Origin of the sequence: Micromonospora narathiwatensis (genome assembly GCF_900089605.1) — a bacterium.
Lineage (GTDB): Bacteria > Actinomycetota > Actinomycetes > Mycobacteriales > Micromonosporaceae > Micromonospora > Micromonospora narathiwatensis.
Window position 1 is genome coordinate 573,578 of record NZ_LT594324.1, and the last position, 224,406, is coordinate 797,983.

General features: G+C 72.8%; 207 protein-coding genes, 1 tRNA gene, 6 pseudogenes and 1 riboswitch (2 of these 215 only partly in view). Of the genes and pseudogenes, 104 read left to right on the forward strand and 110 right to left on the reverse strand.

The genetic code is table 11. The features are described 5' to 3' along the window. Positions 1-7 carry the 5' end (the start) of an ABC transporter substrate-binding protein gene (locus GA0070621_RS02540; protein ID WP_091191268.1) on the reverse strand. Its footprint begins 1,322 nt before the window's first position, so the window shows 7 of its 1,329 coding nt (coding positions 1-7); it begins with the start codon at positions 5-7; its stop codon lies beyond the left edge, outside the window. Between the two features lie 184 nt (positions 8-191). Here GA0070621_RS02540 and GA0070621_RS02545 point away from each other — a divergent pair, with 184 nt between their 5' ends. Both GA0070621_RS02545 and GA0070621_RS02550 read left to right on the forward strand, forming a co-directional pair. Further along, entirely contained in the window at positions 192-2,192 is a 2,001-nt protein-coding gene (locus tag GA0070621_RS02545; RefSeq protein ID WP_091191269.1) for a beta-galactosidase, read from the forward strand. Continuing rightward, positions 2,192-2,968, forward strand: coding sequence for a DeoR/GlpR family DNA-binding transcription regulator (locus tag GA0070621_RS02550; protein ID WP_091191271.1), 777 nt, complete (start codon positions 2,192-2,194; stop codon positions 2,966-2,968). Before GA0070621_RS02545 ends, GA0070621_RS02550 begins: the two co-directional genes overlap by 1 nt. A gap of 32 nt (positions 2,969-3,000) precedes the next feature. Here the strand turns inward: GA0070621_RS02550 and GA0070621_RS02555 are convergent, their stop codons facing one another. Together GA0070621_RS02555 and GA0070621_RS02560 are read right to left on the reverse strand one after the other, a co-directional pair. Next, complete coding sequence (locus GA0070621_RS02555) at positions 3,001-3,348, reverse strand: hypothetical protein (protein WP_167666519.1); 348 nt, start codon at positions 3,346-3,348, stop codon at positions 3,001-3,003. Beyond that, positions 3,345-3,599 carry a DivIVA domain-containing protein gene (locus GA0070621_RS02560; RefSeq protein WP_091191274.1) on the reverse strand — a complete coding sequence of 85 codons (255 nt, stop codon included), beginning with the start codon at positions 3,597-3,599 and terminating at the stop codon, positions 3,345-3,347. Before GA0070621_RS02560 ends, GA0070621_RS02555 begins: the two co-directional genes overlap by 4 nt. Before the next feature lie 439 nt (positions 3,600-4,038). On the opposite strand from GA0070621_RS02560, the gene GA0070621_RS02565 reads away from it, so the two are divergent. The 3 genes from GA0070621_RS02565 to GA0070621_RS02575 all read left to right on the forward strand — a co-directional run bounded on the left by GA0070621_RS02565 (position 4,039) and on the right by GA0070621_RS02575 (position 6,430). Further along, positions 4,039-4,896, forward strand: a complete 858-nt coding sequence (locus GA0070621_RS02565; protein WP_091201899.1) for a helix-turn-helix domain-containing protein — start codon at positions 4,039-4,041, stop codon at positions 4,894-4,896. Continuing rightward, entirely contained in the window at positions 4,893-5,120 is a 228-nt protein-coding gene (locus tag GA0070621_RS02570) for a DUF397 domain-containing protein (protein ID WP_091191276.1), read from the forward strand. The genes GA0070621_RS02565 and GA0070621_RS02570 overlap by 4 nt, the downstream gene beginning before the upstream one ends. 293 nt (positions 5,121-5,413) lie before the next feature. Beyond that, positions 5,414-6,430, forward strand: coding sequence for a sporulation protein (locus tag GA0070621_RS02575; RefSeq protein WP_091201901.1), 1,017 nt, complete (start codon positions 5,414-5,416; stop codon positions 6,428-6,430). A gap of 82 nt (positions 6,431-6,512) precedes the next feature. Here GA0070621_RS02575 and GA0070621_RS02580 read toward each other — a convergent pair whose 3' ends face one another. After that, the gene (locus tag GA0070621_RS02580; RefSeq protein ID WP_197673975.1) at positions 6,513-6,839 is read right to left on the reverse strand and encodes a hypothetical protein; all 327 of its coding nucleotides are present in this window, start codon (positions 6,837-6,839) and stop codon (positions 6,513-6,515) included. Between the two features lie 470 nt (positions 6,840-7,309). Here GA0070621_RS02580 and GA0070621_RS02585 point away from each other — a divergent pair, with 470 nt between their 5' ends. Then, on the forward strand, positions 7,310-7,717 hold the full coding sequence (locus GA0070621_RS02585; RefSeq protein WP_091191280.1) for a hypothetical protein: 408 nt from the start codon (positions 7,310-7,312) through the stop codon (positions 7,715-7,717). 59 nt (positions 7,718-7,776) lie between these two features. Here GA0070621_RS02585 and GA0070621_RS02590 read toward each other — a convergent pair whose 3' ends face one another. Beyond that, positions 7,777-9,996: a HelD family protein gene (locus GA0070621_RS02590; RefSeq protein WP_197673976.1), complete on the reverse strand. Its 2,220-nt coding sequence runs from the start codon at positions 9,994-9,996 to the stop codon at positions 7,777-7,779. A 317-nt stretch (positions 9,997-10,313) separates the two neighbouring features. Continuing rightward, a complete protein-coding gene (locus GA0070621_RS02595) occupies positions 10,314-11,465 on the reverse strand; it encodes a LolA family protein (RefSeq protein WP_091201903.1) in 1,152 nt (383 codons plus the stop codon). Between the two features lie 96 nt (positions 11,466-11,561). Here GA0070621_RS02595 and GA0070621_RS02600 point away from each other — a divergent pair, with 96 nt between their 5' ends. Continuing rightward, a complete protein-coding gene (locus GA0070621_RS02600) occupies positions 11,562-12,218 on the forward strand; it encodes a response regulator transcription factor (protein ID WP_091191282.1) in 657 nt (218 codons plus the stop codon). Positions 12,219-12,265: 47 nt separating this feature from the next. Further along, entirely contained in the window at positions 12,266-13,684 is a 1,419-nt protein-coding gene (locus GA0070621_RS02605) for an ATP-binding protein (RefSeq protein ID WP_407940366.1), read from the forward strand. Between the two features lie 93 nt (positions 13,685-13,777). Here the strand turns inward: GA0070621_RS02605 and GA0070621_RS30635 are convergent, their stop codons facing one another. The 3 genes from GA0070621_RS30635 to GA0070621_RS02620 form a co-directional block, all read right to left on the reverse strand. Next, positions 13,778-15,178 carry an N-acetylmuramoyl-L-alanine amidase gene (locus GA0070621_RS30635; protein ID WP_091191284.1) on the reverse strand — a complete coding sequence of 467 codons (1,401 nt, stop codon included), beginning with the start codon at positions 15,176-15,178 and terminating at the stop codon, positions 13,778-13,780. Between the two features lie 123 nt (positions 15,179-15,301). Beyond that, positions 15,302-16,852, reverse strand: coding sequence for a tetratricopeptide repeat protein (locus tag GA0070621_RS02615; protein ID WP_091191286.1), 1,551 nt, complete (start codon positions 16,850-16,852; stop codon positions 15,302-15,304). 48 nt (positions 16,853-16,900) lie between these two features. Next, positions 16,901-17,371: a MarR family winged helix-turn-helix transcriptional regulator gene (locus GA0070621_RS02620; protein ID WP_091201905.1), complete on the reverse strand. Its 471-nt coding sequence runs from the start codon at positions 17,369-17,371 to the stop codon at positions 16,901-16,903. Between the two features lie 50 nt (positions 17,372-17,421). Here GA0070621_RS02620 and GA0070621_RS02625 point away from each other — a divergent pair, with 50 nt between their 5' ends. Further along, positions 17,422-17,943, forward strand: coding sequence for a VOC family protein (locus GA0070621_RS02625; RefSeq protein WP_091191288.1), 522 nt, complete (start codon positions 17,422-17,424; stop codon positions 17,941-17,943). Positions 17,944-17,967: 24 nt separating this feature from the next. Continuing rightward, a complete protein-coding gene (locus GA0070621_RS02630) occupies positions 17,968-18,873 on the forward strand; it encodes a hypothetical protein (RefSeq protein ID WP_091191289.1) in 906 nt (301 codons plus the stop codon). On the opposite strand, the gene GA0070621_RS02635 is transcribed toward GA0070621_RS02630, so the two are convergent. Both GA0070621_RS02635 and GA0070621_RS02640 read right to left on the reverse strand, forming a co-directional pair. Further along, the gene (locus GA0070621_RS02635) at positions 18,833-19,357 is read right to left on the reverse strand and encodes a potassium channel family protein (protein WP_091191291.1); all 525 of its coding nucleotides are present in this window, start codon (positions 19,355-19,357) and stop codon (positions 18,833-18,835) included. The two genes, GA0070621_RS02630 and GA0070621_RS02635, sit on opposite strands and share 41 nt — an antisense overlap. Positions 19,358-19,487: 130 nt before the next feature. Then, positions 19,488-19,667 carry a DUF4236 domain-containing protein gene (locus tag GA0070621_RS02640; RefSeq protein ID WP_091191293.1) on the reverse strand — a complete coding sequence of 60 codons (180 nt, stop codon included), beginning with the start codon at positions 19,665-19,667 and terminating at the stop codon, positions 19,488-19,490. Positions 19,668-20,125: 458 nt separating this feature from the next. Between GA0070621_RS02640 and GA0070621_RS02645 the strand changes: the two genes are divergently transcribed. Further along, entirely contained in the window at positions 20,126-20,641 is a 516-nt protein-coding gene (locus GA0070621_RS02645) for a flavin reductase family protein (protein ID WP_091191294.1), read from the forward strand. A 12-nt stretch (positions 20,642-20,653) separates the two neighbouring features. On the opposite strand, the gene GA0070621_RS02650 is transcribed toward GA0070621_RS02645, so the two are convergent. Further along, positions 20,654-21,109: an RrF2 family transcriptional regulator gene (locus GA0070621_RS02650; protein WP_091191296.1), complete on the reverse strand. Its 456-nt coding sequence runs from the start codon at positions 21,107-21,109 to the stop codon at positions 20,654-20,656. A gap of 7 nt (positions 21,110-21,116) precedes the next feature. Further along, the gene (locus GA0070621_RS02655) at positions 21,117-22,028 is read right to left on the reverse strand and encodes a helix-turn-helix transcriptional regulator (protein ID WP_091191298.1); all 912 of its coding nucleotides are present in this window, start codon (positions 22,026-22,028) and stop codon (positions 21,117-21,119) included. 163 nt (positions 22,029-22,191) lie between these two features. On the opposite strand from GA0070621_RS02655, the gene GA0070621_RS02660 reads away from it, so the two are divergent. Next, the gene (locus GA0070621_RS02660; RefSeq protein ID WP_091201908.1) at positions 22,192-22,968 is read left to right on the forward strand and encodes an SDR family oxidoreductase; all 777 of its coding nucleotides are present in this window, start codon (positions 22,192-22,194) and stop codon (positions 22,966-22,968) included. A 75-nt stretch (positions 22,969-23,043) separates the two neighbouring features. Here GA0070621_RS02660 and GA0070621_RS02665 read toward each other — a convergent pair whose 3' ends face one another. Then, positions 23,044-23,475 (reverse strand): SsgA family sporulation/cell division regulator, encoded by a 432-nt coding sequence (locus GA0070621_RS02665; protein ID WP_007457244.1) that lies wholly within the window; start codon positions 23,473-23,475, stop codon positions 23,044-23,046. Positions 23,476-23,840: 365 nt separating this feature from the next. Between GA0070621_RS02665 and GA0070621_RS02670 the strand changes: the two genes are divergently transcribed. Continuing rightward, entirely contained in the window at positions 23,841-24,317 is a 477-nt protein-coding gene (locus GA0070621_RS02670; protein WP_167666525.1) for a TIGR02611 family protein, read from the forward strand. Positions 24,318-24,378: 61 nt separating this feature from the next. After that, a tRNA-Val gene (locus GA0070621_RS02675) sits at positions 24,379-24,450 on the forward strand. 77 nt (positions 24,451-24,527) lie between these two features. Here the strand turns inward: GA0070621_RS02675 and GA0070621_RS02680 are convergent. The 4 genes and pseudogenes from GA0070621_RS02680 to GA0070621_RS02695 all read right to left on the reverse strand — a co-directional run bounded on the left by GA0070621_RS02680 (position 24,528) and on the right by GA0070621_RS02695 (position 28,372). Then, positions 24,528-25,748, reverse strand: coding sequence for a tyrosine-type recombinase/integrase (locus GA0070621_RS02680; RefSeq protein WP_091191303.1), 1,221 nt, complete (start codon positions 25,746-25,748; stop codon positions 24,528-24,530). A 2-nt stretch (positions 25,749-25,750) separates the two neighbouring features. Continuing rightward, a pseudogene (locus GA0070621_RS30640) lies at positions 25,751-25,945 on the reverse strand (excisionase family DNA-binding protein); the annotation flags it as partial. Continuing rightward, positions 25,942-27,510, reverse strand: a complete 1,569-nt coding sequence (locus GA0070621_RS02690) for a replication initiator (RefSeq protein WP_091191305.1) — start codon at positions 27,508-27,510, stop codon at positions 25,942-25,944. The pseudogene GA0070621_RS30640 and the gene GA0070621_RS02690, both read right to left, overlap by 4 nt. A 544-nt stretch (positions 27,511-28,054) precedes the next feature. Beyond that, entirely contained in the window at positions 28,055-28,372 is a 318-nt protein-coding gene (locus GA0070621_RS02695; protein ID WP_091191307.1) for a hypothetical protein, read from the reverse strand. 747 nt (positions 28,373-29,119) lie between these two features. On the opposite strand from GA0070621_RS02695, the gene GA0070621_RS29320 reads away from it, so the two are divergent. Next, complete coding sequence (locus tag GA0070621_RS29320; RefSeq protein WP_157739805.1) at positions 29,120-30,409, forward strand: hypothetical protein; 1,290 nt, start codon at positions 29,120-29,122, stop codon at positions 30,407-30,409. A gap of 257 nt (positions 30,410-30,666) precedes the next feature. On the opposite strand, the gene GA0070621_RS29325 is transcribed toward GA0070621_RS29320, so the two are convergent. Beyond that, on the reverse strand, positions 30,667-31,872 hold the full coding sequence (locus tag GA0070621_RS29325) for a hypothetical protein (RefSeq protein WP_157739806.1): 1,206 nt from the start codon (positions 31,870-31,872) through the stop codon (positions 30,667-30,669). A 287-nt stretch (positions 31,873-32,159) separates the two neighbouring features. Here GA0070621_RS29325 and GA0070621_RS02700 point away from each other — a divergent pair, with 287 nt between their 5' ends. Next, positions 32,160-32,831 carry a hypothetical protein gene (locus GA0070621_RS02700; protein ID WP_091191309.1) on the forward strand — a complete coding sequence of 224 codons (672 nt, stop codon included), beginning with the start codon at positions 32,160-32,162 and terminating at the stop codon, positions 32,829-32,831. Positions 32,832-34,631: 1,800 nt separating this feature from the next. Next, the gene (locus GA0070621_RS02705; protein ID WP_091201910.1) at positions 34,632-35,198 is read left to right on the forward strand and encodes an NUDIX hydrolase; all 567 of its coding nucleotides are present in this window, start codon (positions 34,632-34,634) and stop codon (positions 35,196-35,198) included. A 3-nt stretch (positions 35,199-35,201) separates the two neighbouring features. Here the strand turns inward: GA0070621_RS02705 and GA0070621_RS02710 are convergent, their stop codons facing one another. Further along, positions 35,202-36,629, reverse strand: a complete 1,428-nt coding sequence (locus tag GA0070621_RS02710) for a helix-turn-helix domain-containing protein (RefSeq protein ID WP_091201912.1) — start codon at positions 36,627-36,629, stop codon at positions 35,202-35,204. 150 nt (positions 36,630-36,779) lie between these two features. On the opposite strand from GA0070621_RS02710, the gene GA0070621_RS02715 reads away from it, so the two are divergent. The 6 genes and pseudogenes from GA0070621_RS02715 (at position 36,780) to GA0070621_RS30270 (ending at position 42,345) form a co-directional block, all read left to right on the forward strand. Beyond that, a complete protein-coding gene (locus GA0070621_RS02715) occupies positions 36,780-37,118 on the forward strand; it encodes a hypothetical protein (RefSeq protein WP_091191311.1) in 339 nt (112 codons plus the stop codon). 679 nt (positions 37,119-37,797) lie between these two features. Then, entirely contained in the window at positions 37,798-38,463 is a 666-nt protein-coding gene (locus GA0070621_RS02725; RefSeq protein ID WP_167666527.1) for a phosphotransferase, read from the forward strand. Positions 38,464-38,570: 107 nt separating this feature from the next. Next, a pseudogene (locus tag GA0070621_RS02730) lies at positions 38,571-39,210 on the forward strand (DUF7003 family protein). Positions 39,211-40,212: 1,002 nt separating this feature from the next. Continuing rightward, positions 40,213-41,187 carry a hypothetical protein gene (locus GA0070621_RS02745; protein ID WP_091191318.1) on the forward strand — a complete coding sequence of 325 codons (975 nt, stop codon included), beginning with the start codon at positions 40,213-40,215 and terminating at the stop codon, positions 41,185-41,187. A gap of 99 nt (positions 41,188-41,286) precedes the next feature. Next, a complete protein-coding gene (locus GA0070621_RS02750; protein ID WP_167666529.1) occupies positions 41,287-41,835 on the forward strand; it encodes a hypothetical protein in 549 nt (182 codons plus the stop codon). Between the two features lie 76 nt (positions 41,836-41,911). Beyond that, a pseudogene (locus tag GA0070621_RS30270) lies at positions 41,912-42,345 on the forward strand (DUF4279 domain-containing protein). Between the two features lie 189 nt (positions 42,346-42,534). On the opposite strand, the gene GA0070621_RS02760 reads toward GA0070621_RS30270, so the two are convergent. After that, positions 42,535-42,861 (reverse strand): hypothetical protein, encoded by a 327-nt coding sequence (locus GA0070621_RS02760; protein WP_091191321.1) that lies wholly within the window; start codon positions 42,859-42,861, stop codon positions 42,535-42,537. A gap of 161 nt (positions 42,862-43,022) precedes the next feature. Next, entirely contained in the window at positions 43,023-43,472 is a 450-nt protein-coding gene (locus tag GA0070621_RS02765) for an IS110 family transposase (protein ID WP_167666530.1), read from the reverse strand. 299 nt (positions 43,473-43,771) lie between these two features. On the opposite strand from GA0070621_RS02765, the gene GA0070621_RS02770 reads away from it, so the two are divergent. After that, the gene (locus tag GA0070621_RS02770) at positions 43,772-44,044 is read left to right on the forward strand and encodes a hypothetical protein (RefSeq protein ID WP_091191323.1); all 273 of its coding nucleotides are present in this window, start codon (positions 43,772-43,774) and stop codon (positions 44,042-44,044) included. Between the two features lie 22 nt (positions 44,045-44,066). On the opposite strand, the gene GA0070621_RS29335 is transcribed toward GA0070621_RS02770, so the two are convergent. From GA0070621_RS29335 to GA0070621_RS02785, 3 genes and pseudogenes are all read right to left on the reverse strand, one after another. Then, positions 44,067-44,717: a hypothetical protein gene (locus GA0070621_RS29335; protein ID WP_157739808.1), complete on the reverse strand. Its 651-nt coding sequence runs from the start codon at positions 44,715-44,717 to the stop codon at positions 44,067-44,069. Between the two features lie 241 nt (positions 44,718-44,958). Next, positions 44,959-45,150: pseudogene (locus GA0070621_RS02780) on the reverse strand (site-specific integrase); the annotation flags it as partial. 21 nt (positions 45,151-45,171) lie between these two features. Then, positions 45,172-45,561: a hypothetical protein gene (locus GA0070621_RS02785; RefSeq protein ID WP_091191326.1), complete on the reverse strand. Its 390-nt coding sequence runs from the start codon at positions 45,559-45,561 to the stop codon at positions 45,172-45,174. A gap of 555 nt (positions 45,562-46,116) precedes the next feature. On the opposite strand from GA0070621_RS02785, the gene GA0070621_RS02790 reads away from it, so the two are divergent. The 6 genes from GA0070621_RS02790 to GA0070621_RS02815 all read left to right on the forward strand — a co-directional run bounded on the left by GA0070621_RS02790 (position 46,117) and on the right by GA0070621_RS02815 (position 49,978). Further along, complete coding sequence (locus tag GA0070621_RS02790) at positions 46,117-47,268, forward strand: helix-turn-helix domain-containing protein (RefSeq protein ID WP_091191328.1); 1,152 nt, start codon at positions 46,117-46,119, stop codon at positions 47,266-47,268. Positions 47,269-47,450: 182 nt separating this feature from the next. Beyond that, entirely contained in the window at positions 47,451-47,696 is a 246-nt protein-coding gene (locus tag GA0070621_RS02795) for a hypothetical protein (RefSeq protein WP_091191329.1), read from the forward strand. Continuing rightward, on the forward strand, positions 47,671-48,099 hold the full coding sequence (locus GA0070621_RS31160) for a hypothetical protein (RefSeq protein ID WP_407940331.1): 429 nt from the start codon (positions 47,671-47,673) through the stop codon (positions 48,097-48,099). The genes GA0070621_RS02795 and GA0070621_RS31160 overlap by 26 nt, the downstream gene beginning before the upstream one ends. Beyond that, complete coding sequence (locus GA0070621_RS02805) at positions 48,096-48,404, forward strand: hypothetical protein (protein ID WP_091191331.1); 309 nt, start codon at positions 48,096-48,098, stop codon at positions 48,402-48,404. The genes GA0070621_RS31160 and GA0070621_RS02805 overlap by 4 nt, the downstream gene beginning before the upstream one ends. A gap of 471 nt (positions 48,405-48,875) precedes the next feature. Further along, positions 48,876-49,337, forward strand: coding sequence for a hypothetical protein (locus GA0070621_RS02810; RefSeq protein ID WP_091191333.1), 462 nt, complete (start codon positions 48,876-48,878; stop codon positions 49,335-49,337). A 422-nt stretch (positions 49,338-49,759) separates the two neighbouring features. Beyond that, positions 49,760-49,978 carry a TM2 domain-containing protein gene (locus tag GA0070621_RS02815; RefSeq protein WP_091191335.1) on the forward strand — a complete coding sequence of 73 codons (219 nt, stop codon included), beginning with the start codon at positions 49,760-49,762 and terminating at the stop codon, positions 49,976-49,978. An 837-nt stretch (positions 49,979-50,815) separates the two neighbouring features. On the opposite strand, the gene GA0070621_RS02820 is transcribed toward GA0070621_RS02815, so the two are convergent. Continuing rightward, entirely contained in the window at positions 50,816-51,178 is a 363-nt protein-coding gene (locus GA0070621_RS02820) for a hypothetical protein (RefSeq protein ID WP_157739809.1), read from the reverse strand. Between the two features lie 618 nt (positions 51,179-51,796). Between GA0070621_RS02820 and GA0070621_RS02830 the strand changes: the two genes are divergently transcribed. Beyond that, positions 51,797-52,807, forward strand: a complete 1,011-nt coding sequence (locus tag GA0070621_RS02830) for a DUF5954 family protein (RefSeq protein ID WP_167666533.1) — start codon at positions 51,797-51,799, stop codon at positions 52,805-52,807. A 57-nt stretch (positions 52,808-52,864) separates the two neighbouring features. Further along, positions 52,865-53,281 carry a hypothetical protein gene (locus GA0070621_RS02835; protein WP_091191340.1) on the forward strand — a complete coding sequence of 139 codons (417 nt, stop codon included), beginning with the start codon at positions 52,865-52,867 and terminating at the stop codon, positions 53,279-53,281. A gap of 18 nt (positions 53,282-53,299) precedes the next feature. On the opposite strand, the gene GA0070621_RS02840 is transcribed toward GA0070621_RS02835, so the two are convergent. Both GA0070621_RS02840 and GA0070621_RS02845 read right to left on the reverse strand, forming a co-directional pair. Further along, entirely contained in the window at positions 53,300-53,971 is a 672-nt protein-coding gene (locus GA0070621_RS02840) for a 4'-phosphopantetheinyl transferase family protein (protein WP_091191342.1), read from the reverse strand. Next, positions 53,968-54,801, reverse strand: a complete 834-nt coding sequence (locus GA0070621_RS02845) for a metallophosphoesterase family protein (protein ID WP_091201918.1) — start codon at positions 54,799-54,801, stop codon at positions 53,968-53,970. The genes GA0070621_RS02840 and GA0070621_RS02845 overlap by 4 nt, the downstream gene beginning before the upstream one ends. A 157-nt stretch (positions 54,802-54,958) precedes the next feature. Between GA0070621_RS02845 and GA0070621_RS02850 the strand changes: the two genes are divergently transcribed. After that, positions 54,959-55,729, forward strand: a complete 771-nt coding sequence (locus tag GA0070621_RS02850; RefSeq protein ID WP_091191344.1) for a hypothetical protein — start codon at positions 54,959-54,961, stop codon at positions 55,727-55,729. Between the two features lie 28 nt (positions 55,730-55,757). Here the strand turns inward: GA0070621_RS02850 and pip are convergent, their stop codons facing one another. The 4 genes from pip to GA0070621_RS02870 all read right to left on the reverse strand — a co-directional run bounded on the left by pip (position 55,758) and on the right by GA0070621_RS02870 (position 60,134). Next, a complete protein-coding gene (gene pip, locus GA0070621_RS02855; RefSeq protein WP_091191345.1) occupies positions 55,758-56,723 on the reverse strand; it encodes a prolyl aminopeptidase in 966 nt (321 codons plus the stop codon). A gap of 50 nt (positions 56,724-56,773) precedes the next feature. Further along, a complete protein-coding gene (locus GA0070621_RS02860) occupies positions 56,774-57,148 on the reverse strand; it encodes a hypothetical protein (protein WP_091201920.1) in 375 nt (124 codons plus the stop codon). Positions 57,149-57,317: 169 nt separating this feature from the next. Further along, the gene (locus tag GA0070621_RS02865; protein ID WP_091191347.1) at positions 57,318-58,796 is read right to left on the reverse strand and encodes a hypothetical protein; all 1,479 of its coding nucleotides are present in this window, start codon (positions 58,794-58,796) and stop codon (positions 57,318-57,320) included. A 237-nt stretch (positions 58,797-59,033) separates the two neighbouring features. After that, positions 59,034-60,134, reverse strand: coding sequence for a glycoside hydrolase family 26 protein (locus tag GA0070621_RS02870; RefSeq protein ID WP_091191348.1), 1,101 nt, complete (start codon positions 60,132-60,134; stop codon positions 59,034-59,036). Between the two features lie 244 nt (positions 60,135-60,378). Here GA0070621_RS02870 and GA0070621_RS02875 point away from each other — a divergent pair, with 244 nt between their 5' ends. Next, entirely contained in the window at positions 60,379-60,834 is a 456-nt protein-coding gene (locus GA0070621_RS02875) for a GNAT family N-acetyltransferase (RefSeq protein WP_167666536.1), read from the forward strand. Positions 60,835-60,837: 3 nt separating this feature from the next. Here the strand turns inward: GA0070621_RS02875 and GA0070621_RS02880 are convergent, their stop codons facing one another. Beyond that, positions 60,838-61,353: a 2'-5' RNA ligase family protein gene (locus GA0070621_RS02880; protein ID WP_091191350.1), complete on the reverse strand. Its 516-nt coding sequence runs from the start codon at positions 61,351-61,353 to the stop codon at positions 60,838-60,840. A gap of 97 nt (positions 61,354-61,450) precedes the next feature. Here GA0070621_RS02880 and GA0070621_RS02885 point away from each other — a divergent pair, with 97 nt between their 5' ends. Beyond that, entirely contained in the window at positions 61,451-61,960 is a 510-nt protein-coding gene (locus tag GA0070621_RS02885) for a mycothiol transferase (protein WP_091191351.1), read from the forward strand. A gap of 13 nt (positions 61,961-61,973) precedes the next feature. Here the strand turns inward: GA0070621_RS02885 and GA0070621_RS02890 are convergent, their stop codons facing one another. Next, positions 61,974-62,948, reverse strand: a complete 975-nt coding sequence (locus GA0070621_RS02890; protein WP_167666537.1) for a glycoside hydrolase family 88 protein — start codon at positions 62,946-62,948, stop codon at positions 61,974-61,976. A gap of 130 nt (positions 62,949-63,078) precedes the next feature. On the opposite strand from GA0070621_RS02890, the gene GA0070621_RS02895 reads away from it, so the two are divergent. Further along, positions 63,079-63,477, forward strand: coding sequence for an SCP2 sterol-binding domain-containing protein (locus GA0070621_RS02895; protein ID WP_091191355.1), 399 nt, complete (start codon positions 63,079-63,081; stop codon positions 63,475-63,477). Next, a complete protein-coding gene (locus GA0070621_RS02900) occupies positions 63,474-65,534 on the forward strand; it encodes an amylo-alpha-1,6-glucosidase (protein WP_091191357.1) in 2,061 nt (686 codons plus the stop codon). The genes GA0070621_RS02895 and GA0070621_RS02900 overlap by 4 nt, the downstream gene beginning before the upstream one ends. A 38-nt stretch (positions 65,535-65,572) precedes the next feature. Here the strand turns inward: GA0070621_RS02900 and GA0070621_RS02905 are convergent, their stop codons facing one another. The 5 genes from GA0070621_RS02905 to GA0070621_RS02925 form a co-directional block, all read right to left on the reverse strand. Further along, positions 65,573-65,875, reverse strand: coding sequence for a hypothetical protein (locus GA0070621_RS02905; protein WP_091191359.1), 303 nt, complete (start codon positions 65,873-65,875; stop codon positions 65,573-65,575). A 97-nt stretch (positions 65,876-65,972) separates the two neighbouring features. Continuing rightward, the gene (locus tag GA0070621_RS02910; RefSeq protein WP_091191361.1) at positions 65,973-66,479 is read right to left on the reverse strand and encodes a DinB family protein; all 507 of its coding nucleotides are present in this window, start codon (positions 66,477-66,479) and stop codon (positions 65,973-65,975) included. Positions 66,480-66,665: 186 nt separating this feature from the next. Further along, entirely contained in the window at positions 66,666-67,058 is a 393-nt protein-coding gene (locus GA0070621_RS02915; protein ID WP_091191363.1) for a hypothetical protein, read from the reverse strand. A 167-nt stretch (positions 67,059-67,225) separates the two neighbouring features. Then, positions 67,226-67,921, reverse strand: a complete 696-nt coding sequence (locus GA0070621_RS02920) for a hypothetical protein (RefSeq protein ID WP_091191365.1) — start codon at positions 67,919-67,921, stop codon at positions 67,226-67,228. Between the two features lie 109 nt (positions 67,922-68,030). Then, positions 68,031-68,888 carry an alpha/beta hydrolase family protein gene (locus tag GA0070621_RS02925; protein ID WP_091191367.1) on the reverse strand — a complete coding sequence of 286 codons (858 nt, stop codon included), beginning with the start codon at positions 68,886-68,888 and terminating at the stop codon, positions 68,031-68,033. 512 nt (positions 68,889-69,400) lie between these two features. Between GA0070621_RS02925 and GA0070621_RS02935 the strand changes: the two genes are divergently transcribed. After that, complete coding sequence (locus GA0070621_RS02935; protein WP_091191369.1) at positions 69,401-70,186, forward strand: YwiC-like family protein; 786 nt, start codon at positions 69,401-69,403, stop codon at positions 70,184-70,186. 59 nt (positions 70,187-70,245) lie between these two features. Here the strand turns inward: GA0070621_RS02935 and GA0070621_RS02940 are convergent, their stop codons facing one another. Then, entirely contained in the window at positions 70,246-71,457 is a 1,212-nt protein-coding gene (locus GA0070621_RS02940; protein WP_167666539.1) for a globin domain-containing protein, read from the reverse strand. Positions 71,458-71,620: 163 nt separating this feature from the next. Here GA0070621_RS02940 and GA0070621_RS02945 point away from each other — a divergent pair. Beyond that, a pseudogene (locus GA0070621_RS02945) lies at positions 71,621-71,992 on the forward strand (RrF2 family transcriptional regulator); the annotation flags it as partial. Positions 71,993-72,144: 152 nt separating this feature from the next. Further along, on the forward strand, positions 72,145-72,723 hold the full coding sequence (locus tag GA0070621_RS02950) for a class I SAM-dependent methyltransferase (protein ID WP_407940367.1): 579 nt from the start codon (positions 72,145-72,147) through the stop codon (positions 72,721-72,723). A gap of 43 nt (positions 72,724-72,766) precedes the next feature. Here GA0070621_RS02950 and GA0070621_RS02955 read toward each other — a convergent pair whose 3' ends face one another. Continuing rightward, positions 72,767-73,423, reverse strand: coding sequence for a class I SAM-dependent methyltransferase (locus tag GA0070621_RS02955; protein WP_091191376.1), 657 nt, complete (start codon positions 73,421-73,423; stop codon positions 72,767-72,769). Between the two features lie 192 nt (positions 73,424-73,615). On the opposite strand from GA0070621_RS02955, the gene GA0070621_RS02960 reads away from it, so the two are divergent. Then, positions 73,616-75,673 carry a DNA gyrase/topoisomerase IV subunit B gene (locus GA0070621_RS02960; RefSeq protein ID WP_091201924.1) on the forward strand — a complete coding sequence of 686 codons (2,058 nt, stop codon included), beginning with the start codon at positions 73,616-73,618 and terminating at the stop codon, positions 75,671-75,673. 31 nt (positions 75,674-75,704) lie between these two features. After that, positions 75,705-78,194, forward strand: a complete 2,490-nt coding sequence (locus tag GA0070621_RS02965; protein WP_091191378.1) for a DNA gyrase/topoisomerase IV subunit A — start codon at positions 75,705-75,707, stop codon at positions 78,192-78,194. Positions 78,195-78,281: 87 nt separating this feature from the next. On the opposite strand, the gene GA0070621_RS02970 is transcribed toward GA0070621_RS02965, so the two are convergent. The 3 genes from GA0070621_RS02970 to GA0070621_RS02980 all read right to left on the reverse strand — a co-directional run bounded on the left by GA0070621_RS02970 (position 78,282) and on the right by GA0070621_RS02980 (position 81,708). Then, the gene (locus GA0070621_RS02970) at positions 78,282-79,622 is read right to left on the reverse strand and encodes a uracil-xanthine permease family protein (protein ID WP_091191379.1); all 1,341 of its coding nucleotides are present in this window, start codon (positions 79,620-79,622) and stop codon (positions 78,282-78,284) included. 84 nt (positions 79,623-79,706) lie between these two features. After that, positions 79,707-80,342 (reverse strand): alpha-ketoglutarate-dependent dioxygenase AlkB, encoded by a 636-nt coding sequence (locus GA0070621_RS02975; RefSeq protein ID WP_091191381.1) that lies wholly within the window; start codon positions 80,340-80,342, stop codon positions 79,707-79,709. A gap of 40 nt (positions 80,343-80,382) precedes the next feature. After that, the gene (locus GA0070621_RS02980) at positions 80,383-81,708 is read right to left on the reverse strand and encodes a polysaccharide pyruvyl transferase family protein (protein WP_091191383.1); all 1,326 of its coding nucleotides are present in this window, start codon (positions 81,706-81,708) and stop codon (positions 80,383-80,385) included. A 365-nt stretch (positions 81,709-82,073) separates the two neighbouring features. Between GA0070621_RS02980 and GA0070621_RS02985 the strand changes: the two genes are divergently transcribed. From GA0070621_RS02985 to GA0070621_RS03000, 4 genes are all read left to right on the forward strand, one after another. Further along, positions 82,074-82,586, forward strand: a complete 513-nt coding sequence (locus GA0070621_RS02985; protein WP_091191384.1) for a hypothetical protein — start codon at positions 82,074-82,076, stop codon at positions 82,584-82,586. 140 nt (positions 82,587-82,726) lie between these two features. Beyond that, positions 82,727-83,500, forward strand: coding sequence for a hypothetical protein (locus tag GA0070621_RS02990; RefSeq protein ID WP_091201926.1), 774 nt, complete (start codon positions 82,727-82,729; stop codon positions 83,498-83,500). 289 nt (positions 83,501-83,789) lie between these two features. Then, a riboswitch (cyclic di-AMP (ydaO/yuaA leader) is annotated at positions 83,790-83,932 on the forward strand. Positions 83,933-84,134: 202 nt separating this feature from the next. After that, entirely contained in the window at positions 84,135-84,998 is an 864-nt protein-coding gene (locus tag GA0070621_RS02995; RefSeq protein WP_197673941.1) for a C39 family peptidase, read from the forward strand. 104 nt (positions 84,999-85,102) lie between these two features. Beyond that, positions 85,103-85,870: an alpha/beta fold hydrolase gene (locus GA0070621_RS03000; protein ID WP_091191388.1), complete on the forward strand. Its 768-nt coding sequence runs from the start codon at positions 85,103-85,105 to the stop codon at positions 85,868-85,870. 49 nt (positions 85,871-85,919) lie between these two features. Here GA0070621_RS03000 and GA0070621_RS29755 read toward each other — a convergent pair whose 3' ends face one another. The 5 genes from GA0070621_RS29755 to GA0070621_RS03025 form a co-directional block, all read right to left on the reverse strand. After that, the gene (locus GA0070621_RS29755) at positions 85,920-86,855 is read right to left on the reverse strand and encodes a peptidoglycan-binding protein (protein ID WP_167666540.1); all 936 of its coding nucleotides are present in this window, start codon (positions 86,853-86,855) and stop codon (positions 85,920-85,922) included. Between the two features lie 203 nt (positions 86,856-87,058). Continuing rightward, complete coding sequence (locus tag GA0070621_RS03010) at positions 87,059-88,774, reverse strand: CDP-glycerol glycerophosphotransferase family protein (RefSeq protein WP_091191389.1); 1,716 nt, start codon at positions 88,772-88,774, stop codon at positions 87,059-87,061. Between the two features lie 30 nt (positions 88,775-88,804). Further along, a complete protein-coding gene (locus GA0070621_RS03015) occupies positions 88,805-90,367 on the reverse strand; it encodes a bifunctional cytidylyltransferase/SDR family oxidoreductase (RefSeq protein ID WP_091191391.1) in 1,563 nt (520 codons plus the stop codon). Between the two features lie 143 nt (positions 90,368-90,510). After that, on the reverse strand, positions 90,511-91,311 hold the full coding sequence (locus GA0070621_RS03020; RefSeq protein WP_091191393.1) for an ABC transporter ATP-binding protein: 801 nt from the start codon (positions 91,309-91,311) through the stop codon (positions 90,511-90,513). Beyond that, positions 91,304-92,206: an ABC transporter permease gene (locus GA0070621_RS03025; RefSeq protein ID WP_091191394.1), complete on the reverse strand. Its 903-nt coding sequence runs from the start codon at positions 92,204-92,206 to the stop codon at positions 91,304-91,306. The genes GA0070621_RS03020 and GA0070621_RS03025 overlap by 8 nt, the downstream gene beginning before the upstream one ends. 177 nt (positions 92,207-92,383) lie before the next feature. On the opposite strand from GA0070621_RS03025, the gene GA0070621_RS03030 reads away from it, so the two are divergent. From GA0070621_RS03030 to GA0070621_RS03050, 5 genes are all read left to right on the forward strand, one after another. Further along, positions 92,384-93,016 carry a TetR/AcrR family transcriptional regulator gene (locus GA0070621_RS03030; protein WP_091191396.1) on the forward strand — a complete coding sequence of 211 codons (633 nt, stop codon included), beginning with the start codon at positions 92,384-92,386 and terminating at the stop codon, positions 93,014-93,016. A 162-nt stretch (positions 93,017-93,178) separates the two neighbouring features. Beyond that, positions 93,179-94,288, forward strand: a complete 1,110-nt coding sequence (locus GA0070621_RS03035) for a DegT/DnrJ/EryC1/StrS family aminotransferase (RefSeq protein ID WP_091191397.1) — start codon at positions 93,179-93,181, stop codon at positions 94,286-94,288. After that, on the forward strand, positions 94,285-95,313 hold the full coding sequence (locus GA0070621_RS03040) for a Gfo/Idh/MocA family protein (RefSeq protein ID WP_091191399.1): 1,029 nt from the start codon (positions 94,285-94,287) through the stop codon (positions 95,311-95,313). The genes GA0070621_RS03035 and GA0070621_RS03040 overlap by 4 nt, the downstream gene beginning before the upstream one ends. 29 nt (positions 95,314-95,342) lie before the next feature. Continuing rightward, positions 95,343-96,998, forward strand: a complete 1,656-nt coding sequence (locus GA0070621_RS03045; RefSeq protein WP_167666541.1) for a glycosyl transferase family 1 — start codon at positions 95,343-95,345, stop codon at positions 96,996-96,998. A gap of 84 nt (positions 96,999-97,082) precedes the next feature. Continuing rightward, positions 97,083-98,717 carry a glycosyltransferase family 4 protein gene (locus GA0070621_RS03050; RefSeq protein WP_167666542.1) on the forward strand — a complete coding sequence of 545 codons (1,635 nt, stop codon included), beginning with the start codon at positions 97,083-97,085 and terminating at the stop codon, positions 98,715-98,717. 76 nt (positions 98,718-98,793) lie between these two features. Here the strand turns inward: GA0070621_RS03050 and GA0070621_RS03055 are convergent, their stop codons facing one another. The 3 genes from GA0070621_RS03055 to wecB (GA0070621_RS03065) are packed head-to-tail and all read right to left on the reverse strand — an operon-like array spanning position 98,794 to position 103,446. Continuing rightward, a complete protein-coding gene (locus GA0070621_RS03055; RefSeq protein ID WP_091191403.1) occupies positions 98,794-100,917 on the reverse strand; it encodes a glycosyltransferase in 2,124 nt (707 codons plus the stop codon). Beyond that, positions 100,914-102,326, reverse strand: coding sequence for a glycosyltransferase family protein (locus tag GA0070621_RS03060; RefSeq protein WP_091191404.1), 1,413 nt, complete (start codon positions 102,324-102,326; stop codon positions 100,914-100,916). The genes GA0070621_RS03055 and GA0070621_RS03060 overlap by 4 nt, the downstream gene beginning before the upstream one ends. Positions 102,327-102,360: 34 nt before the next feature. After that, on the reverse strand, positions 102,361-103,446 hold the full coding sequence (gene wecB, locus GA0070621_RS03065) for a non-hydrolyzing UDP-N-acetylglucosamine 2-epimerase (protein WP_091191406.1): 1,086 nt from the start codon (positions 103,444-103,446) through the stop codon (positions 102,361-102,363). A gap of 622 nt (positions 103,447-104,068) precedes the next feature. Here wecB (GA0070621_RS03065) and GA0070621_RS03070 point away from each other — a divergent pair. Beyond that, positions 104,069-105,946 carry a hypothetical protein gene (locus tag GA0070621_RS03070; protein ID WP_091191407.1) on the forward strand — a complete coding sequence of 626 codons (1,878 nt, stop codon included), beginning with the start codon at positions 104,069-104,071 and terminating at the stop codon, positions 105,944-105,946. A gap of 4 nt (positions 105,947-105,950) precedes the next feature. Here the strand turns inward: GA0070621_RS03070 and GA0070621_RS03075 are convergent, their stop codons facing one another. Next, positions 105,951-107,132, reverse strand: a complete 1,182-nt coding sequence (locus GA0070621_RS03075; protein ID WP_091191409.1) for a hypothetical protein — start codon at positions 107,130-107,132, stop codon at positions 105,951-105,953. Positions 107,133-107,361: 229 nt separating this feature from the next. On the opposite strand from GA0070621_RS03075, the gene GA0070621_RS03080 reads away from it, so the two are divergent. From GA0070621_RS03080 to GA0070621_RS03095, 4 genes are all read left to right on the forward strand, one after another. After that, positions 107,362-108,978 carry a glycosyltransferase family 4 protein gene (locus GA0070621_RS03080; RefSeq protein WP_167666543.1) on the forward strand — a complete coding sequence of 539 codons (1,617 nt, stop codon included), beginning with the start codon at positions 107,362-107,364 and terminating at the stop codon, positions 108,976-108,978. Next, positions 108,975-110,543 (forward strand): glycosyltransferase family 2 protein, encoded by a 1,569-nt coding sequence (locus GA0070621_RS03085; protein WP_091191410.1) that lies wholly within the window; start codon positions 108,975-108,977, stop codon positions 110,541-110,543. Before GA0070621_RS03080 ends, GA0070621_RS03085 begins: the two co-directional genes overlap by 4 nt. 4 nt (positions 110,544-110,547) lie before the next feature. Further along, positions 110,548-111,831 carry a nucleotide sugar dehydrogenase gene (locus GA0070621_RS03090; RefSeq protein WP_091191412.1) on the forward strand — a complete coding sequence of 428 codons (1,284 nt, stop codon included), beginning with the start codon at positions 110,548-110,550 and terminating at the stop codon, positions 111,829-111,831. Positions 111,832-112,029: 198 nt separating this feature from the next. After that, positions 112,030-113,778, forward strand: coding sequence for a CDP-glycerol glycerophosphotransferase family protein (locus GA0070621_RS03095; protein WP_091201932.1), 1,749 nt, complete (start codon positions 112,030-112,032; stop codon positions 113,776-113,778). 60 nt (positions 113,779-113,838) lie between these two features. On the opposite strand, the gene GA0070621_RS03100 is transcribed toward GA0070621_RS03095, so the two are convergent. Together GA0070621_RS03100 and GA0070621_RS03105 are read right to left on the reverse strand one after the other, a co-directional pair. Continuing rightward, positions 113,839-114,363, reverse strand: coding sequence for an acyltransferase (locus GA0070621_RS03100; protein WP_091191414.1), 525 nt, complete (start codon positions 114,361-114,363; stop codon positions 113,839-113,841). 148 nt (positions 114,364-114,511) lie between these two features. Beyond that, positions 114,512-114,853, reverse strand: a complete 342-nt coding sequence (locus GA0070621_RS03105) for a DUF952 domain-containing protein (RefSeq protein ID WP_167666544.1) — start codon at positions 114,851-114,853, stop codon at positions 114,512-114,514. A 108-nt stretch (positions 114,854-114,961) separates the two neighbouring features. Between GA0070621_RS03105 and GA0070621_RS03110 the strand changes: the two genes are divergently transcribed. The 3 genes from GA0070621_RS03110 (at position 114,962) to GA0070621_RS03120 (ending at position 117,506) form a co-directional block, all read left to right on the forward strand. Continuing rightward, on the forward strand, positions 114,962-115,273 hold the full coding sequence (locus tag GA0070621_RS03110) for a hypothetical protein (protein WP_091201934.1): 312 nt from the start codon (positions 114,962-114,964) through the stop codon (positions 115,271-115,273). 78 nt (positions 115,274-115,351) lie between these two features. Then, a complete protein-coding gene (locus GA0070621_RS03115; protein WP_091191416.1) occupies positions 115,352-116,008 on the forward strand; it encodes a response regulator transcription factor in 657 nt (218 codons plus the stop codon). Positions 116,009-116,018: 10 nt separating this feature from the next. Continuing rightward, a complete protein-coding gene (locus GA0070621_RS03120) occupies positions 116,019-117,506 on the forward strand; it encodes a sensor histidine kinase (RefSeq protein ID WP_091191418.1) in 1,488 nt (495 codons plus the stop codon). A gap of 6 nt (positions 117,507-117,512) precedes the next feature. Here the strand turns inward: GA0070621_RS03120 and GA0070621_RS03125 are convergent, their stop codons facing one another. The 4 genes from GA0070621_RS03125 to GA0070621_RS03140 all read right to left on the reverse strand — a co-directional run bounded on the left by GA0070621_RS03125 (position 117,513) and on the right by GA0070621_RS03140 (position 121,761). Beyond that, positions 117,513-118,415: a TAXI family TRAP transporter solute-binding subunit gene (locus tag GA0070621_RS03125; RefSeq protein ID WP_091201936.1), complete on the reverse strand. Its 903-nt coding sequence runs from the start codon at positions 118,413-118,415 to the stop codon at positions 117,513-117,515. A gap of 160 nt (positions 118,416-118,575) precedes the next feature. Further along, complete coding sequence (locus GA0070621_RS03130) at positions 118,576-119,247, reverse strand: hypothetical protein (RefSeq protein WP_091191421.1); 672 nt, start codon at positions 119,245-119,247, stop codon at positions 118,576-118,578. 95 nt (positions 119,248-119,342) lie between these two features. Then, positions 119,343-120,140: a peroxide stress protein YaaA gene (gene yaaA, locus GA0070621_RS03135; protein WP_091191422.1), complete on the reverse strand. Its 798-nt coding sequence runs from the start codon at positions 120,138-120,140 to the stop codon at positions 119,343-119,345. Between the two features lie 22 nt (positions 120,141-120,162). After that, complete coding sequence (locus tag GA0070621_RS03140) at positions 120,163-121,761, reverse strand: ArnT family glycosyltransferase (RefSeq protein ID WP_167666546.1); 1,599 nt, start codon at positions 121,759-121,761, stop codon at positions 120,163-120,165. 94 nt (positions 121,762-121,855) lie between these two features. Between GA0070621_RS03140 and GA0070621_RS03145 the strand changes: the two genes are divergently transcribed. After that, on the forward strand, positions 121,856-122,932 hold the full coding sequence (locus GA0070621_RS03145; RefSeq protein WP_091191424.1) for an App1 family protein: 1,077 nt from the start codon (positions 121,856-121,858) through the stop codon (positions 122,930-122,932). 82 nt (positions 122,933-123,014) lie between these two features. On the opposite strand, the gene glgB is transcribed toward GA0070621_RS03145, so the two are convergent. From glgB to glgA, 3 genes are read right to left on the reverse strand one after another with little or no spacing between them, the layout of a single operon-like run. Continuing rightward, entirely contained in the window at positions 123,015-125,117 is a 2,103-nt protein-coding gene (gene glgB / locus GA0070621_RS03150) for a 1,4-alpha-glucan branching protein GlgB (protein ID WP_091191426.1), read from the reverse strand. Next, complete coding sequence (locus GA0070621_RS03155) at positions 125,105-127,201, reverse strand: alpha-1,4-glucan--maltose-1-phosphate maltosyltransferase (protein ID WP_091191428.1); 2,097 nt, start codon at positions 127,199-127,201, stop codon at positions 125,105-125,107. The genes glgB and GA0070621_RS03155 overlap by 13 nt, the downstream gene beginning before the upstream one ends. A 38-nt stretch (positions 127,202-127,239) precedes the next feature. Next, on the reverse strand, positions 127,240-128,448 hold the full coding sequence (glgA, locus tag GA0070621_RS03160) for a glycogen synthase (protein WP_091201941.1): 1,209 nt from the start codon (positions 128,446-128,448) through the stop codon (positions 127,240-127,242). 95 nt (positions 128,449-128,543) lie between these two features. Between glgA and glgC the strand changes: the two genes are divergently transcribed. From glgC to GA0070621_RS03175, 3 genes are all read left to right on the forward strand, one after another. Further along, on the forward strand, positions 128,544-129,776 hold the full coding sequence (glgC, locus tag GA0070621_RS03165; RefSeq protein ID WP_091191429.1) for a glucose-1-phosphate adenylyltransferase: 1,233 nt from the start codon (positions 128,544-128,546) through the stop codon (positions 129,774-129,776). A gap of 28 nt (positions 129,777-129,804) precedes the next feature. Next, positions 129,805-131,448, forward strand: a complete 1,644-nt coding sequence (pgm, locus tag GA0070621_RS03170) for a phosphoglucomutase (alpha-D-glucose-1,6-bisphosphate-dependent) (protein WP_091191431.1) — start codon at positions 129,805-129,807, stop codon at positions 131,446-131,448. Positions 131,449-131,538: 90 nt separating this feature from the next. Then, positions 131,539-132,864, forward strand: a complete 1,326-nt coding sequence (locus GA0070621_RS03175) for a glycosyltransferase family protein (RefSeq protein WP_091191432.1) — start codon at positions 131,539-131,541, stop codon at positions 132,862-132,864. A gap of 33 nt (positions 132,865-132,897) precedes the next feature. Here the strand turns inward: GA0070621_RS03175 and GA0070621_RS03180 are convergent, their stop codons facing one another. Together GA0070621_RS03180 and GA0070621_RS03185 are read right to left on the reverse strand one after the other, a co-directional pair. Beyond that, the gene (locus GA0070621_RS03180) at positions 132,898-134,274 is read right to left on the reverse strand and encodes an O-antigen ligase family protein (RefSeq protein WP_157739810.1); all 1,377 of its coding nucleotides are present in this window, start codon (positions 134,272-134,274) and stop codon (positions 132,898-132,900) included. Positions 134,275-134,369: 95 nt separating this feature from the next. Beyond that, on the reverse strand, positions 134,370-135,299 hold the full coding sequence (locus GA0070621_RS03185) for an NAD(+)/NADH kinase (RefSeq protein ID WP_091191435.1): 930 nt from the start codon (positions 135,297-135,299) through the stop codon (positions 134,370-134,372). A 178-nt stretch (positions 135,300-135,477) separates the two neighbouring features. Between GA0070621_RS03185 and GA0070621_RS03190 the strand changes: the two genes are divergently transcribed. The 8 genes from GA0070621_RS03190 (at position 135,478) to wecB (GA0070621_RS03225) (ending at position 144,928) form a co-directional block, all read left to right on the forward strand. Further along, positions 135,478-136,419 (forward strand): NAD-dependent epimerase/dehydratase family protein, encoded by a 942-nt coding sequence (locus GA0070621_RS03190; RefSeq protein WP_091191437.1) that lies wholly within the window; start codon positions 135,478-135,480, stop codon positions 136,417-136,419. Between the two features lie 59 nt (positions 136,420-136,478). Next, positions 136,479-137,672 carry a glycosyltransferase gene (locus GA0070621_RS03195; protein ID WP_091191439.1) on the forward strand — a complete coding sequence of 398 codons (1,194 nt, stop codon included), beginning with the start codon at positions 136,479-136,481 and terminating at the stop codon, positions 137,670-137,672. A gap of 214 nt (positions 137,673-137,886) precedes the next feature. Next, positions 137,887-139,194 carry a lipopolysaccharide biosynthesis protein gene (locus GA0070621_RS03200; RefSeq protein ID WP_157739811.1) on the forward strand — a complete coding sequence of 436 codons (1,308 nt, stop codon included), beginning with the start codon at positions 137,887-137,889 and terminating at the stop codon, positions 139,192-139,194. Next, positions 139,181-140,332 carry a glycosyltransferase family 4 protein gene (locus GA0070621_RS03205; RefSeq protein ID WP_091191441.1) on the forward strand — a complete coding sequence of 384 codons (1,152 nt, stop codon included), beginning with the start codon at positions 139,181-139,183 and terminating at the stop codon, positions 140,330-140,332. Before GA0070621_RS03200 ends, GA0070621_RS03205 begins: the two co-directional genes overlap by 14 nt. 123 nt (positions 140,333-140,455) lie before the next feature. Next, complete coding sequence (locus GA0070621_RS03210) at positions 140,456-141,448, forward strand: polysaccharide biosynthesis protein (protein WP_269455588.1); 993 nt, start codon at positions 140,456-140,458, stop codon at positions 141,446-141,448. Next, complete coding sequence (locus tag GA0070621_RS03215) at positions 141,442-142,572, forward strand: polysaccharide biosynthesis C-terminal domain-containing protein (protein ID WP_091191444.1); 1,131 nt, start codon at positions 141,442-141,444, stop codon at positions 142,570-142,572. Before GA0070621_RS03210 ends, GA0070621_RS03215 begins: the two co-directional genes overlap by 7 nt. After that, positions 142,569-143,807, forward strand: coding sequence for a glycosyltransferase family 4 protein (locus tag GA0070621_RS03220; protein ID WP_091191445.1), 1,239 nt, complete (start codon positions 142,569-142,571; stop codon positions 143,805-143,807). The genes GA0070621_RS03215 and GA0070621_RS03220 overlap by 4 nt, the downstream gene beginning before the upstream one ends. Then, positions 143,804-144,928, forward strand: coding sequence for a non-hydrolyzing UDP-N-acetylglucosamine 2-epimerase (gene wecB, locus GA0070621_RS03225; RefSeq protein WP_091191447.1), 1,125 nt, complete (start codon positions 143,804-143,806; stop codon positions 144,926-144,928). Before GA0070621_RS03220 ends, wecB (GA0070621_RS03225) begins: the two co-directional genes overlap by 4 nt. A gap of 8 nt (positions 144,929-144,936) precedes the next feature. Here the strand turns inward: wecB (GA0070621_RS03225) and GA0070621_RS03230 are convergent, their stop codons facing one another. From GA0070621_RS03230 to GA0070621_RS03250, 5 genes are all read right to left on the reverse strand, one after another. Then, a complete protein-coding gene (locus GA0070621_RS03230; RefSeq protein WP_091191448.1) occupies positions 144,937-145,581 on the reverse strand; it encodes an acetyltransferase in 645 nt (214 codons plus the stop codon). Continuing rightward, on the reverse strand, positions 145,578-146,729 hold the full coding sequence (locus tag GA0070621_RS03235; RefSeq protein WP_091191450.1) for a DegT/DnrJ/EryC1/StrS family aminotransferase: 1,152 nt from the start codon (positions 146,727-146,729) through the stop codon (positions 145,578-145,580). Before GA0070621_RS03235 ends, GA0070621_RS03230 begins: the two co-directional genes overlap by 4 nt. Positions 146,730-146,751: 22 nt before the next feature. After that, positions 146,752-147,468, reverse strand: a complete 717-nt coding sequence (locus GA0070621_RS03240) for a sugar transferase (RefSeq protein ID WP_167666548.1) — start codon at positions 147,466-147,468, stop codon at positions 146,752-146,754. 120 nt (positions 147,469-147,588) lie between these two features. Further along, on the reverse strand, positions 147,589-148,062 hold the full coding sequence (locus GA0070621_RS03245) for a hypothetical protein (protein ID WP_167666549.1): 474 nt from the start codon (positions 148,060-148,062) through the stop codon (positions 147,589-147,591). A gap of 128 nt (positions 148,063-148,190) precedes the next feature. Further along, the gene (locus tag GA0070621_RS03250; RefSeq protein ID WP_091191453.1) at positions 148,191-150,677 is read right to left on the reverse strand and encodes a Tex family protein; all 2,487 of its coding nucleotides are present in this window, start codon (positions 150,675-150,677) and stop codon (positions 148,191-148,193) included. A gap of 64 nt (positions 150,678-150,741) precedes the next feature. Here GA0070621_RS03250 and GA0070621_RS03255 point away from each other — a divergent pair, with 64 nt between their 5' ends. Beyond that, positions 150,742-152,253: a deoxyguanosinetriphosphate triphosphohydrolase family protein gene (locus GA0070621_RS03255; protein WP_091201948.1), complete on the forward strand. Its 1,512-nt coding sequence runs from the start codon at positions 150,742-150,744 to the stop codon at positions 152,251-152,253. A gap of 1 nt (position 152,254) precedes the next feature. Here GA0070621_RS03255 and GA0070621_RS03260 read toward each other — a convergent pair whose 3' ends face one another. The 4 genes from GA0070621_RS03260 to GA0070621_RS03275 form a co-directional block, all read right to left on the reverse strand. After that, positions 152,255-153,397 (reverse strand): MBL fold metallo-hydrolase, encoded by a 1,143-nt coding sequence (locus GA0070621_RS03260; protein WP_091191454.1) that lies wholly within the window; start codon positions 153,395-153,397, stop codon positions 152,255-152,257. 293 nt (positions 153,398-153,690) lie between these two features. Then, positions 153,691-154,452, reverse strand: coding sequence for a succinate dehydrogenase/fumarate reductase iron-sulfur subunit (locus GA0070621_RS03265; RefSeq protein ID WP_091191455.1), 762 nt, complete (start codon positions 154,450-154,452; stop codon positions 153,691-153,693). Further along, positions 154,449-156,386, reverse strand: coding sequence for a fumarate reductase/succinate dehydrogenase flavoprotein subunit (locus tag GA0070621_RS03270; protein ID WP_091191457.1), 1,938 nt, complete (start codon positions 156,384-156,386; stop codon positions 154,449-154,451). The genes GA0070621_RS03265 and GA0070621_RS03270 overlap by 4 nt, the downstream gene beginning before the upstream one ends. Positions 156,387-156,388: 2 nt before the next feature. Then, positions 156,389-157,078 carry a succinate dehydrogenase cytochrome b subunit gene (locus GA0070621_RS03275; protein ID WP_167666551.1) on the reverse strand — a complete coding sequence of 230 codons (690 nt, stop codon included), beginning with the start codon at positions 157,076-157,078 and terminating at the stop codon, positions 156,389-156,391. A gap of 71 nt (positions 157,079-157,149) precedes the next feature. Between GA0070621_RS03275 and GA0070621_RS03280 the strand changes: the two genes are divergently transcribed. Then, positions 157,150-158,088, forward strand: coding sequence for a LysR family transcriptional regulator (locus GA0070621_RS03280; protein ID WP_091191461.1), 939 nt, complete (start codon positions 157,150-157,152; stop codon positions 158,086-158,088). Here GA0070621_RS03280 and hrpA read toward each other — a convergent pair. Further along, entirely contained in the window at positions 158,085-162,080 is a 3,996-nt protein-coding gene (gene hrpA, locus GA0070621_RS03285) for an ATP-dependent RNA helicase HrpA (RefSeq protein WP_091191463.1), read from the reverse strand. The genes GA0070621_RS03280 and hrpA overlap by 4 nt on opposite strands. A gap of 100 nt (positions 162,081-162,180) precedes the next feature. Between hrpA and GA0070621_RS03290 the strand changes: the two genes are divergently transcribed. Beyond that, positions 162,181-162,648, forward strand: a complete 468-nt coding sequence (locus tag GA0070621_RS03290) for a cytidine deaminase family protein (RefSeq protein ID WP_231920984.1) — start codon at positions 162,181-162,183, stop codon at positions 162,646-162,648. Here the strand turns inward: GA0070621_RS03290 and GA0070621_RS03295 are convergent, their stop codons facing one another. Beyond that, positions 162,649-163,008, reverse strand: a complete 360-nt coding sequence (locus GA0070621_RS03295; RefSeq protein ID WP_091191465.1) for a YciI family protein — start codon at positions 163,006-163,008, stop codon at positions 162,649-162,651. 107 nt (positions 163,009-163,115) lie between these two features. After that, positions 163,116-164,084 carry a MerR family transcriptional regulator gene (locus tag GA0070621_RS03300; protein WP_091191467.1) on the reverse strand — a complete coding sequence of 323 codons (969 nt, stop codon included), beginning with the start codon at positions 164,082-164,084 and terminating at the stop codon, positions 163,116-163,118. Positions 164,085-164,212: 128 nt separating this feature from the next. Between GA0070621_RS03300 and GA0070621_RS03305 the strand changes: the two genes are divergently transcribed. The 4 genes from GA0070621_RS03305 (at position 164,213) to GA0070621_RS03320 (ending at position 168,271) form a co-directional block, all read left to right on the forward strand. Next, a complete protein-coding gene (locus GA0070621_RS03305) occupies positions 164,213-165,259 on the forward strand; it encodes a FecCD family ABC transporter permease (RefSeq protein ID WP_091201953.1) in 1,047 nt (348 codons plus the stop codon). Between the two features lie 113 nt (positions 165,260-165,372). Next, positions 165,373-166,365, forward strand: a complete 993-nt coding sequence (locus GA0070621_RS03310) for a FecCD family ABC transporter permease (RefSeq protein ID WP_167666553.1) — start codon at positions 165,373-165,375, stop codon at positions 166,363-166,365. A gap of 5 nt (positions 166,366-166,370) precedes the next feature. After that, positions 166,371-167,291, forward strand: a complete 921-nt coding sequence (locus GA0070621_RS03315; protein ID WP_091201957.1) for an ABC transporter ATP-binding protein — start codon at positions 166,371-166,373, stop codon at positions 167,289-167,291. 35 nt (positions 167,292-167,326) lie between these two features. Then, positions 167,327-168,271, forward strand: coding sequence for an ABC transporter substrate-binding protein (locus tag GA0070621_RS03320; protein ID WP_091191469.1), 945 nt, complete (start codon positions 167,327-167,329; stop codon positions 168,269-168,271). A gap of 64 nt (positions 168,272-168,335) precedes the next feature. Here the strand turns inward: GA0070621_RS03320 and GA0070621_RS03325 are convergent, their stop codons facing one another. The 4 genes from GA0070621_RS03325 to trmB all read right to left on the reverse strand — a co-directional run bounded on the left by GA0070621_RS03325 (position 168,336) and on the right by trmB (position 173,419). Continuing rightward, on the reverse strand, positions 168,336-168,983 hold the full coding sequence (locus GA0070621_RS03325; protein WP_091201959.1) for a hypothetical protein: 648 nt from the start codon (positions 168,981-168,983) through the stop codon (positions 168,336-168,338). A 107-nt stretch (positions 168,984-169,090) separates the two neighbouring features. After that, positions 169,091-169,993 carry a CPBP family intramembrane glutamic endopeptidase gene (locus GA0070621_RS03330; RefSeq protein WP_091191471.1) on the reverse strand — a complete coding sequence of 301 codons (903 nt, stop codon included), beginning with the start codon at positions 169,991-169,993 and terminating at the stop codon, positions 169,091-169,093. A 144-nt stretch (positions 169,994-170,137) separates the two neighbouring features. After that, complete coding sequence (locus tag GA0070621_RS03335; protein ID WP_091191473.1) at positions 170,138-172,642, reverse strand: DEAD/DEAH box helicase; 2,505 nt, start codon at positions 172,640-172,642, stop codon at positions 170,138-170,140. Positions 172,643-172,714: 72 nt separating this feature from the next. After that, positions 172,715-173,419: a tRNA (guanosine(46)-N7)-methyltransferase TrmB gene (gene trmB / locus GA0070621_RS03340; protein WP_091191475.1), complete on the reverse strand. Its 705-nt coding sequence runs from the start codon at positions 173,417-173,419 to the stop codon at positions 172,715-172,717. A 294-nt stretch (positions 173,420-173,713) separates the two neighbouring features. On the opposite strand from trmB, the gene GA0070621_RS03345 reads away from it, so the two are divergent. Together GA0070621_RS03345 and GA0070621_RS03350 are read left to right on the forward strand one after the other, a co-directional pair. Next, positions 173,714-174,301, forward strand: a complete 588-nt coding sequence (locus GA0070621_RS03345; protein WP_091191476.1) for a hypothetical protein — start codon at positions 173,714-173,716, stop codon at positions 174,299-174,301. A 7-nt stretch (positions 174,302-174,308) separates the two neighbouring features. Continuing rightward, entirely contained in the window at positions 174,309-174,971 is a 663-nt protein-coding gene (locus tag GA0070621_RS03350) for a class F sortase (protein WP_091191478.1), read from the forward strand. A gap of 24 nt (positions 174,972-174,995) precedes the next feature. On the opposite strand, the gene GA0070621_RS03355 is transcribed toward GA0070621_RS03350, so the two are convergent. The 4 genes from GA0070621_RS03355 to GA0070621_RS03370 all read right to left on the reverse strand — a co-directional run bounded on the left by GA0070621_RS03355 (position 174,996) and on the right by GA0070621_RS03370 (position 177,591). Next, a complete protein-coding gene (locus GA0070621_RS03355; protein WP_091191480.1) occupies positions 174,996-175,409 on the reverse strand; it encodes a hypothetical protein in 414 nt (137 codons plus the stop codon). Between the two features lie 64 nt (positions 175,410-175,473). Then, entirely contained in the window at positions 175,474-175,794 is a 321-nt protein-coding gene (locus GA0070621_RS03360; protein WP_091191482.1) for an antibiotic biosynthesis monooxygenase family protein, read from the reverse strand. Positions 175,795-175,813: 19 nt separating this feature from the next. Beyond that, positions 175,814-176,611, reverse strand: a complete 798-nt coding sequence (locus tag GA0070621_RS03365; RefSeq protein ID WP_091191483.1) for an exodeoxyribonuclease III — start codon at positions 176,609-176,611, stop codon at positions 175,814-175,816. Positions 176,612-176,670: 59 nt separating this feature from the next. Further along, complete coding sequence (locus GA0070621_RS03370; RefSeq protein WP_091191485.1) at positions 176,671-177,591, reverse strand: proteasome assembly chaperone family protein; 921 nt, start codon at positions 177,589-177,591, stop codon at positions 176,671-176,673. A gap of 424 nt (positions 177,592-178,015) precedes the next feature. Between GA0070621_RS03370 and GA0070621_RS03375 the strand changes: the two genes are divergently transcribed. Then, on the forward strand, positions 178,016-178,948 hold the full coding sequence (locus GA0070621_RS03375) for a peptidase M23 (RefSeq protein ID WP_091191487.1): 933 nt from the start codon (positions 178,016-178,018) through the stop codon (positions 178,946-178,948). A 277-nt stretch (positions 178,949-179,225) separates the two neighbouring features. Then, positions 179,226-179,405, forward strand: a pseudogene (locus GA0070621_RS30650) (hypothetical protein); the annotation flags it as partial. A gap of 24 nt (positions 179,406-179,429) precedes the next feature. Here the strand turns inward: GA0070621_RS30650 and GA0070621_RS03385 are convergent. Continuing rightward, positions 179,430-180,299 (reverse strand): GDSL-type esterase/lipase family protein, encoded by an 870-nt coding sequence (locus GA0070621_RS03385; RefSeq protein WP_091191488.1) that lies wholly within the window; start codon positions 180,297-180,299, stop codon positions 179,430-179,432. A gap of 230 nt (positions 180,300-180,529) precedes the next feature. Here GA0070621_RS03385 and GA0070621_RS03390 point away from each other — a divergent pair, with 230 nt between their 5' ends. Then, on the forward strand, positions 180,530-180,793 hold the full coding sequence (locus GA0070621_RS03390; protein WP_091191490.1) for a DUF6343 family protein: 264 nt from the start codon (positions 180,530-180,532) through the stop codon (positions 180,791-180,793). 12 nt (positions 180,794-180,805) lie between these two features. After that, on the forward strand, positions 180,806-182,218 hold the full coding sequence (locus GA0070621_RS03395) for an NADP-dependent succinic semialdehyde dehydrogenase (protein ID WP_091191491.1): 1,413 nt from the start codon (positions 180,806-180,808) through the stop codon (positions 182,216-182,218). A 28-nt stretch (positions 182,219-182,246) separates the two neighbouring features. Here GA0070621_RS03395 and GA0070621_RS03400 read toward each other — a convergent pair whose 3' ends face one another. After that, on the reverse strand, positions 182,247-182,780 hold the full coding sequence (locus tag GA0070621_RS03400; RefSeq protein ID WP_091191493.1) for a GNAT family N-acetyltransferase: 534 nt from the start codon (positions 182,778-182,780) through the stop codon (positions 182,247-182,249). Between the two features lie 144 nt (positions 182,781-182,924). After that, the gene (locus GA0070621_RS03405) at positions 182,925-183,527 is read right to left on the reverse strand and encodes an HAD family hydrolase (RefSeq protein WP_091191495.1); all 603 of its coding nucleotides are present in this window, start codon (positions 183,525-183,527) and stop codon (positions 182,925-182,927) included. Between the two features lie 70 nt (positions 183,528-183,597). Here GA0070621_RS03405 and GA0070621_RS03410 point away from each other — a divergent pair, with 70 nt between their 5' ends. Next, positions 183,598-184,110 carry a GNAT family N-acetyltransferase gene (locus GA0070621_RS03410; protein ID WP_167666555.1) on the forward strand — a complete coding sequence of 171 codons (513 nt, stop codon included), beginning with the start codon at positions 183,598-183,600 and terminating at the stop codon, positions 184,108-184,110. 4 nt (positions 184,111-184,114) lie between these two features. Here the strand turns inward: GA0070621_RS03410 and GA0070621_RS03415 are convergent, their stop codons facing one another. From GA0070621_RS03415 to GA0070621_RS03430, 4 genes are all read right to left on the reverse strand, one after another. After that, a complete protein-coding gene (locus GA0070621_RS03415) occupies positions 184,115-184,627 on the reverse strand; it encodes a hypothetical protein (RefSeq protein WP_091191497.1) in 513 nt (170 codons plus the stop codon). Beyond that, on the reverse strand, positions 184,624-185,550 hold the full coding sequence (locus GA0070621_RS03420) for a hypothetical protein (protein WP_091191499.1): 927 nt from the start codon (positions 185,548-185,550) through the stop codon (positions 184,624-184,626). Before GA0070621_RS03420 ends, GA0070621_RS03415 begins: the two co-directional genes overlap by 4 nt. Before the next feature lie 53 nt (positions 185,551-185,603). Continuing rightward, complete coding sequence (locus tag GA0070621_RS03425) at positions 185,604-185,924, reverse strand: DMT family transporter (RefSeq protein ID WP_091191501.1); 321 nt, start codon at positions 185,922-185,924, stop codon at positions 185,604-185,606. A gap of 116 nt (positions 185,925-186,040) precedes the next feature. Next, entirely contained in the window at positions 186,041-188,650 is a 2,610-nt protein-coding gene (locus GA0070621_RS03430; RefSeq protein ID WP_091191503.1) for a glycoside hydrolase family 9 protein, read from the reverse strand. Between the two features lie 211 nt (positions 188,651-188,861). Here GA0070621_RS03430 and GA0070621_RS03435 point away from each other — a divergent pair, with 211 nt between their 5' ends. Beyond that, positions 188,862-189,587 (forward strand): PP2C family protein-serine/threonine phosphatase, encoded by a 726-nt coding sequence (locus GA0070621_RS03435; RefSeq protein ID WP_091191505.1) that lies wholly within the window; start codon positions 188,862-188,864, stop codon positions 189,585-189,587. Between the two features lie 6 nt (positions 189,588-189,593). Here GA0070621_RS03435 and hrpB read toward each other — a convergent pair whose 3' ends face one another. Together hrpB and GA0070621_RS03445 are read right to left on the reverse strand one after the other, a co-directional pair. Beyond that, a complete protein-coding gene (gene hrpB, locus GA0070621_RS03440) occupies positions 189,594-192,233 on the reverse strand; it encodes an ATP-dependent helicase HrpB (protein ID WP_091191507.1) in 2,640 nt (879 codons plus the stop codon). 103 nt (positions 192,234-192,336) lie between these two features. Then, positions 192,337-193,161 carry a SigB/SigF/SigG family RNA polymerase sigma factor gene (locus GA0070621_RS03445; RefSeq protein WP_091191509.1) on the reverse strand — a complete coding sequence of 275 codons (825 nt, stop codon included), beginning with the start codon at positions 193,159-193,161 and terminating at the stop codon, positions 192,337-192,339. Positions 193,162-193,492: 331 nt separating this feature from the next. Between GA0070621_RS03445 and GA0070621_RS03450 the strand changes: the two genes are divergently transcribed. After that, a complete protein-coding gene (locus GA0070621_RS03450; protein WP_091191510.1) occupies positions 193,493-194,248 on the forward strand; it encodes a hypothetical protein in 756 nt (251 codons plus the stop codon). A gap of 252 nt (positions 194,249-194,500) precedes the next feature. Further along, positions 194,501-194,629 carry a hypothetical protein gene (locus GA0070621_RS31055; protein WP_255509960.1) on the forward strand — a complete coding sequence of 43 codons (129 nt, stop codon included), beginning with the start codon at positions 194,501-194,503 and terminating at the stop codon, positions 194,627-194,629. Positions 194,630-194,679: 50 nt separating this feature from the next. Here GA0070621_RS31055 and GA0070621_RS03455 read toward each other — a convergent pair whose 3' ends face one another. Then, complete coding sequence (locus GA0070621_RS03455; protein ID WP_091191512.1) at positions 194,680-195,666, reverse strand: pirin family protein; 987 nt, start codon at positions 195,664-195,666, stop codon at positions 194,680-194,682. A 10-nt stretch (positions 195,667-195,676) separates the two neighbouring features. Beyond that, positions 195,677-196,159: a MarR family winged helix-turn-helix transcriptional regulator gene (locus GA0070621_RS03460; RefSeq protein WP_091191513.1), complete on the reverse strand. Its 483-nt coding sequence runs from the start codon at positions 196,157-196,159 to the stop codon at positions 195,677-195,679. A gap of 197 nt (positions 196,160-196,356) precedes the next feature. On the opposite strand from GA0070621_RS03460, the gene GA0070621_RS03465 reads away from it, so the two are divergent. After that, positions 196,357-196,944, forward strand: coding sequence for a DUF1684 domain-containing protein (locus GA0070621_RS03465; protein ID WP_091191515.1), 588 nt, complete (start codon positions 196,357-196,359; stop codon positions 196,942-196,944). A gap of 13 nt (positions 196,945-196,957) precedes the next feature. On the opposite strand, the gene GA0070621_RS03470 is transcribed toward GA0070621_RS03465, so the two are convergent. Then, a complete protein-coding gene (locus GA0070621_RS03470; protein ID WP_091191516.1) occupies positions 196,958-197,542 on the reverse strand; it encodes a general stress protein in 585 nt (194 codons plus the stop codon). A 124-nt stretch (positions 197,543-197,666) separates the two neighbouring features. On the opposite strand from GA0070621_RS03470, the gene GA0070621_RS03475 reads away from it, so the two are divergent. Then, the gene (locus GA0070621_RS03475; RefSeq protein ID WP_091191518.1) at positions 197,667-199,490 is read left to right on the forward strand and encodes a glycoside hydrolase family 15 protein; all 1,824 of its coding nucleotides are present in this window, start codon (positions 197,667-197,669) and stop codon (positions 199,488-199,490) included. Between the two features lie 16 nt (positions 199,491-199,506). Here the strand turns inward: GA0070621_RS03475 and GA0070621_RS03480 are convergent, their stop codons facing one another. Beyond that, a complete protein-coding gene (locus tag GA0070621_RS03480) occupies positions 199,507-201,654 on the reverse strand; it encodes an ATP-binding SpoIIE family protein phosphatase (RefSeq protein ID WP_091191519.1) in 2,148 nt (715 codons plus the stop codon). 126 nt (positions 201,655-201,780) lie between these two features. Between GA0070621_RS03480 and GA0070621_RS31060 the strand changes: the two genes are divergently transcribed. Both GA0070621_RS31060 and GA0070621_RS03485 read left to right on the forward strand, forming a co-directional pair. Then, positions 201,781-201,903, forward strand: coding sequence for a hypothetical protein (locus tag GA0070621_RS31060; RefSeq protein ID WP_269455372.1), 123 nt, complete (start codon positions 201,781-201,783; stop codon positions 201,901-201,903). Between the two features lie 65 nt (positions 201,904-201,968). Then, a complete protein-coding gene (locus GA0070621_RS03485) occupies positions 201,969-202,418 on the forward strand; it encodes a hypothetical protein (RefSeq protein ID WP_091191521.1) in 450 nt (149 codons plus the stop codon). Here GA0070621_RS03485 and GA0070621_RS03490 read toward each other — a convergent pair. The 5 genes from GA0070621_RS03490 to GA0070621_RS03510 all read right to left on the reverse strand — a co-directional run bounded on the left by GA0070621_RS03490 (position 202,415) and on the right by GA0070621_RS03510 (position 205,062). Then, entirely contained in the window at positions 202,415-202,627 is a 213-nt protein-coding gene (locus GA0070621_RS03490; RefSeq protein ID WP_091191523.1) for a hypothetical protein, read from the reverse strand. The two genes, GA0070621_RS03485 and GA0070621_RS03490, sit on opposite strands and share 4 nt — an antisense overlap. A 130-nt stretch (positions 202,628-202,757) precedes the next feature. After that, a complete protein-coding gene (locus GA0070621_RS03495; RefSeq protein ID WP_091191525.1) occupies positions 202,758-203,018 on the reverse strand; it encodes a hypothetical protein in 261 nt (86 codons plus the stop codon). Positions 203,019-203,068: 50 nt separating this feature from the next. Continuing rightward, on the reverse strand, positions 203,069-203,530 hold the full coding sequence (locus GA0070621_RS03500) for an SRPBCC family protein (RefSeq protein ID WP_091191526.1): 462 nt from the start codon (positions 203,528-203,530) through the stop codon (positions 203,069-203,071). 55 nt (positions 203,531-203,585) lie between these two features. Next, positions 203,586-204,002 carry a DUF2795 domain-containing protein gene (locus GA0070621_RS03505; protein ID WP_091191528.1) on the reverse strand — a complete coding sequence of 139 codons (417 nt, stop codon included), beginning with the start codon at positions 204,000-204,002 and terminating at the stop codon, positions 203,586-203,588. A gap of 85 nt (positions 204,003-204,087) precedes the next feature. Next, positions 204,088-205,062: a YihY/virulence factor BrkB family protein gene (locus tag GA0070621_RS03510; RefSeq protein WP_091191530.1), complete on the reverse strand. Its 975-nt coding sequence runs from the start codon at positions 205,060-205,062 to the stop codon at positions 204,088-204,090. Positions 205,063-205,202: 140 nt separating this feature from the next. Between GA0070621_RS03510 and GA0070621_RS03515 the strand changes: the two genes are divergently transcribed. Continuing rightward, entirely contained in the window at positions 205,203-205,607 is a 405-nt protein-coding gene (locus GA0070621_RS03515; RefSeq protein WP_091201962.1) for a ChaB family protein, read from the forward strand. 54 nt (positions 205,608-205,661) lie between these two features. Here the strand turns inward: GA0070621_RS03515 and GA0070621_RS03520 are convergent, their stop codons facing one another. Next, entirely contained in the window at positions 205,662-207,095 is a 1,434-nt protein-coding gene (locus GA0070621_RS03520; protein ID WP_091191532.1) for an aldehyde dehydrogenase family protein, read from the reverse strand. 72 nt (positions 207,096-207,167) lie between these two features. Here GA0070621_RS03520 and GA0070621_RS03525 point away from each other — a divergent pair, with 72 nt between their 5' ends. Continuing rightward, a complete protein-coding gene (locus GA0070621_RS03525; RefSeq protein WP_091191533.1) occupies positions 207,168-208,766 on the forward strand; it encodes a phytoene desaturase family protein in 1,599 nt (532 codons plus the stop codon). 94 nt (positions 208,767-208,860) lie between these two features. Here the strand turns inward: GA0070621_RS03525 and GA0070621_RS03530 are convergent, their stop codons facing one another. Further along, positions 208,861-209,628, reverse strand: a complete 768-nt coding sequence (locus GA0070621_RS03530; RefSeq protein ID WP_091201964.1) for a polyprenol monophosphomannose synthase — start codon at positions 209,626-209,628, stop codon at positions 208,861-208,863. Positions 209,629-209,728: 100 nt separating this feature from the next. Then, positions 209,729-210,175, reverse strand: a complete 447-nt coding sequence (locus GA0070621_RS03535) for an SRPBCC family protein (protein ID WP_091191535.1) — start codon at positions 210,173-210,175, stop codon at positions 209,729-209,731. 140 nt (positions 210,176-210,315) lie between these two features. Between GA0070621_RS03535 and GA0070621_RS03540 the strand changes: the two genes are divergently transcribed. From GA0070621_RS03540 to GA0070621_RS03575, 8 genes are read left to right on the forward strand one after another with little or no spacing between them, the layout of a single operon-like run. Continuing rightward, positions 210,316-212,043 carry an HAD-IIIA family hydrolase gene (locus tag GA0070621_RS03540; protein ID WP_197673943.1) on the forward strand — a complete coding sequence of 576 codons (1,728 nt, stop codon included), beginning with the start codon at positions 210,316-210,318 and terminating at the stop codon, positions 212,041-212,043. Beyond that, a complete protein-coding gene (locus tag GA0070621_RS03545) occupies positions 212,040-213,014 on the forward strand; it encodes a glycosyltransferase (RefSeq protein ID WP_091191538.1) in 975 nt (324 codons plus the stop codon). Before GA0070621_RS03540 ends, GA0070621_RS03545 begins: the two co-directional genes overlap by 4 nt. Continuing rightward, a complete protein-coding gene (locus GA0070621_RS03550) occupies positions 212,999-214,216 on the forward strand; it encodes a glycosyltransferase (protein WP_091191540.1) in 1,218 nt (405 codons plus the stop codon). The genes GA0070621_RS03545 and GA0070621_RS03550 overlap by 16 nt, the downstream gene beginning before the upstream one ends. Further along, positions 214,216-214,941 carry a D-sedoheptulose-7-phosphate isomerase gene (locus GA0070621_RS03555; protein WP_091191541.1) on the forward strand — a complete coding sequence of 242 codons (726 nt, stop codon included), beginning with the start codon at positions 214,216-214,218 and terminating at the stop codon, positions 214,939-214,941. Before GA0070621_RS03550 ends, GA0070621_RS03555 begins: the two co-directional genes overlap by 1 nt. 11 nt (positions 214,942-214,952) lie before the next feature. Continuing rightward, a complete protein-coding gene (locus GA0070621_RS03560) occupies positions 214,953-216,440 on the forward strand; it encodes a PfkB family carbohydrate kinase (protein ID WP_091191543.1) in 1,488 nt (495 codons plus the stop codon). After that, positions 216,437-217,138, forward strand: a complete 702-nt coding sequence (locus tag GA0070621_RS03565) for an SDR family oxidoreductase (RefSeq protein ID WP_091191545.1) — start codon at positions 216,437-216,439, stop codon at positions 217,136-217,138. The genes GA0070621_RS03560 and GA0070621_RS03565 overlap by 4 nt, the downstream gene beginning before the upstream one ends. Next, a complete protein-coding gene (locus GA0070621_RS03570; protein WP_091191547.1) occupies positions 217,135-218,100 on the forward strand; it encodes a glycosyltransferase family 9 protein in 966 nt (321 codons plus the stop codon). Before GA0070621_RS03565 ends, GA0070621_RS03570 begins: the two co-directional genes overlap by 4 nt. Then, complete coding sequence (locus GA0070621_RS03575; protein ID WP_091191549.1) at positions 218,084-219,070, forward strand: DNA topoisomerase IB; 987 nt, start codon at positions 218,084-218,086, stop codon at positions 219,068-219,070. Before GA0070621_RS03570 ends, GA0070621_RS03575 begins: the two co-directional genes overlap by 17 nt. A 191-nt stretch (positions 219,071-219,261) precedes the next feature. On the opposite strand, the gene GA0070621_RS03580 is transcribed toward GA0070621_RS03575, so the two are convergent. From GA0070621_RS03580 to GA0070621_RS31065, 4 genes are all read right to left on the reverse strand, one after another. Continuing rightward, complete coding sequence (locus GA0070621_RS03580) at positions 219,262-220,305, reverse strand: AraC-like ligand-binding domain-containing protein (protein WP_091191551.1); 1,044 nt, start codon at positions 220,303-220,305, stop codon at positions 219,262-219,264. Between the two features lie 132 nt (positions 220,306-220,437). After that, positions 220,438-220,941: a hypothetical protein gene (locus tag GA0070621_RS03585; protein WP_091201966.1), complete on the reverse strand. Its 504-nt coding sequence runs from the start codon at positions 220,939-220,941 to the stop codon at positions 220,438-220,440. A 204-nt stretch (positions 220,942-221,145) separates the two neighbouring features. Beyond that, on the reverse strand, positions 221,146-222,096 hold the full coding sequence (locus GA0070621_RS03590; protein WP_091191552.1) for a TIGR03557 family F420-dependent LLM class oxidoreductase: 951 nt from the start codon (positions 222,094-222,096) through the stop codon (positions 221,146-221,148). Positions 222,097-222,187: 91 nt separating this feature from the next. Then, positions 222,188-222,310, reverse strand: a complete 123-nt coding sequence (locus GA0070621_RS31065; RefSeq protein ID WP_269455373.1) for a hypothetical protein — start codon at positions 222,308-222,310, stop codon at positions 222,188-222,190. A 141-nt stretch (positions 222,311-222,451) separates the two neighbouring features. On the opposite strand from GA0070621_RS31065, the gene GA0070621_RS03595 reads away from it, so the two are divergent. After that, entirely contained in the window at positions 222,452-223,966 is a 1,515-nt protein-coding gene (locus GA0070621_RS03595; RefSeq protein WP_091191554.1) for a glycoside hydrolase family 3 protein, read from the forward strand. A 36-nt stretch (positions 223,967-224,002) separates the two neighbouring features. On the opposite strand, the gene GA0070621_RS03600 is transcribed toward GA0070621_RS03595, so the two are convergent. After that, a complete protein-coding gene (locus tag GA0070621_RS03600; protein ID WP_091191555.1) occupies positions 224,003-224,290 on the reverse strand; it encodes a GNAT family N-acetyltransferase in 288 nt (95 codons plus the stop codon). A 103-nt stretch (positions 224,291-224,393) separates the two neighbouring features. Between GA0070621_RS03600 and GA0070621_RS03605 the strand changes: the two genes are divergently transcribed. Beyond that, positions 224,394-224,406 carry the 5' portion of a hypothetical protein gene (locus tag GA0070621_RS03605; protein ID WP_091191557.1) on the forward strand. 353 nt of this gene lie beyond the right edge of the window, so only the first 13 of its 366 coding nucleotides appear in the window; it begins with the start codon at positions 224,394-224,396; the stop codon falls past the right edge of the window.

The window sequence follows — 224,406 nt, forward strand, 5'->3', positions numbered from 1 at the left end:
GGGACATTGTGCGCTCCTGCGTGATCGGCGGGCAGGGGACAGTTCCACCGTGAATCCACATGTCCGAACACAAACAGCCGGTGGCGGTTGAAGCTACCCCCTGGTTTTGCGCTGTCAAGAGGTTGAGCTGAATCTCTGTCGATGTTGGAACGTGTTGACTTGGGTGCGCTTCGGGGGCACCCTCTGCTGTCATGCGGAACTGGCACGGTGCGGGCATCTGGTACGGCGCCGACTACAACCCGGAACAGTGGCCCGAGGAGACCTGGGCCGAGGACGTGGCGCTGATGCGCCGGGCCGGGGTCAACCTGGTCTCGGTCGGGATCTTCTCCTGGGCCCTGCTGGAGCCCGCCCCCGACCGATACGAGTTCGGCTGGCTGGACCGCGTGCTGGACCTGCTGCACGGTGGCGGGATCAATGTGGACCTCGCCACCGCCACCGCCAGCCCGCCGCCCTGGCTGGCCCACCGGCACCCGGAGACGCTGCCCCGCCGGGCCGACGGCACGCTGCTGTGGCCGGGCGGGCGGCAGGCGTACTGCCCCAGCTCGCCGATCTTCCGGGCGCGCTCGCTCGCCCTGGTCGAGGCCGTCGCCGGCCGGTACGCCGACCACCCGGCCGTGGTCATGTGGCACGTCTCCAACGAGCTGGGCTGCCACAACGTGCACTGCTACTGCGATGTCAGCGCCGAGGCGTTCCGCCGCTGGCTGCGGGTGCGTTACGGCGACCTGGACGCGCTGAACGCCGCCTGGGGCACCGCGTTCTGGAGCCAGCGCTACCACGACTGGGCGGAGGTCAACCCGCCGCGTACCGCCCCGACCTTCGCCAACCCGACCCAGCAGCTGGACTTCCTGCGCTTCTCCTCGGACGAGCAGCGGGCCCAACTGCGCGCCGAGCGGGAGCTGCTGACCCGGCTCGCCCCGCAGCCGGTAACCACGAACTTCATGATCGGCACCGGCGTGAAGCACCTGGACTACCACTCCTGGGCGCCCGACGTGGACCTGGTCGCCAACGACCACTACCTGATCGCCGCCGACCCGCGGCCCCACGTCGACCTGGCGCTCGCCGCCGACCACACCCGGGGCGTCGCCGGTGGCGGGCCGTGGCTGCTGATGGAGCACTCCACCAGCGCGGTCAACTGGCAGCCGCGCAACGTCGCCAAGACCCCCGGCCAGCTCCGGCGCAACAGCCTCGCGCACGTGGCGCGCGGCGCCGACGGGGTGCTGTTCTTCCAGTGGCGGGCCTCCCGGGCGGGCGCGGAGAAGTTCCACTCCGCGCTGGTCCCGCACGCCGGCCCGGAGACCAAGGTGTTCCGCGAGGTGTGCCGGCTCGGCGCCGACCTGGCGGCCCTCGCCGAGGTACGCGGCAGCCGGGTCGAGGCCGACGTGGCGATCCTGTTCGACTACGAGGCGTGGTGGGGCGTCGAACTCGACTCCCACCCGAGCGTCGACGTCACCTACGTCGACCGGCTCGCCGACCTGCACGGGGCGCTCTGGCGGGCCGGGGTCACCGCCGACGTGGTGCACCCGTCGGCCGACCTGTCCCGCTACCGGCTGGTCCTGGTGCCCACCCTCTACCTGGTCCGCGACGCCGACGCCGCGGCCATGCGGCGGTACGTCGAGGCGGGCGGGACCGCGCTGGTCACGTACTTCAGCGGCATCGTCGACGAGCACGACCACATCCGGCTCGGCGGCTACCCGGGCGCGTACCGTGACCTGCTCGGGGTGTGGACCGAGGAGTTCTTCCCGCTCCGCGCCGGCGAGCGGGTACGCCTGGACGACGGCTCGGGCGCCGACGTGTGGACCGAGTGGCTGCACGCCGAGGGGGCGGAGGTGCTCACCACGTACGCCGACGGGCCGCTGCCCGGTGTGCCGGCGCTGACCCGGCACGCCGTCGGCGCCGGAGCCGCCTGGTACGTCGGCACCCGGCTCGACGAGACAGGCACCGACCGCCTGGTGGCCCGGCTGCTGGCCGAGTCCGGGGCCCGCCCGCCGGTGCCCGCGCCCGAGGGGGTGGAGGTGGTCCGGCGGCGCGCCGCCGACCGGAGCTGGCTGTTCGTCATCAACCACGGCGACGCCGAGGCCCGGCTGGCCGTCACCGGCACCGAGCTGCTGGGCGGCGGCCGGTGTGCGGGCGAGTTGGTCGTGCCGGCCGGCGAGGTGGCGGTGGTCCGCGAGGAGCCCGCGAAGGAGGTCTGATGCTCGCCCAGCAACGGCAGAGCGCCATCCTGGAGCTGATCCGCCAGCGCGGTGGCGTCCGGGTCAGCCACCTGGTCAGCCGGTTCGGGGTGTCGGACATGACCATCCGGCGGGACCTGGAGGTGCTCGCCGAACGAGGGCTGGTCGACAAGGTCCACGGTGGGGCGACCCTCGCCGGCCCCGGGTCGGCCGAGGAACCCGGCTTCGCCGCGAAGTCGATCCGGCAGCAGGCCGAGAAGCGGGCCATCGCAGAGCGGGCCGCCCGCCTGGTCGAGCCCGGGATGGCGATCGCGCTCTCCGCCGGCACCACCACCGCCGCCCTCGCCGCCCGGCTGGCCGAGGTACGCGGCCTCACCGTGGTCACCAACTCGATACCGGTCGCCGACGCCCTCCACCAGAATCCCCGCGCCGACCAGACGGTGGTGCTCACCGGCGGCCTCCGTACGCCGTCGGACGCGCTGACCGGGCCGGTGGCCGAGGAGGCCATCGCCGCGCTCAACGTCGACCTGCTCTTCCTCGGGGTGCACGGGATGACTCCACGGACCGGGTTCACCACCCCGAACCTGCTGGAGGCGGCGGTCAACCGGCGGTTGATCGACGCGGCCCGGCGGCTCGTGGTGCTCGCCGACCACACCAAGTGGGAGACCATCGGCATCGCGACGATCGCCCCGCTCGCGGAGGCCGACGTGCTCATCACCGACGCCGGCCTGCCGCACGAGGCACGCGAGCAGGTCGGTGAGCAGGTCGGCGAGCTGGTCGTGGTGGACGCCGACTGAGCTGCCGGGGCCTTTCGTGGACCGATCCGGACCTACGGCGGTTCCTCGGGCCCGCACGGACCGCTGTGACCGGCCGGCAGGTAGCACCGACGGCGGTCCGGCATGATCCAGTCGCAGAACACCCAGTGCCGTACGTGTTGGGTGTCCTCCTCGGAGACGGTGGCGCCGGCGACGTCGACCTCCGGCCGGGTGGCCAGCGACCGGGCCAGCGTGCGGGCCAGGCCGAGCGCCGCGTCGAGGCCGCCGACCAGCACCGGCAGATGGATCACGTAGCGGGGCGGGCTCGCGTCCGTCCTGGTGAATGCCGCGACGGCGGCCCGGGGCAGAGGCGCGAAGACCGGCCCGACAGGCAGCGGCGGCGGCCCAGCGGGGTCGCTCACGATTGGCGCCGCTGGGCCTGAGCGCTCTGCCAGTCGCGCAACGCCCGCTTGATCCGGATGTTCTCCTCGTTCAGCCGGGCGACGTCCTGATGCAGGCTGGCCAGTTCCAGCGCGACCCGGTGCAGGAAGTGCCGTACCTCCTGCGGGTCAAGGCCGCGCCGGCCGAACCCCACGGTGGAGAAATGCCGGTCGCGGACGTTTCGTGGATGCAGCCGGGGCGGCGCGCTGCCGTAGACGGTGCCTCGGTTCATCGGTCGGCTCCCTTCCTCGGGTTGGAGGGGCGGTCCTGCCCGGAGGGGGAATTCCGGGCAGGACCGCCCGCCCGGCGACCGCAGCCTCAATCGGCGGGTACGGCCACCGGGCTGCCGGTGGATGGTCCTGATGTCGGACAGGACGGGGTCGCAACGACCCGCCTGTCCGTGATAGGTATTCGTCAAGTCGGATCGGGGCCGGGCCGCTTATGTCCCGACGCCCCATGTTGAGACCCGACGAGAGCCGGTATGCGTCTGCCACACGCGAGGCCGTCTCTCGTCACCTTCTCGGCTGTTGGCACAGCCGCGGTTGCCGCGCTTGCACCGGGCGTCCCCGGGGGCCGGTGATCACCCTCACCCGAAGGCCACATTTCCAGTGGGCTTGAACTGGAGCAATGGTTCCTTCGCGGGCTTCGCCAACTTTTTCGAGAGGTGGATCATGCCGCACAAGCCGTTCATTCGGACGCTGCGGGCACAGTGGCTCGGGCAGCAGCTACGGGCGTTGCGAGAGGAGCGGGGGATGACCTTGAAGCTCGTCTCGGAGCACCTGCAACGCGACATGTCGGCGCTGGGCCGCTACGAGCGTGCCGACTGGCCCATTCGAAAGGGCGATGTCACCGCGCTGCTGGACCTGTACGGCTTTCACAATGCGGCCGAGCGGGCTCGCCTGCTGGCGCTGGCCGAGGAGGTCTGGCGCACCGACCGCTGGGACGACGACTACGGCGACGTCGTCGACTCCTCATTCATCGAATACCCCTGGCTGGAGGGCCGAGCCGAGAAGATCACCTCGTACAACACCATCTTGCTGCCAGGCCTCATGCAGACCCGCGACTATGCCGAGGCGGTCATTCGCAACGCGGAGAAGCCTGACGTGCCAGCGGCGAAGATTGCTCGTTGGGTGCAGTTGAGACTTGAGCGCCAAAAGGTCCTGGACCGATCCACAAGGGTGGCGGCCGTCCTCGACGAGTCCGTTCTGCGCCGACTTGTCGGTGGCCGGCGAACGATGTCTGCGCAGCTTCAACACCTTCACGAGCTGGCATTACGGCGGAACGTGGAGGTCAGGGTGCTGCCTTCTTCGACCGCGTTGCACGCCGGCCTGGACGGTTCTTTCACCCTGTTCACCCTGCCGAGGCCCTATCCGGCGGTCGCCTACCTGGAGAACCTGGCTGGCCGGCTTTATGTGGAGGCACCCAAATCAATGAGGTTTGTCCATGCGTACGATCGGCTCAGGGAAGCTGCGCTGGGTACGAGTGAGTCGGCACAGCTGATCGCCAGCATCGTGGAGGAGTTGTCATGAGCGAGGGTCTGCCGGCGGTGGCCTGGCACATCAGCACCAAGAGCAACGACAATGGTGGGAGTTGCGTCGAGGCGGGGCCGCTGCTGGACGGCTCCGGGCGGGTGGCGGTCCGGCACAGCAAGGCGCGGGACGCTGCGACGATCATCTACACGGCCGACGAGTGGGCGGCCTTCGTCGGCGGGGTAAAGGACGGCGAGTTCGACTTCGGCGACACTCCCGACTGAACGGCGCGCTCGGCGGCCCGCGTGTCGCGGCCACCCGGCCAACCAGTTCTCAGTGATGACTCTGAGGCATCAATATGCCTCAGAGTCATATCCAAACAGAGGGCATTGTCTTCCCGGTGGCGTGACCGAGCGTCACGGGCTGGGTCGATGTCCTACCGCCGGCGGCGCGGCGGCCGGACGACTGTCGTACGTGGAAAGGTGCCTCTCAGACATTTCACAGCGGCGGCGGTTAGGGTCCCCTTCGTGGCCCGCGTTCCAGGGTGGAGCGTGCCAAAGGTGGAAGCGGAGTGGCGATGGTCTTCAAGAAGATGCTGAGCGCGTTCGGGGTGGGTGGCCCGAGCGTCGACACGGTGCTGACCAACCCGAACACCCGGCCCGGCCTTACCCTCGACGGGCAGGTCAACCTGGTCGGCGGCGACGCGCCGGCCAGCATCGAGCAGATCAGCATCGGCCTGGTCACCCGGGTGGAGATCGAGAGCGGCGGTGGCGATCACGCCGGCATGATGGAGTTCCATCGGATGCCGGTCAGCGGCCGGCTGGAGTTGGCCCCCAAGCAGCAGCTCTCCATCCCGTTCCAGTTCCCGGTTCCGTGGGAGACCCCGGTGACCGACGTCTACGGGCACCGGCTGCACGGCATGACCATGGGGCTGCGTACCGAGGTGGCGGTCGCTCGGGCGGTCGACAAGAGCGACCTGGATCAGGTGGCCGTGCACCCGCTGCCGATCCACGAGCGCATCCTCGAGTCGTTCCAGGCGCTCGGGTTCCGCTTCAAGCACGCCGACCTGGAGCGCGGCCACATCTACGGCGTGCAGCAGACGCTCCCGTTCTACCAGGAGATCGAGTTTTTCGCCGCGCCGCAGTACGCGCAGGCGGTCAACGAGGTCGAGTTGACCTTCGTGACCAGCCCGCAGGGCGTCGAGGTGATCCTGGAGTGCGACAAGCGCGGCGGCTTCTTCACCGGAGGTCAGGACGTCATCGGCCGGTACGCCGTCCCGCACAGCGACACCGGCCGGACCGACTGGGTCCAGGTGGTGGACGGCTGGCTGCGCGAGACCACCTCGCGCTACGGCAGCCTGCGCGCCCAGGGCTACGGGATGCAGCCCGGCTCCTACGGCCCCCAGGGCCAGTACGGCCCGCCGGGGCACTACGGCCCGCAGGGTCACTACGGCCACCAGGGCCAGCGCGGCTCGGGGATGGGCGGCATGCTCGCCGCCGGTGCCCTCGGCGTGGTCGGCGGCATGGTCGCCGGTGAGCTGATCGAGGACGCCTTCGAAGGCTTCGGCGGCGACGACGAGGGCGGGGACGAGTAGCCCGACGCGCCTCGGCGGACGTACGACGACGGTGGCCCCGGGACGAATCCCGGGGCCACCGCCGCTCTCAGGTGTTGCTCACTCAACGCCGGGCCGCTCGGCGTTCCGCGAAGGACCGCCGCGTGGTACCAGCCTTGGACAGACCACGGCTCAGCAGGTAGGCACCCGTCAGGACGGTCAGGTACCACCACGCGAGGTTCGGGTTGGTGATCTTCAGCCCGTTGGTGATGGAACCGTGCCAGTACGAGGTGATCACGACAACCGCGACAGCGGCGGCGTAGACCCAGAACTCTGTGGTCAGGAACGCCTGCTTCGTCTCGGTGCCAGGTGCCCGCTCCCGGAAGCCGTCGTGCATCGTCGGCATCGGACGGGTCTCCTGCATTGCCGCCCGGTCGGGCGTCTCCTGCATAGCCCGGTTGGGGGCCTCCTGCATCGGCCGGTTCATGGGCCTGGTGGATGCAGCCTGCGTGCTCATCTGGTCCTCCTCAGGATGCGATGAGTCGTTCCCTGCATACCCTCGCCCCGCTACCGCGTGTCGGCCACGGCGCGGCTCGACGTTCCTGGCGGGGGCAACCACCGTCTACCCGAGGCCCCGGAGAGGTAACACCGACCCGTCGATCGGATCGTGGCTTCCCGGGGTCGCGCCCGTTCGGCTCCGCGCGGGGTCGCGGGGTGCCGACCGTGGCCACCTATTCCGGCTGGTCGGCGAGGAGGCCCGTCCGCGCCGAGGCGATCTGAGCCGGACGTCCCGTCCGTGGAGGTATGCCGGGTTCTCGGCGCCGTCCCGGTGTATCCCGGGCGGCCGACCCGGGGCGGGGTTTGGACCGCCGGCCGTCGGGCACGCAACAAGGATCCCGAGAACGCTGCGAGGTGGTTGACGTGCGTGAGGACGACATGCGGCAGGACGCCGCCCGACGGGCCGAGGAACGGATCGCCGGCGGCGTGTACGGCGAGGGCGCGCTCGACGAGGTCACCGTTCCGCAGACCGACGTGCTGCGGGTGATCCAGGACGAGGATCCGGACGACCCGGCGCACGTTTCGGTCGATCCGACCGTGCTGCGCGACGGCGGGCCGACCCGGGGTCAGGGCGCGGTGACCACGACCGGGGGCACCGCCGGACCGGCCAGCGCCCGCCGGGTGGCCCGGCAGCCGGAGCGGCACCGGGGCAAGGTGGCGCCGACCACCACCGGCGACGCCACCACCGGCGGCCTGAGCACCCCGGCCGGCGGCTCGACCAGCGACGCCTCGTCGAGCGGTAGCCAGGTCGGCAACTTCACCAACGAATGACCCACCGACGTCGAGGGCGGGCACCCATCCGGGCGCCCGCCCTCGGCGTGTGCTCCGGGTCAGGGGGTGCGGAGGACGCCCAGGCGTTGGGTGGCGCGGGTGAGGGCGACGTAGAGGTCGCTGTGCCCGCGCGGGGACTCGGCGACGATCCGCTCCGGCTCGACCACCAGCACCGAGTCGAACTCCAGTCCCTTGGCCTGTTCGGTGGTGAGCACCACCACCCGGTTCGCCAGCTCCGGCTGCTCGCCCACCGCGGCCTCCGGCAACGCGGTGGTGACCGCCGCGCCCAACTCGACCACCCGGCCGGCCGGCACGATCACCCCGAGCCGCCCGTCGGCCAGCCCGGCCGCCTCCCGCGCCGTCGCCTCCACCAGCTCCGCGACCAGCCGGCCCGCGTCGACGGTACGGTCCCACGGCGGTACGCCGCTGGCGCGTACCGAGCGGGGCGGACGCAGTGCCGGGTCGATCTCGGCGAGCACGTCGGCGGCGACCGCCATGATCTCGGCGGGGGTGCGGTAGCTGACGGTCAGCTCCTCCAGCCGCCACCGGTCCGCCACGTACGGGGTCAGCGCCTCCGACCAGGACGGCGTGCCGGCGAGGGCGCCGGTCTGCGCCACGTCCCCGACGATCGTCATCGACCGGCTCGGGCAGCGGCGCATCAGCAGCCGCCACGCCATCGGTGACAGCTCCTGCGCCTCGTCGACGATGACGTGCCCGAACGCCCAGCTCCGGTCGGCGGCGGCACGCTGCGCGGTGGTCAGCCGCTCGGACTCCTCCTGCCGTTCGAGCAGCCGGTCGGCGTCGATGAGGTCGGTGACGCCGAGGATCTCGCCGCCGTCCGCCTCGTCCTCGACGTCGATCGACCGGGAACCCCGGGCGATCTCCAGCACGCCCTCGGCGTACTCGCGTTGCAGGGACCGGATCCGCTCCCGGCGGGCCGCGGCGGCGCGCTCGTCCTCGCCGAGCAGCTCGGCCGCCTCGTCCAGCAGCGGCACGTCGGCCGGCGTCCAGCCGCCCGGCTCGCGGTGCAGCAGCGCCCGCTCGGCGTCGGTGAGCATGGGCGCGGCGGTGGCGATCCGCTGCGGGTCGGCGTACAGGTCGGCGAGCAGGCGCTGCGGGGTGAGCACCGGCCACAGCTCGTCCAGCGTGGCGCGGACCTCGGGCTCCTCGTGCAGCTCCCGGCGGATCTCGGCGACGTCGGCCTCGGAGAGCAGGTTCTCCCCGCCGAGCGGGTCGGCGCCGAGCCGCTCGGCCACCTGGTCGGCGAGCGCGTGCACGATCTCGATGTCGAACAGCGCCCGGGCCAGGTTGTGCGGGCGGTTCGACCGGCGGACCCGCTCGCGGGCCTCCCGCACCACGGCCGGGTCGAGGGTGAGGATCTCCCGCTGCGGCAGCTCGATCTCCAGCGGCTCGTCGGGCACCCACTGCCGGTCCCGTACGGCGTTCGCCAGCACCTCGACCAGCACGGCGCGCCCCTTCAGCGCGGCGGTCCGAGCCGGCTCGCTCCGCCGGGCCTGTACCCCGGGGAAGAGGTCGGCCTGGGTACGCAGCAGCACACCCGTCTCGGCCAGCGCCGGCAGCACCTGGGAGATGTAGCGCAGGAAGGTGACGTTCGGGCCGACCAGCAGCACGCCCCGGGTGGAGAGCTGCTGCCGGTGGGTGTAGAGCAGGTACGCGGCGCGGTGCAGCGCCACCGCGGTCTTGCCGGTGCCCGGGCCGCCCTGCACCACCAGCACGCCCGGCAGGTCGGCGCGGATGATCCGGTCCTGCTCGGCCTGGATGGTCTCGACGATGTCGCGCATCCGGCCGGTGCGGCCGGCGTTGAGCGCGGCGAGCAGGGACGCCTCGCCGGTCAGCTCCTCGTGGGCGGTGGGGGAGGCGGCGGCGATGTCCAGCACCTCGTCGTTGAGCCCGGTGACCTTCCGCTCCCGGGTACGCAGGTGCCGCCGCCGGCGTACGCCCTGCGGGTTGGCGGCGGTGGCGAGGTAGAACGCCCGGGCGGCTGGGGCCCGCCAGTCCATCAGCAGCGGGTCGTAGTCACCGCTGGTGTCGAAGATGCCGATCCGGCCGATGTAGCGGCGCGAGTCGTCGTCGCCGTCGAGGCGGCCGAAACACAGGCCGTTCTCCACCGCGGAGAACTGCTCGACCTGGTCGGCGTACATCTGGACGACGGAGTCGCGCTGTGAGCGGGCCTGCAACGTGCCGCCGGTGGTGCGCAGCTCCTCGGTGAGCCGCCGGGCGGCCTGCTCGCGCAGGTCGTCCAGCCGGTCGTAGAGCATCGAGACGTACTCCTGCTCGCGGCCGATCTCGTCGTCCTGGTGCAGCTCATCGGATGCGTCGGAGTACGTTGACAAGCCGGCTCCTTGTTGGCTAAAATCTGCGTCAGGAATGGCATTTTGCGCCATTCCTTTTTGTGTTTGAACTGAGAAAGATACCGCGTCGCGTCGCCGTGGACCAAGCCTGCCAGTCGGCCCGCCGCCACATCATCCCGCCGCGCCGCACCTCTCCCCGTCCGACCGGGCCTCCTCTCCCAGACGAAAGCGGGGGCCCGGCCGGCTCGCGCCGACCGGACCCCCGCCGGGTCCCTGGCCTCGGGTCAGCCCTTGGCCGCCTGGTAGAGCCGCTCCGGCGTGACCAGGCCGGCCAGCACCCGGCCGTCGTCGGTGATCAGCACGCTGAACAGCTTTCCGCTGAGCAGCCGCCCGCTGCCCCAGTCACCGCTCACCTTCGGCAACCCGCCGAGCGCCTGGGCCACCACGTCGGCGCCGCCCTGCGCGCCCGGCTTCGCGTCGGTCTTCGGGCCGGTCTTCGGGCCGTCGGTCAGTCCGGCCGCGTCGAGCCGGGCCACCAGCACCGTGGTCCAGCCGGTGCCGACCGTACGCACGTTCTGGCCGTCCGGCCGCACGGTCTGGCCGTCCGGCCGCCGGTCGGTGTCCGGGAACTGCTTCCCGGCCGGCCCGCGCTCGTCGGTCGCCTCGCTGACGGAGACGCCCGGCGGCGGGTTGAACCGGAACTGGTCCGCGTCCGGGGTACGGAAGTCGACCTGGGTGAAGGCCACCTCGAACGCCGGCCGGCCGCCGCCGTCGGCCAGCACCTCGAACCGCAGCGGCACGTGCTGCTTCGCGTCCAACGCGATCCGTACCTGGTGCACCAGGGAGTCGGGGTCGCGCGGGGTGAGCACCAGCTCGTACGCGTCCCGCCCGGCCACCCTGGCGGAGCGGCCGACGGTGACCGCGGTGGTCGGGTCGATCGCCTCGAGCGCCCGGTCGGCAGCGTCGGCCGGGGTGGCCGGCGCGGACGGCGCGGTCGCCTCGCCCGCCGCCAGCTTCCGGTGCGACGCGGTGTTGGTCCGGCTGTTCCACGTCCAGACGTCCTGGCCGTTGCGCACCATGTCCTGCTCGCCGAGCGTGTCGACCAGGGCGAGGCGCTGCCGGTCCGGGCCCCCGTACCAGACGCGTAGGGTGTGCGTGCCGGTGAGCAGGCTGGCCAGCTCGTTCCCGCTGGCCGCGCCGGCCAGGCCGGCGATCGGCGGCAGCCCGAGGTCGGCGCGCTGCACCACCGTGCCGGAGAGCCCGTCGAGGCGGGACGTGCGCAGGTCGTTCAACAGTTGTGCCGCGGTACGCGGCGGCAGGGCCGGTTCGGCACCGGCGGCGAACGTGCCGACCGCGGCCCCACCGCCGATCACGGCGACCCCCGCGGCCACCGGGACCAGCCAGCGCAGTACGGCGCGGTTCTTCAGTACGGACATCATGGACACCTCCTGACCGTAATGCTGCCTGAAGGTCGCTGTGAGGCCGCTGAGGAGATTCCCTAGGGGTGTCACCCGGGTGGCACCCTTGGACGGGTGCGATTGCTGGTGGTGGAGGACGAGTCGCGGCTCGCGTACGCGTTGCAGCGGGGCCTGCAGGCCGAGGGCTTCGCGGTGGACGTCGAGTCGACCGGGCCGGCCGGGCTGGACGCCGCCCGGCACGGCGGCTACGACGCGATGATCCTCGACGTGATGCTGCCCGGCCTCTCCGGCTACGAGGTGGTGCGCCGGCTGCGGGCCGAGGAGCACTGGCTGCCGGTGCTGATGCTCTCGGCCAAGGACGGCGAGTACGACCAGGCCGACGGGCTGGACTGCGGGGCCGACGACTACCTCACCAAGCCGTTCTCGTACGTGGTGCTGCTGGCCCGGCTGCGGGCGCTGCTGCGCCGGGGCGCGCCGCAACGCCCGGCCGTGCTCACGGTCGGCGACCTGCGGCTGGACCCGGCGCGGCGGCGGGTGACCCGGGCCGACATCGAGGTGGCCCTGACCACCCGCGAGTACGCCCTGCTCGACTACCTGATGCGCCGGGCCGGCGAGGTGGTCTCCAAGACCGAACTGCTGGACCACGTCTGGGACGCCAGCCTGGACACCGCCCCGAACGCCGTCGAGGTCTACGTCGGCTACCTGCGCCGCAAGATCGGCCGGGACCGGCTGGAGACGGTCCGCGGCGCCGGCTACCGTCTCGCCACATGACCGGCCCACGTCGCTGGCTGCCCAGCCTCGGCCTGCGGGCCCGGCTGCTGGTGCTCGGCGTGGCCGGGCTCAGCGTCGGGTTCGCGCTCGGCGGGGTGCTGCTGCTCGGCGCGCTCGGCTGGACGTTGCAGCGCACGATCGACGCCGAGGCGTTCCAGACCGCGGACGCGGTCGCGCGGCTGGCCGCCGAGGACAGCCTGCCCGACCCGCTGCCGGTCGCCGGTGGCCAACTGCGGGTGCAGGTGGTCGACGCCCAGGGTCGGGTCCGCGCCGCCTCCATCGACGCCGACCGGCTGGTCCCGATGCTCAGCACCGACCAGGTCCGGGCCGGACAACGCCAGCGCCTCATGGAGGACGGGCGGCGGGTCGGCCTGAACGGCCCGGTGCGGGTGGTGACCGTACCGACGGGCACCCCGGACGATCCGCTCACCGTGCTGGTCGCCAAGTCGATGACCGACGTCCGGCAGAGCCTGCACGTGGTCCGGACCCTGCTGCTGGTGGGGTTCCCGCTGCTGGTCGCCGGGCTGGCCGTGGTCGCCTGGCGGGTGGTCGGCGCGACGCTGCGCCCGGTGGAGGCGTTGCGCAGCGGCGCCGCCGAGATCACCGGGCGGGCCGGGGCGGGCCGGCTGCCCGTACCGGCGGCGCGGGACGAGATCCAGCGGCTGGCGGTCACCCTCAACGACATGCTCGACCGGCTGGAGGCGTCGCGCGCCCGGCAACGGGCCTTCGTGGCCGACGCCGCGCACGAGCTGCGCAGCCCGCTGACCAACATGCGTACGGAGCTGGAGGTGGCCCGGCGGCTGGGCGGCGCGACGGACTGGCCGGCGGTGGCGGAGAACCTGCTCACGGACACCGACCGGCTGGCCCGGCTCGTCGACGACCTGCTGCTGCTGGCCCGGCTCGACGAGCAGTCGGCCCGGCCGGACGGGCACCCGTCGCGGGCGGTGGGCCCGGTGGAACTGGGCGAGCTGCTGCGCGCCGTCGCCGGCCGCTACCCCGCCCCGCCGGTACGCGTCGCGCCGCCGCCAGGGCCGCTGTGGACCGAGGGCGACCCGGGGGAGCTGCGCCGGGTGCTCGCCAACCTGGTGGAGAACGCGTTGCGGCACGCGCACGGCGAGGTGCTGCTGGCGGTCAGCGGGCCGCACCTCGACCCGCCGGTGCCCGCCCAGCGCGGGGCGGCCCCGGCGGCGGGGGCGTACCACCTGGTGACGGTGACCGACGACGGGCCGGGCATCCCGGCGGCCGATCGGGAGCGGGTCTTCGCCCGGTTCACCCGGCTGGACGACGCCCGGGCCCGGGACGACGGCGGCACCGGGCTGGGGCTGGCCATCGTGCGCGAGTTGGTTCGCCGGGCCGGCGGCTCGGTGGAACTCGCGGACGCCGCGCCCCGGGACGCGGCGGTGACCGGGCCGGGGCTGCGGGTGACGGTACGGCTGCCGGCGCTCGACGACCCGGAGAACGACTGACCGGCGGCGGTTTCGGGCGAGCCGGCCGGGTGCCGGTCGCCGCAGCGCCCGTCGCCTCGGCGGGTCGGCGAGGTGACGGGCGCTGCGCCCGGGTCAGCAGCGGGGCACGTTCGGGATGAAGCCGCTGTATCCGGTCAGCACGTACGCGTCGGCGACGTACTGGTTGGTGCCGATCCGGTTCCAGATGTTGCTGGTGCCGTAGGTGCCGGTGACGCTGGTGCCGGTGGTCTGGCAGTAGATGCTCACGGTCGCGCCGTGCGCGACGGAGCCGACGACGGCGTAGCCGGTCCCGGGGCCGGAGCGGACGTTGAGGGTCCCGCCACCGGTGTTCACGGTGCCGCTGCCGATGCCGGTCACGCCGTTGACCAGCTGCATGTAGTACGTCCAGTTCCAGTACGGGCCGGGATCGGTGTGCGTCGCCCCCGGCACCTCGATGTGGCCGATGATGTGCGCCCGGTCCTTCGGGATGCCGTACTTGTTGGCGAGGTTGCGGGTCAGCGCCGCGGACGCCCGGTACATGGCGTCGGTGAACCAGCTCGGGTCGTCGACGTAACCCTCGTGCTCGATCCCGATGGCCTGGGTGTTGTACGTCCAGTTGCCGGCGTGCCAGGCGATGTCCTTCTCCCGGACCGACTGGGTGACCGCCCCGTCCGAGGAGCGGAACGTGTAGTGCGCGCTCACCTTGGCCGACGGGTTCTGGAACCAGCTGACCGAGCCGGCGTAGGAGCCCTGGGTGACGTGGATGACCACGTAGTTGATCCGGTAGTCGGTGGGGCGGTTGGCCACCGTGTAGTTGCCGGAGTACGCGGGTGCCCAGGCGGCCGGCCCGTAGTCGGTGCTCATGGTGCCGACGTCGCCCGTGCCGAGTGCCGGCACCCGGGCCAGTTGGCCGCGCTGCGGCGCGGTCGGCCGGCCGGTGACCGTCACCGGGCCGCCCCGGGTGGCGGTGAATCCGGTGGCGAGCAGCCCGTAGACGGTGTCCGCGTAGAGCCGGGCGACCGACGGGCTGGTCGCGCCGCCGTACCGGACGACCGCGCCGTACCACCGGCCGACGTCCCCGCGGTCGGCGGCGGTCAGGCCCGCCCGGTCGGCGTACGACCGCAGCACGGCGGCGGCTCCGGTGATGTTCGCGGCCGGGTCGGTGCGCAGTGCCGCGCGGTCGAGCCCGGTCAGGGTGGCCGCCTCGTCGAGGGTGTGTACGGCCGGGTTGCTGGTGAGGTGCATCGGGCCGTAGCCGCCCGACGCGCTCGGGGTGCCGCCGTGCCCGTCCAGCCGGGTCTCGGCGTAGCCGAGCGCGACGAGCAGGTCACGTGGCACGCCGTATCGCGCAGCGGCGGTGTCGAAGGCGGCGCTCAGCGGGTTGGCCGCCGGGCCGGCGGGTGCGGCGAGGGCGGGGCCGGCACCGAGCGCGGACTGGGCGGAGAGGCAGAGGGCCAGCGTCAGCGTGGCGCCGACCAGGCGGTGGGATCGACGCGAGGGAAACCGAAGGCGCACCGTAGCTCCTTTACGGAGGACCCGGATGGGGGTTGGGTGGCCGTACGGTATACCGTGATGAACGTCGATGTATAGATTTTGCGGCAGGGCAACAACTGGTGGCGACAATTTTCAGCGGGCGGGTCAGCTCCGGCGGGTGCAGACCGGAGCGGCCCGGGCCACCGTGTCGGTGGACCAGACCACCGCGACCGTGAAGCAGTAGTCGGTGCTGCGGCCCAGCCCGTAGGCGGTGTAGCTGTCGGTGCCGGCCGGCAACTGGAGGAAGGTGTGCTGCTCCTGCCCCGAGCGGCCGCCGGCGACCACCACCGGCCCCTCCGCGCCGGTCGGATACGTCCAGTTCAGCACGATGCTGTCCCGCCGGTCGGTCAGCCGGACCCGCCCCGGCGGAGTGCCGGGGGAGGCGGCGGGCGCGGCGTTCGGCGTGCCGGTGCGGGCGGAGGTGCCGCCGGTCGGCGTACCGGTGGTGCCGGCCGGCGTACCGGGATCCGGGGTCTCGTGCGGGCGGTCCACCCGGGACACCCCGGCGATCACCGCGACGGTGCCGAGCAGCAGCGCCACGATCACCCCGGCGACCACCAGCGGCAGCCACGGGGTGGCCCGCCGCTCGGGCGCCGGCGGCCGGGGCACGTGCACCGGCAGGTAGCGCGACGGCGCCTCGGGCTCGGCGACGTGCGGCACCCGGCGTACGCCCTCCGGCTCGTCCTCGGTCAATCCGACCACGGCGGGGGGCAGCGCGCTCTCCTCGGGGCGCCAGGGCTCGTCGACCGGCTCGTCCGGCGGCCACGGGTAGTCGTCGAACGGGTCGTCGGCCTCGGGCGGGGTCCGGGGGTTCGGCACGCTGGGGTGTCCGCCCTCGGCGCGGTCGGGCGGGTGGTAGAGCGGCGGTTCGGGCAGGGTCGGCTCGGGCGGGCCCTCGGCGGCCGGGGGGACCCGGGCGGCGGGCACGACCGGCGTCTCCCGGGCCGGCGGCTCCGGGCCGGCGCAGACGTGGTCCGGATCGGCGGCGGCCCGGGCCAGCCCGGCCACCTGCGCGGCGAGCGGGTCGTCGGCGGGCAGGTGCAGCCCGCACAGCTCCTCGGCGAGCGTCAGGTGCTCGTGGGACTCGGCGTACCGGCCGCAGTCGCGTTCCATCGCGCCGAGCTTGGCCAGCATCTTGATGCCGCTCGGGTGGCCGTCGCCGTACACCTCGCGGTGCAGCTCCCAGGTGTCCTGCAACCGGTCGCGGGCGACCTCGCACTGGCCGCGGGCGTACTCCACGGTGGCCAGGTCGGCGTGGGCGGCCAGCACCCGCTGCGCCTCCGGGCCGTCGCGGGCGGTCAGCTCGATGATGACCTCGGAGTAGAGCCGGGCGGCCCGGGCGTCGCTGCCGACCCGGTGCAGCACCGCGGCCAGGGTGGCGGCGGCGGTCACCGTACGCTCGTCGGAGCGGCCGTGCAGCCGGGTGGCCGCCGCGTACGCGAAGGCGGCCCAGCCGCGGGCGGTGTGCGGCTCGCCGAGGGCGACCAGCACCCGGGCCTGGAGCCCGGCGGCCTCGGCCAGCTCGGGAGAGGCGTTGGCGGGACGTGGATCGGCGTCGGTCAGCGCGTCGGCGAGCAGTCGCTGGGCTCCGGCGAGGTCACCCTCGGCCACCAGGTGGTGCGCCTGGACAGTCAGTTCACCGAAGCCGGAGGTCACGCCCCATCGTGCTCGGCCGGCGACGGTAAGTACAAGCCCCGATGTGGATCAGTTTGGTCGGGATCCGGTCAGGTGGTCGGCCAGGGTCTCGCTGATCCGGCGGAGCTGGTCCACCTGCGCGGGGCTCAGCGCGTCGAACAGGTGCCGGCGTACCCCCTCGACGTGGCCCGGCGCGGCGGCGGCCAGGGTGGCGTAGCCGGCGTCGGTGAGGGTGGCGATCTGCCCCCGCCGGTCGGTCGGGCACTCCTCGCGGCGGATCCAGCCCTCGGCCTCCAGCCGGGCGGCGGCGTGCGAGAGCCGGCTGCGGGAGGAGCCGGTGGCGTCGGCGAGTTCGCTCATCCGCAGCCGTCGGTCCGGGGCCTCGGAGAGCCGGACCAGGATCTCGTAGTACGCGTGCGGCATCCCCGCGTCGCGTTGCAGCTCGCGGTCGAGGGCGTCCATCAGCGCCCGGGAGGCGGTGAGGAACGCGCGCCAGGTTCGCTGCTCGTCGGGGTCCAGCCACCTAGTCATGGCGTCCATCATACGGCGACTTGTTGAACGCTCAACCAAATCGCGCTACCGTCGGAGTCATGGGAATCCACCGTCTCAACCACGCCGTCCTCTACGTCCGCGATCTCGACCGCAGCGTCGCCTTCTACCGGGACGTGCTCGGCTTCCGCCCGATCCCGATGACACCGGACGGCTTCCGTGGCGCCGCCTTCCTCCAGGCGCCCGACTCCACCAACGACCACGACCTCGGCCTGTTCGAGATCGGCGCCGCCGCCGGCCCGTCGCCGGCCGGCCGGGCCACCGTCGGCCTCTACCACCTCGCCTGGGAGCTGGACACCCTGGACGAGCTGGCCGCCACCGCCGAGCGGCTGGCCGCCGCCGGTGCCCTGGTCGGGGCCTCCGACCACGGCACCACCAAGAGCCTCTACGGGCAGGACCCGGACGGCCTGGAGTTCGAGATCGTCTGGCTCGTCCCGGCCGACCTGCTCGACGCCGACGCGCTCGCCGCCCGCAAGCGGATCGGCCGGCTCGACCTCGACCGGGAGCGGCAGCGCTACGGCGGCCAGACCCGCGGCGGGGTGGGGATCTCCGTCCCGGCCTGAACACCGGTGCGGTAGAACGGCAGGATGTCGACCGACACCCTCCTCCGCGAACTGCTCGTCCGGCAGCTCGACCACTGGTTGCCGGCAGCGCTGCACCGGTCCCGGCGGGCCACCCTCGCCCTCGCGTACGCCGGGCGCGACACCACCGGCGCGGAGGCCGCGCTGCGGGTGGTGGCCGAGTTCGCCGACCGGCTGCGCGGGCGGCGGCTGACCGTGCTGGTGCTCGCCCCCGGCGGCGCGGAGCTGCCGGTCCGGCTCGGCACGGTCGAGGCGACCCTGCCGGCGGAGGTCGCCGTGCACGTGGTGCCCGGCGACCCGGACCGGCTGCCGGTGGCGCTCAAGGCCGCCGGCGCGGCGGGCGCCCCGCTGCTGACCGTGGTCGACGGCGGTCACCCCGGGCCGGCCCTGCTGGCCGCCGCCGCGTCCGGCCGCCCGGCCGAGCTGCTCCTGGTCACCGAGCCCGGCCGGGCGCTGCGTCCGCTGCTGTCCTCGGCCGGGTTCCCGCTGGCCACCGAGGTGGAACTGGTCCCCGCCGACGCGCCGGCGCGGCTGCTCGGCTACGCCACCGGCTCCGACCGGGCGTTGGAGGCGGTCAAGGACGCGCTCTGGGCCCTCGACGAGTACGCCGGGGTCCGCTACCGGGACCCGGCCGACCCGGCCGGCCGCCCGGTGGACATCACCCTCGCCCCAGAGCCCGGCCCGCTGCGCCGCGAACTGCTCGCCGAACTCGCCCGCTCCGGCCCCCGTACGGTGACCGAGCTGCGTCGCTTCGCGGTCACCTCGACGGTGTACCGGGCCGCCGACGCCAACCGGGCGCTGACCTCGCTGCTCGCCGCGGGCGCGGTGAGCCGGGAGCCCGAGCACGGCCGGCTCGGCGGGGACGTGGTGATCAACGCCGTCCCGGGCGGGACTGCTGGGCCAACTGCCTGACCACGATGGACGCGCCGGTCGCGATCACGCCGATGCTGAACAGCATCTGCCCGCACACCACCACCCGGGCGATCTGCCCCTGCGCGTGCACGTCGCCGTACCCGACGGTGGTGATCGTGCTGAGCGCGAAATAGAGGGCGTCCACCCGGGTCTGCAACCCGACGAACTCGCCGGCCCGGTTGGTGGCGATGACGTAGTCGCCGAGGGCGAAGGCGAGCACCCCGGCGACCAGCGCGACCGCGAGGCGGATCAGCGAACGGGTCGCCGCCTCGCCGCTCGGCGCGGCGGGTGCGAGCTGATCGCGTACCTGCCGGGTGATCGCGACGGCGACGGTCACCACCACGACCACGGTGCCGATCGTGCGCAGGACGAGGCGAACGGCGTTCGGGTCGTACGCCAGCGGCACCAGGAAGTACGCCCCCAGCAGCAGCAGGCACGCCACCAGTGCCCGCCGGCGCTCCCGCCGGTACGTCCCGTCGGCCATGCGGCGATTCTCCGCCCCGACGCGGGCCGGATCGGCGGGAACAGCGAAGCCACCCCGGGAGACCGCGAGGTCGCGCGGACGCGGGGCGGGGTGCCGGTGAACCATCGGCACCCCGCCGGACCCCGGGACGTCACGCCCGGGACTTGTCCTGCTTCCAGGAGAGCGGCCCCGGCAGGTCCACCCGGTGGGCGCGGGTACGGGAGTTCCAGGACCACCGACCGATTTTGATGCTCCAGGAGGAGAAACCGTGCTCGGTGAAGTTCAGGATCAGCGGGCCGAACCTCTGCCGCTTGCGGAACTGGATACCCATCGCGGACTCCTCTCGTCGACTCCCGGCGTCGCGGCCCCGAACATGCCCGAATTGGCGATTCGGGAAACCCGCTCGGATCCGCTCTGGACGGCACCGCCACCACCCGGGCAGAGTTCCTACTCAACAGGTAGGGGTTCTGGATCACTGCACGCTGGTAAGTGGGGACCATTGCTGGGTAGGCGACCTTTATCTCACTAGATGGAAGGCCGTTGACCGCCTCGGAGAGTGCCCGGCAGCATGAGATCGCTATCGCCCCGCGTCGTCCCGGGGTACGGAGGAGTCAGCCCCGCCCTCGCCGACGAACTGGAGGCCGTCGTGGACCACGCGCTGCCGCCGCGCCGCCGGCACAGCCGGCTCCTGCCCGGCCGTGGCCGGTCGGCCCGGCGAGCCGCCACGCGCGTCGGCTGGGCATCCGCACCCTCGCGCACGAGGCGCGCCGGCCGCGAGCGGGTGACGGCGTGACCACCGTGGACCGGCCCGTGACCGGCTCCGTCGAGCTGCGCCCCGTCGACCGGGACTCGTTCCGTGGCCTGCTGGGCCGGCAGGAGCCCACGGTCACCGTGGTCACCGCGCCCGGCCTCGCCTTCGGCCGGCGCCTGCCCTCGCTGCCGCCGGCCGGCGGCGCCGCCACCGACCTCACCGCCGAATCCGATGATCCACCGCTGGTGTCGTTCCGCCTCGCGCGGCAGCCGGCGAACTGTCCGCCCCTGGCCCGCGCCGAGCACCTGGCCGTGCACCTGCTCGCCACCGGGCACCCGCTCGCCACCGGGCACCCGGCGACGGTGGACCTCTTCATCCTCGACGGCGCCGCCCGACTCGACTGGGTCCCGGGCCCGTTCGGCGTGCCGCTGATCGGCGACGCCCGCGCCGTCCTGCTCTGCCGGGTGGTGCGCCGGACCGAGGCCGGCGACCACACCGTGGTCCTCGGGGAGCCCCTGGCGCTCGGCGCCGACCTGGCGGTCAGGGCCCGCTGACGCCGACCCCGGTCAGCGGGGTTCCCAGGCGTCGGGGCGGGCGATCAGCCGGCGTACGTGGCCGGGAAGCTTCCCGCTGACCATCTCAGCCAGGCTCACCTCGTCGACCACCTGCCGCACGGCGGCGCGGACCGCCACCCAGAGCCGGGGCAGGTTCTCCGCCGCGCCCTCGTATCGGGTCTCCTCGGGGCGTAGCCCGCGTACCCCGGCCAGCGGGCCGTCGACGGCGCGCAGGATCTGCCCGATGGTCACCTCACGCGGCGGCCGGGCCAGGGCGTAGCCGCCCTCGGCGCCGCGCTGGGCCCGGACGATCCCGGCCCGGCGCAGGTCGGCCAGCACCGCCTCCAGAAACTTGCGGGGCATGTCCTGCTCCGCCGCGATGGCCTGGGTGGACAGCAGGGTGGGGTACGCGGTGGCCAGGCTCAGGGCGGCCCGGACCGCGTAGTCGCCGCGCGCGGAGATCTGCACCCTGCCATCATGCCGGGCCGGGCCGGGCGGGGGAGTCGGCGGGCGGGCGGGGGCGCACCATACCGACGGTCAACGGGTGCTCGCGGGCGGCCCGGAACGCCCCCGGACTCATTCCGACCTCGCGGGTGAAGAAGCGGCCGAAGTTGGTCGGCTCGGGGAAGCCGAGCCGTCGGCCGATCCGGGCGATCGGCTCGTCGGTGGCGGCGAGCAGCCGGCGGGCCTGCAACGCGACCCGGTCGTCGATCACCTGCTTGGCGCTGCGCCCGGTCACCGCCAGGCAGGCGCGGGTCAGCGTACGCACCGAGCAGCCGATCCGGGCGGCGTAGTCCTCCACCCGGCGGGTGTGCTGATAGCCCCGCTCCACCTCCCGGCGCAGCCGCTGGAAGGCCTCCGTCTCCGGGCGCGGCGCGCGCCCCGACGCGGCGGGAAGCATGGTCAGCCGCAGCAGCAGCACGGCGAGCTGGTGGCGCAGCAGCGCTGCCGCGGCGGGCACCCCCGCGTGGCGGTCCGCGTCCACGGTCAGCTGGGTCACCTCGCTGATCACCGCGTCCTCGTCCTCCCCGGCGAGCTGCCGGTACGGGGGCACCGCGTCCGGGTCCACGTCGAGGCCGCTCAGCGTCCCGGCGCCCCAGCGCACCACCGTCGCGTCGAGCTGCGCACCGAGGCAGCGCAGCACCTGGCCGGGGCGGGCCCGCAGCAGCGCGCCGGGCCGGCAGGGCAGCGCCCGGAAGTCCAGCTCGGCGCTGCCGTGACCGCTCGTGACCAGGATCAGCAGGTCCGCGTCGAGGAGGACCGGGCGGGACCAGCCGGGCCCGGGCGCGAGGTCACCGAGCGCACCGGTGGTGATGTCGTCGGGGTCGTAGCCGAGAGTGGGCAGGTCGGTGCGGGTGGCCGGGGGAAGCTGACCGGTGTTGACCATCGTTCCGACGTTAACGGTCGGCGGCGGATGTTGCACTTCGACGGATTCGGGCATCAAGGACGGGTCTTGTCGCCGGGGAGGCCGGCCGGTTAGGTTACCGATCGGTAGTGCCGGGGTCGCGCCGGACCGGCCCGCGGCCCGGCCGACTCGCGATGGGATGGGCATGACGGATCTGTTCTCGGTCGAAGGCAAGACGGTCCTGGTCACCGGCGGCTCGCGAGGGATCGGGCTCATGATCGCCCGGGGCTTCGTGCAAGCCGGCGCGAAGGTCATCATCTCCTCGCGCAAGGCCGACGTCTGCGAGCGGGTGGCCAAGGAGCTGTCCGTCGAGGGGCACTGCGAGGCGATCCCCGCCGACCTGAGCGGCGACGTGGGCGCGCTGGGGCTGGCCGCCGCCGTCCGCGAGCGCACCGACCGGCTCGACGTGCTGGTCAACAACGCCGGTGCCACCTGGGGCGCGCCGCTGGAGGCGTACCCGGAGAGCGCTTTCGACAAGCTCTGGGCGGTCAACGTCAAGGCCGTCTTCCGGCTCACCACCGCGCTGCTGCCGGCGCTGCGCGCGGCGGCCAGCGCCGACGACCCGGCCCGCGTCATCAACATCGGGTCGATCGACGGCCTCCGCGTGCCGTGGATGGAGGTGTACGCGTACTCGGCGACCAAGGCAGCCGTGCACATGCTCACCCGCAGCCTCGCCCACCAGCTCGCCGGCGAGCAGATCACGGTCAACGCGATCGCGCCCGGGCCGTTCGAGAGCAAGATGATGGCCTTCGCCCTGGACGACCCGGCGTCCCGGGCGGCGATCGAGCGGCAGGTGCCGCTGGGCCGGATCGGCCGTCCCGAGGACATGGCGGGCACGGCGATCTACCTGTCGTCCCGGGCCGGGGCGTACCTGACCGGGGCGGTCATCCCCGTCGACGGCGGCATCACCACGCACGGCTGAGTCGGGCGTACCCCGGTCCGTGAGTTGCCGGAGCCGCGCGGACTCGGCAGATCCGCGCGGCCCCGGTGTGCGTCGTCAGCGGCCGGCGAGCAGCCGGTTCACCGCCGTGTCGACGTCCAGGTGCTCGGCCTCCCGGCCGCGCGGGACGACGACGTAGGTCCGGCGCAGGAAGCGCACGAGGACGCTGCGCGGGACCTCGAAGAGGGCGTTGCCGTCCGGGGACGACAGCGCGAGCGCGACGAAGTCGCCGCGTGGCGTGGCCCACGGCCACACCCGGACGTCGCCGATGCCGGCCGGCTCGTCGAGCCCGGTGACCAGCAGTTCGCGGGCGAACGACCAGCTCACCGCCTCACCGCCAGCCGATTCGGCATGGAACAGGACATGGACCGCATACGGGTCAGCAGGGTCGTAACGCAAGCTGGCACGCACCGGCAATGCGGTGGCGTCAGGCGCGACGAGCCTTAGCGACGTCTCGACCTCTACGGTCGTCGGTCGAATGACACTCATGGACGTTCTCCCCCCGGCACCGCTGCGGAACGCGCGTGTCCCGCTTTTCCCATACTCAGGTGCTACTCCTGGCTACGCTCCGCCATACGCTGACTTCACCCAGTGGTGGGAAGGGGGTGGGAAACGCCTCCGAGAATGTGAAAATTCTTGTAGGATTCCCTGTTCTGCCCAGTTCCGTGGTCCCGCCCGGCAACGGGTGGTTCAGTCGTCGACTTACTCCGGTAACGTCCAGTCCTCAACGGGGGTGACGGTCCGGGGCGACACTGGGGGTGGAAATGGTCACGAGGGGTTCCTCAGTGGAGGCGAGGGCCACGGCCGACCCGCCGAAAGGAGCGGCCCGAACAGCCGAAAGGCGGGGGTACGAGGTGTCTGTGGAGCGCGGTGAACGGGGCGCCGGCGACGGCCACCGGGAAGCCTCCGGCGTCGCCGTCGAGCCACCGCCCCGAGGCCGCTGGCGGGGCCGCTTGCACACCACCCTCGACCTGATCCGGGCCAACCCCACCGGCCGGATCACCCTCAAGATCTTCATTGCCCTCGTCGGCGCCATCGTGGTCACCATCGGTATCGCACTCATCCCGCTGCCCGGACCCGGCTGGCTGATTGTGATCGCCGGGCTCGGCATCTGGGCCCTCGAGTTCATCTGGGCCCGCCGGCTGCTCACCTTCACCCGACGGAACGTGCACGCCTGGACGCGCTGGGTGCTCCGGCAGTCACTCCCGGTGCGCTTTCTGTTGGGCGTGGTCGGGCTGGTGTTCGTGGCCGTGGTGGTGTGGCTGTCGCTCAAGTACAGCCTCGGCATCGACGTGGTGGCACGGCTGCTGCACTACCTCGCGACCAACTGACGACCCGCCGACCCCGGATTTTTGGTCTGGGTTCTCGATCAGGTAGAGTCATCGGCGCTGAGGGCGATTAGCTCAGCGGGAGAGCGCTTCGTTCACACCGAAGAGGTCACTGGTTCGATCCCAGTATCGCCCACGCAGGTCAAAGGCCACTTCCCGGGCTCGGGAGGTGGCCTTTCTGCTGTGGTACAGCAGCTTTGTACAGCAGTTCCGTCAGTGGCCGAGTGAGTCACCGAGGCGTCTGAGGGCATCTCTGGTCGCCTTCGTCGATACCTGGGTGTAGATCTCCATCGTCACGGCGAACCGGGCGTGCCGGAGGACCTGCATGGCGACTCTCGGGTGGACGTCGAGGTCGGCCAGCAGGGTGGCGCAGGTTCGCCGCGCGTCGTGAACGGTGATCGGCGTGACCTTGGCTCTCTCGCACCGGGTCTGCCAGGAGCGCTGGAAGTTGCGCGGCTCGATCGGTGTGCCATAGCGGGTGGTGAATAGGAGGCCGTTTTCATGCCACGCCTTGCCGGCGGCTGCTCGTGCCTCGTCGCGTTGTTCTTGCCTGAGTTTGAGCGCGGTCAGGCAGATGTCGGGCAGGGGCAGGGTGGCGTCGGACGCCTGGGTCTTGGTGTCGCGGTGCAGGAGCTGCCCGCGTACGCGCTGCAGTTGACGGCCGACGGTCAGCTCTCCGGCGTCGAGGTCGACGTCTGACCAGGTGAGGCCGAGGGCTTCGCCCTTGCGTAGGCCGGTGACGAGGACCAGTGCGTAGGCGGCGTAGAGGGGGTCCTCGTCGGCGCGGGCGGATTCGAGGAACTTTCGGGCCTCGTCACTCGACCATGACTTGCCACGGCGGCGGCGGACGGTGGCGAGGGTGACCGGCACGGCCGGGTTCTTGGCGATGAGGTCTTCGGCCTGGGCGTGGGCGAGGGCGGCCCGCAGCGCGGCCCGGATGTCGCTGACCGTGCGGGTCGACGGGACGGCCTGGCAGCAGCGGCCGACCGCGCAGCAGCGCCACTTGAGCTTCGGGCGGGCGGCGTCCTTGCCCTGGGCGCAGCACTGGCAGGTGCGAGCCACCTGGTTGATCCAGGTCTGCACGTCGCGTGACTGGAGCCGGTCGAGCCGCTTGGCCCCGAGACCGGGGGCGATGTAGCGGCGGACGAACGTCTCGTAGGTGGCGTAGGTGAGGGGTGCCCGGTTCGGCTGGATGATCTCGGCGAGCCAGTAGGTGAGGAAGCTGCCGACCGTGGGGACGCTGGTCGCCACGGGTCCCTGCTTCGCCTGCTGGTGCAACTTGATCCACTTATCGTGCACCGCTTCACGTGTCTTGCCGTAGACGTACTTGCGGGTGCGCCGGCCGTCGGGCTTGGTAACCCAGACGTAGGCGGCGAAGCCGTTGCGGTACGGGAAGATGGAGCCTTCGCCGTTGGCTCGGGCGCGTCCAGGCACCAGGCGGCCTCCTGGCGTTTGACCTGTTCGCGGATGTAGTCGTCGACCCACTCGGGGAGAATGCGGCGGTACTTGCCGTCCTTGATGGAGCGCAGCTCGCCGGTGGCGATCTTCATCTTGACCTTGGAGATGCCGAAGCCGAGCAGGACGGCGACCTCGGCGGGTGAATACCAGCGCGGGGTGAGGCGTCTGCTCATGCGGCGGCCCCGACGAGCCACGCTTCGTGGGCGAGTTCTTCTCGACCGAGGCGTGTGGCTCGGCGACGTTGGGCGGCGGCGGTGTTGGCCAGGAGTGCGTCGCCCTCGGTGAGCCAGCCGGCGCCGGCGTAGGTGAGGGTGCCGATGGTGATGGTGTCGGCAGTGTTGTCGTCTTCGGTGCGGCGGTAGATGGCCCGGGTGTCGCGCAGCTGGCCGAAGGTGACGGAGTAGCGGCGGGCCTTGGTGAGGAAGTGGCCGCCGAAGCCGAGCATGTGCGCCCAGCGGCGCAGCCCGGCGTAGGGGCGCGGTTTGGTGTCAAGGCTGTCTTGACGGTCGTCGGCTGTTGCGGCGCCGCTGGTCGTATCGGTGCCGGTGGGTCGTCCGAGGTGCCAGCAGGCGTCGATGAGGCGGGCGAGGTGGTTGCCTTCCGGGTCGGCGTAGTTGTCGATCGTGGCGGGGGTGAGTCGGGTGGAGCAGTGGCCGGTGGCTTCGGTCGCCTTGGTGGCGTACTTGGCGAGGTAGGCGGCGACCTTGTCGTCGGTCAGTTCGCCGCCGGCGCTGTTGATGCGGCGGACGTCGACCTGCTCGCCCCAGGCGACCAGCCAGCCTTGCGGTCGGTCGGGGTGCGGGGGTGTGGTGACGGTGATCTGGGAGGCAGCGGCGTGGACGGCTTCCTCCAGGTTGTCGACGGTGATGGCGGCCGGCGGCGGCACGAGGGCGTCCGGGTCGTCGGGGTCGACGCCGTCGAGGCGTAGCAGGCAGTGGAAGTGCACGGCGGCCCGGCGCTGCATCTCGGCGACCTTGCCGTGCGACACCCGCACGGGCGGCACCCAGCGAACCTTGCCGGAAGCGGTGACGATGCGGGCGAGCGGGATGCCGCGCTTGCGGCAGAGGGCGGCGAGGTGCCGTTCGATGGCCTGTTTGGTGCGCCGCCACAGCTCGCCGGAGAAGTAGTTCCAGACGACCTGGTGGTCGTGGTCGTAGCAGTCCAGGCACAACGGCTGCCCGAGCCGCGGATCGTCGGCGTCGTGCCGGGCGAAGCACACCGCGGGCTGCCCGTGCCGGCAGGTGCCAGCCTCGCGGCGTGCATGGCAGGGGGCCGGGCGGCAGTCGCAGCGCTGCCGGCTGCGGCAGGTGTGGCGTGCGACGTGGCGGTGGTGGACCGCGCCGAAGGATGGGGCGGTGAAGGTGGCGAAGACGACCGGGTGCCGGCCGACCGAGGCGGGAACGCCCTTGCCGCCGGTCAGACCGCAGCGGACGACCTGGAAGGCGTCGCCCTGGTAGACCCAGGCGCAGTCTCGGCACTGCGCTTCGCGGCGGTTGCCGCACGCTTTGTAGAGCGTCCGGTCGGGCAGCTCGCCGGTGTGCTGCTCGCTCAGGACCCGGCCGCTGTCGCGGTCGACAGCGGCGATGGTGCCGGTGAGGCGGATCGGGCGGGCGCAGCCGCCAGCAGGGCGGGTGTGCTCCAACCAGCCGGAGAACTCCGGCGCGGTGGCGCGATACAGGGCTTGGGCGTCACGACCGGCGACGAGACCGGGACGGGACAGGGTGAGCGGGGTGGACACGACTCTCTCCTCATGGGGTGGCAGGGACGGGAGACGAAGCACCACCAGCCGTGGACGTCTGTCCGCTGGTGGTGTTCGTCGTGTCTCCTGGCACCGCCGAGAGGGCGGCTGACGCCGGAGGGCGGATTCGTGGTCGTGCCACTTCCCGCCGATGGGTCATGTCCTTTCGCGCTCGTTGAGCCGATGAGTGAGGCCGGCACGGGTGGGGAGCCTGGAATGTCGGCATCCGGCGGGTTGCCGCAGGCTGACCCCACCCGTGAGGTGTGCGAATCCGGGCCATCGTGGACGGCAGGAAAGGCCGTGCTGGGCACTCAGCAGATTCGGGGAACCGGCGCAGTGGCCGGTGCGGTCGAGAGCTGGCGGGACGTGGCCCGCATCAGCGGCAGGAAGGCCGCTCGGCATCTCCGACGTCGAGTCCAGCGATCTGGCAGGAAGGCCGCGCTGGCGTGCTCGACGAGGGCCAGAGTAGCACCGGGTACCGACAGGTCAACCCGCCGTGAAACTGCTGTCGAGCTGATCGATCACAGGATTGGCTCGGCGCTGCCTACAGCGCGATGCGATTGTCGACCGATCGCAGGGCCGGGCCGGTGTACTCGGTGAGGCTGAAGCGGCGATGCCCGTCGGTGGGATGCACGGTGACGGCGACAGCGCTCTCGTCTTCGAATCGCAGCATGAAGACGGGGTCGAGTTCGCACAGGAATGCAAACGCCTCGCGGTCCTCGTCGCTGTCGCTGACCAGGCGACCGTCGGCTTCCCAGCCGCCGGTGACGGCGGCAATCACGACGGCCACCTCGACGCTGCCGAGCAGCGTAGATGAGTTCGCCCACCAGTCCAGCCAGCACCGGCCCTCGAAGCGGTCCATGCAGTCATCCTTCCAGGGGCGGTAGCGGGGCGGTGGGGTGGCCAGGGCGACCCGGCCCCCGTTGTCGTGCGAGGTCCAGCCGGCTGCCAGCCGAGTGGGAGAACTTTCCTTACATCGATCAAGGCGGCCCTTGACGGGCCGCACGCGCCGCCGCCTGGGCGCGCGCCGGCCGCTGCCGCTGTCGCTCTGCGGCCGTCACGCCTGACGCCCGGCGGCTGGCGCGGGGAGCGGGAAGCCCGGGGCCGCCGCAGACGGGATAGCGGGCAGAGTGGTGAAGGTTCGTCGCCGGCAGCCGGCCGCGCCGCGCCTCAGCAGCGCGGCGCAGGGAAGGGGCGCGCCGGGTCCGCGCGGCAAGCCCCAAGCATGGGGGCGGTGGCCGCGCGACGGCAGGCCGGTCGTCCAGGAGCCGGCTCTACAGCCGCTCAGGGTCAGGTCAACAGCTCACCTGGGAGGGGGAGGGGTGGCCGCCGGTGGCCAGCTCCGACCCCGGGAGCCGGGTCCGCGCCGGTCGAGGTTGGGTCAACTGCGCCACTGTGGCGGTGTCCGCCGGGCGCGCGGTCCGCGACACGAGAGCCGACTCAGTCTGTTCCGGCAGCGTCCGTACGTGCGTCAAGGTGAGCTTGACGCCATAGGTCGAGTGGTGTGCTCCAGTAGGCGCGCCGAGTTGCACGTGTGGGACACACTGGCTGGACGCCGTAGAGGCACAGCTGTCAAATCCCCCACCTGGCTAGGTCGGTCCAATAACAGATGATCTTCGATAACCGCCAGTTGGCAATCCTCCTAATCCTGGTTGCCATCCTCGCTTGGGCCCTCACAAACCGCCCTACTCGCGCATTACTCCAAGATGTTGCCAAGGCTTTCTTTCGTGTAAGGGTGTGGCTGCCCTTTCTGCTCTACGCCGTGTGGCTCGTCGGACTTCACGGGCTTGCTCACCGTGTAGGAGCTTGGAATCCGAAGCTAATTGGAGAATCCATTTTCTGGACCTGTGCGTCCGGATCTGTCCTGCTTGTGTTGGCAGCCGCCAAGGCTGGCGCGGAAGAAGGCTTCTTCCGCAAGAGGGCTGTGGATGCGGTTGCGCTTGGAGCATTTCTCCAGGCTTTCCTGGATTTCAAGTCGCTTAACCTGGTCGGTGAGCTGCTGCTGCAACCCGCGCTAATTATCCTTGCTGCCATGCGTGTGATTGCGTCTTATAAGAATCGCGAACGAATGGGCAGGTTTGCCGAGAGAGCACTATCGCTGATCGCGCTTAGCCTGATGATCTACGTGATCTACTCGTTAGTGCAAGGCCTGCCCGAACTGGATTCTGAACAGGAGTTACGCAAGCTGCTAATGCCGCTCTGGCTCACGCTTGGCGCGTTTCCTTTCGTCTTTGCGCTAGCACTCGTCGCCGAGTATGGGCAGGCATTCTCGATTATGAAGATCGTGGCGGGGCAAGAGCGTGTGTCCCTCGCAGCTCGGCTAGGTGTCGTCCTGGCGCTCCGGGCGCGGCTTTTGGACATCCACTCCTTTCGAGGTCGCCATGCTCGACAGGCTGGACAAGCGCGTTCCCTGAGGGGGGGAATGCAAGCTGTGGATGCTTTTAGGGCTGATAGAGCGGAACGGGCTGCCCAAGAGAAAGCTCGCTTGGAACGCCTTGCGGCCTTTGCTGGTGTGCAGGGCGTTGATGAGGAAGGGCGGCAGCTCGACCAGCGAGAGTTCAAAGAAACCAAGGAAGCTCTACGCTGGGTCGCCACATGCCAAACGGGCTGGCATAACAACCGCGGAAAGCGCTACCGCCCAGAAATTCTTACGATGATTGGAGACTTCCAGCAGCAGGGTTTGCCGGATAACCATGGGATCGTGATGAAGGTCCGCAAGGACGGAAAAGCATGGTACGCCTACCGGCGTACTATTTCCGGCTGGGTTCTAGGAATCGGATCTCGGAAAGCGCCGCCCGATCTGTGGTTCTACGAGGGCACTGAGCCTCCGGCTTCGTTTCCGTCCAGAGGAGCCGGTTGGGCTGACGCCGTATTCGGAGAATCCCCAAACTGGCAGTGATGTCGGGGCTAGCTGGCTGACCATCAAGTCAGACGTCCGTGAACCTGCCTGGATTGAGTGATAACCAGCCCGGGTGACTAATTGGGTGACGACGGGTGCGATCGATGATGGAACGCCTACGGACATCGGTGGACGATTGACGCTGCTAGAAGCTCCTGCCGTCCAAGGTCAGCGGGCCGTGTTGGTTGCCTTCTGGTCAAGGAGTCGCCGGGTTGACATCCATAGGAGCATCGGGATGGCAACGCGCATGCCGGAATTCAACGGGCGGAAAACCTTTCCTGAACTGCGTACAAAAAGAAGAGCCGGTTGTTTTTCGCTTGGTCGAGTCGCTGATTTCGATCTGCTCTTGCCTTCAGCAAAGGCAAAGCGGCTCCAGCCACGGCAGGTAGCAGAGCGCTGAGGTTGTAAGCTAGCCCCCCGGCCGCAAGGGTTAGGGCACCAGCACCGGCGGCCATGGCTGCCGGATCCGAGGTTACGGCATCCAACAATCGTCTTGGGTATCGCGCGGCGGCGACCTCCCTGCGTATCTCCTCCAACGAAGGCAATATATCGCGATGCCAGCGGCGTTCGACGAGGTCGGCAACCTCATCACTTGACTCAATGGAGGCGACTTCTTCGGAAAGCCGTATCATTTCGCTGCGAAAATGCGGCAGATGCGTCTTGAGATCCTCCCGCAGGTCGAGAATCTCAATGATGGGCAAATCTTGAAGGCCAACCATCCTTGACAGAAGCGTGTTGGCAAAGAAGGTCGGAGGAGGCCCTTGAGAGGTGCGGCGCTGGCGAGGGGACAACTTTGAGATGGTTGGATCCAGGAGCGCGACGCGGCTTGGATCGCGGAGCCGCTCCAACATCCCATCGAGACTTTCTTTAAGGAAATCATCGCTCGGCACGAAAGTCTGAACTTCGGGATCAACCCTGTTTGCCCACCCTTGGAGGCTTACCACACCGCGATCGATTGCTTGGCGAATCTCGGGCGCGATAAGGGCATCATGCCGCTCCTGCCATACGAGAAGATGAGCTTCCACCAGGGAGGCCACCTGATTCTCGTATTTGTCCCACATCGGTTTTGCTATACGCATGAATGCGTCGTCTAGCGCCTCTTGCGTTTGGCATGAACTCAATGTCTTCAAAATCGCTCCAGCCTCAGCGGAGGGGGCTAAGTCGTCTTCGCTAAACCGAAGTCGCTCCAGTTCTGCCTGATGCCTACTGGCAGACATTCTCAGGAACAAAGTGAACTGTGCCCACGGATTGCGGGCTACGTAGGCGGCCCGAACGCCACTGAAGTGATGGACACTGGTACGAGAGCTTACGAGCCGTACCTTGTCAGCGAACAGCAGCGCAGGTTTGATAATTTGTGTGCCGTAATCGGGTGAAGTCCGGTAAACCGGGCTATCGTACTTAAACCCCTTGTTGGGTAGCAACCCAATGGGATCCGATATCACTTCCACGTCGAAGGTCGACAAGCCCGTCTCCATTGCAGGTCACTGACGCCGTCTGTATGAGGGTAGTTGCCTCAGTCCACACTGGGCCGTCTCTGGGCCGTCTCTGGGCCGTCAAACGCCAACCAAAGATGACCGACGACGACCCACAACACCCGAAGAAGTGGCAGGCCAGACGCCGTGCATCAGCGACTGGCCTGGTGGGCGACGGACGAGTCGACCTGTACGCCGGAATCTCGGCTACGAGACTCCCGTTGGTGAGCTCGTGGCGTACAGCCTGCCATAGTGGCAGGGCTGTACGGTCCTAGCCTGTGGACACAGCCGCGCTTTGGAGCGCTATCGGTACCGTCGCCACCGCCGTCGCCGGGCTTTCAGCGCTTGTCGTGGCCTACCTGGCCTACCTGGCAACCCGAGGGGCCGCCGAGTCGGCGGCGGCGATGACAAGAATCGAAGCTCGACGCGACTGGGCCGACATGATCCCCCAGTTCGAGGTCTCCATCCAGGCTCAGAGTGATCTGTACGCACTGATGCATGTTGAGCTGCTCGGTCCACTACGGCTTGACCGTCTGGACGAGATCCAACTCTCTATCCGCGACGACTACCACGCCCGGGGTGCGTCACCGCTCGCAGGAGGCCCCGATGCGGAGCAGGTCGCCAACCACGTGTGGGGACCCTACAGGTTTAGGCACGGCATTGATGGGGGCTCGGAGAATGGTCGGACGGTGGCGCCCTTCCAGCTGCCCATGGGCGAGGGAATGAAGTTCGCCATGGACCGCCAGAACCCGCCGCCATGGAACAGGAGCGGAACCGAGGCTTCCTGGCGACGCGACTACGAAGGGAAGCCGGTCCGTCTCCTGCTGAAGTGCAGGCGGGAGGGATTCGAAGCGTGGAGCGTCCCGCTGGAGGTGTTCGTTACCCCCCTTCCACAGCCGGAGATCCCGAAGCAAGCCGCACCAGCAGAGGAGAACCAAGCGTTCGGATGAGCGGGGTGACGGTCGCCGGCGTCTTGCCGGCCCCTACAGCTTGCGGACGTTGACCCCCGGCCCACGTGGACCGGGCGAAGGACGTTCCCCACGTCGCTTGGCGGCTTCGTACACTCCAACTGCTGTGCCTCCGGTCAGACCCATGCGCACCATCACGTACCGGTCAAGCTCATAGGCGCAGTTGGCGCATACCCACCCGTAGACGGGCTTGTCCGTTCGGCAGCCTTCGTCGCACCGCTCGCATGCCCGCTTCTCTGGCACGGCGACCGTGACCGGTCCGACAGGTTGTGCGGGTTGCCCGAGGATTCGCCGCTCGCGTTGGCGTTGCCGCTTCGCTGAAGCCATGTTGTCCCTTCTGATCGTCAGATGCATCAATGTTGGCAGGTGGGGGTGACATTATTGGTATAGAAGGGGTCCCAGTGGTAGAGCCCGGGTCAGGCGGGCGAGGTGAGGCAGCCAGGAGGCAGCGAAAGCAGCGGCAACGACCAGCGGCAGACGACACGGGACAGCAAACCGGCCATGGCCGGCAACACAGAACGGCGGCCGACAGCACCCAACGGTGAGACCCATCCGCGTTCGGGACGAAGTGAGCCACGAGCTGCGGTCACCGCTCGCCGGTAACCACCGTGCAGCGACCGTGTCGGGCGTCAGCGATGTCGGCCCAGGGTTGGGAGGCCGCCGCGCACCGTGTGTATTGAGGTTCCCCGCATCCGGGACCGGTCGAGTCGGTCGACCTCCGCTGGGTCGCTAACCTTGATCGGACCCCGTGCCGCGCGGGCGAGGCCCACGCCACGACCGCACTGGCCGCAGACTCCGGCGTCGACCCGGGGCCGGCTGCGGTAGACCGCGGCGGATTTGTCGAGAGGCAGACCGCAAACGACCTGGCCGACCCGCTCTGGATGAGGGCGGTGCAGCCGCCGGCCCTGATCGTGCGAAAGTAGAGCCCACCACGGCGATCGCCAAACTGCCGACCACCGTGTCACTTCCGGCTCCCGCTACGGGAGACGGGGCCGGTGCCCGCTGCCCAGCCCGAGCTCTGCTCGCCAAGGCGTGAGTGTCTCCTTGGGATGCCAGAGCGGCGGCGCGGACGTCATTGCACAGACCGCACAGCACCCGCGCAACGGCGGGCCGCTGGCTACAGAGCATCCACGACGCATCGAGACGCAGACCGCACATCACGTAGCCAGGCCGGTCGGGATGAGGTCGGTGAAGCAACCATGGCTGTTCGGGTAGTTGTGCCCATCCCGGGACGCGCCAGCTGGCGGGCGTGCGGCCGGGCCTAGGGTGTTGCTCACCCGGGCCGGATCCCGACACATCCATGAAATTACGGTACGACGTAAGCCATGAGGTGCGCCACAGTGCAAATCCGAGCAACGACGGTTGAGTGCATCGGCGGAGTCGGGATCGGCGGGTCTACCGGCGGAGTGACTGTCGACAGCAACGCTGACAGCAACGACGCCGGACGGCGGCACGCTGAGGGGCGCTGGTACGGACGAGGCTCCGAGTTCGCAGCCGCTCCCGAACGTGTGCGGACGCGGTGCACAGAACTTGTAAACGAGGCGTCAGGCAGCAAGGAGGCAGTACGAGCATCGGTGTAGGTCGACTCCGAACGTGAACCGACGAGGTTCGCTGCCTGCTCGTGGACGCGGGCCGCCGCCAACCGACAGCGGGCGACAGTTTGAGACCCCATCGCCCGATGGGGATCGGCGTCGGGTGTTCGTCCGGGGCCTCGCATCGGGTGGTGCGCCGAGGAGGTGCCGCCTACGGCGTGGTGTGGGGTTTGGCGCGGATACTGGCGGGGTGGTGGAGAAGCGGGCGACGGAGTTGACTCGGTGGACTGTTCACGGCGAGCGGGTGGTGGACGACACCCGGCGGGCGCGGTTGAGCATCGCCGAGGTGGAGTTGCCGGACGGGGTGCGTTTCGAGCAGTACGTGATCCGGGCTCCCCGGTCGGCCATGGTCGCCGTACTCGATGATCGGGAGCGGCTGTTGTTGATGCGGCGGCATCGGTTCGTGTTCGACCGGTGGGTGTGGGAGTTGCCCGGTGGCTACGTCGATGGCGAGGAGCAGCCGGCGGTGTGTGCGGTGCGGGAGGTCGAGGAGGAGACGGGTTGGCGGCCCCAGGGGGTGGAGCCGTTGCTGTCCTTCCAACCGTGGGTCGGTACTGCCGATGCTGAGAATCTGCTGTTCCTGGCCCGGCAGGCTGAGCACGTCGGTACGCCCGTGGACGTGAACGAGGCGGAGCAGGTGGCGTGGGTTCCGCTCGACGAGGCGTACGGGCTGGTGTCCCGGGGTGAGATCGTCGGCGCTGGCACGGTGATTGCGGTGCTGGAGTTGGTGGCGCGGAGGGCTCGGGGGGAGCTGTGATGCTCAGCGTTGTGGGCCGAGGGTGGCGTCGATGCGGCCGGTGAAGTGCCGGACGGTGGGTAGTCGCCGGTGTGGGGTGAGTTGGGTTTGCAGGTCGCGGAGGTAGCGGACGGCTCTGGCGGAGCGTAGTTGGGTGGTCAGGGTCAGGGCTTCTGCGCCGATGGTGCAGGCCCGGTCGGGTTCTCCCTGTTGGGCGTGGACGCTGGCGAGCAGCGTGAGGTTGAAGGCTTTGCCGCGTACGTAGCGGTTGTCCATGCGTAGGGATCGGGCGGCGAAGCGTTCGGCGTGGGTGTTGCGGCCGAGGGCGTGGAAGCAGTGTCCGAACTTGGCCGACAGGTATGCCTCGTCGAAGTAGCTGAGCCATTGCGGGTCGGTGCTGCGGTCGGCCCGGTCGAGGGCTTGTTCTGCCTGGTGCAGGGCGGCGGCGCAGGCCCGTTCGTCGTTGGCTTTGGCCAGGGCGTGGGCTTCCATGACGTGGGCTTCGGCGGTCAGGACGGGGACCCCGGCGCGGCGGGCGGTCTGCCCGGCGGCGCGGGCCAGGTCGAGGCCGGTGGCGGTGTGGCCGAGGTAGGTGGCCTGGTGGCTCATCGCCGCGAGGATCTCCGCGCCGAGGCCGTCGTCTCCGGCGGCGTGGGCGAAGTCCAGGGCGAGGGTGAGGTACCGCTGGGCAATGCCGTGTTCGGCCGTGTCGTACGCCTGCCATCCGGCGAGTTGAGCCAGTTCGGCGGCGGCGCTGAGCAGCCGTTGACCGGTGGGGTGGTCGTACCGGCCGTCGGTGAGCAGCGGGGTCACCTCCTGGTGGAGGTAGCGGGCGACGGTGTCGCGGGCGTGCCCGCCGCCGTACTGGTTGTCCAGCCGGCGGTAGGTCGCGGTCATCGCGCGGATGGTGTCAATCTCGGGTTGACCGACGGCGCTGCGTCCGGGTTGGGTGACCGGGGCCGGGTCGGGGGCGGTGAACCAGCGCAGCGCCGGCAGGGTGTAGCCGGCGGAGCTGAAGCCCACCTGCCGGAGTACGTCTCGACGGTTCACGTCACCTCGCCAAAGCTCTGCGGCACTGCGTACGTCGTCTTGCCAGGTCCGGTTGACCGGCAGCTCGCTGGGCCGACTGGGGGTGAGCCGGCCGGGGTCGGCCGGCGGCGCGGCCTGTCGGGGTGCAAGGCCCATCGCGGTTCGCGCGTGGTCGGGCATCCGGCATCCGTCGGCGATTCGCTCCAGGACGTCGATCGAGGTGACCTTGCGTCCGGCCATGATCCGGCTGACGTAGCCCTGTTCCAGCCCGACGGCGGCCCCGATTCGGCTCTGACTCGCTCCGGTGAGACGGGTGATCCAACGGAACAGCCCGCCGGTGTCGCGGGCGGCCAAGGCGGTCAGCACCTCGCCGTGCGACCACGCATCCTCCGGTATTCGAAGCGGATCGAGCGGATCGAGCAGCACGGCAGCTCCCGGCGTCGCGTTCCGACTACTCAAGGTGTTCAGGTCGACAGCCTAGGGCGACCATTCGCGCTGGTCGAGCCGTCCGATGTCACCGTGACATGACTGCTGGCCATGGAGCGGCCCGTCGACGGACGAAATGGTCGGCGCATGTCCTTCGATGTCGAGAACCCGCCCGTGGAGCCGCCCGACGAGTGCCAGCACCGCCTGCTGTGGCGACTGGCCCGCGCCCTCTGGGAGGCCCACCGGCCCGACAGCGCCGGCTTCTGCGTGGTCGCTGGCTGCTGGCACACGAACCAACGCGACCCCTGCCGGCTGGCCCAGCTCGCCCAGGACGGAATGCGAACCGCCTGCGGTGAAGCCACCCCCGCCTCGCCGCCCTGGATCGCCGTCACCCGCGAGCGCTTGGCGGCCGGGGACATCGACCCCGTGGACGCCGTCGCCGAAGCCCTCTGGCATCACCGCCACACCCCCAGGGCGGGGCGGTGACCGATGGGAGCCCTCTACACCTCGGCAGCCTTCTGGGAGTACGCCAAGGCGCAGGTGGCCTACGCGGACATCCTGCTGGCCAAGCACTCCGAGTTGGCCCTGAGCCTGTGTCGGTGCGGCCGACTCCACCCCTGTGACGACCGCCAGCACTGGCTACGGATGCGAGCCCACTTCGGGCGGTTCCTCGTCGAGCAGCGGTACAGCAGCGAAGTACAGCAACCCCACCCACCGAACCCGACTCGAAGCGACCCCAGCAGGCCGGACGACCTCGCATGACACCCGGTCCGACCGGCCTGCCGAGAGTTCACACCGAAGAGGTCACTGGTTCGATCCCAGAATCGCCCACCAAGATTATTCGGACATATCTGTCACCGAAAGGCCCAGCTCTTTGAGCTGGGCCTTTGTCTTGTGCCATCCGGCGATAGATCCGTTAGAAAAAAGTTGTCCGGATTGCCTGGCGCGAACCGTCTTCCTCGACCTTCCGAAGTTGGAAACGCGGGAGGCTGTTGCAGGCGGAATGGGACCTGGAGCGGACCGTCTCGTCCTGATTGGCCGCCTGGTGCAACAGCGGCTGTGCGGTCGTTAGGGTCGCGAGGTGGGTCAGGGCACTGGGCGTGGTGTGGAGCATCCCTTGACCGGGGGTTGTTTGACAGCGGGTGTGGTGCGGGTTGGAGACACGGTGCGCCGCCCGGCGTCGCCGGCGTCGCGTTTCGTGGCGCGTCTGTTGGCCCATCTCGCCGTGAAGGGTTTCGAGGGGTGCCCTCAGCATCTGGGGTGGGACGAAGACGGGCGTGATGTGTTGTCGTTCGTGCCCGGCGACGTTCCACCACGGTGGCAGCGTTTCACCGACGACCAGGTCGGCCGGGCGGCGATGCTGCTGCGACGGTTGCATGACGCCACACGAGATTTGTTGCCCGGCGTGCGGGGGGAGGTGGTTTGCCATCACGACCCGGGTCCGAACAACACGGTCTTCCGCGGTGGTCAGCCGGTCGCGTTCATCGACTTTGACTTCGCGGCGCCTGGGCACCTGTTGGAGGACGTGGGGTACATGGCGTGGGCGTGGTGCATTTCGTCGCGGCCCGACCGGGGGCCCGCGGCAGAACAGGCCCGCCAGGTGCGGATCCTGGCGGACGCCTACGGCTTGAGCCCGACCGACCGCGACCGGCTACCAGCCGCCATCCGTGAGCGTCTGCACCGCAACGAAGCGTTCTGGCGCGTCATGCTCGACGACGGCTCATCCCCGATCCCGCGCGCACGCTGTTCGGATGTGCTCGCCTGGACCCAACGCGAACTCGCCCACACCGAGGCCAACGAAGAGACGTTCATCGCCGCACTGCATTCGTGAAACCGGGCGCCGTTTCGATCGATGGACAGGACGCTGCGCGACGCGTGGTCCTGCGGCGGATGTGGACGCCTTAGGGTCGCAGCCGAGGTTGATGAGACTGCTCGGTTGTGCGCTCGGCTGAGGTCATCGAACAGCTCGACGCCGCTGCCGGGGAGTTTCTGTTTCCGGACCTCGGCCACGGCCACTACTACGCCGTCGATGCTCGGCTGCATGGGTACCGATGCCAGGCGGTGGGCCCTCATCGTCGAGACCGTTGGCTACTCGCCACGGGCCGGCAACGTCGTCGACGTGCTTCACGTATTCGGCGTCTGCCTGACCAGCGGCGAACCTGGCTACGAAAACGGTGACTTTCACGAACGAGTAGACAACTGGGACCAGATAGAGGACCCCGACGAGCCGGAGACCTACCGGGGCGGGCCGGTCGTGGTTCGCGGCCAGCCGATCGCTGTTGCTGCCGAGCCGGGCGAGGATCTGGTCGACGTACTGCGTCAGCTCGTCCCGCGTCATCGTGAGTTGCTCCTCGCCGATGAGGGAGAGCTACGGCGCCGGATCCCAGCCGACCTACCGGAGGTTCTGCGGCTGGACCAGTGGAACCACCCCGACGTGGCCAGCGGGCTACGCCCCAGCGAGTCTGAGACCTTCCAACAGATCGCCGATGTCCTGGCGACCGGCGACGTCAGCCGGTACGCGCCCAGCTTGCCGCCCAACACGCACTGGTCCAACTGGCCAGAATCGGGGAGCCTGTAGCTTTGCTTCACCTCCTACCGGAGAGTGAGGACCGCGCACCGGCGGCGCGAATCTGCGCCCCCGGCGCGGCCTGAGCGCCTCCCGGGCGTCCGAGGCGGCGACACGGGCGCGGGGTTCCTGTCCGACCGCAGGCTGGAAGCACGGCCCATCCATGCGAATCTTCGGCCGTGCCAGTCAGGACGCACGTTCTCGGCAGATCGGTCGGCGATACCGCGCTACTCGCGGATCCGTTTCCAGATGGTGTTCGCAGCCGACGCGATGAGCGCAACGACGACGACGGAACACGAACACGCCCTTGCCGTCGTCCTGCCCCGGTTCGGCGACGTCCTCGACACCAGCAACTTCGAGCTCACCTCTGACTCACCCCAGCTGAGCCCGCCGTGTTCCATTCCCGAGCACATGGTCTCGCCTCGCCGACGGTGTGACCTGAGGAGAGCCTGGCCAGATGCGTTCCATCACTGTCTTGTCCGCCAGCTTCGGTGAGCCGTGCGCTGGCCAGCACCACGCTGTTCGCGATCTGGACGTCGCGGCCGGCACCGGCGCTCGTGGTGGATGCGTTCTCCTGGATCGACCAGCAACCGGAGGTTGGCCGTAGATGGACTTGTCGCCGCTGATCCTGGCCGCGACGATGCCGTCCTTGCCCGCGCTGTCGGTCACGGCGACCGCGGTGCTGGTGGTGGTCGACGCGGACACCGCGCGGCGCTGCTGGCCCACGCGCGTTCAGGTCCAGCAGCTGGAATCGCCAGTCGGGAAGCGGCGCCAGGTCAAGTGCTCCGCGGGTGATCACGCTGCGGTGGCCGCGGCCGGGCAGCGTGTACGCAGGCGGGCGGGTAGTCGACGACGGGACGTGACCGAGCCGGCATCCTTCGTGCGGCTGTCCACTTCTGCGCCGTTCGGAAACCGAGACGCGCCAACGCTTTCTGCCCGTCAGCGAACCGGTATGTTCGAACACCTGGCATGCCTTGAGGTTGCCAGATGCGAGTCTGACACCAGGAGCGGATAATGGCCAGCGAGCGTCTGTGGGCGTGGGTTCGCGAGGGCGCGATCGCCCTGGTCGTTTTTGTGGTCTTCGACATCATCGGTGTCGTGCTGACTGTGATTGCGGACTTTGCCGGGCTGCTGCACCGCACTCTGGAGACCAGCGCACCGTTGGGGTATGCGATCTGGTTCGTCGTGGCGGTGTTCACGTCGGTGATGCTGTACGTGCGTGATCCGGCCCGCAGCCGTGCCGAGGGCGGACGCGCGCTGGTCGCCGCCTCGGTGGTCGCGACGCTCATCGGGCTTGCCTCTTCCCTGATATGGGGACGGACCGGCGAGCCGGTTGCGCCCGACCATCCCGGTATCACGATCACCTGGCTCGCCACCTCGGTCTTCGCCGCCGTCGTGTGGCACGTGGTCATGCTTAGCGAGTCGCGCCCGCGCATGGAGAACGCCACCGGCACGCCGACCACGGCACCCGCGCTCGTGACAGCTGCGCCTGCCTCGACCACGAAGCCCGTTCGGCGCCCGCGGTCTGGCGAGCAGGACACGGAGTTCAGGCGGGCGGGAGTCTTCGCCGCTATCGGCTGGATCGTCGGGATGACCATGTTGGTCTTCCTCGACGCCTGCTTCTTCGTCCTGGCCCCGTTCGGCGGAGCGTTGCGCCCGCTGACCGATCCCATTCTGACCGCCGCCGTCGTACTCGGACCGTTGTGGGGCGTAGCGGCGGCCCTGTGGCCGATCCCGCGCGGTGCGATCCTTCCTCTACACGCACCCGCGCTCATCGGTTCGCTATTCTGGCTGTTCGCGATCATCGGCGGCGGCGTTGTCTCCGGCATGTTCGGCATCACTGACGAAATCGACGCCGGTCTGAAGGCCGCCGCGACTGTCGCGTTCGCGTGTGGTGCTCTTCTCGGTCTGGTCGCCACGTTCGGCTGGTACCTCGAATTACGAGAGGGCCGCTCGAAGGCGCGCGCAGACGGCGCGGTGACCGCATAGCCGGACCGCGCTCAGACGAGACGTACTTGAAGGTCAATGGGGTATGGCGGTACGTGTACCGGGCCACGGCCGTTTCATGATCATGTTGTGAGGCCGAGGATGGTGAACGGCCTGGTCGCTTTCGCTGCCCAGTTGCCGCGCGCTGACTACCAGGTGATGCTCCTCGACACGCTGCCGACGCTGGTCGCGCCGGGCTCAACGGACGACTACTTCGCTTTCGACGGGCCGGCCGGCTGGCGCAACGGGGAGTTCGAGTACTCCGTTGACCCTGCCAACGCGAGCTACTACCGACTCGATCGCCTTGCTGCTGGCGACCATGACGAACTGTTCGAGTTCGCCGTCCCGATGGGCGACCCGACCGAGTTGGACGCCGATGTCGTAGCGAGGCACTCCCAGGCGCCTGGCCGACCGACGGCCGTCGCCTTCGGGCTGCTCGACATCGAAGGCCCCTGGTTCAGGCGGGAACGGCACTGGGGCCTGTTCCACTTCCTGCTCGACGGACACCACAAGATGGCAGCTGCCGCGGCCAACAACGCGCCATTGAGGCTGCTTACCTTCGTTTCGGCCGGTGAGTCGCTGGCTTGTGACGAGGAACTGCTGCGCCCGGAGATCATCATGGCGGACGGCCGAGGCAAGCCGGACCGATGACAGCCGCAGAGCTTCCGGATCGGGTCGCCCGGTGTTGATCTCCCAATACGTCTACTTCGCGCTGAAATCAACAAGCATGCCCGCATCGGCGATCACCGCCCGCCTGGGGATCGACCCGGACGAAGCCGTGGTCCGAGGCAGCCGCCGCCCGGCTGATCCCGTGATCCGGCGGCGCACTGCTGGAAGGTGGTCTGCCGAACGCCTGGAATGACCGTTGATGAGCAGATGGCACACATCGTTGATCGCTTGTTCGTGCACGCGCCGCAGATCGGCATTCTCGCGGCAGAACTCGACCAGACAGACGGCGGTCCCGGATCGGCCGTCCTTCAAGTCGTGCGGATTTTCGAGGATCCTGCGGGCGAACCGGAAGACCTGTCCGGGCCGGATGACGGGCTGGAGAAGCTGCCCGGACAGCATCAGCTGCTGGGCTGGCACCTTGACCGGCGGACGCTCGAGTTCCTGCAGCTCGCGGGCGCCGAGCTGGACATCGACGAGTACGCCTACGACTGACTGTGCCGAAGCACCCGGAGCGCGGAGTACAACGTGTCCCAGACATGCTGGCTGCGGCAGCCCCTCGGCACTGGCGCGGGCTGACCGGACTGTGACGCCTGGTCGGCGGGAGATGCGGCTACCGGCTCTTGCCCGACTCTGGCCGTACGCCCTGAGGGGCCGTCGGGCCGGGATCGGCTGAGCGGCAGGTCAGGACAGCGGCAGGTCGACCCGTCGGCCCATCCCGAGTTCTGGTGCTCTCTCGTCGGTGACCATGGCGAAGGCGCCGGCCGGCACGCTGTCGAGTGTCGCTACCCGGGAAGCGGCGGCCAGCAGGCTGGCCTCGTTCGCCCCGGTGATGAAGAAGATGTAGACGTCGCCGTACTCTTCGCCTTCGTCGTACACCTCGACCGCACCTTCGTCCTCCAGCTCGATCAGGAAGTCCTCGACCTGGTCGATCCAGGCAACCGGATAGACGTCGGGCGCGGTGTCCGGAGTCGGTGCGAGCGGGACGTGGATCTCGACGATGTCTGCCATGACGACATGATCCATCAGGCGGGAACCATGGCAGCCGCCGTGCCCGACGCTTCGGTTGTGGCCAGGATGTACTCTGCGCGGCAGATCAGTACGCCGGCGTGGACCTGATGGTTTACTTCCCCGTGCTGACCACGATTGTCTGCAGGTTGGCAGCGAGCTTCTCAAGCGATGCGGACTGCTGCAGCACGTGAAGCGCGTCGGAGGGTGGCGAGGTTTTCATAGATGACTGCGGTGTTGGGTCGGGTCGCGGTGTGCGCGGCGATTCCGACTGACAGCGCGTCGGCCTGGTCGGTTTTGCGGCCGTGCCCCGTCGAGAGCATCCGCACGCGGCGGGCTAGCTTCGCAGGCACGTCGACCACGTCGATGTGGTCGGCGGTCAGTCTGGCGGTCAGCGCGGCGCCAAGGCCGGTAGCGCCTTCAACCGCCCAGGTCGCGTGCGGCCAACGGCCGGCGAAGCGACGCAGTTGCCGGTAGCCGTCGCGGTTGACCTCGACGCGGATCGCGGCCAGGGGCTGGAGTCGGTTGTCCACCGCGACGGCGGTCCAGGAAGCCTTGTGGGGATCGATCGCAATGACGACCGGAGCAGATGCTGAGGGCGGGGCCGGGGGCACGGGCTTCTCCTTGCGGAACCGGATAGGGGGTTCCGGCGAGGAGGGCAGACCAACTTCGGGCTAAACAGACCTCTCTCGAGCCACTCTCGCCGGCGGTTGTGGCCGGGGCGCAGGCCGTTCGAGGGCCAGCCCGTGGGCGGCAGGTGTTTCCCGAGCGGCCCCGACCACAACCTCGGAGATCATGGCTGCAGACCCTGATCTCCGCCACCAATTCAACAAGTTGGAGTCCTCTCTGCTGCCAACGCCTTGACACAGAGAGGTGCCGTTAGCGATACAGACCCCGCCAGTACGGCAGCCCGGTGCGGGTCCGGCAGGTCGTCACGGCGCTCACGTCGGGACAGATCAGCAATGACGTCTACCATGCCGACGACGTGCAGCGGGTCCAGGACGAGATCGCCGCCGGCACGGCGAAGCTCGACCCCGCCTGGCGGCGGGACACCGCGGAAGGGCGAGCGGCGATTCGGGCGTTCAAGCGTCGACGGGAACGCCGGCGGGTCATCACCGCCGTGGTCGTCGCCGGGCTGGGATTGGCCGCGCTGGTGCTCTTCGCCGTACTCCTGTCGAAGTCCTGACTATCGAGGACACGGCGTCGGCTCAGCTGTAGGGGCGCAGCTTGGGCCAGAGCGTCGCCCAGGATTCGATGGGGTCGCGGCAGACCCGTACGTCGTTGTCCTGCTCCTCGTTGGGGATGTCGACGCCGTTGTCGACGTCGACAGCTTTGACGCACGAGCCGAAGAGGTCATCGAGCCCGTCGGCGTAGCCCACGGCCACGACCACGGTTGCGGTCTCCGGCGGTTGGCCGCGGAACCAGAGTTCGTTGTGTCCGCTGTACACGTCTGGGAGGTCGGTGGGCCCGTATCGGTCGAGGGCGCCGGCCTCGCCGTAGTTGGCGGTGAGGACGATCGCCCGCGCCCGTTCGTCCGGGGGTAGATCGGCGGCCGCCTGGGAGATCTGGGCGACGTAGGCCGGCCAGTGGCGAGCAGGACGGCGAGCGGCGCCACGACCCGCCAGGCGATCGCCGGTCGGGCGGCGGCCTGCGTGACGGCGGGTTCGGCGGTTTGAATCGCCGGCACCTGTCGACCGTAACGGCTTGAGGCCAGGTACACAGTTCGGCAAGATCGCTCGGGCACGCCGTGCGGCGATCAGGGTCGCTACCGAAACCGGGGCGCGACTCGGTCCGGCCACCGAGACGCTGCGTGCCGAGGCGCGCCTGTGGCTACGCCACAGCGACCAGATGAAGGTCATCGCCCGTAAGGCCGACCGGCTGCGGATGACCGCGTTGGAGGCATGTTTGGCCCTGCGGCCGTGCCATCATCGGTGGCGCGCGGTGCGACGCCGAACCGGCGAGACGGCTACTACAGGCCCGTGAGCTGCTGGGACGCGGTTCGGATTCTGCCAAGTATGGTCCACGCAGGTCAAAGGCCACTTCCCGGGTTCGGGAGGTGGCCTTTCTGCTGTCGTACAGCAGCTTTGTACAGCAGCCCGGTCATTGTGCGAGGGATTCGCCGAGGCGTTTGAGGGCGTCTCTGGTCGCCTTCGTCGATACCTGGGTGTAGATCTCCATCGTCACCGAGAAGCGGGCGTGCAGGAGGACCTGCATGGCGACTCTCGGGTGGACGTCGAGGTCGGCCAGCAACGTGGCGCAGGTACGCCGCGCGTCGTGAACGGTGATCGGACGTCGCACGATGGAGGGCACGCTTCAGACAAGCTCAGGGCTGGAGCAGGTGGCGAAGCTCAGCCACTGGGCGTCCTGGACGGTCGGCCCTGTGCAGGTTTGGCGCTCCACGTGCCCGGAGCCGAACCGGTCAGCCCGGGCGTCGGTGGTCACCTCTACCTGCCCGTCAACTGTAACCGCATAGTTAGTGGTGATGGGGTCGCCTTCGGTGGTGGGACGTGTGATGGCCAGTCGGGCCGGTTGCCGGGCACCGGCGGCCTCGATGACGCATTGCACCGCGGAGGCTGGCACCTTCTGGCCTTGGCTGAGGATGAGTGTTCCGCAGTCTTGCGTGCTCGGCTCGGCCGGTGGTACGGACGGCGGGGTTGGCTGGGCCGTACAGCCGGCCAGAAGCAGCGTGGCGGCCAGCGCCATGATTCCTTCGTTCCTCATGTGGGTTGGACGTCGGTCTGGCCCGGCGTGGTTCCGCACACCGCCCGGGGTGGCCGGCGGGTGGTGGCGGCGTTTCCGCGATGAGGGCCCCAAGGCGGGATGGACCGCACCCGATCCGTGCCCGATGCAGCGGTCAATATCGGCCAACGGCGGCCGTCATACAGCTTGGCCGTCTCGCTCTCTGCACTCAGTGCCAGCTAGCACCACTCAAGTGGATCAATACGATTCCCAAGCTGAGCGTGCACACCTCAAGGATCGCCACGTGACCAGCGAGGAAGTTCGGCCGTGCCGCGAGGTCGCCGCAGGTCACGGGAGAGGCCGTCTAAGTTCCGCTTCAACCTATGAGTACAGCAGGCGAAGCCGCTGGCGCTTGGCTCCGTGGCCTGTCGCCCGGCGGCGGTCTGTGAAGCACCGTCAATAGAGGGGTACCGTCGGTGGCGGCATGGTTGCCGGTAGTCGTGCTTGGTGGCCCGCCGCATCTGACCGCTGTCCGAGGGGATCGCTGTGCCTCGCCGAGCCATACCTGCTGATCCATCGGTGGGCGATCGCATCAGGGCCCGTCGCGAGTTGCGTGGCTGGAGCATCCGGTATGCCGCGAGTCGCGCGGGTATCTCACATACGACGTGGTCGCGTATCGAGCGTGGTGTTCAGCGCACGGATCGGTACATGGTGGTCGACCTGGCCGCCGCCCTGGAATGCTCGGTCTTCGATCTCACGGGGCAGCCGTACACGCCTGCTGATCGGCAGCTCGATGGCGCGCGTATCGACGCCGAACGGGTGTGGCGGGCGATGATGGCGTATCCGTTCGACGGGCCGCCGGTCGTCGGGGCTGCCAGTGTGGAGCAGGCGGCTCGGGAATCCGTGTTGGTGCGGGATCTGTACGGCCGGTGTGACTACGCGGGTGCCCTGCGTCGGCTGGTAGACCTCCTGCCGGTCCTGCACGGCGTGACCGATCAGCGGGCGGCGTACCGGTTGATGGTGCCGGTGTACGGGGTGGCGATGGGTTCGTTGCTGAACGTGGGCTATTCGGCCCACGCCTGGTTGGCCGCCGAGCGGTGTGCCCAGGCGGCGCACCTGCTCGACGATCCGGTTGCGGTGGGGGTGGCGGCGGCGAACCGGGCCCGGGTGTCGGCATACACCGGCGCGTACGGTCCCGCCCTGGCCTATTGCGATCGGGCCGGGGCGGACCTGGAGGGCAGCGGTGCCGACACGGCGTTGGATGTGCTCGGCTTCCTGCACCTGGCCCGTGCGCATCACCTCGCTGGCATGAAGGACCAGACTGCGGCCGAGGATCATCTCGGCGAGGCGGCGCGGATCGCCGCGCACACCGGGGAGACGACGAACTGGGACCTGGCGTGGGGGCCGAGCAACGTGGCGTTGTGGCGGATGGCCTACCAGCTCGACACCGGGTGCCCGCAGGAGGCGTTGCTGACCGCTGCCGGGGTGGCCGTCGCGGAGCTGCCGGCGGTGCGGCAGGTGTACTTCTGGCTGGACATGGCCCGCGCGATGGTCGCGGCTGAACGGGAGCGAGACGCGGTGCGGATGCTGCTGGCGGCCGAACGGGTTGGCCCGCAGCACACCCGGTCGTCGACAGCGGCGCGAGAGATCGCGCGTGGGCTGCTGCGCCGAGGGCTCGTCTCCGCGGAGCTGCGGGGCCTGTGCGAGCGCATGGGGGTCTCCAGCCAGTAGTGGTGCGTAGGTGTGCCATCACGCACCGTGCCGTCCATAGCGTTCCGATCAGGACACGACGGCAGGAAGCACGCGCTGTGCCAGCCGTGTCCGCCGGGTGGCGGCGGTGTCAACCCGAGCGCGACGCCTGACATCTGCGCTGCCGTCGCCACCCTCCCACCACGACGAGGGAGGCGGAACCTGTGGCGATCTGGTCCGAGCTGCGCGACATCATGCGGTGGCTGCTGCGGCGGCCGGACTCGCCTCCGCCACCGGGCACAGGCCAGTGCCACCAGGCCGCCGAGCAGGCGGCGGCGAAGCGGCGGCTGCTCGACCAGGCGAAGCAGTTAGGGGACACGCAAAGGCGCCGCAAGCCGACCCAGGCAGGGCCCTACGTGCCGACGGCGCTGGATCAGCGCACCGGTGACGGAACGAGGGGCCACCGGTGAGCCCGGCGGGGGCTGGCTCTCCTGCCATGTCGACTCCAGGCCGGCGGCGCGTCTCGTACGACGAGTATCTGCTCGTAACCGCCCTGACCCTCGCCCGACGGCACCGGCCGGTCTGGTCATGGCGGAACTGGCGGCGTATCTGCCGATGCGGCGGCGACTTGCCCTGCCATACCCGGCACCGGATTCCGATCAACCGGGGTCACTGGCCGCACGGGGACACCGAATGAACGACGAGCAGGAGCAGGTGATTCTTGCGGTCCACGTCCGAGGGCTTGACGGCATGTGCGCCGGCTGCCGCGCGTGGTGGTCGCGGCTGACTCCGTACCCGTGCTGGCAGGTGGATTGGGCGACCAGCCGGCAGGCCCGGACGATCACCGCCTGGTTCCTGGGCGGTGTCCGATGACCACCCACGGCCCGGTCATGCCGATCTGGAGCTGCGGAGGCTGCGGTCTGCCCTGGCCCTGCGCGACCCGGAAGCGGGAGCTACGGGCCGAGTACGCGGACGCTCCGGTGTCGTTGGCCCTCTACCTCGGCGGCTATCTCGTCCAAGCCACCGAGGACATGCCCTGCACGCCGGCCGGCGTGCTGCACCGCCGCTTCCTCGGATGGTCCAGGGAGGTCGACCAGTCCACGCCAGCAGTACAGCAGCGAAGTACAGCAACCGTGCCGGCCGAACCGGGCCGGGAAGCGCCTCAGCAGGCCGTTTGACCTCGCATCGAGCCCGATCCGACCGGCTTGCCGAGAGTTCACACCGAAGAGGTCACTGGTTCGATCCCAGAATCGCCCACCATCGAAATAGCGAACAAGAGGCACCCTCGCGAGAGGGTGCCTCTTGCTGATTGCATCGCTAGTTGTCGTTGGAAGTCAGCGGATCGTCAGCGGACGTGTCGCGGATGCGTTTATCTCTTCCGCCGTATCGGTGCGTGTAGAGGTTCAGCGTTGAGATCCGCCACGACGAGATGCGGCAGCAGTGGCGCGAGTGCTGCGCCGAGTTGACGAGCTCAGCCCGCCCAGTGCCGAAGGTGGAGGGCGTGGGCCGAGTGTCGAGCACCAGTTCGCCAACGCCGTCGGGCCGGTGCGACTGGCCAGTGCCGGGCGCGGCTGGCGGGACGCCCCCATGATCAGCTTCCAAAGTAGAGAGCTAGCATGAAGCCGCATCCCTAAGACAAAGGAGGGCAAATGCGTAAGTTTGCGCAAAGGCTAGCGGTCCTGGTCACGTCGGCTGCGGTGGTAGTCGGGATCTCCGCTGCGCCGGCCCAGGCAGCAGCCAATCCCTACACCGGGCCCAGCGCCTGCGCCAACGACTTCGGCGGCTCCTGGACTGTCGTGAGCGACGGGCACCGGGCGATCAAGCACGGCGCCGAGACGATCGGCGACGTCTACCTGATGTACAACAGCGCGACCGGCTACAACTGCGTCGCCACGATCAAGCGGATCTGGGTCGGCCAGAATACGCGGGTGGGCGCGAATCTCTTTATCTACGCCGTGGAGGGTTTCTTCAATGACTACGGCGACTACAAGTACTACGCCGCGGTGAGGTACAAAGCGGCCGGCCGCTGCGTAAGGTACGAGGGTTACATGGTGGACGCCTCGAACTACTATTTCGGCGGCCGGGACAGGTACGACAACTGCGGCAGCTGACGCCGCAGCCTGACCCTGCTGGGGCCGGTCCTCGGACCGGCCCCAGCAGGGTTTTGCTTGAGTGGGCAGCCAGGCACTCGAACTCTTGCGAGCCAACGTCACGCCCGCTGTTGTTCCACCAACGCGTCACCAGCTCTTTCCCTACGCAGCGATCGTGCAAGCGTTCCAACTCGGTAGTGGCGGGGTGGCGTGGAGGAGGTGGGTTCGAAACACTCGCGACCTGCTGCATCCCGTAGCGAGACAGGAAGTGAGACAGGGTCCCCATCACCAGACCGGTCGGGGGCGCTGCCTGCGCCGGCGAAGGGCCACTGCGATCCTCGGCGGAACGCCGCAGACCCCTGACCCGTCGGTGGATTCCCGCCGGTCATCCACTGGCAGACCATCGACCGGTTGTCTCAACCCTCAATGGAGGTTTCCTCACTATGCAGCCCAAGTCGGTCGGCACCGCCTACCTGCTGTGGTTCTTCCTCGGCGCGCTCGGCGTCCACCAGTTCTACCTCGGCAAGACCGGCCGAGGCGTGTCGATGCTGCTCACGTTCGGCTGGCTGACGGTCGGCTTGTGGATCGACCTGTTCACGCTGCCGAGCCAGGTGCGGAAGGTCAACGCGGCCGCGGCTGTGGCGATGCCGGTGGCCGTCTGACTCCCAGTCACCCGACGACGCCCCGCCCACCGCTCGGTGGGCGGGGCGTCGTCGTTGGATGATCTACCAATGATTCCTTGCGTCTGGCTGCCCCCACCTGTGGAGGTGTGCGAATCCGGGCCGTCGTGGACGGCGGGAACGCCGCTCAGCGGATTCAGGGGACCGGCGCTGCGGCCGGTGCGATCGAAGGCCGGCGGGACGTGGCCCGCATCAGTGGCACAAGGGCCGCCCGGCATCTCGACGTCAGGTCCAGCGATCCGGCAGGAAGACGGCCCCCGAAATCTTCTTCGAGAGGCGTCACGTTGGGTGCCGACGGCCAGCACGTCGCCGATCGCAGGCCCTGGGGCAGCGCCCCAGACCCCAACCTCCCTCTGAGATGCATGAAGCGCGTTCACCGGAGATGTTCAGGCCGCCGGCCGTACAGCAGCGAAGTGCAGCAACCGTGCCAGCCAAACCGAGCCGGGAGGCTAGCCGGCAGTTCCGCTTCGACCTTTAGCAGCTGCCATCACCCGTGTCGCCGCCGCTGCCGCCATCCAGTGGAGGGCTGAGCGGGAAGCCCCCGGCGTCATCGTCTGCTCGGCGATGCCGTGACTTCCAGGAGGAAATCGAGGCGAGGACCACCACGGTGACCAGGACCCCGATAAGACCGACGACGCCCACGACCTGGATTACTGACGCCATCAGCCGAGTTTACTGTTGTCCAGCGACTCCAGGCGCGAGTCGCGTTGGGGTGACTAACGCGTGGACAGGCGGGGACGTCGGCGACGGTGACGTCCGCCGCTGCGGCAGCGGGCCGAGCGGCGGCCGCTCCTTAATATCGAAGCGGTCGTGGCTCAGCTATCTCTTGTCATTCCGCTGGCCGGTGGCAAACCCCATCGGGGCGAAGATGCACGCCGGTGCGAAGGAGACGGTGAGAAACAGGAGGTCCACAACCAGGCTGCGGAACGGGGAGTTCAGCAACCCACTGACGCAGTATGAGGCGAGCATGAGCGCGAGGCCGCGCTTCACCCACGGTCCGTCGTTGACGACGCCGAGCGGCACACCGATCGCCAATCCCGTACCGCTGAGCACTACGGCCATCATGAGGGCGGCCGTAAGAGCGCGGCCGGGTGAGCCACCGGCGTGCGAGATGTACGACCCCGAGAGAAAGCCGAAGATGACTGCCACGGCAGCCGTCGAGGCGCGGACAGTCGCTCGCATGGGGCAGGACACTACCTGGCCGCCGTACCGCATGCAGGTGCCGCAGGGGCGCCGCCAGCAACCAGCGCCAGCCGAGCCGGACCGGGGGACACGCTGAGGGCGGGCGCCCTCGATGCCGGTGCGCCGCAGGAGCTGTCGCCGCCCTGACGGGTCGCCCGTCGGTCGCTGATCGGGAACGAAACGGGGCGCTAGGGTGCGGTGTGCACGTTATCGACCTGGACGCCCCGCCCAGTTCCTCGCCCGGACGCCGCTCCCGTCCCTGGTCCATCCTGATCGTGGTGGCGCTGGGTCTGGGTTCGCTCACCGGGGAGCCGGCGGGATTCCCGCAGCTCGATCCAGTGGCGGTTTGCGGGTCTCCTGCGGGGAAGTCGGATCATGCGGCGAATCCGGCAGCCATCAGGCGTGTTGAGATCGCCATCGACTCGCAGACCGGCCACATCCGGTGGGTCCGGTGCGGCACCTTCCAGCCCAACGCCGAGGGCTGACGGCGTCGAGCGGGTGCGCCACCAACGCCGAGCGGCGTACCCGGGTTCGACAAGGCGCGGAGGCCGGCTCGACCACCACCGGCGGGCGTGGCCGTCTGGCGTTCGGAGTGACGCCGCTACAGAATGCAGTGTTGTGGACAACGGTGAGCAGCCGCCGGGTGCGGTGATTCGGATCGAGCGGCGGGACGACCCGGTGAACGCGGTGACCGAGGACGACGCCGCCCGACGCGCCGGGGCGTACCCGAATCTGCGGGTCGGGGCGCCGCTGTTCGGCCACGCGGTCGACCTGGGCGACGGGCGGTGGCAGGTGCACGCCCTGGTCGACGACGCGCCGCAGCAGGCCAGGGACACCCTGGCCAGCCGGTTGCGCGAACAACTCGCCGACACCGCCGATCCCGACCTGGCGGCCGAGCTGACCGCGACGGGGCAGGTGCTGGACTGGGAGAAGGTCGACGAGGTGACCGTGGCCGGCCGACGGCACCGGATCGTCCGCGCGGACACGTTCGCCCGGTTCGGACCGGACGGGCCCGAGCCGCCCCGACCCACCGACCCCGATCCCCGCGAGGCCGACAGGTACGAGAGCTTCCTCGGCGGCGACGACGTGATCGTCGACCCGGACGCACCCACCGGCGTCGCCGAAGCCGTGTTGAAGGTCGAACTGCTGCCCGCGCACTACCCCCGCGCCACCGTGCCCGCCGACGTGTACGCGCAGAGCGTCGCCGCCGTCCGCTCCCACCCGAACGGGGTGCTCCTGCCCACCCGCTACGCGGTGGCCGAATACGTGGCCGGGGCGTGGCAGCCGTCCAGCCGGGCGGTCGCCACCGCGCAGGAGGCCCGCGAGTCGATCATGTTCGACTTCCGGTGGCTCATCCCGCGTACCGGCAACCCCAGCGAGGACGAGGCTGCCGCGTACCGGCAGGCCGCCGACGACCTGGAGGCCAGCCGCGCCGACGAGGTCAGCGTGCTCGGCCGCCGGTTCCGGATCACCCGGATCGAGACCCTGCTGCGCTTCTCGTCGGACGGGCCGGAAGGGCCGCGCCCGTCCGACCCCGACCCCGACCCGCCGCCCGAGGCCCACTTCGCCCAGCTCCGCGCACAGGGCCTCCTGCCCGACCCCGACACGCCGCAGGAGGAGCATCCGTGATTCGAGGACCCGCGTGCCGCTCGCTCCCCGGTTGATGCCGACCCGGGCCGTGCAGACGTGAAGGTCATCGCGCGCAGCGCCGACGGGTCGTGGGACGTGTGGCGGGTGGGGCGGCGACGCCTCGCCTTCATCCCACGGCTTCCCGAGTGGATGGGCGCACTCATGGGTGCCGACGACTGGCTGGCCATAGCCGGGATGGTGCTCGTGGCGACGATACTCGGGGTCCTCTGGGCGGCGGCCCTCCTGGCGACCGCCGTGGTGTGGCCGTGGCGTGCGGTGAGCGGCACCTGGCCCGTGGTCGCCTACCCGGTCACCGGCGGCCCGCCGGGCGGCGGGCACGAGCGGGCCGTCCGCGTACGGGGGAGGACCGACGCCGACCTGTTGGTCCGCCGGTGGGGCGAGGAGATCAAGGCGCACGGTGCGCCGGTCAGCACCGCGGGTCCACCGCATCGTGGACCGTCCCCGGTGGACTGACCCGCCCGGGGGCAGTCGTCAGGGCAACTCCGGCAGCGGCAGCGCGACGGCCGTGACGACCAGGCCGTCGGCGACCAGGTAGCGGCCGTGCAGCGCGGTCAGCGGCGGCCCACCGTCCGTACGGGTGCCGTCGACCAGCAGTCGGGCGGTGAAGCGGCGCGACGCGGGGTCGATGGACAGCTCCGCGTCCTCGAAGCCGAGCCAGCGCCCGGTCACCGGGTACCACGCCTTGTAGACCGACTCCTTCGCGCTGAACAGCAGCCGGTCCCAGTGCGTCGACGGGTCGGCGTGGGCCAGCCGGCGCAGCAGGTCCGGCTCGCCGGCGACGGTCACCGCCTCGCCCACCCCGTCCGGCAGCACGCCGTGCGGCTCGGCGTCGATGCCGAGGCTCGCCAGCGCGGTGTCCCGGGCGACCGCGGCGGCCCGGTAGCCGGCGCAGTGGGTGATGCTGCCGACCACGCCCGCCGGCCACAGCGGCTCCCGCTTCGGCCCGGGGAGGATCGGGGCCGGGGCGTACCCGAGACGGCCGAGGGCCTCCCGGGCGCAGCGGCGGGCGGTGACGAACTCGCGGCGGCGGCCCTCGACGGCCCTCGCGACCAGGTCCTCCTCGCCGGGGTACGGCGACTCGCCGGGCAGGTCCGCGAACGCCTCGACGGTCACCACCGACGGTGGCAGCAGTGACCCGATCACGACGCCGCCCCGAGGATCCGCCGCATCGGCTTCGGTTCGCCGCCCCGGCGGCCCCACTCGCGGGGGTAGCCCAGCGACACCTCCTCGAAGCGCACCCCGTCGTAATGGGTGGTGCGCGGGATGTGCAGGTGCCCGTAGACGGCCACGACCGCGCGGTGCCGGACGTGCCAGTCGGCGGTGCGTTCGGTGCCGCACCACTGGGCGAACTCCGGATACCAGAGCACGTCCGTCGGCTCGCGGACCAACGGCCAGTGGCTGACCAGCACGGTCGGTAGCGCCGGGTCGGTCGCGGCCAGCCGGCGTTCGGTCTCGGCGAGCCGGGCCCAGCACCAGGACTCCCGGTCCGGGTACGGGTCGGGGTGCAACAGCATCTCGTCGGTGCAGACCACCCCGGCGTCGTACGCCCGCCGCAGCGACTCCTCCTTGGTGCTGGTGCCGGGGGCGCGGAACGAGTAGTCGTAGAGCTGGAACAGCGGCGCGACGGTGACCGGGCCACCCTCGCCGTGCCACACCGGGTAGTCGTCCTCGGGGGTCAGCACGCCGTTGTCCCGGCACATCCGGACCAGGGCGTCGTAGCGGTCCCGGCCGCGCAGCGTCACCGGGTCGGCCGGGTGCGTCCACAGCTCGTGGTTGCCGGGCACCCAGACCACCGTGGCGAACCGGTCGCGGAGCTGGCGCAACGTCTCCTCGACGGCCCCGAACAGTTCGCCCACGTCGCCGGCCACGATCAGCCAGTCGTCGGCCGTCTCCGGCCGCAGACCGGCCACGATCCGGCGGTTCTCGGCGTACGACACATGGAGGTCACTGACCGCGAACAGCGAACCCGTCACCCGGTCGATCTTGCCATTGCCGCTCGCGAATGGATAGGCGGGCGCTTGAGCGACAGGGGTCAGCCGGGGCAGGATGAACGGCATCGGTGTCGCGACCCCGGCGGCGTGCAGGGCTGTACGGGATGAAACGTCGACTCTTCACGGAAGGGACGACGGTATGCACCCGATGCTGCGTCGACTCGACGACCTCGCCGCCCATCTCGCCACCCGGCCGGACACCGTGGCGCTGCTCGGCCTCGGCTCGGCCGGCACCGCGTACGACCGGCTGGACGCCCACTCCGACCTGGACTTCTTCCTCGTCGTCGCGGACGGCGCGGTGCCCCGCTACGTCGAGTCGCTCGACTGGCTGGCCGCGCCCTGCCCGGTGGCGTACAGCTTCGCCAACGAACGCCACGGCCGGAAGGTGCTCTACGCCGACGGGATCTTCGCCGAGTACGCCGTCTTCACCGTCGACGAGCTGGCCCGGCTGCCGTTCACCGGCGCGCGGGTGGTGTGGCAGCGGCCCGACGCGCCCGCCGGGCTGGCCGAGTGCGGGCCGCCGCCCCGCCCCGCCACCCCGTACGACACGGTCGAGTTCCACCTCAACGAGGCGCTCACCAACCTCTACGTCGGCCTGCACCGCGAGCTGCGCGGGGAGCGGCTCAGCGCGTCGCGGTTCATCCAGTCGTACGCGGTGGACCGGGTGCTGGCGTTGCTGCGGCTCACCGCCCCGGACGTGGCGCACCGGCGGGACCCGTTCGACCCGAGTCGCCGGGTCGAGCAGGCGTACCCGCCGGAGGTGCTGCCGCTGGCCGGGATGGTGCCCGGCTACCGGGACAACCGGGCGGCGGCCCGGGTGACGCTGGGCTGGCTGGCGGACCGGTTCCCGGTGGATCCGGTGATCGCCGCCGCCATCCGGGGCCTGTTGACCGCCCCGGCGGACGGCTGACGGGCGAGCCGGGCGTCGGCCGGTGCGCCTATCGGGCGGTGAGCAGGTCGGCGAAGCGGTCGGTGGCGCGCAGCAGTTCCCGGGCGATGCCGGGTTCGGCGGCGGAGTGGCCGGCGTCGGGCACGATCCGCAGCTCCGCCTCGGGCCAGCGCCGCGCCAGGTCGTACGCGGACGCCGGTGGGCAGCAGAGGTCGTAGCGGCCGTTGATGATCACGGCGGGGAGGTGGCGGATCCGGTCCACCCCGTCGAGGAGCTGCGTGTCGCCGGTGAGGAAGCCGCCGTGCACCGCGTAGTGGGACAGGATGCGCGCGATCGGCAGCGCCTGCTCTTCGTCGGTGAAGTGGGCGAGCGTGTCGGGGGCGGGGCGCAGCGCGGAGTTGATCGCCTCCCAGCGCCCCCACGCCGCCGCGCAGGCCCGGGCCTCGGCGTCGTCGGGACCGTGCAGCCGCCGGTGGTACGCGCCGAGCACGTCGTCCCGCTCCGCCGCCGGGATCGGGGCGACGAACCGGTCCCACTCGTCCGGCTGGAGGTGGCGCAGGCCGCCCTGGTAGAACCAGTCCCGCTCACTGCGCCGCAGCAGCAGCACGCCGCGCAGGATCAGGCCGGTGACCCGGTCCGGGTGGGTCTGCGCGTACGCCAGGCCGAGGGTGACGCCCCACGAGCCGCCGAACACCAGCCAGGCGTCGATGCCGAGCCGCTCGCGGATCACCTCGATGTCGTCGACCAGGTGCCAGGTGGTGTTGGCGCGCAGCTCGCCGAACGGGGTGCTCCGGCCCGCGCCGCGCTGGTCGAACAGCACGACCCGGTAGCGGTCCGGGTCGAAGAACCGCCGTGCCGCCGGCACCAGGCCGCCGCCGGGCCCGCCGTGCAGGAAGACCACCGGTACGCCGTCCGGCCGGCCCACCTCCTCCACGTACAGGTCGTGTCCGTCGCCGACGGCGATCCGGTGGGTGGCGTACGGCTCGATCGGCGGGTACATGGGCAGCTCGTCCATGACGACCCATCCTGCCCGGCCGCCGCCAGCCCTGCGCACACGGCCGACGGTCAGCAGGCGACGTTGCTGCCGAGGTTCTTCAGCAGGGCGTCGGCGACCCAGCCGGACACGCCGGTGGTGAGATCCTTCAGGTACGTCCAGCTGTAGGTGGTGTAGCCGTTCGCGGTGGCCCGGTCGCCGGAGGTGTAGCACCAGAAGTCGACGTTGTGGCTGAGCTGCCCGAACCCGAGCGAGGGGCAGGAGGTGTGCGGGCCGGTGCGGATGTTGACGTTGCTGCCGTTGATGAGCTGGCCGCCCGCGGTGTCGATGTTGCTGTGGGAGTGGCTGCAACTCGCGCTGGCCGGGGCGGCCACGCTGGTCACCGCCACGCCGGTGCAGCCCACCGTCAGGGTGACCGCCGCCGCGACCGAGGACAACTTCCGCATGTCGATCAACTCCCCGAAGTTCCAGCCACACGCATAATGATCCACATATTTGCATGCGCCGAGGTCCGGGGCAAGGTCGGCGTGATGATGGGAACGGCGTACGGCACCCGGGTGGCGGCCGGTTCCTGACCGGCACCCGGGTGGGCGCCGGTCAGGAGCGGTGCCGCCCTCAGGCGTTGGCCGGAATGCCGGTGCCGGGGCCAGCCGCCGGCTCCTCGGCCGCATGCTCGGAGTCCGGGGTGGAGCGTGGCGCCGGCGTACGCACCGCGAACGCGTCGAAGCTGGGGCCTTCCAGTGCCACCCGCTCGCCCGCCGAGGCGCCGGCAGAGCGGTCCGGGACGGCGTCCGCGAGCCGCTCCGTGAGCGCCCGGTCGGCCGAGCCGTGGTCCGCGGGCTCGGTGGCGGGCCGGGCCACCTGCGGGTACTCGGCGGTCTCGGCCCCGCCCGCCGCGGCCGCCATCACCGCCGCCGCGGCCAGGTCGGCGACCCGCTTCGCCTCCCGCTGCACCCGGGCGCGGGTCTCCTTGGCGTGCTGCTCGGCGAGGTCCGCCGCCCGCCGGGCGTCGTCCAGCCGCTTGGTCTCGGCGGCCAGTTCCCGGCGTACCTCGACCAGGCGCTCCTCCAGCGCGGCCCCCTCCTGCTCGATCGTGGTGATCTCCTGGCGGCTGCGTTCGAGCTGCTGACCGACGGTCTCCAGCTCGGCCCGGAGCTGCGTGACGGTCTCCTGCCGCTGCTGGATCTCCTGCTGCACCGTGGACAGCCGCTCCTGGTGCGCCGCCGTCTCCTCGTCGGCGCGCTCGCGGACCTCGGTGGCGTACTGCTGGGCCTCGGCGACCAGCGCGGCGATGTCCCGCTCGGCGGCGCTGGCCCGGTCGGCCAGCTCCTGCTCGGCGGCGGCCCGCCGCTCGTCCAGCTCGCGGGCCATGGTGGCCTGCCACTGGGCCAGCTCCTGCTGGGCCTTGCTCCGGTTGGCCTGCACCTCCTGCTGGATCTGGGTACGGGCCGCCTTCACCAGCGCCTCGGACGCGGAGCGGGCCTGCTCGACCTGCTGGGTGCTCTGCTCGGTGATCCGCTTCGCCTCCTGCTGCGCCCGTTCGTGGGCGGCCTGCCCCTCGGCCCGCAGCTTCTCGGCCAGCTCCCGGATCGAGGTGAGTTCCGCGTGCGCGGTGGCCCGCTGCTCCTCGTGCGCCTTCTCCTGCTCGGCGCGGCGCGTCGACAGCTCCTCGTCCAGTTCCCGCAGCTCCCGGGCGGCCTCCTCCCGCGCCGAGGCCAGCACCTTCTCCGCCTGGGCCTGGAGCTCGGCGGCGCGCTTGGTGGCGGCCTCGCTGATCTGCCCGGCCTGCTTCTCTGCCAGGTCGAGGATCTGGTCGACCATCGGCCCGAGGTCCCGGAAGGACGCCCGGTCCACCTGCGCGGGGCGCTGCCGCAGCTCCGCCGCCTCGGCCTGGGTCCGCTGCATCTGCGCGGTCAGCTCCCGCGCCTGCGCGTACGCCCGGTCCCGGTCGGCCGTCAGCGCGGACAGCTCGCCGTCCATCTGCTGGACGTACCGGTCCACCTGGCGTTTGTCGTAGCCGCGCAGCACCGGGTCGAACCGCGGCCGTGCGGACACGTCGTCGTGGGATGCGAACGGTTCCTCGCCGTTGGACATACGCCATCCTCCGTCAGTTCGCCAGCGCCGGGCCGGCGGGATGACCGCCCGGCAGGGCATGATGAGGCGCAACGGTACCGTCGTCGCCGCGCGGGCCCTGCCCCGCCCCGGCCCCTCGTCGCCGAGGCCGGCGAACGCCCCGGTCGGGGCCCCGGGGCGGCCGGCCGGCCCGGGGCCGGCGGTGGGGCCGGATCGGGCGGGCCGGGGATCAGGGGCCCTGTCCTTCCGAGTTGACTGTCAACCGGCCTGGAGGTCCCGCCAGGCCGTCGCCTCCGGCGACGGGTAGCCCAACTGGAACTCGGCCCAGTTGTTCCAGTACGCGATCGCGTCCACGTAGGGCTGCTGGCGCAGCCAGGTGACGTGGTCCCTCATCGCCTGCGCCCGGCCCGTCCCGGTGGTGTCGGCGGTGGTACGGACCAGCCCGTACTCGGGCACCAGCAGTCGGATCGTCGGATACGCCGCCCGTACCTTGTTGAAGGCCGTCCCGAAGATCCGCGACGCAGGCCAGTAGCTCGCGGTGTCCCGCGAGTAGCAGTCCACGCCGTAGTGGGTCATGCCCGGGTAGCCCCAGTCGGTCGGGTTGCCCTTCCCCTCGTCCAGCCAGTACCGGGTGACGATCGGCCCGTGTCCGAGCACCCACTTCCGGTTCGGGTGCGCGGCCACGATCTGCGACACCCGGGCCGCCGTGGTCCGGTACGTCGCGGGGGCCACGTCACCCATCGGCTCGTGGTACCAGGTCAGGTAGACCGGCCGGGTCAGCCCGTTCAGCCAGGTGCTGAGCTGCTCGACGTTGTCCTTCCACGACACGTGCATCACGGCCGACGGCGCGTCGACGAACTTGCCGGCGTTCAGCGGGGGCAGCTCCGGCAGCTTGTCCCCGTCGGTGTCCACCCCGTAGTCCCGCATGTAGCGGATGTTGGGGTAGTTGGCGACGATCTGCTGGGTCGGAGCCCCCTTCTCGGTGCTCATCCCGACCAGCAGCGGCACGGTCACGGTGGTGGCGGCGGTCGCGGTCCGGCCGGCCGAGTCCCGGACCGTGGCGGTCAGGGTGATCGTGCCCGGGCCGGACAGCACGGTCACCGCGAACCGGCTGGGGTCGGTGGCGCTCGGTGTGATGGTCACCCCGGGCGCGGCACTGGTGAGCTGGACGGTCAGCGGCACGCCCAGGTCGATCCGGACCGAGGTGTCCCAGACGGTGCCGGTGGGCTCACCGACCCGGCCGGGGAAGATCAGGTGTCGTGAGTCGGGATGGTAGGCGTCCACCACGACGGTGGTGGACTTCCCGGGGAGCAGAACGGCGGGGTCGGCGGTCACGGAACGGATGACGGGAGCGGCCATGGATGCCTCCGGGTGTGCTCCAGGGCTCCTGGCCGCACCTCACTGGGTGGCCAGGATGGCCCTGACCTGCGTATTTACCAGATTGCGTCGGCGAGACGGCATCGCCATCGGCGGCGGCAGATGGCGAAAGACCCGAGTTCTGCACGTGTTTGCCGGGCCGTCGGACGGGCCCGGCCGGCCCGGAAATCGGCTGGCCCGGAAATCGGCTGGCCCGGAGTCGCTCGCGGCCCGCATCCTGGCCGGCGTGACGACCGTACGGGAGCTGACCGCCGGAGACTGGCCGCAACTGTGGCCGATGCTGCGCGACATGGGCGTCGGCGACGAACCAGCCGAGACCCACCGGGAGCGCTTCCTGCGCCTGCTCGCCGACCCACGCTGGGCGCTGCTCGGCGCGGCGGACGCCGACGGGCTGACCGGGTACGCCGCCGCCCAGGACCACGGCCCGCACCTGCGCTCCGGCGACGCGCACCGGACCGCCCGCCTGCACGACCTCTACGTACGCCCCGACCGGCGCCGGCGCGGCGTGGGGCGGGCCCTGCTCGCCGCGGCGTCGGAGTGGGCGGCCGGGCGGGCCCGCTACCTGGAGTGGCAGGCCCACCGGGAGCGGGCGGCGCCCTTCTACGAGCGGCTCGGCCTGCGCGGCGAGCCCTGCCCGCAGCCCGAGTACCCGACCTTCATCGTCGACTTCGGGGTGCGCTGAGCCTCACGGCAGCGGGTGCGAGATGCCGCGGGCGTGATCGGTGACCGATGCCCCGACCACGGTCGCGGTCAGCGGCAGTACCTCCAGGCAGCGGCGGACCGCCGCGGCGATCAGCGGGTTCGGCACCCGCATGGAGAGCGTGCAGTGCGGCACCCAGCGCCCCGGCTGGTAGTGCTCGACCAGGCCGATGCCGGCCCGGGCCAGCCGGCGGTGCACCTCGGCGTGGTGGGCCAGCAGTTCGGCGGTGGGCGCCGGCCCGAGCCAGAGGACCCGACCGACGAACTGGCCGGCGTGCTGGAACTCCAGCCGCAGCGGGGCCGCCACCACCATCCCGGCGAGCGCCTCGGCCACCCGGTCCGGGTCGAAGCGCGGCGCCACCGCGAGCGAGACGTGCGGCCGGTGCCGCTGCTCCAGCAGCGACCGCATGCTCTGCACGCCCTCGGACTCCAACGCGTCCCACAACACCCGGATCCGCCGGGTGGCGTCGGTGTCGAGATACAGCTCCAGCGCCGCGACCACTCGATCACCCTAGAGGTGAGGTTTGCCCGGCCCGGTGGGCGGTACTGCCCGGATGCACCGAACCGCCCGGACGGCACCGACGGAGGAGCGTGGAACTGTGGACGTGAACGACCTGCTGACCGACGCGTACGGCCGGCTGCCCGATCTGGTGGAGTCGGCCGTCGCCGGGCTGAGCCCGGAGCAGCTCCGCCAGGCCCCGGCGGCCGGGGCGAACCCGGTCGGCTGGCTGGTCTGGCACCTGACCCGGATCCAGGACCACCACGTCGCCGGCGTGCTGGGGGAGGCGCAGCTCTGGGCCACCGGCGACTGGGCGGGCCGGCTGGGGCTCGAACCCGACCCGGACGACACCGGCTTCGGGCACGGCCCCGACCAGATAGCCGCGGTACGCCCGGAGAGCGGCCAGGTGCTCGTCGACTACCACCGGGCGGTGGTCGACCGGACCCGGGCGTACCTGCGCGGGCTGCGCCCCGCCGACCTGGACCGGGTGGTCGACCGGAACTGGGACCCGCCGGTCACCCTCGGCGTCCGGTTGGTGAGCGTGCTGGCGGACGACCTTCAGCACGTCGGTCAGGCCGGGTACGTGCGCGGGCTCATCGAGCGGGGCTGACCGCCGCTCGGGCTCATCCGGCGGGGCTGACCGCCGCTCGGGCCCGGGCCAGTGCGGCGTGCCCGAGCAGGTGGAACGCCTGCGCCTCGGGCGAGGTGCCCGGCCCCGCGAAGTCGGGCGCCCCGCTCACCCCGGTCACCCGCCCGTACCGGTCGATCCGCCGGCCCGCGGCGGCCAGCAGGTCCGCGCCGACGTCCAACCAGGTCGCCGGCAGCCAACCGTCCGCCACCCCGGTCAGCGCCGCGTACGCCAGCATCTGCGCGGTGTTCGCCTCGCGGAACGTGCCGGGGTCGTCGAGCACGTCGTGGAACAGCCCGTCGTCGGCGCGGTGGGCCAGGCAGGCGTCCAGCACCGCCCGGGCGTGCCCGGCCAGTTCGTCGCGCAGCCCGGTCGGCCAGTCCGGCGCGAGGCGCAGCGCCCGGGCGATCCCGGCGACCACCCAGCCGTTGCCGGTGCCCCAGTGTTCCGCCCGGTCCAGCTCGCCCCGATCCTCGTCCCACCGCGCCGCGTAGAGGCCGGTGCGCTCGTCGTACAGCCGGCGGCGGTGCCCGGCGACCTGCCCGGCGGCGAGGTCGGTCCGGCCCAGCACGGCGAGCAGCGGCACCACCATGTACACGGTGTCCGGCCAGACCTGACGGTTGTCGAGCAGGTGGAACAGGGTGCCGTCGGCGGCCCGGGGCGCCCGCGCCACCAGCCAGTCGAGCTGCGCCGCCAGGGCCGCCGACCAGCGCGGATCCGCGTCGGTCGAGGCGGCGTGCCGGACCGCCTCGCCGCAGGCGGCGCCGTTGACCGCGCCGGCCTCGCCCGAGACGTCGCCGAGCCGGCCGTCCGGGTGCTGCCGGGTCACCGCCGCGTCGGCGACCAGCACGGCCAGCTCGTCCAGGCCCAGGTCGAGCAGGGCGTGCCCGGTCACCCCCTGCTCCCAGGACTGGCGCTGCATGGCCAGCAGCGCGGTCAGCACCCGGTCGGTCGTCGCGTTCCGTGTCATTCGCATCCCTCCGCCCCATCCCGTACCCGTCCGTCGTCGGCAGGGCAAGCCCGGATCACCCGGATCGGGTGAGTTGGGCTCACCCGCCCGGCGGGGAACCTGCGGGGACGTCGGACACGGGGAGGTACGGATGGGCGCCTCGATGGCGGAGCAGGTGATCGAGCAGGTCGCCGGTCGGCACCCCGAGCTGCCGGAACACACGGCCGGCACGGTCCGCCTCGACCTGCACGACGGTGGACGCACCGAGCACTGGTATCTGACCATCGAACACCAGAATGTCGAAGTGGGCCGCTCCACCGCCGACGCCGACATGGTGGTCCACGCCGACCGGGCCGTCTTCGACCGGCTCGCCTCCGGCAACCCGCGCCTGGTGGCGGCGCTGCTGCGCAACGACATCAACGTGCAGGGCGACATGCGGCTGCTGCTGACGCTGCGCCGGCTCTTCCCGGGCCCGTCCGCGGCCCGGCACCCCCGCCACGCGGACCAGGGCACGGGCGGGCGGTCCGCGCCCGGGACGGAGGCGCGATGACGTCGGAGTTGGCGCACGTCCTCGCCGGCAACTCGTTCGCGCTCAGCGACGCGGAGGGCGACATGGAGGCCGACCCGCGAGCGCCGACGGGCCTGTTCTCCTTCGACACCCGGTTCCTGTCCCACTGGGTGCTCACCCTCGACGGGCAGCGGCTGCACGCGCTGTCCCGGGACGACCTGGCCTACTTCGAGACGCGGTTCGTGGTCGTGCCCGGGGCCGCCAGCCACTACGTGGACGCCGACGTGTCGGTGATCCGGCACCGCTCCATCGACGAGGGCCTGCACGAGCGGATCACCGTGCTCAACCACTCGGCGGAGCCCGCCGAACTCACCGTACGGATGGAGATCGCCAACGACTTCGCCGACACCTCCGAGATCCGCCAACCCGGGCCACGTCGACCGGTGATCACCGCCGCCTCGGCCGACCGGCAGCTACGGCTCTGCTACCAGCGCGAGCAGTTCGCCCGGGAGACCGTCGTCACCAGCAGCGCGCCGGTGGACGTCGACCAGGGCGGCATGACCTTCCGGATCCGGGTCGACCCGGACGGCGAGTGGCACACCGACCTGTACGTCGAGATGGTCATCCACGGCGCCGGCGGCCGGGACCTGCGGCGCAGCCTGGAGGCGTACCGCCGGCGGGCACGCCAGGACATGCGGGCGGACCTCGCGCGCTGGTTCGACCAGACGCCGCAGCTCGCCGGCGACCGGCGGTCCCTGGTGAAGGCGTACGAGCAGGCGCTGGCCGACCTGGCGGCGCTGCGCTACCTGCCGCTGTCGTACACCGAACGGGTGCCGGTGGGCGGGCTGCCCTGGGCGATGGCCCTGTACGGCCGGGACGCCCTCGTCACCTGCCTGGAGACGCTGCCGTTCACCCCCGAGCTGACCCCCGCCACGCTGCGCATGCTGGCTCTGGTCCAGGGCAGCCAGCTCGACGACCTGCACGACGAGGAGCCCGGCAAGATCCTCTCCGAGCTGCGGTACGGCGAGTCGGCCGCCTTCGAGGAGCAGCCCACCGCGGTCTACTACGGCGCGGCCGACACCACCCCGCTCTTCGTCATCCTGCTCGACGAGTACGAGCGCTGGAGCGGCGACGTCGACCTGGTCCACGAGCTGCGCCACCCGGCCCGGAGCGCGCTGGACTGGATCACCGAGTACGGCGATTCGAACGGCGACGGCTACCTGCGCTACCAACCGCGCAACACCGTCAACGGAGTGGCCAACCAGGTGTGGCGCAACTCGCCCGACGCCGTCGTGGACCGGTACGGCCACCAGCCGGCGTTCCCCCGGGCCACCAGCGAGTTGCAGGGGTACGCGTACGACGCGAAGCTCCGGGGCGCCCGGCTGGCCCGCGAGATCTGGGGCGACCCGGCGTACGCCGACCGCCTGGAGGCCGAGGCGGCGGCGCTGCGGGAGCGGTTCAACCGCGACTTCTGGCTGCCGCAGCGCGAGTACTACGCCTTCGCGCTGACCCCGGAGGGCGAGCCGGTCGACGCGCTCACCTCCAACCTCGGGCACCTGCTGTGGAGCGGGATCGTCGAGCCGGAGCGGGCCGGCGCGCTCGCCGCACACCTGCGTGGACCGGAACTCTTCTCCGGTTGGGGGGTGCGGACGTACGCCCTCGGCCAACGGCCGTACAACCCGGTCGGCGCGCACCTGGGCGCGGTCTGGCCGTCGGACAACGCGATCGTCGCCGCCGGCCTGCGCCGCTACGGGTACGACGAGGAGGCCGCCCTCGTCGCGGCCGGGATGTTCGCCGTGGTGGAGACGCTCGGTGGCTCGGTGCCCGAGGTGATCGCCGGCTACCCGCGCCCGCTGACCAAGTACCCGGTCCAGCTCCCACTGGCCGGTCGACCGCAGTCGTGGTCCTCCGGGGCGCTGCTGATGCTGCTCGCCACCATGCTCGGGCTGCGCCCGTGCGGCGAGCACCTGCTGGCGGACCCGGTCATCCCGGAGGGATACGGCCGGATCGAACTGCTGGACGTGCCCGGCCGCTGGGGACGTGCCGACTCGTACGGGCGGGATCGGACCAGCGGCGGCCGGCGCCCCCGGAAGCGCTGAGGCGGTTCGTGGGGCCGTCCGTCACCCCGCCGGGTCCGTCACCCCGCCGGGTCCGGCTCCGCCGCAGGGGTGACGGCCGCCGGAGCCGCCACCACGTCGGGCGGCGACCCCGGTCGGTGCCAGGAACCGGGAACCCGCCCGGGGTGCGTCGGAGCCGCGCCGGCGTACGTCATCCGGAACGCCCGCACGGCGGCGGCCTCACCGAGGAGTTCGTACGGGCGGGGCGCGGCGCGGACCGCGGCGAGGAGCCGAACGAGCATCCCCAGACCGTCGCGCCCGTCGGGGACGGAACCGACGAGCAGTCGCTCGACGGTTTCCTGGTCCATCCGGTGCGTGTCCATCTCGTGTCCCTCAGCGCCGCCACCGGTCGTGACGTCACACGGGAACCGCTGCCCGCACCCTGGACCGGGGGGCGGTGAGGGCCGCCGGGTCGGCGGCTCACCCCATCGTCTTCGCCCCGTCGATGGCCTCGCGGATGATGTCGGCGTGACCGGCGTGTTGCGCGGTCTCGGCGATCAGGTGCAGCAGCACCCGCCGCACCGACCAACTGGCCCCGGGCTCGAACCAGGGCGCGGACGGCAGCGGATGGCCGGCGTCCAGGTCGAGGGTGGCGATCAGCGCGTCGGTCTCCGCGGCCACCCGGTCGAACTCGACCAGCAACCCGGCGAGGGTCTCGCCCTCGGCCATCCGGAACTGCCCGACCCAGTCGATCGGCTCGCTCCGCATCGCCTCGGCGCCGCCCACGGCGAACCGCATCCACCGCTCCTCGGTGGTCGCCACGTGCTTGATCAGCCCGCCGAGGCAGAGCTCGCTGGCCGTGCTGCGCCGGGCTGCCTGCTCGTCGGTCATACCCTGCACCGTCTGCCGGAGGAAGCCGCGGTGCCGGCGCAGCGTGTCGCGCAGATCCGCCCGCTCACCGGTGCGGACCTGGTCGGGAACGCTCATGGCGCCCGCCTTTCGATCGAGGACCGCGGACACCGTACGACCACCCACCGACACTTCCGCGCTCCCCATGATCGTGCTCGATCCTGGATCCGGTGGCATCCCGGTCGCGGCGAGGCCACTAACTTCCTGGATCGAGCACGATCATGCGGCGAGCGCGAGAGCGGCGGGCGTCGGCGGACCCGGGGGTCAGCCGCGCCAGCTCACGCCCTCGGGGTGCATGCCGGTGGCCTCCTCCAGCGCGTTGTCCGGCAGGTCTCCCTCGGCGCTGTCGTCGGGGAAGGTCCGTGCGGACGGCCCTGGATCGGGCGGGGCCCCCGGCCCCGCCTCGGGGGCGCGGGTCGGCTCCACCGAGCCGAAGCCGTGCCGGCCGGCCGGCGGCCCACCCGGCCCGGCCCCGGCCGCCCGGCGCTCGCCACGCCGGCCCTCGGGAACGGCGGGCTCCTCGCTGCCCTCGTCCATCGGGGCGTCCTCGCCGGCGCCCCAGGGCGGATCGGCGTCGAAGCCATCGGTGGTGCCCCACGGCGCGGCTTCCTCCGGCCCCCGTCCCTCACCCCTGCTCGGGCGCTTCCTGCTGCTCATCGCCACCTCACCTGGCTGGGTTCCCGTGCCCGGGCTGAATGCCCACCATCCGCCCGGTCATGCCGGGTCGGTGTCCCGTCGGGCGGCCGGCGGCCACGCCGTTGTGCGCCGGCCGCCCGACGGGAACCACCGGCGGCCACGCCGTTGTGCGCCGCCGGTCGACCCGGTCAACGACCGGCCGTGACCAGGTGTCGGGTCGCCGCGCCCATCGCGGCGACCTTGGCGATCGTCCTCGGCGAGCCCATGGCGACCTTGCCGATCTTCGGCGCGCCCATCCCGATGGCCTTGCCGATCGTCCGCGACGACGACGTCAGCCCGCCGGCCCGGCTGAGCATGCCCCGCAGCACCTGGCCCGGCTTCTGCTGCTCGCCCATGTACGCGGTGACCACCACCAGCGCCCCGGTCAAGGCCGGGACCACCCACTGGAGCACTTTCATCTGCCGCTGGAAGGAGGCGACGTCGGCCGGGGTCTGACGGCTCGGCTCGGTGACCCCGTCCACGGGCGGACCGCCCGCCCGGAGCAGCCTCATGCCGAGCAGCCGGCTGTAGCCGGTCACCGCCAGCGCGCCCACCGTCAGCCCGGTCTTCAGCGCGCTGACCTTTCCCACCCCGGCCTGCGCGGCCATCCGCGGGCTCTCGGTGACCAGCTCGCCGACCGCGCCGGCGAGGTGCGTGCCGATCGCCGCCGCGTTGACCGGGGTCCAGCGTGCCCAACCGGCCGACGCCACCGGCAGCCGCTGCGTGGCGTCGTTGATCTTCGCCGCCGCGCCGTTGACGCCGAGCGCACCCATCAGTGATCCGCCGAACCAGGCCGCCAGGCCCAGATCGTGCATCGACCGCAACGCCGTGTGCCGTTCGAACATCTGATCCCCCTCCACCGTGTTCGGGCGGTGGGGCTTACCCGCGTTCCGACCGGCTACGCCCCGACGCGCCGGCCACGTCGCCGGGCCGGTGTGCCCGAGCTGCCCCGACTCAACGTCGCGGCAGGGCGGCGGCGAACGCCGCGATCCGGGCGGCCAGCGGGGCGGCGGCGCGTACCCAGGTGAAGTGGTCCAGCGGGGCGCCGGCCTCGGCCACCGGGTAGCGGTGCCGGGTCACCGGCGCGGCGGTGAGCTTGGCGCAGAGGTGGTCCAGCGTCTCGTGCGGGGTGTACTGGTCGTCGTCCACGCTGACCGCGAGAACCGGGGTACGCACCCGCCCGACCGCCGCCTCGGCGTCGACCCCGTCGAGCACCGGGAACCGGCCGGTCCGGGCGGTGTACGCCCAGTCCCGGATCACCCCGCGCGCCTGCCGGCCGCCGAACCCCCAGCCCGGCCAGACGCCGAGCAACCGGGCGACCGCCGCGATTCCCTGGGTGAACGCCAGCACGCCCCAGCCGTGCGGCCCCGGGTAGCCGCGCCACCAGGGCAGGCCGACCGCCACCAGGGCCAACCCGTCCACCGCGTCGGCGTCGTGCAGGGCCTGGTGCAGCACCGCGACCTGCCCGCCGAGGGAGTGCCCGAGCAGCACCCGGACCCGGCCGTCCAGCCGGGGCTTGAGCGCGTCGAGCACCGCGCCCACGTCGGCGGTCAGCTCGGCGTAGCCGTACCGGCAGGTGCGGGCGGGCGGCGGGGTGCTCTCGCCGGTGCCCCGCAGGTCGACCACGATCACGGCCAGGCCGGCGTCGCGCAGCGCGGCCGCGAAGGGCCGGTAGTAGCGGGCCCGTACGCCCATCGCCGGCCAGATCAGCACCACCGGTGCACCGGGCGGCCCGGCCGGTTCCGGGTAGACCTGGACGCCGAGGCGCGCCCCGTCGACGTCGACGAACTCCTGTGTGTACTCCCCGTTCACCGGCCCAGCGTACGGCGGCAAGCTACCGATGGGTAGCAAGGGGGCTCCGGCCGCCGGCGGAGACTCGGACCAGTGACCAAAGTCCCTGGTGGGTGGCGCGGGAGGCGATGAGACTGAACAAAGAGGCAACGCCGACTCCGGTTTTGTGGCACGCCTCGCCCGAATCGTCTTCCGGAGGTGGACCGGTGGTCTCCGTATCCTCGCTCTCCGCGCTGGCCGAGGAACTTCTCGCGCTCGCCCACGCCACCGGCAGCGGGCGCAGCGCCCGGACGGTGCACGGCGGTCCCGCCACCCCGCTGCGGCAGACGCTCGTCGCCCTCGTTGCCGGGCACGCGTTGGCGGAGCACGCCAGCCCCGGCGACGCGACGCTCCAGGTGCTGCGCGGGCGGGTCCGGCTCACCGCGCTGGACCGGTCCTGGCCGGGGGAGGCAGGGGATCTGCTGGTGATCCCGGACGCCCGGCACGCTGCGCGCCGACGAGGACGCGGTCGTGCTGCTCACGGTCGCCCGCGGATGAGCGTCCCGTCACCGGCGGCCCGATCGGCGCCACCGCGGCAGGCGGCCCGGCCGGTCCGGACCCGCCGGCACCGCTACCTGCCGCCGCAGCACGGCGCGTGGGCGATGCTGCTCCTCCCGTACGCCACGGCGGTCTGCGTCACCGGCCTCCGGTGGCCGCACCTGCCGCTGCTCGGCGCCTGGCTGGCCGGCTATCTCTTCTCCTACTACGCGCTGCTGGCGGTGAAGACCGGCCGCACCGACCGGGTACGCCCGCAGTTGCTGCTCTACGGCGCCGCGACCGCGCTGCTGGTCGTACCGGTGCTGCTGGCCAGGCCCGGGGTCCTCGACTACGTCCCCCTGTACGCGCTGCTCGTCGCCGTCAACGTCGGGTACGCCCGGCGGCGTCGCGAGCGGGCCCTGCTCAACGACCTCGCCTCGGTGGCGCAGAGCGTGCTGATGGTCTTCGTGGTGGCCACCGTCGCCGGGGTTCCGCCCGCCGGGCTGGCCGCAGTGGCCGGGGCGGTCGGCGCGTACCTGGCCGGCACGGTGCTCTACGTCAAGACGATGATCCGGGAACGGGACAGCGTCGGCTACCGGTGGGCGTCCGGGGCGTACCACCTCGCGGCGCTGGTGGTCGCGGTGGCCGCCGGGTGGGGGCCGGCGGTGGTGGGTGTCTTCGCGCTGCTGCTGCTCCGCGCGGCGCTGCTGCCCGGCCGCCGGTTGACCCCGGTCCGGGTCGGGATGGTCGAGCTGGTCGGCACCCTGCTGCTGTTCGCCACGGTGGTCGGGCACCGGGCCTGACGGCCGGCGCGGGGCCGGCGCCGGTGATCACCGACGCCCGCCCCGCACGGCGACGCCGCTCAGTCGGGGAGCATCCCCGGGCCGAACACCTCGTACGCGATCCGCTCCGCGGGTACGCCCCGGCGCAGCAGGCCGCTCCGGACCCCGGCCATGAACGGCACCGGGCCGCACAGGTGGGCCCGTGCCCCGGGGGCGAGCGGGATCAGCTCCGGGTCGACCAGGCCGGCGGCGATCTCCGCCTTCAGCCCGGCCAGTTCGCCGTCGGTGGCGTCCTCGTACCAGAGGCGTACCGACAGGTTCGGCAGCCGGTCCTGGAGCCGGGGCAGTTCGTGACGGCGGGCGTGCGCCGCGGCGGTCCGGTCGGCGTGCACCAGCGTCACCGGGCGCTCGGGCTCGGTGGCGGCCAGGTGCGCCAGGGCCGCCATCGCCGGGGTGAGGCCGATGCCGGCGCTGACCAGCAGCAGCGGCCCGCCCTCGCCGATCGCGCTGACCTCGCCGAAGGGCGGGCTGAGCCGGAGCGTGTCGCCGGTGGCCACCCGCTCGTGCAGGTGGGTGGAGACCAGGCCGTCGGGTGCGCCGGCGGTGCCGCGTACCCGCTTGACGGTGATCCACCAGCGGTCGGCGCCGGGCTGCCCGGAGAGGCTGTACTGCCGGATCTGCTGGCCCTGGCGGCCGTCCAGGTCGACCGCGACCGAGACGTACTGGCCCGGGGTGAAGGTGGGTGCCGGCCCGCCGTCGGCGGGAACCAGGGCGAACGACACGACGTCCACGGTCTCCTGGATCTTCTCCGCGACCCGCCAGTCCCGCCACACCGGGCCGTCCTCGGCCACCCCGGCGACGGTGTAGAGGCGGGCCTCCCGGGCGATCAGCTCGCAGGCCAGCAGCCAGTACACCTCGTCCCAGGCCGCCGCGATCTCCGGGGTGACGGCGTCGCCGAGCACCTCGCCGACCGCGGCGAGCAGGTGCCGGCCGACGATCGGGTACTGGGTGGCGGTGATGCCGAGCGAGGCGTGCTTGTGCGCGATCCGGTCCAGGACCGGGCCCCACGGCACGGCGCTGCCGCCGGTCAGGTGCTCGGCGTACGCGACCACGGCGGCGGCGAGCGCGGCCTTCTGCTGCCCGGTGGCCTGGTTGCCCCGGTTGAAGATGTCGAGCAGCTCCGGATGGGCGTCGAACATCCGCTGGTAGAACCGGCCGGTGATGGCCTCTCCGTGTGCCTGTACGGCGGGCAGGCTGGCCGCCACCACCGCTGCTGAGGATTTCGAGAGCACGACTACTCCTTGGGCGTCGACTGGGTCGAGCCCGACTTAACGGGAATCTAGAATTCCTCTTTAGGGTCGAAAGTCCCGGGTCCGGGGTAGCCCTGGTCACAGCGGCGGCAACCGGGCGTATCGGCCCATGTCCGCGGGCCTGGCCGGTGGCTAGGTTCGACTGGTGAAGCTCAACCGCTCGACGGACATGGCCCTGCGGATCGCCATGCTCACCGCCGCGTCCCCGGCCCGTACCACGGTGGACGAGCTGGCCACGCGGTTGGCGCTGCCCCGCAGCCACGTCGCCAAGGTGGTGCAGCGGTTGCAGCGGCTTGGTGTACTGGTGACCCTCCGGGGCCGGTCCGGCGGTGTGGCCTTCGCCGAGCGCGCCGGCGAGCTGACCGTCGGGCAGGTGGTCCGGGCCTTCGAAGGGGACGACGAGGTGGTGTCCTGCGAGCAGTCGGCCTGCCCGCTGCTCCCGGCCTGCCGGCTCCGCGGCGAGCTGCGCCGGGCCCAGGCCGCCTTCCTCGGCGTGCTCGACGGGGTACGCCTCAGCGACCTCGTGGACGGTCCGACCAGCCAGCTCCTGCTCAGCCTCGGGCCGCCGTTGACCCGCGGCGCTAGCCTCGGGCCACAGGCGGCAGGAGAGGGTCCATGACTGTTTCGCATCCGGTGTTCGCCCGGTACTTCGCCCGCGCCATCGTGGCGGTGGACCGGGCCGGCGCGGCCGAGCACCGGCGCCGCCTGGTCGCCGGGCTGCGCGGCGCGGTCCTTGAGGTCGGCGCCGGCAACGGCCGGATGTTCCCGCACTATCCACCGGCCGTGGCGAGGGTGCTGGCCCTCGAACCGGAGCCGTGGCTGCGCTCCGCAGCGCGGGCCGCCGCCCCCACCGCCCCGGTCCCGGTGACCGTGGCCGCCGGCCTCGCCGAGGCGCTGCCGGTCGCCGACGCATCCGTCGACGCCGTGGTGCTGTCGCTGGTGCTCTGCTCGGTGCCGGACCAGGCGGTGGCGCTGCGTGAGGCGCGCCGGGTACTCCGCCCGGGCGGGCAGCTCCGCTTCTACGAGCACGTCGTCGCGGAGACTCCCGGGCTGCGCCGCGTCCAGCGTTGGACGGACGCGACGCTCGGGCCGTGGGTGTGTGCCGGCTGCCACACCGGCCGGGACACGGTGGCGGCCGTCCGGAACGCCGGCTTCACCGTCGTCGAGCTGGACCGGTTCCGCTTCCCGCCGACCCGCCTCCCGGTGCCGGCCGCGCCGCACGTGCTCGGCGTCGCCGTGCCCGCCTGACGTCCCGGCCCGAGCTGGTGACCAGCCCAGCCACGCCGCGGCGTCAGCCGTCCCGGCGGAACTCGGCGCGCCAGCGGATTCCGCCGTCCGCGGCGAGGATCTCCTCGACCCGGACCGGGAACAGTCGGCCGGCCGCGAAGGCGTCGACCTCGGCCCAGGTCAGCGGCCAGGGCGGCCCGTCGACCTCCTGGTCCTCCCGCCGGCCGGCGGCGATCACCAGCAGCGTCCCACCCGGCGCCACCAGCCGGCCGGCGGCCGGGATCGCCCGCCGCCGCAGCTCGACCGGGAGCGCCTGCACGTTCATGCTCTCCAGCACCAGGTCGAACCCGTCCAGCCAGCCGGACGGCGGATCGAGCAGGTCGGCCGTCTCGTACCGGACCGGAGAACCGGGGTGGCGCTCGCGGGCGGCGCGGATCGCGGTCGGCGAGATGTCGAAGGCGACAGTGGCGAAGCCCAGGCCGGCCAGATGCTCGGCGTCCCGGCCGAAGCCGCAGCCGACCACCACGGCGCGTCGGCCGGATCCCACCGGCCGGGTCCGGTCGGTCCACTCGCCGACCAGGGAGTGCGGCCGGTCCAGGTCCCACGGCACGTCCGCCTCGCCCCGCTCGGCCTCGGCGTAGAGCCGCTCGAACCGGCCGGTCGGGTCGCCCGCCACGGTCGCCGGGGAAGACAACCGGTGGGTCGAATCGTTGTGCCGCACGGAGCGCCTCCTCGCCTCCGGACGCCCGTGACCGGGCGGTCGTGCAGAGCCGGACGCAGCCTAACCGGACGCCGCACCCACCCGGTGCCACAGCTCTGTCGGATCGCCGGGCTAGGCTCGCTCCGGCGCGCCGCCCGTGGCGATCGAGCCGGTGAGCGGCACCACACCGCCGAGACCTGGGAGTACGACCAGTTGACCGCACAGCCTGAGACCCTGTACGGGGCCGACGACCTGACGCACCTGGAGGGGCTGGACGCCGTCCGCAAGCGCCCCGGCATGTACATCGGCTCGACCGACAGCCGTGGTGTGGGTCACCTCGTCAACGAGATCCTTGACAACTCCACCGACGAGGGTGTCGGAGGTCACGCCGCCAAGATCGACGTGATCCTGCACGCCGACGGCTCGGTCCAGGTCGACGACGACGGCCGGGGCATCCCCACCGACGTGCACGCCAAGTCCGGCATCTCCGGCGTCGAGCTGGTGCTGACCCGGCTGCACGCGGGCGGCAAGTTCGGCGGCTCGGGTTACAAGACCTCCGGCGGCCTGCACGGGGTGGGCGCCTCCGCGGTCAACGCGCTCTCCCGGCGGTTCGACGTCACGGTCCGCCGCGGCGGCAAGGTTCACGCGATGTCGTTCCGGCACGGCGTACCGGGGATCTTCGACGGGGACGGCCCGGACGCGCCGTTCACGCCCGGCCCCGGGTTGGAGATCGTCGGGGCGATGAAGCGCGGCCAGCGCACCGGCACCTCGATCCGCTGGTGGCACGACCCGCGCTACTTCGAGACCGGCGCGGCGCTCGACGTCGAGGCGGTCCGGCTCAAGCTGCGCAACACCGCGTTCCTGGTGCCCGGCGTGGCGTACCGGTTGCGCGACGAGACCGGTGAGGAGGCCGTCGAGGAGAGCTTCCACTTCCCCAACGGCCTCACCGACATGGTGGAATACCTCGCCCCGGCCGGCGACCGGCCGGTCTCCGGCACCCTGCTGGTCACCGGCGAGGGGACCTACCGGGAGAACGCCGCCGACGCCAACGGCGTGATGCAGTCCAACGTGCAGCGCCGGGCCGAGGTCGAGGTCGCCTTCCGCTGGGGCACCGGCTACGAGCGCACCGTCGAGTGCTTCACCAACACCATCCGCAACGCGCACGGCGGCACCCACCGCAAGGGTTTCGAACGGGCTCTGGCGCGTACCCTCGCCGAGGCCGCTCGCAACGCCCGCGGCCTGCTCAAGCCCAAGGAGGACGCGCCCACCCTGGACGACGTCCTGGAGGGCATGACCGCGGTGGTGCACGTGCGGATCCCGGAGCCGCAGTTCACCTCGCAGACCAAGGACGAGCTCTCCACCGCCGGCATCACCAAGGTGCTCCAGGGCCTCGTGGAGCAGCACCTCAAGGCCTGGCTGGAGGACCGGAGGACCAAGGCCGAGGCCCGGACGGTGCTCCAGAAGATCGTCGACGCGGCCCGGGTCCGGCTCACCCAGAAGCAGCAGAAGGACGCGGCCCGGCGCAAGACCGCCCTGGAGGGCGCGTCGATGCCGGCGAAGCTGGTCGACTGCCGGGCCACCGGGGTGGACCGCAGCGAGCTGTTCATCGTGGAGGGTGACAGCGCCCTGGGGACGAGCCGGATGGCCCGCTCCTCGGAATACCAGGCCCTGCTGCCGATCCGCGGCAAGATCCTCAACGTGCAGAAGGCCAACCTCCAGCAGGTGCTGGACAACGCCGAGTGCGCGGCCATCGTGCAGGTGCTCGGCGCGGGCTCGGGGCGTACGTTCGACCTCTCCGCGCTGCGCTACGGCCGGGTGCTCATCATGGCCGACGCCGACGTGGACGGCGCGCACATCCGTACCCTGCTGATCACGCTCTTCGCCCGCTACATGCGTCCGCTGATCGAGGCCGGCCGGCTCTACGCCGCGATGCCGCCCCTGCACAAGATCACCACCAGGGGGCGCAACCCGCAGACCGTCTACACCTACACGCAGGCCGAGATGGAGGCGACGGTCCGCAAGCTGGAGAAGGCCGGCAAGCAGATCGTCACCCCGATCCCGCGCTTCAAGGGCCTCGGCGAGATGGACGCCGACGAGCTCTGGGAGACCACCATGAACCCGGCCACCCGGGCGGTCCGCCGGATCACCCTCGACGACGTCGACGCCGCCGAGCGGATCCTCGAACTGCTCATGGGGGAGAAGGTCGAACCCCGCCGCAACTGGCTGATCGACTCGGCCGACCGGGTCGACCGCGACGCCATCGACGCCTGACCGCGATCGTTGGGGAAGGAAACGCTGAACCATGGCACGCCGTAGGGACGACCGCGCCCGCGCCGACCTGTCCGCCTTCGACCAGGCCGGCGCGCGGGTATTCGACAACCCGCTGGTCACCGAGGTCTCCGACTCCTACCTGGAGTACGCCTTCTCGGTCATCCACTCCCGGGCCCTGCCCGACGCGCGGGACGGCCTCAAGCCGGTGCACCGGCGCATCCTCTGGTCGATGTACGAGCAGGGCCACCGCCCTGACCGGGGGCACGTGAAGTCGGCCCGGATCGTCGGCGACGTGATGGGTAAGTACCACCCGCACGGCGACGCCGCGATCTACGACGCGATGGTCCGGCTCGCCCAGGACTTCTCGCTCAACGCGCCCCTGATCGACGGGCACGGCAACTTCGGCTCCCCGGACGACGGACCGGCCGCCGCCCGTTACACCGAGGCCCGGATGTCCCGCGAGGCGATGCTGCTCGTCGGCGAGCTGGGCGAGGACACCGTCGACGTCGAGCCCAACTACGACGGCTCGCTCACCCAGCCCACCGTGCTGCCGGCGGCCTTCCCCAACCTGCTGGTCAACGGCGCGTCCGGGATCGCGGTCGGCATGGCCACCAACATGATCCCGCACAACCTGGGCGAGGTCGTCCAGGCGGCCCGCTGGCTGATCAACCACCCGGGCGCCACGCTGGACAAGCTCATGGAGTTCGTCCCCGGCCCGGACCTGCCCACCGGCGGGCTGCTGCTCGGCCTCGACGAGGTGCGCCGGGCGTACGAGACGGGGCGCGGCGTGGTGCGGATGCGCGGCCGGGTGGAGATCGGCCCGCTGGAGGGCAGCCGGGGCCGGCAGGCCATCACGGTCACCGAGCTGCCCTACGGCATCGGCGCGGAGAAGGTGATCGCGGCGATCACCAACGAGGTGAACAAGACCAAGCGGCTCTCCGGCATCGCCGACGTCAAGGACCTCACCGACCGGGAGAACGGCACCCGGCTGGTCATCGAGTGCAAGGTCGGGGTCAACCCGCAGGCACTGCTGGCCGACCTCTACCGGCTCACCCCGCTGGAGCAGTCGTTCGGCATCAACAACCTGGTGCTGGTGGACGGCCAGCCGCAGACCCTGGGGCTCAAGGAGCTGCTGGAGGTCTTCCTCGCCCACCGCTACGAGGTGGTCACCCGGCGCAGCGCGTACCGTAAGCGCAAGCGCGAGGAACGGCTGCACCTGGTCGACGGTCTGCTGATCGCCCTGCTCGACATCGACAAGGTGGTCAAGCTGATCCGGGCCAGCGAGGACGCCCAGGCCGCCAAGGACGGCCTGATGCAGAAGTTCAAGCTCTCCGAGATCCAGGCGACCTACATCCTGGACACCCCGCTGCGCCGGCTGACCAGGTACGACCGGCTGGAGCTGGAGGCCGAGCAGGAGAAGCTGCGCGCCGAGATCGCCGACCTGTCGCGGATCCTCGACGACGAGAAGGTGCTGCGCAAGCTGGTCTCCGACGAGCTGGCCGCCGTGGTCAAGCAGTTCGACGCGCCGCGCCGCACCACCCTGGTCGACGGCGACCTCAAGGAGGTCCTCGCGGCCTCCGTACCGGCCGGGCCGCTGGAGGTCGCCGACGACCCGTGCCAGGTGATCCTCTCCGCGGCCGGGCTGGTCGCCCGGACCGCGGCCGAGTCGGAGGAGACCACCGAGGGGCGCCGGCGCAGCGGCCGGGTCAAGCACGACGCGGTACGCGCAGTCGTGCACTCCACGGCGCGCGGCCGGGTGCTGCTGGTCACCAGCGCCGGGCGGGCCTTCAAGATCGACGTACTGCCGCTGCCGGTGCTGCCCGAGCAGTCCGGCACGGTGTCGCTGCGCGGCGGCATGTCCGCGGCCGAGCTGGCGCCGCTGGAGCCGGGGGAGACGGTGGTGGGGCTGGCGCCGCTCGGCCCGTCCGCCGAGGGCTCGCCCGGCCTGGCGCTGGGCACCCGGCAGGGCGTGGTCAAGGTCTGCGCGCCCGAGTGGCCGGTCCGCTCGGACGAGTTCGAGGTGATCTCGCTGCGCGACGGCGACGAGGTGGTCGGGGCGACCTGGCTCACCGACGGCGCGGAGGCGCTGGCGTTCGTCTCCTCGGAGGCGGCACTGCTGCGCTTCGCGGCGTCGCTGGTCCGGCCGCAGGGCCTCAAGGGCGGCGGCATGGCCGGCATCAACCTGCCCGCCGGGGCGCACGTGGTCTTCTTCGGCGCGATCCGCACCGACGACAAGGGGCGCGGGGAGCCGATGGTGGTCACCTCGACCGGCGCCACCGTCAAGGTGACGCCGTTCAAGGCGTACCCGGCGAAGGGACGGGCGACCGGCGGGGTGCGGGCGCAGCGGTTCCTCAAGGGCGAGGTGGACCTGGCGGTGGCCTGGGTGGGTCCGCGCCCGGTCGGCGCGACCGCCAACGGCGAGCCGGTGGACCTGCCCCCGGCGGACCCGCGCCGGGACGGCTCCGGCTTCGCCGTCATGCTCGGCCCGGCGATCGTCGGCCACCAGATCGAACGCGACTGACAACCCGCCCGACCCTTGCCGGTCGAGGGTTTGCGTCACCGGAAGACCTCTGGATGACGCAAACCCTTGACCGACTGTCCGGGTAGCTCAGAGTTCGGGTTCGGGGGCGGTTTCCGGCGCGGTGTTGCGGAGGCGGGCGATCAGCCGCATGCCGTGGTGGATGACCAGGGCGGCGGCGGTGCCGAGGGCGATGCCGTTGAACGACAGGTCGCCGGCGGTGAGCGTGTAGTTGGCCGCCCCGATGATCACCGCCACGGCGGCGGTCATCAGGTTGACCGGGTCGTGGAAGTCGACCCGGTTCTCGATCCAGATCCGGGCGCCGAGGATGGCGATCAGGCCGTACAGCGCGGTGGTGGCGCCGCCCAGCACCCCGGCCGGCACGGTGAGGATCAGCGCGCCGAACTTCGGGCAGAGGCCGAGCAGCACCGCCGCCACGCCGGCCACCCAGTACGCGGCGGTCGAGTAGACCCGGGTCGCCGCCATCACGCCGATGTTCTCCGCGTACGTGGTGGTGCCGGAGCCGCCGCCGGAGCCGGCGAGCACGGTGGCGATGCCGTCACCGAGGAACGCCCGGCCCATCTCCCGGTCGAGGTTGCGGCCGGTCATCGCGGCGACCGCCTTGACGTGCCCGGCGTTCTCCGCGATCAGCACCAGGATCACCGGGATGACCAGCACCACCGCCCGCGCGCTGAAGCTGGGCGCGTGGAACTGGGGCAGTCCCACCCAGGCGGCCTCCTTCAGCCCGGTGACCGCCTTCGGGTCCAGTTCGCCGAGCAGCGCGGCGAGCACCCAGCCGAACACCACGCCGAGCAGGATGGACAACCGCGCCAGGAAACCCCGGAACGCCACGGTGGCGACCAGGATCGCGACCAGGGTGAGTACGGCGATCAGCGGTTGCGCCTTGACGCCGGTGCCGCTGCCGCCGCCGTCCCAGGCGACCGGGGCGAGGTTGAGCCCGATCAGCGCGACGATGGCGCCGGTCACCACCGGCGGCATCAGCGCGTCGATCCAGCGCGTCCCGCCGAGCTGCACCGCCACGCCGACCAGCGCCAGCGCCGCACCGACCACCACGATGCCGCCCAGCGCCGGCCCGATGCCGCCGCCGGCCTTCGCCGCCAGCACCGGGGCGATGAACGCGAACGACGAGCCCAGGTACGACGGCAACCGGTTGCCGGTGATCAGCAGGAAGAGCAGCGTGCCCAGCCCGGAGAAGAAGAGCGTGGTGGCCGGGGGAAAACCGGTGATCAACGGCACGGTGAAGGTGGCGCCGAACATCGCCACGACGTGCTGCACGCCGACGCCGACCGTACGCGGCCAGGACAGCCGTTCGTCGGGGTGCACCACGTCGCCGGGCCGTACGGACCGGCCGTCGCCGTGCAGCCGCCAGGGGGACCAGCGGGATCGCGGCTCGGTGGGGGACTGGGTCATGCTGCGCCCTTCGCGTCGTCAGGTGACGGGGGCGTGATCGACCCTGAGAGCTGTTTGTAGCACGCCGGCGGGTGGGGCCCCGGGTCAGGCCACCCCGGCGGGGCGGAACTGGACGCTGACCCGGGGGCCGACCGGGCGTGCGGTCTTCGGGATCGCGTGCTCCCAGGTGCGCTGGCAGGAGCCGCCCATCACCACCAGGTCGCCGTGGCCGAGCGGAAAACGCAGGCTCGTCCCGCCGCCCCGGGGGCGCAGCAGCAGCGGGCGCGGCGAGCCGAAGGAGACGATGGCGACCATGGTGTCGACGTGCGCCGAGCGGCCCAGGGTGTCGCCGTGCCAGGCGACGCTGTCCCGGCCGTCCCGGTAGAGGCACAGCCCGGCGGTGACGAAGGGCTCGCCCAGCTCGGCCGCGTAGTGGCGGGTGAGCGCCGCGCGTGCCTCGGTGAGCGCCGGGTGGGGCAGTGGCCGGCCGGCGGCGTACCAGCAGAGCAGGCGGGGGACGTCGACCTCGCTGTCGTACATGGTGCGGCGCTCGGCCCGCCAGGGCACGTCGCGCAGCAGCGTGTCGAGCACCGCGTCGGAGCCGCGCACCCAGCCGGGCAGGTGGTCGACCCAGGCGTCCCGGCTCAACTCGTGCCGGCGCGACCGGCCGGCGAGCGGGCCCAGGGTCGGCCCCTGCGCGGCGAAGTCGAGCATCGAGGGCTGGTACGCGAGGTCGGACACGCCGCCGATCCTACCCCGCGTTCGAACAGGCGTACGACGATCAGTGGCGCAGCATCCGGCGGACCCGGCCGCCGACGGCCTGCCGGACCCGCTCGCGCAGCGGCTGCGCCCGGAGCGCCTTCAGCTTCTGCTGGAGCGTCCGGTTCTCGTCCCGCACGAACTCGAGGCGGGTCAGCAGTTCCTCGGACGTGCAGGCGGACGCCGGCCGGACCGCCGGCGGGTAGACGATGTCGCGGACCCGCTGGTCGAAGCGGGTGGCGCTGTCCCCGTCGGCGAAGGAGAGGCCGAGGTCGTGCCGGGCGAGGAAGCCGGTGAACCGCGAGAAGCGCTCCTTGTGGCCGTCGTTGAGGGCGGTGTAGTCGGCCTCCGCGTAGAGCTGGGCGGCGTCGATGTCGTCCGGCGCGTCGCGCAGCGGCCGGTGCGGGATGTCGAAGTAGCGGGCCAGCTCCAGGGTGCGCGAGTCGTGGGCGAGGAGATATCCGGGGGTGCCGGAGATCAGCGCCGTGATGGTGCCGTGGATCCGGGTGCCGAAGGCGAAGTCGAAGCCGGCGAGATACTCCATCCAGGGCCACGGGTCCATGAACATCCGCACCTTGTCCTCGACGAAGAACGGGTGCGAGGTGTGGATCGGCATGTCGTTGGTCTTGCCGCGCAGGTGCGGTGCGTCGCCGTAGAGCAGGGTGCCGAGGGTGTACAGGTCCTGCGCCACGTAGCGCACGTTCGGGTAGCGCCGGTGGTGGTGGCGGACGAGCGGGGACAACGCCCGGACGTACGGCGAGATGACGAACGCGAGCCGGTCCTCGACGCCCAGGGACGCCTTCGTCTTCTCGACCCGGAGGCTGTCGCCGTGCAGGAACATCGACGGGCAACCGATCTGCTCGACCGCCGAGAAACCCAGCGTACGCAGGTAGTCCTCGGTGATCTCGCCGCGTACGCCGATGCTGTGCGAGCGGTCGAGCACCGCCCGGCAGAAGCGGCTCACCGTCTCGTCGATCGGGCGCAGGAACTCCCGGTCGCCGTCCACGTCCGTCTGCGCCCCGACCCCGAGCACCACCACCGGTATCTTCAGCCGCTCGATCAGCCGGGTCATCGCGGCCAACTGGTCCGTGTAGTCGCGGCGGAAGGCGTTGGCCAGCGGGATCACGAAGACGTCGTACTTCTCGTTGATCTCGTCGGCTTCGCGCGGGTCCGCCCGGAACCGCGACGGGGTGATCTCCGCAGCCGAGGTGGCGAGCAGTTTGTGCGCGGCGTGGCTGAAGACCAGGTTGCCGGTGTTCTTGCCGATCCAGTCCCGTTCGTAGGTCTCCTCGGCGGTGAGTACGTCGAACGGGCCCTTGCGGGCGCGCAGCAGGATCCGCTGGTGCATCCGGGGTGTCCACCTTCCGTCCCGGGCACCGCGTGCCCGGCGGGGACCGGGGGCGGCCCGACCGGCCGGCAGTACGGTTCCCGTTCCGTGCAGGAGCCGGAATCCTACGCCATCGGGCTGAGCGGGCGGCGTCCCGCTCGCCCGTCCGGCGCGTGGGGGCGCCGGCCTTCCATCTGGTGCACGGTGATGCGGACTGCGACCCAGGTCGGTCGAGCACGCCGCGCGGCCCGACCCGGGCCGAGCCGCACGCCACCCGCCCGATGCCCCGCGCCGCGGCCGTCCATCCTGGTCAGTGCCCGGATCCGCGCGGACGCGACACGCCCGGCGGCGGTGCGGCGCCGCGGCATCGGCGGTAGGTTGGAGCCGTGCTTCCGATCGCGCTCACCTGTCCCGTGTGGTGGGTGGCGCGCTGGTGGGCCCGCACGCTGGCCAGCCTGGCCGTGTTGGTCGCCTGCTCGCTCGGCGCGGCCGCGCTGCCCGTCGGCCCGGCCGCGACCGCGCAGGCCGCTCCCCGATTCGCCGCCGGCCCCGTCGAGGCCCTGACCCTCCGGGTCGGCACCGCCGACTCCGCGCCGGGCTCGGCGGCTCGGGTCGGGCCGGGAGCAGGCAGCACCGGCTGGACCGGTGCCGCGGACCGGACCGGCACCGCCGACCGGACCGGCACCGCCGACCGGGCCGGTGCCGCCGATCGGGACCGTGCCGCCGACCGGGCCGGTGCGGTCGATCGGGCCGGCAGCGATTGCCGGCAGGTCGGGCCGGTCGGTGCGCCAGATCCGGTGGCGTCGCGTCTGGCCGTGGCTTTGCCGGCCGACCGGCAGCACGCCCTGGTCGGGCTGGTCCCGGCGACCGTCGGCTCCCGGGCCCCGCCCACCCGCTGACGACCCGCGGGCCGCGGCCCGCCCTCGCCGTACCGACCGAACCTCACCCCGCACCCGCCCGACGGCGCCCGTAACCGGTCGCGCCCGCACTCGGGCCGGTGCGGACCTCTCCGTCACATCGTTCCCGTGAGGTGCCGACCATGCAGCAGACCGTTCTCTACCACTTCCTCAGCAAGATCCCCGAGGCCGCCGCCATCTGGTCGGCCCTGCTCGTGCTCGCCCTGGGCCTGCTGGCCGCGCTCGTCGCCAGGCCGGAACGGGACGTTCCGGTGGAGGACGCCCCCGACCCGGCCGCCGAGGAGGCGGCCCGCCACGCCGACCTGCGCCGGTACGCCGACGAGGTGGCGGTGGCCGCCGCCGGGGCCGCGCAGACCGCCCGCCGGCGCCGTGAGCAGTGGCTGACCGCCCAGGCGGCGGCCGACCGGGCCTGGCGGGCGTACGACGAGGCCGAGGCGGGCGCCCGGCGTCTCGCCGGTGCCGCCGTGCTGCCCGAGCCGCGTACCCGGCGCACGCCGGCCGAGTACGCGGCCCGGGAACGGTGGCTGCACCACGCCGCGATGGTGGCCCACTGGCACGGCGACCTGTCGGCCCGCCAGCTCGCCGACGTCCTGGCCCACCGCAACGGGTGGGATCCGCGCCGGCACCCGGCCGAGCAGGAGATCGTCCTGGCCCGCGTGGTACGCGACGGCCGGTGGGCCGGTTGGCGGGCCGCCGCCGAGCGGGAGGAGCGGGCCTGGCGCGACGCCGAGCTGGCCGCCGACGCGGCCCGCGCCCTGGCCCTGGAGGCGTACGCCGCCACCGAGGCGCTGCGCCCCGGGCCGGCCCCGGTACGCCGTGCCGAGCCGGTGGCCCCGACCCGTGCGGCGGTGCCGGCCGGCGGTGCCGCGCGCTTCCGCCCGGCACGGGTCGGCTGAATCGTTACCCAAGTTCGGTGAGTCCCGTCACTGTCTGCCCGGAAACGGTCATCCGGATCAGTGCGGGCGATCGACTCCCGCAATTCCGGAACGATCATCGGTGCGGTGTCCGATTCTTGCCCGGCGGTTACGGGATAACTGCCTGTCCCATTGAGTCACATCAGTTGCGAGCTGTTCCGGTCGGCGCCGGTAATTCCGATGTTTAAGCAGGTCGGAGCGGTTGGCAGGAGGCGAGCCCACCGGTAGTGTCGGCGCGTCCGGTGCGGTTTTCGATCGCAGGTGGCGACGCCGTACCGACCCGCTTAATCGTGATCTTCGCGAACCGGGGACCCAGTGCAACACCGGGGTGAATCCGCGAGCTGCGGCCCGCGGTAGGGCGTACTTCCCGCCCGAATCCGTCAGCTAACCCGGTAGGCGGCCACGGAAGGAGTGCCATCCTCGTGCCAACCTCCCCCCGATCCTCCCCCCGCCTCCACGGAGCCGCGGTGCCCTCGCTCGCCTGACCGGCGACCGAGTTCCGGCAACCGCCCCCGCAGCCCGGCTCACCGGCGCTGCCCGTTCCTGCGGCCACCCCGCCCGGCAACGCGCGTGACCCCGTCCGCGCGTCGGGTCGGCGTGCGCCGCTCAGGCCCTCGTGGAGGAATACGTGAAGCACCACCTGAAGCGTCAGCTGGGGCGCCTCGCGACCGAGCGCCCCTACCAGATCGTCGCCGGCTCCGCGGCGGCCCTCGTGCTCGCCGGCGGCGCCAGTGCCGCGCTGGCCAGCGCCGATGAGGCGCCCGCCCGTCAGGAGCACACCGCCGCCGTCGCCGAGCTGGCCCCCCGGCTCGGCGAGGTCGCCAGCCGCGGCGAGGCGCGCGTCGCCGCCCCGTCGCCGTCGGACTCGCCGAGCGCGTCGCCGTCCGACTCGCCGAGCGCGTCGGAGTCGCCGAGCAAGGCCAAGGCGGACCCGGACGTGACCCGTACGGCGAAGCCGAAGCCGACGCCGCCGTCGACCAAGGTCCTCGACTACAACTACCAGGCGCAGACCGCCTACTGGAACTGTGGCCCGGCCGCGGTGCGCAACGCGCTGAGCGCGAGCGGCATCGAGACCACCCAGGACGCGATGGCCGTGCCGCTGAACGCCGGTGAGAACGGCACCAACTCGGCCGAGGACACCACCCGGGGTCTGAATCAGATGGTCAAGGGCAGCCCGTACCGGACCCACATGATCCCCGGCCAGGCCGCGACCCCGGCCCAGATGGACCAGCTCCAGGCCGACGTGGTCAAGGCCGTCACCGACGGTCGGGGCGTGGTGGTCAACATCGCCGGCTCCGCCACCGACACCAACGGCGGCTGGCACTCGTTCCCCGGCGGCCACTACATCGCCGTGGTCGGCTACCAGGACGACGGCCGGGCCGTGAAGATCGCCGACTCGGCCAACCCGGCGGTGCCGTCCTACTGGATCACCACCATCAACCTGGCGAACTGGGCCGCCACCCGCGGCTACTCGGCCTGATCGCACCCCTCCCCCCGTCGGGCACCGGCTCCTCCGAGCCGGTGCCCGACCTCGTATGCGCGGTGTCTCGCGCGGGTGGCCGGTCCGATGCGACACTGCGCCGTATGGCCGACGAGACGGGTACCCGCCATCTGCTGCTGCTGCACGGCCTGGGCGCCACCGGCGAGGTGTGGCTGCCCTGGGCGCCGCTGCTGGAGAGCCGCTGGGCGGGGCGCTGGCTCGCCCCCGACCTGGCCGGCCACGGCTGGTCGCCGCCGCTGCCGGCGTACTCCTTCGAGGACCTCGCGGACCGGGTGGTGGCGGGTCTCGGCCCGGTAGCCGACCGGCTCGGCCCCCGCGACCGGCTGGTGGTGCTCGGGCACTCGCTCGGCGGGGTGGTGGCGCTGGCGCTGGCCGCGCGGACACGGGGCCTGCCGGTCGACGCGGTGATCGGGCTCGGCATCAAGGTCGCCTGGTCCCCGACCGAGCTGGACAAGGCCCGCGAGCTGGCCGAACGGCCGGTGACCTGGTTCGCCAGCCGGGACGAGGCGGCCCGCCGCTACCTGCGGGTCGCCGGGCTGGCCGGGCTCTTCGCCCCCGACCATCCGGTGGTGGACGCCGGGCTGCGCCGCGAGGACGGCCGCTGGCGGCTGGCCATGGACCCGGCCGCGTTCGCGGTGGGGGAGCCGCGGTTGCCCGACCTGCTCGCCGCGACCGACGTGCCGGTGCTGCTGGCCCGGGGTGAGCAGGACCCGATGGTGACCGACGCGCAGCTCAAGGAGTTGGGCGTGCCGGTGACGACCCTGCCGGGGCTCGGCCACAACGCGCACGTCGAGGACGCGGCCGCCGTTCTCGACCTGCTCGCGCCGTTCGCGTCGCCCGACCGGCCGTGACGCCGTCGCCCCGTGGACGGGGCGACGACATCACGACCGCGGGTTGCCGTCAGTACGTGCAGCCGGTGGCGGGCAGGGCGGACGGGGCGGGTGGGGTGACGCCGTCGTAGATGGCCAACAGCATGTTCTGCGGGCAGCGGTTGGCGCCGTTGACGCGGACCTCCAGGTGCAGGTGCGGGCCGGTCACGTTGCCGGTGGCCCCGGTGTAGCCGAGGACCTGGCCGGCGCTGACCCGGGAGCCGGCGGCGACCGAGCGCGAGTTCAGGTGGCAGTAGAGGTAGTACGCGCCGTCGTCGCCGGTGATGCCGATGCCGAGGCCGCAGTTGCCGCCCACGTGCCCGATCGTCCCGGAGGTGATCGCGTACGTGGTCGTGCCGGTCACGGTGGGCAGGTCGATCGCCGGGTAGTCGTGGTGCGGGTCGTCGTACTCGCTGCGGGGCAGCACCGACTTGCCGATGATGAGGCGGTAGTTGCCGGTGCCGCCGCCGCTGCCGCCGGTCAGGTACTGCCAGGTGGTGGCGTCGACCGAGCCGCCGGAGAGGCCACGGGCGGACTTGAAGTTGTTCACGGCGTTGGTCGTGGCGGGGCCCCAGTCGCCGTCCACGGCCAGGCCGTAGCCGTATTTGTTGAGTGAGGTCTGCAGCCCGCGGACCGCGTCGTTGTTGGCTCCGGCGCTCAGAGTGACCACCAGCTTGCCCCAGGTCTGCGGCCCGATCTGGCCGTCGGCGGAGAGGCCGTTGGCCGACTGGAAGGACTTCACCACGGAGGTGGTGCCGGCGCCGTACTGGCCGTCGACCGTGAGGCTGTAGCCGCGGTGGCGCAGCAGGTACTGGGCGGTGGTGACGTTGGCGCCGGTCGAGCCGTTGCTGAGCAGGGGCCAGGCCGGTGCCGCGGCCTGGGCGGCGGTCGGGCCGGTCAGTGCGGCCGCCACGGCGAGCGCGAGCGCGCCGAGCCAGATCGCGAGTCGACGAAGGAGGGTTGGCATGTGTGCTCCTGTGGACGAGGGGTGGTGGCGTGCGGCGGACCGCATCGCCGGTAGGGCCGGCGACATTGCGCCGGTGGGCTGCCCGGGAGCAAGTATGATGATGATGTTCAATATTTACAACGATCGTTGAATGGCGGTGATCTTCCGCACACCGAAAGACCGCCCCGCCGAAGGCGGCGGGGCGGTCCGGAGGTGAGGGTGGATCAGGCGGTGGGGGACAGCGGCGAGCCGTCCGGCGCGACCGCGTCGGCGCCGCGCGGGGCCGGCGCGGTCCAGCCCGGTCCGAGCTGCCGGCGGGCGGCGTCGAGGAACGCCTCGGCGTACGACTCGGCGGGGAAGTCGCCCAGGTAGCGGGTACGGGTGACCCAGCGGGCCGCCGCCTTCGGATCGGTGTCCAGCAGCTCGGTCAGCACCTCGTCCACGTTGGACATGTCCCGGCGCAGCACGTAACCCGAGCCGGCGAGGGGGAACCGCTCGACGAAGTGCTCGCCGTCGGCGCCCATGTCGGTGACCGCGTACGGCTTGCCGGAGTAGAGCCAGTCGGAGATCACTCCGGAGACGTCCGAGACCAGCACGTCGGCGCGGTTGACGCACTCGGTCAGGGTCAGCTCCCGGGTGGCCGCCGGGCCCCACAGGTGCGCCCGGCCGGTCCTCGCCCGGTCCGCGGCGAGCAGCTCGGTGAGCCGGGCCAGTTGCCGGGCCGACGCCGGGTTCTGCGCGGTGTACGGGTGGTGCCGCAGGATCACCGTGGCACCCCGGTCCAGCAGCCGGCGGAGCACCGTCTCGGCGACCGGCAGCGAGCAGTAGTTCGCGTCGGCGTGGTGCCCCGTCCAGGTGGGGGTGTACAGCACGGTCGGCTGCGCCGGGCCGGGGGTCGGCTCCCGGCGTACCTCGATCGCCTCGACCTGGGGGCGGCCGACCACGACGAACTTCTCGGCGGGGATCTCCACGCCGGCCCGGGCGTACCGGTCGATCGCCGCCTGGCCGGCCACGAAGATCTTGTCGAAGATCGCCGAGACCGGGTTGGCGCTCGGCGCCTTGTCGCTGTCGCCGTGGTGCAGCTGCACGTGGGTGAGCTGCGAGAAGCGGACGCAGTGGCTGTTCTTCGCGCCGTGGTTGACGTAGAAGGCCGCCCGCAGGCTGGGCACCAGCGCCTCGTCCATGGCCTTGAGCGTCGGGCAGAAGACCACCGGCGCGCGGGTCGCGGCGGCGACGGTCGGCAGGAACTCCGGCTCGCGCAGCAGGACCAGGAACGGCCGGCCGATCCGCTCCAGGTACGGCAGCCACATGGTGACCTGGTATTCCGAGCCGGGCGGGGCGGAGAAGTAGAGCACGAACTCGGGCTGGTGCCGGCGCAGCGCCCGGCCCACCGGACCGCCCCCGGCCGGCGGCCGGAAGCGACGCCGGGCCAGGTCGAGCCCGACCGCGCCGCAGCCCGCGCCGACCAGCAGGGCGGCGGCCAGCGCCACCCAGCCGGGCAGGGCGAGGCCGGCAGCCACCGCCACCAGGGCGAGCAGCGCCAGCAGCGCGTCGCCGAGCCGGGCGGCGACCAGCGGGGTCCACGAGCGGACCGGCAGGTTGGCCGCGCGGATCTCCAGCGCGCCGGCGTCGCGCAACGGCCCCACCAGCAGCACCAGGCCGAGCAGCACCAGCGCGGTCGCGGCCAGCGCCGGGTCGAAGCCGGCGTCGAGCCGGCGGGCGTACCCGACCAGGATCCCGGCGGCCACGAGCACCGACTCGGCGGCACCGTCGGCGCTCGGCCGCACCCGGCGTTCCCAGCCGACGGCGGCGAGGGCGGCGACCGCGATCGCCAGCCCCCAACCGGTCGCCCCGGTGAGCGCCACCATGAGGAAGGCCAGCACCGCCAGCCCGGTGGTCAGCACCCGGGCGAGCAGCTTCCGGACCAGGTCACCACGCATCTGGATCGTCCCGTCCCGTTGCTCGGCCGGTCAGGCGCCGACGCCCGTGCGCAGCTGCTCCGACGACTCCGGCTCGGCGCGACCGGCGCCGCGCCGCGACCCGGAACCGTCGTCCGACGGGTGCGCGCCGGGCTGCAGGGGCACCGTGGCCGGCTCGCCGGGTGCCCGGCGGACGTCGATGACCTGGCCGGTCAGGTCGGAGACGAGAACGTCCAGGGAAGCCTGCGCGACGGCCTCGGCGGAGAGCAGGGTGTGCTCCGGCTCCTCGCCGAACGCCCTGGTGCGCATCGGGGTGGCGGTGCGCTCCGGGTTGACGCAGTTGACCCGTACGCCGAACTCGGCCCACTCGTCGGCGAGCGCCTGGGTCAGGTTGACCAGCGCGGCCTTGGTGGCCGAGTAGAGCGCGTACCGGGCCCGGCCCCGGGTGTACGAGCTGGACGTGTAGAGCAGCAGCTGGCCCTTGGTCTGCTGGAGGTACGGCAGCGACTGTCGGGCGATGGTGACCGGGCCGACGAAGTTGACGTGCAGGAGCCGGTCCATCGTCTCCTGGTCCATCTCCGCGAGGGCGCCCCGCTCCAGGATGCCGGCGGTGACCACCACGTGGTCGATCCGGCCGGTCGACTCGAAGGCGGTCCGCAGCGCGGCGGCCACGTCCTCGGCCCGCTCGACGTGGGTGCCGGTGGTGGAGCGGCTGAACGGGAAGACCTGGGCGCCGTACCCGCGGGCCAGCTCGGTCAGGTCGTGGCCGATGCCGTAGCTGCCGCCGAAGACCACGATGGTCCGGCCGGTCAGCTCCTCGGTGTAGCCGCGGTGGTCGGTCAGCCGGGGCGCCTGGGCGGCGGCGAGCTGGAAGAGCTTGTCCGCCAGGTGCACGTCGACCGGGTGGGTGACCTTGATGTTCTCGTCCGAACCGTCGATCACCTTGATCGGCGTGCCGGGCAGGTAGCGCAGCACCACCCCGCAGTCGTCGGTGGCGGCGAAGTCCGGGTCGTCCTCGGCCAGCCGGTACGCCTCGCGGATGGTGCCGGAGCGGAACGCCTGCGGGGTCTGGCCCCGGCGCAGGGTGGAGCGGACCGGGATGTCGGTGATGCAGTCTTCCTCGTCCACCTGGATGATCGTGTCGGCCGACGGGATCGCCACGTCGACCGCCGAGTACGTCCACAGCGCGTTCACGCACTCACGCACGATCCGGGCGCTGACCAGCGGGCGGACCGCGTCGTGGAAGAGGATGTTGACGTCGCCCCCGCCGATCGCGTCGAGCGCGAGCCGGGTGGTGGCGTTGCGGGTGTCACCGCCCTCGATCACCCGGGTCACCTTGCGGAGCCCGGCGTTGGCGACGATCCGCTGGGCCTCGGCCAGGTGCCCGGCGGCCATCAGCACGATGATCTCGTCGATCTCGGGCGCGGCCTCGAAGACGGCCAGCGTGTGCTCGATGATCGGCTTGCCGGCGATCTTGAGCAGTTGCTTCGGGATGCCCAGCCCGAGGCGTTCCCCGGTCCCCCCGGCGAGGATCACGGCCACCGTACGCGTGGGGCGCCAGGGTGCCGGGCTGGCCGGCAGGGCGTCCGGTGCGGCGGTGCGGTCCTGCGTCATTGCGCTTCCTCACTCTGCGGGGATGGGGGGTTTACGCCCCGGTGACCGGGTGACGAATTTTGGCCGGGGTCGGGGTAAACAGTAACGCGTACGACGGAGCGCACCGACCCGGCGGGAACCCGGGACGGTGCGCTCCCGTCCGGCTACTTCTGGCTCTCGTACGCCTTGCAGACCTCGTCGGTGGGACCGTCCATCTTCAGGACGCCCCCCTCCAGCCAGATGGTCCGCTCGCAGGTGTCCCGGATCGAGCTGATCGAGTGGCTCACCAGGAACACGGTGCCGGCGCTCTCGCGCAGCTCGCGTACCCGCTGCTCGCTGCGGGCCCGGAACTTGCGGTCACCGGTCGCGAGGGCCTCGTCGATGAGCAGCACGTCGTGCTTCTTGGCCGCGGCGATGGCGAAGCGCAGCCGGGCGCCCATGCCCGAGGAGTAGGTGCGCATCGGCAACGAGGCGAAGTCGCCCCGCTCGTTGATTCCGGAGAACTCGATGATCTCCGGGGCCAGCCGCTTGACCTCCTCCGGCGGCATGCCCATGGCCAGGCAGCCGAGCACCACGTTGCGCTCACCGGAGAGGTCGTTGAGCAGGGCCGCGTTCACACCGAGCAGCGAGGGCTGACCCATGGTGTAGACGGCGCCCCGGGCGGGCGGGAGCAGCCCGGCGATGGCCCGCAGCAGGGTCGACTTGCCGGAGCCGTTGCTGCCGATCAGCCCGACCGCCTCACCCTGGTACGCGGTGAAGCTCACCCCCTTGACCGCGTGCACCTCGCGGATGTTCGGCGCGTTGTTGCGGGTCACGATGCGCTTGAGGGCGGAGACCGGGCTGGTGCCGCTGGTGGCGCCCTTGTGGATCCGGTAGATCACGTGGACGTCGTCCACCACGACGGTGGGGACTCGCCCCGAGTCGACGACGGCGGTGCTCGCCGCCGGTTGGGTCTGCTCAGCCACGGCCGTACTCCTCTTCTCCGCGCCAGAAGTAGACGAACCCGCCCACGCCCATCACGACGGCCCAGGCCAGGGCCATGAACCACAGCCGCGTCGGCGAGGTCACCAGGTTCGCCTGGTTGGACTCGAGCAGCGAGTACCGGGCCAGCTCGATGAAGACCAGCGGCGGGTTCCACTCCAGCACGTTCGCCGCCCAGTGCGGCAGGTGCTGCCGGAACAGCGCGACCGGGTAGAGCACGCCGGAGGCGTACAGCCAGGTCCGCATCACGAACGGCATGACCTGACGCAGGTCGGTGACCTTCGAGCCGAGCCGGGCCATCACCATGGTCAACCCGATGTTGAAGATCGTCTGGAGCAGCAGCATGGGCGCGATCAGCAGCCAGCGGAAGGTCAGCGGCTCGCCGGTCGCCAGCACGATGACCGCCAGCACCGCCATCGACATGAGCAGCTGCTGCAACTGCACCAGGGTGACGGTGATCGGCAGCGCGGCCCGGGGGAACTGCAGGGCCCGGATCAGGCCCAGGTTGCCGGTGATCGCGTTGGTGCCGTTCTGCACGGCGGTCTGGGTGAACATGAAGATGAACACGCCGGTGCAGAGGTAGGCGATGAAGTTCGTCATGTTCCGGTTCGTCGCCACGATCACGCCGAAGATCAGGTAGTAGACCGCCGCGTTGGTGAGCGGGGTCAGCACCTGCCACAGTTGCCCGAGCTGGGTGTTGCTGAGCGCCGAGGCGGCCTTCGCCCGGGAGTAGGTGGTGATGAAGTGCCGGTACGCCCACAGCCGGCGGGCGTACTCGCGCAGGGGCGGGCGTTCTCCGGCGACCCGCAGCCCGTATCGCTGGGCGAGCTGGGCCCGGGTCAGCCCGGTTTCGGGGTCGGCCACCGCGGTGTTGGCCATGGTCTGGCGCTCCGATCTTTCGTGCCGATGGGGAGCAGTGGGGATGAGTCGCGGTGCTGAAATACGGTGCTCGGGATTCAGCGCGGCCGAGCGGGGAGGGGGCCTCGCTGTTGCGTGGAAGGTAGTCCAAAACACGTCGGGACGCAACCGTATCGTCGTTGCGCTACATTGTTCCACGTGACGACCGAGAAGAGGCGTGCCCCGGCCGGGGCGGCAGTGCTGCGCGGGGAGATCACCACGGCCATCCGGGCCGCCGTCATGCAGGAGTTGGCCGAGGTCGGCTACGGTCGCCTCTCCATCGAGGCGGTCGCCCGGCGGGCCGGGGTCAGCAAGACCGCGATCTATCGCCGTTGGCGTTCGAAACTTGACCTGGTGCTGGACATGGTCACCGCCGTGGCGGGGCGCAACCTGCCCCTGCTGGACACCGGCAGCCTCCTCGGCGACCTGGAGATCCTGTTGCACGTGATGGCCCGTGCGCTGCAACACCGGCTGGCCTCGCAGATCATCCCGGACCTGCTCGCCGAGGCCGCCCGCAACCCGCAGATCGCCGAGAAGCTCCAGGCGGCCCTCGACGACTACCAGCAGGCCGTCGGCCGGATCCTGATCGGGCGGGCGGTCGAGCGCGGGGAGTTGTCGCCGGACACCGACCGGCGCGCCGCGGTCGACCTGATCGTCGGCCCGGTCTACTGGCGGATGGCCATCTCCCGAGCTCCGCTGGAGGCCGAGGAGGTGCCCCGGCTGGCGTCGGCGATCGTCGCGGCGCTGCGAGTAGCATGCTTGGGGCCCGTCCGGGATGAGGTGGAAGTTTGACCCCGGACGCCGTTGGCCCCGATCCGACAGTCGATCATGAACAGCAGGACACATCCCGTCGGACATTCGTTACGAGCGGGTTGTTTTTCGTGAAAACCGCTACCATCGCCCCGATCCCCCGATCCCCCCAAACGGAACACCGTGTCGACAGGAGGAAGCCCCATGGTTGGGCCGCACCCAGAGTTCATTCCCCCAGCCCGACCGATCATCGGTGAGGCCGAGATCGAGGCGGCTGTCCGGGTGCTGCGGAGCGGCCGGGTCGTGCAGGGCCCGGAGGTCGCCGCGTTCGAGGAGGAGTTCGGCGAGCTGGTCGCCGGCCGGCACTGCGTCGCCGTCAACTCCGGCACCTCCGCGCTGCAGCTCACCCTGATGGCGCTCGGCTTCGGCCCGGGCGACGAGGTCATCGTCCCGTCGTTCTCGTTCGCGGCCAGCGCGAACGCGGTCCGGCTGGTCGGCGCCGAGCCGGTCTTCGTGGACATCGAGCCGGGCAGCTTCTGCGTCGACCCGGAGGCGGTCGCCGCCGCGGTCACCCCGCGGACCGTCGCCATCATGCCGGTGCACCTCTACGGCCACCCGGCCGCGATGGACAAGATCATGGCCATCGCCGAGCGGCACGGCCTGGCCGTCGTCGAGGACGCCGCCCAGGCCCACGGCGCCACCCTGCACGGCACCCCGGTCGGCGCGTTCGGCACCGCCGGCTGCTTCAGCTTCTACCCGACGAAGAACATGCACGCCCTGGAGGGCGGCATGGTCACCACCGCCGACCCCGAGCTGGCCCGGACCCTGCGCCTGCTGCGCAACCAGGGCATGGAGCAGCGGTACGCCAACGAGATCGTCGGCGCCAACATGCGGATGACCGACGTGGCCGCCGCGATCGGCCGGGTGCAGCTCACCCAGCTCGCCGAGTGGACCGAGCAGCGCCGGGCCAACGCCAAGTTCCTCGACTCCACCATCACCGGCCTGGTCACCCCGCCGGTGGCCGACGGCGCCCGGCACGTCTACCACCAGTACACGGTGCGGGCGACGGGCAACCGGGACGCCGCCATGACCCGCCTCACCGAGCTGGGCATCGGCAACGCCGTCTACTACCCGACCCCGATCCACCGGCTCAAGCCGTACCTCGCCGAGGACGGCACGCCGGGCCCGTGGGAGCTGCCGGAGACCGAGCGGGCCGCCGCCGAGGTGATCTCGCTCCCGGTGCACCCGTCGCTGAGCCAGGCCGACCTCGACCGGATCGCCGAGGGCGCCAACCTCGCCGGGGGTGCCCGATGACCGAGGGTCGCAAGCTGCGCGCCGGCCTGATCGGCCTGGGCGCGATGGGGCGTAACCACGGCCGGGTGCTGTCCAACCTGGACGGCGTCGAGCTGGTCGGCGTCGTCGACCCGGCCGGCGACGTCACCGGCGCGCTCCGCGCCCCGGTCGTCCCCGAGCTGGGCGACCTGCTGGCCATGGGCATCGACTACGCCGTGGTCGCCTGCCCGACCGCGCTGCACGAGCGGATCGGCCTGGAGCTGGCCGCCAACGGGGTGTGCGCGCTGATCGAGAAGCCGCTGGCCCAGTCGGTCGAGGCGGCCACCCGCCTGGTCGAGGCGTTCGAGTCCGCCGGGCTGGTCGCCGGTGTCGGCCACATCGAGCGCTACAACCCGGCCCTGCAGAGCCTGCGTACCCGGCTGGAGGCCGGCGAGCTGGGCGAGGTCTTCCAGGTCGTCACCCGGCGCCAGGGGCCGTTCCCGCACCGGATCGCCGACGTCGGCGTGGTGATGGACCTGGCCACCCACGACATCGACCTCACCGCCTGGGTGACCGGCCGGGAATACGCCTCGGTGGCCGCCCGGACGGTCTCCCGTAGCGGCCGGCTGCACGAGGACATGGTCGCCGTGGTCGGCCAGCTCTCCGACGGCACGATGGTCAACCACCTGGTCAACTGGCTGAGCCCGCTCAAGGAGCGGTCCACCGTGGTGACCGGCGACAAGGGCTGCTTCGTGGCCGACACGCTCACCGCCGACCTCACCTTCTACGCCAACGCCGCCATCGACACCGAGTGGGAGGCGCTGCGCGCGTTCCGCGGGGTGGCCGAGGGCGACATGGTCCGGTACGCGATCCCGAAGCGCGAGCCGCTGCTCGTCGAGCACGAGCGGTTCCGCGACGCGGTCGAGGGGAAGCAGAGCGACATCGTCACCCTGCGGCAGGGTCTGCGTACGGTGCAGGTCGCCGCGGGCCTCCTGGAGTCCGCGTCCGACGGCAAGGTCGTGTCGGTCGCACCCACCAGCAGCGATGCGGAGCCGGCGCTGCGATGAGCCCGGCGCCGGTGCGGCGGACGACGTCCGTGGCGAGGCCGCAGATCGCCCGGCGGCGGCGCGTCGCGCTCCGCCGGGCCGCCGCCGACGGGCGGCCCTCGGAACCCGCCTCGGTACGTGAGGTCTGCGCACTGCCCGCCAGCACGCCGCTGCTGGTGCACGCGGGTGGGATCGCGGCCGACCGGGCACTCGGCGCGATCGTCGACGCCCTGCCCCGGTTGCCGGCCTGCCACCTCGCCCTGGTCCACACCGACCGGGAACGGGCCGAGGTGCGGGACCTGGTGCGCCGGGCCGGCCCGGCGGCCGCCCGGGTGCACGAGGTGCCCCGCCCGCGCCGGCTCACGCCCGCGTTCCTCGCCCCGGCGGACCTGGCCGTGTACGGCTTCGAGGCCGTCGCGGACGACCGGCCGCTGGTGCCGGCCGTCCTCGACGCGTACCGGGAGGCCGGTCTGCCCGTCGTGGCGGGCGAGGCGCGGGCGGTGCGGGAGCACCTCGCCGGCCGCGGCCCGGCCGAGTTCTTCGCCCCCGGTTCGGTGACCTCGTTCGTCGCGGCCGTGGAGCGGGCGCGGGAACGCGTACCCGAAGCGCCGGAGACGGCGCAGGTCCCGCCGGTCGAGGCCGGCGCTCCGGGCTCGTGGCGCCCGCTCGGCACGGGACCGGTCCGGCTCGGCCTCGGCACCGCGAACTACGCCGGCCAGCTCTCCGCCCTGGCCACCGCGATCAGCGCCGCCCGGCCCGACGTGGGGGTGGAGCTGGTGGTCGCCAAGCCACCGGCCTCGTACCGGTATCCGGCGGACCGTTACCTCCACTTCCCGGCCGAGCACCACCTCGACGTGCAACTGGACCAGGCCCGCCGGGTGCTCGCCGGCTACACCCACCTGATCGTCGACGCCTTCCGGCCGGTGCTCGGCCGGCTCAACGGCGACGACATCGCCGCCGACCTGCCGGCGCTGCGGCGGGCCGGGATCAAGGTGGCGCTGCTGGCGCACGGCAGCGAGATCCGCCACCCGGGCGCGCACCTGCGACGGCACGCCGAGTCCGCGTTCCGGGACGCCCCGGAGGAACTGCGCGACCGGCTCACCGCGGTGGCCGAGCGGAACCGGCGCACCGCGGAGGAGAGCGGCCTGCCGCTCTTCGTGACCACCCCCGACCTGCTGGCCGACGTGCCCTTCGCCACATGGGCGCCGCTGGTGATCGACGTCGACGCATGGGCCGGCGACCGGCCTGTGCTGGAACGGTCCCGCCCGGTGGTGCTGCACGCCCCGACGAGCCGCTGGACGAAGGGCACCGACCGGCTCCTGCCCCGGTTGCGGGAGCTGCACGACCGACGGATCATCGAACTGCGACTCGTGGAAGGGCTGCCGTACGACGAAATGGTCCACCTGGTGCGGGACGCCGACATTGTCGTCGACCAGCTCGTGATGGGCACGTACGGCACGTTCTCCTGCGAGGGGATGGCCGCCGGGAAGGTGGTCGTGGCGTACCTCGACGAGAGCGTGCACCACGCCGTCGGCGTCCGTCCCCCGATCGCCTCCGCGACGCCCACCACCATCGGCAACACGATCGAGTCACTGCTCGACGACCGTCACGCGGCGACCGTCCTCGCCGCGGCGGGACCCCGTTACGTCCGGGAACACCACGACGGCCGGCACACCGCCGCGGCCTTCGACGTGTTCCTCCGGTGACCGACCGCCGGTCGTCCACGGACGACCGGCGGCCGGAATCCGGTTCGCCCGTGCAAGACCCGTCAAACGAGGAGAAGGCACCCGATGCAAGCTGCCCCGCGTACCGACGCCCGACCGACCCGGGGGCGGGTGGTGATGTTGGTCGACAACGGAGTCCACGGCGACTCCCGGGTGCAGAAGGCCGCCCGGTCCGCCGCCGAGGCCGGCTGGGAGGTGATCCTGGTCGGCATCCTGAAGGGCAACGCCACGGAGGAGAACTGGCGAATCGGCGACGCGGATGTCCAACTGATCAGGGTGTCCCGGCGGCTTCAGCACCCGGTCGCCTACCGTCGCGCCCTGCTGCGCCGCCCGTTGGCGTACAAGCCGGGCTCCCAGGGCAAGCGGAAGCTGAACAAGCTCAAGGCCCGGCGGGACGACCTGAACTTCCGGCTCTCCGAGATCAAGGTCGCGCGGAGCCAGGGCGGGCCGCGCTGGCCGGAGCTGGCCGGCAAGGCCCGGCTGGCCCTGCCGTACTTCGTCAACAAGGCGAAGTTCCAGTGGGTCAAGTTCCGCTACGCGGAGCTGAAGCGCCTCCAGGCGCACCAGCAGGACCCGAACTCCTGGATCGACCGGACCGCCCTGCGGTTCTGGCAGCGACTCCACGGCGACCGGGCCTGGCGCCGCCTGGACCCGGAGCTGTGGGACTTCGAGCTGGCCTTCGCCCCGGTGGTGGACGAGTTGGAGCCGGACCTCATCCACGCACACGACTTCCGGATGCTCGGCGTGGGCGCGCGTGCCGCCATGCGGGCCCGCGCCGGTGGGCGTGACGTCAAGCTGGTCTGGGACGCCCACGAGTTCGTGCCCGGCATCATCGGCCGGCCGGGGAACCAGCGCTGGCTGCCCGCGCAGATCGCGTACGTGCGGGAGCACGCGCCGTACGCCGACGGCGTCGTCACCGTCTCCGCCACCCTGGCCGACCTGCTCCGGGAGACGCACGACCTGCCCGAGCAGCCGGCGGTGGTGCTGAACGCCCCGCCTGCGGCGCTCACCCCGGAGCAGCGGGCCCGGCCGGTGCCGGACATCCGGGCGCGCTGCGGCATCGACGCGACCACGCCGCTGCTGGTCTACTGCGGCGGCATCAACCCCTCGCGCGGGGTGGACATCATGATCCGGGGCCTGACCGAGTTGCCCGACGCGCACGTCGCGCTGGTCTCGGTGCACCCCAACGGCAAGGTGCCGATCATGTACGAGCTGGAGGAACTCGCCGCCGAGCTGGGCGTGGCCGACCGGGTGCACCTGCTGCCGTACGTGCCGCACTGGCAGGTGTCCGCCTTCGTGGCCCCCGCCGACCTCGGCGTCATCCCGATCCACCACAAGCCGAACCACGAGCTGGCGCTGATCACCAAGTTCTTCGAGTACGCGCACGGCCGGCTGCCGATGGTGGTGAGCGACGTCAAGACCATGGCGGAGGCGACGCGAGCCACCGGCCAGGGTGAGGTCTTCCGGGCCGAGGACCTGGACGACTACCTGCGGGCCGTACGCGCGGTGCTGGCCGACCCGCAGCGGTACCGGGCGGCGTACGACCGGCCGGGCGTGCTGGACCAGTGGACGTGGGAGGCGCAGGCACGGGTGATGGACGAGGTCTACACCCGCCTGCTGCCGCACCACCCGAAGGCGCCGGCGTCGCCGGAGGCCGCCCCGGCCGTCCCGGCGCAGCGGTCCGTCATGCCGGTGCGCTGACCGGCGGAGACGACGAAGGGGCCCGGCCGATCGGCCGGGCCCCTTCTCGCTGTGTGCCCGCGTCGCGGCGGACGGCTCAGCCGTCCAGCAGCAGCCGGTCGAAACCGGACTGGGTGACCGTCCAGTCCCAGGTCTTGAGCGCGTGCTCGGACGCGACCTGACCGGTCTCCCGCCACCGCTCCTCGGTGGCGGTGGCGTCCAGGATCCGCTCCGCCGCCTCCTCGGGGGTGGCGACCACCCAGTCGGCGGGGAAGAGGGTACGGGCGCCGTGCGGCTTGCCGGCGAAGAACGGCCAGTCCCGCACCACCGGCACCGCCCCGCTGGCCGCACCCTCCACCAGACCACAGTGGAAGCTCTCCCGTACGGAGGTGCTGAGGATGACGCCCACCTCCTGGAGCGCGGCCGGGACGTCGTCGGTCTGCCCGTACCGCCGCACCGCGTCGAGCGGCTCCAGCTCGGCCAGGTCCTTGCTGAGCAGCTTGCCGTAGTCCTTCGCCGGCTTGCTGGTGCGGTTGTTGAAGTTGCTGCCGATGAGCGTCAGCCGGTACCGCTCGTCCCGCTCGCGCAGCCGGCGCAGCACGTCGATCGCCCAGCGCGGGTCCTTCGCCACCGAGCTGAACCCGACCATGCCCAGGTTGAAGCGGGCGTCCGCCGACTTCACCCGGGGGTAGCGCTGGAGGTCCATCGCGTTGTCGATGACCCAGAGGCGGGGACCGCCGGGCTCGGCGAGCTGCGGCAGCACCGCCGTGGAGAGGTCCTGCAGGTGCTCGGAGACGAAGACGACGTCGTCCACCCGGGAGAAGTCCACCAGGTGCGGCCAGAAGTTGAACGCCTCGAAACTGTGCAGCCGGACGATGATCCGGGCGGTGCCGGGGTCGTGCAGGGTGAACAGCGCCGCGGTGGCCTGGCACCAGTCGACGAAGACGGTGTCCGCCCAGTCCAGGTGCGGCCGCAGCCACTCCTCGATCTTGGCGCCGTACGACGACTCGCCCGCCAGCAGATGTTCGATCACGGCGCTGCCGCTGAGGGCCAGCGGGCGGGTCACCGGGTCCTCGTGGAGATCCAGGAAGCGGACCTCCACGTTCGGCATCGCCCGGTACCGCTCCAGGATCTCCGGCAGGAAGTTGTCGTTGATCAGCGTGGTGACCAGCAGGCGCAGCGGCCGGTCGGTGGGCGCCGGCGCGGCCGGGGCGAGCCGGCACCGCGGCCCGGACAGCTTCCGCGCCGCCGCGCTGGCCCGGAACGGCGCCAGGAAGGCACCCGGGTCCTCGCTCATCGGCGAGGTGAGCCGGTCGAAGTGCAGCACCCGGTTGGACGACAGGCTCCACGCCTTGGAGACCGCCGCCGCGGACTGCGTGGGGTTCTTGGACACCAGGCTGTCCGCCAGCGCCAACTGGGCCCGGATCGCGTCGTGCAGGCCGGTCGGAACGTGGCCGAGGGCCAGCTCGGACTGCGCCGCCTGGGTCAGCACGTCCGCGCGGGTGCCGGCGCTGCTGATCCGGTTCACCGCGGCGGAGGCGGCGCGGGCGGCGACGGCCGGGCGGCCGGCGCGTACCGCGCTGTCGTGCAGCCGGACGGCGAGCTTGCTGCGGAACCGGTCCGGCACGCGGGGAGCCGCCACCGCCCGGGTCCAGAACCAGGCGCCGGCCGGGTTGCTCATCACCGTCTGGCCGGTGGCCTTCCGGAGCGTGGTCCGCACGGTCTGTACCGCCGCCCGCTTGGCCCCCCGGGCACCGATGCCGGCGGCCGCCGCCATCTGCCGCTCCAGCCGCTTGCCCACCGGCTCGGTCCGGGCCGAGTCGAGGGCCCGCAGCGCGGGCACGAGGCCGTAGTGGGCGCCGGCCCGGGTGTTGCGCTGCGCCATCTCCCACACCGTGTGCACCGTGCGGGCGTCGAGAGCCACCAGCAGGTCGGCCTTCCGGTAGCGCTGCCGCAGCCAGGCGTTACGCCGCGCGTGCAGCCACAGCTTCCGGTTGGCCTGCGCCCGGCCGAGCGCCTTGCGGAACCGGGCGTCCCGCTTCTCGACGGGTACGGCGAAGGTGCGGACGTCCGCCAGCGCCGGGTCGATCGGCAGCTCCGCGCTGTCGAAGAAGCAGGCCACGGTGACGGTGGCACCCCGGTCGCGGAAGCGCTCCAGCGCCTCGACCAGGACGGCCGGCTGCTTCGGTGCGGCACTGGCCACGATGAGCACGGTGGTCACGGTTGGACATCTCCCGTCGAAACGGCCGCGGCCGGGGTGGAAACGCCGGCCGCGGCCGGCCGGGCGAGCTCGGTGAGGTGCCGGACGGCCGGGGCGAGCACGGCCGGCCGGGCGAACCGGCGGGCCAACTCGCGCGCGGCGGCCCGGTCCGCGTCGGTCGCCTTGACGGCCATCCGGGCCGCCTCCGAGAAGGAGTCGGCGAGACGGTGTGGATCCAGGCCGACCGCCCCGGTCCAGAGCGGGTGCCCGGCCAGGACGTTCGCCGCGTCGTGGTCGACGTCGTGCGCGGAGAGCACGGGCAGCCCGCTGGCCATGAACTCGTACACCTTGCCGGAGGTCACGAAGCGACCGCCGACCAGCATCAGGACCAGCGCGTCCCACGAGCCGTACGTGGCCGACAGGGCCGCCTTCGGCACCGGCCCGCCGAAGGTGACGCCGTCGACGGCGGCCTCCTTGAGCAGGTCCATGTGCCGGTTGGCCTCCCGTGCCGGACCGGCGCCGATGTGGCCCCGCACCTCGAACCGGGAGCGGGCCACGACCGGGTCGTCCCGTCGCGCGATCCGCCAGCCCTCGAGCACCGACTCGAGGAACGCCGGCGTGAAGTTGACCGAGCCGAGGTAGCCGAAGGTCAGCCCGGCGACCGGGTCCGGCGACCGGCCCGCCACGTCGGGCAGGCTGTCCTCGTCGTAGCCGTTGCGCACGACGTGCACCCGCTCGGCGAGTTGCGGATAGCGCTCGCGGTAGAAGTCGGCGATCGGGTCGTTGACGCACCAGACGGCGAGGGCGTGCTCGAGGACCTTGGACTCCCAGCGGCCGGAGACCGAGTCCCGGGTGAACGCCTCGCCGCCACCGATCACGTCCAGCGACCAGCCGTCCCGGAAGTCGACCGCGTACGGGACCTTGTACTCCTCCCAGAGCTTCCAGGTGGCGGCCAGGTTCACGTACGGGGCGCAGGAGGCGAGCAGCAGGTCGGCCGGGTGCTCGCGGTGCACCCGCAGCACCGCCCGCTCCAGGTCGTAGCGCCAGCCGCCGAAGACCGGCTCGGGGAAAGCCCGCTGCTCGCGTTGCCGCAGCCGCTTGATCCACCCAGCCGGGTCGAGCGTGCGCTCCTCGGAGAAGGCCCGGATGTCGGTCTCCAGGTCCTGCCGGATCAGCGGCAGTTCGACCACCTTGACCCGCGGGTCGACCTTCTCCGAGAGGGTGTGGTCCAGGCCGTACTCCCGCTCCCATGCCTCCTGGCAGATGGTGATGACGGTGATGTCCCAGCCCATGGCGACGAACTGGTTCGCCGTCTCGCGCAGCCGGTACGCGCTGCTCTTCGCCGCGGGCGGGAAGCCGATGGCCAGGTAGATGGCGTGCGGCCGTTGCCCGCCGCCGGACCGGGGGAGTGGGACAACTCGATTGCTCATCGCGGATGACCGATCGTGAGGAGGGGACGCGCCGTCATGCCAGGTGCCGTCGCAGCGTCTCGGCGACCCGGTGGGCCGCCCGGCCGTCGCCGTACGGGGTGCCTCGGGGAGCCTCCGGGGCGGGACGGGTCGCCGTGGCCGCCCACTCTCCGCCCAGCTCGCGCGGGTCCGGAACCAGCACGTTCCACCCGCCCTCGAGGGTCTCCACCCACTCCGTCTCGGTGCGCAGCGTGGTGCACGGGCGGTCGAGCAGGTATGCCTCCTTCTGGAGGCCGCCCGAGTCGGTGACCACGCCGACGGAGCCGAGCACCGCCGCCACCATGCCGGCGTAGGGCAGCGGACGGCCGGCGTGCAGCGCCCCCCGGGACAGCTTCAGGCCGTGCTCCTCGGCGCGGGCGAGCAGTCGGGGGTGGGCCAGCAGCGCGACCGGCACCGGCAGGTCGGCCAGCGCGTCGAGCAGCGCCCCGAGCCGCCGCGGGTCGTCCGTGTTCTCCGCGCGGTGCAGGGTGGCCAGCAGGTACGGCGCGTCCGGGTCGATCCCCTCGGGCAGGGCCGGCCGAGGCCGGCCGCCACGGGTCACGTCGTCCCGGACCCGCAGGCAGACGTCCACCATGACGTCGCCGACCAGGACCGACCGGGCAGCCAGGCCCTCCGTCGCGAGGTGCCGCATCGCCTCCTCGGTGGGGGCGAGCAGCAGGTCGGCGGCGTGGTCGGTGAGCACCCGGTTGTGCTCCTCCGGCATCCGCCGGTTGAACGAGCGCAGCCCGGCCTCCAGGTGGGCCACCGGCAGGTGCTGCTTCACCGCCGACAGGGTCCCCGCCAGCGTGGAGTTGGTGTCGCCGTAGACCAGGACCCAGTCCGGGCGCTCGGCGGCGAGCACCGGGTCCAGCGCGGCCAGGGTGTTGCCCGTCTGCACGCCGTGGCTGCCGGAGCCGATGCCCAGGTGCACGTCCGGGTCGGGGATGCCGAGCCCGGAGAAGAAGACGTCGGACAGGTCGGCGTCGTAGTGCTGCCCGGTGTGCACGATCACGTGCTCGCACCCGTCCTCGGCGAACGCGGCCGCGATGGGTGCCAGCTTCACCAACTGCGGTCGGGCGCCGACGATGCTGACGACCTTCACTACCTGACTCCTCGGTATCGGTTACCGGACCACGGACGGATCTGGCGCTGCCGCCTGCGGCACGGGCCGAAGGCGGTGCTCGCCCCGACCGACCGAGAGTGGTCCCGGCCGGAACGGCTGCTGAACTGTCGGGCGCCGGGCCCCTGACGGGCCCGGGGACGACCACGGCGGACGGCTGCGCCCGCCGACGCCCCGGGGGCGTCCTTGCCGGCCGCGGTCGCCCGGGGGCGGGCGGCGGCCTTTGGAATAGTAGTGCCCCGATCGGTGGGGGACGACGCACGCGGTCGCCGGGACGTCCCGCGTGCCGAAGGCCGCCGGACGGATCGGGTCATCGGCGTCGTCCGGGTCGGACGGCGACGAGCAGCGCGTTACGGGACACAACGCACAACCCTAACCGACCGTGCCGGGTCGCCCGGTCGCCCCGGGCCCCCGCGCCCGAGGGCAGGTGGAGCCGCGGCCCCTCGGCATGGGCACGCGGGCCGGGCCGCCGGGCCGGAATGTTCGCCGGATCTTCGTCGGCCGTTCGCCGGCTCGGCCCGCCGCCCGGCCCGGCCCGACGCACCTTCTGGGTGTGGTGAGCCTGGCCCGGGCATTCCGTGCCGCTTGCGTACACTACGGCGCCATGACCGCCTCGGGGCCCGACATCCGCAGCCGCACCTCCACCGATGGGGACGCGGTGGCCGAGACCACCGTCACCGACGTAGCGGAGCGGTCCGAGACACCGGGCGCGACGGGACCCGACGCGCCGGTCGAGGCGCGGGCGACGGCACGCCGGCGCCGGATCCGTTTGGACCTGCTGGTCGCCGCGGTGTACGTGGCCGGCGCGCTGTGGGTGACCGGCCGCGGCTGGCTGGACCACGGCGGCCGGCTGCTCGGCAGCCGCCCCAACGACCAGGGCTTCAACGAGTGGATGCTGGCGTACGCGGCGCACGCCGTCAGCCACCTGGAGAACCCGTTCTTCACCACGCTGCAGAACGCCCCGAACGGGGTCAACCTGATGACCAACGTCGGGATGCAACTGCCCGGGCTCGTGCTGGCGCCGGTCACCCTGCTCTTCGGCGCCTCGTTCTCGTACCTGCTGTTCATCACCCTCAACCTGGCCGGCACCGGGTACGCCTGGTACCACGTCCTCTCCCGGCACGTGGTGTCGTCCCGGGTCGCGGCGTTCGGCGGCGGCCTGTTCTGCGCCTTCGCGCCCGCCCTCGTCTCGCACAGCAACGGCCACCCGCACATCACCGCGCAGTGGCTGGTCCCGTTCATTGTGTGGCGGGTCGTCCGGTTGGCCCGCGACGGCCGCCCGGTCCGGGACGGACTGGTGCTGGGCGCCCTCGTGGTGACGCAGTTCTTCGTCAGCCTGGAGATCCTCTTCCTGGTCGCGCTCGGCTGCCTGATGATGGTTCTCGGCTACCTGATCTGCCGGCCGCGCGAGGCGCTGCGCCGGGCCCGCCCGATGCTCGGCGGGCTGGCGATCACCGGGGTGCTGGTGGGGGCCGCCGCGGCGTACCCGCTGTGGATGCAGTTCGCCGGCCCGCAGCACCGGATCGGGCACCCCGGCAACCCCGACGTCTACGCGCTGACGCTCGGCTCGTTCGTGCGCTACGCCACCGAGTCGGTGGCGGGCAGCCCCACCAGCGCGCTCCGGTGGGGCCCGAACACCACCGAGCAGGCCAGCTTCTACGGCTGGTCGGTGGTGGTGCTGGCGCTGGCCGCCTGCTGGTGGCTGCGCCGCGAGGTCATCGTCCGGGTGATCACCGTGGTGGCCGTGATCTCCGCGGCCTTCTCGATCGGCACCACCTGGACGGTGGGCACCCGGCGTACCAGTGTGCCGGCGCCGTTCGCGCTGGTGACCGGCCTGCCGGTGTTCGACTCGGTGGTGGTTGCCCGGTTCGCCCTGATCACGACCGTGGCGCTCGGTGTCCTGCTCGCGGTCGCCGGCGACCGGCTCGCCAAGGTCCGGGTCGACGCCCCGGCGCAGGGACGGCTGGTGCCCCGGCTGGCCGCGGTGGCGGTGTTCGCCGCCCTGTTGCCCATCCTGCCCACCCCGTTGGAGGCCCGGGGCCGGGTGCCCGTCCCCGACTTTGTCACCGGCGGCGCCTGGCGCGAGCACGTGGCACCGGGCCGAACCCTGGTCCCGGTGCCGGTGGACGGCATGACCTCGCTCTACTGGAGTTCCGCCGCGCTGACCGCCTTCGCCGTGCCCAGCGGCTATTTCCTCGGGCCGGTCTCCGACACCGACGCCACCGGCCGCTGGGGTGTCGAGCCGCAGCCGACCGCGAAGCTGCTCACCGCCGTCTCCCAGGGCGAGCGGGCCGCGACGGTCAGCCCGGTCGAGATCGATCAGGCACGGGCCGACGTCCGGTACTGGAAGGCCGACGCGGTGGCGCTGCCCGACCGGGCCCGGCGCCACGACGACCTCAAGATCGTGCTGGACGCGATGTTCGGCCCGGGGCAGCGGGTGGACGACGTGTGGGTCTGGGACGTCCGGTCCTGGACCCGGTGACCGGTCAGGGCGACTTCGTCCAGATCAGCAGCAGGTGCCCGCCGAAGTACGCGGAGAACACCGTCAGGGCCACCACCACGGTGACCGCCCGGGCCCACCCGGCCCGGGCCAGGGCCACGGCCGCCGGCAGCAGCAACGCGAACGCGGGCAGCAGGAACCGGGCCTTGGAGTGGTAGTAGCCGGCGGCGCCGAGCGTGGTGACCAGCAGCAGCCCGCTGTAGAGCAGGAGCTGCCAGGGCTGGCGGTCGATCAGGCTCAGCACGAAGAACATGATCGCGAGCACCACCACCACGGACACCAGGAACATGGGCAGGGACTCCGGGCTGCCCAGCACCTCCCGGCCCCGCTCATAGGTGTAGACGCCGAAGTCGAAGTGGGTCCGCCAGCCCGCCGACTGGATGTGGAACCATCCGTCCGGCCGGCCGGTGCGGACGCCGACCCAGGCCACGTAGGCCAGCCAGCCGGCGGGGGCGAGCAGCAGCGCGGCCCACGGCCGCCAACCGTCCCGGCGCCGGACGATCGCCGCCAACGCGGCCAGCCCGATCACGGGGATCAGTGCCGAGGCGGTCGGGCGGGTGAGGCCGGCGAAGAGGCAGAGCACCCCGGCGGTGAGCCAGCGGCGGCGCAGCAGCGCGTACAGCGACCAGGCGGCCAGCGCGGTGAACAGGGTCTCGCTGTAGCTCATCGACTCGACCACGCCGTGCGGCAGCGCGGCCCAGAGCGCGGCCAGCAGGATGCCGGCGCGCCGGTCGTGCAGGTACGCGCCGATCGCGTACAGCCCCCAGGCCGCCGCGAGACCGGCGATCCACGCCACGAGCAGCCCGGCGGCGCGCGGCCCGTACGGGGCGACCCGGTCCACCGCGGCGACGAGGCCCGGATAGAGCGGGAAGAAGGCCATGTTGCTCTGCACCTTCTCGTACCCGTCGTAGCCGTGCTGGGCGATGCCCAGGTACCAGGTCCCGTCGGACCGGGTCAGCTCGCGCAGCGGCGACATGCCGATCGAACGGGCCCAGAAGTAGACGGTCAGCAACCCCGCCAGCCGGATCGCCGCGTACGTGAGCAGCGCGGGCAGGGCCTGCCGGGTGGCCGTCCGCAGCCGGGCCCCGCGCCGGGCGTGTCCGGCCCCCGGATCGGGCGACCGGTCCGGCGTCGCTCGGCTCGGCTCGTCGGTCGTCACCACGTCCATCCTGCGATCCCGTCCGCGTTGAGCTGGGGCGATCCGACGTCTCGGCGGCCCGTCGCCGGTTGGCGCGCGGAACCTGTCGAGGTCACGGTCAGTGAACCGCATGCAGGGTAGCAATCCGGACGCGAGGGCGCGTACCGCCGACGGCGGAGGCGCTGCCCGCCGTGCCCTTTGTCGTAGACTCGCTCGGGTCCGCGGTCGCGGTGCTGGCTGAGACGGAGACGGGCAAGGAATGGGATCTGACGGCACGACCGCAGCGGCGGCCACCCGGGGACGGGTGGTCATGCTGGTGGACAACGGGGTCATCGGCGACTCCCGGGTGCAGAAGGCGGCCCGCTCGGCGGCCGACGCGGGCTGGGAGGTCATCCTGCTCGGCCGCGCGCCGGTCGGGCAACCACAGAGCTGGCGGCTCGGGGGCGCGGAGGTCCGCCTCATCCCCATGCCGGAGCCGCTGGCCCGGCGCCGGCACGAGTTCCGTCGCGTCTGGCTGCGTCGCCCGCTCGCCTACCCGCCCAGCGGCATCGCGGCGCACCGCACCCAGGCGATCAAGGCATGGCGGGCCGACCTCGCCGTCCGCCGGGCCGAGCTGACCGTGGCCGCCCGCGAGGCCGGCGCCGGCCGCCCCGGCGGTCTCGCCTGGGGCGCGCTGCGTGCCGAGGAGACGCTCGCCGTCCTGACCCGCAAGTGGGTGGGCTTCCGCAACCGGCAACTGAACCAGGCCCGGAAGAGCCGCAAGCTGACCGGCCCGTGGGACCGCGCGTACACGCTGTTCTGGCAGAAGCTGCGTGGCGACGGCGCGTGGCGACGGCTGGAGCCCGGCCTGTGGGACTACGAGCTGGCGTACGGCCCGGTCGTGGACGAGTTGGCGCCGGACCTGATCCACGCCAACGACTTCCGCATGATCGGCGTCGGCGCGCGTGCCAAGATCCGGGCCGCCGCCCGGGGTCGGCGGATCGCCCTGCTGTGGGACGCCCACGAATACCTGCCCGGCGTGCAGCCGTGGCGGGACAACGCCCGGTGGCTGCCCGGCAACGTCGCCCACGAGCGGACGTACGTGCCGTACGCCGACGCCACGATGACCGTCTCGGGCGGCCTGGCCGATCTGCTGCAACGCGAGCACCGGCTGGCCGAGCGCCCGGCCGTGGTGCTCAACGCCCCCGCGGTCGACGAACTGCCGGCCGACCCGGCCGAGCCGGTGCCGGACATCCGCGCGCTCTGCGGGATCGGCCCGGAGACCCCACTGCTGGTCTACAGCGGGGTGGCCGCGGCCAAGCGCGGCCTGGGGGTGATGGTCGAGGCGCTGCCGCGGCTGCCCGGGGCGCATGTCGCGTTCGTGGTCAACAAGCCGGCGTCCGCGTACGTCAAGGGCCTGGTCGACCGGGCCGGGGCGCTGGGCGTGGCCGACCGGGTGCACGTGCTGCCGTACGTGCCGCACCACCAGGTGGTGCGCTTCCTCTCCGGCGCGCAGGTCGGCGTCATCCCGATCCAGCACTGGCCGAACCACGAGATCGCCCTGATCACCAAGTTCTTCGAGTATTCACACGCCGGCCTGCCGCTGGTCGTCTCCGACGTGCGGACCATGGCGGGGACTGTCCGGGAGACCGGGCAGGGCGAGGTGTTCACGGCCGAGGACGTGCCGGACTTCGTCCGGGCGGTCACCGCGGTGCTCGCCGACCCGGCGCGCTACCGCGCCGCGTACGACCGGCCCGGGTTGCTGGCCGGCTGGACCTGGGAGGCGCAGGCGGCGGTGCTGGACGGGGTCTACTCCCGGCTGCTGCCCGACGCTCCGGCCGCCACCGGTGCGCCGATCCCCGACGCGGCGTCGATCTCGGTCGGGGTGGGCGCATGAGCGAGCCCGACGTCACGGTGGTCGTCGCCGTCTACAACACCATGCCCTACCTGACCACCTGCCTGGACTCGCTGGTCGGGCAGACCATCGGGCTGGACCGGCTGGAGGTCGTCGCGGTCGACGACGGCTCCACCGACGGCAGCGGCGCCGAGCTGGACCGGTACGCCAAGCGTTACCCGGGCACCGTCCGGGTGCTGCACCAGGCCAACTCGGGCGGGCCGGCGGCGCCGAGCAACCGCGCCCTGGACCATGCCCGCGGCCGGTACGTCTTCTTCATCGGCTCCGACGACCACCTCGGCCCGGAGGCGCTGGAACGCCTGGTGGCCGCGGCCGACCGGTGGGACTCCGACGTGGTGCTCGGCCGGATGGTCGGCACCAACAAGCGCTACGTGCACCAGGCCGTCTACGCCAGCACCGAGGAGCGGGTCGACCTCTTCGACAGCGAGCTGCCCTGGTCGCTGTCGAACACCAAGCTGTTCCGCCGCGATCTGATCGAGCGGCACGGGCTGCGGTACCGCACCGACATGGCGATGGGCAGCGACCAGCCGTTCACGCTGGAGGCCTGCCTCCGGGCGAAGAAGATCTCCGTGCTCGCCGACTACGAGTACTACTACGCGGTCAAGCGGGACAACGCGCAGAACATCACCTACGCCAGCCGGTTCGAGGAGCGGCTGCGCTGCGCCGAGGAGTTGGTCGGGTTCGTCGCCGGGCTGATCGAGCCGGGCGCGCGCCGCGACGCGATCCTGCTGCGCCACTTCAGCTGGGAGGTGGCGAAACTGCTCCAGACCGAGTTCCTCGGCCTCGACCCGGGCGTCCAGCAGCACGTCCACGACCGGATCCGCACGCTCGCCGAGGCGTACCTCACCGACGGCATCCTGGCCCGGATGGCGCCCGACCTGCGGCTGCGGCTGGCCCTCGCCCGTGATGCCGAGCTGGACCGGTTGCGGGAACTGATCGGGCAGCAGGGCGACGTGACGCCGCCCGAGATCACCATCGAGGGCGGGCGCTGGTACGCCCACCACGTCGGCTTCCGCGACCCGTCGCTCGGCTATCCGGACGAGTGGTACGAGGTGACCGAACAGGCCGCCACCGTGCTGGCCCGGCTGACCGCGACCGGCCTGGCCTGGGGGCGGGACGCCAGCGGGGCCCGAACGCTGGTGGTCACGGCGCAGAGCCGCTGGGCGGAGCTGGCGGAGCTGACCGCCGAGGCGGTCCGGGTCAGCGTCGGGGAGCTGACGGGTGCGACGACCGCCGCCGCGGGCGGCCCGGGTACCGTCGTACGGGCGGACTTCGCGGTGGACCGGCTGCTCGCGACCTCCCCGGCGAACGGGGAACGGCGGGCGGTCCGGGTCGAGGTGACCGCCCTGGGCGGGACCGGCTCGGTGCCGCTGCGGGCGGCCCGCCGGCTCGCCGCACCCCGGCTGCTGGCCCGGCGCGGTGTCCGGTTCCACCTCGTCACGCCCACCACCAACCACAAGGGCCAGGTGATCGTCGCGATCACCTCGGTGACCCCTCGTCGGTTCCTTGCCCGCCTGCGCCGAATCTTGCCCTCTGGAGGAAAGTAGTCACATGAACATCTGCGTCGTCGCGCTCGGAAAGATCGGCCTGCCGCTCGCCGTGCAGTTCGCCTCGAAGGGGCACCGGGTGATCGGTGCCGACGTCTCCGAGCGGGTCGTCCAGCTGGTCAACGACGGGGCTGTGCCGTTCCCGGGCGAGGCCGACCTGGACGTGAAGCTGAAGGAGGCGGTCTCCGCCGGGCTGCTGTCGGCCACCACCGACACCGCCGCCGCGGTCGCCGAGTCCGAGGCCGTCGTCGTGGTCGTGCCGCTCTTCGTGGACGCCGAGGGGGTGCCGGACTTCGGCTGGATGGATGACGCCACCCGGGCCATCGCCCGTGGCCTGAAGCCGGGCACCCTGGTCAGCTACGAGACCACCCTGCCGGTCGGCACCACCCGCAACCGCTGGGCGCCGATGCTGGAGGAGGGTTCCGGCCTCACCGCCGGCCAGGACTTCCACCTGGTCTTCAGCCCGGAGCGGGTGCTCACCGGCCGGGTCTTCGCCGACCTGCGCCGCTACCCGAAGCTGGTCGGCGGCATCGACGAGGCGTCCGCCGCGCACGGCGTGCGCTTCTACGAGGCGGTGCTGGACTTCGACGAGCGGGCCGACCTCGACCGCCCCAACGGCGTCTGGGACCTGGGCTCGGCCGAGGCGTCCGAGCTGGCCAAGCTCGCCGAGACGACCTACCGGGACGTGAACATCGGCCTGGCGAACCAGTTCGCCCGCTTCGCCGACACCGTCGGCGTCGACGTCACCAAGGTCATCGATGCCTGCAACACCCAGCCGTACAGCCACATCCACTCTCCGGGCATCGCCGTCGGCGGCCACTGCATCCCGATCTACCCGCGGATGTACCTGTGGAACGACCCGGCCGCCACCGTGGTCCGCTCGGCCCGCGAGGCGAACGCCGCCATGCCGGAGTACGCCGTCGACCTGCTCGCCGCCGCGTACGGCGACCTGACCGGGGTCGGTGTGCTGGTGCTCGGCGCGGCCTACCGGGGTGGGGTCAAGGAGACCGCCTTCTCTGGCGTCTTCCCGACCGTGGAGGCGCTGCGCCGGCGGGGTGCCGAGCCGTACGTCTCCGACCCGATGTACACCAACGAGGAGCTGGCCGCGCACGGCCTGCCCGGCTACGACGGCGAGCCGCTCGGCGCGGCCGTCATCCAGGCCGACCACGCCGAGTACCGCACCCTCACCCCGGCTGACCTGCCCGGCGTGACGTTGCTGGTCGACGGCCGTCGGGTCACCGACCCGGCCCGGTGGGCCGGCGTCCGCCGGGTGGTCATCGGCGGCTGACCGTCCGTACGCCCGTGGGCCCTGGCCGTTCGACGGCCGGGGCCCGCTGCGTTACGCGGTCCGGCCGGCACCCGACGTGAGGGGCGTAGGCACCCGTTCACCCGCCCGACACCCCGGCGATGCCTGAGCCATCTGTCCCGTTTAAGGTCGCAGCTGCCCGGTTTGATCGACGCCGGTGAGCAGACAGGGAGCGTGCCGTTGTTCAGCAGAGTACGAAGTCAGCAGGGCGTCGCCGTCGCCGGCGTGACCCTGCTCGGGTACGGGGGCATGGTCCTGGTCGGCGCCCTCGGCCAGCCGATCCCGTACGCGGTCGCCGCGCTGGTCGTCGTCGCCGGTGAGCTGGCCCTCGCCACCCGGCTGGCCGACACCGGCGAACTGCTGGAGAAGGCCGGCCTCGGGCCGGTCTGGCGACGACTCGTGCGTGACCTCTCCGTCGTCCTGCTGGTCGTCACCGCGGTCCGCCCGGGGGCGGGCGCCACCCTCGCGGTCCTGCTGCTGCCCGCCGCGCTCTGGACCGTGGCCGTGGGCACCACCGCCCTCACCAGGATCGTCGAGGGCCGGGCCGCCACCCCGGCGTTCACCCGCAACATCGACCTCGGCGCGCTGCGCCGGGTGCCGGTGCCGCCGGCCTGGGCCCAGCGGCTCGCCGGCCTGCGGCTGCCGCTGCTCAACGTGCTTCTCGTCCCGGCGGCCGTGGCGGCCGCCCTCGTCGACCGGGTCACCCCGGTGGTGGTGACCGGGCTGGTCACGCTGGCCGCGGGGCTGGTCACCGCGGCGGTGCTGGCGGTCACCTGGCTGCGTGGGCGTGGCCGGAGCCCCGGCGTGCTGCCCGCCGTGCACGACTGGCTGGCCCGGGAGCGGCCCGAGGTGGCGCTCTACTTCGCCGGCCCGGCCAAGGACGTCTACCAGGCCAACATGTGGCTCGCCCCGGTCGAGGCGGCCGGCCGGCCGGCGGTGGTGCTGCTCCGTGCGGAGGACGCGTTCGCCGAGCTGGCCGACACCCGGCTGCCGGTGATCTGCGTACCGGCGGGCGTCGACTTCATGAACCTCGACCTCGGCCCGATCCGGGTCGCCCTGTACGCGGCGAACGTCGGCGCGAACATCCACCTGCTGCGCGAGCCGGGCGTGAAGCACGTCTTCGTCGGCCACGGCGACAGCGACAAGCAGGCCAGCGCCAACCCGTACAGCAAGGTGTACGACGAGGTGTGGGTGGCCGGGCCGGCGGGCCGGGAACGCTACGCCCGGGCCGGGGTGGGCGTGCAGGACCGGAACATCGTGGAGATCGGTCGCCCGCAGCTCGCCGGGGTGCACACCTTCGGCTCCGGCGCGGCCGACCACCTCTTCACCGTGCTCTACGCCCCCACCTGGGAGGGCTGGCTGGACGACGACCCGTACCACACCTCGCTGGTGCTGATGGGCGAGCGGATAGTGGCCGGGCTGCTGGCCGCCGGCAACCTCCGGTTGATCTACAAGCCGCACCCGCTGACCGGCACCCGGTCGCGGCGGGCCCGCGCCGTGCACGAGCGGATCGTGGCCCGGATCCGGGCGGCCGGCGGCCAGACCGACCCGACCTCGCTGGACGGCACCGCGCACCTGGTGGTCACCGGCCGCACGCCGGCCCTGTTCGACTGCTTCAACGTCACCGACCTGCTGGTCAGCGACGTGTCGAGCGTGGTCTCCGACTTCGTGCAGAGCGAGCGGCCGTACGTGGTGGCCAACCCGGCGGGCCGGCCCGAGGACGAGTTCCGCCGTACCTTCCCGACCGCGCGGGCCGCGTACCTGCTCTCGCCGGACTGCGGCGAGCTGGCGAAGATCCTCGCCGTCACCCGGACCGGGGACGACCCGTTGACCGAGGCGCGCCGGGAGCTGAGGGAGTACCTGCTCGGCCCGGCCGGGGCGAACCCGATGGAGCGGTTCCGGGCGGAGATCGGCCGGCTCTGCGGCTGAGCGACGGGCGGTGGTGCCACGGGGGCGACGGCCGACCCGGCTGTCGCCCCCGGCGCGTGCTCAGCCCCGCTGCGGCGGCGTGTCGACGTCGCGGGAGACGACCTCGCCCTTCTCGTCGACCCAGCCCTTGGGCCGGGCCGGGTTGCCGGCCACCAGCTGGTACGGCTGCACGTCCTTCGTCACCACCGAGCCGGCGGCGATCATCGCGTACTCGCCGACCTCGATGCCGCAGACCAGGGTGGCGTTGGCGCCGATCGAGGCGCCCCGCCGGACCAGGGTCGGGGTGATCGTCCAGTCCGGGTTCTGGGCCCGCGGGCGGAAGTCGTTGGTGAACACCGCGGACGGGCCCACGAAGACCTCGTCCTCGATGGTGACGCCCTGGTAGACCGAGACGTTGTTCTGGATCTTCACGCGGTCGCCGACGGTGACGTTCGCGTCGACGTACACGTTGCGGCCGATCACGCAGCCGGCGCCGACCTGCGCGCTGGACCGGATGTGCGCCAGGTGCCAGACCTTGGTGCCGTCGCCGACCTTCGCGCCCTCCTCCACGTCGGCCGTCGGGTGGACGAAGATGGTGTCAGTCATCTCAAACTCGCCTCGTCGCAGGGCGCGTCGTCGCGCCGTCGGTGCCAGGGTGTCGCGGCGGCTCAGCGCCGCGCCCGCCCGGGTCAGGACCGCCCGGCCGCCCCGGGCTCCCGGTGCCGGCACGGGCTCGACGCAGCATATCGATCCGTCAGTCCAGCAGTTCCGCCACCGCGTCGGCGGCAGGTCGGTCCGTCGGCAGCGGGTGTGCCGCCACCACCGCGTCGACCGGCAGCGCCGCGTACAGGTGCGGGAAGAGCGCCCCACCCCGGGACGCCTCCCAGCGCAGCGCGTCACCGAGCCGGCCCGGGTCCACGGTGAGCAGGGTGAGGCCGGTGACCCCGGCGAAGTGCCGTCGGGCCGTCTCCACCACCTGGTCGGCCCCGGAGAGATGGACGAACCCGTCCCGCAGGTCCAGCGCGGTGCCGGTGAACCGCCCCACCGCCCGCGCCTGCTCCCACTCGTCGTCGGCGAGAATCTTGTAGATCACCATCGCAGCCTAGGGCGGCGCCGCCGGTCGCGGCGGGCCGGTTCCCGCGTACGCCCGCGCCCGCGCGCCGGAAGCGGGCATGCTCGGGTGGAGGCGCCCGGAGGGATGGCGATGCAGAGCTACGACGACGACTGGACCGACGGCCAGCGGGCCGTCTACGACGAGTGCTACCAGGCCGGCACCGAGTGGGCGGGCGACCCGGACACCCCCAGCGAGGACGTCCAGCACGTGATCAACCTCGGTCAGGCGGACGACGACACGTTCGGCGACTCGGAGACGGACTACCCGCCGCTGCTCGACGCCGTCACGCAGGCCACCGGCGAGAACGTGACGAGCGTGCCGGCCAGCCACGCCGACCCGGGCTTCCGGGGTTTCGTCGACGGCGTCCGCGACGCGACGGCCGACGAGGTCTTCGGTCTCTGACCGGCCCGGGCATTCCCGTCCCGCCGGCACTTCTGCCACCATTCGCAGGGCAGTACGTCGAGCGGATTGGGGGCACGGGTGCGGATCCTCCTGGTCGAGGACGATCGTCGGGTGGCCGCCGCCCTGTCGTCCGCGTTGACCCGGCGCGGCTACGAGGTGGAGCACGCGGCCACCGTCGAGGCCGCACTCTCCGCCGCCCCCTGCGACCTGGTGCTGCTCGACCTGACCCTGCCCGACGGGGACGGCACCGACCTGTGCCGGGAACTGCGCCGGCGCAGCAGCCAGCTCGGCATCATCGCGGTGACCGCCCGGGGGGAGGAACGCGACCGGGTGCTCGGCCTGCGGCTGGGCGCCGACGACTACGTGGTCAAGCCGTTCTCCATGGTGGAGCTCCAGGCACGGATCGAGGCGGTGCTGCGCCGGACCGCGCACGCCGCGCCGGAACGGAACCTCATCGAGGCGGGCCTGGTCCGCATCGACGTCGGCGGCCGGACGGTCAGCGTGGCCGGTCGGCCGGTGACGCTGACCCGCAAGGAGTTCGACATCCTGGTCTCCCTGGCCCGGCAGCCCGGCGTGGCGGTGTCCCGGGACCGGATCCTGCTGGACGTCTGGGGCACCACCTGGGCCGACCGGCACACCATGGAGGTGCACGTCGGATCGCTGCGCGGCAAGCTCGGCGACCCGACGCTGGTGGAGACCGTACGCGGGGTCGGCTACCGGCTCCGCGGCGAGTGAGGAGTCCGGGGTGCGCCGCCGGCTGGTGATCAGTTATCTGCTCCTGATGGTGCTGGTGCTGTTTGCCCTGGAGACACCCCTGGCGGCCACCCTGGCCACCCGGGAGACCGACCGGGTCCGGGCCGACCGGCTCGCCGACGCCACCCGGTTCGCCTCGCTCGCCAACCCGGCGCTGCGCGGCGGCGGGTCCGGACCGCTCGACGGGGAACTGGCCGCCTACGACGACCTGTACGGCGTCGGCGCGGCCGTGGTCGACCGGGACCGGCACACCGTGGTCGCCTCGGCGAGCTGGGCGCCCGGCCCGGGCACCACCGTGGCCCTGGACATCGCGCTGGCCGGGCAGCAGTTCAGCGGGCCGGACTCGGTGTGGCCGTGGATGGCCGGGCCGCTGGTGGTGGCGGTTCCGATCAACGACGGCGGCGAGGTGCTCGGGGCGGTGGTGACGGCCACCCCGGCGGGCAAGGTGCGACGTACCGTCGCCGCCTGGTGGCTGCTGCTCGCGGCGATCGGCCTGCTCGCGGTGCTGGCCTGTGTCTCCACCGCGTTCGGGCTGGCCGGTTGGGTGCTGCGCCCGGTCACCGAACTGGACGCGGTGACCCATGAGATCGCCGAGGGCGACCGCACCGCCCGGGTACGCCCCCGGCTCGGCCCGCCGGAGCTGCGCCGGCTCGCCGCCAGCTTCAACAACATGGCCGACGCGGTCTCCGACGTGATGGACCGGCAGCGGGCGTTCGTGGCGCACGCCAGCCACCAGTTGCGCAACCCGCTGACCGCGTTGCGGCTGCGGGTGGAGGAGTTGGGGCCGAGCCTGACCGGTGCCGACGGCCGCGCCGAGCACCGGCTCGCGCTGGAGGAGACGGACCGGCTGGCCACGCTGCTCGACGCGCTGCTCACTCTGGCTCGGGCCGAACGCGCGGAGAACCAGCGGGTCGCCGTCGACGCCGCCGAGGTGGCCGCCTCCCGGGTGGCCGCCTGGCAGCCGCTGGCCCGGCACCGGTCGGTCGTCCTGCGGCTGGACACCGCCGACGCTCCCACGTACGCCCGGACCGTGCCGACCGCCATCGACCAGACGCTCGACGCGCTGATCGACAACGCGGTCAAGTTCAGCGGCGCCGGGGGAGAGGTGACCGTGACCGTACGCGTGGCCGAGGGCGGCACGGTGCTCCAGGTGCGGGACACCGGACCCGGCATGACGACCAGCCAGATCGACCAGGCCACCGAGCGGTTCTGGCGGGCACCGGACGTGCAGAACGTCGACGGCGCCGGCCTGGGGCTGACCATCGTCGCGGTGCTGGTCGACGCCTCCGACGGCCGGCTGACGATGCGCCAGAACCAGCCCCGGGGCCTGGTCGCCGAGGTCTGGTTCCCGGCACCGGGGGACCTGCGCGTCGCGTCGGTCACCGCCGCGTCGGTCGTCGTGGAGCCGGTGGCCGTCGAGTCGGTGGCCGTCGACTCACCCGCCGTCGAGCCGCGCGCCGCCGACGCGGGGCGGGCCTGACCGGGGTCAGGGCTTCGTCGACCGGTACCAGTCGGCCGCGCCGGGATGCAGCGGCAGCGGGGTGGTGGCGATCGCCGACCGGGGACTCATCCGGCCGGCCGCCGGATGGGTGGCGGCCAGTTCCTCCCGACGCTCCATCAACAGCCGGGTCACGTCCCGCACCAGGGCCTCCGGCAGGTCCGCGCGGACGATCAGGTAGTTGGGGTTGGCCACCGTGCTGACCGGGTCCACTCCGTACACCGAGCGGGGGATGTCCCGGGTCACGTAGACCTGCCCGTACCCGCGGCGCAGCGGCTCGGTCCAGTCGCCCAGGTCGATCATCCGGATGGCCGTGCTGTCGGCCAGCTCCGCGACGCCCCGCACCGGCAGCCCGCCGGAGAAGAAGAACGCGTCGATCCGGCCGGCGCGCAGCGCCGCCAACGAGGCGTCCAGGCCGAGGTGCTCCTGGCGTACCCGGTCGCCGCCCAACTGGGCCACCTCCAGCAGCCGGGTCGCGGTGATCTCCGTACCGGAGCCGTCGGCGCCCACCGACACCCGCCGCCCCCGCAGGTCGGCCAGCGTCCGCACCGGGCCACCGGCGGTGGTGACCAGGTGCAGCAGGTCGTCGTAGACGCGGGCCACGGCGAGCACGGCGGGATGCTCCGGGCCGTGCGGCGGCAGCACGTCGGCCTGGGTGAAGCCCAGCTCCGCCTCGCCGGAGCCGACCAGCCGGACGTTCTGCGCGGAGGCGGCGGTCACCACCACGCTGGCCCGCACCCCGGGCAGCTCCCGGTTGAGAATGGCGGCCAGCGACTGACCGAAGGCGTGGTAGACGGCGGTCGGGCTGCCCGTGGCGATCCGGATCCGTACCGGCTCGGTCGGCTCGTCCTGGCAGGCGGTGAGCCCGGCGAGCGCCGACACCAGCAGCATCACCAGGGCCACCGGCGCGGCGGCGCGGCGTCGGCCACGCACGGTCCAGTGTCGGCTCACGGGCTGCACTGTGCGACGGGCACCGCCCGTCGCGCAAGCCGGGCTGGTCAGCCGCCCGCCGCGCCGGTCGGGTTCAACCGGGGCGCCGCGGGCGTACGGCTCAGCAGGCCGCCGCCGACGGGAGGGCCGCGCTGTCCACGATCCGCATCCGGTGCGGGCCGTTGGCGACGCTCACCAGGAAGCAGCCGGCGCCCGGTCGGAGCGTCGCCGGGACCTCCAGCAGCGCCGCGCCGCGTACCAGCACCGCGGCCAGGTCACGGTCGGCCAGCCGGACGCCGAGACAGTGCCGGCGGACGTGCCGCCCACCGGCCAGCAGCGCCGCGCGCCAGGCGGCGGCGGCCAGCCGGGCACGCCACATCCGCCGGGTCCGGGAGGCGCCCGGCGCCGGGCCGCCGAGCAGCTCCCGGCGCCCCTGCCACCAGCCGCTCTCCAGCAGGGCCGCGTACGCCGACCGGTGCTCCCGGGGCACCCACAGCCGGTGCAACTCGTAGCGGCGGCGCAGGCCGCCGGTGGCCAGCTCGTGCTCCACCGGCACGCTGAGCCGGCCGAGCAGCTGGCGCATCCGGTGCGCCGCGTGCTCGCCGTTGAACTCGGCCGTGCCGCCCCGGTACGTCTCGCTGTCCAGCCGGCGGGTGTCGGTGGCCGGGGGCGGGGTGCACCGCACCAGGCAGGCGACCTCGAACGCGTCGGCCAGGGTCGGCCAGTCCAGCGGTGCGGGTGCCGGCGACGAGGGGCGGAGCCGGTCGAGCAGGGTGGTGGACTCGGGGGCCATCGGAGGACTCCTTGTCACATCGGGGTGCTCCTACCGTGGCCCCCGCCGCCGGCACCGCGAAACCGCTGCGGCCGAGCCTTGAGGAAAAATTGCGGCTACAGCTCCGTCACCACGATGTCGAGCTGTCGTGGTCGTCCGGTTGCCCCCGGCTGCTCCTCCACCGCGTACTTCAGGTCCCGCAGCGTCCCGATCAGGGCGTCGGCGGAGCGCGGCCGGGCCCCGGCGGTCAACAGGTCGCGGACCAGCCGCCCCTTGGTGGCCTTGTTGAAATGGCTCACCACCGACCGGGTCGGCACGCCGTCGACGTCGCGTTCGTGCAGCACGCGGACCGCCACCGTCCGCTCCGCGACAGCCCCGCGCGGCGTCCAGGTGGCCGCGTACGCGCCCGAGCGCAGGTCCAGCACCGGGCCGTCGCCGGCCGCCGCCACCATCGCCGGGGCCAGCGCCCGGCGCCAGTACGCCGACAGCGCGCCGATCCCCGGCAGCCGCGCCCCGACCGGGCAGCGGTAGGGCGGGATCCGGTCGGTGAGGCGCACCGCGCCCCAGAGACCGGAGCTGACCAGTACGCAGCGGCGGGCCAGCCGCTCCGCCGACGGCGGCAGCGAGGCCAGGTCGAGCGCCTCGTAGAGCACCCCGGTGTAGATCCGCGCGGCCGGCGCGGTGGCCGCCTCGCGCAGCCGGGCGTTGCGGCGCAGCTCGCCGCGCTGCCCCTCGCTCAGGCCCAGCGCGGCCCGGCCCGCCGCCTCGTCCGGCCCGGCGCTGAGCGCGACCAGGGCGGTCAGCACCTCGTCCCGGGCCGGGGTCAGCTCCGGCAGGGAGAGCCGCGACAGGTCCAGCCGGCGGCCGGTGCCGGCCTCGGCCTTCCCCTCGGACGGAGGCAGCAGGATGAGCATCGGCCCAGCGTACGGGCCGGGTTCAGCGCCACGGGCGGAGGGCGATCGGCGGGTGGTAGACGCGGTATTCGCCGACCTCGGCGACCACGGCGGCGTCGGCCTGGTCGCCGAGCAGCAGGCGCAACCGCCGTTCCGCCGGCGACCCGGCCGCGAACACGTACCCGGGCCGCTCCGCCCGCCCCACCCGCCGCCAGTACGCCGGGTAGCGGTTCTGCCCCGGCGTCAGGTTGCCGTCGAGCACCCCGCAGACCACCGCCTCGCCGGTGTTGAAGATCATCCGATTGCAGGTCCAGTAGTCCCCGTACACCTCGTGCAGGCCGGCCCGGCGGACCGTGTCGGCCAGGTCCCGGGCCCGCCGCTCCTCGGCCCGGATCGACGGCACGTCGGCGACGAACGCCACGGTCGCCGCCACGGTCGCGGCGGTGATCGCGGCCAGCACGACTCCCGCCGCAGTGCCCCCGATCCGGGCCGCCACGCCGGCCGGGCCCCGCCAGGCGTGCGCGGCGGCCAGCCAGAGCGGCCAGAGCACCACCGGCAGCGAGATCTGCAGCACCGACAGGTAACGGGCGTTGCCCATCGGGTCGGCCGCGGAGAGGGCGCTGCGCACGTACCCGAGCAGGGTCAGCGCCGCGCCGACGACCAGGGCGAGTCGCGCGACCGCCCGGACCCGGCCGGCGGCGTCGACGGCCCGCCGGTACGTGACCAGCCCGAGCACGGCGGCGGCCACCAGCAGCACCAGGTAGAGCGGCCCGAACCACTCCTGCCAGCGGGCGCAGCCGGCCGCCGGGCAGAGCCCACCGGCCAGCGGCACCCCCTCCAGCAGCCCGCCGTGCAGCCGCTCCGACCAGGAGGGCGGCGCGCCCGGCCGGGTGCTGATCCGCTGGAACACCGACCATGAGTCCTGCCCGGGCGGGGCGGTGAGGTTGTCCTTGATCATCGGGGCGGCCCCGGCCAGGAACCCGGCCACCAGCAGCACCCCCGGCCAGCCGAGCAGATCCCGGGGCGCCGCCCAGACCAGCACCAGCCCGGCCACCGCCAGGTAGGGCACGATCAGCCAGTCCGACCACAGAGCCAGGCCGGCGAGCAGCCCGAACACGCCCATGGCCAGCCAGCGGCGCCGCACCCGGCGCTCGCCGAGGGCCACCGCGATCAGCAGCATCGCCAGCACCGCCGGCTTCACCTCCGGCCGCCCGCCCACCACGGTGAGCTGGTCGCGGACCACCCGCTCCGAGCCGAGCGCCAGCAGCCCGACCACGAAGACGGCAAGCCAGGGGGAGAACAGCCGGCGGGTCAGCCGGTACGCCAACCAGAGGAAGACCGCGTACAGCGCGAGCACCGGCAGCCGCAGCACCGGCCAGCTCGGCCCGGCCCAGCCCACCAGCGGGGCGGCCAGGTACGACTCCAGCATGCCCATGTAGCGCTGGCCGTACAGGTAGATCGGCCGCTCGTGCCTGGTCGCGATGTGCAGGGCGGCGAGGCCGAAGGTCGCCTCGTCGCTGTTCGAGCCGGGCAGCGAGAGCAGCAGCAGGACCAGCCGGTAACCGACCCCGGCCACACCGAGCAGCAGCGCGACCGATGCCGGGCGGTCGAGCGTCGGACGCCACCGCCCCGGTCTCCGCACTGGTGTCGCCACGACCACGCCCCCGTCGTCGCCTGCGACCGCAGTCTGTCACGCGGGCGGCCTGCGCCGGGGTGGATCGGCGAGGTCGACTCGCATGGCCCTGTGCGGCCGGGTGTGGCAGGGTGGCACCGTGCCACCGACACCCGCCGGAGAACTCGCCGTGCCGCGGCTGCACCGGGCCGCCCGGATCGAGGACGCCGTGCACGGCCTGGTGGAACGCCGGCTGCGTCGCACCGGGTGGAAGATCAACATCGTGGCGTACGCCGGCTACGGCGCCCCGGGCTGGGCGCGGGTGCTCTGCCGGGTGCTGCTCGGCCGCCCCGACGTACGGCAGCGGGCCCGGCCGGAGAAGGTCCGCGGCTGGCGCAGCTTCGCCACCCTGCCCGCCAAGTACGCAAAGGTGACCATCGAGGCCGGCGACGTACGCCAGGAGGCGACCGCCGACCGCAGCGGCTTCGTCGACACCGTCATCGAGGCCGACTTCACCCCCGGCTGGGGCTGCGTACGCCTCAGCGTGCCCGACGCCGAGCCGGTCGAGGCCCTGGTCCGCGTCCTCGACCCGGACGTCCGGTTCGGCATTCTCTCCGACATCGACGACACGGTCATGGTCACCGCGCTGCCCCGGCCGCTGCTCGCCGCCTGGAACACCTTCGTCCTCGACGAGCACGCCCGGGCCGCCGTGCCCGGCATGGCGGTGCTGTACGAGCGGCTGGTCACCGCCCACCCCGGCGCCCCCGTCTTCTATCTGTCGACCGGCGCCTGGAACGTCGCGCCGACGCTCACCCGGTTCCTCTCCCGGCACCTCTACCCGGCGGGGCCGCTGCTGCTCACCGACTGGGGGCCGACGGCCGACCGGTGGTTCCGCAGCGGCAGGGAACACAAGCGGGCCACCCTGGCCCGGCTGGCCCGGGAGTTCCCGGACGTCCGCTGGCTGCTGATCGGCGACGACGGGCAGCACGACCAGGAGATCTACCGCGAGTTCGCGGCGGCGCACCCGGACAGCGTGGCCGGGGTCGCGATCCGCCGGCTCTCGCCCACCCAGTCGGTGCTCGCCGGTAGCCTGCCCGCCCCGGCGGGCCGCCCGTCCGCCGGCCCGGTGGGGCAGAAGTGGCTCTCCGCCCCGGACGGCGCCGGCCTGTGGAAGCTGCTGCGCGAGGCGGGCCTGGTCTGATCGCCCGCTCGACCCCGGATCCGGGATCTTGCGGTGTCGACCGGTGCCGGACACCGCCAGATCACCGACCTGCCCGGCGGGTTCAGTCGCGGCAGAGCCAGAGCACGCCGAGCGGCGGAACCCGGAGCGCCGCGGACGCCGGCATGCCGTGCCAGGGCACGCTCTCGACGTGCACCGCGCCGAGGTTGCCCACGCCCGACCCGCCGTAGTGGTGGGAGTCGGTGTTGAGCACCTCGGTCCAGGCGCCACCGGCCGGCAGGCCGATCCGGTAACCCTCCAGCGGCAGCGCGGAGAAGTTGGCCACGCAGACCAGGGTCTGGCCGTCGGGCGCGATGCGGACGAACGACACGGTGTTGTTGGCGGCGTCGTCCCCGGCGATCCAGCGGAAGCCGGCCGGCTCGGTGTCCTGCGCCCAGAGCGCCGGGGAGGCGCGGTAGATCCGGTTCAGGTCGCCGACGAGGCGTTGCACGCCGGCCCGCGCGGGGTCGTGCAGCAGGTACCAGTCGAGGCCGCGTTCCTCGCTCCACTCGCGGTCGTCGGCCAGCTCGCAGCCCATGAAGATCAGTTGCTTGCCGGGGTGCGCCCACATGTACGCCAGCAGCGCCCGTACGTTGGCCAGCCGCTGCCAGGTGTCGCCGGGCATCTTGGCCGCGAGGGAGCCCTTGCCGTGCACCACCTCGTCGTGGCTGATCGGCAGCACGTAGTTCTCGCTCCAGGCGTACGCCAGGGAGAAGGTGAGCTGATGGTGGTGGTGCTGCCGGTAGACCGGGTCCTTCGAGGTGTAGAGCAGCGTGTCGTGCATCCAGCCCATGTTCCACTTGAAGCCGAAGCCGAGCCCGCCCTCGCCGGTCGGGCGGGTCACGCCGGGCCAGGCGGTGGACTCCTCGGCGACCATCACCACCCCGGCGTGCTGCTTGTAGACGGTGGCGTTGACCTCCTGGAGGAACGCGATGGCCTCCAGGTTCTCCCGGCCGCCGTGCACGTTGGGCACCCACTGCCCCTCTTGGCGCGAGTAGTCCAGATAGAGCATCGAGGCGACCGCGTCCACCCGCAGCCCGTCGACGTGGAACTGGTCCAGCCAGTAGAGCGCGTTGGCGACCAGGAAGTTGCGCACCTCCCGGCGGCCGAAGTCGAAGACGTACGTGCCCCAGTCGGGGTGCTCGCCGCGACGCGGGTCGGGGTGCTCGTACAACGGGGTGCCGTCGAAGCGGCCGAGCGCCCAGTCGTCCTTCGGGAAGTGGGCGGGCACCCAGTCGAGGATCACGCCGATGCCGGCGGAGTGCAGCCGGTCGACCAGGTGCCGGAACTCGTCCGGGTCGCCGAACCGGGCGGTGGGGGCGTAGTAGCCGGTGACCTGGTAGCCCCACGAGCCGCCGAACGGGTGCTCCATCACCGGCAGGAACTCCACGTGGGTGAAGCCCAGCTCGGTCACGTACGCGGTGAGCTGCTCGGCCAACTCGCGGTAGCCGAGGCCGGGCCGCCAGGAACCGAGGTGCACCTCGTAGACGCTCATCGGCTCCTGGTGCGGCCGCTGCCGGGCCCGCCGTGCCAGCCAGGCGGCGTCGCCCCACTCGTACGTCGAGCGGTGCACCACCGAGGCGGTCGCCGGCGGCACCTCGGTCCGCGCCGCGAGGGGGTCGGCCTTGTCCCGCCAGTGCCCGTCGGCGCCGAGGATCCGGTACTTGTAGCGGGCGCCGACCGACGCGCCCGGCACGAAGATCTCCCACACGCCGCTCGCGCCGAGCGAGCGCATCGGCCAGCCGTCGTCCGGCCCCCAGCCGGTGAAGTCGCCGACCACCCGCACCCCGCGGGCGTTGGGCGCCCAGACGGCGAACGCCACGCCCCCGTCGAGGACCCGGGCGCCGAGCGCCTCCCAGAGCCGCTCGTGCCGCCCCTCGGCGATCAGGTGCAGGTCCAGCTCGCCGAGGGTGGGCGGGAAACGGTACGGGTCGTCGTGCACCGTGCCGTCGACCTCGACCCGGTAGTCGAGCACCTCGCCGGGCAGCACGGCCTCGAAGACGCCGACGTCGTGCACCCGCCGCGTCGGGTGCCGTTCGTCGCCGACCAGCACCGCCACGTCGGCCGCGCCCCGGCGGATGGTCCGGATGGTGGTGCGCCCGTCGGCGGGATGCGCGCCGAGCACGGCGTGCGGGTCGTACGCCTCGCCGGCGATCAGCTGGTCCATCGTGCCTCGTCCTCCGGGGCGGGTGCGGTCGGGGCGGTGCCGCCGGAGAGGTCGGCGGGTACGGCGGCGACGGTCAGCTCCGCCGGCGCCGCGGCCACCGGCTCGGGCACGGCCGGCGGGGCGGGCCGCCGCACGGTGAACACGTGCGCGGGTTGCAGGTACGGGTCGAGCCGGACGGCGTTGCGCTGCCCCCAGTCGTAGCTGGTCCCGGTCAGCTCGTCGTGCACGGTGAACCGCTCGTGCCAGTCGAGGCCGAGCGCCGGCATGTCGAGGGTGGTGTTGCCCCACTGCACCGAGCGCGAGTCGAACGAGCAGATCACGAGCACCGTGTTGCCGGTGTCCGGGTCGTGTTTGGACCAGCAGAGCAGTGCCGGGTTGTCGACGTCGTGGAAGCGCAGGTTGCGCAGCCGGTGCAGGGCCGGGTTGTCGCGGCGTACCCGGTTGAGGGTGGCGATGAACGGGGCGAGCGAGCGGCCCTGCGCCTGGGCCTCGGCCCAGTCCCGGGGACGTAGCTCGTACTTCTCGTTGTCGAGGTACTCCTCGGCGCCGGGGCGGGCGACGTGCTCGAACAGCTCGTAGCCGGCGTACATGCCCCAGGAGGGGGAGAGCAGCGCGGCCAGCACCGCCCGGATCTTGAACATCGGCGGGCCGCCGTGCTGCAACGACTCGTGCAGGATGTCCGGGGTGTTGGGCCAGAAGTTGGGCCGCATGTAGTCGGCCGCCGCGACCAGCTCCTCGCAGTACGCCCGCATCTCGACCGCGCTGGTGCGCCAGGTGAAGTAGGTGTACGACTGGGTGAAGCCGATCTTGCCCAGCCCGTGCATGATCGCCGGCCGGGTGAACGCCTCGGCGAGGAAGAGCACGTCCGGCTCGACCTGCTTGACCTGCCAGATCAGCCAGTGCCAGAAGTCGAACGGCTTGGTGTGCGGGTTGTCCACCCGGAAGATCCGCACGCCCTCGCCGACCCAGTGCAGCACCACCCGCAGGATCTCCGCCCGGATGCCCTCCGGGTCGTTGTCGAAGTTGACCGGGTAGATGTCCTGGTACTTCTTCGGCGGGTTCTCCGCGTACGCGATGCTGCCGTCGGCCCGGGTGGTGAACCACTCCGGGTGCTCGGTCACCCACGGGTGGTCCGGCGCGCACTGCAACGCCAGGTCCATCGCCACCTCCAGGCCCTGCCCGGCGGCGGCGGCGAGGAACGCGCGGAAGTCCGCCGGCGTACCCAGGTCGGGGTGGATGGCGTCGTGGCCGCCCTCGGCGGCGCCGATCGCCCACGGCGAGCCGACGTCGTCCGGGTCGGCGGTGAGCGAGTTGTTGCGGCCCTTGCGGTTGATCCGGCCGATCGGGTGGATCGGCGGCAGGTAGAGCACGTCGAAGCCCATCGCCGCGACGCCCGGCAGGCGGTCGACGGCGGTGCGGAAGGTGCCCGACCGGGCCGGCGCGTCCACGGTGGCCGGGACCGCCCCCTCCGAGCGGGGGAAGAACTCGTACCAGGCGGAGAAGAGCGCCCGGGGCCGGTCCACCCAGAGCCGGTGCTCGTCACCGGTGGTGACCAGCTCCCGGACCGGGTGGTCCCAGAGCAGCGCGGCCAGATCGAGCGCCGGGCCGACCCGCCGGGGCAGCTCGCGGTCGTCGTCCCGCAGCGCGACCACCGCGGCCCGGACCCGCTTCCGGTCGGCCGCCGGCACCAGCGCCAGGGCCGCCTCCAGCACCCTGGCCCCCTCGGCCAGGTCGTTGGCCAGCTCGGCCGGGCCCTGGCCGGCGGCGAGCTTCTTGGTGACCGCGTTCTGCCAGGTCAGGTACGGGTCCTGGAACGCCTCCACGGTGAACCGCCACTCGCCCACCGCGTCCGGGCGGATGGCGGCGTGCCAGCGGTCCTGGCCGGGCTCGCCGGCGCGCATCCGGGTGAACGGGCGGGCCGCGCCGTCCGGGCCCAGCCAGACCACGTTGCAGCCGAGCGCGTCGTGCCCCTCGCGGTAGGCGCGGGCCGACACCGGCACGACCTCGCCGACGACCGCCTTGGCCGGGTAGCGACCGCAGGAGACGACGGGGGAGACGTCTTCGATCGGAAACCGTCCAGTCACCGGTTCAACCTACTGCGCGAGATCGCTTCGCGCTCGGGTCAGCCGGCGGCGCCCACCGACCGGTACACCTCCAGCGTCCGTGCGGCGATCGTGTCCCAGGAGAAGTGTTCTACCGCCCGGCGCCGTCCGGCCCGGCCGAACTCGGCCGCCCGCGCCGGGTCGGCCAGCACCTCGTTGATCCGACCCGCCAGGTCGGCCACGAACCGTTGCGGGTCCAGCGGCGTCCCGGTGCCGTCGGCGGCCTGCTCGATCGGCACCAGCAGCCCGGTCTCGCCGTCGGCGACCACCTCGGGGATGCCGCCGGTGGCGGTCGCCACCACGGCCGTCTCGCAGGCCATTGCCTCCAGGTTCACGATGCCCATCGGCTCGTACACCGACGGGCAGGCGAAGATGGTGGCGTGGGTGAGCACCTGGATCACCTCGTGCTTGGGCAGCATCGCGGCCACCCAGACCACGCCCGAACGGGTGGCCCGCAGCTCCGCGACCAGCCCCTCCACCTCGGCGGCGATCTCCGCGGTGTCCGGCGCGCCGGCGAGCAGCACGAGCTGGGTGTCGGCGGGCAGCTCCCGGGCCGCCCGTAGCAGGTACGGCAGCCCCTTCTGCCGGGTGATCCGCCCGACGTACACCACGCTCGGGCGGGACGGGTCGATGCCGAGCCGGTCCAGCACGTCGGTGCCGTGGTCCGGGGCGTACTGGGCGGTGTCGATACCGTTGTGGACCACCCGTACCCGGTCCGGGTCCACCGCCGGGTACGCGGCCAGCACGTCCCGCCGCATCCCCGCGCTCACCGCGATGATCGCGTCGGCGGCCTCGTACGCGGTGCGCTCGCACCACGAGGAGAGCGCGTAGCCGCCGCCGAGCTGCTCGGCCTTCCACGGGCGCAGCGGCTCCAGGCTGTGCGCGGTGACCACGTGCGGCACCCCGTGCAGCAGCTTCGCGGTGTGCCCGGCCAGGTTGGCGTACCAGGTGTGGCTGTGCACCACGTCGGTGCCGGCGCAGTCGGCGGCCATCGCCAGGTCGACGCCCATGGTCCGCAGCGCCGGGTTCGCGCCGGCCAGCTCGACCGGCTCGGCGTACGCGGTGACCCCCGGCTCGTCGCGCGGCGCGCCGAAGCAGTGCACCCGTACGTCGGCGAGGCGGCGCAGCTCGCGCGCCAGGTACTCGACATGCACCCCGGCCCCGCCGTACACCTCCGGCGGGTACTCCCGGGTGAGCAGGTCGACGCGCGGGCGGGCGGAATCCGTCATGCCCGGCACCATAGTGCAGATGCCGGCGGTGCACGCGCTACCGAACTGTGCCCGTACGAGTGGTGCTGTCGGGGCGGGACGGATAGCGTCTGAGCATGGCTGCCAAGGTGCTCGCGATCGTCCTGGCCGGTGGGGAGGGCAAGCGCCTGATGCCCCTCACCACCGACCGCGCGAAGCCGGCCGTCCCCTTCGGCGGGATGTACCGCATGGTCGACTTCGTCCTCTCCAACCTGGCGAACGCCGGCTTTCTCAAGATTGTCGTGCTGACCCAGTACAAGTCCCACTCGCTGGACCGCCACATCACCACGACGTGGCGCATGTCGACCATGCTCGGCAACTACGTCACCCCGGTGCCGGCGCAGCAGCGCCGCGGCCCGTGGTGGTTCGCCGGGTCGGCCGACGCGATCTACCAGAGCTTCAACCTGATCAACGACGAGCAGCCCGACCACGTGATCGTCTTCGGCGCCGACCACATCTACCGGATGGACCCGCGGCAGATGGTGGAGGACCACATCGCCTCCGGCGCCGCCGTCACCGTGGCGGGCATCCGCCAGCCGCTGTCGACCGCGAACCAGTTCGGCGTGATCGAGGTCGGCTCCGACGGTCGGCGGATCCGGGCGTTCCGCGAGAAGCCCACCGACGCGGTGGGGCTGCCCGACGCGCCCGACCAGATCTACGCCTCGATGGGCAACTACGTCTTCACCACCAAGGCGCTCTGCGAGGCCGTCGAGCGCGACGCCGAGGACAAGACCAGCAAGCACGACATGGGCGGCAGCATCATCCCGATGCTGGTCGAGCGGGGCGAGGCCAACGTCTACGACTTCCGGGACAACGAGGTGCCCGGCAGCACCGACCGGGACCGTGGCTACTGGCGGGACGTGGGGACGCTCGACTCGTTCTACGACGCCCACATGGACCTGATCAACGTCCACCCGGTGTTCAACCTCTACAACTTCGACTGGCCGATCTACAGCAACCAGCCGCCGTACCCGCCGGCCAAGTTCGTGCACGCCTGGGGCGAGCGGGTCGGCCGGGCGGTCAGCTCGATGGTCTCGCCCGGGTCGGTGATCTCCGGCTCGCTGGTGGAGAACTCGATCGTGTCGCCGAAGGTGAAGGTCCACTCCTGGGCGCACGTGGACGGCGCGGTGCTGATGGAGGGTGTCGAGATCGGCCGGCACGCGGTGGTCCGGCGGGCCATCCTGGACAAGAACGTCTACGTTCCGGAGGGCGCCGAGATCGGCGTCGACCTGGAGAAGGACCGGCAGCGCTACACCGTCTCCGACAATGGCATCGTCGTCATCGGCAAGGGCCAGCGCGTCGAGCCCTGACCGTCAGCAGTTCGAGGAGGATCCCGCAGTGGCCCATCCCCGTGCCGGCCAGCCCGCCGAGCCCGCCGACCTGGTCGACGTACCCCGGCTGGTCACCGCCTACTACGCCGAGCACCCGGATCCGAGTGACCCGGCGCAGCAGGTCTCCTTCGGCACCTCCGGCCATCGCGGGTCCAGCCTGCGCAACGCCTTCAACTCCGACCACATCCTCGCCGTCACCCAGGCGCTCTGCGACTACCGGCGCGAACAGGGCCTGGACGGGCCGCTCTTCCTGGCCCGGGACACCCACGCCCTCTCCGCGCCGGCGGCGGTCGACGCCCTGGAGGTGCTCGCCGCCAACGGCGTGACCGTGCTGCTGGACAGCCGCGACGGCTACACCCCGACGCCCGCGCTGTCGCACGCGATCCTCACCCACAACCGTGGGCGCACCGGCGGCCTCGCCGACGGCATCGTGATCACCCCGTCGCACAACCCGCCTGACGACGGCGGCTTCAAATACAACCCCACCCACGGCGGGCCGGCCGACACCGACGTCACGAAGTGGATCCAGGACCGCGCGAACACCATCCTCGCCGCCGGGCTCAAGGAGGTGCAGCGCATCCCGTACGCGCGGGCCCGCGCCGCCGACACCACCGGGGAGTACGACTTCCTCGCCCGGTACGTCGACGACCTGCCGGCCGTGCTGGACATCGCCGCGATCCGCGGGGCCGGGGTGCGGATCGGCGCGGACCCGATGGGCGGGGCGAGCGTGGCGTACTGGGGCGAGATCGCCGAGCGACACCGGCTCGACCTCACGGTGATCAACCCGACGGTCGACCCGACCTGGCGGTTCATGACCCTGGACGGCGACGGCAAGATCCGGATGGACTGCTCCTCGCCGAACGCGATGGCCTCGCTGATCGCCGCCCGCGACCGGTACCAGGTCTCCACCGGCAACGACGCCGACGCCGACCGGCACGGCATCGTCACCCCCGACGGCGGCCTGATGAACCCCAACCACTACCTCGCCGTGGCGATCGGCCACCTGTTCCGTACCCGCTCCGACTGGGGCCCGGACGCGGCGGTCGGCAAGACCCTGGTCTCCTCGTCCATGATCGATCGGGTCGCCGCCGACCTGGGCCGACCGCTGCTGGAGGTGCCGGTCGGCTTCAAGTGGTTCGTGCCCGGACTGCTCGACGGCGCGGTCGGCTTCGGCGGCGAGGAGAGCGCCGGCGCGTCCTTCCTGCGCCGGGACGGGAGCACCTGGACCACCGACAAGGACGGCATCCTGCTCTGCCTGCTCGCCGCCGAGATCATCGCCAGCACCGGCCGGACCCCGAGCCAGCACTGGGCCGAACTGGCCGAACGCTTCGGCGCGCCCACGTACGCCCGGCTCGACGCCCCGGCCAGCCGGGCGGAGAAGGCCGTCCTCGCCAAACTGTCACCCGAGCAGGTGACGGCGACCGAGTTGGCCGGCGAGCCGATCACGGCGACCCTCACCACCGCCCCCGGCAACGGCGCGTCGATCGGCGGGCTCAAGGTGACCACCGCGTCGGGCTGGTTCGCCGCCCGGCCGTCCGGCACCGAGGACGTCTACAAGATCTACGCCGAGTCGTTCCAGGGTCCGGAGCACCTCGCCCGGATCCAGGAGGAGGCGCAGGCCCTGGTCGCCGAGGTGCTCAAGCAGGCCTGACCGCGCCGTCACCCCGGCGTACCCGCCTCGTTGTCACCTCGGGTGACCGCGACCGCGTCCGGTCACGGTTCGTCGAGATGAGGGGACCGGATGGCCAGCGACCAGCCGGGACGGGAGGCGTCCGAGGTCCACCCGCGGGTCCTGGTGGTCGGTGCCGAGCCGTTCAGCTACCACACGGGTACCGGGATCACCCTGAGCAACCTGTTCCGGGGTTGGCCGGCGGACCGGCTCGCCCAGGTGCACAGCGCGGCCACTCCGCCGGCGAACGACGTCTGCGGATCCTTCCGGTTCTTCCCGCCCCGGCCCGCGATCGTCGACCGGTTGGTCCGGCGCGGGCGCGTACCCGGGCGGGTGGCCGCCGGTGCCGGCCCGGCCGCCCCGGACGCGGTCCGGGGCGGTTGGCGGCGCCTGGTCCACCGCGAGCTGCGGGCGGCCGCTGACGTACGGCCCCTCCACGTGCCGCGCGGCCTGCGGTCGTGGGCGGTGCGGCAGCAGCCCGACGTCATCTACTCGATGCTGGGCAGCGTTCGGGTGATGACCCTGGTCCGGCGCCTCGCCGAGGTGACCGGCGCACCCGTGGTACCCCACTTCATGGACGACTGGCCGAGCACGCTCTATGCCGCCCGGGATCTGGGCGGACTGGGGCGGTGGAGGCTGACCGAGGCCATCCGACAGGTGGTGCGCCGCGCTCCCTTCGGCCTCTGCATCGGCGATGAGATGGCCCGGGAGTACGAGGGGCGCTACGGGATCCGGTTCACCGCGTTCATGAACTGCGTCGACCAGGCGGCCTTCGACCAGTACCGGGAGAGCCGGCCGGTCGGCGTCGACGCGACCGGCCGGCAGGTCGTGGAGTTCGTCTACGTTGGTGGGCTGCATCTGGGCCGGTGGGAGTCGCTCGCCCGGATCGGTCGGGCCCTCGAGACGGCGGTACCCGGCTCCGCGCGGCTCACCGTCCACGCACCCGAGCGGGACCTCGCCCGGTACGGCGACGCGTTCCGCCCGCTGTCCGCCGTCCGGCTGGGGCATTCGGTCGCCAGCACCGAGGTCGGCGGCGTGCTGGCCGGCGCCGACGTCCTCGTGCACGTCGAGTCGTTCGCGCCCGACACGGCCCGCTACACCAGGCTGTCCGTCTCCACCAAGCTGCCCCAGTATCTCGCGGCTGGTCGCCCCGTCCTGGCCCACGGGCCGGCGGAACTGGCGTCCATGCGACACCTCCAGCGCGCCGGTGCCGCGGTGATCGTCGGTGCGGAGGAATCGACACTGCTGGCCGTGCGGATCGCGCAGTTGTGCGCCGACCCGGCACTGCGGCAGCGGCTCGGCGACAGCGGTCACGCGTTCGCCAAGCTGTGCCACGGCCAGCAGCAGGTCGCGGAGCGGTTCGCCGCGGAACTCGCCCGGGCCGCCCGCCGGTCCTGAGCGCGCCGTGGCCGCGGTCGGTTCCGTCCGGGGTCAGGGACGGCTCGGGGCAAACGACTCGGCGACCGGCCGAGGTTGGTCAGGAGTGGTTCGTCGACCGGGGGTCGCCGGCCGGACGACCTGCGGGGCCACCGAGACCAGTCCCGCCACCGCGAAGCACAGCACCGACTTCTCCCAGTGCCCGGTCAGCCAGACCGGCAGCAGGGCCACCAGGAAGATCCCGGTGATCCCCCAGCAGACCGGGTTCGCGTGCCGCAGCGGCGCGGCGAGTGCGGTGGCGAACACGCCTCCGTACAGCAGCACCCCGATCAGGCCCAGGTCGGTGCCGAGGGTCAGCAGGAGATTGTGCGGGCCCACGCCCAACGGACCGAGAGCGGTGAACATGGACGGCCCGACCCCGGTCAGCAGGGACTCGGACCACGACGTCAGCGCGACAGGCCAGATCCCGGTCCGGCCGGACAGGTCGCCGGTCGGACGCCCGAAGAGTCCGTCCAACCAGAGCGTCTCGGAGCTGAACAGCTGGTAGAGGCCGAGGGGGATCAGGATGAGCGCGGCGGGCGTCACCGTGGCCGCGCCGAGTCGGGCGACCTTCGGCGCCACCCGGCTGAGCAGCAGGAGGCAAACCCCCAGCAGCACGCCGATGACGGAGGCACGGGTGCCGGTGAGCACCACCCCGTAGCCGATGAGAAGGAGCGCGGCGGCGATGCCGAGCCGCTCGGCCAGCGTCGCCGGCCGGAGCAGCAGCAGCGCCAGGCCGAGCACCAGCCCGGTGACCAGCGTGTACGAGGTGTAGTTGAAGTTGACTCCGTCAATGCCGTACCGGACGCTGAAGTCGAAAATGGAGTCCCGGCTCGGGACGTTGCCGGCTTCCGTCCCGGTGAGCAGTTTTCCCGTCGCGACGAGGCACCCGGCGAGGGCCGCGTAGCCGACCAGGAACCAGGCGAAGCGGGTCCGCACCACGTGGCGGACCGCGATGAACATCAGGCAGGCGGCGGCGTACAGGTACGCGGACCGGAAGGCGACGGCCCGCTCCGGCGCCCACGCCTGGATGGTCAGCGCCCAGACGGCGAGCGCGGCGGCGAGCAGGTCGGCGGCCCTGGGGCGGGGGCGCCGGCCGCAGCACACGTAGGCCAGCAGGGCCGCCGGACCGCACACCCGTTCCATCAGGGCCGGGGACCAGGCAGCCACGAAGGCGGCCGTGCACAGCAGCGTCAACGCCACCCCCCGGGCCACGGAACCGTCCCACCCCTGGTGAGCGGCGGACTCCCGGACGCGCGCGGCGGGCGCGTGGTCCACCGCGCTGTTCCCCCTGGCCCGCAGGGGCGCGGTCGCCTGGCTGCCGTCCCGGAACCGGTGCGGTGCGGGGGAGCGGCGGCGGGTAGGTGCCGCGCGGTGGGTGGGACCGGTCACTCACGTACCCCAATCAGGTGACTTGTCTGGATAACGCTACGCGTACGGGACGGCCACGATGGGGGGTTTCGGCGGAAAGCCGGGACGTGGGCGGCTCAGCGCGGCGGGGTGAGTTCCCGCCGGCTGAACTGCTCGCGCAATTCGTCCGGCAGCAGTTCCCGGAGTTGGTCGGGCAGCAGCGGCAGGTCGAGCAGGCTGAGCTTGATCTGGTTGCGCTCCTGGTAGCGGCGGGGGTCGAAGCGTACGACCTGTCCGGCGTCCCGGCGGTAGCTGATGTCCACCGTCCCCTCGGTCGCCGCGTTCCGGATCACCAGCCCGTCCATCTCCACGGCCACCGCGGCGGAGCCGGGGCGCAGCTCCAGGTGGATGGTCTCGTTGGGGGAGAGCACCACGGACCGGGAGATCCCGGCCATCGGGGCCGACGGGGTGACCACCACGGCCTGCGCCGCCGGAGAGATCAACGGCCCGCCGGCGGCGTAGCTGTACGCCGTCGAGCCGGTGGGGGTGCTCACCACCAGCGCGTCGCAGCGGTAGTAGCCGTACCGCTGGCCGTCGACGGCCAGCGTGGCGGTGACGAAGCCGGAGCCGGGCTGGCGGACCAGGGCGATGTCGTTGAACGCCACCACGTCGTCCCCGCACACGTCGCAGGCCAGGCAGGCGTGGGACTCGATGGTGAAGTCCTTGGCCACCAGCCGGTCCAGCGCCCGGGGCAGGTCCGGCGGCTCCACCTCGACCAGGAAACCGAGCCGGCCCAGGTGCACCCCGAGCACCGGCTTCGGGTCCCGGACCGCCGCCCGCAGGGCGCCCAGCATCGTGCCGTCCCCGCCGATGCTGATCAGCGCGTCCGACCTGGCGATCAGCTGCGTCTCCGGCACCGGCTCCACCGATGACGGGACCCGGTGCCGGTCCTCGGCGCGGACGGCCAGGTTGATGCCGTGCCGGGCGGCCCACCGGTCGATGATCCCGACCACCTCGGCGACGTCCCGGGTGGGATGCAGCACCAGCCCGAACACATACCCCGCCACCGGTACAGCTCACCACACGGGCGGGCCACCTGGAGCGGGTACGGCAAGGCACGTCGTCGTGTTCCCGCCACCGGACGGCACGCGGACGATTGCCGACCGTGTTGGTCTCATGCAATTTGCGTCACTTGTCGCCCGGCCTGGTCGTTGATCGCAGCGAATCCGACGACGGGAGCAGTGCGTGAGGATCGTGGTCACCGGCGGTGCCGGTTTCATCGGCTCGAATCTGGTGCACGCCCTGTACGCGGCGGACGGCGTCGACGAGGTCGTGATCGTAGACGACCTGTCCACCGGGTCGCTGGACAACCTCGGCGACCTTCCGGCCCGGTTGCACATCGGCACCGTGCTGGACCAGGACCTCCTCGACGTGGCGCTGCCAGGAGCGGCCAGCGTGGTCCACCTCGGCGCCCTCGGCTCGGTGCCCCGGTCCATCGACGACCCGCTGCGCAGCCACCACGCCAACGCCACCGGCACGCTGACCGTGCTGGAGGCCGCCCGGCGACACGGGGTGCCGCACGTCGTGGTCGCCTCCTCGTCCTCCGTCTACGGCGCCAACCCGGTGCTGCCCCGGCGGGAGGCGCTGCGGCCGATGCCGGTCAGCCCGTACGCGGTGTCCAAGCTCGCGACCGAGGCGTACGCCAACGCCTACGCCTCCTGTTACGGCCTCGCGGTGCTGCCGTTCCGGTTCTTCAACGTGTACGGCCCCCGGCAGGCGGCCAACCACGCGTACGCGGCGGTCGTGCCGAGGTTCGTCACCGCGGCTCTGGCGGGACGCCCGTTGCGAGTGCACGGCGACGGCGGACAGACCCGAGACTTCACCTACGTCGGCAGCGTGGTCTCGGTGATCGTCGACGCGGTGCTGCGGCAGGTCCGGGCCCCGGACACCGTCAACCTCGCCTTCGGCGAGCGGGTGTCGCTGCGCGAGTTGATCGCCACGCTGGAGGACGTGCTGGGCCGGCGGCTGGACGTCGTCCACGAGCCGCCCCGCCCGGGCGACGTACGCGACTCCCAGGCGGACTGTTCCCGCCTGCGGGAGCTGTTCCCGGGGGCACGCCGGCACCCGCTGCGCGACGGTCTCGAAGCGACCGTCGCCTGGATGGCCGGGGTGCCGGTCACGCGCTGACCGTTCGTACGGGTCGTGGCCGCCGGGCTCGACGGGCATCGCAACGTGATGAGGAGAAGATGACGGGCATCCCGTCCTGGACCGCTGTCGTCGGGCCCTTCCGATTTCCCTGGGGCGAGCCGGGTTCCCGCCGGGTCCTCGGGCTCGCACGCTCGCTCGCGCTGGCCGGGCACCACGTCGTCATCGGCAGCGGCGAGGCCGCACCGGCGATGCCCGAGCCGCTCGACGACGTCGAGGGCCGGGGTTCGATCCGGCACGTCGGTCTCGGCGAGCGGCCGCCGCCGACGGCAGGGGCCGCGTCCCGAGGTGTGCGGGTCGTCGTCGAATTCGGTCGCCGGACCGTCCGCTGGCTCGACGCGCAGCCGACGCCACCGCGGCAGGTCATCCTCTACGGAGGCGGCGCACAGTACGCCGCGCGGCTCGGCCGGTGGTGCCGGCGCACCGGCGTGCCACTGGTGGTGGACGTCGTGGAGTGGTACGCCCCCCATCAGCTCGTGGGCGGGGCGCTCGGGCCGATCCACCTCAGCGCGAAGCTGGCGCTGCGGTACCACTATCCGCGCAGCTCGGGTGTGATCGCGATCAGCGGCCTGCTCGAACGGCACTACCGCGCCCGCGGGTGCCCGGTGTTGCGGGTGCCGCCGACGCTCGACGTGCTGGGTCTCAAGGCGGCCAGTGGCACGGGCCGCGCCGATACCGTCCGCCTGGTCTACTTCGGCTCGCCGGGGCGCAAGGATCTGCTCGACCGGATCATCCCGGCGGTGGCGTCCGTGGCCCGCGACGCCGACCTCACCCTCGCTGTCTACGGGCCCTCGGAGCGGCAGGTCACCGACCTGCTCGGTGGCGGGCCGCTGCCGTGCTGCGTGCGGGTGCCCGGCCGGATACCCCAGCAGGAGGTGCCGGATGTGGTGCGTGAGGCCGACTTCAGCGTGCTGCTCCGGCCCTCGGAGCGGTTCGCGCACGCCGGTTTCCCCACCAAGCTCGTCGAGAGTCTCGCCTGCGGTACCCCCGTCATCACGAACCCGACCAGCGACATCGGCCGGTACGTGCGGGACGGCGTCGAGGGACTTCTCTGTGCCGAACCGACCGTCGCCGAGGTGGCGCGGGCGCTGCGGGTCGCGGTCGGGCTGGACGGCACGCGGCGGGCGGCCATGCGGGATGCGGCCCGGGCGGCGGCCGAGGCGGCCTTCGACTACCGCCACTACGCCCGACCGCTCGATGCCTTCCTGACCTCGTTGAGGGGATCCGGCAGGTGAACGGTGACCGGGCGGGCCGCGTGCCGTCGAGGACGACCGGGACGCCGGTCGTGACGGCGTCCACGCGGTTCAGCCGTCGGACGATTCCGGGCTGACCGTGGCTGCCGCCCGCGAAGCCGTCGTCGAACACCTCGGCGCCCTCGGAGGCAGGGGTGCCGCGCCCCCTGCCGGCCGACCGCCCGCCGAGGGACGGCGACGCCGGCTCTGGCGCGGCATGGCCGCCACGCTCGTGTCCCGTGGCGTCGCCGTGATCGCGCCACTGGCGCTGGTACCGGTGACGCTCGCCGATCTCGGTCCCGACCTGTACGGGCTCTGGGGCGCGGTGACCGCGGTGACCGCGATGGCGGCGTTCGCGGACCTCGGCCTCGGCAACGGCCTGATGACCCGACTGGCCCCGTGTTACGCCACCGGAGACTGGCGCCGCGCCCGCCGCTACGTCTCCAGCGCCTATCTGCTGCTCACGGCGCTCGCCGGCGGCGCGGTCGTCGTCCTGTGGTCGGTGTCGGGGCTGGTGCCGTGGACCGCGTTGTTCCATGCCGGTCCGGCGGTGGGCGCCGAGGCGCGGCCGATCGCGCTGGCCTGTCTGACCGCGTTCCTGGTCAACGTGCCGCTCTCGCTCGTCGTCCGGGTGCAGTTCGCCTACCAGCAGGTCGCGCAGAGCAACCTCTGGCAGGCCGTCGGCGGTCTGCTGAGCGTCCCTCTCGTGCTGCTCGCGGTGCGGGCCGACCTGCCGCCGGCCGGCGTGATCGCCGCCAGCGTGGCCGGGCCGCCACTGACCAACCTGCTGACCAGCTGCTGGGTCTACGGTCGCCGGCTGCCGCGGCTGCGCCCGAGCGTCCGGATGGTCGACTGGCACGTCGCTCGGGAGCTGTTCGGGCTGAGCGGACTCTTTCTGGTCCTGACGGTCGTCATGTCGGTGGCGAGCAACGTCGACGCCCTGGTGATCGCCCACCGGCTGGACCTGGCGGACGTCACCGACTTCACCGTGACGGCGCGACTGTTCGCCCAGCTCGGTCTGTTGATCTCCCTGGTCAACGTGCCGCTGTGGCCGGCGAACGGGGAGGCCCTCGCTCGTGGGGAACTGGACTGGGTCCGGCGGACCACCCGGCAGATGACGATCCTGTCCACCACCGTCGCGGTCGTGCTGGGCGGGGTCCTCGTCGTCACCGGTGCGCCGCTGCTGGCGCTCTGGGCCGGCGTACGGCTGGACGGCGCCGGATGGCTGCTCGCCGGCCTCGCCGGATGGTGGATCCTGTTGGCCACGGTCTCACCGTGCTTCATGGTGCAGAACGCCGCCGGGGTCGTACGACCACAACTGCTCGGCTGGGCCGCCTTCGTGGTCGTCTCCGTGCCACTGAAGTGGTACGGGGCCCAGCGCTGGGGGGTCGCTGCCGTTCCGTTCGCCGGAATCGTCGCCTATCTGCTCACCGTCGTGCCGGGTGCCCTCCGGGGCTACCGGGCCGCTGTCTCCCGGGCGGCCGACGGGACGGACCGGGAAAGGAAGAGCCATGACGATGCCTGAGGTGGACCGTCCGGTCCGGGCGGCCCTCGTCTCGCCGCTGCCGCCGCCGCAGGGGGGCATCGCGCGATGGACGGCGATGATCCAACGCGCCGCGGTGTCGTCGGACCGGGTCGACGTGGCGGTCGTGGACATCGCGTTGCGAGGGCGAAGCATCCACCAGACGACCGTCGCCCGCAGGATTGCCGCCGGCGTGGTGCAGGTGGTGCGGGCGGGGGCCGGACTGGGGTGGCGTGCGTTGCGTCGCCGGCCCGACGTCGTCCACGCGAACACGTCGGGTGGCCTGGGCGTGCTACGTGACCTCGTCCTGCTCGCCGTCGCCCGCGCGTTCCGGATCGCCTTCGTCTACCACATCCGGTTCGGACGGGTGCCCGGGATCGCGGCGGCTCGACGGCTTGAGTGGCGGCTCATGCGGCGGGTGATCGGCAGGGCCGCGGCCACTGTGGTGCTCGACGCCGAGACGGAACGCGCCGTGCGGACGTTCGCCGCGCCGCGGAGGCTCGTGCGGATCCCCAACTGCATCGATCTGTCCGTGCTGCCCCCGACGACACCGCCGACGGGCAGCAGAGTCCTCTTCGCCGGTTGGGTGCTGCCCGCCAAAGGGGTGGAGGACCTCCTCGCGGCCTGGCGGAGCGTCGACGTCGACGGCGCCGAACTTCTGCTCGCCGGTCCGTGCGAACCGGCGTACCTGGCCCGGCTGCGCGCCGCCACGGCCGACCTGCCCACCGTGACCTTCGTCGGTGAGCTGCCCGGCCCGGAGTTGTTGGCGCTCATGGCACGGTGCGACATCTTCGTCCTGCCCAGCCACTCTGAGGGCTTCCCCAACGCGGTGCTGGAGGCGATGGCGCTCGGCCGGGCGGTGCTCGCCTCCGACGTCGGCGCGGTGGCCGAGATGCTGGCCGACGGATGCGGGGTGGTGGTGCCGCCCGCCGACCCGGCGCGGCTCGCCGCCGAACTCGTGGCCCTGCTGGCGGACCCGGACCAACGGGTGGTGTCGGGGCAGCGGGCCCGCCGCAAGGCGTACGACTGTTACGCGCTGCCGTCCGTGCTGGACCGGTACGAGGCGCTGTGGCGGCAGGTGTCCGGGACGGTTCCGGCCCGTCGCCCCGCGGTGCCGGGGGTGCCGCGATCCGGCCGGTAATATGTGCCTTTAGTGACTTAAATTCCGTTTATCCGCTACCTGTCCGATTCCGGCTCGTTGTTCGAGAGAGCCGACCCCGACTGACAGGGAGTTCCAGTGACACACTCCACGGCCGGACGACGGGTGCTCATCACCGGCGGCACCGGTTCATTCGGACAGACCATGGTGCGACGGCTTCTTCGCAACGGTGTAGCCGAGGTCCGAGTGCTGAGCCGGGACGAGGCCAAACAGGACGCCATGCGGCGGTCGCTCGGCGACGAGCGGGTCCGCTACCACGTGGGCGACGTCCGCGACTACGACTCGGTGCTGCACGCCAGCCGGGAGGTGGACTTCATCTTCCACGCCGCCGCGCTCAAGCAGGTGCCGTCCTGCGAGTTCTTCCCGCTGGAGGCGGTTCGCACCAACGTGCTCGGCAGCGCCAACGTCGTGGAGGCGGCCGTGCGGAACGGCGTCAGCTCCGTCGTCGTGCTCAGCACCGACAAGGCCGTCCATCCGGTGAACGCGATGGGCATGAGCAAGGCGCTGATGGAGAAGGTGGCGCAGTCGCACGCCCGCAACAACCCGCGCAGCGGCACCGTGATCTCCTGCGTCCGCTACGGCAACGTCATGTACTCCCGGGGCTCCGTCATCCCGCTCTTCATCGAGCAGATCAAGGCGGGCCGGGCGCCGACGGTCACCGACCCGGCGATGACCCGCTTCCTGATGTCGCTGGCGGACTCGGTGCAGCTCGTGGAGCACGCCTTCCAGCACGCCCGCTCCGGCGACGTCTTCGTCCGCAAGGCCGCCGCGTGTACGGTCGGCGACCTGGCCGAGGCCGTCTGCCAGCTCTTCGACGTGCCGCCGAAGCTGGACGTGATCGGGGTGCGGCACGGCGAGAAGCAGCACGAGACCCTGGCCAGCCGGGAGGAACTGGTCCGCGCCGAGGACTTCGGTGACTTCTTCCGGGTGCCGGTCGACGCCCGCGACCTGAACTACGCGCTCTATGTCTCCGAGGGCGAGCTCGACCCGGCCCCGGTGCAGGAGTTCAACTCGGCCAACGCGCTCCGGCTCGACGTACCCCGGATCATGGACCTGCTGCTCACCCTCCCGGAGGTACGGGCGGAGCTGGCGTGCTGAGGCTGGCGATCACCGGTGGCGGCGGTTTCCTCGGCTGGCACATCCGGGTGCTGCTGCGGGCGCTGGGCTGGCCGGAGCCGGTCCTGCTCACCCGGGCGGACCTGGCCGATCGCGCGATCGTCGCGGAGAAGGTCAGCGGGGTCGACCGGGTGCTGCACCTGGCCGGGGTGAACCGGGCGGACGACCCGGCGGAGGTGACCGCCGGCAACGCGCGGCTGGCCACCCGACTCGCCGAAGGGCTGCACGCCGCGTCCGTACCGCCCGGGTCCGTGGTGTTCGCCAACTCGGTGCAGGCCGGCAACGGCACCCCGTACGGGGACGGCAAGGCGGCCGCCGCCGACATTCTGGCCGACACCGGGCTGCCGCTCGACGACGTCCGGCTGCCCAACCTGTACGGGGAGCACGGCCGGCCCCGCTACAACTCGGTGGTGGCCACCTTCTGCCGGCTGCTCGCCGACGGTGGGCGGCCCGAGGTGCACCAGGACCGCCAGTTGGACCTGGTGCACGTCACCGACGCGGCGGCCCGGCTGATCGGGGTGCCGGCCGGAGGCTCCTGGGATCCGGCGCTGCCCGCGCTGCGGGTGGGGGTACGGGAGCTGGCGGACCGGCTCGGTCACCTGGCCACCGTCTACCGCACCGGAGACGTCCCGCCGCTGCCGGACCGGCACCACGTCCGGCTCTTCAACACCTACCGGTCGCACTGTTTCCCGGCGCACTACCCGCTGCCACTGCCCCGTCGGGCCGACGCGCGAGGAGAGCTGGTGGAGGCGGTACGGGCGCACGGCGGCGCGGGTCAGACCTTCTGTTCGAGCACCGTCCCCGGGGTCACCCGGGGGGAGCACTTCCACCTGGCCAAGGTGGAACGTTTCGTGGTGCTGCGCGGCAGCGCCGACATCTGTCTCCGTCGGGTCGGCGACGACGAGGTCGTCCGGTTCCCGGTCTCCGGCGACACCCCGGTCCTGGTCGACATGCCGACGATGTGGGTGCACAAGATCGTGAACACCGGCCCGGACGAACTGGTCACCCTGTTCTGGACCAACGAACTCTTCGACCCGGACCGGCCGGACACCTGGCCGGAGCCGGTGGAGCGGCTCCCGTCCGGCCGGGTGGCGGTGCCGGCATGAGGATCGGTCTGGTCAGTCAGTGGTATCCCCCGGAGGGTGCCTTCATCCCGGGCAACCTGGCCCAGGGGCTCGCCGCACGTGGGCACCAGGTCCGCGTTCTGACGACCTTCCCCAGCTATCCGCACGGTCGGGTCTATCCGGGGTGGCGGCAGCGGTGGGGACACCGCGAGGAGCACGGTCCCGTCACGGTACGTCGGGTGCCGTCCTACCCGAGCCATGACACCTCCGCCGCGCGCCGGGTGCTCAGCTTCGCCTCGTTCGCCGCGACCAGCGCGATGGCCGGGGTCAGCGCTTTGCGCGGGGTCGACGTCACGTACGTCTACCATCCGCCGCCGACGGCCGTCGCCGCGGCCGCCGTGCACCGGCTGGTCCGCCGTACCCCGGTCGTGCTGCACGTGCAGGACCTGTGGCCGGAGTCGGTGCTCCAGTCGGGCATGGCGCCGACGGGCCGGGCCGGTCGCTCCTTCGCCCGTAACCTGGCCCGGCTGATGCGCGCGACGTACCGGCTGGCCAGCGCCATCGTGGTGATCTCGCCGACGATGGGCGATCTGGTGGTGCGGCAGGGTGCGGACCCGGACCGGGTACGGGTGGTGTGGAACTGGACCGACGACGAGCTGTTCCGCCCGGTGCCGCCGTCACCCGAGGCGCGGGCCGCCATCGGACACCGGGGACGGCCGACGGTCATGTTCGCCGGCAACCTCGGCCTGCTGCAGGGGGTCGAGACGGCGATCCGTGCGGCGGCGGCGCTGCGCGACCGGGTGGATCTCGTGCTGGTCGGCTCCGGCGCCGGGGAGGAGGCGGCCCGCCGGCTCGCCGGCGAGTTGGGCGCCGACAACATCCGTTTCGTCGGTCGCCAGCCCGGGGAACGGATGGCCGCCCTGTACGCCGCCGCCGAGTGGCAACTCGTCTGTCTGCGCGACCTGCCGGCACTGGCCGGCACCGTCCCGTCCAAGCTGCAGGCCGCGCTGGCCTGCGGCGTACCCGTCATCGCCTCGGCGGGCGGTGACACCGCCGCGTTCGTCGGCGCCACCGGCGTGGGGCTGGTGGCCGCGCCCGAGGACCCCGTCACCCTCGCCGCCCGGTTCGCGCAGGCCGCCGACATGCCGGCCGGCGGCCGGGCGGAGCTGGGCGCGCGAGCGCGACAGGTCTATCTCGACCGCCTGTCCCTGCCCGTCGGCGTGGACCAGTTCGACGACATCCTTACCAAGCTGGCGGCACGGAGAGGAGACGCATGACCCGCGTCATGACGGTGGTGGGCACCCGGCCGGAGATCATCCGACTGTCCCGGGTGATCTCCCGCCTCGAGGACACCGTCGACCACGTGCTCGTGCACACCGGGCAGAACTGGGACAGCACCCTCTCCGACGTCTTCTTCAAGGAGTTGCGACTGCGGGACCCGGACCGGTTCCTGCGGGTCGACACCTCCTCGTTGGGTCGGGTGCTCGGCGGCGTGCTGGTCGGCATGGAGAGCGCGCTGGCCGAGGCACGGCCGGACGCCCTCCTGGTGCTGGGCGACACCAACAGCTGCATCGCGGCGCTGATGGCCCGGCGGATGCGGGTGCCGGTCTACCACATGGAGGCCGGCAACCGGTGCTTCGACCTGAACGTGCCGGAGGAGACCAACCGGCGCCTGGTCGACCACGTGGCCGACTTCAACCTGGTCTACACCGAACACGCCCGCCGTAACCTGCTGGCCGAGGGCCTGCACCCCCGCCGGATCCTGCACACCGGCTCCCCGATGCGGGAGGTGCTGGCGCACTACCGGGCCGACATCGAGGCCTCGGCGGTCCTGCGCCAACTCGACCTGGCGCCCGGCCGGTACTTCGTGGTCAGCGCGCACCGCGAGGAGAACGTGGACCAACCGGACCGGCTCCGGCGGCTGCTCGACTGCCTCACCGCGGTACGCGACCGGTGGGGCTATCCCGTGCTGGTCTCCACCCATCCGCGTACCCGCAAGCGGCTGGAGGCGGCCGTGCCGGACGCCGGCCGCCTCGCCGGCATCGCCTTCCACGAGCCGTTCGGCCTCTTCGACTACGTGCACCTGCAGACGAGGGCGTACTGCACGCTGTCGGACAGCGGGACGATCAGCGAGGAGGCCGCCATCCTCGGCTTCCCGGCGGTGACGTTGCGCGAGTCGATCGAGCGGCCGGAGGCGCTGGACGCCGGCGGCATCATCATGACCGGCCTCGACCCGCAGGGCGTGGTGGAGGCGGTCGCGGTCACGGTGGACCAGGTGGCCGCCCACGGGGTGCCCTGCCCGGTCGACTACCAGGTCCGGGACACGTCGCGGCGGGTGGTGGACTTCATCCTCTCCACGGTGCGGCGGCACCACGACTGGGCCGGCATCCGGCGGTAGCGCGCTTCTCAGCGCGCCGGTACGCCCTTGACCACCGCGCCGGCCGGCACGTCCCGTACGACGCACGCGCCGGCGCCGACGGTGCTGTCCCGGCCGACGCGCAGTCCCTGCAACACGGCCGCGGTCGTGCCGATCAGCACCCCCTCGTCCAGCCGGCAGTCCCCGGAGACGGCCGCGAGCGGGTTCACCGAGACGAAGTCCGCCAGGACCGAGTCGTGGCCGACGGTCGAGTTCTGGTTGAGGTGCACGTGCCGGCCGATGGTGACGTTGGTGGTGACCCGGGCGCCGGGAAAGGCGACGAAACCCGGTCCGAAATCGGTGGCGGGCCCGACCGTCGCGGCCGGGTGCACCAGGCTGGCCGCCGGTGTCCCGTACCGGTCGACGCGGGCGGCGACCGCCCGCCGGATCCGGGGGTCGCCGATGCCGATGACGTGGTGGGTGTCGGCGGGCGCGTCCCGCAGCCAGTCGGTCCCGCCCAGGTAGGGGACGTCGAGCCGCTGGACGCGCTTCAGGTTCTCCTCCGAGGGGCGGTCGTCGACGAACCCGAGCAGGCGCCACCCCGGCCCGGCCGGGGCGGTGTTCACGTCCCGCGCGATGGTCAGGACCTCCCGGCCGTGTCCGCCGCAGCCGATGACCACCAGCGGCACGGTCACCGGGCCGCCCCGCCCGGCCGTCCGGTCAGGAAGTCGTCGATGGCACCGAGCACGCGGGTGATCTGCTGCTCGGTCAGCGCGCTGCCGCTGGGCAGGGCCAGGCCGTCGGCGAAGAGCCGGTCGGCCGCCCCGGTCAGCAGACTCTCCGCTCCGGCGTACGCCGGTTGCCGGTGCATCGGCTTCCAGACCGGGCGGGTCTCGATGTCCCGCTCGGCGAGGTGGCCGGCCAGGTCGTCCGCCCGCCAACCGGACCGCTCGGGATCCACGGTCAGCACCGTGAGCCAGCAGTTGGAACCGGCGTCCTCGGCGCCCAGGACCGTGACCCCCGGTACGGGCGCGAAGAGCTTCGCGTACCGGTCGCGGAGCTGCCGCCGGCGGGCGATCATACCGTCGAGCCGGACCAACTGGGCGCGGCCCAACGCGGCGAGCAGGTTGCTCAGCCGGTAGTTGTAGCCGGTCTCCCGGTGCTCGTAGTGCCGGGCCGGTTCCCGGGCCTGGGTGGACAGGTGCCGCGCCCGGGCGAGCAGCGCCAGGTCGTCGGAGACCAGCATCCCGCCGCCCGAGGTCGTCATGATCTTGTTGCCGTTGAAGGAGAGCACCCCCGCCCGCCCGAACGAGCCGGCCGCCCGGCCCCCGTGCGTGGCGCCGAGCGCCTCCGCGGCGTCCTCGACCACCGGGACCTCGGCGGCGGCGCAGACCGGCAGCAGCGCGGTGTGATCGGCGCAACCGCCGAAGAGGTCTACCGGGACGACCGCCCCGACCCGCTGCCCCCGGGCGTCGAGCCGGGCCAGCATCTCGGCGACCAGGGCGACGTCGACGTTGCCGGTCTGCGGGTCACAGTCCACGAAGACCGGTCGGGCTCCGGTGTACCGGACCGCGTTGGCCGTCGCGACGAACGTCAGGGTCGGCACGATGACCGTGTCTCCCGGCCGGACACCGACGCCGAGCAGCGCCAGGTGCAGGGCGGCCGTGCCCGAGCTGACGGCGACCGCGCCCCGCGTACCGGCCCGGAGCGCCACCTCCCGCTCGAAGGCGTCCAGGTCCGGGCCGACGGGCGCGACCCAGCCGGACCGCAGCGCCGCGATCAGGTACGACTCCTCGAGCGGCCCGACGTCGGGCGCGGACAGGTGGATCTGCCGCTGGCTCATCGGCCGCCTCCGCCCGGGGTCGTCATACCGGCGCCCGGTCCCGGCCACCGGCCTCGACCAGGCTCCGCGTACCGAGGAACTCGGGCGCGGTCGCGGTGCCCGCCGCCGAGATCCCGTCGCGTCGCAGCACCGTACGGACGGTGGCGAGGAGGATCGCCAGGTCGGCTCCCAGGTTCCAGCTGTCCACGTACCGGACGTCGAGGTCCAGCTTCGTCTCCCAGCTCAGGCTGTTCCGGCCGCTCACCTGGGCCAGTCCGGTCACCCCGGGCCGTACCTCGTGACGGCGGGCGTGCCAGGGGGAGTAGCGGGGAAGGTACTCGGGCAGCAGCGGACGCGGGCCCACCAGGCTCATGTCCCCGCGCAGCACGTTCCACAGGGTCGGCAGCTCGTCCAGGCTGGTCGCCCGCAGGAACCGGCCCAGTGGCGTGAGGCGGTCGCCGTCCTCGATCAGGCCGCGCCCGGGATCGGGCGGGAGCATCGAACGGAACTTGACCAGCTCGAAGGTGCGGCCGTGCCGTCCGGCGCGGTGCTGACGGAACAGGACCGGCCGGCCGAGCCCGACCGCCACCACCAGCGCCACCACCGCGATCAGCGGCGCCGTGAGGACGAGGAGGAGCAGCGCCACCGTCACGTCGATCGCGCGCTTCAGCAGCTCTGGCCGGGTCCCGGCCACCGGCCGGGCGGGTGCCTCCATCAGACCGGACATCGGCATCGTGGTCGCCACCTCCGTGCACTTCATCGACCTGGGTATGCCAAAACGTTCTATCAGTAATAAAGGCCCCAGATCGGGAGAAAGCTCCAACTAGTGCGGCCTCGGCTGGATCAACCGATCTCCGACGTCCGGGGATGCGGCCTCACGTCACCAGATCCGACCCGGGCCGCTTCGGTGGCCAACCGGGGGGCACCGCCAGTCGTCGCCCGCCGCGAGTCGCGCGTCGAGCAGCGTCGCCAGCGGCACCGACTCGCCGTCCCGGCCGCCCCGACCGACCACCAGCGGCGGCGGGGACGGCTCGGGCTCGGCCCCGAACAGCCGCGACCGCAGGCTGGTCGGCACGGTCAGCAGATAGAAGCGTCCGTCGGTGTCGACCGCCCGGGAGCGGGCCCGGTCGACGTACCAGCCGGTGATCCTGGTGCGGTATCGGCCCCGCCCGTCGTAGGCCGCCACGGTGAGTCGATCGGTGCGTAGTCCGCGCCGGGTCGCCTCGGCCGCGAACCGGGCCACCAGCTCCGCCGCCTCGGCCTGTTCGGCGGCCCGCTGCCGGGCGTCGGCCTCCGCGTGCGCCCGCACCGCGCGGCGCCGCTCCTCCCGCCACTGCCGGCCGTCGTCCGTCACGGCTGCCACGGTACGCGGGACCTCCCGCCCTCCTGCCGCCCGGAGCGTGGGACTGCGGGCGCCGGTGACCGCCCGCTCCCGCGGCGCGGGCGGCCACCGGTGGGCCGCCCGCGCCGCCGGCGTACTCGTCAGGCCAGGCCGGCCCGGCGCAGCGCCTCCGCCATTTCACTGTTGGCCGGCGCGGGAGCCCCGCCCCGGCCCGTCCGCTGCTGCTGCCCGCCCCGGGAACCGCCCCGGTCCCCGCGCGGCGTGCCGCCCTGGCCGCCGCGTGCGCCGCCGCCGTCTCCACCGCGTGCGCCGCCGCCCTGGCCGCCACCGCGCGGGCCGCCGCCCTGGCCGCCCCGGTCCCGGCGTCCGTCGCCGCCCGCCGGGCGGCCGCCGCCGGTGGCCGTGTCGTCGTCCAGCCGCAGGGTCAGCGAGATGCGCTTGCGCGGCACGTCGACATCGAGCACCTTGACCCGGACCACGTCGCCGGACTTGACCACGTCCCGCGGGTCCTTGACGAAGGTGTTGGACATCGCGGAGACGTGCACCAGGCCGTCCTGGTGCACGCCGACGTCGACGAACGCGCCGAACGCGGCCACGTTGGTGACCACGCCCTCCAGCACCATCCCGGGCGTCAGGTCGCCGATCTTCTCGACCCCCTCGACGAAGGTCGCCGTCCGGAACTCCGGGCGCGGGTCGCGGCCGGGCTTCTCCAGCTCGGCCAGGATGTCGGTGACCGTGGGCAGGCCGAAGGTCTCGTCGACGAACTCGGTGGCCCTGAGCGCGCGCAGGATCCTGCTCTGCCCGATCAGCGCGCGCAGGTCCTGCCCGGTGTGGGCGAGGATCCGCCGCACCACCGGGTACGCCTCGGGGTGCACGCTGGAGGAGTCCAGCGGGTCGTCCCCGCCGGGGATACGCAGGAAGCCGGCGCACTGCTCGAACGCCTTCGGGCCGAGGCGGGCCACCTTCCTCAGGTCGGCGCGGGTCCGGAACGGCCCGTTGGCGTCCCGGTGCAGCACGATGTTCTCCGCCAGCCCGGCGCCGATGCCGGAGACCCGGGTGAGCAGGGGCGCGGAGGCGGTGTTGACGTCGACGCCGACCGCGTTCACGCAGTCCTCGACCACCGCGTCCAGCGACCGGGACAGCTTCACCTCGGACAGGTCGTGCTGGTACTGCCCGACGCCGATCGAGCGCGGGTCGATCTTCACCAGCTCGGCGAGCGGGTCCTGGAGGCGGCGGGCGATGGAGACGGCGCCGCGCAGCGACACGTCCAGCCCGGGCAGCTCCTGGGAGGCGTACGCGGAGGCGGAGTAGACCGACGCGCCGGCCTCGGAGACCACCACCTTGGTCAGCTTCAGCTCCGGGTGCCGCTTGATCAGGTCGCCGGCGAGCTTGTCGGTCTCCCGGCTGGCGGTGCCGTTGCCGATGGCGATCAGGTCGACCTGGTGCGCCGCGGCCAGCTTCGCCAGCACGTCGATCGAGGCGTCCCACTGCCGGCGCGGCTCGTGCGGGTAGATCGTGTGGGTGGCGACCACCTTGCCGGTGGCATCCACCACGGCCACCTTCACGCCGGTGCGCAGGCCCGGGTCCAGCCCCATGGTGGCCCGGGTGCCGGCGGGCGCGGCGAGCAGCAGGTCGCGCAGGTTGGTGGCGAAGACCCGCACGGCCTCCTCCTCGGCCGCCTGCCAGAGCCGCATCCGCAGGTCCGCGCCGAGGTGGATGAGGATCCGGGTACGCCAGGACCAGCGCACCGTGTCGGTCAGCCACCTGTCGGCCGGACGCCCCTGGTCGCTGACGCCGAACCGGCCGGCGATGGCCGCCTCGTACCGGGTCGGGCCGGTGACCGCCGCGTCGGAGTCGCCCTCGGCCTCCGGATCCATGGTCAGGTCGAGCATGCCCTCCTTCTCGCCCCGGAACATGGCGAGGATCCGGTGCGAGGGCAGCTTCGGGTACGGCTCGGCGAAGTCGAAGTAGTCGGCGAACTTGGCGCCGGCGCTCTCCTGGCCGTCGCGTACCCGGGAGACCAGCCGGCCCCGCGACCACATCTGCTCGCGGAGCGTGCCGATCAGGTCGGCGTCCTCGGCGAAGCGCTCGATGAGGATGGCCCGGGCGCCCTCCAGCGCGGCGGCCGGGTCGGCGACCCCCTTGTCCGCGTCGACGTAGCCGGCGGCGGCCGTCTTCGGGTCCTGCGTCGGGTCGCCGAGCAGCGCGTCCGCCAGGGGCTCCAGCCCGGCCTCGCGGGCGATCTGCGCCCGGGTGCGCCGCTTCGGCTTGTACGGCAGGTAGATGTCCTCCAGCCGGGACTTCGAGTCGGCGGCCATGATCTGCGCTTCGAGGGCCTCGTCGAGCTTGCCCTGGGACCGGATCGACTCCAGCACCGCGGCGCGCCGCTCGTCCAGTTCGCGCAGGTAGCGCAGCCGCTCCTCCAGGGTGCGCAGCTGCGCGTCGTCGAGCAGGCCGGTGGCCTCCTTGCGGTAGCGGGCGATGAACGGCACGGTGGCGCCGCCGTCGAGCAGCTCCACGGCCGCCCGCACCTGACGTTCGGCGACGCCGAGTTCCTCGGCGATCCGCTGATGAACAGACTCGGTCACGATCTTGATCCGCCTTCTCGGGTGGGTTCCGCCCTGCATTGTGCCGGCCGCCCCCGACGCGTGGCGGGCGCACCCGCCGTCGGCTGCGCTACCGTGGGCGATCATGGAACAACCTGCGGATCCGCGGGGTCGCCGGCTCTTCGGCGGCAGCGCCCGGGCGCTCGGCGACCTGGCCGCCAGCCCGTTCCGGGCCGACCGGGACCGGATCGTCGCGTCGCCGTTCTTCGCCCGGCTGAACGGCGTGACCCAGGTGATCAGCCCGGGCGGGTCCGGGCTGCTGGTGCACAACCGGCTCACCCACAGTCTCAAGGTCGCCCAGGTGGCCCGGGCGATCGCCGAGCGGCTCACCGCCGACCCGGCGCACCGCGACCTGCTGGACAAGCTGGGCGGCTGCGACCCGGACGTGGTGGAGGCCGCCGCGCTGGCCCACGACCTCGGTCACCCGCCCTTCGGGCACCTCGGGGAGCGGGTGCTGGACCGGCTGGCCCGCCAGCGGCTCGGACTGTCCGACGGCTTCGAGGGCAACGCCCAGTCGTACCGGATCGTCACCAGCACCGAGATCCGCGGCGCGGCGACCACCGGGCTGGACCTGACCGCGGCGGTCCGGGCGGCGATGCTGAAGTACCCGTGGACCCGACTGGACCACCCGGACCCGCACCCGCGGCACCTGGACCCGCCGCCGCGCGGCGCGGCGGCCCCGCCGGACGACCCGGAGAGCGGGTCGGTGAAGTTCGGCGCGTACCGGACGGAGGTGGACGACCTGCGGCAGGCCCGGGAGCCGTTCGCCGGGCGGATCCCGGAGTGGCAGCAGACCCCGGAGGCGTCGGTGATGGACACCGCCGACGACATCGCGTACGCCATCCACGACGTGGAGGACTTCTATCGGGTCGGGGTGCTCCAGCAGGGCGCGGTGGCCGCCGAGCTGATGGCCTGGCAGCGGGAGAGCGGGCACTTCCGCTCGATCACCGACGCGGCCCTGACGGCCGCCGGCCGGCGGCCCGGCGCGGCCATCGAGCGGCTACGCCGCCAGCTGCACCGCAAGGACGCCTGGATCGCCGACGACGAGGCGTTCGCCGCCGCCGTGGAACACGTACGCGAGGAACTGGTGGACGGGCTGCTGGCGCTGCCGTTCGACGGCTCGATCGAGGCGGAGCAGTACGTGGCCCGCTTCTCCGCCCGCTGGTCCACCCGGTTCGTCGAGGCGATCACGGTGACCCCGGAGCCGGACGTCCGCTCCGGGCACGTGCTGCTGGCCAAGGCCCAGTGGCACGAGGTGCAGGTGCTCAAGTTCGTTCACCACCGGTTCGTCCTGGCCCGCCCCGACCTGGCGCTGCACCAGCGGGGCCAGGCGCGGCTGCTCGGCGCCCTGGTGGAGGCGCTCTGGGAGTGGCTGCTCGACCCGGAGGAGGAGTCCCGCCTGCCGCGCCGGCTGCACGACCTGGTCGAGCTGGCCGAGGCGGAACTGCACCCGCGTACGCCGGACCGGATCGGCCGGGCCCGGGGCCGGGCGATCGTGGACTTCGTGGCGCAGCTCACCGACGGTCAGGCGGTGGCGATGCTGGACGCCCTCTCCGGCCGTTCCGGGGCCCTCTGGACCGACGCGTTCGTGCTCTGAGTCAGGCGACGGCCTGCCACCAGCCGTCGACCGGCGGCGGGTCGTCCACCACGACCCGCTCGCCCGGGCGCGGCACCGCCAGCCGGACGTCGCGGGCCTTCGCCTCGGCCCAGAGCCGGTCCACCGGTTCGGACCAGTCGTGCAAAGCCAGGTTGAAGGTGGCCCAGTGCACCGGGACGAGCAGGTCGCCGCGCAGGTCGAGGTGGGCCGCGACCGCCTCCTCCGGGAACATGTGGATGCTCGGCCACGCCTGGTCGTACGCCCCGATCTGCACCAGCGTGACGTCGAACGGGCCGTGTTCGGCGCCGATCCGCGCGTAGCCGTCGAAGTAGCCGGAGTCGCCGGTGTAGAAGACCCTGCGGTGCGCCCCGGCCACCACCCAGGAGCTCCAGAGGGTGCCGTCGCGGCGCAGCCCGCGGCCGGAGAAGTGCTGGGCGGCGGTGGCGGTGAGGGTCAGCCCGCCCACCCGGTGGCTCTCCGACCAGTCCAGCTCGACGATCCGTTCCTCCGGTACGCCCCAGCGGTCCAGGTGGGCGCCGACGCCGAGTGGGACGACGAACGGCGCGGACTGGTGGGTGAGCAGCTCGCGTACGGTCGCCATGTCCAGGTGGTCGTAGTGGTCGTGCGAGATGACGATCGCGTCGATGCGGGGCAGCTCGTCGAGGCGTACCGGCGGTTGGTGGATGCGGCGCGGACCGATCAGGTTGGACGGGGAGCAGCGGTCGCTCCACACCGGGTCCACCAGCACCCGGTGCCCCTCGATCTCGATCAGGAGCGAGGCGTGGCCGTACCAGACGACGCCCAGCTCGCGGGCACGGTCCGCCGGGGCCGGCTCGGCCGGGCGTAGCAGCGGGACGGGGCTGCCGGGCCGCCGCTTCTGCTTGCCGAAGATCAGCTCCTTGAACAGGTTGCGCCCCGGGTCGGCGACCATCGTGCGGGTGCTCGTCGGGTTGTGGAAGGTGCCGTTCCGGTACCGGGGGGAGCGTTCCGCGCGTTCCGCCCGCGCCCCGGCGAGCCGGCCGCCGAGCTGTGCCGGCACGTCGCGGCCCACCCAGGCCAGCCCAGCCAGCGCCGCCACCCCGGCCGTCCGCCACAGCCGGCGGCTCAGTGCCCGCTCGACCGCCTGCTCCTCCGCTGCCCCCATCGCCGTCCCTTCGCCGTGTCCCGCCGGCCGCCGTCGCGCGCCCGTGGCCGAGGCGGCCCAGGCCCGCCGCCGAGTACACGGTAGCCACCCGACGCCGATTCGCCATCCGCGCTCGACCCGGCCGGCGCGGCACCACCGAGCCGTCTGCTCGTCGCTACCCGCGAGGAGGGACTTGAACCGGGCCGTCCGCCCGCCATCTGGCCCACGGCCGCGGTGTGGCGTACCCGGAAAACGGCCGACCGCCGCACCCGGGTGGGGCTGCGGCGGTCGGTGAGTCGGAGCCGTCGTGGGGCTCAGGAACCCGGGGTGCCGGCGCGCCGGGACGTCGCCTTGAGGTAGTCCCGGTTGAGCCGGCCGATGGTGTTCAGCGGGATGCCCTTCGGGCAGGCCGCCGCGCACTCGCCGACGTTGGTGCAGCCGCCGAAGCCGGCCTCGTCGTGCGCGTCCACCATGCCGATCACCCGGGTGTACCGCTCGGGCTGGCCCTGCGGCAGCAGCGAGAGCTGGTTGATCTTGGCGGCGGTGAACAGCATGCCGGAGCCGTTCGGGCAGGCCGCCACGCAGGCGCCGCAGCCGATGCAGGCGGCCGACTCGAAGGCGGCGTCCGCGTTGGCCTTGGCCACCGGGGTGGCGTGCGCCTCCGGGGCGCTGCCGGTCGGCGCGGTGATGTACCCACCGGCGGCGATGATCCGGTCGAAGGCGTTCCGGTTGACCACCAGGTCCTTGACGACCGGGAAGGCCCGGGCCCGCCACGGCTCGATGTCGATCGTGTCGCCGTCGGAGAACTGCCGCATGTGCAGCTGGCACGCGGTGGTGCCGCGCTGCGGGCCGTGCGCCTCACCGTTGATCATGAGACTGCACATGCCGCAGATGCCCTCGCGGCAGTCGTGGTCGAACGCGATCGGCTCCTCACCGGAGAGGATCAGCCGTTCGTTGAGCACGTCGAGCATCTCCAGGAAGGACATGTCCGGGGACACGTCGTCGACCTGGTAGGTCACCATCCGACCCTTGTCCTCAGGGCCCTGCTGGCGCCAGATGCGCAGGGTCAGATTCACTTGTAGCTCCGCTGCGTGGGGTGGACGTATTCGAACTGCAGGTCTTCCTTGTGCAGCACGGGCTGACCGGTGCCGGTGTACTCCCAGGCCGCCACGTAGGCGAACCGGTCGTCGTCGCGCTGCGCCTCACCGTCGGGGGTCTGGTGCTCGGCCCGGAAGTGGCCGCCACAGGACTCCTCGCGGTGCAGGGCGTCGATGCACATGAGCTCGGCCAGCTCGAAGAAGTCGGCCACCCGGCCGGCCTTCTCCAGCGACTGGTTGAGCCCCTCGCCGTCGCCCGGGACGCGGACCCGCTGCCAGAACTGCTCGCGCAGGGCGCGGATCTCGTCGATCGCCTTGCGCAGCCCGGCCTCGGAGCGCTCCATGCCGCAGTGCTCCCACATGATCTGGCCCAGCTCCCGGTGGAACGAGTCCACCGTCCGGTCGCCGTTGATGGAGAGCAGCTTCTGGATCCGCTCCTCGACGGCCGCGCGGGCGGCCACCACCTCGGGGTGGCTGGCGTCGACCTGCTCGAACGAGCCGGCGCTCGCCAGGTAGTTGGGCAGGGTGTTCGGCAGCACGAAGTAGCCGTCGGCCAGGCCCTGCATCAGCGCCGAGGCGCCGAGGCGGTTCGCGCCGTGGTCGGAGAAGTTGGCCTCACCGATCACGAACAGGCCCGGGATGCTCGACTGGAGGTCGTAGTCGACCCAGAGGCCACCCATCGTGTAGTGCACGGCGGGGTAGATCCGCATCGGGACCTCGTACGGGTCCTCGCCGGTGATCCGCTCGTACATCTCGAAGAGGTTGCCGTACTTCGCCTCGATGGCCTTGCGGCCGAGCCGCTGGATGGCGTCGGCGAAGTCCAGGTAGACGCCGAGCCCGCTGGGGCCGACGCCGCGCCCCTCGTCGCAGACGTTCTTCGCGGCGCGGGAGGCGATGTCGCGGGGGACCAGGTTGCCGAAGGAGGGGTAGATCCGCTCCAGGTAGTAGTCCCGCTCGTCCTCGGGGATGTCCCTCGGGTTGCGGGCGTCGCCCTTGGCCTTCGGCACCCACACCCGGCCGTCGTTGCGCAGCGACTCGCTCATCAGGGTCAGCTTCGACTGGTGGTCGCCGGAGACCGGGATGCAGGTCGGGTGGATCTGCGTGTAGCAGGGGTTGGCGAAGTACGCGCCCTTGCGGTGCGCCCGCCAGGAGGCGGTGACGTTGCAGCCCTTGGCGTTGGTGGAGAGGTAGAAGACGTTGCCGTAGCCGCCGGAGGCGAGCACGACCGCGTCGGCCATCTCGGTGGTGATCTCACCGGTGACCAGGTCCCGTACCACGATGCCGCGCGCCCGGCCGTCGACGACGACCAGCTCCAGCATCTCGTGGCGGGCGTTCATCTCCACGTTGCCCAGGCCGATCTGCCGCTCCAGGGCCTGGTACGCGCCGAGCAGCAGCTGCTGGCCCGTCTGGCCCCGGGCGTAGAAGGTGCGCTGCACCTGCGCGCCGCCGAAGGAGCGGGTGTCCAGCAGGCCGCCGTACTCGCGGGCGAACGGGACGCCCTGGGCGACGCACTGGTCGATGATGTTGACCGACACCTCGGCCAGCCGGTGCACGTTCGACTCCCGGGAACGGAAGTCACCGCCCTTGACGGTGTCGTAGAAGAGCCGGTGCACCGAGTCGCCGTCGTTGCGGTAGTTCTTGGCGGCGTTGATGCCGCCCTGGGCGGCGATCGAGTGGGCCCGGCGCGGGCTGTCCTGGTAGCAGTAGGACTTGACGTGGTAGCCCTGCTCGGCCAGGGTCGCCGCGGCGGAGCCGCCGGCCAGACCGGTGCCCACCACGATGACGGTCAGCTTCCGGCGGTTGGCCGGGTTGACCAGCTTCGCCTCGAAGCGGCGGCGCTCCCACCGGGTCTCGACAGGGCCGTCCGGGGCCTTGGTGTCGGCGATCGGGTCGCCCGCGGTGTAGAGATCCATGATCAACGCACCAATCCGGTGAGTACGGCGAACGGGACCACCAGGTAGCCGGCGGTCAGCGCGACGGCGAAGACGAGCGCGCCGGTCCGGGCCAGGCGCTCGCCCGTCGGGGTCTGCTGGCCGAGGCTGCGGAAGGCGCTGAACGCGCCGTGGCGCAGGTGGAAGCCGAGCATGACGACGGCCAGCGTGTAGAAGAGCGTCACGGGCCAGCGCTCGGGCGCGAAGTCGGCGACCACGTTGCTGTGCGGGCGGGCGGCGTCCCCGACCGGGTTCAGCGTGCCGGTGGTCAGGTCCAGGATGTGATAGATCACGAAGAGCAGGATGATCACCCCGCCCCAGCGCATGGTCCGGGCCGCGTAGTTCACGTGGATCTTCCGGCGGTGCGCGTAGCCGACCGGGCGGGCGGCACGGGAGCGCAGCGCCAGCATGGTGGCGGCCCCGATGTGGGCGAGCACCGCGACCACCAGGACGGTCCGCTGGAGCCACAGGTACCAGCCGGGCGCGAGCAGCGGCGTGCCCAGGTCGCGCAGCCAGTGCGCGTAGTGGTTGAACGCCTCGGCGCCCGTGAAGATCTTCAGGTTGCCGAGCATGTGCGCGATCAGGAACAGCACCAGGATGATGCCCGTCACCGCCATCACGGCCTTGAGGCCGACGTTGGAGCGGATGGGCGACCGAGTTTTCGTGAGTACCACGTGACCGACGCTATGAGTCGTTCGATCAGTCGTCCAATGCATCGACCTCGCAGTCTTGATAGCCATAAGCTATGCAGGTGCAGCTCCATCAGCTCCGATACTTCGTCGCGGTCGCAGAAGTACGACATTTCACCCAGGCGGCCGACCTCGTGGGCATTACCCAGCCCTCTTTGAGTAAGCAAATTCACGCCCTGGAGGCCGACCTCGGGGCCCCGTTGTTCGAGCGGGTAAGGGGCAACATCGCCCTCACCGCGGCGGGCGAGGTGCTGCTGCCGCTGGCCAAGCGGATCCTCGCCGACGTCGACACCGCCACCCGCGAGGTGCAGGAGCTGGTGGGGCTGCGCCGGGGCCGGGTCCGGCTCGGGGCCACGCCCAGCCTCGCCACCTCGCTCGCGCCGCAGGTGCTGCGCCGGTTCCGCGACGCCCACCCCACCGTCGACCTGCGGGTGGAGGAGGGCGGCTCCCAGGACCTGGTCCGTGACCTGCTCCGCGGCGACCTCGACCTGGCGCTGATCATCATGCCCTCGGCCGGCACCGACCCGGGGCTGCGCGCCGACCCGATCCTGCGGGAGAGCCTGGTCGTGGCCTCCGTGGACCCGCTGCCGGCCGCCTCCGAAGACGGCGAGGTGCGCATCACCGACCTGCGCGAACTGCCGCTCGTCATGTTCCGCGAGGGCTACGACCTGCGCGACGCCACCCTCCAGGCGTGCCGGGAGGCCGGGTTCGAGCCGACCCTCTCGGTGGACGGCGGGGAGATGGACGCCGTGCTCAGCTTCGTCGAGGCGGGGCTCGGCGTCGCGCTGGTGCCGGGCATCGCGGTGGCCCGCCGGGCCGGCATCCGGGTCACCCGGCTCGCCCGGCCCGGCGTACGCCGGACCATCGCGGTGGCCCGCCGCCGGGACGTGGTGCCCACCCACGCCGGCCGCGAGCTGCGCCGCATCCTCCTGGAGTACGTCCACGACGCCACCGTCGGCAACGAACTCCCACCGGGCGTCGAACCGCTGCCCTAACGCCCCTCGGCGTCGTCCATCGCCCGGTAGATGCGCTGCTCGGAGACCGGGTACGGGGTGCCGAGCGCCTGGGCGAAGACGTTCACCCGCAGCTCCTCGATCATCCAGCGGATCTGTCGGACCGCCGCCGCCTGCCGTCTCGCCGGCGGCAGGGCGTTCAGCATGTCCTGGTACTCCCGCTGCACCACGGCGATCCGGTCCTGCTGCTGCTTGTCCCGCTGCGGGTTGCCGGGCAGCCGGTCCAGCCGGCGTTCGATCGCGGTGAGGTAGCGCAGCAGGTCGGGCAGGCGGGCGTACCCGGCCTCGGTGATGAAGCCCTTGTGGACCAGGCCGCCAAGCTGGTTGCGGATGTCGGCCAGGGCGGCCACCACGGCCAGGTTTCTCGTCGCGCCGAGCCGCTGCTCCACCGCGTACGCGGCGGCGAGCACCTGGCGGACCCGACCCATCACCTCGACCACGGTGTCGATCAGGTCGGCGCGTACCTTGTCGCGCAGCGCGGCGAAGCGGTCGGCGTCCCAGGCGGGGCCGCCCGCGTCCGCCATCAGCCGGTCGATCGCCGCGCCGGTGGCGTCCTCGATCAGCGCCTGCACCCCGCCGTGCGGGTTGCGGGACAGCGCCAGCTTGGCCTCGTTGCTCAGGCGTCCCTGGAGGAATTTCGCCGGGGACGGCAGGGTCAGCCGGAGCAGCCGCCGGGTGCCGGCCCAGTGCGCGGCGTCCTGCTCGGCGGGGGAGTCGAACACCTTCACCCCGACCGTGGCGCCCTCGTCGACCAGGGCCGGGTACGCGGTCACCGCGTACCCGGCGCGGACCTGCTCGATGGTGCGCGGCAGGGTGTCGAGAGTCCACTCGGTGAGCCCGGTCCGGGCCACGTCCGGCGCGGCGGCGGCGACGACCTGGCGTACCTCCTGGCGGAGCTGGCGTTGCAGGGCCGGCAGGTCCTTGCCCTCGGCGACCGGTTTGTCGTCCTCGCCGAGCACCCGGAAGGTGACCCGCAGGTGCGGCGGCAGCTTGTCCAGGTCCCAGGACTGCGGCGGCACGGTCACCCCGGTCATCCGGCGCAGCTGCCGGGTGAGCGCGTCGAGCAGCGGCTCCTCACCGGGGGTGATCGCCGCGAGGGCGGCACGGGCGTAGTCGGGCACCGGGACGAAGTTGCGGCGTAGTGCCTTGGGCAGCGACCGGATCAGCGCGATGACCAACTCCTCGCGCAGCCCGGGCACCTGCCAGTCGAAGCTCTCCGCCGGCACCTGGTTGAGCAGCGGCAGCGGGATGTCCACGGTGACCCCGTCGGTCGGGGTGCCCGGGTCGAAGGTGTAGGTCAGCGGGAGGGTCACCCCGTCGGCGCGCCACTCGTCCGGGTAGTCGGCCTCGTCCACCCCGCCGCGACCGGCGTTGACCAGCAGCTCGCGGGTGAAGGCGAGCAGCTCCGGCTGCTCCCGGCGGACCGTCTTCCACCAGGCGTCGAAGTGCCGGCCGGAGACCACGTCGGCGGGGATCCGCTGGTCGTAGAAGTGGAAGATGGTCTCGTCGTCGACGAGGATGTCCCGCCGCCGGGCCCGGTTCTCCAGCTCCTCCACCTCGGTGAGCAGCCGCTGGTTGTCCCGCCAGAAGTGGTGGTGGGTCTGCCAGTCGCCCTCGACCAGGGCGTGCCGGATGAACAGCTCGCGGGACAGCGCCGGGTCGATCCGCCCGAAGTTGACCTTGCGGGAGCTGACGATCGGGATGCCGTACAGGGTGACCTTCTCGTAGGCCATCACCGCGGCCTGCTTCTTCTCCCAGTGCGGCTCGCTGTAGCTGCGCTTGACCAGGTGCTGGGCGAGCGGTTCGACCCACTCGGGCTCGACCCGGCCGGCGACCCGGCCCCAGAGCCGGGAGGTCTCCACCAGCTCGGCGGCCATCACCCAGCGCGGCGGCTTCCTGAACAGCGCCGAGCCCGGGAAGACGGCGAACTTCGCCCCGCGCGCCCCCAGGTACTCGTTCTTCTGGGTGTCCTTGAGCCCGATGTGCGAGAGCAGGCCGGGCAGCAGGGACTGGTGCACCTTCGGGGTGTCGATCTCCTCCGGCAGGTCCGCGCCGGCCCCGCGGCGCCCGTCCCCCTTTTCTCCGGTACGCAGTACCTGGCGCAGCTGGCTGACGATGTCCTGCCACTCGCGGACCCGCAGGTAGTTCAGGTATTCCGCCTTGCACATCCGGCGGAACGCGCTGGACGACAGGGCGCGCTGCTGCTCGCGCAGGTACCGCCACAGGTTGAGGTACGCGACGAAGTCCGACTCCTTGTCGGCGAACCGGGCGTGCGCCTGGTCGGCCTGGGCCTGCTTCTCCGCCGGCCGCTCCCGGGGATCCTGGATGGAGAGCGCGGCGGCGATCACGATCACCTCGGTGGCGCAGCCGTTCCGCTCGCCCTCCAGCACCATCCGGGCCAGCCGGGGGTCGACCGGGAGCTGGGCCAGCCGCCGGCCCAGCGCGGTGAGCCGCTTCGCCGGGTCGGTCTCGGCCGGGTCGAGCGCGCCCAGCTCGTGCAGCAGGTTCACGCCGTCGGTGATGTTGCGCCGGTCCGGCGGGTCGATGAACGGGAACGCGGCGATGTCGCCGAGCCCGATGGAGGTCATCTGGAGGATGACCGAGGCGAGGTTGGTGCGCAGGATCTCCGGGTCGGTGAACTCCGGGCGGGACTCGAAGTCCTGCTCGTCGTAGAGGCGGACGCAGATGCCGTCCGAGGTACGCCCGCAGCGCCCCTTGCGCTGGTTGGCCGACGCCTGCGACACCGGCTCGATCGGCAGCCGCTGCACCTTGAGCCGGCTGGAGTAGCGGGAGATCCGGGCGGTGCCCGGGTCCACCACGTACTTGATGCCGGGGACGGTCAGCGAGGTCTCCGCGACGTTGGTGGCGAGCACCACCCGGCGTCCGGCGTGCGGGGCGAACACCCGGTGCTGCTCGGCGGTGGACAGTCGCGCGTACAGCGGGAGGATCTCGGTGCCCAGCAGGGACCGCTTCTTCTGCACCAGCTTGCCGAGCGCCTCCGCGGTGTCCCGGATCTCCCGCTCGCCGCTGAGGAAGACCAGGATGTCGCCCGGTCCCTCGGCGGCCAACTCCTCGACCGCGTCGCCGATGGCCTGGATCTGGTCGCGGACGTTCTCCTCGTCGGCCTCGTCCTCCTCCTCGGTCTCGGTGACCTCGACCAGCGGCCGGTACCGCACCTCGACCGGGTACGTCCGGCCGGACACCTCGACGACGGGCGCGGGGTTGCCCTCGGCGTCGGCGAAGTGCCTGGCGAACCGGTCGGTCTCGATGGTCGCCGAGGTGATGACCACCTTGAGGTCGGGACGCCGGGGGAGGAGCTGTCTCAGGTAGCCCAGGATGAAGTCGATGTTGAGGCTGCGCTCGTGCGCCTCGTCGATGATCAACGTGTCGTACTGGCGCAGCATCCGGTCGGTCTGCAACTCGGCCAGCAGGATGCCGTCGGTCATCAGCTTGACCAGGCTGTTCTCGCCGACCTGGTCGGTGAAGCGCACCTTGTAGCCGACCACGTCGCCCAACTCGGTGCCGAGTTCCTCGGCGATCCGGTCCGCCACCGTACGCGCGGCGAGCCGGCGGGGCTGGGTGTGCCCGATCAGCCCGTTGATCCCGCGGCCCAGCTCCAGGCAGATCTTGGGCAGCTGGGTGGTCTTGCCGGAGCCGGTCTCGCCGGCCACGATCACCACCTGGTGGTCGCGGATGGCGGCGGCGATGTCGTCCTTGCGCTCGCTGACCGGCAACTGGGCCGGATACGTGATCGTCGGCACGGCGGCCCGCCGGCTCAGCAGCCGGGACTCGGCCCGGGCCACCTCGGCCGCGATCTCGGCCAGCGCCGCCTCGCGCCGCTGCGGGTCGCGCAGCTTCCGGACCCCGTCCAGCCGCCGTTGCAGGCGACGCTGGTCGCGGAACATCAGGGGGGAGAGGCGGCGGTGCAGGTCGCGGGCGGCGTCGGATGCGGCGGGTACGGCTGGATTCTGCATGTCGTCGCCAAGGATAGGCAGCCGCGCGTCGGAGCGCGCCCGGGTTACCGCCCCGACTAGAGTGGCCGCCGACCGAGGTCGACGACGGGACGTGATGATCATGCGCGACACCGACCGGGCGCTGGTGCAGGCCGCCACGGCCGTGGCCAAGCTGCGCTGCCGCAGTGACAACCACAGCGTCGCCGCCGCCGTACGGACCACCGACGGCCGGGTCTTCACCGGCGTGAACGTCTACCACTTCACCGGGGGCCCGTGCGCGGAGGTGGTGGCCGTCGGCGCCGCCGCCACCCAGGGCGCCGGCGAACTGGAGACCATCGTCGCGGTGGGCGACCGGGGCCGGGGCGTCATCCCGCCGTGCGGTCGCTGCCGGCAGGTGCTCTTCGACTACTTCCCGTCGATCAGGGTGATCGTCGGCCCGATGGACGCGCTGCGCGTGGTTCCGGTGGCCGACCTGCTGCCCGAGACGTACGTCTGGTCGGATCACCAGGTGGAGGTGCCGGCCGTGCCGCGGACCGGGGTGTGGCCGATGCCGGTGGTGCCGGGCAGCCGTCAGGCCGCGGAGGACTAGTCAGTCCCCGGACGCCATCTCCAGCATGGACGTGGGCACCGGGACCGACTCGAACCGGAGCACGCCCTCCGGCACCATCCAGCTCATCACCCGGGCGACCAGCTGTCCGGAGCGCACGGCGGGGTCGTTGGCGTACAGCTCGCGGGCCATCTGCGGGTCCACCGAGAGTACGACGAAGCCGCGGATCCGCTCGTCCTCGCCGCCGAGGAACGGGCCGGCGGCGAGGATCGCGCCCTGCTCCACCAGCCCGGCCTGGTGGGCCAGGTGCGCGTCCTGCAACCGGTCGGCCGCGTCCCGGGGCAGCTCGGGTGGGTCGGCGGGACGGGCCAGGAGGACGACGGTGTGCTGGTCGAATCGCATGCCCCCAGCGTAGGGGGCAAATAGGTCGAAAGGGGCCGGCCGAGGCGGCGATCCCCGGAGGCTCTCGCAGGTGCCACTACCTACGTGTCCGGCGGGAAGGTGTCATTTCATCGAATGTCGTCGTTCAATCCGGGCGTACCCGACGGATCAGGGGTTCGGGCTCGCAGGGCGCGGACCGACCAGTCGAGGACCGGCGCCAGGCTCTCGTCCGTTGACCAGCCGTTGATCACCGAGAGCAGGTGCAGGTAGCGCTCGCGTCGGGGGTCGGACGCGGCCTCCAGCCGGTCCAGCATCCGCCGCCGGAGGTCGACGTCGTCGGGGAGGCCGCAGAGCCGCGCGTACCGGACCATGACCGCGGCGACCACATCGTCGGCGCCGTGCGAGACCGGATCGACGCCGGCGGCCACCGCCGGCCCGACCTGCTCCCGGACCACCGCGACCGCGTCCCGGCGTACGACCGGCGCGTCGGCGTGGTCCGCCGCGTGCTGCTCCGCCAGCCGCCGCAGGCTGGCCCGGAAGTCCGGGTCCTGGGCGAGTTCGGCCAACTCCACCCACGCCTCGACCTGTTCGGTGCTGGGATTGTCGGGGAGTTCGGGGGTCAGGGACCGCCGGATCCCCGCGAACGCGGGATCGCCGGCCAGGCCGGTGAGGGCGGCGTCCAGAAACTTGTCGATCAGTCGCCGACGTTCGGCGTCGGAGAGCTTCGCCAGCCTGTGCATGAGTCTCATCTCCTCGGGTGTGGACCCGCGCCGGGCCACCGCCGTCAGCACCGCGCGCCGCAGGCGCAGCACACGGATCTGGGCCGCCAGTGCCTCGGCGTGTGCCGCGGCGACGTCGGGCAGCGAGACCTCCCGGTCCACGATGGCGCGGATAGTGGCCAGGTCCAGTCCGAGGTCGCGCAGCGTCCGTACGAGGTCCAGGCGGGCGACGGCGTCCAGGCCGTAGCGGCGGTGGCCGGTCGGGCCGCGGTCGGCCGGCGGCACGATCCCGCGGTCGGAGTAGAACCGGATGGTCTTGACCGTCATCCCGGTACGCCGGGCCAGGTCGCCGATCGAGTAGAGCCGCTCGCCGTTCATGTCCCTCAGCCTTGCGCCTCCCGTTGCTGGAGCCGCAACCCGGCCGGAGGATCGACGATCCCGAGTTAGGTTCACCTAACCCTCTCGGCTAAGGTAAGGCGAACCTAAGCCAACAGGACGGAATGCCCGTGACCAGCGTCGCCGCCCGGCCCGCCCGGGCCGACACCCCCGTCCGCCGAGGCGTCGGCCGCCGCCTCGCGGTCACCCTGGCGGCGGCGCTCCTGCTCACCGTCGCACTGGTCGCCAGCCTGGCGCTCGGCAGCCGGCCGCTGCCCGCCGAGGCGGTGTGGAATGCGCTCACCGCCCCGGACGGCGGGGACGCCAGCACGATCGTCCGGGAACTGCGGCTGCCGCGTACCGCCCTGGGGGTGGTCGTCGGGCTCGCCCTGGCCCTCGCCGGGGTGCTCTTCCAGGCCGTCACCCGCAACCCCCTCGCCGAGCCGCGCATCCTCGGCGTCAGCGCCGGCGCGTCCGTCGGCGTGGTGCTGGCCATCGCCGTCTTCGGCGTCGGCACCCTCACCGGGTACGTCTGGTTCGGCGTCGGCGGCGCGCTCCTCGCCGGCCTGCTGGTCTTCGCCGTCGCCAACCGCACCCGCGAGGGCGCCAGCCCGGTCACCCTCGCGCTGGTCGGCGCGGCCCTCGACGCCAGTCTCGGCGCCATCGTGTACGCGCTGCTCAGCATCGACGCCCGCACCTTCGAGGAGTACCGGTTCTGGGTGGTCGGCGGCCTGACCGGCCGGGACGTCGGCGTCGCCGGGCAGGTGCTCCCGTTCGTCCTCGCCGGCACCGTACTGGCCGCCCTGGTCGCCCGGGGCCTCGACGCGCTCGCCCTCGGCGACGACGTCGCCCGTGGCCTGGGCCACCGGATCGCCCTGGTCCGCCTCGGCGCCGGGGCCGCCGGCGTGCTGCTCACCGGTGCCGCGGTCGCCGCCGCCGGGCCGATCGCCTTCGTCGGGCTGGCGGTGCCGCACCTGGCCCGGTCCCTGGTCGGCGCCGACCACCGGTGGACCCTGCTGGTCGCCGGACTGCTCGGCCCCGCCCTGCTGCTGACCGCCGACATCGTCGGCCGGCTCGTCGCGCCGCCCGGCGAGGTCCCGGCCGGCATCATCACCGCCCTGCTCGGCGCCCCCCTGCTCGCCTTCCTGGTCCGCCGCGCCCGGGTGGTGACCGCATGACCCGCCCCCGCCGCTCCGGCGATCTTGCAGTTGCGGCCCCGGCAAAGCGTGCAGATAACCCAAATCACCGTTCCGAAGTGCAAGATCGCCGGTTGGTGGTGCGGGTGGGGGCGGTGAGTGTTGTGGTGCGGGGGCGGGGGGTGGTTGTCGCGGGTGTGCTGTTGCTGCTGCTGGTTGGGGCCGGGGTGCTCAGCCTGTCGCTGGGTACCCCGTACGTCGCGCCCGTCGACGTGCTGCGCGCGGTCTCCGGTGCCGGCACCCCGTACGACCTGGTGGTGCTGCACCTGCGCCTGCCTCGCGCGGTGCTCGCGGCGCTGGCCGGGGCCGCGTTCGGCGTGGCCGGCACCCTGATCCAGAGCGTCGCCCGCAACCCGCTGGCCAGCCCCGACGTCATCGGCATCACCCAGGGCGCCGGGCTGGCCGCGACGGTGGCCCTCACCGGCGGCGCCGCCGCGATCCTGGTCGCGCCGGCCGCGCTGCTCGGCGGCCTGGTCGCGGCGGTCGCGGTGTTCGCCCTCGGCGCCCGGCACGGGCTGGCCGCGCAACGGTTCGTCCTCGCCGGGGTGGCGGTGGCGTTCGCGTTCCGCGCGCTCATCGAGGTGGTCATGCTCACCGCCGACCCGATCGACGGGCTGCGCGCCCAGCTCTGGCTGATCGGCACCCTGGCCGGCAAGGGCTGGACCGAGGCCGCCTGGATCGGGGCCACCCTCGCCGTGCTGCTGCCGGTGCTCGCCTGGGCCGGTTGGGCGCTGCACACCGCCGCGCTGGACGACGACACCGCCCGCGGCGTCGGGCTGCGCCCGGTGGCCCGGCGGATCGGGCTGGCCGCCACCGGTGTGCTGGTCGCCGCCACCGTCACCGCCCAGATCGGCGCGGTGGACTTCGTCGCCCTGGTCGCCCCGCAGGTGGCCCGCCGGCTGGTCCGGGCGGAACGGCCACCGCTGCTCTGCGCCGCGCTGCTCGGGGCGCTGCTGCTGGTGCTGGCCGACCTCGCCGGCCGCCGCCTGTTCGCCCCCACCCAGCTCCCGGCCGGGGTGCTCACCGCCGCGATCGGCGGGCCGTACCTGATGTTCCTGTTGCTGCGTACCCGGGGGAGGCGGTCGTGACCGCGATGCTGTCCACCCGTGACCTGGTCGTCGGCTACGACGGCCGGACCGTGCTGGACGGGCTGGACCTCGACCTGCCCGCCGACGCGTTCACCGTCATCGTCGGGCCGAACGCGTGCGGCAAGTCCACCCTGCTGCGCACCATGGCCCGGCTGCTCACCCCGCGCCGCGGCGCCGTGCTGCTCGACGGTACGGCGATCCGCGACCTGCCCACCCGCGAGGTGGCCCGACGCCTCGGCGTGCTGCCGCAGAGTCCGCTGGTGCCCGAGGGGATCACCGTGGCGGACCTGGTCGGCCGGGGCCGGCAGCCGTACCAGCGCTGGTGGGCACAGTGGTCGACGGAGGACGGCCGGGCCGTCGAGCGGGCCATGGCCCTCGCCGACGTCGCCGGGCTCGCCGATCGGGCGGTGGACACCCTCTCCGGCGGGCAGCGGCAGCGGGTGTGGATCGCCATGACCCTGGCCCAGGACACCGAGGCGCTGCTGCTGGACGAGCCGACCACCTTCCTCGACCTCGCCCACCAGGTCGAGGTGCTGGACCTGCTGCACCGGCTGCGGGCCGAACGCGGCCGGACCGTGGTCGCCGTGCTGCACGACCTCAACCAGGCCGCCCGGTACGCCGACCACCTGGTCGCCATGCGGGCCGGCGCGGTGGTGGCGGCCGGACCGCCACGCGAGATCCTCACCGCCGACCTGGTCCGGGCGGTCTTCGGGCTCGGCTGCGTGGTCGTGCCCTGCCCGGTCACCGGCGCCCCCCTGGTCGTGCCCGCCCTCACCCAAGCCTCGGCCGCCCCGGCCCCTTCCCGCACCCACGCCTCGGCCGCCCTGGCCCCTTCTCCCGGCCCGGCCGACCCCTCGGCCCCGGCTGTTACCCCAGCTTCGGCTGCAACGCCGGCTCCGGCCGGCTCCTCCGTCGGCGACGCCTGAGCGCCCGCCGACCCGTACCACACGAAAGGACCCTGATGCGTCGTCTCGCCGCCGCCCTCACCGCGGCCCTCGCCCTCGGTGCCGGTCTCACCGCCTGTGGAGAGAGCGACCCCGCCCCCGGTACGGCCACCGGGGAGACCCGGGAGATCACCCACGCGATGGGCGCCACCAAGGTGCCCGCCGATCCGAAGCGGGTGGTGGTGCTCGACACCGACAAGATCGACACCGCCCTCTCGCTCGGCGTCACGCCGGTCGGCGCGGCGACCGCCGGTGAGGCGAAGAGCTGGCCCACCTACTTCGGCGCGGAGAAGCTCGCCGGGATCAAGGAGGTCGGGGTGCTCACCGAGCCCGACCTGGAGGCGATCAACGCGCTCAAGCCCGACCTGATCCTCGGCAGCAAGTTCCGCCAGGAGAAGTTCTACGACGAGCTGTCCGCCATCGCGCCGACCGTCTTCACCGAGAAGGTGGGCATCACCTGGAAGGAGAACTTCCTCCTCGACGGCCAGGCGCTGGGCAGGGAACAGCAGGCGCGCGATCTGCTCGCCTCGTACGAGAAGCGGGCGAAGGAGTTCGGCGTCTCGCTCGGCGACCCGGCCAGCCGGGAGATCTCCATCGTGCGCTTCATCCCCGGCAACATCCGGGTGTACGGCCCGGAGTCGTTCTCCGGCATCGTCGTCGGCGACACCGGGCTGGGCCGCCCGGTGCGCCAGCGCCTCGACGGCAAGCAGGACAAGCGCTTCGACCTGGTCAGCCCGGAGCGGGTCAACGAGGTGGACGGTGACGTCATCTTCGTCACCGCGTACGGCGAGAAGGCCGCCGCCGAGCAGACCAAGGTCACGGCCGGCAGCCTCTGGCAGGGGCTGTCCGCGGTCAAGGCGGGCAAGGCCCACGTCGTCTCCGACGAGACGTGGATGACCGGCATCGGCGTCACCGCCGCCAACAAGATCCTCGACGACCTGGAGCAGCACCTCTCCGCATGAGGGGCGTCGCAAGATCGCGCTCGATCCACGTTCGAGCACGATCTTGCGGGGCGGGCTGACAGGGTCAGGCGGCGGTGGACCAGATGGCGCGGAAGGCGGCGGCCTCGCCCGCCAGCCACTGTTCGAGTTGGTCGGACTTCGCCGTGTCGGGCATGCGGTGGGCCTCGCCGCGCCGGATGTCGACCAGGACCGGCTCGGCGTGCGGCAGGACCGCGTCCATGTGCCGGGCCATCAGGTGCAGCGTGGCCAGGGTGGCCTCCTCGCTCGGCGGCGCCTCGTCGAAGTGCAGGCGGATCGCCTCGGCGCGGCCGTCGGCGTATCGGACGCCGAACTGCGGGTTGATCTTGACGGGCAGGTCGCCCAGCATGGCCAGGGCGTCCCGGGTCTGCGCCAGGTCGACGCCGGCCGGATCGCCGAGAGAACGCAGCCAGGCGGTCGCGCCGGGCGCGAGGGCCTCGTAGAGCGGGCGCCAACGGGGCTTGACCAGGTCGGCGACCTGGGCCAGATGGGTGCCGCCGGTGTGGAAGGCGATGTCGGCCTTGAGCGCCTTGACGAACTGGCCGTGCGGGTTGAAGCCGTGCCGGGTCGCTCGCTGCTTGCGCAGGCCCCCGACGAAGGTGGCCTTGGTGGGCCCGGTGCGGTCCACGTACCGGGTGAATCCGAGGAGGGTGGCGTAGGGAGTGATCGGGGCGGTGGAAGTGGGCGCGGTCACGAGCATCCTCCCAGGTCAGCAGCTCGATTAGTACATACATTCTAATCGACGGGTCTGACATCGCCCAGTCATGAGGGCAGAGCGGTTCCGGTGCCCGCTCCCGGCCGTCACGCCGACCGCTGACCCGACCTGTCCGGACCGGGCAGCCGGGCCGTGTCGCGACCGGCGGTGTCGGGCCGACCGGTGTCGACGCGGGCCGCGTCGGGGCGTGATGAGGAGTAGCGGAACCGGGTCAGCGAGGTCGGACCCCAGAGGAACGCGATGGCGGCGGCGGCCAGCACGATCACCGCGCCCGAGATGACCGGGTTGTAGGCGGACCCGTCGACCGGGTAGAGCGCGTCGCTGACGTTGATGCTGGCGTGGAAGAGGCTCGCCAGCAGCACGCTGCCCGCGTTGTTGTTGTAGAGCCAGAAGATGATGACCCGCAGCGCCACCGTCAGCACACACTGCCAGGTGATCCACCGTACGGAGTGGCCGGCCTGCGCGTACGGCACGATGTGCCAGACGGCCCAGACCGTCCCGAGGAGGAGCGCGGCCCACAGGGCGTTGCGCCGTTGTTGCAGGACTCCGCCCAGGTACCCCATCCAGCCGACCTCCTCCATGAGGCCGGCCACGGCGAACAGCGCGACCGAGACCAGGACGTAGGTGGGGTCGAAGCGGGGGGCGGGCACCGCGTCGCCCATGGCGCGCGCCACCGCGTACGACAGGAACATGAGCACGGGCATGATCAGCAGCGCCGGCAGGTACCACCGCCTGCGGTCGATGCCCTGCCGGCTGACGCTGTGCCGCAGCAGGCGCCGGGTGCCGCCCGGCCGGCGGTCGGCCCGGGTGAGGATCAGCGCGGCGACGAACGGGGCGACGAACATCGCGGCGCTGGTCGGCAGCCGCATCGGGAGCACGTCCGACATGCCCTCGGTCAGCGGCTGGAGGAGCCAGAACGGGATCGCCAGCGCGAAGACGAGCACGAAGAAGCGCAGGGGCGATCGATCAGCCGGGCGGCCGTCGGCCATGGCGGTTACTCCTCACCGTCGGGCTGGGGCGTCGCCCGACGACGGACGGTCGCGGCGTCACTGCGTACCGTCATCGCGCGGGTCGCCCTCGACCCTAGGGCCGACGCCGCCCGCGAGGGAGGGCCAAGGGTCCCGCCGGTACCCCTAAAGCTGCCCGACGGCGGTGATCCGCACCACGGCGGCACCGACCTCGTCCGAGGCCGCGAGGTCGACCTCGGCGCTGATGCCCCAGTCGTGGTCGCCCTCCGGATCGTCGAGGATCTGGCGTACGGTCCACCGCTCCCGGCCCTGCTCGATCATGAGCAGCGCCGGCCCGCGGGCGTCCGGCCCGACCCCGATCCCGTCGTACGCCTCGAAGTACGGCTCCAGCGCGTCCGCCCACGCGTCCGCGTCCCAGCCGTGCTCCGCGTCCAGTTCCCCGAGGAGATCCCAGCGGCGCAGGGCGGCCAGCTCGACCCGGCGGAACAGCGCGTTGCGTACCAGGACCCGGAACGCCCGGGCGTTGCGGGTGACCGCCGGCGGCCGGTCGTCCAGCGACGCGGCGACCTGCTCGACGTCGGACGGGTTGCGCAGCCGCTCCCACTCGTCGATGAGGCTGGAGTCGACCTGGCGGACCAGCTCGCCCAGCCACTCGATGAGGTCGACCAGTTCCTCGGTCTTGGCGTCCTCGGGGACGGTCTGCCGCAGCGTCTTGTACGCGTCCGCGAGGTAGCGCAGGACGAGGCCCTCCGACCGGGACAGGCCGTAGAACTGCACGTACTCCGGGAAGGTCATCGCCCGCTCGTACATGTCGCGGACGACGGACTTGGGGGAGAGCTGGTGGTCGGCGACCCACGGGTGCCCCTGCCGGTACATCTCGTACGCGTTCTCCAGCAGCTCCGCGAGGGGCTTGGGCCAGGTCACCTCGTCGAGCAGTTCGAGGCGGGCCTCGTACTCGATGCCCTCGGCCTTCATCGCGGCGACCGCCTCGCCGCGGGCCTTGAACTGCTGGGCGGAGAGCACCTGGCGCGGGTCGTCGAGGATCGACTCGATCACCGACAGCACGTCGAGGGCGTACGAGGGGGACTCCCGGTCCAGCAGCTCGACGGTGGCCAGGGCGAGCGGCGACAGCGGCTGGTTGAGCGCGAAGTCGAGCTGGAGGTCGACGGTGAGCCGGACCCGCCGGCCCTGCTCGTCCGGCTCGGGCAGCTCCTCGACCACGCCGCCGGCCCGCAGCGCCCGGTAGATGGCGATGGCCCGGCGGATGTGCCGCCGCTGGGCGGCCCGGTCCTCGTGGTTGTCGGTGAGCAGGTGCCGCATCGAGGCGAAGGCGTCACCGGGCCGGCCGATGACGTTGAGCAGCATCGAGTGGCTGACCTGGAAGCTGGAGGTGAGCGGCTCCGGTTCGGCCTCGACCAGCCGGTCGAAAGTGGGCTGCCCCCAGCCGATCGAGCCCTCGGGCGGCTTCTTCCGCACCACCTTGCGGCGCTTCTTCGGATCGTCGCCGGCCTTGGCCAGGGCCTTCTCGTTCTCGATGACGTGCTCGGGGGCCTGCACCACCACCCGGCCGAGGGTGTCGAAGCCGGCCCGGCCGGCCCGGCCGGCGATCTGGTGGAACTCGCGGGCCTTGAGCAGCCGGGTCCGGGTCCCGTCGTACTTGCTCAGGCCGGTGAAGAGCACGGTACGGATCGGCACGTTGATGCCGACGCCGAGCGTGTCGGTGCCGCAGATGACCTTGAGCAGCCCGGCCTGCGCGAGGGTCTCCACCAGGCGGCGGTACTTGGGCAGCATGCCGGCGTGGTGCACGCCGATGCCGTGCCGGACCAGCCGCGACAGGGTCTTGCCGAAGCCGGAGGTGAACCGGAAGTTGCCGATCGCCTGGGCGATCAGGTCCTTCTCGGCCCGGGTGGAGACGTTGACGCTCATCAGCGCCTGGGCGCGTTCCAGCGCGGCGGCCTGGGTGAAGTGCACGACGTACACCGGGGCCTGCTTCGTCTCCAGCAGTTCCTCGAGCGTCTCGTGCAGCGGGGTCATCGCGTACGAGAAGAGCAGCGGGACCGGCCGCTCGGCCGAGCGCACGACGGCGGTCGGCCGGCCGGTACGTCGGGTCAGGTCGTCGACGAAGCGGGTGGTGTCGCCGAGCGTGGCGGACATCAGGATGAACTGTGCCTGCGGCAGCTCGATGAGCGGCACCTGCCAGGCCCAGCCCCGGTCCGGTTCGGCGTAGAAGTGGAACTCGTCCATGATCACCTGGCCGACGTCGGCCCGGGCGCCCTCGCGCAGCGCGAGGTTGGCCAGGATCTCCGCGGTGCAGCAGATGATCGGGGCGTCGGAGTTGACGCTGGCGTCGCCGGTGAGCATGCCGACGTTCTCCGCGCCGAAGACCTCGCAGAGCGCGAAGAACTTCTCCGACACCAGGGCCTTGATCGGCGCGGTGTAGAAGGTGGTGCGGTCGTCGGCCAGGGCGGCGAAGTGCGCGGCGATGGCGACCAGGCTCTTGCCGGAGCCGGTCGGCGTGTTCATGATCACGTTCGCCCCGGAGACGATCTCGATGACCGCCTCCTCCTGGTGGGGATAGAGGTCGAGGCCGCGCTCGGACGCCCAGCCGGCGAACGTGTCGTAGAGGGTGTCGGGGTCGGCGGTCGCGGGCAGCGCGGAGGTGAGAGTCATGGCGGCTCCCATCGTGCCTGGATCATGGCCCCCCGCGCCAACCGGCCTCCCGCCTCCGGCGGTCGCGGACCTTCAGCGCCGCCGGTGTATCAGGTCGAAGACCTCCCGCCCGGCGGTCAGCGCGCGGCGCTCGAACTTGGTCACCGGGCGGTGCGCGGGGCGGGGTGCGTAGCCGCCGTGCACGTCGACCAGCTCCGGGTCGGCGGTCAGCGTCTCGCGCATCGACACCGCGTACTCGGCCCAGTCGGTCGCGCAGTGCAGCGTGCCGCCGGGGGCCAGCCGGGAGCGCAGCAGCGCCACGTGGACCGGCTGGATGATCCGGCGCTTGTGGTGACGGGCCTTCGGCCAGGGGTCGGGGAAGAACACGTGCACCGCGTCCAGCGACCCCGCCGGCATCGCCCGGACCAGGTCCAACGCGTCGCCCTGGGCCACCCGGACGTTGCTCAGTCCGTGCCGGTCGACCAGGTCCAACAGGTTGGCGATTCCGGGCGTGTGCACCTCAACCGCCAGATAGTGTCGGTCCGGATCGGCCGCCGCCATCGCCGCGGTGGCGTCGCCCATACCGGACCCAATCTCCAGCACCAGCGGGGCCCGCCGCCCGAACGGCGCCGTCGGATCGTACGGTCCGTCGAGGTCGGCGATCTCCAGACCGTACGCGGGCCAGAGCCGGGCCAGCGCCGCGCGCTGCCGGTCGGTCATCCGGCCACGGCGCGGATGGAAGGTGCGGATGCCGGCGGCGTGGGCGGGCGGCACGGCGTTCTGGTCGGTGGCGGTCACAGCGACCCGAGCGTACGCGACCGGTGCCGCGGAACGGATGTGAGGTGCGACCGGGAGTGAGAGGATTCATCCCGTACGGCAGGACGGGTGGCCCGCCGCCCGACACCGCCGACGCGGCGGCTCCAGGTCGTGGCGCGGCGTGAGAGGTGCCGGGTTGGATGTCGTCGGCGACGGCTCCAGGTCGTGGCGCGGCGTCAGAGGGTGCCGGGTTGGATGTCGTCGGCGACGGCTCCAGGTCGTGGCGCGGCGTCAGACGCGCCGAGCTGGAGTCGTCGGTGAGGCCCGAGAGGGGGCATGGTGTCAGTCACGCGAGGCGCGGCACTGCTGATCGCGGCCGCCGCGTGCACCGCCCCACTGCTCGCGGCGCCCGCGCTGGCCGGCCCGCCCGCCGCCGCGCCGCCCCCGGCCGTGCTGACCGCCGCCGAGCCGGCTCCCGATCCGCCGGATCAGGGCCAGCAGCAGCCGCCCGCTGACCTGATCTTCGTCGAGGTCACCCCGAGCACCGTGGAGGCCGGTTTCCTGGTCGGCCTCCGGGCGAGCTGCCGGGACAATTCCGTGCCGGCGATCGTGATCTCCGACGCCTTCGGCCGGGTCCAGGTGCAGCCGCAGCGCGGCCTGCTCACCGCCTCGCCGATGGTCAACGAACGCACCCGGGCCGGCAACTACCGGGTCAAGCTGGAGTGCCCGAGTGGGCAGACCGCCTCGACGATGCTCCAGGTGGTCAAGGCCGTACGGCCCAGCCGTGGGCCGGCCACCGGCTTCGGCGGGACCGCCGGGACCGGTTTCGGCAAGCTCCTGGTGCCGGTCGGGCTGGCGCTGACCGTGGCCGGCGCGGTGGTCGGCGTGGCGGCGGCGCGTCGACCCCGTACCGCCCGCCGCTGAGCCGGCCATGGCCGCCCACTCCGCCCCCCGAGCGCCCGCCGGGGTGGCTCGTGCCCGGGGTCGTCGTCCCTGGTCGGCGCCGCTCGCCGTGGTGCTGGTGCTGCTCGGGGTCTTCGCCACCGGGGCCGGGCTGGGCCGGACCGCCGGGCCGTTCGACTGGGTGGACGCGACCGGGTCGACGGCGGGCACCGCCCAGCCGGCCCGGTCCCGGCAGCCGGCGAGCCGCCCGGTGAGCCTCTCCGTGCCGGCGATCAAGGTGTCCGCCCCGATCACCCCGGTGGGCCGGGCGAAGGACGGCTCGGTGGACGTGCCGCCGCTGAGCCAGCACGACCAGACCGGCTGGTACGACCGCGGCCCGGTGCCCGGCGAGCCGGGCCGGGCGATCATCGTCGGGCACGTGGACACCAAGAGCGGCCCGGCGGTCTTCTACCGCCTGCGTGAACTCAAGCCGGGGGACCGGATCGAGGTGACCCGGGCGGACCGGAGCGTGGTGACCTTCAAGGTCGACACCGTCGAGTACTTCGACAAGGCCGACCTCCCCGCCGACCGGGTGTACGGCGACGACGGCCCGCCCGGGCTGCGCCTGATCACCTGCGGCGGGCAGTGGGTCGGCGGGCGGACCGGCTACGCGGACAACGTGATCACCTTCGCCTCGCTGGTCGACACCTGAGAGCCGTGACGGGCGCAGCCCCGGTCAACCGGCCGGGACGTCCGGGGACGGGCCGTTCCCGGCGGGGGACTCGCGGGCGATCGAGACCAGCGCGATCAGCTGCGCCGCCACCAGCAGGGTGACCGCGGCCAGCCACCACAGCCCGAGGTCGCCGCCGATCGTGACGGCCAGGAGGATCACGCCGACCAGCGCCAGGCCGGCCGAGCCCGCGCCGGCACCGCCACGCAGGGCCGACCGGCGTCGCCAGATCAGCCAGACCACCGGCAGCCACGCGGCCACCGCGATGATCATCCCGAGGAAGTCGACGGGGGAGGGCCCGTGCGTCCGGCTGAACGAGAACAGCCGGGGCCCGGAGTCCGGCAGCGCGAGCAGCAGGCCACCCGCGGCCGAGCCGACCAGCCAGACCAGGAGGCGACTGCGTATCGGCGGACGCGTCATGTGGGCATCATGCCGGGACCGGTCAACCTGCGCCTGGGCGCTGACGGGCCTTCCGGTGAACCGGTCAGCCCTTGCCGGGCACCTGCTGGACCACCTCGAACTCCAGCAGGTTGGCGCCGGTGGCGACGGGCTTGCGCGGCTCGCCACCCTCGCCGCCGGCGTGCGCGGCGCGGGACGGCCCCTGCGCCCACGCCTGGTACGCCTCCTCCGACTCCCACTTCGTGTAGACGAAGTAGCGGCTCTCGCCGGCAACCGGGCGGAGCAGCTCGAAGCCGAGGAAGCCGGGGGAGTTCTCCACCGCGCCGGCCCGGGCGGCGAAGCGCTTCTCCAGCTCCGCGCCGGCGCCCGGCGGGACGTCGATCGCGTTGATCTTCACGACTGCCATGCGTCCCACCCTACGGGGTTCAGAACGCCTCGACGGCCGGCACCAGGTCGACGTCCACCACGATCGGGGCGTGGTCCGAGGGGCCCTTGCCCTTGCGTGCCTCCCGGTCCACGTACGCCGAGCGGACCGCGCGGGCGAACGGCGCGGAGGCGTACACCAGGTCGATCCGCATGCCCTTGTTCTGGTGGAACATGCCGGCCCGGTAGTCCCAGTACGTGTACGGGTGCGGGCCCTTCATCGGGGTGGGCACGACGTCGCTGAGCCCGAGGTCGCGCAGCGCGGCCAGGGCGGCCCGCTCGGCCGGGGTGACGTGGGTGGAGGTGACGAAGAGCGCCGGGTCCCAGACGTCGGCGTCGGTGGGGGCGACGTTGAAGTCCCCGCACACCGCCAGCGGCGACCCGGCGATCAGCTCCGGCTCCAGCGCGTCCCGCAGCGCCGCCAACCAGGCCAGCTTGTACGCGTAGTGCGGGTCGTCGGGGGCGCGGCCGTTCGGCACGTACACCGACCAGACCCGTAGCCCGTCGCAGGTGGCCGAGATGGCCCGCGCCTCCGGCAGGGGAAAGCCCGGCTCGCCGGGGAAGCCGACCGCCACGTCGGCCAGCCCGACCCGGGAGAGTACGGCCACCCCGTTCCACCGGCCGTCGCTGTGGCTGGCCGCCTCGTAGCCCAGCGCGCCCACCTCGGCGACCGGGAACGCCCCGTCGGGGCACTTGGTCTCCTGAAGGCAGACGACGTCGGGTTCCGTGGTGGCCAGCCAGTCCAGCAGCCGGGGCAGGCGGGCCTTCACCGAGTTGACGTTCCAGGTCGCCAGGCGCATGTCTCCAGCCTGCCGTATCGCCGGCCGCCCCGCCGTCCCGGCGTCCCCGCGTCGCGCGGTCAGCGCTCCGGCGTGTCGCCCGGCCGGGTCTGCTCGGCGAGGAAGCGTTCCAGCTCGGCGCCCAGTTCGTCGGCGGTGGGCAGCGGGCCGGTCTCGGCGGCGAGCAGGTTCTTTCCGCCGCGCCCCCGGGCGAACGCGTCGTACTGCTCTTCCAGGGCCTGGACCAGGGTGGCCGCCTCCTCGGTCTGGGCGACCTGCCGGTCGATCTCCACCCGGACCACCTCGGCCGCGGAGCGCAGCTCCTCGGCGGGCAGCAGCAGGCCGGTGCTGCGGGACACCGCGGCGAGCAGCGCCTCGGCGGCGGCCGGGTACTCGGTCTGGGCGACGTAGTGCGGCACGTGCGCGGCGAAGCCGAGAGCGTCGCGGCCCTGCTCGCCGAGGCGGAACTCCAGCAACTGGCCGACGCTGCCGGGCACCTGGACCCGTTGGAGCCACGGCTCGTGCCCGGCGATCAGCTCGCGGCGGGTGGCGTGCGCGGTGACCCCGCTGGGCCGGGTGTGCGGCACCGCCATCGGGATCGAGTTGAGGCCGACGGTGAGCCGTACGCCGAGCCGGGCGGTCAGGCCGGCGACCGCGGCCACGAAGCGTTCCCACTGCAGGTCCGGCTCGGGGCCGGTGAGCAGCAGGAACGGGGTCTCGTCGTCGTCGCGCAGCAGGTGCAGCTCCAGCGCCGGGGCGTCGTACTCGGCCCAGTGGTCCTCGACGAAGGTCATCACCGGCCGGCGGGAGCGGTAGTCGAAGATTTGGTCGACGTCGAAGCGGGCGACCGGCCGTGCTTCGAGGGAGGTGAGCAACTGCTCCCGGGCCAGCCGGGTGGCGCTGCCGGCGTCGACGAAGCCGGTCAGTGCCTGGATCAGCACCGGTTGGCCGAGGTCGGGCAGATCGTCGGTGAGTTCGTAGAGCTCGTGTGGGTCGAGCACCGGTGGAGACCTCCCTGGGTACGCGCGTACGGAAGGGCCGTGGCGGCACGGCCTTCCCGTCCCGGCCAACGTACCGGCCACCGTGGTCCATTCCGTTACGGGCCAGAGGATGATCACGATTCGGCCACGCCCGTCCGGCTACCGTCCGAACCGGCGATCATGCCCGTCGTTTCCGCCGATAGGAGGGCATCGGCCATCGGCCGAAAGTACGAGTTTGTCGATCACCGGCTGGCGTGCGGACGGGTGCGGCGTTCCTGCCCCGAGCGGTACGGCTCCACGCGCACCTGAGGTTCGACCGTTTCGCGAGGATTCGTCCGACGCGAGCCGCGCCTCGCCGCCGCGTCCGTTTTGGCAGGCAGGAAGTGTGGCGAGGGCCACGTGGTCACCCTCGGTTACCCACGTGTTTCCCCCTTAGCCTCGTCGAATGCGTGACGACGGCACCCTCGACGACCAGTACGGCCTCGGCGGATCGGCTGACCGTTCGGACGATATCCACTCCACCGTTCAGTCAGCCGGTTCCAAGGAGCCCAACCCCCGACGCCTTTCCCTCGAATCCCTCCGTACCCGTCTCGGCGACCTCGCAAACCCCCTCGCCGCCCGACCCGGCCGCACCAAGCTGGCGGTCGCCGCCGGCGCGGTCTGCTGCCTCGGCCTGATCGGGGTCGGCCAGCTCGGCGCCGGTGCGACCAACACTTCGTCGGCTCTCGTGCCGACGCAGGAGGTCGCCCAGCGGGCGGCCGCCGACGCCGCCTCCCGTGGCCTGGCCCGGGAGGCCCTCACCCCGACGACCCCGAGTGCCACCCCGACCGCCGCCCCGGACGTCACCCCGACGCCGGCGGCGAAGCCCAAGCCGACCGCCAAACCCAAGCCGACCACGAAGGCCACGCCGAAGGCGAAGCCCAAGCCCACCCCGAAGCGGATCGTGCCGGTGGCCGGTCTGGACGGGGACCAGATGGCCAACGCCGTGAGCATCGTCCGGGCCGGCCAGGAGATGGGCGTGCCGCAGCGCGGCCTGGTCATCGCGGTGGCCACCGCCATGCAGGAGAGCAACCTCTACAACTACGCCAGCGGCGTGCTGCCCGAGTCGCAGAACTACCCGCACCAGGCCATCGGCTGGGACCACGACTCGGTCGGGCTGTTCCAGCAGCGCCCCAGCAGCGGGTGGGGCGCGGTGCGCGACCTGATGCAGCCGGCGTACGCCACGAAGCAGTTCCTCTCCGCCCTGTTGCAGATCCCCGGCTGGCAGAACATGGCGCTCACCGACGCCGCGCAGGCCGTGCAGGTCTCGGCGTTCCCGTGGGCGTACGCCCAGCACGAGTGGCGGGCCACCGAGGTCGTCGACGCGGTCCTCGGCTGACGGCGCGGGCCGGGCGGCCACTGTGGACGGCCGTCCGGCGCCGGCCCCGGGTGGACATGACCGGGGAACGACGCACCGTGCGTCGCCCTGCTCAACCACCGGGAGCCCTTCGTGACCGATCCCGCGCCCGTCGACGACGAGCCCACCACCCCCACGCCGCCGGCGGCGCCGCGGGACACCCCCGTGACGCGGGAGGACCTTCCCGAGGCGCCGCCGGCGGCGCTCTGGGACCGGATGCGGAACGACCCGCAGTACGCCCCGGAGCACCTGGCCCTGGAGGCGGTGCGGGATGGCCGGGGTACGCGCGGCGAAGCGGGTCGTCGCCAAGCTGGTCCCCGGCGCGGCGATCGTCCTCGGCACCTGGGCCAACTCCTCGGCCACCAGCGATCTCGCCGACCGGACCCGGGAGCTGTACCGCGCCACCCCGGGGCCGTTGCCGGCCCAGCGCCAACCCTGATCCGGTCCGGGGGGTCGGCGTGGATCAGTCGGTGGCCCAGCCGGCGGCGGCCCAGGTCACCTCGGCGAGCCGGTTCTGGCCGGAGGGGTCGGGATGGAACCAGTCGAGGGAGTTCACGTCGTCCAGGCTGAACCGGGCGCGGTGCGCCGCCCCGCCGTCCCAGCGGCAGCGGGCCCCGTACGCCCGGCAGGCGGCGCGGAGCTGCTCGTCGTAGTCGTCGATCCGCTCCCGGAACCGGGCCCGCCGGGCCACGGCGGCCGGCGCGGTCGACGTCGCGTCGGCCAGCAGGGCCGGGCAGACGCCGTGCGACCAGGCTCGTACCGCCCGGGGCTCGGTGTGCCCGAGTTCCCAGAGCCGGTACAGGTCGGGAATGCTCACCACCAGCACCCGGGCCTTGGGCCGTCCCTCCCGCAGCACCCGCAGGCCGGCGTCGACCTGCTCCCGGAACGTGGCCACCGGGGTCATCGCGTCGACGTCGCCACGGCAGGCGTCGTTCGCCCCGATCAGCACCGTGACGTAGTCCGCCTTGTCGTGTACCGCCGCGCGGGCCTGCTCGGCGAGGCCGGCCGCGCGGGCCCCCGGCGTCGCCCGGTCGTACGCCCGCAGGCCGGGGGCGTGCTCGCGCAGCCGCCGGTAGTGGCTGCGGACCCGGGTGCCGTCCCCGGTTGACCATGAGTTGCGCTCGCAGCTCACCAGCACCAGGCAGGAGCCGAAGCCGGTGGTGATCGAGTCGCCCAGCGCGGCCAGCACGGCCGGGCCGCCGGGGCGGGGCGAGCCGGACGGTCGGGGTGTGGCGGAGCCCGACGGCCGGGGTGTCGTGGAGCCCGCGCCGTCGCAGGCCAGCGCGACCAGTGCCGCCAGGCAGGCCAGCGCGGCGACCCCACGTCGAGGCATCCCGTCCCCCGTCCGGCGCAACCAGCGGTACGCCGACCCTATGCGTACCGGTCCTGGCCCAGGATTCCCTGTCACCTATCTGCCATAGACGATCGTCGTTAACAACCCCGTGCTACGCGGGTCGGCTGCGTCCTCGGGGCCCCCGGCTGCCGGGGATGATTCATGACAAATGTCCGCGAGGTGCGGGGGTGGGTCGGTTAGGGCGGTCGCTGTGGGGGTAGCCCGAAGGAATGACGCGATCACAGCCCCGCCGCGCCCGCGGCACGGTCGGCCACGCGTACAGCGCACTGAACCTGCGGCTCGGGCTCGCCCTCTTCGGCCTGGTCATCATGACCCTCTTCGCGGTGCTCGCCTTCGCGGTGCACCTGGCCTGGCTGGGCGTGGTCTGCGCGGTCCTCGCCGCCGTGGCCGTGGTCGACCTGGTCATCATCCAGCGTCGCCGCGCCGCCCGCCACCGCGAGCAGCCGGGCGCGCGGCACTCACTGTTCGAGTGACAGGAGCACGACATGCCCATCGCCACCACCAATCCCGCCACCGGACAGGTGCTCAAGACGTACGACCCGATGTCGGACGAGCAGGTCGACGCCGCCATCGAGCGGGCCGACCTGGCCTTTCGGCAGTTGCACGGCACCACCGTGGCCCAGCGCGGCCGATGGCTCATCGCGGCGGCCGAGCTGCTGGAGGCCGAGCGGGACGAGACCGCCCGAATGATGACCACCGAGATGGGCAAGACGTACGCGGCGGCCAAGGCCGAGGTGACCAAGTGCGCGACGGCCTGCCGCTTCTACGCCGCCAACGCCGTGCGGATGCTCGCCGACGAGCCGGCCGACGCCGGCGCGGTCAAGGCGACGCGGGCGTTCATCCGGTACCAGCCGATCGGGCCGGTGCTCGCGGTGATGCCGTGGAACTTCCCGCTCTGGCAGGTCATGCGCTTCGCCGCGCCGGCCCTGATGGCCGGCAACACCGGCCTGCTCAAGCACGCCTCCAACGTGCCGCAGACCGCCCTCTACCTGGAGGAACTGTTCCGCCGGGCCGGCTTCCCCGAGGGCGCGTTCAGCACCCTGCTGGTCGGCTCGGAGGCCGTCGACCGGATCCTGAGCGACCCGCGCGTCCGCGCGGCCACCCTCACCGGCAGCGAGCCCGCCGGCCGCTCGATCGCCCAGATCGCCGGCCGGGAACTCAAGAAGACCGTGCTGGAACTGGGCGGCAGCGACCCCTTCGTGGTAATGCCCACGGCCGACCTGGACCGGGCCGCCGAGGTGGCCACCACCGCCCGCTGCCAGAACAACGGTCAGTCCTGCATCGCCGCCAAGCGGTTCATCATCCACACCGACGTCTTCGACGCGTTCGCCGAGAAGTTCGCCGCGCGGATGTCCGCGCTCACCGTCGGCGACCCGATGGACGACGGCACCGACGTCGGCCCGCTGGCCACCGACCGGGGCCGCGCCGAGGTGCACGCGCAGGTCCAGGACGCGGCGGACAGCGGCGCCACCATCCTCTGCGGCGGGGAACTGCCCGCCGGCGACGGGTGGTTCTACCCGCCGACCGTGGTCACCGACCTGCGGCCGGGGATGCGAATGTGGGCCGAGGAGGTCTTCGGCCCGGTCGCCGGCCTCTACCGGGCGTCCTCCTACGAGGAGGCGATCGAGATCGCCAACGGCACCGCCTTCGGCCTCGGCTCGAACGCCTGGACCACCGACCCGGCCGAGCAGGAGCGTTTCGCCACCGACCTGGACGCCGGCAGCGTCTTCATCAACGGCATGACCACCTCGTTCCCGGAGCTGCCGTTCGGTGGCGTGAAGAACTCCGGCTACGGCCGCGAGCTGTCCGCCGTCGGCATGCGGGAGTTCTGCAACACCAAGACCGTCTGGGTCGGCGCGGGTGAGGCCGGCCCCGGCGCCGGCGCGCACTCGGAGTAACCGGCCCACCGGGCCGAAACCCCGGGCGTCAGTGCAGGCGGCGCGCCAGGACCTGGCCGGGCCACGGGTCGCGGCCGGGCCGCCGTACGGTGAACGGGTCGGTGGCGGTGAAGCCGCAGCCCTCGTAGAAACGGACCAGGGCCCGGTCGTCGCCGCCGTAGCAGTCCACCCGCAGCAGACCCAGGCCCCGGTCGCGGGCCAGTTCCTCCGCGTACGCCAGCAGCCGCGCCCCGATCCCGTTGCCGGCGTACGCCCGGTCGGTGACCAGCAGGTTCACGTACAGCTCCGGCTCGGTGGCGGGCGGCACGTATTCGGTGGCCGCGCCCACCACCAGGGCGCCCACGGCGGCGTCGCCGAGCACGGCCAGGTACAGGCCACCGCCGGTGGCCCACTCGTCGGCCTGGGCGATCCGGCGCGGGTCGGCCGACGCGGGCTCGGTGCCCCACTGGCCGGTCCGGCCGCGCTCGGCCAGCCAGGCGGTGGCCCCGTCGAGCAGCCGCAGCACGGTGGCGGCGTCGTCCGGCCCGCCCGGCCGGATGGTGATGGTCCGCTGGTCAGTCATGCCGACATGCTGCTACACCACCGCGGCCGGTCGGTCAGCGGCCGCCGCCCGGTGGCGCAGCCGAAACTCGCGACGCCGGCCACATCGGACGGGCGCGCACCTGCCGGGGAGAGCGGAGGACCTCCTCGCGTCGCGCTGGGATCCTCACACCGCTGCCGCGCGCTCCCACGGCTGCGGTACCCGGACCGCCGTCATGCCCGCCGCCGTCGCGGCCTGGATCCCCAGGTCGGTGTCCTCGAAGACCAGGCAGTCCGCCGGGGGTACGCCGATCCGGCGGGCGGCGAGCAGGAACGCCTCCGGGTCGGGCTTGGCCCGCGCGTAGTCCCCGGCGCAGACCAGCGCCTCGAACCGGTCGAGCAGACCCAGCGCGCCGAGCGAGGCGGTGACTCCTTCCCGGGTGCTGCCCGAGACCACCGCGAACGGGACACGCCCGTACGCGTCCTCGATGTGCGCCAGCACCTCCGGCACGGCGGTCAGCTCGGGCAGCGACCGCTGGTACAGCTCCTCCTGCCGTCGGGCGACCGTGTCCACCGGCATGGTCAACCCGTGCCGTTCGTTGAGCGTGGCGATGATGTCGGCGATCGGGCGACCGCCCCAGGCGTAGAACAGCTCCTCGGGGAACTCGCAGCCCCACTCGTGCAGGGCCGAGCACCAGGCCGCGTAGTGCAGCGGCATCGAGTCGACGATGGTGCCGTCGCAGTCGAACAGGTAGGCGCGGAAGTCGCCAGGTGGCAGGGGCAGGCTCACCGGTGCAGGGTACTGCCGTCGCCGGAAAACGCGTTGGCCGGACCGGTGCGGTCTGGTTGGGTCTGGCAGCGTGGTGCGCAGCAGGATCGCCCGGGGCGACGAGTTGACCGAGGTGCAGCGGATAGAGGTGGCCTCCGGGGCGCCGTTCCGCGAGATCGGCATGATCGACGTCGCCGACATGCCGCCGTTGCCGCTGGACGTGCTGGCCGACCGTCAGCGGGCCGGGCGGGTGTGGGTGGCCGTGGACGCTGACGACCGGGCGGTCGGCTTCGTGGTGGTCGATCTGGTGGACGGCTGCGCGCACGTTCTGCAACTCAGCGTGGACCCGGCGTACGCCCGGCGGGGGATCGGGCGGGGGCTGCTCGACGACGTGGCCGGCTGGGCGGCCGGGCGGGGGCTGCCGGCGTTGACGCTGACCACCTTCCGTGGCGTGCCGTGGAACGGGCCGTACTACGCGCGCTGCGGGTTCCGGGAGCTGACCGGTGGAGAGGTCACCGCGGGGCTGGCCGAACTGCTGGCCGCCGAGGCGGCGCTGGGGCTGGACCCGGCCGAGCGGATCGCCATGCGGCGGCCCGTCGGCTGAGGAGTCAGCGGCGGCCGGGGCGCGGCCCTCCGTACAGGTGCACCCGGTCGTCCCGGTCGCGGGCCCACGCGGCGTCGTGGAAGAGGTCGGGTCGGGCCGGCGCGTGGGCGACGTGCACGGTCCACTGCTCGAACCACCAGCGGGCCGCGCACTGGCAGCCGGTGAACCGGAAGTTCGCCCGCCAACGGCAGAGCTGCCCGGGGGCGAGCGAGAACAGCCGGGTACCGGTCCGCCGGACGGGGAACGAGGCGTTGCCCGGCAGCCGGTCGACCAACGCCGTGCCGTCATGCCACTCGACCCACAGCCCGGCGTCGCGGGCCGCCGCCGGGCCCGTCCGGAGCTGTTCCACGGGGCGGTAGCCGGTGGCCTCGTCGAGCAGCACCTCATGCACCGCGATGCCGTCGGTCGGCAGCGGCGGCAGCGCGTACCCCAGGGGGAGCCGGCCGCGGACGGTGGCCGCGGCGGCGTCTCGGCTGGTCCAGCGGAGCCGGATCCGCTGGACGACCAGCGCCGTCACCGGCCCGCCCCGCCGTTGACGAGGCGTTCGGTGGCCAGGCAGGAGACGAGGCAGCGTTCCTTCGCGTCGCCGGTCAGCCGGGCCGTCCAGTCGGTGAAGCCACCGTCGCCGACCTCCCACCCGCCGTCGTGCAGGGTGAGCCGCAGCGCGCACCCGATGTAGTAGCCCCGCCCACGTTCCCGCTCCGGCTCGTCCAACAGCGGGATCCCGTCGTCGGCGAGAGCCGGGCGAACGCTGTCGGCCAGCCGCTCGCCGAGGACCGGGTCGTCGAGGACCGTGACGTGCAGCCGGGGTGCGGCCGGCCGGGCCAGCTCGGCGAGGACCGCCCGCCACCAGGCCAGGTGCCGCCGGAGCAGCCGCGCCTCGGTACGCCCCGAACCCGCGTCCCGGGCGCTGGACACCAGGGTGAACAGCCGGAAGTGGGCGGACGCGTCGGGGCCGAAGTCCTGCGCCCGGAGCACCCGGTGCACGGCGGCGAGGTGCACCTCGCCGGTCCGCCCCTGCCGTCGCCGACGCGCGGCGGCCTCGACGGCGAGGGCGTTCGTCGGGTCGCTCACCACCTCGGTGCCGCGCAGGGTGGTGACGATCCGGTTCTGGCTCACCGGCGCGACGGTGGAGCAGGTGCCGAGTGGGACGACCGGGGACAGTTCGACGCCCGCCACGTCGGTCGGCAGCAGCTCCCACAGCCGTGCCTCCAGCCGGGCGAGCACGCGCGCGTCCACCTCCGACGGCCGGACGAAGCGGTCCTCCCGCCAACGCCGCAGCACCTCCGCCGGGCTCGCCACCGCCGCGCGGTCGCGGGCCACCGTCAGCAGCAGCGTCCGCAGGTCCGCCGCGGGCAGGCCGGCCAGCGCGTCCCGCGTCCCGGCCGGCAGCGCGGCCCACACCCGGCGTTCCGCGCCGGACAGCTCACCGGGCTCCATGGTTGCCAACCATCGGATACCGGCCGCGCCGCGTCCACCGGATTTGGTGCGGCTCAGTGCCCGCCACCGAGGTTGAGCACCACCACCCCGGCGATCACCAGGCCGGCGCCCATCACCTTCGTGACGCTGAGCGGCTCACCCAGGAAGGCGGCCCCGATCGCCATGATCGCGGCGGTGCCGAGCCCGGACCAGATCGCGTACGCGACGCCGACGGGGATCTCCTTGACGGCCAGGGCGAGCAGCCCGAACGACGACACGTACGCCACCGCCAGCGCGAGCGTCGGCCAGAGCCGGGTGAACCCGTCGGTCGCCTTGAGCAGGCTGGTGCCGATCACCTCGGCGGTGATCGCGCCCAGCAGGAACAGGTACGCCATTGTGGGACCGTACCCGCCCCACCTCGTGGTGATCACGCTCGAAGATCGAAGTGAGATGGAAGTAGTGGCCTCCAACGGAGCTGGAGGCCACTACTTCCTGGATCGAGCAGGGTCTCTCAGGAGAGGGTGCAGGCGACTCCGTTGAGGGTGACCAGGTTGGGGTTGGGGTTGGGGCCGCTCGCCGTCGACCCGATCAGGCCGAAGGTGACCTCGGCCCCCGGGGCGATCTTCGCGTTCCACGACTCGTTCGTCGCGGTGACCGTGGCACCGGACTGGCTGACCTGCGCCGACCAGTAGCTGTTCACGTGCTGGTCGCCGGTGAAGGCCCACCGCACGTTCCACCCGGTCACCGCGGACGTGCCGGTGTTGCGCACGGTGACCTGGGTGTTGAAGCCGTCCGGCCAGCTTCCGTGGGTGGTGTACGTGGCGGCGCAGGTCGGGGCGGGGACCGCCTTCGCGTCACGCTGGTCGGCGAGGAACGACGCCAGCCACGCCAGCGCCGAGTTCCAGTTGATCGCCACCTCGTTGGTCGCGTACGAGTTGATGTCGTCGACGTAGCAGAACATCGGCTTGCAGCCGGCCAGCAGGTTGGCCGCGAACGGGTCCTGGAGGCCCGAGTTCGCGCCACCGGCCAGGGAGCCCGCCGGCGGGTGCGGCAGGTTCGGGTCGAGCTGGTGGCCGAAGATCCGGCTGTGCTGGTTCTGCGCCGCGTGCTCGCCCCAGCCGGTCACGTACGAGATGTTCAGCGCGTTGCGGCCGAGCAGGTAGTCGGCGCTCTGCACGGCCCCGTCCCGGTACTTCGCGTCCCGGGTCAGGTCGAACGCGGTGGCGAGCACGACCGCGTTGTTGATGATGTTGCTGTTGCCGCCCCAGACGTACGAGTAGTCCTCGCCGGTCAGCGGCAGCCCGTACGCCTGGCCGCGCAGGGTGGCCAGGTAACGGTCGGCGGCGGCGGTCACCGAGGCGCGGATCCGGGCCCGCTCGGCGGCCGGCAGCGCGTTCGGCACGGTGGCCAGGTCGAGCCGGCCCAGCGCGGCGACGCTCTGCCAGCCGAAGGCGCCCCCGGCCTCGAACACGTCGGCGGTGTGCAGCGGCGACGCGGTGAGATCGGTCAGGTACGCCTGCGCCCCGGTGGTCAGCCACAGCTCGACGGCCGCCCAGTAGAACTCGTCGGTGACGTTCGTGTCGTCGTACGCGCCGCCGCCGTTGCCGTCGGCCGCCGAGGCGTACACCTTCGGGTGTGCCTTGGCCGCCGCGTACGCGGTCTTCGCGGCGGTGCCGCAGCGGGCGGCGAAGGCGGCGTCGTACGGGGCGAACAGCCGGGCGCACTGGGCGGCGACAGCCGCCAGGTTGAGGGTGGCCGCGGTGGACGGCGGGTGCAGTTCGCGCGGCTGCGGGTCGTCCTGCGGGGCGAGCGGCAGACCGGTCCAGTTCCGGTCATGGATCTTGTGATGGGCCATCCCGGCGAGCGGCTGGCCGGCCGGCACCTGCATCCGCAGCAGGAACTCCAGCTCCCAGCGGGCCTCGTCGAGGATGTCCGGGACGTTGTTGCCCCGCTCGGGCACGCGCAGGGTCGAGTCGCCCAGGCCCGCGCCGCCGCCGGCCGTCTCCGCGGTCTTGGTCCGCTCGAAGGCGCTCAGCAGCTGGTAGGTGGCGATGCCGCCGTTGACCACGTACTTGCCGTGGTCGCCGGCGTCGTACCAGCCGCCGCGCACGTCGAGGGAGTAGTCGCAGACGCCGGGCTGGCAGGGCACGCTCGTGTCGCCCTGGTTGGGGGCCACGCCGAGGTGCCCGGCCGGGCGGGCGTACTCGGCGCCGATCAGGCCGCCGTCGATCGCGGTGCCGCTGCGCTGGGCGTAGAAGAACTGGAGGGAGTCGGCGCGCAGCCGGTCGTAGAGGGTGCCGGAGATGTCGAACGGGTGGCTGGTCTCCCCGTCCACCACCAGGGTGTAGCCGGTGCCCGGGGTGCGGAACGACGAGAAGTCGACGGTCTGCACGTTCTGGTCGGACGCCCGGTCGACGCCGCGCGGGGTGCTCTGGCCGCTGGCCACCACCGCACCGGCTGCGGACTTCAGCTGCCAGGGCAGCGGGTCGGCGGCGTCGGTGACCACGGTGGCGTTCTTCGGTCCGCCGGGCAGGTAGCCGACCTGGTTGACCCGCACCCGTGGCCCGGTGTCCGGCTCGTACGGCTGGGCGGGCTCGCCGCCGCGCAGCGAGACGTTGTCCAGGCAGACCGTCTGCGCCTGCGGGCTGCCGCCGACCTGGAAGATGAGCTGCGCGCCGGGGTTGTCGGCCGGGGCGGTGAACGTCTTGGCGACGTGCTGCGCGGTGCCGGTCGCGTTCGCGTTGGCGCTGGCGTACGTGGTGTAGGGGGCGCTGCCGAGCTGGAGCACCGCCGTGACGGCCGTCCCGGGGGTGGCGGAGATGTCGAAGGAGAGCTCGTACTCGGCGCCCGCGATCAGCGGCACCGCGTCCTGGCCGATGCCGGCGTCCCAGGGGTTCGCCAGGCCGGCGGGGACGGTGGTGCAGAGCCGGCCGTCGACGACCCGGAGGTCGCCGGTGCCGTACGAGAACCAGGGGCTGGTGCCGTCGCTGAAGTCGCCGTTACGGATCTGTTCGGGCGCGTCCGGGGGCACCTCGGCGAGGGCCGGGTTGGCGGTGGCGCCGGTGAGGACGAGGGTGGTGGCCGCGGCGAGCGCTGTGAGGCGACGTCGGGATGGGGTCACGGAGCTTCCTTCCGTGCGTCGGGTGCGGTGGGGACGGGCGAGAGCTGGGAGCGCTCCCATTCGGACTGATGTTTCCAGCGTGTCCCTCCGATGTCAATCGACCCGGGGCGATGGGCGTGCGGCGCGCCCGGTAGTGAGATTCACCGCGCCACGCGGCATCCTCCTGATCTCCTAGAGACAACTGCGCCCTTCGCCTGGCAGGCTGCCTCCCATGACCCTGAAGCTTCGTTCCGTGGGGGCGAGCGACCGTGGGCTGATCCGCAGCGGGAACCAGGACGCCCAGCACGCCGGGAACTGGCTGGTCGCCGTGGCCGACGGCATGGGCGGCATGGCGGCCGGCGACCTGGCCAGCCGGATCGCCATGGACGCGATCACCCCGCTGGACGTGGAGACCCCCGAGGACACGCTGGTCGCCGCCCTGCAGGGCGGCATCGAGCTGGCCACCGCGCGGATCCGGCAGGCCGTCCTCGAGGACCCCGAGCGCCAGGGCATGGGCACCACCCTGACCACGCTGCTCTTCGCCCGTACCGGTAGCTGCCTGGCCCTGGCCCACGTCGGCGACTCCCGGGCGTACCTGTTCCGCGAGGGCGTGCTGAAGCAGGTCACCCGGGACGACACCTTCGTGCAGATGCTGGTCGACCAGGGCGTGATCACGCCCGATCAGGCGAGCAGCCACCCCCGGCGGGCCGTGGTGACCCAGGCGTTGCAGGGCGACGAGGTCTCCCCGGCGTACGCGACGATGGTGCCCCGGGCCGGCGACCGCTGGCTGCTGTGCAGCGACGGCCTCTCCAACGTGGTCCGCGCGGACACCCTCACCGAGGTGCTCGGCGAGTACGCCGATCGGGACGCGTGCGCGGCCAAGCTGATCGACCTGGCGCTGCGGGCCGGCGGCCCGGACAACGTGACAGTGGTGATCGCCGACGTGGTGGACGAGTAGCCCGGCTCAGCGCCGGCGCGGCGTCGCGTGCCGGGTGGGCTCGGCGGTGGTCGGGTCCTCCGGCCACGGGTGCCGCGGGTAGCGCCCGCGCAGCTCCGCCCGCACCTGCGGGTAGCCCACCCGCCAGAACGAGGCCAGGTCGGCGGTGACCGCCACCGGCCGGCCGGCGGGGGAGAGCAGGTGCAGCAGCACCGGCACCCGGCCGTCGGCGATCCGCGGCGCGTCCCGCCAGCCGAAGGTCTCCTGGAGCTTGACCGCGAGCACCGGGGCGGCCGGGTCGGCGTAGTCCACCCGGATCCGGGAGCCGCTGGGCACGGCGAGCCGTTCCGGCGCCAGCTCGTCCAGCCGGGCGGCCTGCCGCCAGTCGAGCAGCCGGCGCAGCGCCGCCGCGACGTCGATCCGGCCCAGGTCGGCGCGGCGGCGGGCCCTGGCCAGCTCCGGGCCGAGCCAGGCGGGCGCGTCGGCGAGCAGCGCCGGGTCGGACACGTCGGGCCAGTCGTCGCCCAGCGCCTGCCGGCAGAAGGCCAGCCGCCGGCGCAGCGCCGTCGCCTCCGGCGTCCAGGTCAGCAGACCCAGGCCGGTCTGGCGCAGCCCGGTGAGCACGGCCTCGGCGAGCAACGCGGGGTCCGGCGCCGCGAGCGGCCGGTCGACCAGCTCGATCGCGCCGAGCCGGACCACCTCGCGGGCCACCACGTCCCCGCCGGACCAGCCGACCTCGCGCTCGGTACGCAGCAGCGGCCCGCCGGCCTCCCGCGCCGTCGCCTCGTCCACCGGCGTGGCCAGCCGTACCCGCGCCGTCGGCGCCCCCGGGGAGCGGTCGGCCACCGCGACCGCCAGCCAAACCGACCCCACCAGCCCCGACCCGCCCACCACCTCCGCCGCAGTCCCCCCGCTCATCAGATACGCGGATCCGCCACCCCGCCGCACCCGCGCCAACCGCTCCGGATACGCCAACCCCACCACCAACCCCGCCGCCAGCTCATCAGGGCTCCCCGCCCCCCACCCTCCCCCGCGATCTTGCACTTTGGGTCGGCGGTGTGCGGCTTTCGCCCCGTTCGTCGCGGCACCATCTGCAAGATCGCGGGGAGTGGTTGCGGGGGAGGGGAGGGCGGTGCGGAGGCGGCGTACCTCGGCGCGCCAGCGGGTGGTGGCGGCGGGGTTGGTGTTGTTGCGGAGGTGCCGCCATAGGGTTGTCAGGTCGTCGGTGGTGGTGGTTTGGGTCTGGTCGGATAGGAGGGCTACCAGCTCGGCGGCCCGGTCGGCGCCGACCCGTTCCGCACCGTCGAGCAGTGCCCGGGCCAGCCGGGGATGGGTCCCGGCCGCCGCGATGGCCCGCCCCCGGGCGGTGATCCTGCCGTCCGGGTTCACCGCGCCGAGCGTGGTCAGGGTCTCCCGGGCGACCGTGAGGGCGGCCGGCGGCGGCGAGTCGGGCAGCGCCAGCCCGGTGCCGTCCGGGTCGCCCCAGGCGGCCAGCTCCAGCGCGAACCCGGTGAGGTCGGCGGTGGCGATCTCGGGCTCGGGCTGCGGCGCGAGGTGGGTGTGGGTGGCCTCCGACCAGCACCGGTAGACGACGCCCGGGGCCTCCCGCCCGGCCCGCCCGGCCCGCTGGGTGGCCGCCGCCCGGGACACCGGCACGGTCACCAGCGCCCCCAGCCCCCGGGCCAGGTCGGTACGGGCCACCCGGCTCAGTCCGGCGTCGACCACCACCCGTACCCCGGGCACGGTCAGGCTGCTCTCCGCCACCGAGGTGGCCAGCACGACTCGCCGCCGGTCGACGGGTTCGGGCCGCGCCGGGTCGGGGCCGGACCCGGCCGGTCGGAGCCGCAGCGCGGCGTCCTGCGCCGCGGCGGTCAGCCGGCCGTGCAGTGGCAGCACGTCGACGCCGTCGCGCAGGTCGGCCAGGCGGGCGGCGACCGCCGCGATCTCGCCGGCCCCGGGCAGGAAGACCAGTACGTCCCCGGCCCGTTCGCGCAGCGCCCGCCGGACGGTGGCGGCCACGTGGTCGAGCAGTGCCGGGTCGACCCGTCCCGCCCCGGGGGCGGGGATCGGCCGGGGCGGTGGCGCCCAGACCCGGGTCACCGGGTGCAGGGCCGCCTCGGCCCGGACCACCGGCGCGGGCCGGTCCGACGGGCCGAGCAGCGCGGCGAACCGGCCCGCCGGCGGGGTGGCGGACATCGCCAGCAGCCACAGGTCGGGCCGGAGCGCGCCGCGGGCGTCCACGGTGAAGGCCAGTGCCAGGTCGGCGTCGAGTTGCCGCTCGTGGCACTCGTCGAGCAGCACCGCGCCGACGCCGGGCAGCTCGGGATCGTGTTGCAGTCGACGGACCAGCAGGCCGGTGGTGACCACCTCGACGCGGGTGTCCGGCCCGACCCGGCGTTCGCCGCGGACGGCGTACCCGATCCGGCCGCCGACGCGCTCGCCGAGCAGCGCGGCCATCCGGTGGGCGGCGGCCCGGGCGGCCATCCGGCGGGGCTGGGCGACCACCACCCGCCCGGCGACCTCGTCGGCCACCGCCAGCGGCGCGAGGGTGGTCTTGCCGGTGCCGGGCGGCGCCACCAGCACCGCCGTGCCGGCGGCGCGCAGCGCCCCGGTCAGCGCCGGCAGCACCGCCCGGACGGGTAGGTCGAGGATCACGTCGGAGAGCACGGTCCCAATGTCGCATCCGGTGCGCCGGCCCGGCGCACCCCGTCCAGGGCCGGTGACGGGAGGCCGCCCGGGTCGTCCGCGCGGGACCCGGGCGTCCCTCGCCCTAGTACGTTCCGTCGAGCTGCCCGCGCAGCTTGCCGAGCGCCCGGGCCAGCAGCCGGGACACGTGCATCTGGGACACGCCGATCTGCTCGGCGATCTGCGACTGGGTCAGGTTGCCGTAGAAGCGCAGCGTGAGGATCCGCTGCTCGCGTTCGTCCAGGGTGGCCAGCGCCGGGCCCAGCGCGACCCGCAGTTCGGCCAGCTCGAACTCGCCGTCCTCGCCGCCGAGCAGGTCGCCCAGCTCGGTGGACCGCTCGCCGTCGCCGGTCGGGGTGGACAGCGACACCGCGTTGTACGCGCGGGCGCCCTCCAGGCCCTCCAGGACCTCCTCCTCGGTGAGGCCGAGGTGGGCGGCGATGTCGGCGACCGTGGGCGAGCGGCCGAGGGTCTGCAGCAGTGAGCTGTTGGCGTCGGAGATGGCCAGCCGCAGCTCCTGCAGCCGGCGGGGCACCCGGATGTCCCAGGTGCGGTCGCGGAAGTGCCGCTTGAGTTCGCCGATGATGGTCGGGATGGCGTAGCCGGCGAAGTCGACGCCCCGGGACGGGTCGAACTTGTCGATCGCCTTGATCAGGCCGACCGCGGCGGTCTGCGCCAGGTCGTCCGTGGGCTCGCCCCGGCCGCCGTAGCGGTGGGCGAGGTGGTTGGCGAGCGGCAGCCAGGCCTCGATCGCCCGGTCCCGCAGCGCGGGGCGCGACGGGTGGTCGGCGGGCAGCGCGGCCATCGCGTTGAGCAGATCGGCGGCGCTGTCGGCGAGCGCGTTCGGGTCGAGCTTGCCGGTGGTGGGCGGCGGCGTGGTCCGCTGCTCGCTGAGCGTGTGCGCGGTCATGGGCGGTCCTCCCTGCACCTCGTCCACGGAAAAAGACGTGACGCTTCGGTTTAGGCTCGATCGGTCCGTTCGGAAGCTCACCTTAACCCGATCGGCCGGCAGGAATCTAGCCGAAAGTACGATGTACTTAAGTGACTTAAAGAAAATAAGTGCCTGAGTCGGACATAATGGCTGCCCCTGTGCTCCGCCGTCGGCTGGCCGGTCGATGCGTATGCCTGACCGATCGGTCAACGAAAAAGCCGACAATCGGCTCGCATTGTCGGCTTTCAGTCGTTGTCCCGCTGATGGGACCGCCCGTAGCGTCGCCGGTGTACCCGTCTTCGGAGGCATCGTGCTCGATCCCGCCGCCCCGCAACTCGTCGTCAACGCCCGGGTGCTCCAGTTCAGCTGGCTCCCGGCGGACCCCGACGCGGCCGCGGCGCTCGTGCCGGCCGGGCTGCGGCCCCGCCCCGATCGCCAGGTTTTCCTCTGTCAGTACGTGGTGGACGACGACTGCCAGACCTCCGGCTTCGGCGCGTACTCCCTGACCTACCTCGGCCTCGCCCTCGACGGCATCGACCCGCCGCCGGTGGGGGACACCCCCGGCGGCTGGTGGACCCACTACCTGGCCTCCAGCCCCCGGGTACGCGCGTACGCCGTCGCCCGGGGCGCCCCGGCGTCGCCCGGGCAGACCCGGCTCGACCTGCGGGGCGAACAGCTCACCGCGGAGACCCACGCGGACGGGGTGCCGATCATCCGTACCGTGGCCCGGGTCGGGCACACCGGCAGCCGGGTGTGCACCGGGCACCACCGGTACCTGACCGCCCGGGGCGGGGAACTGCTCAGCCTCGACTACCCGTACGTGGCGGAGCCGGTGACCCCGTTCGAGGTCGAGTCGGTCGACTTCCTCGACCCGGAGCACCCGGTCTACGCGCTGCGCCCCGCCAACCCGCTGGTGATCTGCGGGGGCCTCTACTCGCCACGGGTGTCGTTCGCGTACCCGCCGGGGCCGAACGCGCTCGACGACCCGTCGGCCGCCGCCGACCCCGGACCGGCCCACCCTGTGCCGGCGCGTCGCGCCGGCAGCGGACTGCCGTCCGGGTCGTAACCCGCCCCATCGGCGGCCGGCCGGTCGACCTGCGCCGCGCCGGCGTTGCCCGTCCCAATCGCTGACCGGCCGGCCAGCCTGTGCCGCGCCGTGACGCATCGGCCCGGCGAGGTTTCGCGCCGTCGGAACGGGTAAGACAACGCCGCACGGCAGGACCCCCCGGACGGCTTCCGACGCCGACCGACCCTGGTCGGCGGGCCTTTCCGCGGGCCCGGCCGGACCCCCAGGCACGTATCAGAAGGAGGCCACCGCATGCCCGCCGAGACGACGAACACCGTGACCGAGTACCGCGAGCAGGCGGTGGAGGGGGAACGGGGTGCGCTGGTGGCGGTCCTGTTGATGGTGATCCTCGGCGTGGCCGGCATCTTCGCCGTCTCCTGACCGCCGGCGGGTGCCCGGGTACGCCCCCGGGACGCCCGCCTGCCGATCGGTCAGGGGCGGCTGCCCTCGCCGCCGGTGTGCGGCAGCCGCCCGGCCGGGATCACGCCGAGCCGGCCGGCCTGGAAGTCCTCGAACGCCTGGATCAGCTCGTCCCGGGTGTTCATCACGAACGGGCCGTAGTGCGCCACCGGCTCCCGGATCGGCTGCCCGCCCATGAGGTAGAGCTCCAGGGCCGGGGCGTTGCCGTCCTGCTTCGCGTCCGCGGTGACCCGCAGCGCGTCGCCGGGACCGTGCACGGCGAGCTGGCCGAGGTGGATCGGGCGCCGGTCGGTGCCCACCGTGCCCCGGCCGGCCAGCACGTAGACCAGCGCGTTGAAGTCCGGCCGCCAGGGCAGGCTCAGCTCCGCGCCCGGCTGGAGCGTCACGTGGGCGATGGTGATCGGGGTGTGGGTCGAGCCCGGGCCCCGGTGCCCGGCGACCTCGCCGGCGATCACCCGGATCAGCGCGCCGCCGTCGGGCGTGGTCAGCAGCGCCGACTCCCGGCCGCGGATGTCCTGGTAGCGCGGCGGGTTCATCTTGGCCACCCGGGGCAGGTTGACCCAGAGCTGGAGGCCGTGGAAGAGACCACCGCTCATCACCAGCTGCTCCGGCGGCGCCTCGATGTGCAGCAGGCCGCTGCCGGCCGTCATCCACTGGGTGTCGCCGTCGGTGATGGTGCCGCCGCCGCCCTGCGAGTCCTGGTGGTCCATGATCCCGTCGATCATGTAGGTCACCGTCTCGAAGCCGCGGTGCGGGTGCCAGGCCGTCCCCTTCGGCTCGCCCGGGGCGTAGTCCACCTCGCCCATCTGGTCGAGGTGGATGAACGGGTCCAGCTCGGTCAGCGGGACGCCGGCGAAGGCCCGGCGGACCGGGAAGCCCTCGCCCTCGTAGCCGCTCGGCGCGGTGGTCACCCGGCGGACCGGGCGGAAGGTGGTGGACTCGTCGAGCTGCGGCAGGCGGGGCAGGACGAGAACGTCGTCGACGGTGATGGCGGGCATCGCGGGCTCCTTACTTGTCGGCCGGGGTGGACGACGCGTCGCGGTCGGCGCGCAGGCGCCGGCCGAGCCGCTCGAAGACCCGGGTGAGGCAGGCGACCTCGGCGTCGTCGAGGTCGTCCATCAGATGGGTACGCACGGAGCGCAGGTGGTGCGGTGCGGCCTCGCGCAGCGCCAGCAGGCCGGCCGCGGTCAGCACGGCCTCGCTGCCGCGTCGGTCCTCCGGGCAGGACTGCCGGGCGACCAGGCCGCGCCGCTGCATCGAGGAGATCTGGTACGTCAGCCGGCTCGGCGAGAAGACCAGCCGGCCGGCCAGCTCGCCCATCCGCAACCGTTGCCCCGGCGCCTCGGAGAGCAGGACCAGCACGTGGTAGTCGGCGAAGCTCAGCTCGCTGGCCGCGCGCAGGTCGTCCTCGAGCTGGGTGAAGAGCCGCTGGCTCGCCTCGATGTACGCGCGCCAGGCGGCCAGCCGCTCGGGGTTCAGGCTCTCGGTCACGGGTACGAGAGTAGCACTACTTAAAATTTAAACAAGTGCCTTCGGGCTGAGGGTGAGCCGCGCGACAGCCACGCCGAGGCGATGTCGTTGGAATCTGAAGTGAATGCTCCGGCGGAGTAAATGCGCGGTGCGAAGACGCCAGCGTCGGCTACTGGACGGCCGCGGGAGCGCGCGGCGGTCCCGGCTACGGTCGGGGTATGGATGATCTCGACCTGCTCGACTGGCGGGAGCGGCTGGCCCGGCTGTACCTCTCCGATCTCGACCTGGCCGGATTTCGGGCCGCCCGGGACGAATTGTTCCGTTCGCACCCGTGCAGCCCGCTGCCGGCCGCCGAGCGGCCCGGGTTCACCGGGCTGCGTTGGTTCCCGCACGATCCGGCGGCCGTGGTCGAGGCGCCGCTGCGCCCCGCCTCCGGCACCGAGAGCATCGACACCGGCGGGCCCGACGGGGTCGTCGGTTACCGCCGGGTCGCGGTGGCCGAGACGCCGTGGGGCCCGCTCACCGTGTGGTGGATCGATGCGTACGGGGGCGGGCTGTTCGTCCCGCTGCTCGACGCCACCTGCGGTGCCGAGACGTACGGGGGCGGGCGCTACCTGACCGACACGGTCAAGGGCACCTTCGGGCGGGGCCTGACCGTGCTGCCCGGTGGGCGGGTCCGCCTCGACGCCAACTACCTCTACAACCCGAGTTGCGCGTACGACGACCGTTGGGCGTGCCCCCTCGCCCCGGCGGAGAACCGGGCCGACGTTCCGATCCGGGCCGGGGAGTTGGCGTACCACGGCTGACGGACGGGTGCGGTTACCGGGCGGGCGCGCCGCTCGGGAAGTGCATCCGGCCGAGCAACTGCCGGGCCTGGTCGGCCAGGTCGGCCTCGACGGTCACCGCGTACTGGCTGGCCCGCAGCGAACTGGACGAGGTGAAGTCCCGCCGGCCGCCGGTCATCGCGTGCACCACTGCGCCGAACACCGCACCCCAGATCGCGCCGACCACCAGGCCGATCACGATCACCGCGACCCAGTTTCCCGCGGTGAAGATGCCGAAGAGCAGCCCGATGAAGAGCCCGAACCAGGCGCCGGTGCCCGCACCCACCAGGGCGGCCCGGCCGGTGGTCATCCGGCCCATGATCGTCTCGACCAGGGTCAGGTCGGTGCCGACGATCGACGTCCGCTCCACCGGGAACCGGTTGTCGGCCAGATAGTCCACCACGCGCTGGGCGGACGGATAGTCCGGGTACGACCCGATCGTGACCGTCGGTGGGCCGGTCTGCGGCCCGTGTCCGTCCCCGCTCGGGGCGGCCGGACGACCGCCCGGCCCGGACGGGAGGTTGTCGCGCCCGGGCATCCCGGGCCGCCAGGCCGCGCTCGGCGTCGAGGGTGTGGTCATGTGCGTCCTCCTTCGTCAAGCGGTGGCGTTCCCATTCGCGAGGGAGGGGTAACGCCTGCGGGGACACCGGACGACGGCCGGGCCGCGTCGCGCATGCCCGGAGGCCGGGTGGGTAGCCACCGGCGTGGACGCCGGACGGATCAGCGAGCACGGGTTCCTCGCCGACGGGCGTACCGCCGCGCTGGTGGACCGGGCCGGCGCGGTGAACTGGTGGTGCCCGGCCCGGTTCGACGGCCCGTCGGTCTTCGGGCGGCTGCTCGACGACACCGCCGGGCACTGGAGCATCCGGCCCGAGGACGACTTCACCACCGAACGGTCCTACCTGGACGACACGCTGGTGCTGCGTACCGTCTTCACCACCCGGACCGGGACGGTGGCCGTCACCGACGCCCTGGCGCTGGCGGCCGGGGCGCGCGGCCACGAGATCGGCCTGTGCTCCCCGCAGGTGCTGGCCCGGGTCGTCGAGGGGATCTCCGGCGAGGTGCCGATGCGGGTGGAGTACCAGCCCCGCTTCGAGTACGGCCGGGTCCGCGCCTACCTCACCGGCACCGAGCAGACGATCGACGCCGTCGCCGGCGGCAGCCGGCTGAGCCTGCGCGCCAACGTCCCGATGACCTGCGGCGACGGGGCGGCGAGCGGGCGGTTCACCGCCCGCGCCGGCACCACCCACCACTTCACCCTCGGGTACGCACCGACCTACGACGGCGGCGAGCCCGCGCTGCCCGACGCCGACCGGGTGATGGTCGATACGGTGGCCGGCTGGCGGTCCTGGGCCGGGCTGCACGACTACCAGGGGCACTACCGCGACCAGGTGCGGCGCAGCGCGATGGTGGTGCAGGGGATGACCTACGTGCCCAGCGGCGCGGTCGTCGCGGCGGCCACCACCTCGCTGCCCGAGGAACTCGGCGGCGAGCGCAACTACGACTACCGCTTCGTCTGGGTACGCGACTTCAGCCTCACCCTCCAGGCGCTCTGGCTGGCCGCCTGTCCCGACGAGGCGAACCGGCAGTTCGCCTGGGTGTCCCGGGCCATGGGCATGATCGGCGACGAACCCGTGCCGATCATGTACGGCGTCGAGGGCGAGCGCGACCTCACCGAGCACCGCCTCGACCACCTCGCCGGCTACGCCGACAGCCGGCCGGTGCTCGTCGGCAACGACGCCTGGCGGCAGCGGCAGACCGACGTGCTCGGCGAGATCCTCGACGCCGCCTGGCGGATGCGGTACTACCTCGACCCGATGTCGCCCGAGGTCCGGCACCTGCTGCACGCCCTCGCCGACCAGGCGACGGTGGACTGGCGCCGGCCGGACGCCGGGATGTGGGAGGCGCGCGACGCCGAGCGGCACTACCTGTCGTCCAAGGTGCAGTGCTGGACCGCGCTGGACCGGGCGGTCCGGTTCGGGACGCGGATCGGCGACGCCGCCGACGTGGCGCGCTGGGCGGCGGCCCGGAACGAGGTACGCGAGGCGGTGCTGACCCGGGGCTGGAACGACCGGGTCGGCGCGTACACCGGGGCCTTCGACTCCGACGAGTTGGACGCCTCGGTGCTGATCATGCCGCTGGTCGGCTTCCTGCCCGCCGACGACCCCCGGATGCGCGCCACCGTCGACGTGGTGGAGCGGCGGCTCTCCCGTGACGGACTGCTGCGGCGCTGGGACGGTGACCCGGCGGGCTTCGTGATCTGCTCGTTCTGGCTGGTCGGCTGCCTCGCCGAGGCCGGCGAGCTGGAGCGGGCCCAACGGCTGTTCGAGCAGCTCGCCGCGCAGGCCAACGACCTGGGGCTCTACGCCGAGCAGATCGACCCGGCCACCGGCGAGCAAGTGGGCAACTTCCCGCAGGCGTTTTCGCACATCGGCCTGATCAACGCCGCGGGCCAGATCGGCGCGGCCGCCGAACGGCTCGGTGGCCGCGCCGGGCTAGCCACCGCGACCCAGGGCCGGGGCGCCTGACCGCCCCGCCCGACGGCTAGGAGCCGGGCGAGGGCGGGATGAGGATCTCGAACCAGACGGTCGAGCCGCGCACCGTGGGATCGGTGCCCCAGGCGTCGCTCAGCTCCTCGATCAGCCCCAGGCCGCGCCCGCGGCTGCTCAGGGCGTCGGTCTGCGCCCGGGTCACCTGCCCCCGGGTGCCGGAGTCGGCGACCGAGACCAGCAGCCGTTCCGCGCTCAGGTCGATCTCCACCCGGGCGGCGGTGCCGGCGTGCAGCAGCGCGTTGGTGGTCAGCTCGCTCGTGCACAGCACCGCGCCGCCGATCACCGCCTCGGGCACCCGCCACTCGGTGAGCTGGGCGGTCATCCAGTGGCGTACCCGGCTCGGCGCGGTCGGCTCCGCCGGCACCGCCATGCTGGCCGAGCGGCTCGGCCGTACCGCGTGCTCCACGGCCAGCACCGCCACGTCGTCCTCGGTCGCGCCGGGCACGGCGGCGGTGGCCACCGCGCAGAGCGCCCGGGGGTCGCCGCTGCTCGCGCCCGTCACCGCCGCGCGCAGCCCGGTCAGCCCGGCGAACAGGTCCTGCCAGCGCCGCTCCACCACCCCGTCGCTGTAGAGCAGCAGGGTGTCGCCCGGGCGGAACGGCACCGCGGTGGTACGCGGCCGGTAGCCGAGGCCCAACGGCGGGCCGGGCAAGACCTCGACGTACTCGGCCGTCGGCTCGCCGTCGGCCCGGCAGCGCCGGATCAGCGGGGCCGGATGCCCGGCGCTGGCCAGCGTGATCCGCTCCTGGTCGGCCTCGATGACGCCGAACACCACCGTGACGAAGAGCTCCTGCGTCCCGCTCTCCGTGCCCAGGCTGGCGACCAGCCGGTCCAGGCCGGCGAGCACGGCGTCCGGGCGGGGATCGGTGAGCGCCAGCGCGCGCAGCGCCGCGCGTACCTGCCCCATCCGGGCGGCGGCCTGGACGTCGTGCCCGGCCACGTCACCCAGGACCACGCCGAGCGCGCCGCTGGGCAGCACGAACGCGTCGTAGAAGTCGCCACCGGCGGCGTTGCCGTCCACGCCCGGGTCGTACCGGGCGGCGATCCGCAGCCGGGGCAGGTCGGGCAGCCGCTCGGGCAGCATGCTGCGTTGCAGGAGCTGGGCGGTGCCGTGCTGGGTCTCGAAGCGGCGGGCCCGCTCGGCGGCCTGGCCGGCCAGCTCCGCCGCGGCGGCGAGCAGCGCGCGTTCCGACGGCGACCACGGATGCGGCGCCTGGTAGCCGACGGTCACCGCGCCCCGGACCACAGACGAGCGCAGCGGCAGGGCGGCGAGCGAGCGGATCTTCTGGTCGTGCCGGTCCGCCGGGGAGTTCCGCAGCGGCTGCCCGTCGGCGGTGAACAGGGCCACGCCGCTGCGGGCGGTCACCACCATCGGGACGGGCGAGTCGGCCGGTATCCGTCGCCACAACGGCGGGAGCCGTTCGTCGGCCTCGTCCAACAGCTCGCCGCGGACGCGACGGACCATCCGCCAGGCCGGCCCCTCGTCGACCCCGAAGGAGACCCGGTCGGCGCCGAAGGCGTCGAGGCCGTAGCGCAGAGTGACCCGGGCGACGTCGTCGAGGGTGAGCGTGCCGGAGAGCGCGGCGGCGAAGTCGCTCAGGCTCTGCAACTGCCGGGTGACCTGGGTGGTCTGCGCGGCCACGCTGAGCACGCCGATGGTCCGGCCGGCACTGTCCCGCACCGGCGAGAAGCCGCGGGTGAACATGGCCGGCTCGGTGGGTCCGGTCTGGTGCCGGTCGACCGGCAGCACCGCCTCCCGTTCCAGGAAGGGCTCGCCCCGCCGGTACGCCCGTTCGATCACCTCCCCGGCGCCCGGCTCGTGCCAGATGTCGGCGAACACCTCCGCCGCCGGCCGCCCGAGCGCCCCCGGGTGCCGCGCCCCGATCAGCTCGGCGTACCCCTCGTTGTAGACCAGGATCAGGTCGTCGCCGTAGAGCAGGGCCATCGGTACGGGCGAGGCGAGCACCAGGTCGACCACGGCGCGGACGGCCGGGTCCCACTGCTCGGGTGCACCGAGCGGCGTGTCGGCCCACCGCAGGGCCGACGGGTCGGCCGCGCCGGACGCGGCGGCGCCCGGGCCCGTCGGCGCTCCCGAGGAGGGGGCTGAAGGCGTGGGCACCCGCCCGACCGTGCCTGACATGACCGCAGCCTATCCGGAGCGTGGCGAAAAGGTTCCGATCATGCGGCGCGGGGCGTCGAACGGCGATCAGCAGGGGTCGGCCCGGCATGTCTGATATGCCCGGAAGTTGCGGGAGCGGTCAGGCGGGTGAGCGGCCGGTCCGGCCGCGACCGGTCGACCGGCTCGGCCGGCGGCGGCGAGCAGGCCCGGATCGTCCGGGTGTCGGCCCGGATCGTCCGGGTGTCGGCCCGACCCGCCCCGGGGGATTGACCCGGTCGTTACGGGGGAGAAGGGACACCGCGCGGACCGGCGCGGACGACCCGTGGAGGACGGCGATGGGACAGCAGGCGGACGGACCCGACGAGGCGCACCGCCGGCCGGCGGGCGTGGGTGACCTCACGGTCGCGGCGCTCGGCAAGCTCAGCGAGGCGCTGGAGACGGTCGAGCGGGCCCGTGGACACCTCTATTCGCTGCACCAGATGATCGGTCACGCCGACCTGATGCTCGACGACGCGGTGGAGCTGTTCCGGTCGGCCGGCCACGACGAGATCGCCGGGCTGGTGGCCCGGGACCTGCTCGGCCGCAACGTGATCGCCGGACGCTGGACGTTCCAGATCGTCGAGGACTTCGACGACGGGTACTACGCGCTCTTCCGGGAGCTGGACCGCCGGGCCCGCGACGAACTGGTCGGCGGCCGGCGCCACCTCTACGAGGCCGAGCTGAAGGAACGCCGGCGCAGCCCGGGCCGGCCGGGGCACGAGGCGCGCCCCGGTGCCGGCGGCTAGTCGGCGGACGAGGCATCCGCCGGCTGGCGGCGCCGGGCGTCGTCGGCGATGATCACGGTCGCCACCATCAGGGCCACCACGAGGCTGAACAGCCAGGATCCGTCGGGAACCAGCTTGGCCGCGACGGGCGCCTGGACGGCGGTGAGCAGGAAGCCCAGCCAGGCCAGGCGGCGCTGACGTGGGGTGAGGAAACCTGAGCCCTGTTGCATCCCGAAAGTCTTACCCGGGGCCTGGGCAACGCCGTCCCCCGTTCGGTCGATTCTGGATGGGCTGTCCGTTTTATCGACCGGGTGTATCCCGATTCCTGGCGTTTCGGCCGAGTCGCGCCGGCCGGCCCGGTCACGCGTCCGGGCCGGTCCGGCCGGTGGTCGACGGCCGGTACGCCCGGTCCGCGTCGGTCATCTCCCGCCGTTCGGCCTCCGGGCCGGCGCCCCGGTCCACCGCCTCTGGCCCGTGGCCGAACGCGGACTCCTCACCTGCGTCGTTGCCGGTGACGTCGTCGGCCTGCCCGTCGACGGTCGACCGGGCCAGCGCCCGGTCCACCTCGTGCAGGGGAGTACGGGTCTCGTCGCGCCACACGTGGCGGTCGTTGTCGGTCATTGCCTAGCGGTACCCGGGCGGGGTGATCGCAAACGGCCGTGCCGGCGACGTCAGGGGGTGGGCCGGTCGACCGTGCCCCGCCAGGCACCGGTCTGCTGACCGCGTCGCTCGATGAACTGCTTGAACCGCTCCAGGTCGGCCCGGGCGCGGCGGTCGACCACGCCGAGCTTGTCGCCGGCCTGCTCGACCAGGCCCTGCGGCTCGAACTCCATCTGCAGGGTGACCCGGGTGTGCCCCTCGTCGAGGCGGTGGAAGGTCACCACGCCGGCCTGCCGGGCGCCCTCGGTCGACCGCCAGGCCACCCGCTCGTCCGGTAGCTGCTCGGTGATCTCGGCGTCGAACTCGCGCTTCACGCCGGCGATCTCGACCGTCCAGTGGGTCATCGTGTCGGTGAGCTGCCGGACCTCGTGGACGCCCTCCATGAACTGTGGAAACGCCTCGAACTGCGTCCACTGGTCGTACGCGGTACGGATCGGAACGGCAACGTCCACATGTTCCATCACGTCGCTCATCGCAGGGTCCTCCTCTTCCCGCCGGTCTCCTCGCGCGGATCGTGGGCCGATCCGCTCACCAGCGCGTCGTCTCGTTCTTGTGCCCGAGTGCGGCCCACACCTCGGAAATCGTCTGGTAACGGGTGCCGTCGGGCAGGCTCTCCAGGGCGGTGACGATGTCCGTCGGCGCCTGGTTCTCCCGGGCGTTGGCCACCAGCGCCGCGCGGTCACCGGGCAGAGCGGTCATCGTGATGAACCGGCCGAGGCGGCTGCGCGCCTCCACGTCGTCCATGCTCATGCCCTGCGGGTTGCCGCCGCGGCTCGCGCCGGCCGTCAACGTCTTCGGCTCCGGCTGGTCCTCACCCGCCGGCTCCGGCTGGCGGGACTCGTCGACCCGGGAACCCGCGGCCCCCGGCCCCTGGATGAGGCCGCTGACGTCCTGAACCATGTTGTCGTCGACCCTGGGCGAGTGCTTGCTGCTGCCACGTTCCATGCCGACAGACATGCCCGAGGGGACCGGCGGTAAACCGGGCCGGGCGACCGGGCCGGTCATCGGGCGACGAACCAGCCGAAGCCGGTCACTCCTCGGCTGGGGCGCGCGGCGGCAGTACGGGCTCGCCGGGATCCCCGGCACCGGTCTGCATCACCCGCCCGCGCTGGAGTTCGGCGTTGACCTGTACGCCGAGCAGCAGGGCGCAGTTGGACAGGTAGAGCCAGACCAGGAAGGCGATGACCGCGCCGAGACTGCCGTACGTCACGTCGTACGAGCCGAAGTTGGCGACGTAGAGGCCGAAGCCGGCCGAGGCGGCCACCCAGGCCAGCAGGGCGAGACCGCCGCCCGGGGTGAGCCAACGGAACCGGGGTTGCCGGATGTTCGGGGCGATCCAGAACAGCAGCGACAGCAGCGTCATCGCCACCAGGGCGAGCAGCGGCCACTTCGCCACCGTCCACAGGGCGCGGGTCAGCCCGCCGGCGTGCAGCCGGTCGCCGACCGCGTCGGTGACCGGGCCGCTGACGATCAGCCCGGTGGCGGCCACGGCGAGCAGCAGCAACGACACCGCGGCCAGGCCGATCTGCAACGGGCGCAGCCGGTAGAACGGCCGCCCTTCCGCGACCCCGTAGACGGCGTTGGACGCCCGGGTGAACGCGCCGATGAATCCGGACGCCGACCAGAGCGCGCCGAGCAGGCCGAAGCTGAGCAGCACCTTGGCCGAGTCCTGCTGCTCCACCACGCCGCGGACCGCGCTGACGAAGCCGTCGTTGCCGACCACCGAGCCCGCGCCGATCTCCCGGGCCAGGCCGACCACCGTGTCGACGGTCCGCTCGCCGTCGGAGACCAGCCCGACCAGGGCCACCACCACGACGGTGGCGGGAAAGAGCGCCAGCACCCCGTAGTACGTCAACGCCGCCGCCCGGTCCGCGCAGTTGTCCCGGACGAAGTTCCGCCCGCTTCGGGCCAGCACCCCGCGCCAGGTGGACCAGCTCAGCTGGCGGACCCGCCGGGGGAGTCGGGCCCGTCGGCCGGTGACCACCGGCTCCGTCGTCGCCGCCATGACCGCTCCCTCCGACGTCCGGCGCGCTGTGCGCGTGGCCCGGCGGTACCCCGTGGCGAAAATCGACAAACCGGGTACCGGTTTGCCGCCGGGACGTGGGGGAACGGTCACAGGAACCCACCGAGACGGAGGAGGACGAGATGCCCGGGCGCGAGGTACTGCCCAGCACGCTGCGGCGCTCCCCGGACAAGGCGCAGCGGACCTGGGAGAAGACGCACGATTCGGCCGTGGAGACGTACGGCGAGGGGGAGCGGGCGCACCGCACCGCGTTCGCCGCGGTGAAGCACGAGTTCGAGAAGGTCGGTGACCACTGGGAGCCGAAGGGACGCAAGGGCCCGAGCGACCAGCAGGCCGCCGGAGGTGGCCCGGTCCGGCGGGCACCGACCGCCGTCGGGGTGGACGCCAACGCGCCCAAGGAGCACCTGATGGCGGTCGCCAAGAAACTGGACGTGCCGGGCCGGTCCCGGATGACCAAGCCGGAACTGGTCAAGGCGATCCAGAAGGCGAACGACAAGGCGACCCGCGAGGCGCGCGGCGGTCGCTGACCACGCTCGACGTGACGGGAGCCCGGGACCGGTCCCGGGCTCCGGTTCACGTCCTCACCAGTGGCCGCCGCCGGGCGCCTCGATGTGCACGGCCTTCACCGTGGTGAACTCGTCGAGCAGTTCCGGGCCGTACCCGAAACCCTGGCCGCTGCCGCGGCGCGGCTGCGCGGCACCGCCCGGCGCGCCCCCGAAAACCGCGTTGATCTTGACCGTGCCCACCGGCAGCTCCCGCCAGGCCCGGTGGGCGTGGCTCATCGACCCGGTCAGCACCGTGGCGGCCAGCCCGTACGGGGAATCGGCCGCGCAGCGCAGCCCCTCGCTGAACGAGTCGACCACGACCACCGGGGCGACCGGCCCGAACGTCTCCTCGCGGACCAGGGCCATCTCGTGCCGGCAGTCGGCGACCACGGTCGCCGGATAGAAGGCGCCCGGTCCGTCCGGAATCTCCCCGCCGGTGCGCACCCGCGCCCCCTCGGCCGCCGCCGCGGTGACCTGCCCGTGCACGTGGTCCCGGTGCCGCCGGTCGACCAGCGGCCCGAGCCGCGTGCCCGGATCCCGGCCCGGGCCCAGCCGGAGCGCCTCGGCCCGCTCGACCAGCGCGTCGACGAAGTCCTCCGCGACGTCCCGGTGCACGTAGATCCGTTCCACCGCGACGCAGATCTGCCCGGCGTTGGCGAAGCAGCCCAGCGCCGCCTGCTCGGCCGCCCAGATCGGATCGATGCCGGCGTCCACCACCAGCGGGTCGCTGCCGCCGTTCTCCAGCAGCACCTTCGCGCCGGTGCGGGCGCCGGCGGCGGCGATCGACCGGCCGGTGGCGGTGGCCCCGACGTGGGCGACCACGTCCACGTCCTGCCCGGCCAGCGCCGCGCCCACCTCGCCGCCGCCGGTGAGCAGCGACAGCACGCCGGCCGGCAGCGCGGAGTCCAGGGCCCTGGCGAGCAGCCAGCCGGTGGCGGGCGTGCGTTCGCTCGGCTTGTAGAGCACCACGTTGCCGGTGACCAGGGCCGCGCCGAGCAGCCCGCAGGAGACCGCCAACGGGTCGTTCCAGGGGGTGATCGCGGCGACCACGCCGCGCGGCTCGGGGGCCATGAAGTCGAGCGCGGAGTGGGGGCCGTGCAGCGTCCGCCCACCGCGCACCGGGCCCAGCTCCGCGTACTGCCGGAGGGTCCCGACGCCGGCCGCCACGCCGCCGCGCGCGTCGTCCAGCGGCTTGCCCATCTCCGCCGTGGTGGCCTGGGCCAGTTCCTCGGCGACGGCCGCCACCGCGTCCGCCGCGCGGTGCAGCGCCGCCGCCCGCTCCGCCGGGGCGGTCGCCGCCCACTCGGCCGCCGCGCCCCGGGCCGCCTCGACCGCCTTGGCCACCTCGTCCGCCGTCGCCACCGGCACGGTGGTCACCGGGGAGCCGTCGGCCGGATCGCGTACGACCAGTTCGCCTCCCGCGCCCCCGGCACCCCACACTCCACCTATGAGCTGTGCAACCGTGTACATGCGGCGGTGGATGCCCCGGTGCGGGCGAGGCAAACGCGTTTCGCCCGGTAACCGGCCGGGTAGGCGGATCCGATGAACCCCAGCGGCACGGCGGACGCCGTCGTCGTCGGCGCCGGTCACAACGGGCTGGTGGCCGCGAACCTGCTGGCCGACGCGGGCTGGGAGGTCCTCGTGCTGGAGGCCACCCAGGTGCCCGGCGGGGCGATCCGCTCCGCCGAGGTCACCGCCCCCGGCTACCTCAGCGATCTCTACAGCTCCTTCTACCCCCTCGGGTACGCCTCACCGGTGCTGCGCGGGCTCGACCTCGACCGGTACGGGCTGGCCTGGGCGCACGCCCCGGACGTGCTGGCCCACCTGTTCCCGGACGGGCGGGCTGCGGTGATCAACCGGGACGTGGACGTCACCGCGGCCTCGCTGGCGGCGTTCGCCCCCGCCGACGGGGACCGCTGGCGGCAGGCGTACGCCGACTGGTGTCGGGTGGCCGAGCCGATGCTGGACGCCATCACCACCCCCTTCCCGCCGGTCCGCAGCGGGCTGACCCTGCTGCGCCGGCTGCACGTGTCCGGCGCGTTACGGCTGGGTCGGCGGCTGGTGGTGCCGGTACGCATGCTCGGCGACGAGCTCTTCGAGGGCGAGGGCGGGCCGGCGCTGCTCGCCGGGTGCGCGCTGCACACCGACCTGTCGCCCGAGGAGGCCGGCTCCGGGGTGTACGGGTGGCTGCTGACCATGCTCGGCCAGCAGGTGGGTTGGCCGGTGCCGGTCGGCGGTGCCCAGAAGATCACCGACGCGCTGGTGGCCCGGCTGGTCGAGCGGGGTGGCCGGATCGACTACGGCGCCCGGGTCGACCGGGTGCTCGTCGCCCGGGGCCGGGCGATGGGAGTGCGTACCGCCGGCGGCGCCACCTGGCGCGCCCGCCGGGCGGTGCTGGCCGACGTGCCCGCCCCGGCGCTCTACCTGGACCTGGTCGGCGCCGCGGCGCTGCCGCCCCGGCTGGTCGAGGATCTGGCCCACTTCCGGTGGGACGGCTCCACGCTGAAGGTGGACTGGGCGCTGTCCGCGCCGGTGCCGTGGCGGAACCGCGCCCTGGCGGGCGTCGGCACCGTGCACCTCGGCGCCGACCTGAACGGCCTCACCACGTACTCGGCGGCGTTGGCCCGGCGGGAGGTGCCACGGGACCCGTTCCTGCTGGTGGGGCAGATGTCGGTGGCTGACCCGAGCCACTCGCCGGCGGGCACCGAGTCGCTCTGGTCGTACACCCACCTGCCGTTCCGCCGGCACTGGCGGTCCGAGGAGATCGCCGCCCACCTGGAGCGGATGGAGGAGGTGCTGGAGGCGGCCGCCCCCGGCTTCCGCTCGCTGATCGTCGGGCGACACGTGGCCGGTCCGGCCGACCTGGAGGCCGGCGACCCGAGCCTGGTCGGCGGTGCCATCGGCGGCGGCACCTCGGCCGCGTACCAGCAGCTTTTCCTGCGGCCGATTCCCGGCCTTGGACGGGCGGACACCCCGGTCGACCGGCTCTTCCTGGCCAGCTCGTCGGCGCATCCGGGCGGCGGGGTGCACGGGGCGCCCGGCGCGAACGCCGCGCGGGCGGCCCTCGCCCGGGACCGCGCACTCACCGGCGGGCTGTACGCGGGCGCGATCGGCGCGGCGCACCGGACGATCTACCGCTGAGCACCGCCGGTTACGTGCGGTCGGGGTGCAAGACCTCACGCTGCGTCACGGGTGGCGCAGCGTGAGGTCGGCGGTGGTGAACCGGTCGGCCGGCTCAGCTCTCCAGGTTGCGGTGCCGGCTACGCAGCCGGAACGGCATCAGCGCACTTTCGATCTTGGTGGCGGTGGTCATCTTCGAGGCGCCGTCCCGGCGCTCCTCGAAGCGGATCGGCACCTCCAGGATGGTGTGCCCCAGCTTGGTGGCGAGGTAGTGCATCTCCACCTGGAAGCTGTAGCCGTTGGACTGCACCCGCTCCAGCCCGATGTCGCGCAGCGCGTCCGCCTGCCAGATCTTGAAGCCGGCGGTCAGGTCCCGGATCCGCACCCGCAGCAGCGTGTGCACATAGAGGTTGGCCCAGCCGCTGAGCGCGCGCCGGTACAACGGCCAGTTCTCGTCCAGCTCGCCGCCGGGCACGTAGCGTGAGCCGATGACCACACTGGCCTGGGTGGAGAGCAGCGCGCCGAGCATGCCGGGCAGCGCCTCCGGCGGGTGCGACAGGTCCGCGTCCATCTGCGCGACGAAATCCGCGCCGCCGTCGAGCGCCCGCCCGATCCCGTCCACGTACGCCCGGCCGAGCCCCTCCTTGCCCGGGCGGTGCGCCACCAGCACCCGGTCGGGGTGCTCGATGGCCAGTTTGTCGGCGACCTCGCCCGTCCCGTCCGGGGAGTTGTCGTCCGCGACGAGCACCTTCAACCCGGGCAGCGGCAGAGCGAGAAGGCGCTCGACCAGCACCGGAAGGTTGCCCGCCTCGTTGTAGGTCGGAACGACGACGGTCAGGCGTGCGTCGCGCCACGGCGAGGGCAACTGCACGGGTTCGATCATCACGGACATCCTCGGTCGGCCGAAAGGTTTCATCTGAGAGGGTAGCCAGTTGTCGCCGTCAGTTCCGCACAGACGTCCGCCCGGAGGATCCCGAGCCGCGTCACCGGTTGCTCGGCCGGCGGGTGGCGATGTCGGAGAGCCGGTTCAACGTCTCCTTGTTGCGTAGGCGCAGCACCACGTCGTTGAGCCAGTTGCAGATCCGGTGCAGCGGCCCGGCGACGAAGTCCTCGCCGATCCGGATCCGCGTCCGCCCGCCGTCGAGCGGATCCAGGGTGAACGAGACGATCGCCTCGCCCGCCGGCCAGATTCCCGCCCGCAACACCAGCCGGTGCGGGGCGTCGCAGGCCAGCACCGTGGAGGCGTCCTGCAGCGACAACGGCCACGGCCCGGCCCGGTGGTGCAGCCGGGCGTCCACCTGCGGCCAGTTGTCGTCCACGCCGCGGACGTGCGTCGTGCCGACCACCCAGTCGCTGTACGTCCACCCGTCGGCGAGCACGTCGAAGACCTGCTGTGGGGGTGCCTCGATCACCTTTTCCACGATCGCCACCCGCCCGCCATACCCTCGCCACGTTCGCCGCTAACGACGGCCGGGTTAGCTTCTCGGGGGCGGCGGGTATCGCCGGACCGGGCCGGTATGGCGGGGACCGGAACCGGGCGGCACCGGCGGACGCGGCTCCGCCGAAGTTGATGTTTACTCCTCGGGGGGTCGGGAACCCGCCGCCCGTGCGACGGGACCACGAGCGGGATCAGTGCAGGTCAGCCCGGGTTGACCCGGCTGCTGGCCGATTCCCGTCCGGCCTGTACGACGCGGTGCTGCTGGACCGGGACGGCACGCTGATCGAGGACGTGCCCTACAACGGCGACCCGGAGAAGGTCCGCCCGGTGCCCGGGGCGCGGGAGGCCCTGGACCGGCTGCGCGCGGCCGGCCTGCGCCTGGCGGTGGTCAGCAACCAGTCCGGCCTGGCCCGGGGCTGTTTCACCGCGGACGAACTGCGGCGGGTCAACGCCCGGGTGGAGGAACTGCTCGGGCCGTTCGACAGTTGGCAGATCTGCCCGCACGGCGAGCCGGACGGCTGTGCCTGCCGCAAGCCGGCCCCGGGCCTGGTGCACGCCGCCGCCCGGGCGCTCGGCACCACGCCGACCCGGTGCGTGCTGGTCGGCGACATCGGTGCCGACATGATCGCCGCCGCCGCGGCCGGCGCCGCCGGCATCCTGGTGCCCACCCCGGCCACCCGGCCGGCGGAGGTGACCGCCGCGCCCACGGTCGCCGGCGACCTGCCGGGCGCGGTCACGGAGATCCTGCGCCGGATCCGCCTCGTGGCCGCCCCCACCGGCGTGCCCCGGCGCGGCACGGTGCTGGTGGCGCGCAGCGACGCCGCCGGGGATGTGCTGGTCACCGGCCCCGGCATCCGCGCGGTCGCCGCCGCCGCGGAGCGGGTGGTGCTGCTCTGCGGGCCGCGTGGCCGGGCCGCCGCCGAACTGCTGCCCGGGGTGGACGAGATCATCGAGTGGCCGCTGCCGTGGATCGACGCCCCGGCCGGCGCGGTCGACCCGGCGGACCTGCGCCGTCTCACCGACCGGCTCGCCGCGCTCGACGCGGACGAGGCGGTCGTCTTCACCTCGTTCCACCAGTCGGCGCTGCCGCTCGCCCTGCTGCTGCGGATGGCGGGGATACCCCGGATCAGCGCGATCAGCGACGACTACCCGGGCTCCCTGCTCGACGTCCGGCACCGGGTGCCGGACGGGGTGCCGGAACCGGAGCGGGCGCTCTCCCTCGCCGCCGCCGCCGGCTTCGCGCTGCCCGCCGCCGACGAGCCGGGCCTGCGGCTACGCGTCGACCGGTTGCCGCCCGTCCCGGCCGGGCCCGGCGAGCCGGGGTACGTCGTGCTCCACCCCGGTTCCTCGGTGGAGACCCGGGCCTGCCCGCCCGAGTTGGCCGCCCGGATCGTCCGGGTGCTCAGCGCCGCCGGCCACCGGGTGGTGGTGACCGGCGGCCCGGACGAACGGGAACTGACCGCCCGGGTCGCCGCCGCCGGTGGCCTCGACCTGGGCGGGTGCACCGGGCTCGGCGAACTCGCCGCGGTCATCGCCCGGGCCGGTGCGTTGGTGGTCGGCAACACCGGGCCGGCGCACCTGGCCGCCGCGCTCGGCGTGCCGGTGGTCAGCCTGTTCGCCCCCACCGTCCCGTTCGGACAGTGGGGGCCGTACCGCGTGCCGGCCGTCCGGCTCGGTGACGCCGGTGCGGCGTGCCGGGACACCCGGGCCACCCGCTGCCCGGTCCCCGGCCACCCCTGCCTCTCCGCCGTCGAGCCGGGGCGGGTGCTGGAGGCGCTGCGGCTCCTCGGCGTACCCGCCGACGCGCCGGAGCCCCTGGTCACGGGACCGGCCGTCTCCGCCTGCGGGGTGGTGCGATGAACGTACTGGTCTGGCACGTGCACGGGTCGTGGACCACCTCGTTCGTGCACGGCAAGCACCGCTACCTGGTGCCGGTCACCCCCGACCGGGGTCCGTACGGCCTCGGCCGGGCGCGCACCTATCCCTGGCCGGAGAACGCCGTCGAGGTGACCCCGCAGCAGTTGCGCCGCTCCGAGGTGGACGTGGTGCTGCTCCAGCGCCCGGAGGAGTTCGACCTGGCCTGCGACTGGCTGGGCCGCCGGGTGGGCCGCGACGTGCCGGCGATCTACGTCGAGCACAACACCCCGAAGGGCGACGTGCCGAACACCCGGCATCCGATGGCCGACCGGTCCGACCTGCTGCTCACCCACGTGACCCATTTCAACGAGCTGTTCTGGGACAACGGCCGGACCCGCACCGCCGTGATCGAGCACGGCGTGGTCGCCCCGGCCGTCGAGTGGACCGGCGAGCTGGACCGGCTCGCCGTCGTCATCAACGAGCCGGTACGCCGCTGGCGGGTCACCGGCACCGACCTGCTGACCCGCTTCGCCGAGATCGCCCCGCTGGACGTCTACGGCATGGGGGTGGCCGGACTGGCCGACCGGCTCGGGCTGCCGCCGGAGCGGCTGACCAGCCACGACGACGTGCCGCAGCACGCCATGCACGCCGAGCTGGCCCGCCGGCGCGCGTACCTGCACCTGTGCCGGTGGACCTCGCTCGGGTTGAGCCTGATCGAGGCGATGACGATCGGCATGCCGGTGGTGGCGCTGGCCACCACCGAGGCCGTGGAGGCGGTACCGCCGTCCGCCGGCGCCCTCTCCACCCGGGTCGACGTGCTGGTGGAGGCGGCCCGCGGCCTCGTGGACGACCCGGCGGCGGCCCGCCGGGCGGGTGCCGCGGCGCGGGCCGCGGCCCGGAACCGCTACGGCCTGGAGCGTTTCCTCGCCGACTGGGACCGGCTGCTGGAGGAGGAAGTATGCGCATCGCGATGATCTCGGAGCACGCCAGTCCGCTCGCCGTTCTCGGCGGAGAGGACGCCGGCGGCCAGAACACGCATGTCGCGGAGCTCTCCGCCGCGCTCGCGGCCGCCGGCCACGACGTCCGCGTCTACACCCGGCGCGACGCCGTGGACCTGCCGGTGACGGTCCGCGCCGCGGACGGCTACGGCGTGGTGCACGTGCCCGCCGGGCCGGCCGAGCCGGTCGGCAAGGACGACCTGTTGCCGTACATGCCGGCGTTCGGGGAGTGGCTCGCCGAACGGTGGCGGGTCGGCGACTGGCAACCCGAGGTGGTCCACGGTCACTTCTGGATGAGCGGCATCGCCGCCCTCGCGGCCGGTCGGCGCACCGGGGTGCCGGTGGTGCAGACGTACCACGCGCTCGGCACCGTCAAGCGGCGCCACCAGGGTGCCCAGGACACCAGCCCGCCGGGCCGGATCGGGCACGAGCGGGAGCTGGGCCGCTCGGTGGACCGGGTGGTGGCGCAGTGCCAGGACGAGGTCGCCGAGCTGGTCCGGATGGGGGTGCCCCGGTCCCGGATCACCGTCGTCCCGTCCGGGGTGAACCTGGCCACCTTCGCCCCGCTCGGCCCGGTCGCCGAGCGGGACGGCGTCCGGCCGCGCATCCTCACCGTCGGGCGGCTGGTGGAACGCAAGGGCTTCCAGGACGTCATCCGGGCCACCGCGCTGGTCCCCGACGCCGAGTGCGTGGTGGTGGGCGGGCCGCCCGCCGGGTTGCTGGAGACCGACGCGTACGCGCTGCGGCTGCGGGCGCTCGCCGGGTCCTGCGGGATCGCCGACCGGGTCAAGCTGATCGGCGCGGTGCCCCGCGAGGAGATGGGGCGCTGGTACCGCTCGGCGGACGTGCTGGTCGCCGCACCCTGGTACGAGCCGTTCGGGCTCACTCCCCTCGAAGCGATGGCGTGCGGCGTACCGGTGATCGGCTCCGCGGTCGGCGGCCTGATCGACACGGTGGTGCCCGGCCGGACCGGCGACCTGGTGCCGGCCCGGGACCCCGAGGCGCTCGGTGCCGCGATCCGCCGGCTGTTCGGCGACCGGATCCGCCGCTTCGCGTACGCGACGGCGGCGCTGGACCGGGCCCGCACCCGCTACTCCTGGTCGACCACCGCGGAACGCCTCGCCGGCGTGTACGGCGAGGTGGCCGCCGTGCGCCGGCCCACCCGGGTGGTCGCCTGATGGCGGCGTCGGACTCCAGCGGCAGCCGGCCGTCGGCGGCGCTCGGGCCGGCCGTCGGCGGGACGGTGCTGGAGGACCACCTGACCCAGCTCGCCGCCGCGCTGCTGCCGTTGCGCCGGTCGGAGGACCTGCTGGCGCGCTGGGGCCGGGAGTTGGCGCTCCGGCTGGCCGCCGGTGGGCGGCTGCTGGTGGCCGGCAACGGGGGCAGCGCCGCCGAGGCGCAGCACCTCACCGCGGAACTGGTCGGCAAACTCCGCGACGACCGCGAACCGCTGTCGGCCATCGCGCTGCACGCGGAGACCTCCGCGCTGACCGCGATCGGCAACGACTACGGCTTCCCGGAGGTGTTCGCCCGCCAGGTCCGCGCACACGGCCGCGCCGACGACATTCTCCTGCTCATGTCCACCAGCGGCGCCAGCGCCAACCTGCTCGCCGCCGCCCGCGCCGGACGCGAGTACGGGCTGCGTTGCTGGGGCTTCACCGGCCCGGCCCCCAACCCGCTCGCCGCCGCCTGCCACGAGAGCCTGGCCGTCGACTCGCCGGAGAGCCAGGTGGTGCAGGAGCTGCACCTGGTCGCCACCCACGTGCTCTGCGAGTACGTCGACCGGGCCCTGCCGGCCGCGCTCGCCACCCCGGCGGCGGACCGGGGGCCGGCCGGTCCGGTGCGTACCGGCGTCGAGGTGGTGCTCGGGGACGCCGCCGGTCGGGAGGTGCAGGCCGGATGAGGAGGTCGAGCATGACGGGACCCGTGGTGGTGCTCGGTGACATCCTGCTGGACCGGGACGTCGAGGGCGTGGTGAACCGGCTCTGCCCGGATTCCCCGGTGCCGGTGCTCGACGAGGCCACGTACGTCGACCGCCCGGGCGGGGCCGGCCTGGCCGCCGTCTTCGCCGCCGCCGGGGGCGCCGAGGTCGCGCTGGTCACCGCGGTCGCCGACGACGCGGGCGGGGCTCGGCTCGGCACCCTGCTCGCCGCCGCCGGCGTGCAGCTATACGCGCTGCCGCTGCCCGGGGCCACCCCGGAGAAGGTCCGGCTGCGGGCCCGGGGCCGGGTGCTGCTGCGCCACGACCGGGGCGGGCCGGCCAGCCCACCCGGCGAGCCGAGCGAGGCGGTGCTGCGGCTGCTCGCGAACGCCTCCGCGGTGCTGGTCAGCGACTACGGCCGGGGCGTGGCGCGGCAGCCGACGCTGCGGGCCGCGCTCGCCGCCACCCGCGCGCCGGTGGTCTGGGATCCGCACCCGCGCGGCCCGGCCGCGGTGCCCGGGGTGCACCTGACCACCCCGAACGAGCCGGAGGCGCGCGAGCTGGCCAAGGTACGGCCGGGCGCCTCCCGACTGGCCACCGCGTCCCGCAGCGCCCAGGCGCTGCGCCAGCGATGGCGGGCCGGCGCGGTGGCGGTGACCCTGGGCGGGGACGGCGCGCTGCTCTGCCACGCCGGCTCCACCCCGCTGGTGGTGCCCGCCCCGACCAGCGCCGAGGGAGACACCTGCGGGGCCGGGGACCGGTTCGCCGCGGCGGCGACCCTCGCCCTGGCCCGGGGCGCGCTGGTCTCCGAGGCGGTGCAGGAGGCGGTCGCCGAGGCGTCCGCGTACGTGGCCGGCGGGGGAGTGGCCGCCGCGCTGCCCGACCCGGTGCGGGACGTCCCGCCGCCGGTGGCCACCAGCGGCGGGGCGCGGATCGGTGCGGCCGCCGCCGGCGCGGTGGTCGCCGAGGTACGCGCCGCCGGTGGCACCGTCGTCGCCACCGGCGGCTGCTTCGACCTGCTGCACGCCGGGCACGTGGCGACCCTCCAGGCGGCCCGGCAGCTCGGCGACTGCCTCGTCGTCTGCCTCAACTCCGACGCCAGCGTGGCCGGGTTGAAGGGAGCGGGGCGGCCGGTCGTGCCGCAGGGCGACCGTAGCCGGCTGCTCGCCGCGCTCGGCTGCGTGGACGCCGTGCTGGTCTTCGACGAGTCCACCCCGCACGCGGCCCTGTCCTGGCTGCGTCCGGACATCTGGGTCAAGGGCGGCGACTACGCCACCGGCGGCGGCGAGCAGACCCTCCCCGAGGCGGAGATCCTGGCCCGCTGGGGCGGGCACACGGTGGTCGTGCCGTACCTGGACGGCCGGTCCACCACCGACATGATCGCGGCGGCCCGGTCCGGTCGCGGCTTCGCGGGAGACGTCCGGATGGCGGGTACGCGTCGCGAGGCGATCGCCCGGTCGACAGCAGAGGGGGCGGCATGAGCAACAGTCCACCCGGGACCGGCCCGACCGTCCTGGTCACCGGCGGGTCGAGCGGGCTGGGCGCGGCGGTGGTCGTCGCGGTGGCCCGCGCCGGGGGCCGTCCCCTGGTACTGGACCGGCAGCGGCCCGGCGACGGGGTGCCATGGGTCGAGTGCGACCTGGCCGACACCCGGGCCGCCGAGGCGGCCACCCGCGAACTGGCGGAACGCTCCGGCGGCCTGGACGCCGTGGTCACCGCCGCCGGTGTGGACGTGCCGGGGAAGCTGATCGACGTCCCGGCGGAGACCTGGGAGCGGGTCGTCACGGTCGACCTGCTCGCCACGGCGGCGGTGATCCGGGCCGCCCTGCCCTATCTGGAGGCATCCCGGGGCAGCATCGTCACCATCGCCTCCACGCTCGGCGTCAAGGCGGTCAGCGACGCCACCGCGTACTGCGCGGCGAAGTTCGGGGTGGTCGGCTTCACCCGGGCGCTCGCCGCCGAGCTGGCCGGCGCGGTCGGCGTCACCCTGCTGATTCCGGGCGGCATGCGCACCGCCTTCTTCGACGCGCGGGACGCGCAGTACCGCCCCGGCCCGGAAGCCGTGCTCAACGAGCCCGCCGACACCGCCGCCGCGGTCATGTTCGCGCTCTCCCAGCCACCCGGCTGCGCGGTACGCGAGATGGTGGTCTGCGCCGATCAGGAGTCGTCGTACCCGTGATCCTGGTCCTGCGGGCGCTCGGGGTCGGCGACCTGGCGGCGGCCGTGCCGGCGCTGCGCGGCCTGCGGGCCGGCTTCCCCGGCCGGGAGCTGGTGCTGGCCGCGCCGGCCTGGCTGACGCCGCTGGTCGACCTGGTCGGCGTGGTCGACCGGGTGCTGCCCACGGAGGGGCTGGCCGACCGGGCGGCCTGGCCGGTCCCGCCGCCCGAGGTGGCGGTCAACCTGCACGGCCGGGGTCCGCGGTCGCACCGGATGCTCGCCGCCGCCCGGCCCGGCCGGCTGCTCGCGTTCGCCCACCCCGACGCGGGGTTCTCCGACGGTCCGGTGTGGGACGACGACGAGCACGAGGTCCGCCGCTGGTGCCGGCTGCTGCACTGGTACGACCTGCCGGCCGACCCGGCCGACCTGGCGCTGCGCCGCCCGCCGGTGGCCGGATTCCCGGCCGGCGCCACCGTGCTGCACCCGGGCAGCAAGATCCTCGCGAAGCGCTGGCCGGCGGAGCGTTTCGCGGCGCTCGCCCGGACGTTGGCCGCCCGGGGGCACCAGGTGGTGCTCACCGGCTCCGCCGACGAGCGGGACCTCGCGCGACGGGTGGCCCGGGAGGCCGGGCTGCCGCCGGACGCCGTGCTCGCCGGCCGGACCGACCTGGCCGCGCTGGCCGCGTTGGTGGCCGACGCCCGGCTGGTGGTCAGCGGCGACACCGGGGTGGCCCATCTGGCCACCGGGTACGGCATCGCCTCGGTGGTGCTCTTCGGCCCGGTGCCGCCCGCGCACTGGGGACCGCCGGCGGACCGCCCCCGGCACCGGGTGCTCGGCGCCGGGCACCGGGTGCGGCTCGACCGGGACCGCGCCGGTGGGGAAGCCGCCCACCCGGGCCTGGCGGCCATCCCGGTCGACGAGGTGCTGGCCGCCGTGGACGAGGCGGAACGGGCCGTGCGGGTCTCCGGTGCGGTTGCGGCGTAGCGATCCGGGCCGCCCGGGCTACGGACGCCGGCGGCGCGGTAAGGGCTGGCTCTTCGTCGATCCGAAGGGCGAGTCGATCCGCGACCTCGACGAGCTGGTCCGACTGCGCGGCCTCGTCATCCCGCCGGCCTGGCGGGACGTCTGGATCTCGCCGCACCCGAACGGGCACATCCAGGCCATCGGCATCGACGCGGCCGGGCGCAAGCAGTACCTCTACCACCCGCGGTGGCGCCAGCAGCGGGACGAGGCCAAGTTCGACCACGTGCTGGAGGTGGCCCACCGGCTGCCGGCGCTGCGCGACCGGGTTGACCACGACCTCGCGCTGCGCGGGCTGCGGCGGGAGCGGGTCCTCGCCACCGTCGCCCGGCTGCTCGACATGGGCACCTTCCGGGTCGGCAACGACCAGTACGCCACCGGCGACGACCCCACGTTCGGGGTGTCCACCCTGCGCCCGGAGCACGCCCGCGCCCGGGCCGGCTGCGTGGTCTTCGAGTTCCCGGCCAAGGGCGGCGTCGAGCAGGTACGCCGGATCGAGGACCCCGAGCTGTGCCGGGTGCTGACCAACCTGCGCCGCCGGCGGCGGGCCGAGGAGCGGCTCTTCGGCTACTGGGACGGCCGGACCTGGCGGGACGTGCGCAGCGACGAGGTGAACGACTACCTGCGCGACGCCAGCGGCGGGGAGATGACCGCCAAGGACTTCCGTACCTGGCACGCCACCGTGCTGGCCGCCACGGAGTTGGCGACGGTCGGCGAGCAGCGGTCGGTCACCGCCCGCAGGCGGGCGGTGGCCGGGGTGATGCGTTCGGTCGCCGAGCTGCTCGGCAACACGCCCACGGTGGCGCGTACGTCGTACGTGGATCCGCGGGTGGTGGACCTCTACCACGACGGCGTGGTGGTTCCGGTGGAGCCGGAGATGCCGCGGGAGGCGGTGGAGAAGGCCGTGCTGGTGCTGCTGGAGGAGGAGGGTTGACCGACCCGCCAGTCCTGGGGGAAACACGACGGGGCCGGAGTCCGCGTAGCCGTCGACGGCCGGTGGCGACGGATGCTCGCCGGCACGCGCCGGCACCGGGCGGCCGCCCGCGACGGAAGGGTCGCGGGCGCCTCGCCACGGCCCCCCGTTACCAGTGGGCCGCGCCGGGTTTCCCGGTTGCCGGCCCGCAATCAGTATGTGGGCTCGGAGTTGACCACGGACGCCGATGTGTTGACGATGCGTGCCCGTTCCAGGTGCTGCGCCCGGTACGCCTGCGGCGTCTCCTCGTGCGCGGCCCGGAACGCCCGGCTGAAGTGCGCCTTGTCGCGGAAGCCCCAGCGGCCGGCGATCGCCTGGATGGGCAGGTCGCGCAGGGCCGGGTCGGCGAGGTCGCGGCGGCACCGTTCCAGGCGCTGGTCCCGGATGTACGCCGCGACGGTGGTCTCCTCGGCCTCGAAGAGCCGGTGCAGCGACCGGACGGAGATGTGGTGCGCGTCGGCGATGCGCTGGGGGCTCAGCGACGTCTCGCCCAGATGCTGGCCGATGTGGGCGCGGACCTGGGCCAGCAGCGCGCGCCGGCGTACCTCGGTGGGCACCGCGTCGGTCGAGACCAGGTGCCGGCCGAGCATGGTGGAGAGCAGGTCCACGCCGACCCCGGCCAGCCGCTCGGCGTCCACGGCGTGGTACTGCTCGGGATGGCCGGTGAGCTGGATGAGGTAGTTGGCCAGCAGCGCGCCGACCCCCTCGGCGCCGGACATCCGGCCGGCGAACAGCGGGGCGAGCCGGCGGTGGGACAGCGGCAGCACGTCGTACGGGACGAAGGCGACGATCGAGCTGACGGGTTTCCGCCCGTTGTCGTCGCCGTGGTGGCTGAGTTCCTGGGGGCGGGCGCTGTCGTAGAAGGTGAAGTCGCCGGGGCGGCAGACGCCACGCTGCCCGTCCTGGTCGGCGATGCCGGTGCCGGTCAGCGTCAGCGCGAGGAGGTAGCAGTCCGCTTCGGAGCGTTGGATCAGCTTCCGGGTCCGGATCCCGTCCAGCGAGGGGTAGCGGTGGCGGATCAGCTGTATCGGGCCGAGGTCGAGGAACTCCGCCCGCGCGGCGAAGTCGTCGGCGTGCTCGGTGCGGATCCGCATGAGCGCGGGCGTGTGGGCGAGCATGTCCAGCCACATCCCGAAGCGGTCGCGCGGGGGCGCGTGCGCCGTGTCGAAGACCTGCCGGTTCAGCCTTGCGTCCATTGACGACCCCTGTGCCTCGTTCTACATGCGGATGACGCCCCACGGGCTCGCCTGGCGGCAGCCGTGGGGCGTCGGATATCCGTCATTGACGGCAATGATCGCCTCTGTTGTTCCCGGGCGGGGAACCGGGGGTCAGCCGTTGAGGACCTGGGCGAGCCGGTCCCGGAAGCGCCGCTCCGAGTCGCTGACCACGTCGCCGCCGAGGCCCAGGATGCCGCCGCTGCTGGCCGCGCCGACCACCTGCTCGGCGATCTCCACCAGCCAGTGCCGGTACGCGCCGGCCTGTCCCTCGTCCACCTTGCCGGTCAGCAGGGCCGACGCCCGGGCGGCCCGGGCGAGCACGTCGTCGATCACCGCCTGCGGGTCGGCGGGCGCGACGACCGGCAGTTCCGCGCCGGTCTCCGGGTCGCCCACCCGCGTGACGACCTCACCGGCCACGGCGGCCACCAGTGGGCTGGCCGACTCGCGTCCCCCGGCGATGGCCTCCAGCCCGGCGGCGCTCTCGGCCATGGTGCGTCGGGTGCCGTCGGACTCGGCCGCGCTCGCCGCGCTGAGGACGGACTGCGGCAGCCCGACCAGCAGCCCCCACTCCTCGTCGGAGAAACCGAACCCGGTGTACGCCGGCTGCTCGATCACGATCAAGCCCCTTTCGCGCTGGTCGTCGTTGTCCACGGGCACCGCGTCGGTGCCCGGGTCAGGCTAGTGCAGCACCGCACGCGGGGCGGCCGTCGGTGCGGCGGACGAGGCGCCCCGCGGAGCGACGGCATCGGACGGGTGGACGGTTCCGTCAGTGGCGGCAGGTACCCGAGGGGAGAGCGGGCGAAACCGGCCGCCCCGGCGTCAACTCAGCCGGGGCAGCACCTCGCGCTGGTAGAGGTCGATCAGTCCCTGCCAGTGCGGCCCGGTGTTCGTCACGTAGAGCTCGTCGTATCCCGCCCGGGCGTACCTGTCGATCATCTCCAGGTGGGCGTCCGGGTCGTTGCCGCAGACGAAGGACCGCTTCATGCTCTCCGGTCGCACCAGCCGCGCGGCCTGCTCGACGTGCCTCGGTGACGCGAGCACCTGGGACAGTTCGCCGGGCAGCCCGGAGTTCGGCCACTTCTCGTACGCGATCCGCACGCCCTCGTCCTCGGTGTCGGCGTACGCCGCCTTGAACCCGGCCTGGCACGGCTTGTCGCCGCCGCCGTTGTCCCGGAACCGGCGGACCAGGTCGGCGTCCGGCCGGGTGCTGATGTAGCCGTCGCCGATCCGGGCGGCCAGGTCGATCGACCTCGGGCCGAAGCCGGAGACGTGGATCGGCGGGGGCGTGTCGGGCCGGGTGTAGATCCGGGCGTGCTGGACGGTGTAGTGCCGGCCCCGGTGATCGACCACCGCGCCGGTCCACAGCGCGCGGATCACCTCGATCGCCTCCGCCAGCATCTCCAGCCGCACGCCGGTCGACGGCCAGGCGTCGCCGAAGATGTGCTCGTTGAGCGCCTCGCCGGTGCCCACCCCGAGCACGAAGCGGCCCGAGTGCAGCACCGCGCTGGTGGCGGCGGCCTGGGCGATCACCGCCGGGTGCAGGCGGACGGTGGGGCAGGTGACCGCGGTGGTCACCGGCAGCCCGCAGACCTGGCTCAGCGCGCCGATGGTCGACCAGACGAAGGCGCTCTGGCCCTGGGCGTCGATCCAGGGGTGGTAGTGGTCGGAGATCCACAGTGCCGTGAAGCCGGCCCGCTCGGCGGCGCGGGCCTGCGCCAGCAACTCCGCCGGGGCGTACTCCTCACTGGACAGGAAATAGCCGATCCGCATCGCTCCCCCTTGCCGCGGCCCTGGCCGGGCGTCCGCCCGGCCGACCAGAGCGGTACCCGGAAGGCGTCGGCCCGAACGCCGTCCCCCGCGATCAGCGGCGGAACATCGCGCGGATCGCGAGCAGCAGGAACAGGCCGCCGACCACCAGGCCGAGCAGGCGTACGCCGGGGACGTCCGCGGCGGTGGTGGCGTCGGCGAGCGGCGGGGGGGACATGTTCGCACTCTCGCACGGCCGGTCCGGGTACGCCAGCCGCTAACAGTAAGGATTGTTGACTATTTCCGGGTGCGGTGTGAACATTGGCAGCACCGCCGCCGGCGGGCAGGCCGTGGGGAACAGACGGGGGTACGACAGCGCATGACCGAGCGCAGCGAGCGGATCGTGGGAGCGACCGGAGACCTGGCGGCCCTCGCCGCCGCCGTCCTGCAACCCGGGTTCGTCGGCGCCACCCCGCCACCCTGGGTGCGCCGGTGGCTCGGCGAGGGGCTCGGCTCGGTGGTCCTCTTCGCCCGCAACATCGTCGACCACGACCAGGTCGCCGCGCTCACCGCGACGCTGCGGGCCGAACGGCCCGACGTGATCGTCGCGATCGACGAGGAGGCCGGTGACGTCACCCGGATCGAGTCGGCCCGGGGCAGCTCGCGGCCCGGCAACTTCGCCCTCGGCGCGGTCGACGACGAGGGCCTGACCGAGGAGGTCGCCCGCGACCTGGGCGCCGAGCTGGCCGCCCTGGGCGTCACCCTCAACTACGCCCCGGACGCCGACGTCAACTCCAACCCGGCCAACCCGGTCATCGGGGTCCGCTCGTTCGGCGCCGACCCCGCCCTGGTGGCCCGGCACACCGCCGCCTGGGTACGCGGACTCCAGGCCGGTGGGGTGGCCGCCTGCGCCAAGCATTTCCCCGGCCACGGGGACACCCGGGTCGACTCCCACCACGACCTGCCCCGCATCGGCGGCGACCGGGCCCGGCTGGACGCCGTCGAGCTGGCGCCGTTCCGGGCCGCGGTGGCCGCCGGGGTGCAGGCGGTGATGACCGGACACCTGCTGGTGCCGGCGCTGGACCCGGAGCTGCCGGCCACGCTCAGCCCGCGCATCCTCGGCGGCCTGCTCCGCGACGAGCTGGGCTTCCAGGGGGCGGTGGTGACCGACGCGGTGGAGATGCGGGCGGTCGCCGACCGGTACGGCTTCGCCGGGGCGGCGGTCCGTGCCCTCGCCGCCGGGGCGGACGCCATCTGCGTGGGCGGGGAGCGGGCCACCGAGGCGGACGCGGTCGAGCTGCGCGACGCCATCGTCGCGGCGGTGGCCGCCGGCCAACTGCCGGAGGAACGGCTGGCCGAGGCGGCGAAGCGGGTCGGTCAGCTCGCCGCCTGGACCGTCGCCAGCCGCGCCGGCCGAGCGGCGACCGCCGGCGCGGGCGACGGCTCGGCGGTCGGGCTGGCCGCCGCCCGCCGGGCCCTCCGGGTGGTCACCGGTCGCGCCGGGCTGCTGCCGCTGGCCGGCCCGGCGCACGTGGTGGAGTTCGTCCCGCCCCGCAACATCGCGATCGGCGCGGAGACCCCGTGGGGGATCGCCGCCCCGCTGGCCGAGCTGGTCCCCGGCACCACCACCGTCCGCTACGCCGAGGACGACGCCGTCGCCGACCCGGCCGCCGCCGCGGCGGCCGACCGTCCCCTCGTGCTGGTGGTGCGGGACCTGCACCGGCACGACTGGATGCGGGACGCGGTGGCTCGTGCCCTGGCCGCCCGCCCGGACGCCGTGGTGGTCGAACTGGGCGTGCCCGAGCTGGTCACCGGCGCGGTGCACCTGGCCACCCACGGCGCCACCCGGGCGGCCGGGTACGCCGCCGCGGAACTCCTCACCGGCCCGCGCTGACCGGCGGCGGCTCCGGCCACCCCGCCCGGCGGCGGGTCACGGCTCGGCGACCACCAGGTTGGCGTACTCGGGGTGGCGTTCGATGAACGCGGCCACGAAGGGGCACTTCGGCACCAGGCGGTCGCCGCGCTCGCGGAGCTGGTCCAGGGTGCCCCGGACCAGCGCCTCGCCGACGCCCATGCCCCGGTAGCGCTCGTCCACCTCGGTGTGCGTGAAGACCAGCACCTCGCCGCGCGGCAGGTACGCGGTGAACCCGGCCAGCGCGTCGTCGACCAGGATCTCGAATCGGTGCTTGGCGGGGTTCTCCTCGACCAGGTAGCTCACCGGGCCATTGTCTCTCCTGAGCCGGCCGGCCGGTCGGGTTCGGCCGGCAACCGGTCCACCTCGTCGACCCCTCGCCTGGCCGACGCCTCGTACCCTTGGCCGGGTGACGAACCGAC

Excerpts from the sequence above, each read along its gene's own strand:
- GA0070621_RS02545 (WP_091191269.1), top strand. The coding sequence starts at position 192 with ATGCGGAACTGGCACGGTGCGGGCATCTGGTACGGCGCCGACTACAAC.
- GA0070621_RS02550 (WP_091191271.1), top strand. The coding sequence starts at position 2,192 with ATGCTCGCCCAGCAACGGCAGAGCGCCATCCTGGAGCTGATCCGCCAG.
- GA0070621_RS02560 (WP_091191274.1), bottom strand. The coding sequence starts at position 3,599 with ATGAACCGAGGCACCGTCTACGGCAGCGCGCCGCCCCGGCTGCATCCA.
- GA0070621_RS02565 (WP_091201899.1), top strand. The coding sequence starts at position 4,039 with ATGCCGCACAAGCCGTTCATTCGGACGCTGCGGGCACAGTGGCTCGGG.
- GA0070621_RS02570 (WP_091191276.1), top strand. The coding sequence starts at position 4,893 with ATGAGCGAGGGTCTGCCGGCGGTGGCCTGGCACATCAGCACCAAGAGC.
- GA0070621_RS02575 (WP_091201901.1), top strand. The coding sequence starts at position 5,414 with ATGGTCTTCAAGAAGATGCTGAGCGCGTTCGGGGTGGGTGGCCCGAGC.
- GA0070621_RS02580 (WP_197673975.1), bottom strand. The coding sequence starts at position 6,839 with ATGCAGGAGACGCCCGACCGGGCGGCAATGCAGGAGACCCGTCCGATG.
- GA0070621_RS02590 (WP_197673976.1), bottom strand. The coding sequence starts at position 9,996 with ATGCTCTACGACCGGCTGGACGACCTGCGCGAGCAGGCCGCCCGGCGG.
- GA0070621_RS02595 (WP_091201903.1), bottom strand. The coding sequence starts at position 11,465 with ATGTCCGTACTGAAGAACCGCGCCGTACTGCGCTGGCTGGTCCCGGTG.
- GA0070621_RS02620 (WP_091201905.1), bottom strand. The coding sequence starts at position 17,371 with ATGGACGCCATGACTAGGTGGCTGGACCCCGACGAGCAGCGAACCTGG.
- GA0070621_RS02625 (WP_091191288.1), top strand. The coding sequence starts at position 17,422 with ATGGGAATCCACCGTCTCAACCACGCCGTCCTCTACGTCCGCGATCTC.
- GA0070621_RS02630 (WP_091191289.1), top strand. The coding sequence starts at position 17,968 with ATGTCGACCGACACCCTCCTCCGCGAACTGCTCGTCCGGCAGCTCGAC.
- GA0070621_RS02635 (WP_091191291.1), bottom strand. The coding sequence starts at position 19,357 with ATGGCCGACGGGACGTACCGGCGGGAGCGCCGGCGGGCACTGGTGGCG.
- GA0070621_RS02640 (WP_091191293.1), bottom strand. The coding sequence starts at position 19,667 with ATGGGTATCCAGTTCCGCAAGCGGCAGAGGTTCGGCCCGCTGATCCTG.
- GA0070621_RS02655 (WP_091191298.1), bottom strand. The coding sequence starts at position 22,028 with ATGGTCAACACCGGTCAGCTTCCCCCGGCCACCCGCACCGACCTGCCC.
- GA0070621_RS02660 (WP_091201908.1), top strand. The coding sequence starts at position 22,192 with ATGACGGATCTGTTCTCGGTCGAAGGCAAGACGGTCCTGGTCACCGGC.
- GA0070621_RS02665 (WP_007457244.1), bottom strand. The coding sequence starts at position 23,475 with ATGAGTGTCATTCGACCGACGACCGTAGAGGTCGAGACGTCGCTAAGG.
- GA0070621_RS02695 (WP_091191307.1), bottom strand. The coding sequence starts at position 28,372 with ATGGACCGCTTCGAGGGCCGGTGCTGGCTGGACTGGTGGGCGAACTCA.
- GA0070621_RS29320 (WP_157739805.1), top strand. The coding sequence starts at position 29,120 with ATGATCTTCGATAACCGCCAGTTGGCAATCCTCCTAATCCTGGTTGCC.
- GA0070621_RS02715 (WP_091191311.1), top strand. The coding sequence starts at position 36,780 with ATGTCCTTCGATGTCGAGAACCCGCCCGTGGAGCCGCCCGACGAGTGC.
- GA0070621_RS02745 (WP_091191318.1), top strand. The coding sequence starts at position 40,213 with ATGGCCAGCGAGCGTCTGTGGGCGTGGGTTCGCGAGGGCGCGATCGCC.
- GA0070621_RS02750 (WP_167666529.1), top strand. The coding sequence starts at position 41,287 with ATGGTGAACGGCCTGGTCGCTTTCGCTGCCCAGTTGCCGCGCGCTGAC.
- GA0070621_RS02760 (WP_091191321.1), bottom strand. The coding sequence starts at position 42,861 with ATGGCAGACATCGTCGAGATCCACGTCCCGCTCGCACCGACTCCGGAC.
- GA0070621_RS29335 (WP_157739808.1), bottom strand. The coding sequence starts at position 44,717 with ATGACCTTCATCTGGTCGCTGTGGCGTAGCCACAGGCGCGCCTCGGCA.
- GA0070621_RS02785 (WP_091191326.1), bottom strand. The coding sequence starts at position 45,561 with ATGGCGCTGGCCGCCACGCTGCTTCTGGCCGGCTGTACGGCCCAGCCA.
- GA0070621_RS02805 (WP_091191331.1), top strand. The coding sequence starts at position 48,096 with ATGACCACCCACGGCCCGGTCATGCCGATCTGGAGCTGCGGAGGCTGC.
- GA0070621_RS02810 (WP_091191333.1), top strand. The coding sequence starts at position 48,876 with ATGCGTAAGTTTGCGCAAAGGCTAGCGGTCCTGGTCACGTCGGCTGCG.
- GA0070621_RS02815 (WP_091191335.1), top strand. The coding sequence starts at position 49,760 with ATGCAGCCCAAGTCGGTCGGCACCGCCTACCTGCTGTGGTTCTTCCTC.
- GA0070621_RS02820 (WP_157739809.1), bottom strand. The coding sequence starts at position 51,178 with ATGCGAGCGACTGTCCGCGCCTCGACGGCTGCCGTGGCAGTCATCTTC.
- GA0070621_RS02850 (WP_091191344.1), top strand. The coding sequence starts at position 54,959 with ATGCACCCGATGCTGCGTCGACTCGACGACCTCGCCGCCCATCTCGCC.
- pip (WP_091191345.1), bottom strand. The coding sequence starts at position 56,723 with ATGGACGAGCTGCCCATGTACCCGCCGATCGAGCCGTACGCCACCCAC.
- GA0070621_RS02860 (WP_091201920.1), bottom strand. The coding sequence starts at position 57,148 with ATGCGGAAGTTGTCCTCGGTCGCGGCGGCGGTCACCCTGACGGTGGGC.
- GA0070621_RS02865 (WP_091191347.1), bottom strand. The coding sequence starts at position 58,796 with ATGTCCAACGGCGAGGAACCGTTCGCATCCCACGACGACGTGTCCGCA.
- GA0070621_RS02870 (WP_091191348.1), bottom strand. The coding sequence starts at position 60,134 with ATGGCCGCTCCCGTCATCCGTTCCGTGACCGCCGACCCCGCCGTTCTG.
- GA0070621_RS02890 (WP_167666537.1), bottom strand. The coding sequence starts at position 62,948 with ATGACACGGAACGCGACGACCGACCGGGTGCTGACCGCGCTGCTGGCC.
- GA0070621_RS02895 (WP_091191355.1), top strand. The coding sequence starts at position 63,079 with ATGGGCGCCTCGATGGCGGAGCAGGTGATCGAGCAGGTCGCCGGTCGG.
- GA0070621_RS02900 (WP_091191357.1), top strand. The coding sequence starts at position 63,474 with ATGACGTCGGAGTTGGCGCACGTCCTCGCCGGCAACTCGTTCGCGCTC.
- GA0070621_RS02905 (WP_091191359.1), bottom strand. The coding sequence starts at position 65,875 with ATGGACACGCACCGGATGGACCAGGAAACCGTCGAGCGACTGCTCGTC.
- GA0070621_RS02910 (WP_091191361.1), bottom strand. The coding sequence starts at position 66,479 with ATGAGCGTTCCCGACCAGGTCCGCACCGGTGAGCGGGCGGATCTGCGC.
- GA0070621_RS02915 (WP_091191363.1), bottom strand. The coding sequence starts at position 67,058 with ATGAGCAGCAGGAAGCGCCCGAGCAGGGGTGAGGGACGGGGGCCGGAG.
- GA0070621_RS02920 (WP_091191365.1), bottom strand. The coding sequence starts at position 67,921 with ATGTTCGAACGGCACACGGCGTTGCGGTCGATGCACGATCTGGGCCTG.
- GA0070621_RS02935 (WP_091191369.1), top strand. The coding sequence starts at position 69,401 with ATGAGCGTCCCGTCACCGGCGGCCCGATCGGCGCCACCGCGGCAGGCG.
- GA0070621_RS02965 (WP_091191378.1), top strand. The coding sequence starts at position 75,705 with ATGGCACGCCGTAGGGACGACCGCGCCCGCGCCGACCTGTCCGCCTTC.
- GA0070621_RS02970 (WP_091191379.1), bottom strand. The coding sequence starts at position 79,622 with ATGACCCAGTCCCCCACCGAGCCGCGATCCCGCTGGTCCCCCTGGCGG.
- GA0070621_RS02980 (WP_091191383.1), bottom strand. The coding sequence starts at position 81,708 with ATGCACCAGCGGATCCTGCTGCGCGCCCGCAAGGGCCCGTTCGACGTA.
- GA0070621_RS02990 (WP_091201926.1), top strand. The coding sequence starts at position 82,727 with ATGCAGCAGACCGTTCTCTACCACTTCCTCAGCAAGATCCCCGAGGCC.
- GA0070621_RS03000 (WP_091191388.1), top strand. The coding sequence starts at position 85,103 with ATGGCCGACGAGACGGGTACCCGCCATCTGCTGCTGCTGCACGGCCTG.
- GA0070621_RS29755 (WP_167666540.1), bottom strand. The coding sequence starts at position 86,855 with ATGCCAACCCTCCTTCGTCGACTCGCGATCTGGCTCGGCGCGCTCGCG.
- GA0070621_RS03010 (WP_091191389.1), bottom strand. The coding sequence starts at position 88,774 with ATGCGTGGTGACCTGGTCCGGAAGCTGCTCGCCCGGGTGCTGACCACC.
- GA0070621_RS03015 (WP_091191391.1), bottom strand. The coding sequence starts at position 90,367 with ATGACGCAGGACCGCACCGCCGCACCGGACGCCCTGCCGGCCAGCCCG.
- GA0070621_RS03025 (WP_091191394.1), bottom strand. The coding sequence starts at position 92,206 with ATGGCCAACACCGCGGTGGCCGACCCCGAAACCGGGCTGACCCGGGCC.
- GA0070621_RS03035 (WP_091191397.1), top strand. The coding sequence starts at position 93,179 with ATGGTTGGGCCGCACCCAGAGTTCATTCCCCCAGCCCGACCGATCATC.
- GA0070621_RS03040 (WP_091191399.1), top strand. The coding sequence starts at position 94,285 with ATGACCGAGGGTCGCAAGCTGCGCGCCGGCCTGATCGGCCTGGGCGCG.
- GA0070621_RS03050 (WP_167666542.1), top strand. The coding sequence starts at position 97,083 with ATGCAAGCTGCCCCGCGTACCGACGCCCGACCGACCCGGGGGCGGGTG.
- GA0070621_RS03060 (WP_091191404.1), bottom strand. The coding sequence starts at position 102,326 with ATGAGCAATCGAGTTGTCCCACTCCCCCGGTCCGGCGGCGGGCAACGG.
- GA0070621_RS03070 (WP_091191407.1), top strand. The coding sequence starts at position 104,069 with ATGACCGCCTCGGGGCCCGACATCCGCAGCCGCACCTCCACCGATGGG.
- GA0070621_RS03075 (WP_091191409.1), bottom strand. The coding sequence starts at position 107,132 with ATGGACGTGGTGACGACCGACGAGCCGAGCCGAGCGACGCCGGACCGG.
- GA0070621_RS03080 (WP_167666543.1), top strand. The coding sequence starts at position 107,362 with ATGGGATCTGACGGCACGACCGCAGCGGCGGCCACCCGGGGACGGGTG.
- GA0070621_RS03085 (WP_091191410.1), top strand. The coding sequence starts at position 108,975 with ATGAGCGAGCCCGACGTCACGGTGGTCGTCGCCGTCTACAACACCATG.
- GA0070621_RS03090 (WP_091191412.1), top strand. The coding sequence starts at position 110,548 with ATGAACATCTGCGTCGTCGCGCTCGGAAAGATCGGCCTGCCGCTCGCC.
- GA0070621_RS03100 (WP_091191414.1), bottom strand. The coding sequence starts at position 114,363 with ATGACTGACACCATCTTCGTCCACCCGACGGCCGACGTGGAGGAGGGC.
- GA0070621_RS03105 (WP_167666544.1), bottom strand. The coding sequence starts at position 114,853 with ATGGTGATCTACAAGATTCTCGCCGACGACGAGTGGGAGCAGGCGCGG.
- GA0070621_RS03110 (WP_091201934.1), top strand. The coding sequence starts at position 114,962 with ATGCAGAGCTACGACGACGACTGGACCGACGGCCAGCGGGCCGTCTAC.
- GA0070621_RS03125 (WP_091201936.1), bottom strand. The coding sequence starts at position 118,415 with ATGCTGCTGGTGTCGGCGCTCGCCGGGCTCACCGCCTGCCAGGACGAG.
- GA0070621_RS03130 (WP_091191421.1), bottom strand. The coding sequence starts at position 119,247 with ATGGCCCCCGAGTCCACCACCCTGCTCGACCGGCTCCGCCCCTCGTCG.
- yaaA (WP_091191422.1), bottom strand. The coding sequence starts at position 120,140 with ATGCTCATCCTGCTGCCTCCGTCCGAGGGGAAGGCCGAGGCCGGCACC.
- GA0070621_RS03145 (WP_091191424.1), top strand. The coding sequence starts at position 121,856 with ATGGCCCTGTGCGGCCGGGTGTGGCAGGGTGGCACCGTGCCACCGACA.
- glgB (WP_091191426.1), bottom strand. The coding sequence starts at position 125,117 with ATGGACCAGCTGATCGCCGGCGAGGCGTACGACCCGCACGCCGTGCTC.
- glgA (WP_091201941.1), bottom strand. The coding sequence starts at position 128,448 with ATGACGGATTCCGCCCGCCCGCGCGTCGACCTGCTCACCCGGGAGTAC.
- glgC (WP_091191429.1), top strand. The coding sequence starts at position 128,544 with ATGGCTGCCAAGGTGCTCGCGATCGTCCTGGCCGGTGGGGAGGGCAAG.
- GA0070621_RS03175 (WP_091191432.1), top strand. The coding sequence starts at position 131,539 with ATGGCCAGCGACCAGCCGGGACGGGAGGCGTCCGAGGTCCACCCGCGG.
- GA0070621_RS03195 (WP_091191439.1), top strand. The coding sequence starts at position 136,479 with ATGACGGGCATCCCGTCCTGGACCGCTGTCGTCGGGCCCTTCCGATTT.
- GA0070621_RS03200 (WP_157739811.1), top strand. The coding sequence starts at position 137,887 with ATGGCCGCCACGCTCGTGTCCCGTGGCGTCGCCGTGATCGCGCCACTG.
- GA0070621_RS03205 (WP_091191441.1), top strand. The coding sequence starts at position 139,181 with ATGACGATGCCTGAGGTGGACCGTCCGGTCCGGGCGGCCCTCGTCTCG.
- GA0070621_RS03220 (WP_091191445.1), top strand. The coding sequence starts at position 142,569 with ATGAGGATCGGTCTGGTCAGTCAGTGGTATCCCCCGGAGGGTGCCTTC.
- wecB (WP_091191447.1), top strand. The coding sequence starts at position 143,804 with ATGACCCGCGTCATGACGGTGGTGGGCACCCGGCCGGAGATCATCCGA.
- GA0070621_RS03235 (WP_091191450.1), bottom strand. The coding sequence starts at position 146,729 with ATGAGCCAGCGGCAGATCCACCTGTCCGCGCCCGACGTCGGGCCGCTC.
- GA0070621_RS03240 (WP_167666548.1), bottom strand. The coding sequence starts at position 147,468 with ATGAAGTGCACGGAGGTGGCGACCACGATGCCGATGTCCGGTCTGATG.
- GA0070621_RS03250 (WP_091191453.1), bottom strand. The coding sequence starts at position 150,677 with ATGCAGGGCGGAACCCACCCGAGAAGGCGGATCAAGATCGTGACCGAG.
- GA0070621_RS03255 (WP_091201948.1), top strand. The coding sequence starts at position 150,742 with ATGGAACAACCTGCGGATCCGCGGGGTCGCCGGCTCTTCGGCGGCAGC.
- GA0070621_RS03260 (WP_091191454.1), bottom strand. The coding sequence starts at position 153,397 with ATGGGGGCAGCGGAGGAGCAGGCGGTCGAGCGGGCACTGAGCCGCCGG.
- GA0070621_RS03270 (WP_091191457.1), bottom strand. The coding sequence starts at position 156,386 with ATGGATCTCTACACCGCGGGCGACCCGATCGCCGACACCAAGGCCCCG.
- GA0070621_RS03280 (WP_091191461.1), top strand. The coding sequence starts at position 157,150 with ATGCAGGTGCAGCTCCATCAGCTCCGATACTTCGTCGCGGTCGCAGAA.
- hrpA (WP_091191463.1), bottom strand. The coding sequence starts at position 162,080 with ATGCAGAATCCAGCCGTACCCGCCGCATCCGACGCCGCCCGCGACCTG.
- GA0070621_RS03290 (WP_231920984.1), top strand. The coding sequence starts at position 162,181 with ATGCGCGACACCGACCGGGCGCTGGTGCAGGCCGCCACGGCCGTGGCC.
- GA0070621_RS03295 (WP_091191465.1), bottom strand. The coding sequence starts at position 163,008 with ATGCGATTCGACCAGCACACCGTCGTCCTCCTGGCCCGTCCCGCCGAC.
- GA0070621_RS03300 (WP_091191467.1), bottom strand. The coding sequence starts at position 164,084 with ATGAACGGCGAGCGGCTCTACTCGATCGGCGACCTGGCCCGGCGTACC.
- GA0070621_RS03315 (WP_091201957.1), top strand. The coding sequence starts at position 166,371 with ATGCTGTCCACCCGTGACCTGGTCGTCGGCTACGACGGCCGGACCGTG.
- GA0070621_RS03320 (WP_091191469.1), top strand. The coding sequence starts at position 167,327 with ATGCGTCGTCTCGCCGCCGCCCTCACCGCGGCCCTCGCCCTCGGTGCC.
- GA0070621_RS03330 (WP_091191471.1), bottom strand. The coding sequence starts at position 169,993 with ATGGCCGACGGCCGCCCGGCTGATCGATCGCCCCTGCGCTTCTTCGTG.
- GA0070621_RS03335 (WP_091191473.1), bottom strand. The coding sequence starts at position 172,642 with ATGACTCTCACCTCCGCGCTGCCCGCGACCGCCGACCCCGACACCCTC.
- GA0070621_RS03345 (WP_091191476.1), top strand. The coding sequence starts at position 173,714 with ATGGTGTCAGTCACGCGAGGCGCGGCACTGCTGATCGCGGCCGCCGCG.
- GA0070621_RS03350 (WP_091191478.1), top strand. The coding sequence starts at position 174,309 with ATGGCCGCCCACTCCGCCCCCCGAGCGCCCGCCGGGGTGGCTCGTGCC.
- GA0070621_RS03355 (WP_091191480.1), bottom strand. The coding sequence starts at position 175,409 with ATGACGCGTCCGCCGATACGCAGTCGCCTCCTGGTCTGGCTGGTCGGC.
- GA0070621_RS03360 (WP_091191482.1), bottom strand. The coding sequence starts at position 175,794 with ATGGCAGTCGTGAAGATCAACGCGATCGACGTCCCGCCGGGCGCCGGC.
- GA0070621_RS03365 (WP_091191483.1), bottom strand. The coding sequence starts at position 176,611 with ATGCGCCTGGCGACCTGGAACGTCAACTCGGTGAAGGCCCGCCTGCCC.
- GA0070621_RS03375 (WP_091191487.1), top strand. The coding sequence starts at position 178,016 with ATGCGTGACGACGGCACCCTCGACGACCAGTACGGCCTCGGCGGATCG.
- GA0070621_RS03385 (WP_091191488.1), bottom strand. The coding sequence starts at position 180,299 with ATGCCTCGACGTGGGGTCGCCGCGCTGGCCTGCCTGGCGGCACTGGTC.
- GA0070621_RS03390 (WP_091191490.1), top strand. The coding sequence starts at position 180,530 with ATGACGCGATCACAGCCCCGCCGCGCCCGCGGCACGGTCGGCCACGCG.
- GA0070621_RS03395 (WP_091191491.1), top strand. The coding sequence starts at position 180,806 with ATGCCCATCGCCACCACCAATCCCGCCACCGGACAGGTGCTCAAGACG.
- GA0070621_RS03400 (WP_091191493.1), bottom strand. The coding sequence starts at position 182,780 with ATGACTGACCAGCGGACCATCACCATCCGGCCGGGCGGGCCGGACGAC.
- GA0070621_RS03420 (WP_091191499.1), bottom strand. The coding sequence starts at position 185,550 with ATGGAGCCCGGTGAGCTGTCCGGCGCGGAACGCCGGGTGTGGGCCGCG.
- GA0070621_RS03425 (WP_091191501.1), bottom strand. The coding sequence starts at position 185,924 with ATGGCGTACCTGTTCCTGCTGGGCGCGATCACCGCCGAGGTGATCGGC.
- GA0070621_RS03435 (WP_091191505.1), top strand. The coding sequence starts at position 188,862 with ATGACCCTGAAGCTTCGTTCCGTGGGGGCGAGCGACCGTGGGCTGATC.
- GA0070621_RS03445 (WP_091191509.1), bottom strand. The coding sequence starts at position 193,161 with ATGACCGCGCACACGCTCAGCGAGCAGCGGACCACGCCGCCGCCCACC.
- GA0070621_RS31055 (WP_255509960.1), top strand. The coding sequence starts at position 194,501 with ATGCCCGCCGAGACGACGAACACCGTGACCGAGTACCGCGAGCAGGCG.
- GA0070621_RS03455 (WP_091191512.1), bottom strand. The coding sequence starts at position 195,666 with ATGCCCGCCATCACCGTCGACGACGTTCTCGTCCTGCCCCGCCTGCCG.
- GA0070621_RS03465 (WP_091191515.1), top strand. The coding sequence starts at position 196,357 with ATGGATGATCTCGACCTGCTCGACTGGCGGGAGCGGCTGGCCCGGCTG.
- GA0070621_RS03470 (WP_091191516.1), bottom strand. The coding sequence starts at position 197,542 with ATGACCACACCCTCGACGCCGAGCGCGGCCTGGCGGCCCGGGATGCCC.
- GA0070621_RS03480 (WP_091191519.1), bottom strand. The coding sequence starts at position 201,654 with ATGTCAGGCACGGTCGGGCGGGTGCCCACGCCTTCAGCCCCCTCCTCG.
- GA0070621_RS03485 (WP_091191521.1), top strand. The coding sequence starts at position 201,969 with ATGGGACAGCAGGCGGACGGACCCGACGAGGCGCACCGCCGGCCGGCG.
- GA0070621_RS03490 (WP_091191523.1), bottom strand. The coding sequence starts at position 202,627 with ATGCAACAGGGCTCAGGTTTCCTCACCCCACGTCAGCGCCGCCTGGCC.
- GA0070621_RS03495 (WP_091191525.1), bottom strand. The coding sequence starts at position 203,018 with ATGACCGACAACGACCGCCACGTGTGGCGCGACGAGACCCGTACTCCC.
- GA0070621_RS03500 (WP_091191526.1), bottom strand. The coding sequence starts at position 203,530 with ATGAGCGACGTGATGGAACATGTGGACGTTGCCGTTCCGATCCGTACC.
- GA0070621_RS03505 (WP_091191528.1), bottom strand. The coding sequence starts at position 204,002 with ATGGAACGTGGCAGCAGCAAGCACTCGCCCAGGGTCGACGACAACATG.
- GA0070621_RS03510 (WP_091191530.1), bottom strand. The coding sequence starts at position 205,062 with ATGGCGGCGACGACGGAGCCGGTGGTCACCGGCCGACGGGCCCGACTC.
- GA0070621_RS03515 (WP_091201962.1), top strand. The coding sequence starts at position 205,203 with ATGCCCGGGCGCGAGGTACTGCCCAGCACGCTGCGGCGCTCCCCGGAC.
- GA0070621_RS03520 (WP_091191532.1), bottom strand. The coding sequence starts at position 207,095 with ATGTACACGGTTGCACAGCTCATAGGTGGAGTGTGGGGTGCCGGGGGC.
- GA0070621_RS03525 (WP_091191533.1), top strand. The coding sequence starts at position 207,168 with ATGAACCCCAGCGGCACGGCGGACGCCGTCGTCGTCGGCGCCGGTCAC.
- GA0070621_RS03530 (WP_091201964.1), bottom strand. The coding sequence starts at position 209,628 with ATGATCGAACCCGTGCAGTTGCCCTCGCCGTGGCGCGACGCACGCCTG.
- GA0070621_RS03540 (WP_197673943.1), top strand. The coding sequence starts at position 210,316 with ATGTTTACTCCTCGGGGGGTCGGGAACCCGCCGCCCGTGCGACGGGAC.
- GA0070621_RS03545 (WP_091191538.1), top strand. The coding sequence starts at position 212,040 with ATGAACGTACTGGTCTGGCACGTGCACGGGTCGTGGACCACCTCGTTC.
- GA0070621_RS03550 (WP_091191540.1), top strand. The coding sequence starts at position 212,999 with ATGCGCATCGCGATGATCTCGGAGCACGCCAGTCCGCTCGCCGTTCTC.
- GA0070621_RS03555 (WP_091191541.1), top strand. The coding sequence starts at position 214,216 with ATGGCGGCGTCGGACTCCAGCGGCAGCCGGCCGTCGGCGGCGCTCGGG.
- GA0070621_RS03560 (WP_091191543.1), top strand. The coding sequence starts at position 214,953 with ATGACGGGACCCGTGGTGGTGCTCGGTGACATCCTGCTGGACCGGGAC.
- GA0070621_RS03565 (WP_091191545.1), top strand. The coding sequence starts at position 216,437 with ATGAGCAACAGTCCACCCGGGACCGGCCCGACCGTCCTGGTCACCGGC.
- GA0070621_RS03580 (WP_091191551.1), bottom strand. The coding sequence starts at position 220,305 with ATGGACGCAAGGCTGAACCGGCAGGTCTTCGACACGGCGCACGCGCCC.
- GA0070621_RS03590 (WP_091191552.1), bottom strand. The coding sequence starts at position 222,096 with ATGCGGATCGGCTATTTCCTGTCCAGTGAGGAGTACGCCCCGGCGGAG.
- GA0070621_RS31065 (WP_269455373.1), bottom strand. The coding sequence starts at position 222,310 with ATGTCCCCCCCGCCGCTCGCCGACGCCACCACCGCCGCGGACGTCCCC.
- GA0070621_RS03595 (WP_091191554.1), top strand. The coding sequence starts at position 222,452 with ATGACCGAGCGCAGCGAGCGGATCGTGGGAGCGACCGGAGACCTGGCG.